Origin of the sequence: Spiroplasma endosymbiont of Thecophora atra (assembly GCF_964019735.1) — a bacterium.
GTDB classification, from domain to species: Bacteria; Bacillota_I; Bacilli_A; order Mycoplasmatales; family VBWQ01; genus Spiroplasma_E; species Spiroplasma_E ixodetis_A.
On the sequence record NZ_OZ026464.1, the window covers coordinates 749,731 to 980,416 of the forward strand.

Annotated in this window: 248 protein-coding genes, 5 tRNA genes, 1 other RNA gene, 2 pseudogenes and 1 riboswitch (2 of these 257 running past the window's edge); of the genes and pseudogenes, 75 read left to right on the forward strand and 181 right to left on the reverse strand. The window is 23.9% G+C overall.

Annotated features, from left to right (window positions below; all coding sequences use genetic code 4):
• From AACL05_RS04260 to AACL05_RS04280, 5 genes are all read right to left on the reverse strand, one after another.
• Nucleotides 1–104, reverse strand: the start of a protein-coding gene (locus tag AACL05_RS04260) for a hypothetical protein (protein WP_338986355.1). It extends 196 nt beyond the left edge of the window; the window shows 104 of its 300 coding nt (coding positions 1–104); its start codon is at nt 102–104; the stop codon falls past the left edge of the window.
• A 170-nt stretch (nt 105–274) separates the two neighbouring features.
• Nucleotides 275–952 carry a hypothetical protein gene (locus AACL05_RS04265; RefSeq protein WP_338986356.1) on the reverse strand — a complete coding sequence of 226 codons (678 nt, stop codon included), beginning with the start codon at nt 950–952 and terminating at the stop codon, nt 275–277.
• A 543-nt stretch (nt 953–1,495) separates the two neighbouring features.
• A complete protein-coding gene (locus AACL05_RS04270; RefSeq protein ID WP_338986359.1) occupies nt 1,496–1,786 on the reverse strand; it encodes a hypothetical protein in 291 nt (96 codons plus the stop codon).
• Between the two features lie 4 nt (nt 1,787–1,790).
• Nucleotides 1,791–2,702, reverse strand: a complete 912-nt coding sequence (locus AACL05_RS04275) for a hypothetical protein (protein ID WP_338986362.1) — start codon at nt 2,700–2,702, stop codon at nt 1,791–1,793.
• A gap of 248 nt (nt 2,703–2,950) precedes the next feature.
• Complete coding sequence (locus tag AACL05_RS04280; RefSeq protein ID WP_338960057.1) at nt 2,951–3,220, reverse strand: hypothetical protein; 270 nt, start codon at nt 3,218–3,220, stop codon at nt 2,951–2,953.
• A 706-nt stretch (nt 3,221–3,926) separates the two neighbouring features.
• On the opposite strand from AACL05_RS04280, the gene AACL05_RS04285 reads away from it, so the two are divergent.
• The gene (locus tag AACL05_RS04285) at nt 3,927–4,877 is read left to right on the forward strand and encodes an IS30 family transposase (RefSeq protein ID WP_338960236.1); all 951 of its coding nucleotides are present in this window, start codon (nt 3,927–3,929) and stop codon (nt 4,875–4,877) included.
• 65 nt (nt 4,878–4,942) lie between these two features.
• Here AACL05_RS04285 and AACL05_RS04290 read toward each other — a convergent pair whose 3' ends face one another.
• From AACL05_RS04290 to AACL05_RS04305, 4 genes are all read right to left on the reverse strand, one after another.
• Nucleotides 4,943–6,019, reverse strand: coding sequence for a hypothetical protein (locus AACL05_RS04290; RefSeq protein ID WP_338986364.1), 1,077 nt, complete (start codon nt 6,017–6,019; stop codon nt 4,943–4,945).
• A 54-nt stretch (nt 6,020–6,073) separates the two neighbouring features.
• Complete coding sequence (locus AACL05_RS04295; RefSeq protein ID WP_338986366.1) at nt 6,074–7,108, reverse strand: DUF3137 domain-containing protein; 1,035 nt, start codon at nt 7,106–7,108, stop codon at nt 6,074–6,076.
• A gap of 151 nt (nt 7,109–7,259) precedes the next feature.
• Nucleotides 7,260–8,414, reverse strand: coding sequence for a YitT family protein (locus AACL05_RS04300; RefSeq protein ID WP_338960065.1), 1,155 nt, complete (start codon nt 8,412–8,414; stop codon nt 7,260–7,262).
• Nucleotides 8,415–8,427: 13 nt separating this feature from the next.
• Complete coding sequence (locus AACL05_RS04305) at nt 8,428–9,321, reverse strand: hypothetical protein (protein WP_338985756.1); 894 nt, start codon at nt 9,319–9,321, stop codon at nt 8,428–8,430.
• A 126-nt stretch (nt 9,322–9,447) separates the two neighbouring features.
• On the opposite strand from AACL05_RS04305, the gene AACL05_RS04310 reads away from it, so the two are divergent.
• Nucleotides 9,448–11,514 (forward strand): hypothetical protein, encoded by a 2,067-nt coding sequence (locus AACL05_RS04310; RefSeq protein ID WP_338985757.1) that lies wholly within the window; start codon nt 9,448–9,450, stop codon nt 11,512–11,514.
• Here AACL05_RS04310 and AACL05_RS04315 read toward each other — a convergent pair.
• The 7 genes from AACL05_RS04315 to AACL05_RS04345 form a co-directional block, all read right to left on the reverse strand.
• Nucleotides 11,489–12,964 carry an anthrax toxin-like adenylyl cyclase domain-containing protein gene (locus tag AACL05_RS04315; RefSeq protein WP_338960071.1) on the reverse strand — a complete coding sequence of 492 codons (1,476 nt, stop codon included), beginning with the start codon at nt 12,962–12,964 and terminating at the stop codon, nt 11,489–11,491. The two genes, AACL05_RS04310 and AACL05_RS04315, sit on opposite strands and share 26 nt — an antisense overlap.
• 236 nt (nt 12,965–13,200) lie before the next feature.
• Nucleotides 13,201–13,704 (reverse strand): Pycsar system effector family protein, encoded by a 504-nt coding sequence (locus AACL05_RS04320; protein ID WP_338960074.1) that lies wholly within the window; start codon nt 13,702–13,704, stop codon nt 13,201–13,203.
• An 866-nt stretch (nt 13,705–14,570) separates the two neighbouring features.
• Nucleotides 14,571–15,047, reverse strand: a complete 477-nt coding sequence (locus AACL05_RS04325; protein WP_338985758.1) for a hypothetical protein — start codon at nt 15,045–15,047, stop codon at nt 14,571–14,573.
• A 155-nt stretch (nt 15,048–15,202) separates the two neighbouring features.
• Nucleotides 15,203–15,940 carry an Abi family protein gene (locus AACL05_RS04330; protein ID WP_338960078.1) on the reverse strand — a complete coding sequence of 246 codons (738 nt, stop codon included), beginning with the start codon at nt 15,938–15,940 and terminating at the stop codon, nt 15,203–15,205.
• Between the two features lie 21 nt (nt 15,941–15,961).
• Nucleotides 15,962–17,875, reverse strand: a complete 1,914-nt coding sequence (locus AACL05_RS04335) for a hypothetical protein (protein WP_338960080.1) — start codon at nt 17,873–17,875, stop codon at nt 15,962–15,964.
• A 154-nt stretch (nt 17,876–18,029) separates the two neighbouring features.
• Nucleotides 18,030–18,959 (reverse strand): RluA family pseudouridine synthase, encoded by a 930-nt coding sequence (locus tag AACL05_RS04340; protein ID WP_338960083.1) that lies wholly within the window; start codon nt 18,957–18,959, stop codon nt 18,030–18,032.
• Nucleotides 18,960–18,970: 11 nt separating this feature from the next.
• Nucleotides 18,971–20,047 (reverse strand): type II CAAX endopeptidase family protein, encoded by a 1,077-nt coding sequence (locus AACL05_RS04345; RefSeq protein ID WP_338960085.1) that lies wholly within the window; start codon nt 20,045–20,047, stop codon nt 18,971–18,973.
• A gap of 185 nt (nt 20,048–20,232) precedes the next feature.
• Between AACL05_RS04345 and AACL05_RS04350 the strand changes: the two genes are divergently transcribed.
• Nucleotides 20,233–20,925: a superoxide dismutase gene (locus AACL05_RS04350; RefSeq protein ID WP_338960088.1), complete on the forward strand. Its 693-nt coding sequence runs from the start codon at nt 20,233–20,235 to the stop codon at nt 20,923–20,925.
• 62 nt (nt 20,926–20,987) lie between these two features.
• On the opposite strand, the gene AACL05_RS04355 is transcribed toward AACL05_RS04350, so the two are convergent.
• Nucleotides 20,988–21,224, reverse strand: coding sequence for a hypothetical protein (locus tag AACL05_RS04355; protein WP_286640752.1), 237 nt, complete (start codon nt 21,222–21,224; stop codon nt 20,988–20,990).
• A gap of 345 nt (nt 21,225–21,569) precedes the next feature.
• Here AACL05_RS04355 and ligA point away from each other — a divergent pair, with 345 nt between their 5' ends.
• From ligA to gatB, 4 genes are read left to right on the forward strand one after another with little or no spacing between them, the layout of a single operon-like run.
• Nucleotides 21,570–23,585 carry an NAD-dependent DNA ligase LigA gene (ligA, locus tag AACL05_RS04360; RefSeq protein WP_338960092.1) on the forward strand — a complete coding sequence of 672 codons (2,016 nt, stop codon included), beginning with the start codon at nt 21,570–21,572 and terminating at the stop codon, nt 23,583–23,585.
• Complete coding sequence (gatC, locus tag AACL05_RS04365; RefSeq protein WP_338960095.1) at nt 23,578–23,892, forward strand: Asp-tRNA(Asn)/Glu-tRNA(Gln) amidotransferase subunit GatC; 315 nt, start codon at nt 23,578–23,580, stop codon at nt 23,890–23,892. Before ligA ends, gatC begins: the two co-directional genes overlap by 8 nt.
• Nucleotides 23,882–25,354 (forward strand): amidase family protein, encoded by a 1,473-nt coding sequence (locus AACL05_RS04370; RefSeq protein WP_338960097.1) that lies wholly within the window; start codon nt 23,882–23,884, stop codon nt 25,352–25,354. The genes gatC and AACL05_RS04370 overlap by 11 nt, the downstream gene beginning before the upstream one ends.
• Nucleotides 25,347–26,786: an Asp-tRNA(Asn)/Glu-tRNA(Gln) amidotransferase subunit GatB gene (gene gatB, locus AACL05_RS04375; RefSeq protein WP_338960099.1), complete on the forward strand. Its 1,440-nt coding sequence runs from the start codon at nt 25,347–25,349 to the stop codon at nt 26,784–26,786. Before AACL05_RS04370 ends, gatB begins: the two co-directional genes overlap by 8 nt.
• Nucleotides 26,787–26,985: 199 nt before the next feature.
• On the opposite strand, the gene AACL05_RS04380 is transcribed toward gatB, so the two are convergent.
• The 3 genes from AACL05_RS04380 to AACL05_RS04390 all read right to left on the reverse strand — a co-directional run bounded on the left by AACL05_RS04380 (nt 26,986) and on the right by AACL05_RS04390 (nt 29,811).
• Nucleotides 26,986–27,939 carry a hypothetical protein gene (locus tag AACL05_RS04380; protein WP_338960102.1) on the reverse strand — a complete coding sequence of 318 codons (954 nt, stop codon included), beginning with the start codon at nt 27,937–27,939 and terminating at the stop codon, nt 26,986–26,988.
• 176 nt (nt 27,940–28,115) lie between these two features.
• Complete coding sequence (locus AACL05_RS04385) at nt 28,116–28,811, reverse strand: hypothetical protein (RefSeq protein ID WP_338985760.1); 696 nt, start codon at nt 28,809–28,811, stop codon at nt 28,116–28,118.
• Nucleotides 28,812–28,977: 166 nt separating this feature from the next.
• A complete protein-coding gene (locus tag AACL05_RS04390; protein WP_338960108.1) occupies nt 28,978–29,811 on the reverse strand; it encodes a TrkA family potassium uptake protein in 834 nt (277 codons plus the stop codon).
• Nucleotides 29,812–29,977: 166 nt separating this feature from the next.
• Here AACL05_RS04390 and AACL05_RS04395 point away from each other — a divergent pair, with 166 nt between their 5' ends.
• From AACL05_RS04395 to AACL05_RS04415, 5 genes are all read left to right on the forward strand, one after another.
• The gene (locus AACL05_RS04395; RefSeq protein ID WP_338960110.1) at nt 29,978–31,465 is read left to right on the forward strand and encodes a TrkH family potassium uptake protein; all 1,488 of its coding nucleotides are present in this window, start codon (nt 29,978–29,980) and stop codon (nt 31,463–31,465) included.
• A gap of 21 nt (nt 31,466–31,486) precedes the next feature.
• Complete coding sequence (locus tag AACL05_RS04400) at nt 31,487–32,341, forward strand: bifunctional 5,10-methylenetetrahydrofolate dehydrogenase/5,10-methenyltetrahydrofolate cyclohydrolase (protein WP_338960112.1); 855 nt, start codon at nt 31,487–31,489, stop codon at nt 32,339–32,341.
• Nucleotides 32,342–32,354: 13 nt separating this feature from the next.
• Nucleotides 32,355–32,861, forward strand: a complete 507-nt coding sequence (locus AACL05_RS04405; RefSeq protein ID WP_338960114.1) for a hypothetical protein — start codon at nt 32,355–32,357, stop codon at nt 32,859–32,861.
• Nucleotides 32,862–33,264: 403 nt separating this feature from the next.
• Complete coding sequence (locus AACL05_RS04410; protein WP_338960117.1) at nt 33,265–33,897, forward strand: hypothetical protein; 633 nt, start codon at nt 33,265–33,267, stop codon at nt 33,895–33,897.
• Nucleotides 33,854–34,459 carry a hypothetical protein gene (locus AACL05_RS04415; RefSeq protein WP_338985762.1) on the forward strand — a complete coding sequence of 202 codons (606 nt, stop codon included), beginning with the start codon at nt 33,854–33,856 and terminating at the stop codon, nt 34,457–34,459. Before AACL05_RS04410 ends, AACL05_RS04415 begins: the two co-directional genes overlap by 44 nt.
• A 77-nt stretch (nt 34,460–34,536) precedes the next feature.
• On the opposite strand, the gene AACL05_RS04420 is transcribed toward AACL05_RS04415, so the two are convergent.
• Together AACL05_RS04420 and AACL05_RS04425 are read right to left on the reverse strand one after the other, a co-directional pair.
• Nucleotides 34,537–35,697: a hypothetical protein gene (locus AACL05_RS04420; RefSeq protein WP_338985764.1), complete on the reverse strand. Its 1,161-nt coding sequence runs from the start codon at nt 35,695–35,697 to the stop codon at nt 34,537–34,539.
• Between the two features lie 58 nt (nt 35,698–35,755).
• Nucleotides 35,756–36,919 (reverse strand): hypothetical protein, encoded by a 1,164-nt coding sequence (locus AACL05_RS04425; protein ID WP_338985766.1) that lies wholly within the window; start codon nt 36,917–36,919, stop codon nt 35,756–35,758.
• Nucleotides 36,920–37,164: 245 nt separating this feature from the next.
• Between AACL05_RS04425 and AACL05_RS04430 the strand changes: the two genes are divergently transcribed.
• The 6 genes from AACL05_RS04430 to AACL05_RS04455 all read left to right on the forward strand — a co-directional run bounded on the left by AACL05_RS04430 (nt 37,165) and on the right by AACL05_RS04455 (nt 38,825).
• Nucleotides 37,165–37,239 (forward strand) — tRNA-Asn (locus tag AACL05_RS04430).
• 24 nt (nt 37,240–37,263) lie between these two features.
• Nucleotides 37,264–37,338: transfer RNA gene (locus AACL05_RS04435), tRNA-Glu, on the forward strand.
• Between the two features lie 56 nt (nt 37,339–37,394).
• Nucleotides 37,395–37,470: transfer RNA gene (locus AACL05_RS04440), tRNA-Lys, on the forward strand.
• Between the two features lie 4 nt (nt 37,471–37,474).
• A tRNA-Leu gene (locus AACL05_RS04445) sits at nt 37,475–37,559 on the forward strand.
• 215 nt (nt 37,560–37,774) lie between these two features.
• The gene (locus tag AACL05_RS04450; RefSeq protein ID WP_338960128.1) at nt 37,775–38,602 is read left to right on the forward strand and encodes a Cof-type HAD-IIB family hydrolase; all 828 of its coding nucleotides are present in this window, start codon (nt 37,775–37,777) and stop codon (nt 38,600–38,602) included.
• Between the two features lie 70 nt (nt 38,603–38,672).
• Nucleotides 38,673–38,825, forward strand: a complete 153-nt coding sequence (locus AACL05_RS04455; RefSeq protein ID WP_338960130.1) for a hypothetical protein — start codon at nt 38,673–38,675, stop codon at nt 38,823–38,825.
• A 209-nt stretch (nt 38,826–39,034) separates the two neighbouring features.
• Here AACL05_RS04455 and AACL05_RS04460 read toward each other — a convergent pair whose 3' ends face one another.
• Entirely contained in the window at nt 39,035–39,190 is a 156-nt protein-coding gene (locus tag AACL05_RS04460) for a hypothetical protein (protein WP_174480153.1), read from the reverse strand.
• A 263-nt stretch (nt 39,191–39,453) separates the two neighbouring features.
• Between AACL05_RS04460 and AACL05_RS04465 the strand changes: the two genes are divergently transcribed.
• Nucleotides 39,454–40,404, forward strand: a complete 951-nt coding sequence (locus AACL05_RS04465; protein ID WP_338960236.1) for an IS30 family transposase — start codon at nt 39,454–39,456, stop codon at nt 40,402–40,404.
• Nucleotides 40,405–40,452: 48 nt separating this feature from the next.
• Here the strand turns inward: AACL05_RS04465 and AACL05_RS04470 are convergent, their stop codons facing one another.
• The 4 genes from AACL05_RS04470 to AACL05_RS04485 all read right to left on the reverse strand — a co-directional run bounded on the left by AACL05_RS04470 (nt 40,453) and on the right by AACL05_RS04485 (nt 44,524).
• Nucleotides 40,453–42,744: a cation-translocating P-type ATPase gene (locus AACL05_RS04470; RefSeq protein WP_338960132.1), complete on the reverse strand. Its 2,292-nt coding sequence runs from the start codon at nt 42,742–42,744 to the stop codon at nt 40,453–40,455.
• A gap of 215 nt (nt 42,745–42,959) precedes the next feature.
• The gene (locus AACL05_RS04475; RefSeq protein WP_338960134.1) at nt 42,960–43,460 is read right to left on the reverse strand and encodes a hypothetical protein; all 501 of its coding nucleotides are present in this window, start codon (nt 43,458–43,460) and stop codon (nt 42,960–42,962) included.
• A 179-nt stretch (nt 43,461–43,639) separates the two neighbouring features.
• A complete protein-coding gene (gene yihA / locus AACL05_RS04480; RefSeq protein ID WP_286640905.1) occupies nt 43,640–44,254 on the reverse strand; it encodes a ribosome biogenesis GTP-binding protein YihA/YsxC in 615 nt (204 codons plus the stop codon).
• A 69-nt stretch (nt 44,255–44,323) separates the two neighbouring features.
• Nucleotides 44,324–44,524 (reverse strand): hypothetical protein, encoded by a 201-nt coding sequence (locus tag AACL05_RS04485; protein WP_338960138.1) that lies wholly within the window; start codon nt 44,522–44,524, stop codon nt 44,324–44,326.
• Nucleotides 44,525–44,702: 178 nt separating this feature from the next.
• On the opposite strand from AACL05_RS04485, the gene AACL05_RS04490 reads away from it, so the two are divergent.
• The 3 genes from AACL05_RS04490 to AACL05_RS04500 all read left to right on the forward strand — a co-directional run bounded on the left by AACL05_RS04490 (nt 44,703) and on the right by AACL05_RS04500 (nt 48,622).
• Complete coding sequence (locus AACL05_RS04490; protein ID WP_338960140.1) at nt 44,703–44,837, forward strand: hypothetical protein; 135 nt, start codon at nt 44,703–44,705, stop codon at nt 44,835–44,837.
• Between the two features lie 69 nt (nt 44,838–44,906).
• Nucleotides 44,907–47,459 (forward strand): magnesium-translocating P-type ATPase, encoded by a 2,553-nt coding sequence (mgtA, locus tag AACL05_RS04495; protein WP_338985768.1) that lies wholly within the window; start codon nt 44,907–44,909, stop codon nt 47,457–47,459.
• A complete protein-coding gene (locus AACL05_RS04500) occupies nt 47,441–48,622 on the forward strand; it encodes an amino acid permease (protein WP_338960143.1) in 1,182 nt (393 codons plus the stop codon). The genes mgtA and AACL05_RS04500 overlap by 19 nt, the downstream gene beginning before the upstream one ends.
• 25 nt (nt 48,623–48,647) lie before the next feature.
• Here AACL05_RS04500 and AACL05_RS04505 read toward each other — a convergent pair whose 3' ends face one another.
• From AACL05_RS04505 to AACL05_RS04585, 17 genes are all read right to left on the reverse strand, one after another.
• A complete protein-coding gene (locus AACL05_RS04505) occupies nt 48,648–48,896 on the reverse strand; it encodes a hypothetical protein (RefSeq protein ID WP_338960145.1) in 249 nt (82 codons plus the stop codon).
• 102 nt (nt 48,897–48,998) lie between these two features.
• Entirely contained in the window at nt 48,999–49,859 is an 861-nt protein-coding gene (locus AACL05_RS04510; RefSeq protein WP_338960147.1) for a hypothetical protein, read from the reverse strand.
• 9 nt (nt 49,860–49,868) lie between these two features.
• The gene (locus AACL05_RS04515) at nt 49,869–50,921 is read right to left on the reverse strand and encodes a hypothetical protein (protein WP_338960148.1); all 1,053 of its coding nucleotides are present in this window, start codon (nt 50,919–50,921) and stop codon (nt 49,869–49,871) included.
• 2 nt (nt 50,922–50,923) lie between these two features.
• Complete coding sequence (locus AACL05_RS04520; RefSeq protein ID WP_338956933.1) at nt 50,924–51,115, reverse strand: hypothetical protein; 192 nt, start codon at nt 51,113–51,115, stop codon at nt 50,924–50,926.
• A gap of 9 nt (nt 51,116–51,124) precedes the next feature.
• On the reverse strand, nt 51,125–51,322 hold the full coding sequence (locus AACL05_RS04525) for a hypothetical protein (RefSeq protein ID WP_338960152.1): 198 nt from the start codon (nt 51,320–51,322) through the stop codon (nt 51,125–51,127).
• A 2-nt stretch (nt 51,323–51,324) separates the two neighbouring features.
• Nucleotides 51,325–51,513, reverse strand: a complete 189-nt coding sequence (locus tag AACL05_RS04530; RefSeq protein ID WP_338960154.1) for a hypothetical protein — start codon at nt 51,511–51,513, stop codon at nt 51,325–51,327.
• 148 nt (nt 51,514–51,661) lie between these two features.
• Nucleotides 51,662–51,922, reverse strand: coding sequence for a hypothetical protein (locus AACL05_RS04535; protein ID WP_338956747.1), 261 nt, complete (start codon nt 51,920–51,922; stop codon nt 51,662–51,664).
• A 34-nt stretch (nt 51,923–51,956) separates the two neighbouring features.
• Entirely contained in the window at nt 51,957–52,157 is a 201-nt protein-coding gene (locus tag AACL05_RS04540) for a hypothetical protein (RefSeq protein ID WP_338960156.1), read from the reverse strand.
• A gap of 1 nt (nt 52,158) precedes the next feature.
• Nucleotides 52,159–52,347, reverse strand: coding sequence for a hypothetical protein (locus tag AACL05_RS04545; protein ID WP_338960158.1), 189 nt, complete (start codon nt 52,345–52,347; stop codon nt 52,159–52,161).
• Nucleotides 52,347–52,472, reverse strand: coding sequence for a hypothetical protein (locus AACL05_RS04550; RefSeq protein ID WP_338960160.1), 126 nt, complete (start codon nt 52,470–52,472; stop codon nt 52,347–52,349). The genes AACL05_RS04545 and AACL05_RS04550 overlap by 1 nt, the downstream gene beginning before the upstream one ends.
• 16 nt (nt 52,473–52,488) lie before the next feature.
• Complete coding sequence (locus AACL05_RS04555; RefSeq protein ID WP_338960162.1) at nt 52,489–52,908, reverse strand: hypothetical protein; 420 nt, start codon at nt 52,906–52,908, stop codon at nt 52,489–52,491.
• Nucleotide 52,909: 1 nt separating this feature from the next.
• A complete protein-coding gene (locus AACL05_RS04560) occupies nt 52,910–53,767 on the reverse strand; it encodes a hypothetical protein (RefSeq protein ID WP_338960163.1) in 858 nt (285 codons plus the stop codon).
• 105 nt (nt 53,768–53,872) lie between these two features.
• The gene (locus AACL05_RS04565) at nt 53,873–54,067 is read right to left on the reverse strand and encodes a hypothetical protein (protein WP_281749008.1); all 195 of its coding nucleotides are present in this window, start codon (nt 54,065–54,067) and stop codon (nt 53,873–53,875) included.
• Nucleotides 54,068–54,116: 49 nt separating this feature from the next.
• Nucleotides 54,117–54,404, reverse strand: coding sequence for a hypothetical protein (locus AACL05_RS04570; protein WP_338960164.1), 288 nt, complete (start codon nt 54,402–54,404; stop codon nt 54,117–54,119).
• A 199-nt stretch (nt 54,405–54,603) separates the two neighbouring features.
• Nucleotides 54,604–54,744: a hypothetical protein gene (locus AACL05_RS04575; RefSeq protein ID WP_338960166.1), complete on the reverse strand. Its 141-nt coding sequence runs from the start codon at nt 54,742–54,744 to the stop codon at nt 54,604–54,606.
• Nucleotides 54,745–54,812: 68 nt separating this feature from the next.
• Nucleotides 54,813–55,667: a rolling circle replication-associated protein gene (locus AACL05_RS04580; protein WP_338985770.1), complete on the reverse strand. Its 855-nt coding sequence runs from the start codon at nt 55,665–55,667 to the stop codon at nt 54,813–54,815.
• Between the two features lie 168 nt (nt 55,668–55,835).
• Nucleotides 55,836–56,882: an energy-coupled thiamine transporter ThiT gene (locus AACL05_RS04585; RefSeq protein ID WP_338960170.1), complete on the reverse strand. Its 1,047-nt coding sequence runs from the start codon at nt 56,880–56,882 to the stop codon at nt 55,836–55,838.
• Nucleotides 56,883–56,942: 60 nt separating this feature from the next.
• Nucleotides 56,943–57,030: riboswitch (TPP riboswitch) on the reverse strand.
• Between the two features lie 201 nt (nt 57,031–57,231).
• On the opposite strand from AACL05_RS04585, the gene AACL05_RS04590 reads away from it, so the two are divergent.
• The 3 genes from AACL05_RS04590 (at nt 57,232) to AACL05_RS04600 (ending at nt 59,977) form a co-directional block, all read left to right on the forward strand.
• A complete protein-coding gene (locus tag AACL05_RS04590; RefSeq protein WP_338985772.1) occupies nt 57,232–57,738 on the forward strand; it encodes a hypothetical protein in 507 nt (168 codons plus the stop codon).
• On the forward strand, nt 57,722–58,459 hold the full coding sequence (locus tag AACL05_RS04595; RefSeq protein WP_338960175.1) for a hypothetical protein: 738 nt from the start codon (nt 57,722–57,724) through the stop codon (nt 58,457–58,459). Before AACL05_RS04590 ends, AACL05_RS04595 begins: the two co-directional genes overlap by 17 nt.
• Nucleotides 58,460–59,026: 567 nt before the next feature.
• Nucleotides 59,027–59,977 carry an IS30 family transposase gene (locus tag AACL05_RS04600; RefSeq protein ID WP_338960236.1) on the forward strand — a complete coding sequence of 317 codons (951 nt, stop codon included), beginning with the start codon at nt 59,027–59,029 and terminating at the stop codon, nt 59,975–59,977.
• A gap of 168 nt (nt 59,978–60,145) precedes the next feature.
• Here AACL05_RS04600 and AACL05_RS04605 read toward each other — a convergent pair whose 3' ends face one another.
• From AACL05_RS04605 to AACL05_RS04615, 3 genes are read right to left on the reverse strand one after another with little or no spacing between them, the layout of a single operon-like run.
• The gene (locus AACL05_RS04605; protein WP_338960177.1) at nt 60,146–60,385 is read right to left on the reverse strand and encodes a hypothetical protein; all 240 of its coding nucleotides are present in this window, start codon (nt 60,383–60,385) and stop codon (nt 60,146–60,148) included.
• 54 nt (nt 60,386–60,439) lie between these two features.
• Nucleotides 60,440–61,216 (reverse strand): hypothetical protein, encoded by a 777-nt coding sequence (locus AACL05_RS04610; RefSeq protein WP_338960179.1) that lies wholly within the window; start codon nt 61,214–61,216, stop codon nt 60,440–60,442.
• A complete protein-coding gene (locus AACL05_RS04615) occupies nt 61,167–61,973 on the reverse strand; it encodes an ABC transporter ATP-binding protein (RefSeq protein WP_338960181.1) in 807 nt (268 codons plus the stop codon). The genes AACL05_RS04610 and AACL05_RS04615 overlap by 50 nt, the downstream gene beginning before the upstream one ends.
• A gap of 241 nt (nt 61,974–62,214) precedes the next feature.
• Between AACL05_RS04615 and AACL05_RS04620 the strand changes: the two genes are divergently transcribed.
• The 3 genes from AACL05_RS04620 (at nt 62,215) to AACL05_RS04630 (ending at nt 63,265) form a co-directional block, all read left to right on the forward strand.
• The gene (locus tag AACL05_RS04620; RefSeq protein ID WP_338985774.1) at nt 62,215–62,523 is read left to right on the forward strand and encodes a hypothetical protein; all 309 of its coding nucleotides are present in this window, start codon (nt 62,215–62,217) and stop codon (nt 62,521–62,523) included.
• Between the two features lie 192 nt (nt 62,524–62,715).
• A complete protein-coding gene (locus tag AACL05_RS04625; RefSeq protein WP_338960185.1) occupies nt 62,716–62,976 on the forward strand; it encodes a hypothetical protein in 261 nt (86 codons plus the stop codon).
• A gap of 73 nt (nt 62,977–63,049) precedes the next feature.
• A complete protein-coding gene (locus AACL05_RS04630) occupies nt 63,050–63,265 on the forward strand; it encodes a hypothetical protein (protein ID WP_338960186.1) in 216 nt (71 codons plus the stop codon).
• An 83-nt stretch (nt 63,266–63,348) separates the two neighbouring features.
• Here AACL05_RS04630 and lon read toward each other — a convergent pair whose 3' ends face one another.
• From lon to AACL05_RS04650, 4 genes are all read right to left on the reverse strand, one after another.
• Entirely contained in the window at nt 63,349–65,733 is a 2,385-nt protein-coding gene (lon, locus tag AACL05_RS04635) for an endopeptidase La (RefSeq protein WP_338960188.1), read from the reverse strand.
• A 266-nt stretch (nt 65,734–65,999) separates the two neighbouring features.
• Nucleotides 66,000–67,310, reverse strand: a complete 1,311-nt coding sequence (gene tig, locus AACL05_RS04640; RefSeq protein ID WP_338960190.1) for a trigger factor — start codon at nt 67,308–67,310, stop codon at nt 66,000–66,002.
• Nucleotides 67,311–67,325: 15 nt separating this feature from the next.
• Nucleotides 67,326–68,096 (reverse strand): DUF3196 family protein, encoded by a 771-nt coding sequence (locus AACL05_RS04645; protein WP_338960192.1) that lies wholly within the window; start codon nt 68,094–68,096, stop codon nt 67,326–67,328.
• A gap of 36 nt (nt 68,097–68,132) precedes the next feature.
• Nucleotides 68,133–68,208, reverse strand: a tRNA-Arg gene (locus tag AACL05_RS04650).
• A gap of 279 nt (nt 68,209–68,487) precedes the next feature.
• Between AACL05_RS04650 and AACL05_RS04655 the strand changes: the two genes are divergently transcribed.
• The 5 genes from AACL05_RS04655 to AACL05_RS04675 all read left to right on the forward strand — a co-directional run bounded on the left by AACL05_RS04655 (nt 68,488) and on the right by AACL05_RS04675 (nt 76,062).
• Nucleotides 68,488–68,868: a hypothetical protein gene (locus AACL05_RS04655; RefSeq protein WP_338960194.1), complete on the forward strand. Its 381-nt coding sequence runs from the start codon at nt 68,488–68,490 to the stop codon at nt 68,866–68,868.
• Nucleotides 68,869–69,061: 193 nt separating this feature from the next.
• Nucleotides 69,062–69,706 carry a hypothetical protein gene (locus AACL05_RS04660; protein WP_338960196.1) on the forward strand — a complete coding sequence of 215 codons (645 nt, stop codon included), beginning with the start codon at nt 69,062–69,064 and terminating at the stop codon, nt 69,704–69,706.
• A 235-nt stretch (nt 69,707–69,941) separates the two neighbouring features.
• A complete protein-coding gene (locus AACL05_RS04665) occupies nt 69,942–74,291 on the forward strand; it encodes a PolC-type DNA polymerase III (RefSeq protein ID WP_338960198.1) in 4,350 nt (1,449 codons plus the stop codon).
• 86 nt (nt 74,292–74,377) lie between these two features.
• Nucleotides 74,378–75,139, forward strand: coding sequence for a Pr6Pr family membrane protein (locus tag AACL05_RS04670; protein WP_338985775.1), 762 nt, complete (start codon nt 74,378–74,380; stop codon nt 75,137–75,139).
• An 83-nt stretch (nt 75,140–75,222) separates the two neighbouring features.
• Nucleotides 75,223–76,062, forward strand: a complete 840-nt coding sequence (locus AACL05_RS04675) for a class II fructose-bisphosphate aldolase (protein ID WP_338960202.1) — start codon at nt 75,223–75,225, stop codon at nt 76,060–76,062.
• A 173-nt stretch (nt 76,063–76,235) separates the two neighbouring features.
• Here AACL05_RS04675 and AACL05_RS04680 read toward each other — a convergent pair whose 3' ends face one another.
• The 7 genes from AACL05_RS04680 to AACL05_RS04710 form a co-directional block, all read right to left on the reverse strand.
• Nucleotides 76,236–77,357 (reverse strand): site-2 protease family protein, encoded by a 1,122-nt coding sequence (locus tag AACL05_RS04680; RefSeq protein ID WP_338985778.1) that lies wholly within the window; start codon nt 77,355–77,357, stop codon nt 76,236–76,238.
• A 24-nt stretch (nt 77,358–77,381) separates the two neighbouring features.
• Nucleotides 77,382–78,395 (reverse strand): phosphatidate cytidylyltransferase, encoded by a 1,014-nt coding sequence (locus AACL05_RS04685; protein ID WP_338985780.1) that lies wholly within the window; start codon nt 78,393–78,395, stop codon nt 77,382–77,384.
• Between the two features lie 34 nt (nt 78,396–78,429).
• Nucleotides 78,430–78,972 (reverse strand): ribosome-recycling factor, encoded by a 543-nt coding sequence (locus AACL05_RS04690; protein WP_338960208.1) that lies wholly within the window; start codon nt 78,970–78,972, stop codon nt 78,430–78,432.
• A gap of 135 nt (nt 78,973–79,107) precedes the next feature.
• Complete coding sequence (locus AACL05_RS04695; protein WP_338960210.1) at nt 79,108–79,356, reverse strand: hypothetical protein; 249 nt, start codon at nt 79,354–79,356, stop codon at nt 79,108–79,110.
• Between the two features lie 230 nt (nt 79,357–79,586).
• Nucleotides 79,587–80,465: a hypothetical protein gene (locus AACL05_RS04700; protein WP_338960212.1), complete on the reverse strand. Its 879-nt coding sequence runs from the start codon at nt 80,463–80,465 to the stop codon at nt 79,587–79,589.
• Between the two features lie 153 nt (nt 80,466–80,618).
• Nucleotides 80,619–81,515 carry a hypothetical protein gene (locus AACL05_RS04705; RefSeq protein ID WP_338960214.1) on the reverse strand — a complete coding sequence of 299 codons (897 nt, stop codon included), beginning with the start codon at nt 81,513–81,515 and terminating at the stop codon, nt 80,619–80,621.
• A gap of 385 nt (nt 81,516–81,900) precedes the next feature.
• The gene (locus AACL05_RS04710) at nt 81,901–82,848 is read right to left on the reverse strand and encodes a nuclease-related domain-containing protein (RefSeq protein ID WP_338960216.1); all 948 of its coding nucleotides are present in this window, start codon (nt 82,846–82,848) and stop codon (nt 81,901–81,903) included.
• 556 nt (nt 82,849–83,404) lie between these two features.
• Here AACL05_RS04710 and nusA point away from each other — a divergent pair.
• The 5 genes from nusA (at nt 83,405) to AACL05_RS04735 (ending at nt 88,322) form a co-directional block, all read left to right on the forward strand.
• Entirely contained in the window at nt 83,405–84,580 is a 1,176-nt protein-coding gene (gene nusA, locus AACL05_RS04715) for a transcription termination factor NusA (protein ID WP_338960218.1), read from the forward strand.
• Between the two features lie 18 nt (nt 84,581–84,598).
• On the forward strand, nt 84,599–84,889 hold the full coding sequence (gene rnpM, locus AACL05_RS04720; protein ID WP_338957115.1) for an RNase P modulator RnpM: 291 nt from the start codon (nt 84,599–84,601) through the stop codon (nt 84,887–84,889).
• A gap of 27 nt (nt 84,890–84,916) precedes the next feature.
• Entirely contained in the window at nt 84,917–86,746 is a 1,830-nt protein-coding gene (gene infB, locus AACL05_RS04725; protein WP_338960220.1) for a translation initiation factor IF-2, read from the forward strand.
• 1 nt (nt 86,747) lies between these two features.
• Nucleotides 86,748–87,107 carry a 30S ribosome-binding factor RbfA gene (rbfA, locus tag AACL05_RS04730; protein ID WP_281747920.1) on the forward strand — a complete coding sequence of 120 codons (360 nt, stop codon included), beginning with the start codon at nt 86,748–86,750 and terminating at the stop codon, nt 87,105–87,107.
• Between the two features lie 96 nt (nt 87,108–87,203).
• Nucleotides 87,204–88,322 carry an agmatine deiminase family protein gene (locus AACL05_RS04735; RefSeq protein WP_338985782.1) on the forward strand — a complete coding sequence of 373 codons (1,119 nt, stop codon included), beginning with the start codon at nt 87,204–87,206 and terminating at the stop codon, nt 88,320–88,322.
• Nucleotides 88,323–88,896: 574 nt separating this feature from the next.
• On the opposite strand, the gene AACL05_RS04740 is transcribed toward AACL05_RS04735, so the two are convergent.
• The 5 genes from AACL05_RS04740 to AACL05_RS04760 form a co-directional block, all read right to left on the reverse strand.
• Complete coding sequence (locus AACL05_RS04740; RefSeq protein ID WP_338960232.1) at nt 88,897–89,706, reverse strand: hypothetical protein; 810 nt, start codon at nt 89,704–89,706, stop codon at nt 88,897–88,899.
• Nucleotides 89,642–90,118, reverse strand: coding sequence for a hypothetical protein (locus AACL05_RS04745; RefSeq protein WP_338985784.1), 477 nt, complete (start codon nt 90,116–90,118; stop codon nt 89,642–89,644). Before AACL05_RS04745 ends, AACL05_RS04740 begins: the two co-directional genes overlap by 65 nt.
• Nucleotides 90,119–91,069: an IS30 family transposase gene (locus tag AACL05_RS04750; RefSeq protein WP_338960236.1), complete on the reverse strand. Its 951-nt coding sequence runs from the start codon at nt 91,067–91,069 to the stop codon at nt 90,119–90,121. It lies immediately after the preceding gene.
• 86 nt (nt 91,070–91,155) lie between these two features.
• A complete protein-coding gene (locus tag AACL05_RS04755; protein WP_338985785.1) occupies nt 91,156–92,586 on the reverse strand; it encodes an ankyrin repeat domain-containing protein in 1,431 nt (476 codons plus the stop codon).
• Nucleotides 92,587–92,747: 161 nt separating this feature from the next.
• Nucleotides 92,748–92,930, reverse strand: coding sequence for a hypothetical protein (locus AACL05_RS04760; RefSeq protein ID WP_338960262.1), 183 nt, complete (start codon nt 92,928–92,930; stop codon nt 92,748–92,750).
• A 614-nt stretch (nt 92,931–93,544) separates the two neighbouring features.
• Here AACL05_RS04760 and leuS point away from each other — a divergent pair.
• Together leuS and AACL05_RS04770 are read left to right on the forward strand one after the other, a co-directional pair.
• Nucleotides 93,545–95,983, forward strand: coding sequence for a leucine--tRNA ligase (gene leuS / locus AACL05_RS04765; protein WP_338960260.1), 2,439 nt, complete (start codon nt 93,545–93,547; stop codon nt 95,981–95,983).
• 10 nt (nt 95,984–95,993) lie between these two features.
• Nucleotides 95,994–96,707 carry a sugar phosphate nucleotidyltransferase gene (locus AACL05_RS04770; protein ID WP_338960258.1) on the forward strand — a complete coding sequence of 238 codons (714 nt, stop codon included), beginning with the start codon at nt 95,994–95,996 and terminating at the stop codon, nt 96,705–96,707.
• A 1-nt stretch (nt 96,708) separates the two neighbouring features.
• Here AACL05_RS04770 and AACL05_RS04775 read toward each other — a convergent pair whose 3' ends face one another.
• Entirely contained in the window at nt 96,709–97,188 is a 480-nt protein-coding gene (locus tag AACL05_RS04775) for a hypothetical protein (protein ID WP_338960257.1), read from the reverse strand.
• Between the two features lie 256 nt (nt 97,189–97,444).
• Here AACL05_RS04775 and AACL05_RS04780 point away from each other — a divergent pair, with 256 nt between their 5' ends.
• The 4 genes from AACL05_RS04780 (at nt 97,445) to AACL05_RS04795 (ending at nt 99,460) form a co-directional block, all read left to right on the forward strand.
• Nucleotides 97,445–97,609, forward strand: a complete 165-nt coding sequence (locus AACL05_RS04780; protein WP_338960255.1) for a hypothetical protein — start codon at nt 97,445–97,447, stop codon at nt 97,607–97,609.
• A gap of 376 nt (nt 97,610–97,985) precedes the next feature.
• Nucleotides 97,986–98,207: a hypothetical protein gene (locus AACL05_RS04785; RefSeq protein ID WP_338960254.1), complete on the forward strand. Its 222-nt coding sequence runs from the start codon at nt 97,986–97,988 to the stop codon at nt 98,205–98,207.
• Between the two features lie 30 nt (nt 98,208–98,237).
• A complete protein-coding gene (locus AACL05_RS04790; RefSeq protein WP_338960252.1) occupies nt 98,238–99,260 on the forward strand; it encodes a hypothetical protein in 1,023 nt (340 codons plus the stop codon).
• Between the two features lie 20 nt (nt 99,261–99,280).
• Nucleotides 99,281–99,460: a hypothetical protein gene (locus AACL05_RS04795; protein WP_338960250.1), complete on the forward strand. Its 180-nt coding sequence runs from the start codon at nt 99,281–99,283 to the stop codon at nt 99,458–99,460.
• A gap of 75 nt (nt 99,461–99,535) precedes the next feature.
• Here the strand turns inward: AACL05_RS04795 and tpx are convergent, their stop codons facing one another.
• From tpx to AACL05_RS04825, 6 genes are all read right to left on the reverse strand, one after another.
• Nucleotides 99,536–100,042, reverse strand: coding sequence for a thiol peroxidase (gene tpx, locus AACL05_RS04800; RefSeq protein WP_338985787.1), 507 nt, complete (start codon nt 100,040–100,042; stop codon nt 99,536–99,538).
• Nucleotides 100,043–100,073: 31 nt separating this feature from the next.
• Nucleotides 100,074–101,048, reverse strand: coding sequence for a hypothetical protein (locus tag AACL05_RS04805; protein ID WP_338960247.1), 975 nt, complete (start codon nt 101,046–101,048; stop codon nt 100,074–100,076).
• A gap of 102 nt (nt 101,049–101,150) precedes the next feature.
• Complete coding sequence (locus AACL05_RS04810; RefSeq protein WP_338960245.1) at nt 101,151–101,984, reverse strand: hypothetical protein; 834 nt, start codon at nt 101,982–101,984, stop codon at nt 101,151–101,153.
• A gap of 212 nt (nt 101,985–102,196) precedes the next feature.
• Nucleotides 102,197–102,406 (reverse strand): hypothetical protein, encoded by a 210-nt coding sequence (locus AACL05_RS04815; RefSeq protein WP_338960243.1) that lies wholly within the window; start codon nt 102,404–102,406, stop codon nt 102,197–102,199.
• Nucleotides 102,407–102,543: 137 nt separating this feature from the next.
• The gene (locus tag AACL05_RS04820) at nt 102,544–103,335 is read right to left on the reverse strand and encodes a hypothetical protein (RefSeq protein ID WP_338960241.1); all 792 of its coding nucleotides are present in this window, start codon (nt 103,333–103,335) and stop codon (nt 102,544–102,546) included.
• A gap of 590 nt (nt 103,336–103,925) precedes the next feature.
• The gene (locus AACL05_RS04825; protein WP_338960236.1) at nt 103,926–104,876 is read right to left on the reverse strand and encodes an IS30 family transposase; all 951 of its coding nucleotides are present in this window, start codon (nt 104,874–104,876) and stop codon (nt 103,926–103,928) included.
• Between the two features lie 434 nt (nt 104,877–105,310).
• Between AACL05_RS04825 and alaS the strand changes: the two genes are divergently transcribed.
• Nucleotides 105,311–108,034, forward strand: coding sequence for an alanine--tRNA ligase (gene alaS / locus AACL05_RS04830; RefSeq protein WP_338960239.1), 2,724 nt, complete (start codon nt 105,311–105,313; stop codon nt 108,032–108,034).
• Nucleotides 108,035–108,433: 399 nt separating this feature from the next.
• Complete coding sequence (locus AACL05_RS04835; RefSeq protein ID WP_338985789.1) at nt 108,434–108,883, forward strand: hypothetical protein; 450 nt, start codon at nt 108,434–108,436, stop codon at nt 108,881–108,883.
• 152 nt (nt 108,884–109,035) lie between these two features.
• Here AACL05_RS04835 and AACL05_RS04840 read toward each other — a convergent pair.
• Nucleotides 109,036–110,284: pseudogene (locus AACL05_RS04840) on the reverse strand (ISNCY family transposase).
• Nucleotides 110,285–110,614: 330 nt separating this feature from the next.
• Here AACL05_RS04840 and AACL05_RS04850 point away from each other — a divergent pair.
• On the forward strand, nt 110,615–111,034 hold the full coding sequence (locus tag AACL05_RS04850; protein WP_338985795.1) for a hypothetical protein: 420 nt from the start codon (nt 110,615–110,617) through the stop codon (nt 111,032–111,034).
• Nucleotides 111,035–111,186: 152 nt separating this feature from the next.
• Here the strand turns inward: AACL05_RS04850 and AACL05_RS04855 are convergent, their stop codons facing one another.
• A complete protein-coding gene (locus AACL05_RS04855) occupies nt 111,187–112,434 on the reverse strand; it encodes an ISNCY family transposase (protein ID WP_338985797.1) in 1,248 nt (415 codons plus the stop codon).
• A 311-nt stretch (nt 112,435–112,745) separates the two neighbouring features.
• On the opposite strand from AACL05_RS04855, the gene AACL05_RS04860 reads away from it, so the two are divergent.
• Both AACL05_RS04860 and AACL05_RS04865 read left to right on the forward strand, forming a co-directional pair.
• Nucleotides 112,746–113,963 (forward strand): DUF3626 domain-containing protein, encoded by a 1,218-nt coding sequence (locus AACL05_RS04860; protein WP_338985799.1) that lies wholly within the window; start codon nt 112,746–112,748, stop codon nt 113,961–113,963.
• Nucleotides 113,964–113,985: 22 nt separating this feature from the next.
• Complete coding sequence (locus tag AACL05_RS04865) at nt 113,986–114,168, forward strand: hypothetical protein (protein WP_338985801.1); 183 nt, start codon at nt 113,986–113,988, stop codon at nt 114,166–114,168.
• A gap of 188 nt (nt 114,169–114,356) precedes the next feature.
• Here AACL05_RS04865 and AACL05_RS04870 read toward each other — a convergent pair whose 3' ends face one another.
• The 14 genes from AACL05_RS04870 to AACL05_RS04935 form a co-directional block, all read right to left on the reverse strand.
• A complete protein-coding gene (locus AACL05_RS04870) occupies nt 114,357–115,265 on the reverse strand; it encodes a hypothetical protein (protein WP_338985803.1) in 909 nt (302 codons plus the stop codon).
• 11 nt (nt 115,266–115,276) lie between these two features.
• Nucleotides 115,277–116,335 (reverse strand): hypothetical protein, encoded by a 1,059-nt coding sequence (locus AACL05_RS04875; RefSeq protein ID WP_338985805.1) that lies wholly within the window; start codon nt 116,333–116,335, stop codon nt 115,277–115,279.
• A gap of 2 nt (nt 116,336–116,337) precedes the next feature.
• Nucleotides 116,338–116,529: a hypothetical protein gene (locus AACL05_RS04880; RefSeq protein ID WP_174481173.1), complete on the reverse strand. Its 192-nt coding sequence runs from the start codon at nt 116,527–116,529 to the stop codon at nt 116,338–116,340.
• 9 nt (nt 116,530–116,538) lie between these two features.
• Nucleotides 116,539–116,736, reverse strand: coding sequence for a hypothetical protein (locus AACL05_RS04885; protein WP_338985807.1), 198 nt, complete (start codon nt 116,734–116,736; stop codon nt 116,539–116,541).
• 2 nt (nt 116,737–116,738) lie between these two features.
• The gene (locus tag AACL05_RS04890) at nt 116,739–117,065 is read right to left on the reverse strand and encodes a hypothetical protein (protein WP_338960277.1); all 327 of its coding nucleotides are present in this window, start codon (nt 117,063–117,065) and stop codon (nt 116,739–116,741) included.
• 11 nt (nt 117,066–117,076) lie between these two features.
• On the reverse strand, nt 117,077–117,331 hold the full coding sequence (locus AACL05_RS04895) for a hypothetical protein (protein WP_338985809.1): 255 nt from the start codon (nt 117,329–117,331) through the stop codon (nt 117,077–117,079).
• A 21-nt stretch (nt 117,332–117,352) separates the two neighbouring features.
• Nucleotides 117,353–117,559, reverse strand: coding sequence for a hypothetical protein (locus AACL05_RS04900; protein ID WP_338985811.1), 207 nt, complete (start codon nt 117,557–117,559; stop codon nt 117,353–117,355).
• A gap of 1 nt (nt 117,560) precedes the next feature.
• Nucleotides 117,561–117,794, reverse strand: coding sequence for a hypothetical protein (locus AACL05_RS04905; RefSeq protein WP_338985813.1), 234 nt, complete (start codon nt 117,792–117,794; stop codon nt 117,561–117,563).
• Nucleotide 117,795: 1 nt separating this feature from the next.
• Nucleotides 117,796–118,653, reverse strand: a complete 858-nt coding sequence (locus AACL05_RS04910; RefSeq protein WP_338985815.1) for a hypothetical protein — start codon at nt 118,651–118,653, stop codon at nt 117,796–117,798.
• 217 nt (nt 118,654–118,870) lie between these two features.
• The gene (locus tag AACL05_RS04915) at nt 118,871–119,074 is read right to left on the reverse strand and encodes a hypothetical protein (RefSeq protein ID WP_338985817.1); all 204 of its coding nucleotides are present in this window, start codon (nt 119,072–119,074) and stop codon (nt 118,871–118,873) included.
• A 59-nt stretch (nt 119,075–119,133) separates the two neighbouring features.
• Complete coding sequence (locus AACL05_RS04920) at nt 119,134–119,409, reverse strand: hypothetical protein (protein ID WP_174480871.1); 276 nt, start codon at nt 119,407–119,409, stop codon at nt 119,134–119,136.
• A gap of 220 nt (nt 119,410–119,629) precedes the next feature.
• The gene (locus AACL05_RS04925) at nt 119,630–120,028 is read right to left on the reverse strand and encodes a hypothetical protein (protein WP_338985819.1); all 399 of its coding nucleotides are present in this window, start codon (nt 120,026–120,028) and stop codon (nt 119,630–119,632) included.
• Nucleotides 120,029–120,095: 67 nt separating this feature from the next.
• Nucleotides 120,096–120,887, reverse strand: coding sequence for a rolling circle replication-associated protein (locus tag AACL05_RS04930; RefSeq protein WP_422397368.1), 792 nt, complete (start codon nt 120,885–120,887; stop codon nt 120,096–120,098).
• 146 nt (nt 120,888–121,033) lie between these two features.
• Nucleotides 121,034–121,984: an IS30 family transposase gene (locus AACL05_RS04935; protein ID WP_338960236.1), complete on the reverse strand. Its 951-nt coding sequence runs from the start codon at nt 121,982–121,984 to the stop codon at nt 121,034–121,036.
• A gap of 194 nt (nt 121,985–122,178) precedes the next feature.
• Between AACL05_RS04935 and AACL05_RS04940 the strand changes: the two genes are divergently transcribed.
• On the forward strand, nt 122,179–123,255 hold the full coding sequence (locus tag AACL05_RS04940; protein ID WP_338960265.1) for a sulfite exporter TauE/SafE family protein: 1,077 nt from the start codon (nt 122,179–122,181) through the stop codon (nt 123,253–123,255).
• Between the two features lie 44 nt (nt 123,256–123,299).
• Here AACL05_RS04940 and AACL05_RS04945 read toward each other — a convergent pair whose 3' ends face one another.
• From AACL05_RS04945 to AACL05_RS05015, 15 genes are all read right to left on the reverse strand, one after another.
• Nucleotides 123,300–124,037, reverse strand: a complete 738-nt coding sequence (locus AACL05_RS04945) for a lysophospholipid acyltransferase family protein (RefSeq protein ID WP_338960266.1) — start codon at nt 124,035–124,037, stop codon at nt 123,300–123,302.
• Nucleotides 124,038–124,039: 2 nt separating this feature from the next.
• Nucleotides 124,040–124,531: a dihydrofolate reductase gene (locus AACL05_RS04950; protein WP_338960267.1), complete on the reverse strand. Its 492-nt coding sequence runs from the start codon at nt 124,529–124,531 to the stop codon at nt 124,040–124,042.
• Nucleotides 124,531–125,400, reverse strand: coding sequence for a thymidylate synthase (gene thyA / locus AACL05_RS04955; RefSeq protein WP_338960268.1), 870 nt, complete (start codon nt 125,398–125,400; stop codon nt 124,531–124,533). The genes AACL05_RS04950 and thyA overlap by 1 nt, the downstream gene beginning before the upstream one ends.
• A 141-nt stretch (nt 125,401–125,541) precedes the next feature.
• Nucleotides 125,542–126,465: a hypothetical protein gene (locus tag AACL05_RS04960; RefSeq protein WP_338960270.1), complete on the reverse strand. Its 924-nt coding sequence runs from the start codon at nt 126,463–126,465 to the stop codon at nt 125,542–125,544.
• A gap of 19 nt (nt 126,466–126,484) precedes the next feature.
• Nucleotides 126,485–127,534, reverse strand: a complete 1,050-nt coding sequence (locus tag AACL05_RS04965) for a hypothetical protein (RefSeq protein WP_338960272.1) — start codon at nt 127,532–127,534, stop codon at nt 126,485–126,487.
• Nucleotides 127,535–127,536: 2 nt separating this feature from the next.
• Nucleotides 127,537–127,728 (reverse strand): hypothetical protein, encoded by a 192-nt coding sequence (locus tag AACL05_RS04970; RefSeq protein WP_338960274.1) that lies wholly within the window; start codon nt 127,726–127,728, stop codon nt 127,537–127,539.
• A 9-nt stretch (nt 127,729–127,737) separates the two neighbouring features.
• Nucleotides 127,738–127,935 (reverse strand): hypothetical protein, encoded by a 198-nt coding sequence (locus AACL05_RS04975; protein WP_338960275.1) that lies wholly within the window; start codon nt 127,933–127,935, stop codon nt 127,738–127,740.
• Between the two features lie 2 nt (nt 127,936–127,937).
• Nucleotides 127,938–128,264: a hypothetical protein gene (locus tag AACL05_RS04980; protein ID WP_338960277.1), complete on the reverse strand. Its 327-nt coding sequence runs from the start codon at nt 128,262–128,264 to the stop codon at nt 127,938–127,940.
• Between the two features lie 11 nt (nt 128,265–128,275).
• Nucleotides 128,276–128,530: a hypothetical protein gene (locus tag AACL05_RS04985; RefSeq protein WP_338960279.1), complete on the reverse strand. Its 255-nt coding sequence runs from the start codon at nt 128,528–128,530 to the stop codon at nt 128,276–128,278.
• A gap of 21 nt (nt 128,531–128,551) precedes the next feature.
• Nucleotides 128,552–128,758, reverse strand: coding sequence for a hypothetical protein (locus tag AACL05_RS04990; protein ID WP_174480862.1), 207 nt, complete (start codon nt 128,756–128,758; stop codon nt 128,552–128,554).
• Nucleotide 128,759: 1 nt separating this feature from the next.
• Nucleotides 128,760–128,993, reverse strand: a complete 234-nt coding sequence (locus AACL05_RS04995) for a hypothetical protein (RefSeq protein ID WP_338960280.1) — start codon at nt 128,991–128,993, stop codon at nt 128,760–128,762.
• A 1-nt stretch (nt 128,994) separates the two neighbouring features.
• Nucleotides 128,995–129,210, reverse strand: a complete 216-nt coding sequence (locus AACL05_RS05000) for a hypothetical protein (RefSeq protein ID WP_338960282.1) — start codon at nt 129,208–129,210, stop codon at nt 128,995–128,997.
• Nucleotides 129,211–129,216: 6 nt separating this feature from the next.
• Nucleotides 129,217–129,852, reverse strand: coding sequence for a hypothetical protein (locus AACL05_RS05005; RefSeq protein WP_338960284.1), 636 nt, complete (start codon nt 129,850–129,852; stop codon nt 129,217–129,219).
• Nucleotides 129,853–130,069: 217 nt separating this feature from the next.
• The gene (locus tag AACL05_RS05010; RefSeq protein WP_338960286.1) at nt 130,070–130,273 is read right to left on the reverse strand and encodes a hypothetical protein; all 204 of its coding nucleotides are present in this window, start codon (nt 130,271–130,273) and stop codon (nt 130,070–130,072) included.
• 138 nt (nt 130,274–130,411) lie between these two features.
• A complete protein-coding gene (locus AACL05_RS05015) occupies nt 130,412–131,362 on the reverse strand; it encodes an IS30 family transposase (RefSeq protein WP_338960236.1) in 951 nt (316 codons plus the stop codon).
• A gap of 351 nt (nt 131,363–131,713) precedes the next feature.
• Here AACL05_RS05015 and AACL05_RS05020 point away from each other — a divergent pair, with 351 nt between their 5' ends.
• The 3 genes from AACL05_RS05020 to AACL05_RS05030 all read left to right on the forward strand — a co-directional run bounded on the left by AACL05_RS05020 (nt 131,714) and on the right by AACL05_RS05030 (nt 134,898).
• Entirely contained in the window at nt 131,714–132,373 is a 660-nt protein-coding gene (locus tag AACL05_RS05020; RefSeq protein WP_338985823.1) for a hypothetical protein, read from the forward strand.
• Between the two features lie 382 nt (nt 132,374–132,755).
• On the forward strand, nt 132,756–133,196 hold the full coding sequence (locus AACL05_RS05025; protein ID WP_338960290.1) for a hypothetical protein: 441 nt from the start codon (nt 132,756–132,758) through the stop codon (nt 133,194–133,196).
• 337 nt (nt 133,197–133,533) lie between these two features.
• Entirely contained in the window at nt 133,534–134,898 is a 1,365-nt protein-coding gene (locus tag AACL05_RS05030; protein WP_338985825.1) for a TIR domain-containing protein, read from the forward strand.
• A 92-nt stretch (nt 134,899–134,990) separates the two neighbouring features.
• Here the strand turns inward: AACL05_RS05030 and rpoC are convergent, their stop codons facing one another.
• The 8 genes from rpoC to AACL05_RS05070 form a co-directional block, all read right to left on the reverse strand.
• Nucleotides 134,991–138,743 carry a DNA-directed RNA polymerase subunit beta' gene (gene rpoC / locus AACL05_RS05035; RefSeq protein ID WP_338963042.1) on the reverse strand — a complete coding sequence of 1,251 codons (3,753 nt, stop codon included), beginning with the start codon at nt 138,741–138,743 and terminating at the stop codon, nt 134,991–134,993.
• 24 nt (nt 138,744–138,767) lie between these two features.
• Complete coding sequence (locus AACL05_RS05040; RefSeq protein WP_338960294.1) at nt 138,768–142,478, reverse strand: DNA-directed RNA polymerase subunit beta; 3,711 nt, start codon at nt 142,476–142,478, stop codon at nt 138,768–138,770.
• A 182-nt stretch (nt 142,479–142,660) separates the two neighbouring features.
• Complete coding sequence (rplL, locus tag AACL05_RS05045) at nt 142,661–143,041, reverse strand: 50S ribosomal protein L7/L12 (protein WP_338960297.1); 381 nt, start codon at nt 143,039–143,041, stop codon at nt 142,661–142,663.
• A 41-nt stretch (nt 143,042–143,082) separates the two neighbouring features.
• Nucleotides 143,083–143,574 (reverse strand): 50S ribosomal protein L10, encoded by a 492-nt coding sequence (rplJ, locus tag AACL05_RS05050; RefSeq protein ID WP_338960299.1) that lies wholly within the window; start codon nt 143,572–143,574, stop codon nt 143,083–143,085.
• A gap of 362 nt (nt 143,575–143,936) precedes the next feature.
• Nucleotides 143,937–144,149 (reverse strand): hypothetical protein, encoded by a 213-nt coding sequence (locus AACL05_RS05055; RefSeq protein WP_252320294.1) that lies wholly within the window; start codon nt 144,147–144,149, stop codon nt 143,937–143,939.
• A 379-nt stretch (nt 144,150–144,528) separates the two neighbouring features.
• Entirely contained in the window at nt 144,529–145,488 is a 960-nt protein-coding gene (locus AACL05_RS05060; protein WP_338960301.1) for a hypothetical protein, read from the reverse strand.
• Between the two features lie 759 nt (nt 145,489–146,247).
• A complete protein-coding gene (locus AACL05_RS05065) occupies nt 146,248–147,093 on the reverse strand; it encodes a TIR domain-containing protein (RefSeq protein WP_338985827.1) in 846 nt (281 codons plus the stop codon).
• Nucleotides 147,094–147,193: 100 nt separating this feature from the next.
• Nucleotides 147,194–148,144: an IS30 family transposase gene (locus AACL05_RS05070; RefSeq protein WP_338960236.1), complete on the reverse strand. Its 951-nt coding sequence runs from the start codon at nt 148,142–148,144 to the stop codon at nt 147,194–147,196.
• Between the two features lie 276 nt (nt 148,145–148,420).
• Between AACL05_RS05070 and ileS the strand changes: the two genes are divergently transcribed.
• Genes ileS through AACL05_RS05090 form a run of 4 tightly spaced genes read left to right on the forward strand, consistent with a single transcriptional unit; the run spans nt 148,421 to nt 154,091 of the window.
• On the forward strand, nt 148,421–151,183 hold the full coding sequence (gene ileS, locus AACL05_RS05075; RefSeq protein ID WP_338960305.1) for an isoleucine--tRNA ligase: 2,763 nt from the start codon (nt 148,421–148,423) through the stop codon (nt 151,181–151,183).
• 31 nt (nt 151,184–151,214) lie between these two features.
• Nucleotides 151,215–151,922: a signal peptidase II gene (lspA, locus tag AACL05_RS05080; protein WP_338960306.1), complete on the forward strand. Its 708-nt coding sequence runs from the start codon at nt 151,215–151,217 to the stop codon at nt 151,920–151,922.
• Nucleotides 151,867–152,733 (forward strand): RluA family pseudouridine synthase, encoded by an 867-nt coding sequence (locus AACL05_RS05085; protein ID WP_338963044.1) that lies wholly within the window; start codon nt 151,867–151,869, stop codon nt 152,731–152,733. Before lspA ends, AACL05_RS05085 begins: the two co-directional genes overlap by 56 nt.
• A complete protein-coding gene (locus AACL05_RS05090) occupies nt 152,733–154,091 on the forward strand; it encodes a hypothetical protein (protein WP_338960307.1) in 1,359 nt (452 codons plus the stop codon). Before AACL05_RS05085 ends, AACL05_RS05090 begins: the two co-directional genes overlap by 1 nt.
• Before the next feature lie 40 nt (nt 154,092–154,131).
• Here the strand turns inward: AACL05_RS05090 and tsaE are convergent, their stop codons facing one another.
• From tsaE to AACL05_RS05105, 3 genes are all read right to left on the reverse strand, one after another.
• Nucleotides 154,132–154,602 (reverse strand): tRNA (adenosine(37)-N6)-threonylcarbamoyltransferase complex ATPase subunit type 1 TsaE, encoded by a 471-nt coding sequence (tsaE, locus tag AACL05_RS05095; RefSeq protein ID WP_281749327.1) that lies wholly within the window; start codon nt 154,600–154,602, stop codon nt 154,132–154,134.
• 95 nt (nt 154,603–154,697) lie between these two features.
• Nucleotides 154,698–155,555, reverse strand: coding sequence for a nicotinamide riboside transporter PnuC (gene pnuC, locus AACL05_RS05100; protein ID WP_338985829.1), 858 nt, complete (start codon nt 155,553–155,555; stop codon nt 154,698–154,700).
• Between the two features lie 510 nt (nt 155,556–156,065).
• Complete coding sequence (locus AACL05_RS05105) at nt 156,066–157,187, reverse strand: Mbov_0401 family ICE element transposase-like protein (RefSeq protein ID WP_338960312.1); 1,122 nt, start codon at nt 157,185–157,187, stop codon at nt 156,066–156,068.
• Between the two features lie 330 nt (nt 157,188–157,517).
• On the opposite strand from AACL05_RS05105, the gene AACL05_RS05110 reads away from it, so the two are divergent.
• The gene (locus tag AACL05_RS05110; RefSeq protein WP_338960314.1) at nt 157,518–157,718 is read left to right on the forward strand and encodes a hypothetical protein; all 201 of its coding nucleotides are present in this window, start codon (nt 157,518–157,520) and stop codon (nt 157,716–157,718) included.
• Between the two features lie 200 nt (nt 157,719–157,918).
• A complete protein-coding gene (locus AACL05_RS05115) occupies nt 157,919–158,080 on the forward strand; it encodes a hypothetical protein (RefSeq protein ID WP_338960315.1) in 162 nt (53 codons plus the stop codon).
• Here the strand turns inward: AACL05_RS05115 and AACL05_RS05120 are convergent, their stop codons facing one another.
• The 21 genes from AACL05_RS05120 to AACL05_RS05220 form a co-directional block, all read right to left on the reverse strand.
• Nucleotides 158,081–160,117, reverse strand: a complete 2,037-nt coding sequence (locus AACL05_RS05120; protein ID WP_338960317.1) for a hypothetical protein — start codon at nt 160,115–160,117, stop codon at nt 158,081–158,083.
• Nucleotides 160,068–161,309 carry a hypothetical protein gene (locus tag AACL05_RS05125; RefSeq protein ID WP_338960319.1) on the reverse strand — a complete coding sequence of 414 codons (1,242 nt, stop codon included), beginning with the start codon at nt 161,307–161,309 and terminating at the stop codon, nt 160,068–160,070. Before AACL05_RS05125 ends, AACL05_RS05120 begins: the two co-directional genes overlap by 50 nt.
• A 17-nt stretch (nt 161,310–161,326) precedes the next feature.
• Nucleotides 161,327–161,449 carry a hypothetical protein gene (locus AACL05_RS05130; protein WP_255495924.1) on the reverse strand — a complete coding sequence of 41 codons (123 nt, stop codon included), beginning with the start codon at nt 161,447–161,449 and terminating at the stop codon, nt 161,327–161,329.
• 4 nt (nt 161,450–161,453) lie between these two features.
• Nucleotides 161,454–163,457 (reverse strand): hypothetical protein, encoded by a 2,004-nt coding sequence (locus AACL05_RS05135; protein WP_338985831.1) that lies wholly within the window; start codon nt 163,455–163,457, stop codon nt 161,454–161,456.
• A gap of 3 nt (nt 163,458–163,460) precedes the next feature.
• A complete protein-coding gene (locus AACL05_RS05140) occupies nt 163,461–165,158 on the reverse strand; it encodes a hypothetical protein (RefSeq protein ID WP_338960322.1) in 1,698 nt (565 codons plus the stop codon).
• A 14-nt stretch (nt 165,159–165,172) separates the two neighbouring features.
• Nucleotides 165,173–166,357: a hypothetical protein gene (locus AACL05_RS05145; RefSeq protein ID WP_338960324.1), complete on the reverse strand. Its 1,185-nt coding sequence runs from the start codon at nt 166,355–166,357 to the stop codon at nt 165,173–165,175.
• Nucleotides 166,358–166,375: 18 nt separating this feature from the next.
• On the reverse strand, nt 166,376–166,750 hold the full coding sequence (locus tag AACL05_RS05150) for a hypothetical protein (protein ID WP_338960326.1): 375 nt from the start codon (nt 166,748–166,750) through the stop codon (nt 166,376–166,378).
• Between the two features lie 17 nt (nt 166,751–166,767).
• Complete coding sequence (locus tag AACL05_RS05155; RefSeq protein WP_174480219.1) at nt 166,768–166,953, reverse strand: hypothetical protein; 186 nt, start codon at nt 166,951–166,953, stop codon at nt 166,768–166,770.
• A 1-nt stretch (nt 166,954) separates the two neighbouring features.
• Nucleotides 166,955–167,143, reverse strand: a complete 189-nt coding sequence (locus tag AACL05_RS05160) for a hypothetical protein (RefSeq protein WP_174481134.1) — start codon at nt 167,141–167,143, stop codon at nt 166,955–166,957.
• Between the two features lie 40 nt (nt 167,144–167,183).
• Nucleotides 167,184–167,342, reverse strand: a complete 159-nt coding sequence (locus tag AACL05_RS05165; RefSeq protein WP_338960327.1) for a hypothetical protein — start codon at nt 167,340–167,342, stop codon at nt 167,184–167,186.
• A 180-nt stretch (nt 167,343–167,522) separates the two neighbouring features.
• Complete coding sequence (locus AACL05_RS05170) at nt 167,523–168,104, reverse strand: hypothetical protein (protein ID WP_338960329.1); 582 nt, start codon at nt 168,102–168,104, stop codon at nt 167,523–167,525.
• 3 nt (nt 168,105–168,107) lie between these two features.
• Nucleotides 168,108–168,353: a hypothetical protein gene (locus tag AACL05_RS05175; protein ID WP_338960331.1), complete on the reverse strand. Its 246-nt coding sequence runs from the start codon at nt 168,351–168,353 to the stop codon at nt 168,108–168,110.
• On the reverse strand, nt 168,353–168,487 hold the full coding sequence (locus AACL05_RS05180; protein WP_338956809.1) for a hypothetical protein: 135 nt from the start codon (nt 168,485–168,487) through the stop codon (nt 168,353–168,355). The genes AACL05_RS05175 and AACL05_RS05180 overlap by 1 nt, the downstream gene beginning before the upstream one ends.
• Nucleotides 168,480–168,863: a hypothetical protein gene (locus AACL05_RS05185; protein ID WP_338960333.1), complete on the reverse strand. Its 384-nt coding sequence runs from the start codon at nt 168,861–168,863 to the stop codon at nt 168,480–168,482. The genes AACL05_RS05180 and AACL05_RS05185 overlap by 8 nt, the downstream gene beginning before the upstream one ends.
• A gap of 20 nt (nt 168,864–168,883) precedes the next feature.
• A complete protein-coding gene (locus AACL05_RS05190) occupies nt 168,884–169,036 on the reverse strand; it encodes a hypothetical protein (RefSeq protein ID WP_338957299.1) in 153 nt (50 codons plus the stop codon).
• Between the two features lie 3 nt (nt 169,037–169,039).
• The gene (locus AACL05_RS05195; RefSeq protein ID WP_338960335.1) at nt 169,040–169,333 is read right to left on the reverse strand and encodes a hypothetical protein; all 294 of its coding nucleotides are present in this window, start codon (nt 169,331–169,333) and stop codon (nt 169,040–169,042) included.
• The gene (locus AACL05_RS05200) at nt 169,323–169,760 is read right to left on the reverse strand and encodes a hypothetical protein (protein ID WP_338960337.1); all 438 of its coding nucleotides are present in this window, start codon (nt 169,758–169,760) and stop codon (nt 169,323–169,325) included. The genes AACL05_RS05195 and AACL05_RS05200 overlap by 11 nt, the downstream gene beginning before the upstream one ends.
• A 1-nt stretch (nt 169,761) precedes the next feature.
• A complete protein-coding gene (locus AACL05_RS05205) occupies nt 169,762–169,923 on the reverse strand; it encodes a hypothetical protein (RefSeq protein WP_338960339.1) in 162 nt (53 codons plus the stop codon).
• A complete protein-coding gene (locus AACL05_RS05210) occupies nt 169,916–170,086 on the reverse strand; it encodes a hypothetical protein (protein WP_338960340.1) in 171 nt (56 codons plus the stop codon). The genes AACL05_RS05205 and AACL05_RS05210 overlap by 8 nt, the downstream gene beginning before the upstream one ends.
• Entirely contained in the window at nt 170,058–170,480 is a 423-nt protein-coding gene (locus AACL05_RS05215) for a hypothetical protein (RefSeq protein ID WP_338960342.1), read from the reverse strand. Before AACL05_RS05215 ends, AACL05_RS05210 begins: the two co-directional genes overlap by 29 nt.
• A gap of 291 nt (nt 170,481–170,771) precedes the next feature.
• Nucleotides 170,772–170,960 (reverse strand): hypothetical protein, encoded by a 189-nt coding sequence (locus AACL05_RS05220; RefSeq protein ID WP_338960344.1) that lies wholly within the window; start codon nt 170,958–170,960, stop codon nt 170,772–170,774.
• 512 nt (nt 170,961–171,472) lie between these two features.
• Here AACL05_RS05220 and AACL05_RS05230 point away from each other — a divergent pair.
• A complete protein-coding gene (locus AACL05_RS05230) occupies nt 171,473–172,372 on the forward strand; it encodes an Mbov_0401 family ICE element transposase-like protein (protein ID WP_422397370.1) in 900 nt (299 codons plus the stop codon).
• On the opposite strand, the gene AACL05_RS05235 is transcribed toward AACL05_RS05230, so the two are convergent.
• On the reverse strand, nt 172,373–172,834 hold the full coding sequence (locus tag AACL05_RS05235; RefSeq protein WP_338960349.1) for a hypothetical protein: 462 nt from the start codon (nt 172,832–172,834) through the stop codon (nt 172,373–172,375). It lies immediately after the preceding gene.
• 267 nt (nt 172,835–173,101) lie between these two features.
• A complete protein-coding gene (locus AACL05_RS05240) occupies nt 173,102–173,638 on the reverse strand; it encodes a hypothetical protein (protein WP_338960351.1) in 537 nt (178 codons plus the stop codon).
• A gap of 184 nt (nt 173,639–173,822) precedes the next feature.
• Here AACL05_RS05240 and asnS point away from each other — a divergent pair, with 184 nt between their 5' ends.
• Together asnS and AACL05_RS05250 are read left to right on the forward strand one after the other, a co-directional pair.
• Entirely contained in the window at nt 173,823–175,238 is a 1,416-nt protein-coding gene (gene asnS, locus AACL05_RS05245; protein ID WP_338960353.1) for an asparagine--tRNA ligase, read from the forward strand.
• Nucleotides 175,239–175,385: 147 nt separating this feature from the next.
• On the forward strand, nt 175,386–175,943 hold the full coding sequence (locus AACL05_RS05250) for a hypothetical protein (RefSeq protein WP_338960355.1): 558 nt from the start codon (nt 175,386–175,388) through the stop codon (nt 175,941–175,943).
• Nucleotides 175,944–175,947: 4 nt separating this feature from the next.
• Here the strand turns inward: AACL05_RS05250 and greA are convergent, their stop codons facing one another.
• Both greA and AACL05_RS05260 read right to left on the reverse strand, forming a co-directional pair.
• Nucleotides 175,948–176,469, reverse strand: a complete 522-nt coding sequence (gene greA / locus AACL05_RS05255) for a transcription elongation factor GreA (protein WP_338960357.1) — start codon at nt 176,467–176,469, stop codon at nt 175,948–175,950.
• 118 nt (nt 176,470–176,587) lie between these two features.
• The gene (locus tag AACL05_RS05260; RefSeq protein ID WP_338960359.1) at nt 176,588–176,935 is read right to left on the reverse strand and encodes an HPr family phosphocarrier protein; all 348 of its coding nucleotides are present in this window, start codon (nt 176,933–176,935) and stop codon (nt 176,588–176,590) included.
• A 218-nt stretch (nt 176,936–177,153) separates the two neighbouring features.
• Here AACL05_RS05260 and rpmB point away from each other — a divergent pair, with 218 nt between their 5' ends.
• The 5 genes from rpmB to phoU all read left to right on the forward strand — a co-directional run bounded on the left by rpmB (nt 177,154) and on the right by phoU (nt 182,146).
• Nucleotides 177,154–177,345 carry a 50S ribosomal protein L28 gene (rpmB, locus tag AACL05_RS05265; RefSeq protein WP_252320665.1) on the forward strand — a complete coding sequence of 64 codons (192 nt, stop codon included), beginning with the start codon at nt 177,154–177,156 and terminating at the stop codon, nt 177,343–177,345.
• A 224-nt stretch (nt 177,346–177,569) separates the two neighbouring features.
• Entirely contained in the window at nt 177,570–178,535 is a 966-nt protein-coding gene (locus AACL05_RS05270; protein ID WP_338985835.1) for a PstS family phosphate ABC transporter substrate-binding protein, read from the forward strand.
• Between the two features lie 14 nt (nt 178,536–178,549).
• Nucleotides 178,550–180,571 (forward strand): phosphate ABC transporter permease PstA, encoded by a 2,022-nt coding sequence (pstA, locus tag AACL05_RS05275; RefSeq protein WP_338960363.1) that lies wholly within the window; start codon nt 178,550–178,552, stop codon nt 180,569–180,571.
• A gap of 80 nt (nt 180,572–180,651) precedes the next feature.
• Entirely contained in the window at nt 180,652–181,431 is a 780-nt protein-coding gene (pstB, locus tag AACL05_RS05280) for a phosphate ABC transporter ATP-binding protein PstB (RefSeq protein ID WP_422397371.1), read from the forward strand.
• Between the two features lie 37 nt (nt 181,432–181,468).
• Nucleotides 181,469–182,146 (forward strand): phosphate signaling complex protein PhoU, encoded by a 678-nt coding sequence (gene phoU, locus AACL05_RS05285; RefSeq protein ID WP_174480791.1) that lies wholly within the window; start codon nt 181,469–181,471, stop codon nt 182,144–182,146.
• Nucleotides 182,147–182,734: 588 nt separating this feature from the next.
• Here the strand turns inward: phoU and AACL05_RS05290 are convergent.
• From AACL05_RS05290 to AACL05_RS05300, 3 genes are read right to left on the reverse strand one after another with little or no spacing between them, the layout of a single operon-like run.
• Nucleotides 182,735–183,739, reverse strand: a complete 1,005-nt coding sequence (locus tag AACL05_RS05290; protein ID WP_338960368.1) for an ABC transporter ATP-binding protein — start codon at nt 183,737–183,739, stop codon at nt 182,735–182,737.
• A 20-nt stretch (nt 183,740–183,759) separates the two neighbouring features.
• Complete coding sequence (locus tag AACL05_RS05295) at nt 183,760–187,755, reverse strand: ABC transporter permease (protein ID WP_338985837.1); 3,996 nt, start codon at nt 187,753–187,755, stop codon at nt 183,760–183,762.
• A gap of 40 nt (nt 187,756–187,795) precedes the next feature.
• Nucleotides 187,796–188,659 carry a hypothetical protein gene (locus tag AACL05_RS05300; protein ID WP_338960372.1) on the reverse strand — a complete coding sequence of 288 codons (864 nt, stop codon included), beginning with the start codon at nt 188,657–188,659 and terminating at the stop codon, nt 187,796–187,798.
• Between the two features lie 118 nt (nt 188,660–188,777).
• Between AACL05_RS05300 and AACL05_RS05305 the strand changes: the two genes are divergently transcribed.
• Complete coding sequence (locus AACL05_RS05305) at nt 188,778–189,074, forward strand: hypothetical protein (RefSeq protein ID WP_338960374.1); 297 nt, start codon at nt 188,778–188,780, stop codon at nt 189,072–189,074.
• A 21-nt stretch (nt 189,075–189,095) separates the two neighbouring features.
• Here the strand turns inward: AACL05_RS05305 and AACL05_RS05310 are convergent, their stop codons facing one another.
• The 21 genes from AACL05_RS05310 to AACL05_RS05410 form a co-directional block, all read right to left on the reverse strand.
• Nucleotides 189,096–189,578, reverse strand: coding sequence for a hypothetical protein (locus AACL05_RS05310; RefSeq protein ID WP_338960376.1), 483 nt, complete (start codon nt 189,576–189,578; stop codon nt 189,096–189,098).
• A gap of 71 nt (nt 189,579–189,649) precedes the next feature.
• A complete protein-coding gene (locus tag AACL05_RS05315) occupies nt 189,650–189,943 on the reverse strand; it encodes a hypothetical protein (protein ID WP_338985839.1) in 294 nt (97 codons plus the stop codon).
• A 50-nt stretch (nt 189,944–189,993) separates the two neighbouring features.
• A complete protein-coding gene (locus AACL05_RS05320) occupies nt 189,994–192,015 on the reverse strand; it encodes a hypothetical protein (RefSeq protein ID WP_338985841.1) in 2,022 nt (673 codons plus the stop codon).
• Between the two features lie 105 nt (nt 192,016–192,120).
• Complete coding sequence (locus AACL05_RS05325) at nt 192,121–193,116, reverse strand: PTS transporter subunit EIIC (RefSeq protein WP_338963047.1); 996 nt, start codon at nt 193,114–193,116, stop codon at nt 192,121–192,123.
• Nucleotides 193,023–193,931, reverse strand: a complete 909-nt coding sequence (locus AACL05_RS05330; RefSeq protein ID WP_338985843.1) for a PTS transporter subunit EIIC — start codon at nt 193,929–193,931, stop codon at nt 193,023–193,025. The genes AACL05_RS05325 and AACL05_RS05330 overlap by 94 nt, the downstream gene beginning before the upstream one ends.
• Before the next feature lie 486 nt (nt 193,932–194,417).
• Complete coding sequence (locus tag AACL05_RS05335) at nt 194,418–195,341, reverse strand: hypothetical protein (RefSeq protein ID WP_338960384.1); 924 nt, start codon at nt 195,339–195,341, stop codon at nt 194,418–194,420.
• An 11-nt stretch (nt 195,342–195,352) separates the two neighbouring features.
• Nucleotides 195,353–196,120, reverse strand: a complete 768-nt coding sequence (locus tag AACL05_RS05340; RefSeq protein ID WP_338960386.1) for a hypothetical protein — start codon at nt 196,118–196,120, stop codon at nt 195,353–195,355.
• Nucleotides 196,114–196,413: a hypothetical protein gene (locus AACL05_RS05345; protein ID WP_338960388.1), complete on the reverse strand. Its 300-nt coding sequence runs from the start codon at nt 196,411–196,413 to the stop codon at nt 196,114–196,116. Before AACL05_RS05345 ends, AACL05_RS05340 begins: the two co-directional genes overlap by 7 nt.
• Nucleotides 196,377–196,607: a hypothetical protein gene (locus AACL05_RS05350; RefSeq protein ID WP_338960390.1), complete on the reverse strand. Its 231-nt coding sequence runs from the start codon at nt 196,605–196,607 to the stop codon at nt 196,377–196,379. The genes AACL05_RS05345 and AACL05_RS05350 overlap by 37 nt, the downstream gene beginning before the upstream one ends.
• Nucleotides 196,608–196,616: 9 nt before the next feature.
• Nucleotides 196,617–196,814 carry a hypothetical protein gene (locus tag AACL05_RS05355; RefSeq protein ID WP_338960392.1) on the reverse strand — a complete coding sequence of 66 codons (198 nt, stop codon included), beginning with the start codon at nt 196,812–196,814 and terminating at the stop codon, nt 196,617–196,619.
• A 2-nt stretch (nt 196,815–196,816) separates the two neighbouring features.
• Complete coding sequence (locus AACL05_RS05360) at nt 196,817–197,191, reverse strand: hypothetical protein (RefSeq protein ID WP_338960394.1); 375 nt, start codon at nt 197,189–197,191, stop codon at nt 196,817–196,819.
• A gap of 289 nt (nt 197,192–197,480) precedes the next feature.
• Nucleotides 197,481–197,687 (reverse strand): hypothetical protein, encoded by a 207-nt coding sequence (locus AACL05_RS05365; RefSeq protein ID WP_174480363.1) that lies wholly within the window; start codon nt 197,685–197,687, stop codon nt 197,481–197,483.
• Nucleotide 197,688: 1 nt separating this feature from the next.
• Nucleotides 197,689–197,922, reverse strand: a complete 234-nt coding sequence (locus AACL05_RS05370; RefSeq protein WP_338960396.1) for a hypothetical protein — start codon at nt 197,920–197,922, stop codon at nt 197,689–197,691.
• Complete coding sequence (locus AACL05_RS05375) at nt 197,922–198,089, reverse strand: hypothetical protein (protein WP_338960398.1); 168 nt, start codon at nt 198,087–198,089, stop codon at nt 197,922–197,924. Before AACL05_RS05375 ends, AACL05_RS05370 begins: the two co-directional genes overlap by 1 nt.
• A gap of 208 nt (nt 198,090–198,297) precedes the next feature.
• A complete protein-coding gene (locus AACL05_RS05380) occupies nt 198,298–199,161 on the reverse strand; it encodes a hypothetical protein (protein WP_338960400.1) in 864 nt (287 codons plus the stop codon).
• A 150-nt stretch (nt 199,162–199,311) separates the two neighbouring features.
• Nucleotides 199,312–199,515 carry a hypothetical protein gene (locus AACL05_RS05385; protein WP_338960402.1) on the reverse strand — a complete coding sequence of 68 codons (204 nt, stop codon included), beginning with the start codon at nt 199,513–199,515 and terminating at the stop codon, nt 199,312–199,314.
• A gap of 58 nt (nt 199,516–199,573) precedes the next feature.
• Nucleotides 199,574–199,849 (reverse strand): hypothetical protein, encoded by a 276-nt coding sequence (locus tag AACL05_RS05390; RefSeq protein ID WP_281748222.1) that lies wholly within the window; start codon nt 199,847–199,849, stop codon nt 199,574–199,576.
• Nucleotides 199,850–200,079: 230 nt separating this feature from the next.
• Nucleotides 200,080–201,027, reverse strand: a complete 948-nt coding sequence (locus tag AACL05_RS05395) for a rolling circle replication-associated protein (protein ID WP_338960407.1) — start codon at nt 201,025–201,027, stop codon at nt 200,080–200,082.
• Nucleotides 201,028–201,247: 220 nt separating this feature from the next.
• Entirely contained in the window at nt 201,248–202,579 is a 1,332-nt protein-coding gene (gene der / locus AACL05_RS05400) for a ribosome biogenesis GTPase Der (protein ID WP_338960409.1), read from the reverse strand.
• Nucleotides 202,580–202,606: 27 nt separating this feature from the next.
• Nucleotides 202,607–203,278, reverse strand: a complete 672-nt coding sequence (gene cmk, locus AACL05_RS05405) for a (d)CMP kinase (RefSeq protein WP_338960411.1) — start codon at nt 203,276–203,278, stop codon at nt 202,607–202,609.
• A gap of 16 nt (nt 203,279–203,294) precedes the next feature.
• Entirely contained in the window at nt 203,295–203,951 is a 657-nt protein-coding gene (locus tag AACL05_RS05410; RefSeq protein WP_338973664.1) for a hypothetical protein, read from the reverse strand.
• A 428-nt stretch (nt 203,952–204,379) separates the two neighbouring features.
• Here AACL05_RS05410 and AACL05_RS05415 point away from each other — a divergent pair, with 428 nt between their 5' ends.
• Together AACL05_RS05415 and AACL05_RS05420 are read left to right on the forward strand one after the other, a co-directional pair.
• Nucleotides 204,380–204,940, forward strand: coding sequence for a hypothetical protein (locus AACL05_RS05415; RefSeq protein ID WP_338973665.1), 561 nt, complete (start codon nt 204,380–204,382; stop codon nt 204,938–204,940).
• A 117-nt stretch (nt 204,941–205,057) separates the two neighbouring features.
• Nucleotides 205,058–205,687: a hypothetical protein gene (locus AACL05_RS05420; RefSeq protein ID WP_338960417.1), complete on the forward strand. Its 630-nt coding sequence runs from the start codon at nt 205,058–205,060 to the stop codon at nt 205,685–205,687.
• 71 nt (nt 205,688–205,758) lie between these two features.
• On the opposite strand, the gene AACL05_RS05425 is transcribed toward AACL05_RS05420, so the two are convergent.
• Complete coding sequence (locus tag AACL05_RS05425) at nt 205,759–206,100, reverse strand: hypothetical protein (RefSeq protein WP_338960419.1); 342 nt, start codon at nt 206,098–206,100, stop codon at nt 205,759–205,761.
• 205 nt (nt 206,101–206,305) lie between these two features.
• Here AACL05_RS05425 and AACL05_RS05430 point away from each other — a divergent pair, with 205 nt between their 5' ends.
• Both AACL05_RS05430 and AACL05_RS05435 read left to right on the forward strand, forming a co-directional pair.
• Nucleotides 206,306–206,785 (forward strand): SDR family oxidoreductase, encoded by a 480-nt coding sequence (locus AACL05_RS05430; RefSeq protein ID WP_338960421.1) that lies wholly within the window; start codon nt 206,306–206,308, stop codon nt 206,783–206,785.
• The gene (locus AACL05_RS05435) at nt 206,742–207,047 is read left to right on the forward strand and encodes an SDR family oxidoreductase (protein ID WP_338960423.1); all 306 of its coding nucleotides are present in this window, start codon (nt 206,742–206,744) and stop codon (nt 207,045–207,047) included. Before AACL05_RS05430 ends, AACL05_RS05435 begins: the two co-directional genes overlap by 44 nt.
• Nucleotides 207,048–207,183: 136 nt before the next feature.
• Here AACL05_RS05435 and AACL05_RS05440 read toward each other — a convergent pair whose 3' ends face one another.
• From AACL05_RS05440 to AACL05_RS05515, 16 genes are all read right to left on the reverse strand, one after another.
• Nucleotides 207,184–207,714 (reverse strand): hypothetical protein, encoded by a 531-nt coding sequence (locus tag AACL05_RS05440; protein WP_338960425.1) that lies wholly within the window; start codon nt 207,712–207,714, stop codon nt 207,184–207,186.
• A gap of 584 nt (nt 207,715–208,298) precedes the next feature.
• Complete coding sequence (locus tag AACL05_RS05445; protein WP_338960427.1) at nt 208,299–208,853, reverse strand: hypothetical protein; 555 nt, start codon at nt 208,851–208,853, stop codon at nt 208,299–208,301.
• 151 nt (nt 208,854–209,004) lie between these two features.
• Nucleotides 209,005–209,811: an SDR family NAD(P)-dependent oxidoreductase gene (locus tag AACL05_RS05450; RefSeq protein WP_252320132.1), complete on the reverse strand. Its 807-nt coding sequence runs from the start codon at nt 209,809–209,811 to the stop codon at nt 209,005–209,007.
• Between the two features lie 23 nt (nt 209,812–209,834).
• Nucleotides 209,835–210,476, reverse strand: coding sequence for a CDP-diacylglycerol--glycerol-3-phosphate 3-phosphatidyltransferase (pgsA, locus tag AACL05_RS05455; RefSeq protein WP_338960431.1), 642 nt, complete (start codon nt 210,474–210,476; stop codon nt 209,835–209,837).
• Nucleotides 210,477–210,686: 210 nt separating this feature from the next.
• The gene (locus tag AACL05_RS05460; protein WP_338960433.1) at nt 210,687–212,570 is read right to left on the reverse strand and encodes a VirD4-like conjugal transfer protein, CD1115 family; all 1,884 of its coding nucleotides are present in this window, start codon (nt 212,568–212,570) and stop codon (nt 210,687–210,689) included.
• Nucleotides 212,571–212,615: 45 nt separating this feature from the next.
• On the reverse strand, nt 212,616–212,744 hold the full coding sequence (locus AACL05_RS05465) for a hypothetical protein (RefSeq protein ID WP_255495888.1): 129 nt from the start codon (nt 212,742–212,744) through the stop codon (nt 212,616–212,618).
• Nucleotides 212,745–212,778: 34 nt separating this feature from the next.
• On the reverse strand, nt 212,779–214,122 hold the full coding sequence (locus AACL05_RS05470) for an Mbov_0396 family ICE element transmembrane protein (RefSeq protein WP_338960436.1): 1,344 nt from the start codon (nt 214,120–214,122) through the stop codon (nt 212,779–212,781).
• A 54-nt stretch (nt 214,123–214,176) separates the two neighbouring features.
• Complete coding sequence (locus tag AACL05_RS05475) at nt 214,177–214,479, reverse strand: hypothetical protein (protein ID WP_338960438.1); 303 nt, start codon at nt 214,477–214,479, stop codon at nt 214,177–214,179.
• A gap of 366 nt (nt 214,480–214,845) precedes the next feature.
• On the reverse strand, nt 214,846–217,533 hold the full coding sequence (locus AACL05_RS05480; RefSeq protein WP_338960440.1) for an Mbov_0397 family ICE element conjugal transfer ATPase: 2,688 nt from the start codon (nt 217,531–217,533) through the stop codon (nt 214,846–214,848).
• A complete protein-coding gene (locus AACL05_RS05485; protein ID WP_174480064.1) occupies nt 217,514–217,765 on the reverse strand; it encodes a hypothetical protein in 252 nt (83 codons plus the stop codon). Before AACL05_RS05485 ends, AACL05_RS05480 begins: the two co-directional genes overlap by 20 nt.
• A 331-nt stretch (nt 217,766–218,096) precedes the next feature.
• On the reverse strand, nt 218,097–219,452 hold the full coding sequence (gene ffh, locus AACL05_RS05490) for a signal recognition particle protein (RefSeq protein WP_338960442.1): 1,356 nt from the start codon (nt 219,450–219,452) through the stop codon (nt 218,097–218,099).
• 163 nt (nt 219,453–219,615) lie between these two features.
• Nucleotides 219,616–221,190 carry a ribonuclease Y gene (gene rny / locus AACL05_RS05495; protein ID WP_338985846.1) on the reverse strand — a complete coding sequence of 525 codons (1,575 nt, stop codon included), beginning with the start codon at nt 221,188–221,190 and terminating at the stop codon, nt 219,616–219,618.
• A 163-nt stretch (nt 221,191–221,353) separates the two neighbouring features.
• Nucleotides 221,354–222,337: a recombinase RecA gene (recA, locus tag AACL05_RS05500; RefSeq protein WP_338985848.1), complete on the reverse strand. Its 984-nt coding sequence runs from the start codon at nt 222,335–222,337 to the stop codon at nt 221,354–221,356.
• Nucleotides 222,338–222,390: 53 nt separating this feature from the next.
• Entirely contained in the window at nt 222,391–222,852 is a 462-nt protein-coding gene (locus AACL05_RS05505; protein WP_338960450.1) for a CinA family protein, read from the reverse strand.
• Nucleotides 222,853–222,900: 48 nt separating this feature from the next.
• Nucleotides 222,901–223,250: RNase P RNA component class B (gene rnpB, locus AACL05_RS05510), an RNA gene on the reverse strand.
• A gap of 29 nt (nt 223,251–223,279) precedes the next feature.
• Nucleotides 223,280–223,597: a DivIVA domain-containing protein gene (locus tag AACL05_RS05515; RefSeq protein ID WP_281749393.1), complete on the reverse strand. Its 318-nt coding sequence runs from the start codon at nt 223,595–223,597 to the stop codon at nt 223,280–223,282.
• A gap of 76 nt (nt 223,598–223,673) precedes the next feature.
• Here AACL05_RS05515 and AACL05_RS05520 point away from each other — a divergent pair, with 76 nt between their 5' ends.
• Nucleotides 223,674–224,135, forward strand: a complete 462-nt coding sequence (locus AACL05_RS05520; RefSeq protein ID WP_338960454.1) for a Holliday junction resolvase RecU — start codon at nt 223,674–223,676, stop codon at nt 224,133–224,135.
• Here the strand turns inward: AACL05_RS05520 and AACL05_RS05525 are convergent.
• On the reverse strand, nt 224,132–224,446 hold the full coding sequence (locus AACL05_RS05525; RefSeq protein WP_252320859.1) for an HU family DNA-binding protein: 315 nt from the start codon (nt 224,444–224,446) through the stop codon (nt 224,132–224,134). The genes AACL05_RS05520 and AACL05_RS05525 overlap by 4 nt on opposite strands.
• A 505-nt stretch (nt 224,447–224,951) precedes the next feature.
• On the opposite strand from AACL05_RS05525, the gene AACL05_RS05530 reads away from it, so the two are divergent.
• The gene (locus tag AACL05_RS05530) at nt 224,952–225,332 is read left to right on the forward strand and encodes a RidA family protein (RefSeq protein WP_338960455.1); all 381 of its coding nucleotides are present in this window, start codon (nt 224,952–224,954) and stop codon (nt 225,330–225,332) included.
• 1,054 nt (nt 225,333–226,386) lie between these two features.
• A pseudogene (locus tag AACL05_RS05535) lies at nt 226,387–227,594 on the forward strand (trans-sulfuration enzyme family protein).
• Between the two features lie 10 nt (nt 227,595–227,604).
• Here the strand turns inward: AACL05_RS05535 and AACL05_RS05540 are convergent.
• Complete coding sequence (locus AACL05_RS05540) at nt 227,605–228,552, reverse strand: type I phosphomannose isomerase catalytic subunit (RefSeq protein ID WP_338960457.1); 948 nt, start codon at nt 228,550–228,552, stop codon at nt 227,605–227,607.
• 33 nt (nt 228,553–228,585) lie between these two features.
• On the reverse strand, nt 228,586–230,686 hold the 3' portion of the coding sequence (locus tag AACL05_RS05545; protein WP_338960459.1) for a fructose-specific PTS transporter subunit EIIC. The gene runs 5 nt beyond the window's last position; 2,101 of the gene's 2,106 nt are visible here — the last part of the coding sequence; the start codon falls outside the window, past its right edge; the stop codon is at nt 228,586–228,588.

Here is a 230,686-nt window from a genome sequence, read left to right on the forward strand (position 1 = left end):
TTATCTTTAATTTCTTGACTATTAGTATTATTATTATTTATTTTTGCTTCTAATTCTTTAATTTGTTTATTCTTTTCTTCAATATTTTTGGTTCACTTTCTCAATTTCTTTCATAGATTTATCATTATTATAATTTAGAAGTTGATCCATTTTTTTATTAATTGTTTCACAACATTGACTATTATCATTTTTTTCATTAGATTGACAATTATCAAGTTTTTCATTTATTTCTTTTAATTGCTCTTGTAAAATTTGACAATTAATTAAATGAATCTTATTTTTTTTCTTTTATTAAAATTTCCAATTGTTTTTTAACACTATTGATTTGTTTTTCAATAGCTTCTTTTTCTTCTATATTAGCTTCTAAGTCCTCTAATGACTCTGGATCATTTTTAATATTTTGAATTTCTTTTTCCTTTTCATTTAATTTCTTTTCAAGTCTTTCTAATTTCTCTTTTAATAATTCAATTTTAGGATTAGGTTTTATTTCATTATTATCTTTTTCATTTAATTGTTTTCTTAATTTTTCAATTTCTTTATTAGCTTCTTCTAACTTATTTTTTAGTTCTTGTAATTTTTCATTATCACTACAGTTTTTAATTTCTTCTTTTAATTTAGATACTTCTTTATTAACTTCTTCTAACTTAGACTCTACTTCTTCTTTAGCCTTACTAGTTTCATCTAATTTAGATTGAACTTCCTCTTTTTCTTTACTTATATTTTCTTTTTCTTTATTCGCTTCTTCTAATTTAATTTCTAATTCTTTTATTTTTTCATTATCATTAGCATTATCAATTTCTTTATTAGCTTCTTCTAACTTAGACTCTACTTCTTCTTTAGCCTTACTAGTTTCATCTAATTTAGATTGAACTTCCTCTTTTTCTTGAGTAATTTTTTCTAGTTGCTTTTGTAAATCTTCTATAGAAATATTTTCTTCATCACTAGTATACATTGATTTTTTCTCCTTCTATATATGTTAAAAATAACATTTTTTATAATCTGATTTTTAATTAAATTTAAAAATAAAAATATCAGAATAGTTCTAATTTATATTAGTAGTTTCCTTGTACCAATATTAAGATTCATCAAAAATATAATTTTTTTAATTTTATTTAATATAAACAATTGTAAATTTAAAAAAGTATAAAATAATATTGAATTATATGGTATTTTGATTAAATCCCAATTTAAATTTATAATTGAAAAAATAAATATACAATAAAAAAAGTACTTTAATTTACTAAAATACTTTTTTTGATTTATTAAATTTCAAAATCACATAATTATATAATATAGAAATATTATTATACATTTACTATATACTGTTTTATATAGTAAATGAGCGTGGCTTTGAAAGAAATGATTGTTCAAACTCTGTTTTAAGAATTGAACTACTAATTCCACCATCCAAAGAATTTGTACCCTCACAATAGTTATTGAATGTTCCATAGTTATTTCTTGGCTTAGTAGTAGATCCAAAATTACTATCTACTTTCTACTCTTCAACAGCATCAAAAAATTCTTCATCACTTTCAAAAGATAGTTTTGATTTTTCAAAATTTCATTCTTCTTCATTACATAATTGTCCAATAACACTAGAAAATTCTTCAATACTTTCTAATTCACTAAAAACATCTATTAAACAAGAATCATTAATAGAGGATTGACATGATGTTACTGATTGTTCAATATTACCATTATTTTGTTGATAACCAGTTCATCTTTTAATAGTATCTATAACAGTACTCAGTTTTGGAAGAAATGGTATTCCTTCTTTATTAACCATACAATTAAGTAAAGATGAAACTAGAGAAAGAGTTATACCACCAATAACTTTTGGAGCATCTGTTGACAGTTTTTTTTCAAGTAAATTCTTGATTAGATATATAATTCTCAGTACCTCATGTTATAGCCATTGATATTGGTGGTATAAAAAATAATGGTAAAATATTTTTATAAAAAAAATTACTATTTTCATCACTATTTTGTTCACTATTAAGAAGTTGATTTTCTATATCATTAATATTGTTATTAAATAAACTTTTAACTTTTTCTCAACCTAATTTTATTACTTTTTCTATCCTAGAAATGATTGCACCATGAAAAGTCATATTTAACACATAACTAATAAATTCAATAGTTGTCTGTTCAAGAATTTCCATTGAAATTCAACTATTTAAAATATTATTAGAAGCTCTATCCAAAATTACACCAGAATAACTTAAAAATAATAAGAAAGGAATAACTTTTATTATTTCTTTTCCTACATTAATATTATTTTCATTGTTTTTTCATTTATCTATAACTCAATTTTCAATATTTTCGATTGAATCAAAAATAAAAGGTTCAATAGCTGTATCACAACCAATAAGTATACCACTAAATATCAAACTATCCTTAATAGTTTGTCAATTTCATGGTGTTTTAGCAACAGTAGTACTAATTATCATTTGAGCAGTGATATTACCAGAAAGAGCAACAATAAAAGTAATATTTTTACCTAAAAGTTTAGTTATTTTTGATAAATATTTGTTTTCTTTAATAGCAGTTTCTTCAAAAATAGATATTGTACTACTATTAGATATGCTAGAAAAATCACCACTTGAACCCAATAAACTTATTGCACTATCATCAGACATTCTACGAATATTAGGATTTTGATTACCTATAAATAAAGGAGACATTTTAAACACTTCTTTCATATATAATAATATTTTTTTTAAGTTGCTACTTTTTTAAAATAAAAAGTAGCTTACAGTAATATAATTATTATGTGAAACTACTTCTTTTAGTCGCATATATTATTTAACCTAAAAAGGTATGAAAAAATAATAGTATGTGTTTTATAACTTGTCTATATTTTTTTAATTTTTTTAAAACAAAAATAGTTATAAAAGTAATTTTTATTATTAATTTTTATCTTTTCAAAAAGGAACTAAAAATTTATTAATTAACTATTAGTAGTAAAAATAAAAGTTAAACCTTCATATTTATTACCAAAAGCAATATCCTTTGAATTTTTATCCTCTAATCCAATTTTTATATAATCATAATATTTATCACCAAATTTTTTATTACCAGTAATAGCAATAACATTATTATATCCACCAGCATTTAACAAATATGGTTTAAAATTATCAAAAGTTAACCAAGTAACGGGTTTTTTTGGAATAAAATTTAACAATGGAACTAAAATATTATCAAGTAAAGGGTTTTTCACTTCTTCAGAAGGAATTCACTCTTGAAATGATTTTCAAAAATTTTCAGCTGCATCTGAATTATTTCTTAAATATTGTTCTTTTTGATTTTTTTCTTCTCTTTCAAAAGTAGCACCAGCAGTAACTAAATCATTATAAAATCCACCACTATCCTTTTTATTAATTGATAAATATTGTGTTCCATTAACTAATGGTTCTAATTTTTCATTTATATAATCTTGTAATGGACTAAAATTAGCATTAAAACTACAATCTTTTACTGCAGAATTATTATAAATAGTTAAATGAATTTTAATGTTAGTACTATTAATTTTTTTATTTCATCTTGACCATTAGTAATTTCATAAGTAATTTTACTAAAATCTTCTGGAGCAGTATTAAACAAGTTCCAAATATTGTCTTCAATTAATTTTTTAAAATCAGAAACATGAGTTTTATTTTCGGGTTTTAAAAAATTAGTAAAATTGGGATAAGTATTATTAGCAATTAAATTTGCAGCATCTTCTAATAATTGCTGATAATCAACTGATGAATTGTGAAAAACATCACATGCGCTAATATTAATACTAGTAATACTAGTAAATGCAAAAACACTTATAATTTTGCTGAGTTATACTTGTAAGTGCAAGTAAATAAAATTGCAAAAAATTCTCATATAAAAATTTCATAATGCTAAATTTAGTTTAGAAAAAAGTAAGGAGTTTTTATATGAGTTATAAACATCTTGGCATAGATGAAAGGATTTATATTGAGAATCAATTGAAATTTAAATTTAAAATTAGTGAAATAGCTAAAAATCTTAATCGAAGTATTAGTACTATTATTCGAGAAATTAATAGAAATAAAGATAATAATCATTATTTTTCATTAATTGCACAAAATAAAGCTGAAAATCGAAAACAATCACATATTAGTTTTCATAAGTTTAAAAATAAGAATTTAGTAAAATATGTACAACAAAAATTACTATTAGGTTGATCACCTGAACAAATTTATGGCAGAATTAAAAATTTTCATAAAGAGTGAGTTATTAGTTTTAAAACAATTTATACTTGAATTTATTTTGGAATGCTTGATAAAGTTACTAGTAAAAATTTAAGAAGAAAAGGTAAAAAACGAAAATCTAAAGAAAATCGTGGCAAGTTTAATGGTAAATCAATTAAAGAACGAGATATAAATGTTAATGATCGTATAACACTTGGTCATTGAGAAGGAGATACTATAGTATCATCACGAGGTAAAAGCAAATCATGTTTAATAACTTTAGTTGAAAGAGTATCACGATTTACTTTAGCAATATTAGTTAAAAACAGAACTACTAAAGTTATTAATAAAAATGTTAGTTATTATTTATCAATTCTTCCTAAAAACATTGTTAAAACTATTACTTTTGATCGTGGCAAAGAATTTTCAAATTGACAACAACTTGAAAAAAATTTAGATATAAAAATTTATTTTGCCAATCCATATTCACCTTGACAAAGAGGTACTAATGAAAATACTAATGGTTTAATTAGAGAAAAATTTCCTAAAAAATTTATTTTTTCAAAAACTAATAAAAATGAAGTTCATAAATTTATATTGTCTTTAAACCAAAGACCAAGAAAAATACTAAATTATCTTTCACCAATCGAATATTTGGATAGAAAAATAATTTAGTTGCACTTACCTTTACAATTTAGCTTTTTAATATTTTTTTCATAATAAACTTCCTTAGATAATCACTACTTTTTTAGTATTATCTTCAAATTTTTCTTTTTTGTATTAATAATTCTATTTTTAATTTGTGAAATTTCAACGCGATCTGTTATTTCATAAAATAAATGATAATAAATATATTTCAACTCACTAACTTTAATATTTTGTTTTTCAACAAATATTAGAAATTGATAAATTTCATGTAAAAGTTCAAATATTTTATTTTTTTCTTCATTAGTTAATACTTTTTGTTTTAATTCATTTCGAATAATTATTGGTGCTTCTTTAACAAATAGAAAATCACTAATGATATTTTTATAATCTCAATTATAAAATATTTTAAAATCATCAACTTTGGTTTTAACATCTTTAATATTTTTTAAAATAGTTTTAACATCGTTTTTAACTAAACTTTGAATAAAGACTGCTAATATTAATGCTAAAGAACTAGCGGGAATAAAGTACTTTAAAACTTGATCAATGTTAATAGCACCCTTAGTAAAATTCAAAATTGAATTTTTTACAATTAAATATAAAACTTCAAAACCTAAAATAATAAATAATGATCGTTTTTCTATATCTTTTCATCAATGATTACCAAGAATCTGATTTTTTTCTTCTAATATTTTTTCTAAAATAATATAAATAATAAAATAACAAAATCAATAAGTTAAAACAAATAATGTGGTAAAAACATTAGTAAAACAAAAAATATAAGTAATGTTTCTAGCAACATTTAATACTAATAAAGCTTTAAAAATAAAGAAATTATTTTCAAAATTTGAAATTACCTTATATTTATTTTCAATATATTTTTTCATTCAACATCTGATTTGAATAAATATTAAAGTATTACTTGCAATACAACTACTAAAAATAGCAATATATAAATAAGTTTTTAAAGTAATAATAGTTTCATCAGTAATACTAGCATTATTAAAAAAATCAAATGTTAAAATTTTATTAAAAATACTACTTTTAACTTCTCATAAAATTGCACAAATAATCAAACAAATTGTTAACAATATTCATAAGATCGTCTGCATCAAATATTTATTGTTAAATCATTTTCAACTTGATTTTAATAATTGATAGTTATTCATAATTTTATCTACCTTATTTTTAAATTATTATAAAGTAATTTATATAAATTATTATTATAATTGTAAGCTATTAACTCACATTTGTGCTTGCGTTAAATTTAAAATATCTTTACTAATCATTGCTAATAATTTATTAATAAACTTTTCAAGATTAGTAGTAGTGGGTAAAACCATCAATTTTCCTTTTCCATCATTATAAGGATTTTTTCCTAATTCATATTTTCAACTTAATGTTAATTGTTCATTTTCTATGTGAATAACTGGTAAATCCTTATTTCCTAAACTATAAGCAAATTCATTAAGTAAATTCATTACTTTTGGTTCTAAAATTAATCTTAATTTAATTTGATTATCACATTTTACTTCAAATAAATCTTCAAATAAATGTGATTCTAATTGAACTTTCTTTTTACTACGAAATTTTTTTGAAAATATATTACGTGGTGTTAATGTCATTGTAAAATTATTATTCCTAATAATAGTTGTGTAATAAACAAAACGTGTATAATAACAAGTAATTTTTTCTGTTTCAATAACTTGAGCAGCACTATTATATCCAGAACTTGTTTCATACATAACTTTTTGGTTAATGATACTTCCATAGTTAAAATTTTGACCATTAATACTTCCTATCATTACTTGTTCGCAATAATTATAATAATTAGGTTGTTCATCTAAAGGTAAATTTCCTTGTGGTTCAATTGTTCAATAATCACTAATAGTTGTTAAATTCATTTGTGAATTATTATCTTTAATAACTCATTGATAATAGTTAATAATTGGTAATTCTTCTATTAATTTTTCATGAATTTTAGTTTTTAATACAAAACTCTGTACTAATAAAAAAAATCCAACAATGAATCCAATAATACTAATAATGGTAAATGGTTTTTTAATAAATGATGATTTGTTAATACCAATACTAGCACCAATAGCAATTAGAGCAATAATGGTAGTAATAATTCATAAACTAATTCATAAACGATTATTTATTAATTTAATTCATCAATGATTACTACTATTATTATAGTCAGTATGAATATTATTAACAATCTCATTTACAACCTTTGGCGATAAATTATGTTTCATAATTATTCCATTCTTTTTTAATTCTTAATATAGTTTATAACTAATTTTGTTTTATAAAAAATAGAAAAAGACTAACTATAGATGTAATAATCTATTTAGAAGTCTAAAAACCTATTATTATAAAACTAATTACATTATAACATATATATTATTAGTTTTTTTCTAAAAAATCATTAATTTCAGTAATATTAACAGGTGCATTTTGTGGAGGTTTACCTGCATTACCACCATGCATATATTTTGCAGGAACTGCTACCATAAAAACTTTAGGATCGATTCGAACTATTTTTGTTTTAAAAAAATTATATTCTAATAATGACATTGTTGTCATCATCATTTTATATTCATTACCTGAATACAAACCTTTCACATTTCAAACATTACCACCACGTAAATAATTATTTCGATAAATATCATTACGGATTTGCTCTAATTCATTAGAAATAATAAAGACACTCATCAACATATATTTTGGATAAACTCTATTCATAACAAAAGCTGCTACATAAATATAAACAAGCGTTGACATAAAATAAGGTCTAACTAAAAAATTATCAACAAGACTAGTTTTCTGTAAAAAAGTTCCATCAAGAATTAAAACAATAACAACAATAATAATATTAGTATTTCTAATAATAGTAGCAATTGAATATTTACGTTTCATAGAAATATAAGTACTAATAAAATCCATACCACCACTAGATCCACCAGTTTTAAATAAAATACCAATACCAGCACCATAAATTAATCCACCTAAAGCAGCAAAAATAAAAGTACGTGGTAAAACTAAGTGCCAATAATCTGTAGTACCTTTTAATGGCTCATTACCTAAAACTTGAAAATTTTTAAGAACATCAATTGATGTTAACAAAAAGTTAATTCCGTTTTGAAATAACAAATAAATAATAGTATAAAGAGTAAAACGAAATCCAACCTTGAATAATCCTCAAATAATGATAGGACCATTAATAAGAAAATATACTGGATAAAATCAAAATGCTTGGCTTGTTTCTTGTTCAGTAATACTGCCATTATAAGATAAGGCAATAAATTTAGCTATTAATTGTGCAAAAGCTGATAAACCATTAGTATATAAACCAGCACGATTAATAAAATAAAAAAAGGAAACAGTTGTTAAAAAAGCACCAATAAAAATTAATAATAAATTTTTGGAAGTTATTTTTCAATTAAAGTTTTTTCATGAAGAATGGATCTCTTGCTTAACACCAATATTTTTAAAAGTAAAGGCATCAACAATTAACGGTGGCTCTTTATCTTTATTTTTTGCTTCTGAATTATTGGACATATTAAACTCCTTTTTAACTATTAAATTGAAGTATTGTTGGAACATAATTACTATCATCATAAGGCGAAGGTAAAGACATGTCAATTAATGAATTTTGAAAACTAATCACAAAATTAACTTTAAGTTCTAATTTATTAGGACCAGAACTTGTAACTTTTTGACCATCAATTCCTTTGATATTAATATTAACAGAATTAACATGAGGATTATTATTTAATGCTAAACTTATTCCTTCTTGAACTAAAGTTTTAGTTTTTTGAGAAAAATCAGCATATGTTTTATCAATATCAGGTTTAGTTTTTTCATCAACACTAATTGGTACTATTTGTTCTGATAATTTAGTAACATCACTAACACAACTATAAACTATGTAATCGCTTTGTGTATAAGAACATTTTATATTAAAAGTTTTTTTTATGTATTGTTCAACTTTAAAACTTTTATCATTATTTACTACTCCAACTTGATAAGTAATATTAATACTAATTCTACCAGTTGAAGCATCAACATCTCAAGTTCTTGCTTTTGTTGATTCATCTATTTTGCCATTATCAATCGTAAAATAATAACATTTAGTACCCACTTCTAATTGACTATCAAATCAAGTTGGTTCTTTAATATTTGCTTTATCTAAAATTAATTTGGCAAGTGATTGTGCAAGACTGTTTTCTAATGCTTCATTTTTAATAACTTGTTCTTTTTCGAGTCTTTGACCATCAACAGGAACATCCACTGGTTTTTTAATACCAACTTTTGATAAAGTTGCTTCTCAACCATTATAATTACCATTACCATTAGTAATTGCTTTTAAAATACTATCTTGTTGTTGATCAGAACAAGCTAAAACTGGCGTTACTATTCCACTACCAAAAGCAATAGTACCCATTAATGTTAAAATTTTTTTCATAATTATAATCATTCCTTAATTTATAAAATATCATATATAAATTGTAACTTATTTTTATTATTTTGCTATACACTATCTTCAAAATCTTTATAATTAATATTAGTTTATATTAAAGGAATTGATAATATGTTTAAAATTTTATATACACTAGTTACTATTTCACTAGTCACTTTTACTAATTTAAGCCAAGTGAAAATAAATAATTATCATCATAAAGAAATAAAATCAGAAAATACTATCCTAAACGAACAAAGTTTAACCTTAACTTTTGAAAGTGGAAATTTTTATAATTGAAATAAAAATGATTCAACTAATTCTATTGCTGGTATTTTTACAAATTCACAAGCACAATCTTATTTATTAAATAAGGATGGCACATATAATAATTTAGACTTACAAATTAGTAATTTTATTAGATTTGATGATAACTTAGGAATTGCTACTTTAAATAATTTTCATAAAAGTGATGATAGTAATTTTATTAATAATTCATTTTTAATGACTAAAAATGGTATTAGTGATGATGCTACTGCCATTGAAACTCCAAATCATACTTTTACTAACTTTGGTAATAATATCGTTAGTACCGATATTGGTGCTGACTTAATTAATACAGACGGAAAAGTAACTAAGTTAGTTACTCTCTATCATTATGGAAAAGGTAAAACTAGTTTTACTACTATAAATGCTACTTTTGGCGTTTTTGTTGGTGGTGATCAAAATTCTTATATTCTAAAAGTTGATGGTAATATCAAACCAATTAATATTAATGTTCCTAATCCAATACTATTAAATTCTTTTGTTGCCATTAATGATAATGGTGGCATTATTCGTGATGTTAATGGGCAATTATTTTATTTAACAATAGATGATAATGGTAATGCTACAACAAAACCATTAATTATTAATAAGGAACCACTGTTTAGTACTACTATTGTTTTTTTTAGCAAGACTGGTAACAATCAAGGAATTTTAAATATAAATCTCAAAAATAGCTCCAAATTTTTTGGACAACCTTATCATTTAAGCATTACTGATAGTAATGATATTAAACTTACAAAAATTAATGAACATTATATGAATAATTTCATTTTACTTCATGATGGTTTAGGTGTTTTTATTGATGAACAAGAAATTGGCTATTTTGTAAATGAATTAGGTACTTTTACTAAAATTGGTTATTGTGCCAATTTCCAAAGAATAAATGATAATCTTGGTTTTATTAATAATAATACAAGTAAATTATTACTAAGTGATAGTAAAAATAACAATTGAAGTCGAATTAATACTATTAAATTTACTAAAACTAAAGATGAACAATTGACTAATTTTATTAATTCATATATTGATAAAGATAAACTCACTGCAGTTAATCGTACTAATAATTGAATTAGTAATAATAGTTTAATTTTAAATGTAACTAATGATGAGCTAAAAGATATTACTATTAATGATAATCAACCATTATTACCAAATATTAATAATAGTATTACGACTATTATTAATAGTAATTCTGAAATTAATATTAAATTTGAAGATGAAATAATAACTTATCATGTATTAATATATAATCAAAATATTTTGCCAACACTAGATAATAGTACTAATACTAATACTAAATATGTTGGAATAGTAAATAATAATTTATATGATATTAATAGCACTAATACTAATGACGGTTTTACAATTAATTTTAACTATGATAATACTATCCAATTTGTAAATATTATTACTATTGATAGTACTACTATGAATAAAATGAATTTATGAACATTAAAACCAAAAACTACTTTTAAATTAAATGCCAAAAGCAATAATAATGTATATTTACTACAAACTGTTAATTGAAATAATATTAGCAACTGACAATATTTTACTATTTATCATGGTAATAATTTACCTATTGTTGAATTTTGAACTGCTGATACTGGTATAAAATTATGAAATGCTGCTTTAAAACTTAATTATACTTCTAAGGAGCTAGAAAATATGAATGCAAAAGAAATTAATAATCTAAGAAATTTATCAGTTAATTGAACAATTAATGAAGCGCGTGGTAATACTTTAGGTTATATTATTTCTGGTTTTCTTGGTATTGGTTTCATTTTAACTATTATTGCTATTATTTATGATTGATACTTAAAACAACAATTTAAAAAAAAGCAATCTAACACAAAGACAAATTTGAATTAATACAAAATAACTGTTCTTTTATTTTTTTGGAATTAGGTTTATCATTTTTTAAGCTATTTACTGCTTCAACATTAACTGATAAACTTAGTTCATTAGATTTCCGTCTTTCACTTTGTTCTTCTCTTATTTTTCTAACTCAAGGATTAAATGAATTAGCAAAACCTAAAAAATCAGTTTGTTTTACAAAACAATTATTTGGAACATAATATCCTTTTGTTTTTATATAAAACAAAAAAGGTTCTAGAAATTTTTCTCATAAAAAAATTCCATCATTAAAAGGTTCATAAACAGCAAAATAAGAAATAGTCTGTTTATCTACTTTTATTCCATTAGGAAATGTAAAATCAGTTAATAATTGTTGATTAGGTAAAAAAAATGTATAAAAATTTTCATTAAAATCTCTAACGTTAATATTAACAAGTTCAAAAGAATGCTGGATTGGACATAATTGATCATTTATTGCCTCTTCATAACCCAAATTTTTACTTAATTTATCAAGAAATACTTTGTTTTCTAAAGTATTTGATATTTCTAAAGAGTATCTAAAATCAAAAAAATTTTCATAATTATGACCTTTTTTAAAAATTTTACTCAAATCTCTTTCTCTATAACTATTTGATCAACTATCTATTTTCAATGCTGCAAATGAATTAGTAGGTATTGGTGGTTGATGATATTTTATTGATTCATCTATTGTTCAACAAACTGCAAAAAGATCATAATCAGGAATTATTGGTTTTTTTTCTTTAGAAATTTCTTGACAAAAAATAGAAATTGGAAAATAAATTAAATTATTTTTTTCAATTTCTATTATTTCTTTTAAATCTCTATTATTTAAATTTTTAATATTATTTTCTTCATCAAGCGCAAAAATATAATAAACATTATATGTATTATTATTTTTTTCTTTTTCTAAATAAAGTACTATCTCGTTTTTTTTATTTTTTGGTTGACAACATTTAACAAAAATTTGATCCAAAAAAAATTCAGCATCAATAATTCCAAATTTTTCCATATTAACTAATAAAAAGAAAAAATGTTCATTAGTAATTTTTAAAATAGTTTCATTATTTTTTAATTTTAAAGAAACTGGATTTATTTTATTATCTTTATTATTTTTATTTAATTTTATTGAAAATTTCTTACAAAGAAGATTTATTTTTTCAGTTTGTGTTTCATTATCTTTTAATCCTATCTTGCTTAAAAATGTTAACTCATCTAAAGAAATTATAAAGCCAGATTGTACACCTCAATCAGAACTTTTATTTTTAATACTAAAATGTTTTGCTGGATATTTTTGAGGTATTAATACTTTTGTTATTGGATTAACATTTCTTACAATAAGAACTACATTTTCTTCTTGAGCAGTTTTAATAAAACCTGCAAAATGTTCTTCAAAAATTCCATTATTTTTGCATTGTTTAACTTCATCATTAACATAAATTTCCATAGTTTTTTATTTCTCCTTCTTTCTTTTTATCTGTTAATTACATTTCAAAAAAAAGAAAAATTCTTTTCTTTTTTATTACTTTTTTTGTAATTAAAACATTAATTTATCAATATTTTTGGAATTATTTTTCTAATTTTATAAAAAATATCCTAAATAAGTGTACACATTTTTAAAAACAAAAAGGAAAAAAGACTATTTTTAAAAATAGTCTTTTTTATTAATTTTTCTAGTTTATTTTATATAAACATATAAAGTAAAAGTGAAGTAACTATTGAAAGCGTTGATAAAATTAAAAATAAAATACCTAAAACTAACATTTTATGTTTTTTACAAGTTATAATAGAATTAATTTGAATTCGTTTCAATAAGTCAGTTTCTTGATCTTGTAAAATTATTTCTTTAATACTATCAGGTTTCATTTTTTGTAAATCTTTATAATAAAGAGTATAATCATTTTTTCTTATTTTATTAAGTTTTTTAGGTGTACTTCTTGGAAAAATTGTTAAAATAAAAAATAAAAATGCTAAACATAAAAACACTACATATAAAAGTACAAAAGTAAATAAAAAACATGTTTTAATTGTTATATTACAATTTTCAATATTTTTAAATATTGGTATTCAACCAAAAGACAGTCCTAACAGAGCACCGGCAATAGCTGATAATATGCTAGCCTTTCCATCAAATCTTTCTATTTGTTTTTTAATTTCATTTAGTAAATTAACTTCATTGTCATTCATTAGTTAAAATTCCTTTTTATTAGTTATTGATTTAAATAAAAAATAAATTAAATTAATAATTAAATTTATTTTTTTTAATTTCTATTTCTTTAAGCTACATTTAAATTTTTAAGTGTAACTAAAAACAACAACTATTCTTATCTTTGAAATTATTTTTATCAAGTTTATTTTTAATTTTGTTTTATAAAACATTATGATGATTTTTTGCAAACTTTGATAATTATTATTAACTATTAATAAAAAACTATCTAAAAAATAGTTTTTGGTTTTTTCAAACTAAGATTATTTTTATGGTTTTTGATAAGAAAATTTTTAAAAATTAGAACGTTTTATAAAAGCATATTCAATTAAATTAATATTTGACTGTAAGTTATTATTAATTATAAAATTACATTAATATTTTAATATTGTTAATAAAAATTGACTTTAATTATAAATTTACTTTTGTTAATATTTTTAAATACTATTTTGATAATAATTTAAAACATTAATAATTAATATATTTAAATATTATATTTAACACTAATTCTTTTACCATTTAACTCCAGAGATAGTATAACGTTTTTATTTTTTATGTTCAACTATCAATATCAAATTATATTTTGATAAGTTTATTTTTTTATTAATTTAATATTATATTTTATATAAAAAAACAAAATTATTAATTATTTACAACATACTATCAAATAAATAATTAAGTATTTCTAATTATTTTTATAACTTAAAATATCCTATTTAAATAAATTTTAAATAGGATAATAGTAATTTTTATAATTCTTTTTTTAATAAAATACTTAAATATTTAAGCCATTTTCTTTAATGTTTTTTATTATTTTCTAATATTTTAAGTTTATAAATATAATTAATTATAAAGAAATATTATTTTTTTCAATAACGAAAGTAGATACTGTATCTTCTTTATTGATATCTAATACTACTGTTGCAGAAAAACTTCTTGTAACTGATTCATTATTTCTTTCAATAAATTGATCAAGCGCCTTTTGTACTTCTGATATTTTTAACAAACTTGCATATAATTGTTCAGCATTACCTTTCAATAATAAACAATTTAAAAAACCCTTTTGTATATTATCTGTGATTTTCATTTTGTTTAAATTAAAAATTGTATTAAGGAATATACTATTTTCGGTTTTTTCAATATTTGGAGCAAAATAATTAGATATACCTTTATATTTTACTTCTAAATTTTTATAAAAATGATTCATTATCTGAAAAAGATTTTTTTTACTAATAATTTCCTTAGGAAATAACTCTTTTAATAAGTCAAGTCGTTTTAATTCTGTAATATTTAAATCTTTTTTTTCATTATACTCTGACTTCATTTTTTTCCTACTTTCTTTAATTTTCATTAACTCTAAATAAAATAAACCATTGTCGTTTTTAAACGACAATGGTTTATTTTACACTAGTAATTAATTGATATCATTATAATATACTTATTAAATTAAATCTACTAAAATTTAATAATTTTTCTATATTAAGTATGGATTATACTTTGAGTATCTTTCTTAACACAATCATGAATTTTAACATCATAACTATTAAATAAATTTTCATAATCAACATTAAATGGCGCTAGTAATTGGTTTTTACTAGAAAAACGAGTAATTAATAAGTGCAAATAATGATGATCATTATTAGCATTTAAAGTTTGTTCATAATAAGCGAACCGTTCTTTATACTTAAATTGAATTGCTAATACTTTAAAATTATGTGATAAATAATTACGAACATCTTTAATATATTCTAACTGTTCTAATAAAATTTTACTATCATTAAATTCTTTGATACCAAAATAATGAGCAATCTTAGCGATACTTTTATCATTTAAAGTTTGTAATAATTTCATTGTTCATTCAAATGACATAACTTCTATTAAACTGCGTATTGTTCGTGATTTTAAAACACCACTTCTATTATATTTATTATAACCAGCACGAATCAAACGTAAAGCTGTTTTCATTTGAGCTAGGTGTTCTGGATTAAGAAAAGTAGCATTATCTAAATTTTGAACATTATCATTAAAAAGTTGATGTAATAAAGCATTTTTTAAAGAATTTTCAATCATTAAAATATGTTTTAAATACAATAAACGTAAATCAATGTTTAATAAAAATAAATCTTTAAGTTGATGTTGAGGATAATTACGCTTTAATAATTCTAAATATTTTTCTTCAACAATATTTTCTACAAATCATTCTTCATTTAATAACATGTAATTCACTCCTTAAATAAACTAACCTCTAATTTTATAAATACCAACGCGAATAGAAGAATTTTCAGATTCTTTTGTTTCACTTTTAATATCTACTTCTTTTTTTCTTCGTAACAACTCTTGTTCAATAAAGTCATCAACGTTCATATTGGTACTTTGATAAGTAGCAGTTCAATCAAATGTTTTATTAGTAAAGTTATTTTTAGGTTTATTACTATCTTTAAAAAATTCTTGTACTTCTTGATTCATAAATGCTTTTTGCTTACGTTTACGTGAAAATAAATTAGTAAAAAATTTCTTAAAATTAAAAATTGATCAAAACTGACGAAAATTAATAGTCATTGCTAAACCAAAAATTAAAATTGATGAATACAATAATGAATAACCGATAACTCGTAATACAAAACTATAATCTGTGAAATTATATGTTGGTGGATATTTATCAAAGAAATAAAGACATCCAAATAATGTTACTGCTAAAATTGGAATAATTAACACTAAAGTATTTTGAATAATAAAACGTAAATCACTATTATACGTCAAATGTTTTCAAACATAAACTCAGATTGAAATTAAACGATAAACTCAACCAATACAACTTGATAAAAGAATCATATATAAACTTAATGATAAATATTGATAACTTTGATGTTTTCAACCTAAATTTGATAGTATTCAACCCAAAATAACACCTAAAACAAGATTGATTATTGATTGAATATATGAACCTCAAATTGTTTCTTTGTGTTTTACAGTAGCATTTACAATAACTTTTCCTGGTTCGGTTGCCACTTGAATTGTATTTTTTAAAGATAAAAGTAAAATAAATCATGGTTGTGACAAAAATAAATTAATAAAAAGATTTTTTGAAGAATCAAAATTACCATCAGAATTATTAATATTTGTAATACTTAAAGCAGACACTAAATATTGAGTAATAATAAATTGATTAATAAATAAAAAACCAGCAATCATATAAGCATATAACTCAAATTTAGTATACACAGTTCATCTAATTCGTCCACTTTTGGCAATTCAATATCCAAAAACTTCGCGAAAAGAACTAATTAAAATTAAAGCAATTGAGCGCATCGTTGTAGCAATAATAATATAAATAGTGTAAATTGATGTTGTTGTCAGTGATAAAAATAAAGTAATTAAAATAATATCAATGTTAGAAATAATCATGTCAGGTAAACGATTCAGGGCTACTCATCACGATTGTTTTAGCATCCTTTTTTGTTGTGTTCATTTTTTATGTTGTAATCATGGATATTCAATTTTAATAACGATAAAAGTAACAAATGCTTTTAATACACCACAAACAAAATAAGCAAAAAAAGGAATATACATATCTATCGGTTTACCATCAGACTTTCTAATAACTAATAACGTCATTAGTAAAATATACATAATAATCTCTGAAAAAATAAAAATTAAACGATTTAAATAACCTTTTTGATCAGCTTGAATTAAATTTTGATAAGCACCACTAAAATAAAAAAAGATTAATTCACGTGATCCTAAAGAAATAATAATAAGTGCTACTTGTCAAAAAGGAATTTCCATATCTAAACCAATTTCTGGTAAATGAACACTAGCTAATCCTAAAATAAAACCAGCACTGACAAGAATAATTAAATATATTCTTCCTGAATGATGATAATTTTTTCTTGTCGTATTAATAATATCGTTGACGGTTTCATAATCATCATTTTGTAACGGACGATATAAAGAAAAAATGGTAATTAAACCAAGTCCTCCTTCTGTCAAACTAAGGTAAGTCAAAAAAGAAATAATAACACGAATTAAACCATTAATTTTTTCACCGTATGCTAAACCAGTAACATAAAGAAAAGTTAACTGTAAAATAGAGATAATAATTGTCATGATAACACCAACAATTGTATTAAAAATACCTTTTTTAGTTGTCATTACTTCACCCAATCTATATAAATAAAACTAATTTTGTTTTTTATTTAAATATGTTAACAACCCAAAATTAAAAGTTCAATATTATTAATCACTATTAAAAATAAAAAATAGCAAAAAAATAAAAATGTAATCTATATATTAGTATAGATTAATTTTATCATTTTTCTTTTTTAATCTGTTTAATTAAATCTGTTTTTAAATCTTTTATTATAAAATTTTGATCATTCAAATAAGTAAATGGTTCTTCTAAATCATTAAATGACAAATAATAAGCAAATAATGCAATTTTATTAGGGGTAACTATTGTTGACCCATACTTAGTGTCACCAACAATTGGCAAATTTAAAAATTGTAAAGTACTACGAATTTGATGTTTTCTACCAGTAACTAATTGACACTCAACTAAAGTAAAGTCTTTAGTATTAAATATTGGTGTAAAGATGGTGCTACAACTTTTACTTTGTTCACTTGGTTCAATTGAAAATTTCATTTTCATTGTTAACTCATCATGAGTAATATAACCAGAAATATTTAAATTTTTAGTTAATTGACCAGAACAAATAGCCAAATATTTTTTAATAATTTGACCATTTTTAGTAGCATTATGAAGTACGTTTTGTGTCATTTTATTTTTTGGATAAATAATTAAACCCTTAGTTAGTTTATCTAAACGATACTGATGACTAATATTAAATGTTTGCTCACGTTTCTTCTTCGGGTATTTTTGTTGTAAATAATATTTTACCATGTTATCTAAGCAAGAACCATATGGTTGGTGGACAACAATATTATGATCTTTATTAACAATTAAAAAATTATCATCTTCATAAAACAATTCAATTGGTGCTTCTTTAGTAATTTTTTCTGGTTTATAGTTAACAACTAAATTACTTTCATAAATGACTACTAAATCATTTTCTTGTAAGCGATATTTAAAATCAGTAGTAGTTTTATTATTAACTCTGATTTTTTTTGTTCTAAATAAACGATAAATTTTTGACAGTGGTAGTGTTTTAAATACTTTTTTTAAATAATTAATTAAAGTTTGATCAGCATCATTGGGAGTAATTGTTAAGGTAGTCATAATTTCTCCTTTTAATTTTTATTAATAAAACCAGAAATAGTTGCAATTAGATTAGAAAAAGCATGTAAACCAATAGTATATGTAGTATTACCCCGTGTCATTATAAATAATAAGGGTAATATAATACTAAATCCTAAATAACCAATAATATTATTTCAATCACCACTATCCATAACATGCATTGATGGGAAATAAATTAATGAAGCTGCATATGCTAATCAACGATAACGAACAATGGTAAAAGTACCATGACGATATGATATTTCTTCATTAATTGGAGCAATAAAAATAGTACTAAGAACTAAAACAAAAATGCCATACGGACTATTCATTAATAAGTTTAAAACATCTTGATTTTTTGAAGTATTATTACTTGTTAACATATTAAATTCACTAAATTTAGGAATTATGTTGAAAATAATATTTAAAATAGTACCAATAACAGCAAAAATGGTAACTCAAGTTATTAAATCTAATTTTGCTTCTTTTAAAGTAGTAATAATTCTCTCACGTAATGATCTACAAAATACTAATACTAAAATTGATCCTAACAATTGAAATAACTGTTGAATTAAAAATGTAGTAGCAAGCGAAGTTACATCATCATCTTTACCACTAATAACTTTTGTTGCAATAAAAAATAAAAGAACAAATACTACACTAATAAAACCAAATACACTATGACTATAAGCAGCCCACCCGCCTTTTTTAATCATAGCTTCTCAATCAATACCAAGTGAAACAACCAAGCCAAAAATTGGCAATAAACTAAAAATAAAAAGACTAAGAAATGAACTTTGACTAGTATCTTTTACAGCATAAGTTTTGATTAAACTATAAAGAATTGGAATTATAATAAAAGATATAAGATAAATTATTGTTAGAGTTCAACTGGCTGTTTTGAAATTAAAGTTATTGGTGTCATCACAACTAAGGGATTTTGAAGTAAATTTATCAATAAATGATTGTTTTTGTTCATTTTTTTCTAAATTATTACTATTAATGTTATCAGTTTGGTTTACATTAATTCTACGTATGATATCATTGTTGTGAGAAACATTAATTTGATTAGATTTTTTATTAAACATGTATAAGTACTGCACGAAAACTTTCACCCTTTGTTAGTAAAATTAGTATTTAATATTAATTTTTAGTATAACATATAGTGAGAAATCTTGTAATATAATAAACTTGTAATTTTATATTAATTTATTATAATGCAATGCAATATTTATATGTGAAGAGTTTAAAAAGAAAAGGAGGATAGAAAAGAATGCCTAAATACAAGATTAATATTATCGATTTACCATATAATTATGATGCTTTAGAACCTTACATTTCACAAGAAACAATTAAACATCATTATGAAGAACTTCATAAGAAATATTTAACTTCTTTAAAATTAGTGATGGATAAACATCCGAAAGTTTTTTCTGATTATAATCTTGAAACTAAAGGGGAACTAAATCGTTTATTAAGTAATTATTGTAAATTAGAAGATATATGTGAGGATAAAGAAACTTGTAATGTAAAAAAATTACAAAGTAGCATTCGACAATTTGGTGGGGGAGTAATTAATCATAATCTTTTCTTTTCACTATTGGGGAAAAATAAAGGTTTTAATGAAAAATCAGCTATTGGTAAAGCAATCATTAATCGCTTTGAATCTTATGAAAAATTTGAAGCTGCTTTAACAAAAACTGCCATGGATATTTTTGGAAGTGGTTGAGCATGATTAGTAATTGATAATAATGGTACATTAAGACTATACAAAACTTTTAATCAAGACAATCCATGATTCTTGAACATGTACCCATTGATCGCTATTGATGTATGAGAACATGCACATTATCTACAATATAAAAATGAACAAGAGAAATACTTACAAGCATTATTAAAAGTTATCAATTGAGAACAAGTAAATAATAATTATCAAGAGTATTTAAATGAAAAAAATAAAAAATAAGTAAAAAAGAACTCAGTTGAGTTCTTTTTTTTATAATATTATTAATATTAATCTAAGCTAAGTTATTTTTTAGAAGAATTTTTGGAAGAAATAGCAGCAATTCTAGTTTTTTTAATTTCTGCTTTTTTTTCTATTTTGATTTTTTCAACATGTTTTTTAAAACCACATCGATTACAATTCAATTGAATATTTTTTGCTTCTAAAAATTCGGCAATTAAAATAACCCTACCACAACGATGACAAGCAAAAGCATTTTCTGGCTTTTGTGCTAAACGAACAGATGCATATGTATCTTTCATAACTTACTCCTAACTCATATAAAATTAAAGTAATTATCTTTAGTTTTAATACTATACTTAAAACTTATCAAAGGTTAATATTAAAAAATGTATCTAGTTATATACAAAAAAACCTTTAAGTCAAATAAACTTAATAAGAGTTTAAAAAACCAAATACTTAATTAGCCATTATTTTTTAATACTAATTTTATTATAATCATTTTTTTAAAAAAATGTATATTATTATTTATTTATTTTATTTACATTACTAAATTATACTTTTATAAAACAATATTACAATTAAAGTAATAATTCATTTATAATTAATTATGTCTTATTAACAAACCAATTAGGGGAGAAAGTAATATGAGTAACAAAAATAATGATATTAAAATTGAAATAATACAATTAAGAAACCAAATTAAACAATGAAATTATGAATATCATGTTTTAGATGCACCTACCGTTAGTGATGAACTTTATGATAGCGCCTATCATAGATTAGTAAAATTAGAAGAACAATATCCCCAATTTAATAGTAATGATTCTCCAACTAAAACTGTTGGTAATAAACCAATTAATTCTTTAACAAAAATTTTTCACCAACAACCAATGCTAAGTTTGGGTAATGCCTTTAATTATGAAGATTTACTAAAATTTGATCAACAAATTAAAAAAACATTATCAGAAAATAACATTGAATATGTTTGTGAACTAAAAATTGATGGTCTATCAATTTCCATAACTTATGAAAAAGGAGAATTAAAAACTGCTGCTACCAGAGGTGATGGAATTGCTGGTGAAGACATTACCAATAATATTTTGACAATTAAAACAATACCAAAAATAATACCAATTAATTCTAAATTAGAAGTAAGAGGAGAAATATATTTAAGTAAAGAAGAATTTAATCGCATTAATGAAAAACAACAACAACAAAACTTACCACTCTTTGCTAATCCTCGCAATGCTGCAGCTGGTACTATTCGTCAACTTGATATTAATATTGTTAATTCAAGAAAATTAGATGGTTTTCTTTACTATTATATTAATGCTACTAATGATAATATTAAAACCCATGAACAAGCATTATTTACCTTACAAAAATATGGTTTCAAAATTAATGAACAATGACAGTTATGTAAAAATATTGAAGAAGTATGAATTTATATTCAAAAATATGAAAAGTTAAGAAATACATTACCATATGAAATTGATGGTATTGTCATTAAAATTAATGATCTAACCAGTTATGATATGTTAGGAAGAACTAATAAGGCACCAAAATGAGCAATAGCTTATAAATTTCCTGCTGTTACTAGTGTTACTAAACTTTTAGATATATTTCCAACTGTTGGTAGAACAGGAAAAATAACCTATAATGCTAGATTACAACCAGTGATAATTGCTGGTACTACCGTTACTTTTGCCACACTTCATAATGGTGATTATATTATTAATCGTGATTTACGTATTAATGATTTAGTAAGTGTTAAAAAAGCTGGTGATATTATTCCAGAAGTAATTGCACCAATTATTAGTAATCGTCAAATAAACAATATTATTTTTAAAAAAGCTATCCATTGTCCGGTTTGTAAAACAAAATTAGAACAAGTTCCGCCAGAAGTTGATCAATTTTGCATTAATAGTGACTGTCCATCACGAATTCTTAAATCATTAATGCACTTCTGTTCAAGAAATGCTATGGATATTATTGGTTTAAATGAAAAAATATTATTACGTTTTTTAGATTTAAAATGAATTAAAACTATTAGTGATATTTACAATTTAGTTAATTTACGAAAAGAAATACTATCATTACCACGTTTTGGTGAAAAATCTTTCACTAATCTTGCTAATTCAATTATTCTATCAAAACAAAATTCCTTAGAAAGACTTTTATTCGGTTTGGGAATTCGCCATGTTGGTCAAAAAACAGCAATTATTCTTGCAAAAAAATATTTAACTTTAAATAACTTAATGGAAGCAACCTTTGATGATCTAGCTAATACTAATGAAATTGGTCCAACAATCGCTACTAGTGTTATTGATTATTTCCTTAATCCTACTAATCAACAACTAATTAATAACTTGCAAAACTTTAAACTTAACTTTAATTATTTACAAAAAAACCAATCACAAGTATTGAATGGTAAAACTTTTGTCTTAACAGGAACTTTAACTAAAAGTCGTAACGAATTCATTGAATTATTAAATAACTATGGTGCTAAAATTACCAATACTATTAGTAATAATACTTCTTATTTAATTGTTGGAGAAAATCCAGGAAATAAATTAGCACAAGCACGCAAACTTAATGTTAAAATTATTAATGAAGAGCAATTACAAAATTTATTGAAAGAGGTAGCTAAAAATGGATAAAATTGAAAAGAAAATGACAACAAAAATGCTACATGAATTTGCTAACGAACTTATGTTCAATTTAAGCGAAGAACAATGTGAAAATCTTTTACTAGAATTTAAAGCTATTGAAAAACAAATGGAAATTGTAACAAATATCAATACAAATGATATTGAACCTTTAAATTACCCATTTCCTATTATTAATAATTTATTACGTTCCGATAATGTTGGAACTCATTTAACGTCTAAAAGTGTTTTAAATATTGCTCCAGAAGTTGAAAATAATTACATTAGTATTAATCAGGTGATTAATCATGAAAATTAATTACCACCAACTTTCAATTCGTCAACTTCATGAATTATTAAAAACAAAAATACTTACTCCAGATCAATTAACTAAATTAGTATACAAACGATTAGAACAATTCAAAAAATTAAATGCTGTTGTTACTTCACTAGAACAAAATGCCATTAAACAAACAAAATTAATTACTGAACAAGAAATTAATGATAATTTATTAGCAGCAATTCCATTTGTAATGAAAGATAATATTGCTACTATTAATTTCTTAACAACAGGTTCATCAAAAATTCTTGCTAATTTTATTCCTAATTATGACAGTACTGTTAATATGTTATTAACAAATAATAAAGCCATTAATATAGCTAAAACTGCTCTTGATGAACTAGGAATGGGTGGAGATGGTTTATATGCAGCTACTGGTCATGTCTTAAACCCTTGGAATTTAAAACATATCACTGGTGGTAGTTCTAGTGGCAGTGCAGCTTTAGTCGCTGCTGGAATTGTACCATTTGCTTTAGGAACAGATACTGGTGATTCAATACGTAAACCTGCCGCTTATTGTGGTATTGTTGGTTTTAAACCAACGTATGGTTTAATTTCACGAAATGGTGTTTTTCCTTATGCTCCAAGTTTAGACACAGTTGGTATATTTACTAATCATGTCGAAGATATTGCCATTGTCTTGGATAGTATTGTTTTATTTGATGAACAAGACTTTACTAGTGTTCAAAGTAAAGAAAAAAACTATACTAAAAACTTAAATCAAAATATAGAAGGTAAAAATATTGCTATTTTAAATTATAATGATTATCAGTGAAATGATATAGTTAAATCTAGTTTTGATGAAGCAATAAAGCATTTAACTGATGGTGGTGCAAAAGTTCAACAAATTGAATTTAATAAAGAATTATTACAATCTTTATTACCAGTCTATATGATTATTTCTTTTGCTGAAGCAACCAGTTGCCATGCAAATCTAACTGGTATTAATTTTGGTGTTCGTAAAAATGGTAAAAATTATCAAGAAGTTATGACAAATTCACGAACATTTGGTTTCGGTGATATGGTAAAACGCAGATACATTATTGGTGCATATGCTTTATCTGAAAATCATCAAGAAGAATTATTTAACAAAGCTAAAAAAGTAAGAAGATTAATTGTTGAACATTTAAATACTATCTTTAAAAAATATGATGCTTTCATTATTATGCCAAATATTAATCCAGTTCCAAAAATTAAAGATGTATTAGAACAAAAAAAAGTTATTAAAAGTGAACATGATTATTTAGAAGACTTACTACTACTTTCTAACTTAAATGGTGGACCAAGCATTAATATTCCGTTAACTACTGTTAATGGTTTACCGATTGGTTTTAATATTAATGGTGCACCTTTCAATGATCAAGTTATATTGAATATTGCTTCATTTTTAAGTAAAAAAATTAATTTTAATAATAAACTACTAGGTGATGATCATGAATAATAAATATGATGTTGTAATGGGTATTGAAATCCACTGTGAATTAAAAACTAAAACTAAATGTTTTTCCAACGCCGCCAATACTTTTGGTCAAAAACCAAATACTCAAATTAATGCCATTGATTGTGGCTATCCAGGAACATTACCAACAGTTAATCAAGCTGTTATTATAATGGCAATTCAAACATGTACTGCTTTAAAAATGAATATTGATCCACTATTACGTTTTGATCGAAAAAGTTATTTTTATCCCGATTTACCTAAAGGTTATCAAATCACACAATTTTTTCATCCAATTGGTACAAACGGTGAATTACCAATAGTTGTAAATAATGAAGAATTTATTGTTAGCTTTGAACGCTTACATATTGAAGAAGACACAGCAAAACAAATTCATAATAATAAAAAAACATTACTAGACTATAATCGAGCAGGAATTCCCTTATTAGAAATTGTTACTAAACCAATTTTTAACACAAGCGAACAAGTAGTAGCATATATTAATACTCTACGTCAATTATTAATTCATTTACAAGTTAGTTATGCTAAAATGAATGAAGGTTCATTACGATGCGATATTAATATATCGTTAAAACCACATGGTAGTGATACTTTAGGTACCAAAGTTGAAATTAAAAATTTAAATTCTACACATAATATTACTTTAGCAATAAATGATGAAATTAATCGTCAAACTAATATTTTAAATAAAAAACAAAAAATTAATCTTGAAACTAGAAGATTTGATGAAAAAACTAATAAAACCGTTAGCATGCGTAGCAAAGAAAATAAAATTGATTATAAATACTTTCCTGAACCAAATATTTTTCCAATTCAACTAGACGAAAAATGAATCAAAATGATTGCTAAAAATCTTCCTGAATTGCCTAAACAAATAATGGAAAGATTAAAAAAACAATACAATTTACCAATAAAAGATATTAATTTATTAATTGACAAAGTAGAAATATTAACTATTTTTGAACAAACAGTTGCCATTAATAATTTAATATTACCTACGTTTAATTATTTAGTAGGTCCTGTGCAAGCTTATTGTAATATTAATAACACTACTATTAAAAACAGCGAACTTACTGCTAATAATCTATCACAATTAGTTAGTCTAGTTTATGAGCAAAAAATTAATGATAAACAAAGTAAACAGTTATTAAATGCAATTATGATTAATAATGAAAAAAGCCCTACCGATCTTATTAGAACATTAGGTATTACTTTAGTAAGTGATAGTAATGATTTAGAAAAAATATTAATCACAATTTTAAAAGCAAATGAAAACATGATTACTATTTATAAAGTCAATCCAGAAAAAGCATTAAAATTTTTTATGGGTCAATTAATGAAACTAACTAAAGGACAAGCAAATCCACAAGTTTCTAAAGAAATATTAAAAAAATTGATTGAAAACTATAATTAGTTTCAATCAATTTTTAATTATGAATTTTTATATTATACTTTGAATATTTTTATTATAAATTATATACTAATATTTTATTTAAAATCTACATCTTCAATTAAATTTTCTTTAATTACTAAATCATCATTTGTCTTATTAATAATTAATGAATATTTTATTAAAATATTTTTTTTTATTCTTTTAAGTAACTTTCTTAATTTTAATTAAAATTATTTGTTGGTCTTAAAAATTGTAATGACATTGTTAAATTATTAACTAATGTTTTATTTGTCAATTCTGGTTTATTTAATTGGATGGTTATTGTTTGATCATTAATATTTCTTTGATTCAAATTTGATTCATTATTTTTTTGTTGTAATTGTTGTATCTTTTCATGTAATTCATTACTTTTTTGTTGTAATGTTTGCATTTGAACATGTAATTCATATTGTTTAATTTCTAAATTAGTAATTTGTTTTTCTAAAGATGCTATTTTAAAATTTGCTTTTTTTGGTATTTCTAAAAGAATTTTAAAATTAGTAAGTTTATTATTTTGATAATCAGCTTTTAATTCTTTTTCTAATTTATCTTTAATATCTTTAATATTTTCTTTTAATTTTGTCTTTTGATTCTCTATCAAGATATTTTTTTGTTTTAACTTCTGCTGTTGTTTTTGTAAAAATTTTATGTCCCTATCAAAAATCTCTTTTCATAAAAGTTTTATTTTACTATTTAAAGTTAGTAAATCGCTTTTTGCTTCTATCAATTTACTATTAAAATAAACTCTAAACCTTAATACTTTTAATAAAATTTTCTTTAAATGTTTTTTAGAAAAATTATCTTTTTCAATTTGTTTATTAATAAATAAATTTAATACTTTTATTTTTTTAAGATATTTTTCATTTATTATTAAATGAAAAATATCTTTATTTTTTTTAAAATTAATAAAATCTTCAAGTATTTTTGGTAAAAAAACCTCTTTTAAAGTAGTTAATTGAAAATTATATGAATAATTATTTATTTCATCATTTAATTCTAAGATTAAGGAATTTGTTCAATCTTCAATAATTTTAAGTGAATCAAATTTCCCTTTTAGAATTGGTATCTTTTTATCCAAACATTTTATTTTATATTGTGTTCATTTATTACTAAAAAAATAAATATAATTGTCCATTGTTCTTCATCCTTTACATAAAATTATTATTTTAAATACTAAATAAATAAATTTCCCTTAATTTAGTAAATCATTAAATATTTATAGATATCATCTCTAGTTATTTCAAAATTAGATTCTATTAATATTCTTTACTTATACTTTTGATATTTTTTCCTTTTAAATACTATTACTAATTACTTTACCATTGACATGTCAGAAAATAAGATATTTTCTGACATGTCTAAAATTATATCAATAATCTCGGGCGTTTTAGGTATCTCTGGTCTTTCAAACATATTAGTTTCAATGTTATTAATACCATTAGATAAATCTTTAACGTTAAATATATCTGCCTTGTGTACTATTTCTTGTTCTTCATTACTTTTAGTTACTGGCATTGGTACGATGTTAGAAAGCATTATCGTATCATCAACTTTTTGCTTTACTATCACTGTCGCATATTTTGTTTTAATATATTTTGAATTTTTGCAAATTTGAGTATCATATCACTCTATAGGACTTTGAGTATATTCTCTCATTTTTTCTTTATTTTTTTGACATCATCTGTAATAATATTCTCGTTTTCTTGCTTTCACTTCTGACTTTTGATTATATTCTCGTATTTTTTCTTTATTTTTTTGACATCATCTGTGATTATATTCTCGTATTTTTTCTTTATTTTTTTGGGACCATCTTTGATAAGATTCTCGTTTTCTCGCTTTCACTTCAGGCCTTTGAGCATATTTTAATTTTTTAGTTCCAACCTCAGGTTTTTGATTATGTTTCCGTATTCTTTCTTTGCTTAAATTTTTTTGATTAATTTGAATTATTTTAAAAATTTTTTCTATTTTTTTAATTAGTACTTTCTTATTTTTTTCCATTGTATACATAATATTTTCCTTTCAAAAAATAAAAAAACCTATTTACTTTAAAAAATAAAGCAATCGGTTAAAAACTTATATTTAGATTAAAACATATAATTTTTATTACAATGATAATACATTAATATTTCTAAAAATAAAAAACAATTTTTTTATAATTAATTTTGTTTTTTTATTAGTGTTTTTTTTCTTTCTTAACTTCCTTTTTCTTTAATTTTTTATTTTTTTTCTTTTTCTTATTTCTTCTGAATCAATTTCAAAATGAACGCTTTTTCTTTACCGTTTTAATAATAGTAGGCTCAAATATTTTATTAGTATCACCAATTGAAAAATCATTACAAACAGAATTAATATTTTCATTAGAACTAATAAATAATAGTTCATCATTTAACATTAATATTTCATTTCTACTAGGAATAATAACTTTACCATGACGTTTAATCGCAACTAAGTTAATTTTATAATTGCTAGGAATTTTTAAAGTTTCTAGTTTTTTATTTGTAAACTTAGTATTTTTAACAATTACATTAGCTATTGAGTACTTTTCATCAACTGTAGTTAAATCTATTCCTAATTTTCAAATAGCACGATATGCAGCTTTCTTACCGGCTTCTGTTTCAGATAAAATAATATTAGTAATACCAATTGCTTCTAAAATTAGTTGGTGAGTACTATCAACAGCTTTAGCAATAAGATTAAGTGATGATAATGTATTGTGTTTACGATGAATTGTTAAAACATGAACAGCAGTAACAATTGAAGCTGCTAAATCAGAACCAATAGCAATAATAATATTTTGCACTTTATGAATTCCAGCATCATTTAATGCATCACGATTAGTCGAATCTAAAATTAAAGTTTCAGAAGCTATTGATGAAACTAATTGACAACGGTCTTCTCTTTTATCAATAGCTAATGTAACTTTACCTAATTCTTCTAAAGTTTTAACAACTGAAATTCCGAATTTACCTAAACCAATGACACAAAAATCATTTTCTGATGAAGACATCTATATCCTTCTTCCTTAAATAATATTTACTTAAATATATTATATTATACTAAATTATAAACTAATTCTTAAAATATTGGTATTTTACATTTAAAACTAATATTTAATAGAAATGACTATAGTATAGTATAATAATAAAAGAAAATGTTATTTTAGGAGTTTTTTGATGCTATCTAAGGTTAATTATCGTAGTGTAAAAAATATTTTTAAAATTATTTTTGTTGGTAAAACCCGTCCCCGACAAATGTTTAATTTATATTTTTTCACTTTATTAGTTGGAACAATACTTTTAATGACACCAATTGCCACAACAAAAGGACAATGAAACTTTTTGCCTGCCCTTTTTACTGCTAGTAGTGCGTTTTCTGACACTGGTTTAACAGTAAAAAGTACTGCTAATGATTTTACTTTCTTTGGTCAATTTATTATTTTAATTTTAATTAAATTTGGTGGTATTGGTTTAATTACAGTTAAACTAGCAATATTATCCTTATTTGTATTTAATCGACATACTAGTTTAAGAGAAAGATTACTAATGCAAGGTGAACGTGGTTCTAATAAATTAGGAACGACTATTGATGTATTAAAAATTGGTATTATTGTTATGACAATTACTGAATTTTTGGGAGCAATTGTTTTATTTTTATATTTTTATTTTGTGCCTATCTCAGGAATAGAATATGGTCTAAACAATAATACAGGTTACTATAATCACATACTATTAGCATTATGATCGGGAATTTTCCACTCAATTTCTGCTGTTAATAATGCTGGATTTGATATAGTTGGTATAACTTCATTAGAACCTTTTCAGAGTGATTATTTTGTGCAGTGAATTTTTATTATTGAATTTGTAATTGGCGGTATTGGTTTTCCTGTTTATTATGATTTATATCATTGAATTAAAAGTAAAACTCATGGTAAAAAATTTAGATTTAGTTTATTCACTAAACTAACATTAATAACATATTTTTTAGTTGCGATATTGGGTGTTAATAGTGTTATGTTTATTGAATATTTTTCACGTAATGTCATAACTCCGTCAAGGCAAGAGCCCATTTTTAAAAATTTATCGACATCTGATGCAATTATGGCTGTTTTTTTTAATACAATGTCAACAAGAAATGGTGGATACTATACAGTTGACTTAAATAAATTTCACCTTGCCTCACAAATGATCCAATCATTAATGATGTGAATTGGTTCTTCACCAGCAAGTACTGCCGGAGGAATTAGAACGACAACTTTAGCAATTATTCTTTTAACAATTTTTAATATTGCACGTGGCCGTAATGATGTTTTTGTATTCAAGCGTAAAATTCCTAATCAAACTGTTCGTATGTCATTTATAGTCAGTACACTTGGTTTTATTTTAGTTTTTGTATCAGTAATGATTATCACAATTGAAAATGTTTTTTTAACAGATAATTCTGATATGACCTTTGCACAAGTAATTTTTGATGTTTCAAGTGCTTTTGGAACAACAGGACTTTCATTATTTGATAATTCCAAATTAGGTATTTTTAGTCAACTTAGTTTAATTTTTGTCATGTTTGTGGGACAATTAGGAGTATCAACTACTGTTCTTGCTTGAAGTGATCGTAAATCAAAACCAACAATAAGTAGAGTTGAAGAAAACGTATTAATTGGATAAATTAAGAAATGGTGAACACATATGATAAAAATTTTAGATGGTAAAATAATTGCCCAGCAAATTAAAGCAAAAATTAAATCACAAGTAATAACTATTACTAATCGCAAACCTAAACTAGCAGTAATAATTATTGGTGAAGATTTAGCATCACAAATGTACGTACGAACTAAAATTAAAGCATGTCAAGAATGTGGTATTGATGGACAAGTATTTTCACTAACAACAACAGTAACACAAAAAGAAATAATTAATAAAATTGAACAATTAAATAGTGACAATAATATTGATGGAATTTTAGTACAATTACCACTACCAAAACATTTAGATACATTAGCAATTATTAATAGCATTACTATTAATAAAGATGTTGATGGTTTAACAAATATTAATGCCGGAAGATTATTACAAGGTGATAAAAAAGCAATGTTGCCTTGTACAGTAAAAGGTATTTTAAAATTACTAAATCACTATCAAATTCCCATTTCTAAACAAAATATTACTATCATTAACGATAGTAATATTGTTGGTAAACCATTGGCTTTATCATTAACTAATATGGGAGCAACTGTTAGCATTGTTCATAAATTAACCAAAGACTTAACTATTTATACTAAAGAAGCTGATATCATTTGTAGTGCTACTGGTATCTATAATATTATTAATAGTAGTCAAGTTAAACGTGATGTTGTTATTATTGATGTAGCAATTAATTATCAAGGTAAAGAAAAAAAAGTTGTTGGTGATATTAATTTTGAAATAATGAAAAATACCGCTTCAGCAATTACTCCTGTGCCTGGTGGTGTTGGACCAATGACTATTGCCATGTTATTAGAAAATTTAATGATTTGCTATCAATTAAATAATAAATATAATTAAATTGGAAAATTAAATGTTAAAGAAAAATTGGATTAAAAAAAGATTAAATAATATTGAAAAAAATAATTTAGAATTATTAAAATTTAAGTTTTTAAAAGAAACTATTTCAACAAATAGTGTTTATTTTGATAGTCCTTTACATTTTTTAAAACCTGAAAATTATTCAGATTATCAAATACATAATGAAAATAATACTATTATTTTTAAAATAGAAGTTAATACACAAAAATTATATGATGATTGAATAAAAGGAATGAATAATTTTGCTTGAGATTATATTTTAAGTAAAAAATATATAAATATTAACACTGAATATAATTTAAAAACTAATGATTTTATTAATAAACTTAATCAAAACTTATTTCTTTTAAAAAATAATTTAATATCAAAAAATAAAATTTATGTTGTAAGAGTTTGAACTTCAAAAATAGAAAAAATAATTTCAATATTTCTTCCTTTGAAAAAGATTAAGAAGAATTTAGCGATGTTGGATATTGATGAACAGATAAAGACACTTTAAATAAAGAAGTTTCTTTAAATAAAAAATTACGTTTTACTTTTAGAAATTCATCAGACTCTTTAATAAAAGAACTATTATTTAAAGGAAACCATGAAATTACAATAAAATATGTTGAAACTGAAACTGAAATTACTACTAAAGGTTATGAATATAAAAATTCTAATTGATGAAAAAGAAATTGATCATCATTTATTTCAATTTTAGCACTTTTATTTACAATCATATTTAACTTTTTAAATTAATATAAATCATTAAAGCACTAAATCAAAAATAAATCATATTGTATGTAAAAATTATAAAATTTGTTATAAAAATAATTAGAAACTAAATTATAAGTTTTAACTCATTGCTTTTATTTTAAAAGTAAATGAGTTTTTTTACATTTAAAAAGGAGTACAAAAATATGAAATATTTTAATCCAAATTATTGATTTAAATTATGATTATTAATCACGCCACTTTTTAATAATCAACTTCAAAATATTAATGCTAAAATAATTTATAATAAAGAAAATATTAAAGATTGAAAACCTAAAAATATATCTATTACAGATTGTACACAATCTAATGATCAAGATATTACTTGTATTCATGAAGCAGGACATACAACAATGATTTTAGATTCTAAATTTAAAAATAAATTTCAAAAGTTAGAATATATTAGTTCAGATTCCCAATACCTTGGAAGAACAATATCTGATGAACTTATACCTTTAAATCAAATTAAAAATATAAGTGATAATGACTTATATACCTTATTACGAATTGATTTAGCTGGATTTGCTGCTGAATCTATGTTTTTTGATAGTAACCCTTTAAAATATATTATCGGACAAGCAAGAATTATGGATTCAAGTGACTTACAACACTATCATAATATTTATCAAGAAGAGTTTGAATCAAGAAAATTAAAACCCTACAATGAAAATTCTTTAATTTTTATAGGTAAACAATTAAATGAAACAAGAAAAATAATAAATAATAAGCTAGAATTTGAAAAAAATTCTCAAAACATGTTGTCTAATAAACTACGTTAATAAAAACCATACTGATTATATTTTAAAACATAAAGAAATACCTATTCCGCTATTTAAAGAAAAAGAAATTAAAAAACTTACAAAAATACAAATACAAGCATTTACAACTAATCAAATTCAAGCATTGACAGAAAAACAAATACAAGCACTTACAAGTGAGCAAATACAAACACTAACACTATTACAAACCCAATCATTTTTACCATTACAAATTACTTGATTTACTGAAAAACAAATAGCAGCATTTTTTTGGCCATATCAAATACAAGGATTTACTGAAGAACAAATAAAAAATTTTTGGCCACAACAAATGCTAGTATTTACAAAAAACCAAATACAAGCACTCACAAACGAACAAATACAAGCACTAACAAGTGAGCAAATTCAAATACTCACAAAAGAACAAATTACTTGATTTACATCTGAACAAATTAAAAATTCACCACACCTTTTATTAAGAAAAGAAGAAATTAAAACTTTTAATCCAAAAGAAATAAATAACTATTATTTAAATAATAAAACTTTAAACAATAAAATTAAAGATAATGAAAAAATATTATAGAAATTATTATGGTTTTAATAACATAATTTTATTTTTCTTGTATTTAACTAAACTCAAATTTCCAATTCATATTTTTTTTATAATGTTTTAGGCAAATCAATTCTAAAAAAATTATCTAATTTTTCTCATGCAATATTACGTTGACTTTCTTCAGTATCTATTCACTGATCAAAGGCTTCGGCAAATAAATCAAAATGTGATTCTCGGCCATATTCACTTCTCACAATACCATATGCTAAAATCTTTTGATAAATTGGATCGTTAATTTTTGTACTATTTGCTAATGATGAAATCATATAATTAGTTTCATCAGTTATTTCTCCTTTTTCTAGATTATTTTTTAATAAATAAGATGAATTAAAATAATTATTTCATCATTTACTATGATCATTATCTGCAAGTGAATTTATTCTTTGTTTTCCTTGAAAATTTAAACGAATAAAAGAACCTAAAGCATGACCATATTCATGAACAATTGTTCTAATAATACTTTTTGAAGCTTTATAACCACTAACATATTGCCAATATTGAATTCTTTTACTAAGAGAATTTGGATTTATTGCCATAACTTGAACTAATGAATAATTTTGAAATTGTGAATCATAAACATAACCAGATTTAACAAAGCCAAATAAACCATTTTTATTAATTTCAGCTACTCGATATAAAAGTTTAAGAACATTTTTTTTGCCATAAATTTGTGCAAATATATTATAAAATCGAACTAATTTATCTTTTATCTCTGCTTTTTCAGTAGCATTTATTGTAGATGAATTAATTAATGTATCCCAATTAACATTTGTATAAATTTTGCCAAGATTAGTAATATTAATTTGATTTTGTAAATCAGAAAAGTCTGTAAAATTACTCTTATTTTTTGCTAACAAGTTAAATTCATTAATCGACTCTTTTTTTGCCTCATATTGAATTTTTTCTTCTAAATTAGTAACAAAGTTTAATTTTTTACTAGTTTTACTAAATCAATTTTGCGAATTTTTTAAATATCATTGTTTTAAACTAGCCACATCTTCGCCTTCAAAAAAATTTATGCGATCACTTACTACTTTATTAATTCTCTTATTGATATCAGGAACAATATAATTACCAGAAATATCTTGTTCATTTTCATCAGCAAAATCATAATCATTATTAGTACAGCCTCACCTACAAGCAATAACATTTATTGTTGTTGCACTAACCAAAATATAATTTAAAAAAAATCTAATTATTTTTCTCATAACTTTATCTCCTGAATCTATATTTAAATATTTAGGGATTTATATTAATTTAATTATGTTATCATGAAATATTTAACTTATAATAAGGGATTTCTGTATAACTTTCTGATACTTTTGTTGAAAAAGCAAATATTTTTGATCCTGGTTTAGGAGTTATTTTTGTAGTTTTTAATTTTTTATTAAAACCCTCAATAAGAAATTCATTATATAAAATATCTTTATACTTATCAGCAAATTTTTTACCAAGTGTTTTTACTACAACATCATAAAATAATTTATTTTTATTATTTTCTGTATATAATCCTTCTAACTTAATATCAATTTTTTCATCATTTTTTGGTTGTTTACCTTGGTAGTTAATAAAAACTCGATTATTTTCTGTTGGTAATGGTAAAAAGTTTGCTTTAAATGATGAATAATTCATAATATTTTCAATTGCAAAACTAAATTCAATCTTTCCTTCATTATTAAAATTGGGAAAACTTAACTCATATATTTTTAATGCTGAACTAGTTAAAGCAGATGTAATCTCATTTTCATAAAATTTTATTAATTTATTACGATTTCCTAAATATTCCATAACTATTGCAAATCTCCCAAATTGACTTGTTGGATGTAAGAATGTGCTTTTTTCATACATATCAGTATTAAAATAAATTTTTCCAAGATTTTGTTCATAAAAAATATCCGAAAATTCTGCTGGCTTATTTAAAATATCTATTTTCCCTTGAAAGTGACTATTACTTTTTGCTATTAAAGAAATATTTTTATTATCTTGATTAATTAGTACATCTAAATCATTATTAGAAAACTTAGTACCATTCATAATATTAATTGCTTCTAAAATTAAATCTTTATCAACTATTCCGTTTTTTTCAAAACTTTTACTATAAGGTAATGCTTTTTTAGTTATTATTTGACTAATATCATTACTTAGTCAAAACAAATTAACCTCTTTAACTAAAAAAGGTAAATCTGTTGTATCTGGCATATAACGAATAATAGCCTTTGTCATTCCATCTAACATATCAACATCAATATTATCAGTATTCATTTTTTCTTTTCTTAATTCACTTTTCAAACTAAATGAATTAGGAATTATAGTATAAGTTTCTTTAATACTATTATTTATTTTGCTTAGATTCGTACTTAATACATTTCCAAAAGTTCCTACAGTTGTTCCAAATGTTAAAAAACTTAATGTTGCTAATAATAACTTCATAAATTAAAACCCCTTTATATTGATAATGTAATTCTACATGATTTCTATGTTTACTTCTTTCTAATTATTTTTACCATTAATAGTATTCATTATTACAAATAATACTTAAGTTATTATTACATTTAATTTAAAAAAATGATTAATAAAGCATATACATTGCCGTAATCAAGAAAAAAATAAAAAAAACTTTATTAGTTATTGCAAATTATACTTTTCTTCAATATAATAATTAAGGTTTAGTAAATGCCCGGTTAGCTCAGCGGCAGAGCATTCGACTGTTAATCGAAGTGTCATAGGTTCAAATCCTATACTGGGCGCCATTATTCTAAACTCTTGTTTTCTACGGCTCGTTGGTGAATTGGTAAACACATAGGATTTTCATTCCTACATTACGGGTTCGATCCCCGTACGAGTCACCATTAATTAATATTTAGACTGCAAGTATTATAATTACTTGTTTTTTATTCCCCTAGATGTCTCGTTAGCTCAATTGGCAGAGCATCAGACTCTTAATCTGAGGGTTGTAGGTTCGAGGCCTATATGGGACACCAAAATGCGGAATTGGCGAAACTGGCAGACGCACCAGATTTAGGCTCTGGCGCCGAAAGGCATGAGGGTTCAAGTCCCTTGTTCCGCACCATACATTATTTTGTTAACCTTTATGTTTTTCATTAAAGGTTTTTTTCTTTTTTAACATTTTTATATAATAAAAAATTAAAATAAAATATTATATTTTAAACGTAATATTTTATTTTAATTTAAGAAATTTTATTCTATGGAAATATATAGTATTTTATTATTTTATCTTTATAATATTAATAAAATAATAGAAAAAAAGAAAGCAGGAAATGATTGATGGTAAAAATAATTTTTACTGATGTAGATGGTACTTTATTTGATAGTGGCAGTGCCTTAAGTGAAATTAATCTTAATGCTTGTTTAAAAGCTCAAAAAAATAATATTAAAGTTGTAATTAATACAGGTAGATATGGTGAAAATGCTATTCGTGTTGGTAAAATGATTAATGCTGAAAAATATGATGGTTATATTATTGGTAATGATGGTGCTGAAATTTGATCATATACTAAACAAAAATGAATTTATTTACAACAATTAAATTCAGAAATAACAATTAAACTTTATGAATGATTAACCAAATATAATAAACAAATGATTTTACATTTTAATAGTATTGATACTTTGTATGTTAACCATGCGGCTAATAGTTGAAGTACATGAGTTGAAAATCTGCAAATTAAAATTATTAAGTTAACTAATAGTACTGATATTAAAATGCCAATCTCAAAAGTAATGGTTATTTTAGAAAAATATTGAAAGGCTAATAAAATTACAAAATTCATTAATAGTTTTGAAACTAACTTTCCAGATTTAACAATTGTTCAATATCATACAAATGTTTTTTCAATTGGTAATAAAAACATTAATAAAGGTTCGGCACTACAATGATTATGTAATCATTTAAATATTGACACTAAAGATGCATTAACGATTGGTGATGGATTTAATGATTTACCAATGTTTGAAGTATCTGGTCATCCAATAGTAATGGAAAATGCTAATATTGCTTTAAAACCATATGGTAAAACTATTGCTCCAAATAATGATGAGCATGGAGTTGGATACATTATTAATAATTATGTTTTTAAAAATATACTCTTATAGTTTATTAACACACTAATAATTAAAATATATTATAATAATAATATAAGAAAAGTGAAAGGAGAAGGAAAATATGGCAGCAAAAAAACCTACTGTTTTTAATATTTTTATGAAAACTATATTGCCAAAGGTTAAAGCAGAACACCCAGAATTAAAACACACTGAGGCTTTTGGAAAAGCAGCAGCATTATGAGCTAATGCTGAAGAAAATCCCAAAAACAAATAGATAGACAGATAATTGCTTAAAAGAGTCAGATTTAAAATCTGACTCTTTTAAATATAAAAAAATATTGAAATTTTAAAAAAACACTAAAATTGCTATACAAATCAACAATGATAAAGTATAATCAAAATACTTACCTAGTAGGGTTATAGAGAAAGGTAAGTTTTAATTTTTAAAAATATAAAAAAAGTTACCTTAATTGGTAACTTTTTTTATATTTTTGATAAACTTCATTTATTTTGACTTGTAGATGGTTTATCAATATCTTCTAAATTAATTGTTTCTCAATCATTATTTTCTCTTTCTTTTACTAATAGAGAAAGTTTGTTCTTATAATCATCAATTATCAGTTGATTAATTCTAATCAACTTTTCATCAGGCTTTGGTTCAACATTATTTTTTTTCTTCTATAATACCTATCATTTTTTGTAAAATAGATATCTTTTGATCAAGCTCTGCTTTTTTTTCTTCATTTTGTCTAGCCATTTAAATTCCCCCTTTTAAAAAATTAAAGTACTTTTTTATTTGCTGAGTTATACTTGTAAGTGCAAGTAAATAAAATTGCAAAAAATTCTCATATAAAAATTTCATAATGCTAAATTTAGTTTAGAAAAAAGTAAGGAGTTTTTATATGAGTTATAAACATCTTGGCATAGATGAAAGGATTTATATTGAGAATCAATTGAAATTTAAATTTAAAATTAGTGAAATAGCTAAAAATCTTAATCGAAGTATTAGTACTATTATTCGAGAAATTAATAGAAATAAAGATAATAATCATTATTTTTCATTAATTGCACAAAATAAAGCTGAAAATCGAAAACAATCACATATTAGTTTTCATAAGTTTAAAAATAAGAATTTAGTAAAATATGTACAACAAAAATTACTATTAGGTTGATCACCTGAACAAATTTATGGCAGAATTAAAAATTTTCATAAAGAGTGAGTTATTAGTTTTAAAACAATTTATACTTGAATTTATTTTGGAATGCTTGATAAAGTTACTAGTAAAAATTTAAGAAGAAAAGGTAAAAAACGAAAATCTAAAGAAAATCGTGGCAAGTTTAATGGTAAATCAATTAAAGAACGAGATATAAATGTTAATGATCGTATAACACTTGGTCATTGAGAAGGAGATACTATAGTATCATCACGAGGTAAAAGCAAATCATGTTTAATAACTTTAGTTGAAAGAGTATCACGATTTACTTTAGCAATATTAGTTAAAAACAGAACTACTAAAGTTATTAATAAAAATGTCAGTTATTATTTATCAATTCTTCCTAAAAACATTGTTAAAACTATTACTTTTGATCGTGGCAAAGAATTTTCAAATTGACAACAACTTGAAAAAAATTTAGATATAAAAATTTATTTTGCCAATCCATATTCACCTTGACAAAGAGGTACTAATGAAAATACTAATGGTTTAATTAGAGAAAAATTTCCTAAAAAATTTATTTTTTCAAAAACTAATAAAAATGAAGTTCATAAATTTATATTGTCTTTAAACCAAAGACCAAGAAAAATACTAAATTATCTTTCACCAATCGAATATTTGGATAGAAAAATAATTTAGTTGCACTTACCTTTACAATTTAGCATTTATTATTAATTTATATATTATCTAATATTTATATTTTCTTCATTTAAAAATTAATGAATTTCCAACAACAGTTATATCAGAAAGAGCCATTGCAATTGCAGCCAACGGTGGAATAATAAATCCGGCAGCAGCTAATGGAATAATGATAATATTATAACTAAATGCTCAAATAAAATTCATTCAAATATTATTTTTAGTTTTTTTAGTTAAAACAATAGCCTTATAAACAATACTAATATCATTATCAAGAATAGTAATATCACCAATTTTTTTAGCAATATCACTACCAGAGCCCATTGCAATTGCTAAATCAGATTGTTCTAAGGCAATAACATCATTAATACCATCACCAACAAACGCTACTTTTTTCCCTTTTGCTTGTAAATCAGCAACAATTTGTGATTTACCTTGTGGTGTAACATTAGCAAAATATGTTTCTATCCCAACGCGATTAGCAATAGCAAGTGTTTGTGATTCATTATCACCACTAATTAAAATAACCTCAATTCCCTGTTTTTTAACTTTTTCAATTGTTAATAATGCATTTGTTTGTAATTCATCTTCTAAAATAAAAATATTAGTAACAACTTTATTAATTGCTAATGCCAATACTTTCTGGCTAGGAGTAACTGTTTCAAAATCAAATGTTTTTAGAAATGGACTAAATGGCATTTTTGCTTTTTGTAAATTTTCAAGTGATGAAATTTGTAATTCTTCAGTTTGATATTTTGCTTTAATACCAAAACCAATTTGTTCTTTAACCTCGGTAATTGTCAATGATTGTCCAACATTATTAGTATTAGAATATAAAGAAAAAGCTAAAGCCAAAGGATGTGTTGAATGCTTTTCCATAGCAATTGCCTTATTAACATGTTTTTCTTGACCATAAATTTTAGTAATAACCAAATTACCAGTAGTTAATGTTCCTGTTTTATCAAAACAAATGGTATCAATCTTAGTAATTTTTTCAAAAGCACTAGCCTTATTATAAATGATTCCTATTTTTGCTGCTTTATTAATTCCAACAGCAACTGCTAATGGTGTTGCAATTCCTAATGCACAAGGACAAGCAATTATTAAAGTTGCAATTGCAATTTCTAATGATTCTTGCACACCATTACCTACTGCAAAATAACGAATAAGAAAAACTAAAATGGCAATTAAAATAACAGTTGGTGTAAATCACCCAGAAATTTTATCAGCCAATTTTTGTAATTTTGGTTTCTGAGATTGTGCATCTTCAACTGCCTTAATAATACTTGCTAATACTGTGTCTTTACCAATTTTAGTTGCTTTCATCCTAAAACTATCACCAACATTATTAGTTCCACCAATTAAATTTTGGTTAACTTGTTTCGTAATAACTTGCGATTCACCAGTTAACATTGATTCATTAATAAATGCTTCTTCACTAATTAATTGACCATCAGTAGGAATATTTTCACCTTTTCGAATAATTAAAATATCATTTAATTGTACATCTTCAATATTAATAAAAGTTTCTGTTTTGGTATTATAATCATATTTTAAGATTGATTTTGGCTTTAATGACATTAAACTTTCTAAGCCACTAGTAGCCCTTTTCTGTGCAACAGCACTAATTAAATCACCAAGTAAAACAATCATAATAATTGAAGCACTAACTTCAAAATATAAGTGTTCGGTTTTATTAATTATCATTAAATAAATAGAAAAAATAAATGCCGTTGTTGTTCCTAGTGCTACTAAAGTATGCATACCAGGTCATTTTTGTTTAATTAATTCTCGATAAATACCAATATAAAATTTACGACCAAAATAAAATTGAATTGGAATTGCTAGTGCAAGTTGAACATAAGGATTACGTAAACTATCAAAAAATGAAGTATTAGGTATCATAATTAATAATAATGGTAATAACAATATTCAACCAATAATAAGTTCAATTAAATCACGTAATTTAACATTATGTTGATGATTATGATGTTGTTCTGACATATGAGATTGATGTTGTTCACTACTATGACTACTATGATCATCTGTAATATCTTTCATATCAACTTGGTGACTCGTTTTTATATCTTTAATCTCAGTTTCAAACTTACAAATTTCATATCCTAAATGATGCATTGCTTTTTTAATTTTTTTTTCATTTCAAAACTTAGGTTCATAACTAAATTGTGCTTTTTTAGTAGCAAAATTGATACTAACAGTAATACCATCTTCTTTAGTAAAATGTCTTTCGATAACACTAGCACAAGAGGTACATGAAACATCTGACAGTACTGCTCTACTAATAACAAAATTATCATTTATATCACTTGTATTATTCATATTAACTTCATCTCCTCAAATTTTAATATTTTAATCTTTTTTATTACTTTTTAACACACAATATATACAAAAATAAATTATACACATTTTAATGTTAAAAAATATTAAAAACACTAAATCCCCAATCATGTTATTGGGGATTTATTACCTTAAAAAGTAATTAAAAAGTAATATATTTATATTATAACATAGACTACCTTAAATCTAAAATTTCATTATAAACTGGCCATTTTCTTTGATTCTATTTTTACTTCAATTTGTGAATCTATATTATTTATAGCGGTTTTTTTATCTGCAAACTTATCATTGTCAACTTCAATTTGTCTTCTTTGTTTTTCATCAAATTTTTTTGCTGCATCTATGCCAAAAATAATAGCACCACCAACAGGAATAAAAACAGGTGTTATTACAGCATTGGCAATCCCACCAATAGCAGCAGCAGTTATAATATCAGTTTCTAATTGTTCTTCAGAACGGTTACTAACAGCACTGACACCACCCGCAACAGTAGCAGCAACTAAACCGCTCATTTGAGCAATAGGATTAATATACAAAGCACCAACAGCAGTACCAGTAGCAACACCTTTAGTCACTTTTATAATTTTTGCGGTTGTTCGATGTTTTGTTTTAAATTCTTTTCATTTTGTAGGTTTTTGTTCTACATTTTCTTCTGATTTTGCTTCAAGATTTTGTAAAATTTCATTTTTTATAGGCATTTCTTTTAATCTTCCTTTCAAATAAAAACTCATTTATTTTTATCAAAATAATGAGTTAAAAACTTATATTAAGTTTAATTATTATTATATTCTATTCTATACTGAATATTAATATTTTTAATAAATATATACATATTAAACAACTTTTATCTTTTTTTATAGCAACAAATATTATACTATTAAGTTTCTACTTCAACTTCATTAGTATTAACATCATCTGCTAATTTACTAATTACTAAATCAATTCCTTGTTTACTAATACTAGAAAATAAAATAATAGGAGTATTAGTGCTAAGTTTTAAAGTTGATAATATTAATTTTTTATTTTTTACTAATTGACTATTTTTCACTTTATCAACTTTAGTAGCAATTAAATGAATTTTTAAATGATAATGTTGTAAATATTCCAACATATCAATATCATCTTTACTGGGTGCATGTCTTAAATCTAATAATAAAAAAACTGCTTTTAAATTTTTTCGTGACTGAAAATATTCATCCATCATTGTCGCAAATTGGATTTTTTTTTCATTTGATACTTTAGCAAAACCATAGCCAGGAACATCAACAAAGCGACAAATATTATTATTAATTGTAAAAAAATTTAGCATTTGTGTTTTACCAGGTGTTTGTGAAACTCTAGCTAACTTACCATTATTACAAATTGTATTTAAAAATGTTGATTTACCAACATTACTGCGACCAACAAAACAAAATTCAGGAATTTCATCCTGCGGCCATTGTTCTTCTTTAATAGCACTAGTTAAAAATTGTGCTTGCTTAATTCGTTCCATTTTTTACCTCTTATTCAAAAATATATTATAATTAATAGTTAAGATTTAAACTAATTATTATTTATTATTTTAATTTTTATTAATATTAATAAAATTAGTAAAATGAATATTATCTAATGGCCATATACCAAAACCAAAAAATAATACAGCCAAAATGATACCACCAACAATAATATAAATAGCAAGTCATTTTATAATTTTAAATAATAACATAAAACTAATAATAGCAATAGCTATTATAATAATACCAACTATTACAAATGTATTCATGTTTACCTCCTATTATTTTAATTATTAAAGTAACACGTAACATTAATTAATAATAACATAAAATAAATTCGAATATTTTATAGTAATCATCTTTTTCTTAAAATTATATAAATTAAAAAAAGTTATCTTTTTAAAGAGAAACATGTTAAAATGTCAAAGGATAAAGGAGAGTGATATCATGACTGACAGCGATTCCGTTTATAATAAGAAAAATAATACTAATTTAAAAATTAGTAATTTTAAAAGTGTACTTTTAAATAAAGATTCAGTTAAATATTCTCCTGGTATTTTTACTAAAAAAATATTTTTTTAGCGTGTTAATAAATTTCTAAATCCTTATTTAAAAGTCTTAAAATAAGAAAAATAAGGAGGTAAAGAAATTATGAAGATTTTTTTAAACAAAATTTATTTTAAATTACAATTTAGTTTTAAAAAACCATTAGTTTACACAAATGGTGATTATATTAAACAAATTGCACATTTTAACCAAAAACAATTACTAAAAAATTTAGATTTACATAATTTTGGTCTTAAAACAGACCAAATTGAAATAAGAAGAAAAAAATATGGTATTAATACTTTAAAAAATACAAAATTTAATTGAATTTTAGAATTTTTAAAAGCATATTTTGGATCATTCAATATAATTTTATCAATTATTACTATCTATAATTTATTCTCATATTTTACAACAAATGATACTTCAATTTATTCATTGGTTGCCGCTATTATTGTTGGAACTATGATTTTATTAAGTGGAACCCTAATTTACATTCAATCAATACGAGCTTTTTTTATTACTAAACATTTAACAATTTTGGTCAAAAATACAACTACTGTTATTCGTAATATAAACATTAATCAAATTACTAAAGAAAACTCAATTAAAATAATTAAACAAGCACAAGAAATAAATGTTAATGAATTATTACCAGGTGATTTAATTTATTTATCAGCGGGTGATTTAATTCCTGCTGATTTAAAAATTTTATTAAGCAATGATTTATTTATTAATCAATCATCATTAACAGGAGAATCACTACCTGCTGAAAAACACGCTATTAACGATCCTGCATATCAAAACTTATTTGATTTACAAAATATTTGTTTTATGGGAACAAGTGTTGTCTCTGGAAGTGCAATTGCTATTGTTATAGCAACAGCTACTAACACCTACTTCGCTACTATTGCTGATACAATAAATAAACAACGTCCATTAAGCAGTTTTTCCAAAGGAATTAAACGCGTTACTTTAATGTTAATTTGCTTTATGCTAGTAATGGTACCCATTGTGTTAATTATCAATGGTCTTTTAAAAAACAATTGACCTGCAGCATTTATTTTTTCAATTTCGGTTGCTGTTGGTTTGACTCCTGAAATGCTACCAATGATTGTTACCTCTAATCTAGCGCGAGGTGCTAGTAAAATGAGTAAACAAAAAGTAGTTGTTAAACAACTAGCTGCTATTCAAAATTTAGGTGCAATTGATATTTTATGTACTGATAAAACAGGAACTTTAACTAATGATAATATTGAAGTAGTCAACCATATAACATTGGATAATAAAACAAATAATGACTTAATTAAGTTTATTTATTTAAATAGTTATTTTCAAACAGGAATAAAAAATCCAATGGATAATTCAATACTTGAATTTGGAGAAAAAAACAAATTAAAAAATATAAGTAATTATTATCAAAAAATTGATGAAATTCCTTTTGATTTTAATCGTCGTAAATTAACAATTGTTTTAGAAGATAAATTAAATAATAAAAAATTAATTTGTAAAGGTGCAATTGAAGAAGTTATTAATACATGTAATCGTATAGTTTATCAAGATAAAGTAATACCATTAAATTCTGATTTAATGAAAATGGTTAATAAAAAAATAACAAAATTAAATGAACAAGGATTACGTGTCTTAGATGTCTCATATGAAGATACAAATCTTACTAATAATAAATATAATGAAACAAACGAAAAAAATTTAATTTTTCTTGGTTTTGTAACTTTTCTTGATACACCAAAACCTACAGCAACAAAAATGATCAAATTGCTAAAAACACATGGTGTTGATCTTAAAATATTAACTGGTGATAATGAATTAGTAACAAGAGCAATTTGTAATCGTGTTAATCTAGAAATTAAAGGATTAATTTCTGGTGAACAATTAACTGGCCTAACTGAATATGAATTAAAAAGAATTGTTGAAAATAATAATATTTTTGTTAAACTAAACCCATTACAAAAGGCAAAGATTATTCAAACTTTAAAAAGTAATGATCACGTCGTTGGTTTCATGGGTGATGGTATTAATGATGCTTTAGTATTAAGAAATGCTGATGTTGGAATTTCTGTTGATAATGCTACTGATATTGCAAAAGAAGCATCAGATATCATTTTATTAGAAAAATCATTATTAGTTTTAGAAAAAGGTATTATTGAAGGTCGTCGCATTTTTGGTAATATTTTAAAATATATTAAAATCACGATTGCTTCTAACTTTGGTAATGTCTTTAGTGTGCTAGTAGCATCAGCATGATTTGCTTTTGCACCAATGTCACCAGTACAATTATTATTTCAAAATTTATTATATGATATTTCACAATTTACAATTGCCTTTGATCGTGTTGATCCATCATTTTTATTAAAACCACAACGCTGAAATCCAAAAGGAATGTTACCATTTGCTTTTATTAATGGACCTATAAGTAGCATTTTTGATATCTCTACTTTTGCAATTTTAGGATTTGGATTTGGTGTCTTTGGTAATCCTTCTGCAGAAAATATTAATATGTTCAACTCAGGATGATTTATTGAAGGTTTATTAACACAAACATTAATAGTACAAATGTTTAGAACTGAAAAAATTCCTTTTATTCAAAGTCGTGGTACTTGATTGGTGGTATTATTTCAATGTTTAGAATTAACTTAAACCAATTATCATTTTTTTCTTGATTACCTGATAGATGATCTAATTTATTTATTGATAGTTTAGGAATTATAGTTTATTGTTTGGTTACAAGTTGTATCTATTTTGGATTAAGAGGTTTTCGTTGATTTGTTAATATTTCAGGAATCATTAAATGACTGTCAACTTGTTTTTTGATTATTTGTGCCATTATTCTGGTAATCAAAAACGGCACTATAGTTTATCAACAAGCATTTGTTGGTACTAAACATCTTCATTTTACAATTAATATTTTTAATAATGCTTTTAGTAATTTTTTCTACTTTTTCCTTGGTTTTGAGACCTTTACTGTTATTGGAAAAAATGTTAAAAATCCTAATAAAAATTTAGGTAGGGGAACAATTATTGTCTTATTTTTGACAACTATTTTTTATTTAATGATTACAATTTTAATTATTGGTGCCATCAGTTCGCAGGGACCTAATGGTAATAACGGATGAGCAAATGGTGGTAATAATTATAACCCAAATAATGTTATTGCTGGCATTGCTGGTACAACGGGTATCATTTTACTAGTTATTTGTACTTTATCAATTAAATTGAATGGTGTAATACAAGTAGCGCTATATTCTGGAGCTATGCTACAACCATTAGCCAAAGAAGGATACATTAGTGAAAAAATAGCCAAATTAAATAAAGAAAATATTGCAATGTATGGTAATACTATTAATTTTATAATTACAATTATAGTTTGTATTATTATGCTAATAATTCCGGATTTAATTGGAATTAGTTTTAATTATAACCAAATATTGGGATTTACAACTAATATAACAATCTTTGTTTATCTTTTTGTTATAGCAGCAACTTGTGTTATGGGTTATTATAAAAAAATAAAAATAAAAGTTATTGAATGAATTATGTTTATTATCTGTTTATTATTTTTAATTAGTCAATTCATTATTTTTAATTATAATATGATTCATGATTTAGTAAGCAACAAAGGAATCATATTAATTGCAATTGCGATTAAGTTTTTAATGTTTTGAGTATTTATTATAATTGCTACTATTATTTATTTTACTTATTATAAACCAAAACTAAAACAAAGATTAATAACAAATCCAGAATATCAAAATCAATTAGATAAAGAATTTATTTTTAATTCTCATCTAGTAGTTAATTAAAATATTTAAAAATTATATTATCTTATTATCATCAAAAATAAACTAAATGAGTTGCTGGTTTTTTACAAAAACAAGTACCAGTAGTAGTTGTACTTTTTAATTTAGCATATGCTTGAAAATGTTCAGATCAACCAATATCAATTGTATGTTGAGCATGTTTTCCTAATTCAATTGCTGCTAATACAACCTTTTTCTCATTTAATGCTTTATTCATTAATTTAATATCAGCATCCATAATAATAATATCTTCTTTGATTATTTCATCATTTTTCATTATAATCACCCTTTCTACAAGTATATAGGGACTTCGTCCCTCGCCACTACGTGGCTCACCCAAATTATAGTCCCAGTAGGTTCACTGGGACTATAATCATTTTTATTTATCTTTATTTTTAGGTTTATCTTTTTTCTTTAAAATATTATCCAATTTATCCAATCCAGCAGACTTAATATCGCTATAAGTCATATCAATACTACTTGCTTCTTTAAGGTATTTTTTAGGTGACAATTCACTTTTAAGTTCATGCACATAATGTAAAGCACGTGAATTATACCTTTTTAACCAGTGTCTAGGAAAAAATAAAGTCATAGCCATTGCTTCACCACTATAACTTGGAGGCATAATACCTCGTTTAATCATTTTCTTTGTTCTACGACGTGAAAATACTACTTTATTATAATCCTCAATATTAATATATAAATTAAGATTAAATATAACAATAAAACCCAAAAAACGCATACGTTTAACTTGAACAACATACTCAACTTTTTCTCTTGCTTGTACTGGTATTCTATTAGGGTGTTGTTCAATCAAATACATTGTACCATTAAACATGTGACCTATTAACTTACAAAATTGTCCTAAACTTTCTTGTTGATTTTTAAACTGTACTCCTAAATCATTAGAATTTATTTTTAATACTAATTCATCTAAAATTATTAAATCTTGTTCCTCAAAAGCATAATTACTTGCTAACTGATTAAAAGTAAAAACATCGTTATAATTAACCAAATAAGAATAACCAGTCTTTAACTTAATAGGGAAAGGACTAACTACTCGTTTCTTATGACTTTGTGCTAAACAACAAGCAAGGGCAGATTTGCCAGTCCTTGGAGGTGCTGAAATAATATAACTACCAACTCGTTTTAAAATTTTAAGATTACGAATAGTTATAAGAATTGGATAAATAATTATAATCAAACCTATAACTAATAACACATAACCATATCAAGGCATAATAAACTCCTAACCTATAATTAAACTAATTGCTCTAACAAATAATCATAAAGGTATAATATTTTCTATTCCACTAACAATATCAACATTTAAAGCAGTACTAATCGTATCTGAAAAAATATGTCATAATAAACTATCTGTTGTAAAAAGAAATTGTCTTAATGGTTCAACTGGTAAAACTTTACCAACAACACCATAAAGTACTCATCTAAAAGCATTACGCAAATGACCAAAAACATCATATCAACTAACACGTTCATACTCAGGGTTAAAAGGACTATTTGGTGGGAATGGTGTTACTTTCTCACTTGAAAAAATATTAATTTGACCAAAATTTAACCGTGGTGACATATGTGAAAATGAATCACCATGAACATCAAAAAATACTGTTAAATGTCTTAAATTTGGAACACGAATAGGCATAGTAACAAAATTATATAAATCTTGCTGATAAATATCATTATCAACCTTACCTTTAAAAACATACTTTGTATCACCAACATTATCTAAAAAACTAAAAACAAAATTAGCAGTAAAAGTTTTAAAATATTCATATTCAAAATAAAACATAAAACCTTGAATATAAAAACTTAAAGGTTTATCAATTTCAAAATTTAACTGTGTTTGAAAATTTATAACTCTCCTATCATTATTAACAAAATTCAAACGATTAGTATTCTTTTCTGTAACATAATTATGATTAAACATAATACGTGAAAATTCATCCAATTGTTTTCTATTAAAAGTATAAACACCAGACCCCATATTTATCTCTTGTGACGGAACACCAATTGTATCACTATAATAAGAACATATATAAGTACCCTGATTACCAATAAATTCACCACTTACTAATTTTAAATCCGGCTGGTCAACATCAAAATAAGCAGAATTTCATGGAATTGTTGCTCAATCATTAAAATTATGATACTTAACATGTTTAACCATTTCTTTTGTAATATCATAATTAACAACATTAGGGTCATTTGAAGCAATTAAACTAGTTGGTGCTTGAACAGAAGTATTTACAACAAAAAATAATTTAGCAAATTTAAATCACATAATTATTTACCAAACAAACATCTTAAAACTCATCATAAACCATAAAATATAATAAATCCAATAAAAAACTGCGTTCCATAAACTACTAAATTTCATAAAATAGTAGTAAATTGGTCAACTGGACTTCCTATAAACATAGTTCAATAATCAACTATACATTGATGTATTTTATTGTAAATATCTCAAACACTCATATTTAACACCTACCCAAACAATGACCTAAAAATAAATTTAATACTACGATAAATAAAATTAAAAAATACACCTAATACCAACCAAAAAGTCAAATTAAACAAAATATAAACTTCATCAGTAATATTAGTTTGATTTAAAAATATACCAATATCATTACTAGAAAATATAAAAATTAAATGCAATATACTATTAACAAAATCACTCATAACTAATTACCTACAAACTTCCCTTTTTTATTTTCAACACCCTTAGCCTTATTTCTTAAACGTTTTCTTTCATGTTGTTTAGCAATTTGCTTACCAACAAATTTTGAACTACCTTTAATATTTTTGTAACTTTTCTTTACAGTACCCGATGTAGAAACTGGCTGAATATCAATATTTAAAAAAACTGACATAGCAAACTTTATTAAAAGAATAAAAACACCAAAAAGTACCCAAATTAAAACCTAAATCTGCCATTGGCAAATTTCAAAATGTCATAAAAATTTGTCCAAATAGTTCTAAAACTTTTGAAATAAAAGCAACACCCATAATAAACTACTCCTATATTATTTTTAATAATTTTAAAATTAATGAAAAAGTAAAAAGTACTAAAATAATTGCTAACAATGGTGCTGGCATTGAAACTATTTGTTGTGAACTATCACCAAAAATAAAACTTTTAATAACCAAAGACAAATTATGTAAACCAGAAAAATCAGTAATATAACTTTGTAAAATATTTTGCACAATATTATTTAAAGAAGGTAAAAGTTTACCTAATAAAGGAAAAACAAAAATTATTGCAAAAAATAATTTAATCATAACTATTACCTCCTAAAAACAACTTTAATTTTTTCTATCTAAATCCACGAATAATATGTCCAATAAATTCTTTAATAAATACTAAGACCATCATAAATATTGGAATTAATACCGGTCAATTTGTCATTATAAAATCACCCGCAAATACTCAATTAAAAACATAACTAAAAGATTCTAGTAATTTTTGACCAATACCTCCAATCATTTCTATTAAAGCACTTAACCCTTTTGGCATACTAATCACCTCCCTCCTCTAATTCTTTTCTTGCTCTTTCTTTACGTTTTTGTTCTTTACAATATCAACAATCTGGGTCAACTACATTGTGTTTTCTATGTTTAAATTTTCAAACTAACTTTTTAATAGTACCTTTAAAAGCCCAAGAAGTACCAAGCACAGCAATTATCACAACTATTCATTTAACCATTATTTTCTACCTCCTAAAAAACTATCAAAACTCATATTTTCATATAATCTTTGGTCAAAATTTCTTTTTGCCTTTTTCTTATGCAACTTTTGTCTTGACATATTTTTTCATTTATCTTTTTTCATAAAATTAATTCACTCCTTATAAAATAAATGTTCTTATAGTTTTATTTTGTTCATTATTTCTTAAATTTTCATTATTAATTTCTAATAATTTACTTTGAAATTCTAATGTTTGTTTTAATTCTTTTACTTGATTATTTAAATTTAGAAATTTTCTTTCTAATTTTTGTTTTTCATATCTTTTTCTTTCAACTTTTAAATCATTCTTTTTAATAAATTTATTTTCTTTTCTCTTAAAAACTCAATTTGTTATTTTATTTTTAATATTATTTCATGGAATACCAATATAACCCACAACAATACCAATTAAAATAGATACTGGTTTAATTGCAACAATTCCTAAAACTATAATGCTAGGAATTAATCCTAAAAATATACTAAATGTAATACATCCAGTTAATACCATAAATTTTAAAATTCATCACATATATATTTTCACTTTAAACACCACCTAGTGTATAAGCATAAGAATAATCCCAGTTTAAACTTGCTCTATCTAAATTAATCTCTGACATACTATCATCATTTAAATCAATATCAACCATACCGTCATCTGTACTTTGATAATGATTAACACTGCCATTAATTAATCTTGCTCTTTCATCAGTAAACACTTCTTGTAATTCTGTATTATTATGTGTATTTCCTAATGGCAACAGTAAAGTATTTATAATTTCACTTGCTCCGACAATAATCGTAGGAATAGCAAAATAATTATTAAAATTATTATTAATACCCATAGCAACACCACTACTAATCAAACAACCACCAGTACCCATATTTGCTATTTTACGTATAGTTTCAAATCTATTAGGTATTAACTCAGTTAAACCACTAATAACATTCGCTATACCAAAACTATTTAAAGATATATAAGTATCTCAATCTACAAAATAATTATCAACTACTGGTTTAGGTGTTGGTATTGGAGTAGGAATTGGTGGCTCAGTAGGGCAAGGTGGTCAAAAACAAGGTTCATCTCTTAATAAAAAAGTTGACTTATTTACATACTGAACAAACTTAGCATAATTAATTAAACCAATTGTTCCTAATCCTAAAAATATCTTTTTATAACTATTAATAACTTTATTTCTAGTAGTTGGTCTTTGATTAATATTCCATATATCAATTCCTAACTTTTTACTAAATAACAAAGAATTAATAGAACCTAAAATTGGGTCTTTTAAATATTGACCATAATAAGCACTAACTCCAACCATAGCACTTAATGGACTTAATCCAGTTCTTAATATTTTAGGTAAAGTATAATTACTAGTTTGTTCTAACTCATTAGGCATAAATAAAACTCCTTACTTTATATACTAATAAGGAGCATATTTATACTAATTAGAGTAAGGAGCAAAAATACACTAAAAAGTATATATATGCCCCTTATTTAATTTTTAATTTTCTTTTTGTTGTAATTGTTCTTTTTGTTTAACCAAAGCAATATTTAATATACAATTTGGACAATAATATTTCCCAGTATATAAATTTTGTAAAACTCTTTTAGGACAAATTACTTGGTCGCAAAGTTTGCATACATACATTGCTAAATGAAAATGTTGTTGACAAGCACAATTATTAATTTTTGACATAACTTAAATCCTTTAAATAATTATTTACCAATTACCCTATAATAAATAACTATTTAGTTTTTAAATTATGTATGTCAATTATTTTTGCTTCTCATGTTATTTCAACATCATAATAAGAACCAAGACTTAAATTCATTTTAGAAAGTTTAGTAAATAATTCACTATCATGTAAAACTCATTTATCCTTAGATTTTTCACCAGTTGATATTTTAATACCTTTATCAGTAACATAAAACGACGAAAAAATAAGTACATCATAATTTTTGGACTTACCACTTTTTTCATCTTTAATTACTTCATTACTTCTAATTTTTGTCAATTGACAAAGAAAATACATTTTATTAACCTCCTAGGAATTAGGTTATATTAATAACCAGATTAATAATGTGGGTAATTAACATTATTAATTATAATATAACATAAAAATTAAAATTTACAACAAAAAAACGCAAAAACATAAAGTTAAATTCCTAGGTAAAACCTTACATTTTTGCTATTAACCATTATATATACAAGTATTTTCTTTAAAAATCATATTAAGATTTAACAGTTTGAACTTTTTTTTCACGTTTATCACCATAAATTAAAGTTTTAAGCATAAAATGAAATGGAATTCAAATAATGGTCAAACATAAAAATATTGAAATACACATAATAACTCTTTTTAAAATATTCATTTAAGTACAACTCCTTTCTTAAATAAATATATCAAAAATAAAATTTTAAAAAACAATTAAAATATAATTTAATGTAAATGTAAAATTCTAGGTACACGCTTAATTGCATTCCTAAACCTAATACTATCAATTGAGATATATTCATCATAATCTTTAAAATTATCACCAAAAACAGTAGTATCAAAACTACCACCAAAAAGTATAGTACGACCCAAATTATCAATTTTCTTTTTAAAAAATTGTGTATGTAAAGCATTAATAGAAGCGTCAATTAAACGTTGATATAACATTATCTTTTGGCCTTTAACTACTTTTGGATTAGAACAATTACGAGAAAAAGCATAAGCACGAACACCTAAATCATACTGATTTTGAGATTTTATATCATTTTGCACTTTTACAACATATTTACTTAAATACTTAACTATATTTTCATTAGTACCTTTTTTAACAACTCTTACATCATTAAAACCAAATGGTCATCATTGTGGCAACATACTTTTATGTATTTTTCTATTAAATAATATATGAAAGTGAATAGCACCACGCTTTTGATATTCATAAACATACATATATTTTAACTCACCTAAATATTTAACACGTTTAGGGTTATTTCATCAACGCTTTAAACGTTTGAAGAATATAGCAATATCATGTTTTGCTTTATTAATATCTTGCATATTTTTAGCATAAGTTAAAGTAACAAAACTTAAAACTTTTGAATTATAAAAATTATGATACGCTTTATGTATTAATTTTGTTTTAGTACGAATAGTACTATTACGCAACTTTTTATTATTAATACCTAAATTTTTAATACCAATTTCATTACGCTTATTAGTTAATATAGCACTCATAGGTAAAATTATATTTTTAACATAAGCACCATAATAAACTTTTTTAATATAAAAATTTTCTTGCATATATAAAACTCCTAGGAATTAATTATAATTTTATATATTTTAATAACAAAATAATCATAACACAAAAAACAAAATAATTAATAAATTATCTTGCGGTGAATTATGTTACTTAATTCAATTAATATTATAACGCTATTTAAAAAAGAAATAGTAATTACAATTACTATTCTAACGATATCTTTCTACATAGTGACTAACTAAACCACGATAAATAAAAGGTATTGTTAATTGCATAATTGGATAAGTAAACAAAAAAATATGAATAAAATTGTAAACTAATGAGTAAAAAAGAGGATTAAATCCTGATCAAATATTTTTACTTCCGTCAGCATTAGTAATTTGTGATCAAATAAAATATCCTGCTATTGTTTGTCAAAAATAAATAATTAAACAAACTAAAAAACAATGTAAAAAATAATTAATATAAGTAAAAATTGATTTATCAGCTTTTAAATTAAAACGTAATAATGAAATAATAGCGGGCGTTGTCATTGGCAAAAAATAATCTAATAAATAACTTCAAGCATTAATAACATAACCACCACCAATAAATAATAATGACATTAAAGCACTAATCATACCCGTTAATCATCCACCTGCAAAGCCAATAATATAACTAATAACCATTAAAGGTATATATTTAATAGCAATACCGCCGCCGTATGGCATTTTTGGTAATAAATTTTGTTCAATAAAAGCACAAGCAATATTTACACCAGTAAATAAACCAATAATTGTATAATCAATAACTAATCATCGTTTAATACCAAATGCAAATTTAAAATTAGTTCATCATCTTGTTTTTAAAATGGCAAAAGTTTCTTCTTTTTGTCATTGATAATGTTTAATTCAATTAAAAATTAATGCAATGGGATTGATACTAAAAATTGATAGTAATGTAACAATAACAATATTTTTATGCATATCTTCTATTTTAACTGTTCATGTAATAACAGATAATAAAATTGATGAAATTAATAATAAACAAAGAATTAATATTAAATAAATTTTACTGCTATAAAATTGTCAACCAATAATAGTAGTAACTTTAAAAAAGTGATTAATACTACTAGCAGGTAAAATACTAATAATAACTGTTAATGTTAAAAGAGTAATTAAACTAAAAATGGCTGATGCTTTAATTAACATTCCTACCCCCAGTTTGCTTTTAATTTTATTATAATTGATAGTTGTTAATAGTTGTTCTTTAAACATAATAAAATGATAACTCCTTTAATTTATCTTACATAACAAAAAGGAGTTATCATTTTTTAAAATATAAAAAATAAAGTCTCCCTCCGCTAGTACTAACTAGATCAGGTTATAGGGTATTTCTCAGGCAATGCCACCCCTGCTTTATATAATATATGCAAATTAATCCATATTTACTACTATTATAACATTCAAAATATTTTTTTAAATATAAAATATATTTTTTATGATTTTTAGTTTAAATTAAAATTTGTTCTATTTTTATTTGAAATTTATTTGAAAAAAAATAAAATATATTCACTTCTTAAAAATAAGAAGTTATTGGGAAAAAATAAAAAGGAGTTTTTTAAATATGAAAAAGATATCAACACTAATTACAACAACAATTTTAGCAATAGCAAGTACAAACAGTTTAAATACCTTATTTATCAATAACACAAATAATAAAATTAAAACAAGTATTAAAAATGAAAATAATAATTGAAAAATAAATGAAATTAAGTCTTTAACAACTGATAGAAATAGAAATATTTATGCACTTGCTAATAATACTGTTTATAAATGTTTAGCAGAACAAACAGAATTCGAAAAAATGATAGTACCTAAAGAATTTGCTAATGGTAAATTTATAAAAACTGATAAAGATAAAAATACTTATGTAGCAACTAATAATAATATTTATAAATGTCTTGCAACACAAACATATTTTCAACAAATGATAGTACCTAAAGAATTAGAAAATATTAGATTTTTAAAAATTAATGAGAGAGACGGAAATGTTTTTATAATAGCTAATAATAGTATTTATAAATGTTTAGCGGGAGAATGAGAATTTAAAAAAAATGACATTACCAACTAACATTAATTTTCTGAGTCACATAAGTATTGATAAATATGGAAATATTTATATCACTGCTAATAATAATCTTCATGTTCCTTTTGCAAATAGTATTTATAAGTGTTTAGAACATGACAACGAATTTAAACAATTAAATATAGATACAAATAAAGAAACATTACAAATTTCTCTTTTAACAACTGGTAAAGATGGACACATTTATGTAATTGCAAATAATAGTATTTATAAATATCCAGCAGAACAAACAGAATTTATAATAATAAGTGAACATTGAGGAGTACCTGTTAATGCTATTTTAGTAACAGATGAAAATGGAACTATCTATATTGCAGATAATAATAATATTTATAAGTATTCAGTAAAAGAAAAATACTTTAAGAAAATAAATAATTCAGCAATAGATGGAATAATCAAAAAAATAATAATAAGTAATAAAAATATTTATATAATAACTAATAATAACTCTGCAATAAATAAAGTTTATAAATTTGATTTTTTACAATCAAATTTTATTGAAATGAAAGTGATTGATAATGATACATATGATGTTAGTAATATTACTTTTGATAGTAATAAAAATATTTATGTTTTAACTATTAATGGCATTTATAAATGTCCAACAAAACAAACAGAATTTAAAAAAATGACAAAAATATGATGAAAAACAACAGAATTTCATTTTAATAACAGAAGACTAACTGATATAAGTTATTGAAAATAGACTAGAAATAATTCATTTATCCATACATTTGAATGAAATACAGAATATGGTTTACCAATTGATTATCAATATATTACTTTTTTTAATGAAAATGGTACAGAAGATTATGTAGATTCATCTTATAGCTGAGGCGATACAGGATATCCAACTATTAACATTAATCAAGTTGTTAAAAATCTAAATTTTCAAAAATATTTAATAAATGCAAAAGTAACAAAAAATGGACCTATTAACCCAGCAAATTTTTGTAATATTATCATATGTAATAATAAAGAAAATTTCTTACTTGCCAGTTTATTAATAACTATTAAATTAGGGTTAACTTTTTATGAAGAAAATGGAAAATGATTTTTTCAAATCATCATTGCTCATTATGGTGAAACATGAGGATCTGAAAGTGGAGGACAAATTAAAACAATTTTAGGGAACGGTTTTCGATTATACTCATAATTTATTTTTTAAAGCTGAGTTATACTTGTAAGTGCAAGTAAATAAAATTGCAAAAAATTCTCATATAAAAATTTCATAATGCTAAATTTAGTTTAGAAAAAAGTAAGGAGTTTTTATATGAGTTATAAACATCTTGGCATAGATGAAAGGATTTATATTGAGAATCAATTGAAATTTAAATTTAAAATTAGTGAAATAGCTAAAAATCTTAATCGAAGTATTAGTACTATTATTCGAGAAATTAATAGAAATAAAGATAATAATCATTATTTTTCATTAATTGCACAAAATAAAGCTGAAAATCGAAAACAATCACATATTAGTTTTCATAAGTTTAAAAATAAGAATTTAGTAAAATATGTACAACAAAAATTACTATTAGGTTGATCACCTGAACAAATTTATGGCAGAATTAAAAATTTTCATAAAGAGTGAGTTATTAGTTTTAAAACAATTTATACTTGAATTTATTTTGGAATGCTTGATAAAGTTACTAGTAAAAATTTAAGAAGAAAAGGTAAAAAACGAAAATCTAAAGAAAATCGTGGCAAGTTTAATGGTAAATCAATTAAAGAACGAGATATAAATGTTAATGATCGTATAACACTTGGTCATTGAGAAGGAGATACTATAGTATCATCACGAGGTAAAAGCAAATCATGTTTAATAACTTTAGTTGAAAGAGTATCACGATTTACTTTAGCAATATTAGTTAAAAACAGAACTACTAAAGTTATTAATAAAAATGTTAGTTATTATTTATCAATTCTTCCTAAAAACATTGTTAAAACTATTACTTTTGATCGTGGCAAAGAATTTTCAAATTGACAACAACTTGAAAAAAATTTAGATATAAAAATTTATTTTGCCAATCCATATTCACCTTGACAAAGAGGTACTAATGAAAATACTAATGGTTTAATTAGAGAAAAATTTCCTAAAAAATTTATTTTTTCAAAAACTAATAAAAATGAAGTTCATAAATTTATATTGTCTTTAAACCAAAGACCAAGAAAAATACTAAATTATCTTTCACCAATCGAATATTTGGATAGAAAAATAATTTAGTTGCACTTACCTTTACAATTTAGCTAAATATTCATACTCCTTTAAAAATAAATTTAAAGGAGTATTTTAATAAACCTATTATTTCAAAATATTGTTAATATATAAAAATCTAATTATTTATAAAAAATAATTAGACTATAAATTAATAAAAATAAGTAAGTTATTATATTAAAACATTTTCAATTTTTGATTTAAATTTGAAACATTTTCCAAATATTTATTTTCTAATTGATTTATTACTTTAGTATTTAACTTATCACTTTGTTTTAAATAGTTTTGTTGAGATGCAACTTCTGATAATAGTTCTAAATTTTCAAATTTATTTTGATTATCTAATCATGCTTTAACTTTATCAAAATAATTAATTGGTTGTTCATCAATAACATATTTTCTTATATTTTTAGGCATTGTATATTTTCACTCCTTTGTTATTTTATAATTCATTACATACTTTTATAAAAATTAATCAAATCATTTAAATAGTTTTCAAGTTAAATAATAAATGCCACAACTAATAAGATTTAAGGCAATAAATATACCTACTAAAATACCAACAACAGCACCAGCACCAATACTTGAAACTAATCCTTCACCAATAAGACTAGCTAAAAAGTAAGTTAAAATAATTAATGGCGCAACAATTAATAAACTAGTAAATAAACTAACAATTGCTTGTCCAGTACGACTTTTAATAATAACTGACATTAGCAAAGCAATACTAGTAATAGTAATAGAAAAAAATAATGTAAATAAAATAATAATTAATAATTGTCAATTAAAAATGGAACTAATCATTCCAGATAAAGGAACAACATAACCAATAATAATAATACCAATAAAAATAATAATATCAGAAATTAAAACTAAAGCTAAATTAAATATTGATGTTATAATAATAAACTTGGTTTTGCTAATTCTTGTTAAACCAATGCGGCGATAAACTACGCTTTGTTTTAAATCTAGTAAAATAGCTAAAAAAGTTTGAATTGAAAAGGAAGCAGTTTGTGTCAATCAAATAATCAGCAAAATAAATCGTCCAATATTTTTACCAGCAGGTGATGATAATATTTGATTATTTCCACCAATTGATGCACCAATAAAAATCAATGGTGAAACGAAAACTGAAAAAATAATAATTGAACGATTACGTTTTAAATAACTTCAAAATAAATTAAGAAGAGATCAATCATTATTTTTGTTTTTTAAGGTGTTTTTTTCAAGACTTAGCTCATTTTTCATTATTTTCCCCTCCTAATCTTTTTAATAACGCTTCGCTATCATACATACCTATTTTATATTCTTTAAATTTAGTTTTAACATATTCTTCAATACTTCCATATTCTTTAACAACAGTTTTAACATCATTTATACTAATAATTAAACCTTCAAACATGAAAATAATTTGTTGACAAAAACGTTCAATTTCTTGCATATTATGTGAAACAATCAATACTGAAAGATTAGGTTTAATAAAAACTTCTTTTTCTAATAATTCATAAATTCGCTCACGTACCTCTAAATCTAATCCCGTAGCTAATTCATCTAAAATTAATAAATCTGGTTCAACAATTAATGCTAATAAAATATTAATTTTTTGTTGTTGACCGCCCGATAAAGTAATAATAGGTTTATTAATAAATGCTTCAGCGTCCAAATAGTACAATAACTTTTGAATGTCTTCAACAGACTTATTTAAACGATAAGCTCTCATATAATATTGGGCCATATCTCAACCAGTTAGACCACGAGGAAATTTAGTTTCTTGTAATTGCATTCCTATTTTTAAATCAGGTTTAATATTAATAGTACCTGTTGTTGGTTTACGAAGTTGGGAAATCATTTCACATAATGTTGTTTTTCCAGTACCATTGGGGCCAACAATACCAATTTTGGCACCAATAGCAATATTCAGACTAACATTTTTAATGACTTCATTACTATCATAGTTTTTACTGACATTAATGATTTCAACATTATTTTTTTTATCTTTAATCATAATTACTTCCTTCCTATAACTTTATAATTTTATCATAATTACTACATAAATATTACTTGTTTTTTAAGTTATAAAAATTAAAATATTATATAATATATTGTAAACTTTATTAGGTTTTTACTCATTATTTTCATAAAAAGTAAATGAGTTTTTATTTTTAAAAGGAGAAAATTATGAAAAAAAATGCACAAAAAAAGAAATAAAAAAATTAAAAAAAGAGAAAAAAGAATTAGAAAAAAGTTTGAATCCATTTAACAAAAATTTTAGTCTTAATAATAAAGAAAAGATATTGAAAGAAATTGCTTTAATCAATGAAAAAATTGTTAACTTAAAACAAAAATTATTAGTAGATTATGAAGAACATTTAGATGAAATTGAAAATGGAAATCTAGAATTTAATTTTAACCTTCAACAGTTAAATAATGAAGATCAATATTTAAAAGATAGTACTTTTCTAATAACTAATGATGATATAAATAGTATAAATTCAGAAGAATTAATTAATATGCAATATGGTAAAAAATGTTGTCCACCATGCACAATTTTTTAATTTTAAATATTTTTATATAAAAATATAAAAAAAATATTAATAACAACACTTTTACTATTTATAATTTAATTTTTCAATTATAAAATTAAAATAATATATAATATAAAAACAAACTTGATCAAAGTTTTAACCCATTACTTTATTTTAAAAGTAAAGGGTTTTTTTATTTTTTAAAAGAGGAGACATTAAAAAATGGATATTAATGATTTAGAAAGAGAAGTTAACTTTATAGCAAATAATTATCATATTATTAATCTTTATTTACATTTTCCGATTGAAACTTATAGTAAAGATTACAATGATATTTTTGACTTTTGAGAAAATAATAAAAAAAATACTCAAAATCATTATCAATTTTTAAATAAAAAAATAAAAACTTTAGAATCCTTAAAAAAATTAGAAAATAATTTTATAAATTCAATAAATAACCTATCAAAAAAAATTAGAAAATAATTTTATAAATTCAATAAATAACCTATCAAAAAAATTAAATAATAAAAAAATAAATAAAAAAATAAATAAAATAATGAAAATACTTACTATTGGATTATTTAATTGAAATAAAAAAATAGAAACAAAAATAACTATTTTAACAAAAATTAAAGAAATTAAACAACAAAATTTAGTAAAAATAAATGAACTAATATTACGAATTAACAAAAAAAATATAATTAAAAGTGTAAATTCGGAAATTAATTTTTCTGTAACAAATAAAAGCAAATCAAATTTATCACAAATATAAAAAAATTTTATATAAAAAAAGTAAATACTTGTTTTTAGTATTTACTTTTTTAAAGTTATAGTTATTAATAATTTAATTAGATTTTAACCTTCATCAATAATACTTGAAGTTGGTTTAATATTATTAATAGGTGAGTGAATTTTTGCTTTATGTTTATTAAAAATAAAATCATATACTTCAGAATAAAATTCAACTGAAACAATATTTAATTTTTTCTTTACTTCTTCTGGAATATCTTCTAAGTCTTTTATATTAGCTTTTGGAATTAAAATTGTTTTTAGTCCACTACGATGAGCAGAAATTGATTTTTCTTTTAATCCACCAATTGGTAATACATGACCACGAAGTGTAATTTCACCTGTCATACCAATATCTTTTGATACAGGTCTACTTGTCAGAGCAGAAATAATTGCAGTTGTTAAAGTAATACCAGCACTTGGACCATCCTTTGGCACTGCTCCTTCAGGAACATGGATATGAATATCATGTTCTGCAAAGAAAGTATCAGGAATATTGAAAGTAATAGCATTTGCTTTAATATAATCTAAAGCAATAGTAGCAGATTCTTTCATAACTTCACCTAATTTACCAGTTAATACTAAATTACCTTTTCCTTTAAAGTAGTTTACTTCAATTGGTAAGATATCACCACCATATTGAGTATAAGCAAGACCAGTTACCACTCCAATTTGTGATTCATTTTCTTTTTTAGTATAATCGAAAATTTGTTTTCCTAAATAATCTTTAACATTATCAGCAACAATTTCTTCAGTACTAATTTTTTTATTCAAAAGTTTAACAATAAATTTACGAGCAATTTTATTTAATAATCTTTCTAATTGTCGAACACCTGATTCTCTTGTATAATATTTAATTATTTCTTCAATTGAATTTGGTTTAAATTTTAACATTTTATTATTTAAACCAGTAATTTCAATAACACGAGGAATTAAATATTTTTTTGCAATTTCAAGTTTTTCTAATTCTGTATATGAAGAAAGCTCAATAATTTCCATTCGATCTTTTAATGGTTCAGGGATACCTTCCATATAATTAGCTGTTGCTAGAAACATAACTTGTGATAAATCATAATTTTCTTCAATATAATGATCTGAAAAATTAGCATTTTGTTCAGGATCTAATACTTCTAACATAGCACTAGCTGGATCACCACGATAATCAGATGACATTTTATCAATTTCATCTAATAAAAATAATGGATTAATAACTTTAGCACGTTTCATACCTTGGATAATTCTTCCTGGCATCGCACCAATATAAGTTTTACGATGACCACGAATTTCAGATTCATCTTTAACTCCACCAAGTGAAACTTTAACGAAAGTACGCCCCATCGCTTCAGCAATTGATTTAGCTAAAGAAGTCTTACCAACACCAGGAGGACCAACTAAACAAATAATTTGCCCTGGCATTGCCTTAGCCATTTTTTTAACAGCAAGATATTCAATAATTCTTTCTTTAACTTTTTCTAAACCATAGTGATATTTATCAAGAATTTTTTTTGCATTAATTAAATCAAATTTTTCTTCACTTTTTTGAAATCAAGGTAAAGTCATCATTCAATCAATGTATGTACGAATTATATTTGATTCACTTGAAGCTTGTGGCATATCTTCATAACGACTAATTTCTTCTTTAACACGAGTTTTGATTGCTTCAGGAAACTCTTCTGTTTCTAAACGTTCTAAATAACGTTTCATTTCATTAGACTTACCATCAATTTCGCCTAATTCTTCTTTAATAGCACGCAATCTTTCTCGTAAATAATATTCACGTTGTTGTTCATCAATACGATCTTTAATTTTAGCTGTTAAATCCTTTTCAATAGCACCAACTTGTTTTTGACTACCAACATCTTTCAATAATAAATCTAAACGTTTATTAATATCAATTTCTTGTAAAATTTCTTGGCGTTTATTGATAGTTAAAAATGGTAAAAATTGAGCCATTTTATCAATAATTTCACTAGCTTTCATTCCATCGGTGATTTGACTAATTACACCTTGTGGAATTGAACCATGAACATCTAAAATCTGTTGTAAATTATTTACAATTCTTTGGATCAACTCTTCTTCTAATGATTTTGAAACATTAGGACTAACTAAAGTTTCAGCATCTCCTGTATAAAATTTATCATCATAAAACTTAGAAACTTTAACTCTTTGTTGTCCATAAAAAGATATGGTAAGTGTACCATCATTATGACTTTTTTGAATTTGCACTTTACACAAAGTACCATGATTGTAGACTTCACTTAATTGAGGATTATCTACTTTTGGATCCTTTTGCGAAACTAAAATAATTTCTGAATTAAACTTAGCTACCGATTCATTAATTGCCGCTACTGATTTATGTCTGCCAACTTCTAGTTCTATTTCAACTGTTGGGAAAACAAAACTTCCTCTTGTTACTAGTACTGGAATATTAGTAATATTTTTTATCTTCATTGTCTCACCTCAAATAATGTATTAACTGGATTATAATATAAAAAATTAGCACTTGCAATACTTAATTGCTAAAATATCTAATTTTTGATTTATACTATACTATTACAGCAGCACTTATTAATTCATATTTAATTTATACTAGTAGTATTTTATTACATTTATTTTTTTTTTGATAATTTTTACTTTTTGAAAAAAAAATAAACGATAAAATAACCTAATTATTAAATTGGTAATTAGGTTATATAATAATTATCAAATTAAATTAATTAAGCACTTGTTGTTTGCTTTTGGTTTTTACCATTACTTTCTCATAATAAATCAAAGGCTTTATTATGTTTTAGGGTAGTAGTCACTAAACTTAAATCTTTAATATTTGCTTTAACTTCTTCAATGCTTATTTTAAATTGGTCGGCAAATGTTGTTAATTGTTTTTGAACTTCTTCTTCGGTAATTTCTATTTTTTCTTGTTTAATAATTTCTTCAATAACTAAAAAATTCTGAAGTTGCATAATTGCATCCTTTTTTATTTCATTAATAATTTCTTCATGAGATAAACCGGTTGCTGCCATATAGTTTTCAATTGTAAAGTTTTGATTAGCTAATTGTTTTTTAAATTCATTTTCTAAACGTTCAGTTTCATTTTTAACAGCAAAATTTGGAATTATTATTTTTGAATCTTTAACAATTTTAGCAATAAGTTCTTCCATAAATTGTTCCTTAATTGTCATTGTTTTTTGTACTTCAATTTGTTTTTTAATATTTTCTAATAATTGTTCAGTAGTAGTAACATCTGGAATGTTAACATCTTTTACTAATTCTTCTAAATCTTCATTAATAACTTTTGTTTTTATTTCGTTTAATTCAATTTCAAATTGTAATAATTGACCTTTTAAATTTGGAACATGATAATCTTCTGGGAAAGTTACTTCAATAGTTTTTTTAGATTTAGATTCCATACCGATCATTCCTTCTTCAAAACCAGGAATAAATTTACCAGAACCAATTTCTAATTCCATATTTTTAGCTTCACCGCCAGGGAATTTTTTACCTTCTAAAAAACCAGTAAAATTAAAAACTGCAGTATCACCTTTTTCTAATTTTCCTTTTTCTTTTGGATTAAAAATAGCAAAACGATCTTGTAATAGTTTAATTTGAGTATCAATTTCTTCTTGATTAACAGTTGCTACAGGTTTTACTATATCAATACCACGATATTTACCAATAGTAATTTCTGCTGGTAAATCAAATACAAACATTATTTCACACTCTTTAATAGTAGATTTTTCCACATTAACTTCGGGTTGATTAGTAGGCATTAAGTTAGGTTTTTGTTTTAAGACAAAATCATAAGCAATAGTAATAACTGCTTTAGTTGCTGTTTGTAAAGTTTGTTCTTCAGTTACGTGTTTTTTAGCCATTTTAGTAGGAACTTTTCCTTTACGAAATCCAGGAATTTCTACTTGTGCAATCAATTTATTTTCAGCTTTTGCCAATTGATCTTTTCAAGTTTTAGCATCAATGGTAACATGTCATTTTCCAAGACCATTTTTTTCATCTTTTATAATATTTAATATCATTTTTCAAATCTCTCCTTATGTAATTTGTTGTTGAATCATAATACTTAAGTATTTTTTTATTAAAGTAGTAGTAGTTTTAAATTTTTTAGCACTTTCTACCAATTTTACACTAATAAATTGGAAACTACAAGCACGAATATACAAAGCAGCTGCTAATGCTGCTGCTTGATTTTTATTAGGTAATGTTGGAAACAAATTCTCAAAATAACTATCCAATAAAAACAAGCAAATACCATAAATACCTGGATTATCAATATGAACTTCATCTTCAAATATTTTTGTAATCTTTAAATAAACGAGTGATTCTTGTCATTGTGTTATTTTTTTTGGATTAATTTTAAATGTATCATGACCTTTTATTACTTCTATTTCTTCATCAATACCTTGATTATTTAATATAAATAATAGTTGCGTTTTATTTATATTATTTATATTATTTATATTTTTATTTGTAAGATAAATCTTAATTGTTGGCAAAATTAACCTAGCATTATGACTTTGTAAATAATAAAATGCCATCGGATGAAGATCTTCATCAAATGGATTCATTAATACATGACTTATTCTCTCTAAATTTCACTCATGACTTTCATTTTTACTATTTAATCTAATATGAGTAGTAATATTATGATGTAACTCTTGTAATGTAACTTCATGATGAATAGGAATATAAGGCATCTCTAATTCATGTTTGACCAACTTCATTGCTTGATCTCATTTATTTTCACTAATGAGGTGGTTAATTTTACCAATAATGTCTTGATAATAATTGTCATGATTTATCATTATTTAGTTAAACCTTCTTAGTATTTTAAAATTTAATGGCGCCCACGAGAAGATTCGAACTTCTGACCCCCGCCTTAGAAGGGCGGTGCTCTATCCACTGAGCTACGTGGGCATAACATTTACCATAAGTAATCTTAACTTGTTTGATTAAAAAATGCAATTATTAATTGGCTACTTTTCAATAAAATAATAATAATATATTTAATATTATTTTGATATTTCATTATGTACCTTTAAGTAATATTTTTTTAAAAAAAATAAAATATTTTCATTTTTTTATATTATAATATTTTTTGTAATTTAATAATTGTTCATTTCTAATATAGAAATAATTTCTATATTAGGATTTTTATTAAATTAAATATTGAAAAAGAAAAGGAAGAAAAGTATTATGCCTAGTGAAATAAGTACAAAAAGAAAAGTAATTGCTGGTGTCACAATAACTACAGGAACATTAACAACAACTGCAGGAATAACAACAGCTTGTGTTGCTGCAGCACCTATGACTGGTGGTGCTTCATTATTACCAGTTGCTATTGGTACAATTGCTGTTGGTACAACTTTAATAGCTGGTGGAATGGCTACTACTACAAATTTTGGAAGAAAAGAATCAAGAATTAACAAATTTTTAAGAACAAATCCTACTATCCCCACAGTAAGAGTATCAAAAGCAAATATTACTCCTGATTACATTAAAGTATCTAATGAACTAGCAAATTCATCAAAAGAACCAGTTATGAGAACCAGAAGTTTAACAGTAACTTCTGTCTAAAAAAAACAAATTATATATTCATTTAAAAAATATTAAATTATAATTCATAAAATGCATAATATAACAAAAATAATTAATTTATATTATAATTATTTTTTAATTTAATAAATGTTCATACCTAATATAGAAATTATTTCTATATTAGGATTTTTATTAAATTAAATTTAAATGAAAAGGACAAAGATTAAAAGATATGTCTACAGAAAATCAAATATTATTTAGCAAATCAGAACTTAAAGGACTTACTAAAACACAAATACAATCATTTACAAACACTATCAATAAACAAGAAATTGATAAATTTATTTTAAGTATCATTAAAGAAAATGATAATAATGGGTTACCAATTTGAAGACAATTATTGCAACTATTAAGCCCATATCAAGTTTCAACAATTAATTCCAACTTAATTCCCTTATTTACAAAAAATAATTTACTGCTTTATGCTTTTTCAAAAAAACAAATGAAAGCACTTACAAAAATACAAATACAAGCATTTACAACAGAACAAATAAAAAATTTCAGTTATAATAAGTTTTCATTACTAGAAAAAGGAATAAGAAAAGCATTAAAAACAATTAATAATCAATTAACAATAGAATATGATTTTTATGAATTTAAATTTCAAATTGAATCATTAACTCCAAAACAATTAGAATGATTTACTTCTAATCAAAAGGCAGCATTTACCAAAGAACAAAAAAAATCTTTTAATAAACCATCTATACAAACAAGAAATCAACAATTAAATTCAAATTTTAATGTTAATAATATAAATGCTATTTTTGAAACCGAAACATTACCTAAAACAAATAATCCAATAACACTTTCATGATAAAAAGTAATGCCTAAATATTAGGCATTACTTTTTATTGTAATTAAATTATTTTGTTTTTATTTTTTTTATAGCTAAAATTTCATACTTTTTTTATATAAGAATAAGAATAAGAATTTTAATTAAGTTATAATTAAAATATGAAATTTGATTAAACATTAGAATAATGATTTAATATATTTTAATTAAAATATAGTTATTATTGTTAATTATTTAGTATTAAGAGAGGGAAAAATATATGAACCAAGATTTGCAAAAACTTTTCCATGAAATGGATTTTAATGATGTTAATAATGAATTTAATCATGCCACTATTAAAAAAGTACAATATTTTCATCATAATCAACAAGTAATAATTACCATCAACTTACCTAATTTTCTAACAACTACTACTTTAAAAAGTTTTGAACAACATTTTGAAAAATTACCTGTTTCGAATATTAATGTCGATTTTAATGTTTCTCTTACTGCTGATGAATCAACTGTATTAACATATTTTCATTATATTAAAACTCATAAATTGCAACTATTAGCTGGCATTTATTATTCTTTACCCGACTCAGCAATTAATTATAAAAATAATATTATTACCATTACTATTCATAATAGTATTGAAGAGAAATTAATAACTAATGAATTTTTACAATTTATTAATTACTTTCAACAATATGGTTTTAAAAAAATTCAATTAAAAACTAAAATAAATAAAGCAGAGCAACCATTTATTAGTTATGAAAATGAATCTAAAACAGAAATTAGCAAAATTACCAACAATTTAAAAACTAAAATTACTAAAAATAATGTAAGTAAAAATTTTAGTACCACTACTTATCGCAAAAAAGCAAAAATTAATTTAGAAATAACAGACCCAACTCATAGTATTAAAGATATCATTGGCGACAAACCCAATATTATTATTAGTGGTAAAGTTTTTAAAATTAATAAATTTTTAACCAAAACTCAAAAATGATTTTATTCATTTTGAATTACTGATTATAGCGATGCAATTACTTGCAAAGCATTTATTAATAGCGATCAACCAGATGAGAAATTTGATAATATTAAAGTTGATGATTGAATAAAAATTAATGCTAATAGTCGTTATGATAATTATAGTAAAGAACAAGTACTATGAATTGATGATTTAATTATCGATTTAAATAATAAAAATGCTAACAATAATGATGATGCTAAAACTAAAAGAATTGAATTTCATACTCATACTAAAATGAGTGCTATGGATGGTATTACTTCAGCAAGTGATTATATCAATCAAGTAACTAAATGAGGACACCAAGCAATTGGTTTTACTGATCACTTAAATGTACAAGCATACCCAGATATTGCTAATGCTGCTAAAAAACATCCAAACTTAAAAGTAATGTATGGTGTTGAAATGGATTTAATCCCCAATAATATTAGTATTACTAAAAATAATATTAATACATCATTATTAGATTTAGAATACATTGTTCTTGACTTAGAAACAACTGGTTTATCAACCAATTATCACGAAATTATTGAATTTGGTTATACAATTGTTAAAGACAATATGATTTTAAAACAAGATACAATTTTAATTAAACCAAATAATCCCATACCTGAACATATTACTGAACTTACTAATATTACCAATGTTATGCTAAAAGATAAACAAACATTACAACAAATATTGCCAACAATTATTGAAATAATTGGTAATAAAACAATAGTTGCTCATAATGCTAACTTTGACTTTGTTTTTTTACAAGCAGCAATGAAACAATTGGGTTTCATGCCTTTAAATAATCCTGTCATTGATACTTTGCAATTATCTAGAGCAATTCTACCACAACTAAAATATTATCGATTAGGTACTATTTGTCGTACTTATGGCATTAAATATGATGATGAAATTGCTCACCGTGCTGATTATGATGCTAATGTATTAGCACAAGTATTTTTAAAAATGTTACAACAATTAAAAACAGAATTTAATTGTATTAATTTACAAGAAATTAATAACTTAATTAATGAACAAATTAATTATAAACTTCGTGGTGAACATATTACTATTTTTGCAAAAAATCAATTAGGTTTAAAAGATTTATATCAATTAGTTTCACTATCTCATACAAAGTATTTTTATAAAACACCAAAAATCATATCAGAAGCAATTAATGAAAATAGAAAAGAATTATTAATTGGTAGTAGTTGTATAAATGGTGCTGTTTTTGAAACAGCATTAAATAAAAGTGAAGAAGAACTAATTAAAATAATGAAGTGATTTGATTTTATTGAAATCCAACCACCTGCTGTTTATAAACACTTAATACAGTTAGGAAATATTACTAAAGAACAATTACATGATACTATTAAAAAAATTATTAATAATGCCCTTAAATTAAATAAATTAGTAATTGCTACTAGCGATGCCCACTATTTACATTTCCATGAAAAAATATATCGTGATGTTATTATTAATAGCAAAGCAATTGGTGGTTTATTGCACCCATTATTTGATCGTAAAGGTAAAGTTACATCATATCCTGATCAACATTTAAGAACTACTAATCAAATGTTAACAGAATTTAATTTTTTAGATGACCCTAATTTAATTAATGATATTGTTATTAATAATCCTTTGCAATTAGCTAAACAATTTGAAATGATTAAACCAATCAAAGATGGCTTATTTACACCAAGTATTGTTAATGTTGATACTAAATTACGTAATCTTTGTTATGAACAAGCATGAAATCGTTACGGTAATCCATTACCAACATATGTAGAAAAACGTTTAACTCGTGAATTAGATGCAATTATTACTCATGGTTTTGCTGTTGTTTATTGAATTGCACACAAATTAGTAGAAAAATCTTTGCAAGATGGTTATCTTGTTGGTAGTCGTGGCTCAGTTGGTTCATCTTTAGTAGCTACTTTTGCTAACATTACTGAGGTTAACCCACTACAACCACACTATTTATGTCCACAATGTAAAACTAGTGAATTTATTAGTAATGGTTCTTATAAGTGTGGTTATGATTTACCAAAAAAAATGTGTTCACAATGCAATATTGATTTAAATACTGATGGTCATGATATTCCTTTTGAAACATTCTTAGGATTTGATGGTGATAAAACACCTGATATTGATTTAAACTTTTCTGGTGAATATCAAAATAAAGCTCATGATTTTACTAAAGAAATGTTTGGTGAAGAAAATGTTTTTCGTGCCGGAACAATTTCAACAATTGCCAATAAAACAGCTTATGGTTATGTTAAAGCTTATGCAGAAAAAATTGGTCAATCAGATATGCGTGCAGCAAAACTAGAGTTACTAAGTCAAGGATGTGTTGGTATTAAAAGAACAACTGGTCAACATCCTGGTGGTATTATTGTTGTACCAAAAGAATATAATATTAATGATTTTACACCAATCAATTTTCCAGCTGATGATACTAGTTCTACATGAAAAACTACCCACTTTGATTTTAATGCTATTCATGATAATTTATTAAAATTAGATATTCTAGGTCATGTTGATCCAACAGCATTAAAAATGTTAGAAAATTTAACTGGTATTGATCCAAAAACAATTCCTAATCAAGATGAAAAAGTTTTATCATTATTTTCTAATTTAAATTCCTTAAATATTACTAGTGATGATTTACTTGGCGAAAAAACAGGAGCAATTGGTATCCCTGAATTTGGTACTGGTTTTGTTCGTAAAATGTTAAGTGATACATTACCTACTTCATTTTCTGAATTAGTACAAATATCTGGTTTATCACATGGTACTGACGTTTGATTAAATAATGCTGATGAATTAATTTCACAACAAGGTTTAAAACTAAAAGATGTAATCGGTTGTCGTGATGATATTATGACTTATTTAGTATATCAAGGCTTACCAGCAAAAATTGCTTTTAATATTATGGAAGATGTCCGTAAAGGAAAAGGCATTAAACAAGAATATGAAAAGTTAATGCAAGAAAAGAAAGTTCCTAATTGATACATTCAATCTTGCAAAAAAATTAAATATATGTTTCCTAAAGCACACGCTACTGCTTATGTATTAATGGCATGAAGAGTAGCTTGATTTAAAGTTTATTATCCACATGAATATTATGCTACTTATTTTACAACAAGATGCGAAATTTTTGATATTAAAACTATGTTACAAGGTATTGGTGCTATTACTAATAAATTAAAAGATATTAATAACAGATTAAGAAAAAATGATGGTCAAAAAAATACAGTTACTACTAAAGAAAAAGATTTAATCCCATTATTAGAAGTGGCATTAGAAATGAATGCTAGAAATATTAAATTTAGCAATATTAGTTTAGAACATTCTGATGCTAAACTTTTTCAAGTTAAAGTAATAAATGGTGAAAAACAAATTTTACCACCATTTATTACTTTAGATGGATTGGGTGAAATTGTGGCTAATTCAATTGTTAAAGCAAGGAGTGAACAAGCAATTACTTCAAAAAATGATTTACAACTACGAACTAATATTACTAAAACTAATTATCAACTATTAAATGAGTTAGGAGTATTAGAACATTTAGAAGAAAATACACAATTAATGTTAGAATTATAATACAAAGAAAAAAGAAAAGATGTGGGATTATTATGTATAAATTAAGTAACAAAGCCAACTTTTATATACGTTTATCTGCATTAATAATGATAATTTTATTTTTAATTATTGATTTAATTAGTGCAATATATTATCCAATGGAAAAATTTGAACATTTAGGATATGGTGAACGAGTAAGTAACTACTATGCTTTTTTTACTACTGAGAGTAATTATATGGTTGTTATTTATTTTTGTGTTTATTTATTTGATTCTTATTTTCGTAGTACTAAACCAAGTTTTCAAACTCGATTAGCAGTAACTGTTTATATTACTATTACGATGTTAGTATTTTGAATAGGTATTTTCACTGCTGAGCAAGATCCAAAACAATACAGTGCTTATAATTGAATTGCAACATTAATTTTACACTTATTAATGCCAATAATTATGATTACTAGCTTTATTGTTACGTCAGGTCATCAATATATTAATATGAAACAACAACATAAAATATATTTATGATTAATTGTTATTTATCCAGCAATTTATTGTATTGTTATTCTAATTAGAGGTCATTTACGTTATTTAGATTTTATAGAAACTGGTCATCCACCAAGAGATACATGATATCCATATTTTTTCTTTGATTATTCAAATGGCGAATATGGATGATTAATCGCTGCTACTGCTGTTGTTTTTGTTTTTGGTTTAGTTTTCAGTTTACAATATTTTTATATTTGAATTAATAACTTAATGTTCAAACGTTATCAAACTTCTGAACATCGTTTATATGATTTTTATCAAAAAATATTACGTCAACTTAATAAAAAAAAGAAAAGCAAAATTAAAAAGAAAAGAAAAAAGTAAAAATTTAAAACATATCTTATATTCCTTACATGATAAATATTATTGATATAATTAAATAAAAAAGAAAAGTTAGGTGATTGTAATTGAAAATTAACTTGAAAATAATGTTAAAACATGCACAAATTAACAAATACGCAATCCCAAGTTTTAACTTTGATAATTTAGAAATGTTAATTGCAATTACTAATGCAGCCGAAAAACAAAAAGCACCAATATGTTTAATGATAACACCTAACACTATTAATTGTATTGATTTAAAATATGTACTTGCTATTATTAATAATGTTATTAATCGTGCAAAAGTACCAATTTTTTTACAACTAGACCACTGTCTTGATCCACACTTTATTAAAACTAAAATTACATCTGATTTTAGTTCAGTTATGTTAAATTACAGTAACTATACAATTAAAGAAAATATTGAAAAAACTAAAGATATTGTTCATTTTGCTGCTCCTTTGGGTATTATTGTTGAATCAGAGATTTTTTACAATAATACAAAAGGAGATATTACTAATGATATTAATTTAATTGAACAAGCAATATTATTTAGAAATAAAACTAATATTAATTGTCTTGTATTTACTGCTATCAATAGTCATCATCAAGATAATAGACAAGATTTAAAAATTTCTCTAATTAAAGAAATTGCTATTAAAATGCCTGAAATTTTTTTAGTATTACATGATAATATTACTATTAATGATGAACAATTAACTCTAGCAATTAAAGCTGGTATTACTAAAGTTAATATTAGTAGTGATTTAAGAAAGATTTACGTTGAAAGTCTAAAAAAAAGTTTGCAAACTAATTCTAATTTATCTAATCTTAATACATTAACAGAAAATGCAATGATAGCTATTCAGAAATTTGTTGAAGAAAAAATAATTCTCTTAGGAGCAAATAATCGATATAAATTTTAGTTTTTATACTTATAAAGTATATTTCAAAATAAAATAAAAAGTGAACAATATTGTTCACTTAAAATAGTAACTATTTTATTTTTTAAAATATAAATAATTAAGAAAATTACTCAAAACTTTTTCATTCAAATTTATTATCCTATTTATAATAAGATTTTATTATAAAGTAAAGATTAAAAAAATATATCTTTAATAGTAATAGCAATAAAGATAACTAAAAATAATATAGCTCCAGCAATACTGACAATAATTTTATATTTTTCATTTAATTTTTTTCTTGTTACCGCTTCAACTGCATTTTCAACAAATTTATAACCATCCAATGGCGGAATTGGTAACATATTTAATAAAAATAAATTAGATGATAATAATGCTGCTCAACGAAAATATGTACTTGCTGCTTGTGTTGATGATAAATCAGGATTTAAAAAACTATTAGTTGATTTAACAATACCAACAGGTCCTGATAAATTTTGTCAATGAAAAGTAACTAATTGTCCCAATACTTGTAAAAGACTGTAACTATCTTTAAAAGTATCAATGATACCATTACTAATAACTTGACCTGCATTTAAATAATAACTACCTTGACTAACACCAATGAATAGCACCCCTTTTTGTTCTACAGGTTTAAAAGTAACAGTTTTATCATTTTTATTATCAAAAGTAATTTTGTAGTCAGCAATAACTGTACCATTAGTAGTCTTTTTATTATATTTACTTAATCATGCTTCTAAATCATAATATGATTTAATTGATTGTTTAGATTCAATATCACCAGTATTATAAATACTAGTAATAGCATCAGTATCTAAAATTTTAAAAGTTGGATTATGTTCATTATATTCTTTAACTGCTTCATATAATGGTCCTGTTGTTGCATAAGTTGGTGGCAAATTAGGATCATATTTATGTGGATAAATTCCATATCCAATCATTAATAAAATAAAAGTTAATAATAAATTCATTAGTGCACCTGCACTAATGAAAGCTGCTTTTTTACCACGTTGCAAGTTTTCCATCATTCGTTTACCATCAATTACTTCATCTTCTCGTCCTTTAGGAGCATCAGCAATTTCTGAAGCAATAGAAACATAACCACCCAATGGTAATAGTCTTAAAGTATAACGTGTTTCTTTTTTACCTCACTGCAAAAGTTTTGGTCCCATACCAATAGCAAATTCATATACATATGCTCCTGATAATTTAGCAATTACAAAATGAGCAAATTCATGCAAGGTAATTAAAAATAATATTGTAAATAAACCAATTAAAATGGCTAAAAATATATACATAACTTCATCCTTAAATTTTATATATTAAGCAATAGCTGCTAGAGTAATTAGAGAACCAAAAATAACTACTGTTGAAAATGAATCTAAACGATCTAATAATCCTCCATGTCCAGGTAAAATATTTGAAAAATCCTTAACATGATAATTACGTTTCAAATAAGAAAATAATAAATCACCCATTTGACTAACGATTGAAAGAATAAAACTAGTAGCAAAATAAGCAATATAGATTGGTACTTTACTATTAACTTCTAAAAAAGGCAATGGATTATAATTACTTGTTTCTAAAAAAACAGTTACTGTTATCATACTTAAAATAACTGCTGTTATTAAACCAGTAATAGCACCTTCTCAATTTTTATTTGGTGATATACTTGGTGCCATTTTTGTTTTACCATAAATTATACCACCAATAAAAGCACCAACATCATTAGACATAACAATAATGAATAAAAACAATAATGTTGGTCATCCTAGTTTTGAAAGTTTAATTTCTGATAACATTAAAAAATTAACAGCTTTAACAACAAATACTAAATAAATAATTCAAGTAAAAATAAAAATAACATCACTTAATTGAAAATTTTTACTTCGTCAAGCAATTAAAATAAAAATACAAATGAAAAATAATAAAGTTAATAAAGTCATTCAAGTTTCAAATCAATAATGATTATAAATATATGGACCAAAAGTTTCTTTACCAAGCGGAACTCATAAAAGTATGACTCCTGTTAAAATTATAGAAATTTTAAGTACAATTGATCAATTTGATTCTTTTTTTAAATTAATAATTTCTCATAAACAACCAATAAAAATTAAAGTATTAATTATCATAAATGTATAGGCTGATCACTGTGGTTTATTACCAAAAATTGGTTCTAAATAAACTGCCCCAATAAACATTCATAATACACCACAAGCAATTAAAATAAAGCTTGTAAGAATACGATTTCGATAGGTTCTAAAAAAATTACTAAGTTTTGCAAAAAAAGAAACTTTAGATTTTATATTTTCTTTATTTATTATCTTTTTTTTCACAATATTTAACCCCTAACTTTTTATTGCTTTATTGCTAAATTTTCATTAAATCGGCTTTTTTATTGTTTTCTATTAATACAAGTTCTTTAATTTTACTATCAGTTAAATCTTGAATTGTAGTTTCTGCATGCTTTTCTTGATCTTCTGGTAATTTTATTTTTTTCAGATTTTGAACAGCATCACGTCGACAATTACGGATTTTAACTTTATATTCTTCAGTTTTTTTACTCAAATCTTTAACTAAAGATTTACGAACGTCTTCTGTTAATTGTGGGAAAATTAAACGTATATTCTCTGCTTCGCTTTTAATTTGTAATTTCAAATCAGCTTTTGTAACAGCTTCTGTAATGTCTTTAATTAAACTGCGATCATATGGTTTAATTAATAATTGATGTGCTTCTGCTACTTTAACTTGCGCAATATTACTTAAACTATCAACACCACCATAACATTTAACATTAACTCCTTCTAAGATATTAGGATTAGCTCTTCCGGTGCGAATTTTGTTAATTTCATTTTTATAACGTAAAATTATTTCATTCATCAGATTTGTGGCTTCTAAAATAATAACTTCCATATTTGTTTTCCTCCTAGTTAATAATTTTAAGTTGTTTTTAAATCAAACTATAAAAATTATATAATAATTTTTATTAAAACCAATGGAAAACTATTTAAAAAAATAAAAAACATCATTAATTAATGATGTTTTTTATTAATATCTTTGGATTTTATTTTCATCATTGTTTAAATCAACTAATATAAAAATACCACCAATAATACCTAATGCAACACCAAAGATAATTCCTAATATTGCTAAAGCAATTTTTTGATCAGTAGTCGCTTCACCTTTACTTACTTTTTTGTATAAAATAAAAGCGGGTATTGTTCATAATAAAGGAATTATAAATATTGATTCTAAAATAAAAACAATAAATATTAATATACTTCCTGCTTTTAACATATTTTTTCTCCTTCTTTAATTTTTATAATTAATAATATCACTTAATAAAATTGAAAGATACAATTGTGTCCTCATTTAAAGTTTATTTTTTTAACTTATCAATGTTATAAATTTAATTTCTTCTGATTTCAAATGTCTAATTATTAATAATTTTCATTTGTATTAATAGTAACAAAAAAATATGATAATTAACAATAACTGTCATTATATTTTTTAAAATATTTAATGATTTAAACAGTTGGTGGTATACCACAATCTATTCTAGGTAAAAGATGCACATCACCAAAATATATTGCTAAATAAACTTTTAAATTTCTAAAATTTCCTGTTACTAATGGACCATCAGCAACTCTAGCATGGAACTGAGTACTAACATTTGTATTCAATATTTGAACTAGAGAATCAAATTGTTTTTGTTTACTTTCTGAATTTATTACTAATTTAAAATCAGCAACAGACTCACCTTGTTTAAATCCTTGCGCAGCAGTTAATTTTAAACTATTTTTATCACTAATAAGTTTAGTAATAACTATCTTTGAAATATTTAATCCATTATTTTTAGCAGTATTGATAGTATAAAATTTTACTACACTATCATCATCTTTGCTTATAATATCAATTTGACAAGTACCAGCAAGAACTTTAAAATCAGTTCCTGTATTATTTTCTTCAGTTTTACCCGTTTCAGTACTTGTAATTTTTGCAGATAAGGTAGTAATTTTTTTAACATCATCAGGTGAATATTCTTCATTTTCACTACCACTTGTAATTCCTAACTCTTTCAAAAATGTTGCAGCATCAGCATCTTTTGCTTGATTTGGATTTCTAATTTCGTTTACGTTTAATAAACTATTTTTAAAATTAGTCATCATAATTTTTGTGTCATCAGCCTCAATTGAATACTTCTCTTTACCGGTAGTTTCATCCTTCTTTAATTCTTGATTAATTAAACTTGTATTTTTGTCACTATATCATCCTAATAATTTTGCATATTTACCATTTAATATTGGTCCTTTTGCTTCAAAATCACAGGCAACAATTGAACTTGCTACAGTTGTAATTAAAGCAGTAGCAGCCATTAAACGTAATAATGTTTTTATATTTTTCATATAATATTTTCTCCCCTTTTAGATAATTTTCTAAAAAAAATTATTTTCTGCTATTTATTATTCTTAAATTGAAATTATTTTTATAATTTTAATAAATTAATAAAATTTTTTAAGTGATAAAAAAGATTGCAATTGCAATCTTTTAAAATATATTTAAGCTTGTGGAGTTCCAAAATCTAGAGTATTTGTAACTTTTACTTCTCCAAATTTTACGGTTAAGTATACTTTTTGAGCTGTATACTTAAGTATCGCTGTTTGACCTTGAGCATCAGAAGTTCAAACTAATGATACTTTATCTTTACTAAATAAGTTAACTAAAGAATTATATAGATTTTTTTCTTTAGAATTCTCAGTTTTTCAAGGTAAAGACTTAAGTACATCTTTGCCTTGTTCAAATCCATTAGCTTTAGTTAAATCCAATTTTGCTGATTGTACAAGCGTATCTACTTGAGCAGGAACACCTAATGTATCTTTCTTAAGAGTACTAATAGTATATTTTTTTACAGATTTGGCATCATCTCCAGTTGCCTTATCCATAATATTAATTTGGCAAGTACCAGCTGCAACTTTAAAATCAGTTGTACCAACAGCTTCAATTTTACCTGCTTCAGTACTTTCAACTTTTGCAGATAAAGCAGTAATAGATGTAACTTCTTCAACTTTATAAAAAGCAGTAGTGCTACCAGATGTAAATCCTAAATCTTTTAAAAATACTGCAGCATCAGCATCTTTTGCTTTAAATTTGTTAGCATCAGCACCGTCACCTGCTTTTAATAATTTTTCGTTAAATTTAGTTGTTGTAATTTTTGTACTATCAGTAGCAACAATAGCAATTGAATAATTTTCTTTACCAACAGCACTTTCATCCTTTTTTAGTTCTTGATTAATTGTACTTGTATTTTCATCACTATATCATCCTAATAATTTTGCATATTTGCCATTCAATGCTGGCGCTTTTGTTTGAGTTCCACATGCAACAACTGAACTTGCTGCAACTGTTGTTAAAGCAGCAGCACCCATTAGTCGTAGTAATGTTTTCATGTTTCTCATATTGTTTTTCCCCCTTAGATAATTTTTCTGAAAAATATAAACTATTTTCTGTTCATAATTATACATTCTTTTTTATTTGGTGTTTTTTTTATAATATTTTTCATTATTAAGTGTTATTTTGCTTTTTTAAAAAAAATAATTTCAAAAATGTTAGGATTAAATTGTTCATTAACTGAACATTCTTATTATTTTTTATATATACTCTACAGTACTTCCAAGATTATTGAGTAATATAATGTAAAAAGACCTGAAAATTTTTCAGGTTTTTTTATATTTAAAAATTAAGAACAGAAAATAAAAATACATTTTTTTAATTAAAATTTCAACGACAGAAGATTATTAGAAAAATTAATTTATTAAATTTTGTTCGCTTATAACTGTGTTTTTAATAGTCTAATTGTTCTTTATGAATTTGAATGTTTTCTGGATTATTATTATTTAAAATAATTTGATTCATTATATTTCTTTGACTATTAGAAGAAGAAGTACATTTTCCTGAATTTTCTTCAATTTTATTTTTAATATATTCAGATAATTCAAATAAATTTAATGCTTTCTCATTTATTTTTAAGTTACTATTTTCAGTAATTTGTAAATTATTTTGAACAAATACTACAAGGCTAAAAAATTTAAATTGTTTTAAATTAATGTTTTCTTTTTTTAAAAGATACAGAATAGTTCTAACATGACTTCTATTTTGATAAAGAGGTGATGGAATAAATTCTTGTCTTTCACCATGATATTGGATTCAGTTTTTTTTAAAATAATCTCCATAAGTTTTTAAAGATCAATTTTTAGTCTCAATTATAAAAATACAACTATTTAAAATTAATAAATGATCAATTTGATTAATTTTTCCCTCAATAGATTGTAAATATAAATTGTTAAATAATTGTAAATCTTCTTCATTAAACATACTTATTATTTTTTCTTTAACAATTAATTCACCTTTAATACCTAACGTATTATTTAAATTATCATTATATTGATAAGGATGTTCAAAATTTTTTAAATTTGGATAAATTTTTTCATAATTTTTAATTCGATTTTCTAATTCTATTATTTGATAAGAATATTCTATTTCTTTACTTTTTTCTAAATTAAAATAATTTTTTTTATATTTTAAATATTTATTTGTCAATATAATAGTAGTTAAAATTGAAACAATAATTATAGAAAATATAATAATTATAGTTATTCAAACATTATTAACAATTCATTTTTCTAAACCTTTAAATAATGACTTAATCAAAAATATAATAGTGATAATAATTATTAATGAAATAAAAACTACAATACTAATATTTTCATTCTTTTTCTTATTTTTACTCATAATATTTACTCCAAATTTTTATTATTTAATAAAATTTAATAAATAAATCTTAACATTTTTACTAATGTTTGAAAATATTTTAAAAAAATGTCTAATCTTTGATAAGCAGAATATATAGGAAATTAATATCAATATAAGAACAAATTAGTATTGAAAATCGATTTAGTTCCCCTTGATTTTAAAAAAATAGAAACTTTAAAATGAATGTTATATCTTTCAATGATAATAGAACAAAAACAATTACGACTATATAAATAATTATATTTAATCAATTTAAAACTTGAAAATTACCATTAATATAATGAAAGATATTTCTACAATATAATCTACGATAATAAAACTCTATCCTTTAATAAATTTCTATTGTTTTCAAATTAATAATATTGTATAATGAACAATGAATTAGAATTATAGCAAGACAGCTACCAGCTGTCTTTATTATTTCTAGTGTAATATATTTTTTTTATTTAAGTATATTTTCATTTTGAAATAAATCTATTTCAAATACTATTAAATAATAAACAACAATGTTTATAAAAAACAAGGAGGAGAAAAAGTGGACAAAGAAATTAGTCAAATCATTTTAAATGCCATAAATGAAATTGCTGAAGAAAAACAAATAGCAAAAGAAGATATCATTGAAGCTTTAAAAGAAGGACTAAAAAAAGCATATGAATATCAAAGTCATCGTGATGATAGTACAAATATCAGAATTGAAATTGATCAAAATAAAGGTACTATTAAAATTTTAAAGGATTTAATTGTTGTTCCAAAAGTTGAAGATCCTGAATTAGAAATTGCACTTTCAACTATTAAAACAAAGAATCCTGGCTTAACAATTGGTGATACATATACGCAAATAATTCCTAGTGATCAATTCTCTCGTTTATCAATTTTTAAAGCCATTCAAGTAGTTAAACAATCAATTCGTGAAGCAGAAAAAACATCAATTTATGATGAATTTATTGATAAAAAAGATCACATATTAATTGGTACTATTGAAAGTGTTGAAGAAACTTATATGTTAATTAAAATTGGTAGAGCCTATGCTTTCTTACCAAAACAAAATCAAATCCCTAGTGAGATCTTACCAAAAAATAAACCAATCGCTAATAATACTTATATCAAATTTTATGTTGAAGATATTATTAAAAATAAAAACTATGGTCAAATTTTAGCATCAAGAACTCACGTTAATTTTTTACGTTGTTTACTAGAATTAGAAGTTCCTGAAATCGCACAAGGTGTAATCGAAGTTAAAGATATTGCTCGTATTCCTGGAATTAGAGCTAAGGTTGCAATTGTTAGTCATGATCCAAGCATTGATGGTATTGGTGCATGTATTGGCCCAAAAGGCGAAAGAACAAAACTAATTACGCAAGAATTAAGTGGCGAAAAAATTGACATTATTGCCTGAAATCCTAATATAAAAGAATATATAATTAACGCTTTAACACCAGCTAAAGTTATTTCAATTGATATTAATGAAGAAGAACAACAAGCAAATATTATTGTTCCTACTGAACAATTATCATTAGCTATTGGTAAAAATGGTATGGCTGCTAAATTAGTTGCCGGTGTAACTCACTGAAATATTAATATTACTTCATTAGAACAAGCAAAAGAAAATAATATTAAATTTACTTGAAATGGTAATATTAAAGAAAGTGAATATGAAAAGTTTATATCTGAATTATTAAAAAAAACACAATGAAAAAATAAAAATCAATAAACAATAAAGTAGGTCGTTATGAATAAAATACCTTTAATTCAACGTAAAAAAATACCAATGCGTAAATGTATAGTTACAAATACTATTTTACCTAAACGTGAATTAATTAGAATTGTTATTAATAAAGAAGGACAATTATTCATTGATAAAACTGGCAAACAAAATGGTCGAGGTGCCTACATCCAACCTAAACTTGAATTAATACCTTTGCTTATTAAAAATAAGGCATTAGAACGAGCATTAAAAACAAAAATTCCAAATGAATTTTATGAACAATTAATTAATGAAATTAAAAAAAATTGAGATTAATTTTCCCAAGCGAAAGGCGGGATGCAAATGGCAAAAAAACGAATATCTCAACAAACACAAAATATTAATCAACAACTAAAACAAAAAACATCTCAAATTAATGAAAAAGGAGTATTTTTATATAACGAACCATTAACTATTTCAGAATTTGCTAAAGCATTGCATCATCCAGTAACTGACATTATTAAATACTTCATGAAACAAGGCAAACTATTTAATCAAAATCAAATATTAACTCAAGAATTAATGCTTGAACTTTGTTTAGAATGAAATATTGATTTTGAAAAAGCTAAAGTGGTAACATATGAAAACTTATTAGAAAATATTAATCTCGAAGATGATAAAAAAAATTTAGTAACTCGACCACCTGTTGTTACAATTATGGGCCACGTTGATCATGGAAAAACAACACTATTAGATACTATCCGTAATTCTAAAGTTACTAATCAAGAACACGGTGGTATTACTCAACATATTGGTGCTTATCAAATTAAAACTAATAATAAATTAATTACTTTTATTGATACCCCAGGTCACGAAGCATTTACTGAAATGCGTTCACGTGGTTCTAAAATTACTGATATTGTTGTTTTAGTAGTTGCTGGTGATGATGGTGTGATGCCACAAACTCGTGAAGCAATTGACCATGCAAAAGTAGCTGGTGTTTCAATTATTGTTTTTGTTAATAAAATGGATAAACCAAATGTTAATACTGATCGCATTATGAATGAACTAGCTAATTGTGATTTAACTAGTGAAGAATGAGGTGGCGATACTATTTTTGTTTATGGTAGTGCTTTAAAAAATCAAGGAATTGATGAATTATTAGAAGCAATATTAGTAATTGCTGAATTAAAAGAACTAAATGCTAATCCAAATCGATTTGCTAATGGAACTGTTATCGAATCTCATCATGATAAAAATGTTGGTTCAATTTGTACTTTATTAATACAAGGTGGAACACTAAAAGTTACTGATATTGTAGTTGCGGGTAGTGTTAAAGGAAAAATTAAACGCCTTATTAATGATACTGGTAAAATAATTACTAAAGCCGGACCTTCAATGCCTGTTCAAGTTTTAGGATTTGAAACAGCCCCTACTCCTGGTGAATCTTTTATTGTTTTTAATGATGATAAATTAGCAAGAAAAGTAGCACTAGTACGACAAACAGAAGAAACAAATAAAATTAGAAATAATCGACAAATTAGTTTAGGTAATTTAACACAAGATGTTGCTACAGGTGAATTAAAACAAATTAATGTTATTTTACGAGCAGATACTCAAGGTTCAGTGCAAGCAATCGTTCAAGCAGTAAATAAAATTAATGTTAATGATATTACTGTTAAGTTTATTAGAGCAACTATTGGTGGTATTAGTGAATCAGATATTAAACTTGCTCAAACTTCAGGAAGTATTATTTATGGTTTCAATGTTCGCCCCAATCATGTTATTCGTGAAGCTGCTAACAATGCCGGTGTTGAAATTAGATTACATAATATCATTTATAAAATAACTGAAGAATTAGAATTGGCTGCTAAAGGTTTATTAGAACCAACTTATGAAGATAAAATTCTTGGTCAAGCACGAGTTATTAAAACTTTTCATTTTTCAAAAGTAGGAACAATTGCTGGTTGTGTTGTCATTAATGGTTTCATTCAACGTAATAGCAAAGTTCATATCATTCGTGATGATGTTGTTATTTATAACGGTGAAATCAGTGGTTTAAAACATGAAAAAAATGATTTAAAAATTGCTAAAAAAGAAACTCAATGCGGTATTACTATTAAAAATAGTAATGACTTAAAAGAAAATGATATTATTGAATCATATTTAGTAGAAGAAGTGGAGACAAAATAGGATGTCTATCATTAAATTTGAACAACAAGAAAGTTTCTTAAAAAAAGAAATTACTAATATATTAAAAAAAGAATCAAAAAATATTCTTTTCAAAGATATCACTATTACTAATGTAAAAATAACAAAAGATAACAGTTATGCTACCATTTATTGAACAGTTTACTTAGATAATTTAGATATTAAAACCATTAGTACTGCTTTAGAAAAAGCTAAAGGTTTTTGTCGAAGCGCACTTGCTAAAACAAGTAATAAATATAAAGTTCCAGAATTACGCTTTAAATATGATAATACCAACACTAGAGTTAAAAACATTGAAGAAATATTAAAAAATATCAAAAATAATAATTCTTCAAATGAATAAAAAAAATAAAATTATTAGTATAATAAAAAAAGGAATCATCAATAAAATAAGGGAATTATTCAGTAGCTACTAAGTAAGAAAGGAAAGCTACTATTAATGGCACAAAAAATTTATTCAACACTAAATAGTGATGATTTTTATGTTATTCCTGAATTTTTAGAACATCAACAATGTTGAATGGTATGACCAGAAAGAACCGATAATTGAAGATTAGGCGCTAAACCAGCACAAGAAAAAATAAGTAAACTTGCTAATATTATTAGTGAACATGAACATGTAAATATGATTGTTAGTAAAAATCAATTTAATAATGCTAGAAATTTATTAAATAAAAATATTACAATTATCGAAATGTCTACTAATGATTGCTTTATTCGTGATTATGGTCCAATCTTTCTTCAAAATAAAGAAACAAAGAATATTAGAGGCTTAAAATTTAATTTTAATGCTTGAGGTGGAGAAATAGTAGGTATTTATTCACCTTGAAATGATGATGATATGATAGCATACAAAATATTTGAACTACAAAAAATTGATTACTATTTTCTACCAATCATTTTAGAATCTAGCATGATTATGTTAGATGGTGAAGGTACTTGTTTTACTAGTTATGAAGGTATTTTATGTCAAGAACGTAATCCTAATTTATCACAAGAGCAAATAGAAATGTATTTAAAAGACTATCTAAATGTTGTAAATATTATTTGAATACCTTATGGATTACCATATGACGAAACCAAAGGAAGATTAGATAATATCATGTGTATAGTTGATAGTAATACTATTTTATTAAGTTGAACAGAAAATACTATTGATGATCGTTATCTTGCTGTTAAAAAGTGTTGAGATGTATTATCAAAATCAATAAATGCTCATGGCAAAAAATATAAAATTATAAAAATTCCTTTACCAAAAAATGACGTTCGTAATAGTGATGATATTAAAATGATTGATTTTAACATTTATCATAATCGTATCCTAGCAAATCAAAAACTTGTCACTAGTTATCTTAACTTATATATAAGTAACAAAGTTGTTATTATTCCTACTTTCAATGATGAAGAAAGTGAAACTAAACTTCTAGATATTTTATCAAAAACAAATGTATTTAATAATAAACAAATTGTTTTATTTGATGCTAGAGAACTTATTCTTGGTAAAAGTGGCATTCATAGTTTAATTTGTCATCAACCAGCTTTAATATCTACTACATAATTTTATAAAGTTTTATCTTATTCTTTATCTTTAAATTAAAAAAATTAACTAGTTAAAACTTAATTATTTTAACTAATTATTTCTATTTAAAAAATATAAAATTTATTAAATTTAATTTAAATTTTTAAAGATACTAAAACTAGAAAATAACTTTCAATCCTAATATAAATAAAACTCTAGTAAATATTATAAATTCTTTTTAGTTTCATTTTTCTTTCTATACTGTTCTTCTCGCATCTTCATCTTGTTTTCTATTTTTTTACATTCTTCTCTTCATTTCTTTGCTTCTTCTCCATGTTTTTTTCTTCTTCTATTCTTTTTTTATCCATAATAACACTCCTTTCAAATATAAAATTTTAAATTATTTTTTTCTAACTCTTAAAAAATATCTAAGAAAAGTATATATTTTTTTAAAAAAATAAAATATATAATCATAAAAAATCACTCTTATAAAAAGAGTGATTAATATTAATTTAAACTAAACTATATCACAGTATATCGTGAATCTGAAAAATGCTCACTTACTGATGGTTGTGTTTCATTGATTTAATTTATATTAAATGAATTAAATTTTTTAAATAAACCATTTAAATTTGTTTTTTTTTGCTTCAGTTATTGCTTGTTGCTCTAATAAATCTTTTATATCATTTTCAGGATTATTAATAACAACTCCATCTTCAACATTATCATTATTTATAGAACCATATCCATTATCATTTTCATTATTTATACAACATGATTTTGTTTTAGTTCAAATTCATTTTGCTCCATTTAGAAATGGTTGTAATAGTGGTTTTTTATAATTATCTAACTGTAAATTTAAACCATCTGTTATTGACATTGCTGTAGCTGTTCCCAACATTCCTAAAGTAAAAAATTTATTAGGGAATATTGAACAACCATCTGTAAACCCATTTTCAGCAACAAGTGATGCTAAAGTTTTAAGTGCATTACTACTAAATGTAATTGCACCAAAACTAACAAGTGCAATAAAACCTTTTAAAGGGTAACATAATTCATTAATAAAATTAACTATTTTACTAAAAATATTTAAAAAACAATTAAACTTATCAGATAATTGAAACTCATTATTTAATGTACTTAATGATCATTTAAAACCATTATTAATAGTTGTCATAGCATAAAGTCTAGCAATAGTAGATAAGATATTAAATTTATCAATTAATTTTCAGCCATAATTTGGTCAAGTAAAACTATCAAGAGTATACATTGCGGCAGCAGTAACAACTACATGATTACTAAATGTTGATCAAAGATGAATTAATGATGTAATAAAATATGAATTATTAACAGGTGAATTAGCAACAGTTTCTACTTTGACAACAAGGACTAATAACCTTACGCGATCATTTAAAAATTTCACCAGTAAGAAGACTAAAAATAATATCAGCACTTGCCATCATAAGATTATACTGTGTTTTTTCATTAGTAACGTCAAGAATATTAGTTATTCAATCACTAGATGGATGAGGTTTATTATCTGTAATATTAACTGAAAATACTCTTTGTGTAGTTCGTGCAAACACAACAATAGGAATAATTCCTCATGCAGTGATAATAAAATATCAATTAATAGGTGTTTTTTGTTTTGTTTCTGTAAAAGTACTTAAATCTAATGATTTTAAATCACTAAGGTATGCATTTTCATTTTCATATATTTTAAATTTTTGTTCAAATTGATTATTTTCATCTAAATTTGATAATTCTAAAATCACTCTACCGTTTTTCAAACGAATAGTTTTCTGTCATTTGCTAAATTGTAAAGGTAAGTGCAACTAAATTATTTTTCTATCCAAATATTCGATTGGTGAAAGATAATTTAGTATTTTTCTTGGTCTTTGGTTTAAAGACAATATAAATTTATGAACTTCATTTTTATTAGTTTTTGAAAAAATAAATTTTTTAGGAAATTTTTCTCTAATTAAACCATTAGTATTTTCATTAGTACCTCTTTGTCAAGGTGAATATGGATTGGCAAAATAAATTTTTATATCTAAATTTTTTTCAAGTTGTTGTCAATTTGAAAATTCTTTGCCACGATCAAAAGTAATAGTTTTAACAATGTTTTTAGGAAGAATTGATAAATAATAACTAACATTTTTATTAATAACTTTAGTAGTTCTGTTTTTAACTAATATTGCTAAAGTAAATCGTGATACTCTTTCAACTAAAGTTATTAAACATGATTTGCTTTTACCTCGTGATGATACTATAGTATCTCCTTCTCAATGACCAAGTGTTATACGATCATTAACATTTATATCTCGTTCTTTAATTGATTTACCATTAAACTTGCCACGATTTTCTTTAGATTTTCGTTTTTTACCTTTTCTTCTTAAATTTTTACTAGTAACTTTATCAAGCATTCCAAAATAAATTCAAGTATAAATTGTTTTAAAACTAATAACTCACTCTTTATGAAAATTTTTAATTCTGCCATAAATTTGTTCAGGTGATCAACCTAATAGTAATTTTTGTTGTACATATTTTACTAAATTCTTATTTTTAAACTTATGAAAACTAATATGTGATTGTTTTCGATTTTCAGCTTTATTTTGTGCAATTAATGAAAAATAATGATTATTATCTTTATTTCTATTAATTTCTCGAATAATAGTACTAATACTTCGATTAAGATTTTTAGCTATTTCACTAATTTTAAATTTAAATTTCAATTGATTCTCAATATAAATCCTTTCATCTATGCCAAGATGTTTATAACTCATATAAAAACTCCTTACTTTTTTCTAAACTAAATTTAGCATTATGAAATTTTTATATGAGAATTTTTTGCAATTTTATTTACTTGCACTTACAAGTATAACTCAGCTAAAGTATTAACTACATCTAGGTGTCCTTCTTTGGCTGCTCATATTAGAGAATTATCACCAAAATAATTAATATGATTAAGGTCAATTCCACTTTTTATTAAAGTGTTAACTACATCTAGGTGTCCTTCTTTGGCTGCTCATATTAGAGCATTATTACCATATTTTGTTTTATGATTAATAATATCATTATTTTTTGTTAATAAAGCGTTAACTACTTCTGTGTGTCCGTTTCTGGCAGCTCATATTAAGGCATTTTCACCAACATTATTTTCGCGATTAATATTAATATCATTCTTTATTAAAATTTTTACTATATCTAAGTGTCCATTTTTAGCTGCTATTATTAAAGCAGTATTATTAAATTTAGTTCTATGTAGAATTACATCAGAGTTTATTTTAATTAAAGTATCAACTATTTCCAAATAACCTTTTCTGGCGGCTATTATTAAAGCACTATCACCATTAGCATCTATGTGATTAATATCAACATTTTTTGTTTTTAGAAAATTGATAACTATTTCTGTGTGTCCGTTTCTGGCGGCACATATTAAAGCAGTATCATCATTTGTATCTTTATGATTAATATCAGCACCATATGCTAGTAAAGTGTTAACTATTTTTGCATAACCTTTTTCAGCTGCTCATATTAGAGCAGTATCACCAAAGTTATCTTCATGATTAAGGTCAATTCCATTTTTTATTAAAGTGTTAACTACATCTAGGTCTTCTTCTTTGGCTGCTCATATTAAAGCACTATTTTTGTTTTTATCTACATTATTAATATCAGCACCATATGCTAGTAAAATTTCAACTATTTCCAAATAACCTTTTCTGGCGGCTATTATTAAAGCAGAGTCACCAAGGTTGTTTACATGATTATTAATGTCATTATCTTTTGTTATTAAAACTTTAACTGTTTCTGTGTGTCCGTTTTCAGTAGCTCATATTAGAGCAGTATCACCAAATATATTTGTATCATTAATATAAGCACCACTTTTTAATAAAGTTTTAATTGTATTTACATGCCCATTTTGTGCTGCTGATATTAGAGCGCTATCACCAATTCAATTTTTGTGATTAATAATCTTACTATTTGTTGCTAATAAAGCGTTAACTACTTCTGTGTGTCCCTTTTTAGCAGCCATTCTTAAAGCATCATCACCAAAATCATTTATATGGTTAATATTAGCGTTATTTTTTAATAAAATTTGAACAATTTTTAAATTACCATGTTCAGCAGCTATTGTTAATGGACTATTATGATGTTCATCTACATAATTAACATCAGCATTATTTTTTAGTAAAGTTTGGGTCAATTCTAAATCATCATGTTTAGCGGCTTTAATTAATTTTTCATTTTTATTAATTTTTATAGTTGTATTTAATTTAGATATTTCTTTTAAATTAGACATTTTTTTCTCCTATCAAATTAAAAAACCTATTTATTTTAAAACTAAAATAAATAGGTTAAAAACTTATATTAAGTTTGAAAAAATTATATCATAAGATTTATTTCTATAGTAAATATAGATAATTGCTATTTAAAATTGCAAACTTTAATATTAATTAGCCGTTATAATCATTTTTTAAATACTTTAATGTATCCCATTTTTATTAATTGACTTAGCACACAATAAGTCATGATTATTCCTAAAACAATTGGAATATAGACTGGCGGTGGTCCTATCATATTCATTTGATGACCAATGTAAGTATAAGGTAAACCTAATCCAATGGTACAAATAACAATTGCCATTATATTCACCGGTAACAGTAGATAGTAAAATGATATATTGCATAAAGCCGGTTATTCATCCTCAAAAACGACCAAAAGTTGCTCTAACATAAATATATGCTCCAACCATTATTACCAGCATAAACTTTACTACATTTTAAAAAAGCACATGCACTAATACTAGCCATTATAGCGCCTAAAATCATAATTCAGATTAGATGTAATCCAACTCCGCCATTATTTCAATAATATATTCCTATAAAAGACATAGGAAAAGCTATTGTGCAAGTATAATTAAATCCAAAGTCACACCAGTTCTCCTAAGCCTATTTTTTCCGGTTTTTCTTTTTTTGTTTTAAAGACTTATTTAAAACTTTTTGTGTGTTCATAGAATCCTCCTTTGAATTTATTTAATATTAATGATAATTATATAGTATATTTTATTTGAAATACAATAAAAACTATTTCTTTTTTGTAGAAAATAAATATTAGCAAATGGTTTAATAACATTGATTGATAATTAACAAAATATTTAAAATATAATTTAATCAATAAGTAAACATTGCAACTTGTTAAATGATTATGATATTATGGTTTTATGATTACTTTACCTGAACATATTAAAGGAGAAAAACATGAGTTATAATCACCAACAAATAGAAAAAAAATGACAGCAGTATTGATTAAAAAATGAAACTTTTAAAACAAACATTGATGATAATAAAAAACCAAAATCATATATTCTTGATATGTTTCCTTATCCTTCAGGATCAGGTTTACATGTTGGCCATCCTAAAGGTTATTGTGCTACTGATGTTATTTCTCGAGTTAAAATAATGAATGGTTTTAATGTTTTGCATCCAATTGGTTGAGATGCTTTTGGTTTACCAGCTGAGCAATATGCCTTAAATACAGGTAATAATCCAGAGACATTTACTAAACAAAACATTAATAATTTTCGTAAACAATTACAAAGTATTGGTCTAAGTTTTGATTATAATAAAGAAGTTAATACTACAGACCCTCAATATTATAAGTGAACACAATGAATTTTCATTAAACTTTATGAACAAGGGTTAGCTGAAATTAAAGATGTTGAAGTTAATTTTTGTGAACAGTTAGGAACTGTTTTAGCTAATGAAGAAATAATTAACATTAATGGTCATATGGTTTCTGAACGTGGTAATTTCCCAGTTATTAAAAAACCAATGCGTCAGTGGGTTTTAAAAATTACTAAGTATGCTGAAAAATTATTAAAAGGATTAGATGATTTAGACTGACCAAATAGTGTTAAGGAATTACAACGTAATTGAATTGGTAAAAGTGTTGGAACACTAGTTGATTTTGTAGTTGAAAATAATAAATGTAAGGTTTCTATTTTTACTTCAAGGGTTGATACTATTTTTGGTGTTTCATTTTTAGTACTTGCTCCTGAACATCCATTAATTCATGATTTAACAACTAGTGAATATTCGCAAGCAGTTACTCAATACTGTTTAGATGCTAAAACTAAAACAGATTTAATGCGTCAAGGAGATGATACTTTAAAATCTGGTGTTTTTACTGGAAGTTATGCTATTCATCCTTTTACTAAAAGTAAATTACCAATTTGAGTTGGTAATTATGTTTTAAATCATTATGGGACAGGAGCAATTATGGGTGTTCCTGCACATGATAGTCGTGATTTTATTTTTGCTAAAAATAAAAATTTACCAATCATTTTTATTATGAAAACTAATAATAAAAATGAACCATTTTTGGGTACTAGTGAATATATTAACTCTGATTTTATTAATGGTAAGGATTTAGAAACAGCTACTAATTTAATTGTTAAAAAATTACTAACTTTAAAACAAGGAAAAGTACATACTGTATATAAGTTACGAGATTGACTTTTTTCTCGTCAACGTTATTGAGGTGAACCTTTTCCGATAATTTATTGAGAAGATGGTACAATGTCAACAGTAGATGAACAACAATTACCAGTATTATTACCAAAAATGACTAATATTAAGCCATCTAATTCGGGGAATGCACCTTTAACTAATGCACCAAATTCCTGATTACATGTAACTAGAAAAGATGGTGTAAAAGGAAAAAGAGAAATTAATACAATGCCACAATGAGCAGGTAGCTGTTGATATTATTTAGCATATATTTTAAAAAATGATGATGGTACTTATTGTGATTTTTATAGTGCTATTGCGCAAAAACGTTTTAACTATTGATTACCAGTTGATTTATATATTGGCGGTCAAGAACATGCTGTTTTACATTTATTGTATGCTCGTTTCTGACATTTAGTACTATATGATTTAAAGTTAGTTAGTGTTAAAGAGCCATTTTTAAAATTGGTAAATCAAGGTATGATTCTTGGTGAAAATAATGAAAAAATGTCTAAATCACGCGGTAATGTTGTTAATCCAGATGATATTATTAATGAGTATGGTGCTGATACTTTACGAATATATGAAATGTTTATGGGACCATTAACAGCATCTTTACCGTGATTAAATAGTGGTTTAGTTGGTTGTTATAAGTTTTTAATGCGTATTTATCGTCTTGTTAATAAAGATGAGTATAAAATAAAAATTACTACTAAGAATGATAAATCATTAGATACAATTTATCATCAAACTGTAAAAAAAGTAACTAATGATATTAACGATTTAAATTTTAATACTGCTATTGCACAACTTATGATTTTTATCAATGCTTGTTATAAAGCACCAACTATTTATCAACAATATTTAGTTAATTTTTTAAAATTATTAAATCCATTTGCTCCACATATTGCTGAAGAATTATGATTTCAATTTGGTAATAAAGAAAGTATTAATAAAAGTCAGTTTCCAAGTTATGATGAAAAATTTTTGATTACTAGTGAAGTTACTATTGCTATTCAGATTAATGGTAAAACGAAAATAACTTTAGTAGTAAAAGAAAATTTAAATAATCAAGAACTTTTAAAAGTAGTTAATAATGAAGAAAAAGTAAAATATTGATTGCAAGATAAAACAATTATTAAGACAATTTGTATACCAAATAAGATTGTTAATTTTGTTGTTAAGTAAAGGAGGAATAATGAAAGTTGCTATTATTTTTGCAGCAGGAATTGGCAGTAGATTACAACCTATCTCAAATAATGTTCATAAATCGTTAATTAAATTTAAAGGTTTAACTTTAATTGAACATATAATTAATCATTTAATTGAAATACATGATTTAAAAAAAATTATTGTCATTACTGGTCATTTAAAAGATGAATTTAATTTTCTTACTCATAAATATTCAAAATTAATTTTAATAAATAATCAACATTTCCTTGATTATAATAGTGGTTATGCTTTGACATTAGTATCATCATATTTTAATGGTCAAGATGATATTTTTATTATTTCTGGTGATATGATTAGTACAAAAAATATTTTTTTAAATAATTTTTCAACTAATATGATGGCCGCTATTAATCGTGATCATGATAATATCAAAGAAGATTGAAGTTATAAATTAAACAAGAATGGTAATATTATTGATATTATTAAAAGTAAAAAAAAGGATAGTTTCTTGGCAGGAGAATGAAGTTATATTACTAAAAAATGAACAAAAGTTCTTGGTGAAGATTTAATAAATCCACAACAAGAACTTGTATTGCAAACAACAATGGTTGGTAAATATTTAATTAGTAATAGTATTAAACATAATTTTGAATTAAAACCTTATGTTTTATCATTTGATTGTCATTGGGATGTTGATAATATTATTGATTTAGAACGAACTAATAAATATTTTAAATAATTTAAGTAGTTAATTTTTTTCCAGAAGTTGTTGTTGAAACTACTGGAATTTCTTCACGATTACAACTATGTGCAACATTTTGGAATGGATTAGTAGTATTACCGTTTAATTTTAGTGCTTCTGCTATTGATTCATTTTCTGGATCTAGTGCATCTACTTCTTTAAAACTAACTTGTCCATTACTACGAGCAATAACATTATTGTTTTGATTAACATTATCTTTATTTTTAATAATATTAACTGACTGATTTAGTTTAGGCTTTTTAGTTCGATTATTAAATAGTGAAACTAAAAGTTTTTTTAATCATATGTATGGAAAAAAAGAAATATAAGCGACATCTTTTGCAAATTTTACAATTCAATTTCTACTACTACCACCAGAAGAAGTATTTGCTTTTTCTTTTTTATCTTTTTCACCTTGTAATTTATCAAAAATTTCTTTATTTGGTTGTTGCTGCTGTTGCTGTTGTTGTGCTGACATAATTTTTCACATCCTTTAAAAAAGAATAAGTCGAACCTAATGGTCTTTAATAATTTAGTTTATTATGATGTTAGTATAACATATTTTCAATTTTTAAGCACAATAATTAAAAAAATAACATCCTTACTTTTGAGTTAATAAATCATAATTTTATTTAAAAATATTTATTTTATCTTTTAATTTTTATGAAAAATTTTATACTGTATTTTGGATATTTTTAAAAATAAATATTTAAAAGAAAGGGAGAAAAAATATTATGAATGAAAAAGAAAAAGCAGCAAAATTATTACATGATGCAGAACAAGAAAATAGAAGACTTGATTTATTACTTGCAAAAGCTAAGAAACAAGAAGATACATTAAAAAAAATTGAAGAAGAAAAACAATTAAACAAACATAAATCAAGAAATCCGAAAATTTAAATCTCATTATTTAATTTTAGATAAAAACTTATGCAATAAAATTTAATATAGTTCTAAATTTATTATTTTCTTTTAAAAAGAAATATATTGAAATTAAAGGTTATTCAGAAAAATTAAATAACATTTATAAATTCAAAAATATCCATAAATTAAAATAATTAAAAGCTTAGTTATTATGTTTAATAATACTTACTGACAATAGATATTTTTCATAAATTAAATAAATATTAATTTAAATAAAATATGCTTATTTATATTAAAAAATTATTGTAAATTATGTAATATTTGATAAAATATAGTTATTAAACATATAAGTTTTTTACCCATTCCTTTATTTTAAAGTAAATGGGTTTTTTAATTAAAAGGAGATACTAAAATGTGACCAACAACACCTATTATTGAAGCAGAATTTAATGATAAAGATGATAAAAATGCTATTTCTACAAAATTTAAAGAAAATGATGAAAATTGACATAATGGTAAAACTTTTCTATTTGAAAGTGAAGAAAATGAAGATGAAGATATAAAACATTTTCAATTTAAAACAATTATTGAAGAAAATAATTGGAATTATTTTATTTATGATGAAATAATATAAATTAATAATAAACCTGTTTTATTATTAGAATTGCATGATGATGAAAAAGAAGAAGTTTGACAACAACTAATTTATCTTGAAAAAGATGAAGTTGTTCAACAAATTAGACATTTAAGTAGTGATCAATTCTTCAATGAGTTTAATGAAAATGAAATTTCAAAAAATAAGAAATTTATTAAATTAACTGAAGATGATGCAACAACTATTGTTAGAATGCCATTTTTAGATTTTATTAATAGTGTCAATCAAGGACAAACAGAAGAGTGAGACGCTAGTATAAAAGATTCAAAATTTAGAAAAATTTTATGAAAAATATCAAAAGTAACAATGTTTTTAGTTGCTTGAGCTGGTATTGGTCTTTTAAGTGGTTTAGTTGTTGGTCCATTAATAACTCCTCTTGTACCACCACTTGTTGCAGGAGCACTAATTGCTTTAACTTGTGGAGCTATCGTTGGTGGAACTGTTATAGCATGAGAAACATATAAAGACAAAATAAAAGCATGATTATTACCTAATTGAAAACGTAAAAAAGATTTACAATTACAAAAAGAATTAAGAAAAGGAAAGACAAAATCAAAACAATGATTTTTAAGTTTAACGCGTGAAGCAAAAGTACAGGCATTTGCAAAAAGTTTTGGTAAAATTTGAGATAGTAATAAAAATAAAACATTTGAAAATATTCAAAAAGAATTAAGTAAAAAATTTGAAAAAAATAAACAAGATGTAAAAACTCAAGAATTTTCAAAAATTTATGCTCAAAAAGTTCAACAATGAAATGAAAATTGAAATAAAACAGTTGAATTTTCACAAAATTTAAAACCTAGAGATATCAGCAAAATAAAAGAAGTTTTTAATGAAAGTGATGCAACTAAAAAGCATATGTGTGATGGTTTTTTTTATAAACCAAAACAAGTATGAGAAGAATTTCAAGAAGAAAAAATAATGGAAAATGTAAGAAATTTATTTGAAAATCCTGAAAAAAATGATAATCTTGAAAGAGAAGATATTAGAAAGAAATCACCAGTTAAAAATATGAGAAGAGCAAGTTTATAATTTAAAAAAGGAGACACATTATGGATGAAAAAGAAAAAGAAAAAGTAGATAAAATACTTACTAAATCAGCTATGCAAAGAGCTAAAGATATGAAAGAAAGACTAGCACAAAAAGCTGAGAAAGCAGCACGTGAAAAGGAAAAAGCAGATAGTACTAAAAAAGAACAGCAATCAAAAAAACATATTTCATTTTCAAAATAAATAGTTTTTAAAAGTCTACTGATAAATAAAAAAAAGTTAGGTAATACTTATTTTAAAAATATTACCTAACTTTTTTTATGTTAAAATTTTAATAAATTTTAGAACTTCATCATAGTTTGGTTCTAATGTTACTTCTTTAACAATTTGTAAATATATAACTTTGTTATTTTTATCAACAATGATAATAGTACGTGCTAATAATTGGATTTCATCAATTAATAAATTAGTAGTATTACTAAAATTATTTTCATTATTACGATAATCACTTCAAATATGAAAATTATTATTCATTTTTAGTTTTTCACAAAAGCGATTTTGAGCAAATGGTAAATCTTTGGAAATAGTAATAATAACTAAATCTTTTAATTTAGTGGCCTCTTTATTAAAGTGTATAGTTTGTAAAGCACAAGTTTTAGTATCAATGCTTGGTACACTAGAAATAATTTTAAATTTATTAGTGAATTTTTCCAAATTCATATTATCCATTGTTTTATTAACTGCAGAAAATGATAAAGTATCTCCAACTTTGATTATTTCATTTTTAATATGAACGGGTTTACCTTTAATTGTTAATTGCAACATAATATTTTTTCTCCCTTTTTATCAAATGTATTTATAATATTATTATAACTAAATTTATTAAAGATAATCTATTAAGGAGTAATAAAGTGTTAAAAATTTTTATACTTTCATTATTTGGTTCTTGGTTTAGTTCTGTTTCTAATAGACAAATTTGATGATTATTAAGCATTTTGTTATTAATATCTTCAATTTTTGATATTTTTTCTTTAATTTCTTTAGGAATAATGTTATTTTTATCTTTTTTTAGATTTTCAATTATTTTATCTATGTTATTAATTTGATTAGAAATTTCATTTTCTTTTATCTTTTTTTGTCATTGATAGATTTCATCGATTTTTATCATTTTATCATTTTCATTTGTAACTAATTGTGCTAGTTTTTCTTTGATTTCTTTGCAACAATTATTTTTTTCTTGATTACAATTCTTAGTGTTTTTTAATAGATTGATTCTTTCGTGAATTTTTAATATTTCATTATTTTTAGCATTTATTAAATTTTGATAAAATTCAATTCCTTTATTTTCTTTATCACAGTTATTTTTATTATTTTTAAGGTCTTCAATTTTCTTTTGATATTCATCAATAGTATTTTCCGTTTCTTCTAATATTTTTAGTAGTTGTTTTATTTCTAATTGTATTGTTTTATCAAATTCTTGTTCTTGTTTATTATTATTTTTTTGATTAATTTTTTCTATCATTTCATAGTTAATTTTGATTGAATCTTTTATATCATTTAATTGTTTTAATAGGTTTTGACAATTAATTAGACGTATTTTATTTTTTTCTTCTTCAATTAATTTATTTATTTGATGTTTAACATTTTGAACTTGTTTTTCAATAGCTTCTTTTTCTTCGATATGATAATCAATGTTTTCTATTGTATCTGGATTATTTTTTATTTCTTCAATTTCTATTTCTTTGATTGTTAGTTTTTTTTCAAGTTCTTTTAATTGTCTTTTAAGTAATTCTATTTTTTCATTTTTAATATCATTATTTTGTTCTGACATATTAGTTTTTTGTATTATATTTTTGATAAATTTTCTTATACTAATCTTTAAAAATCTTATTTTAAATATTTTTATCTTTCTTGTGCTAGTTTTTTTGACAAGTTAGTATAATAGTATTTTTTTATTTATTACATTGACATCTTTTTTTTCTTTTTTTAGATTTTCTAGTTGTTGTTCAAGTTCTTGTTTTGTTTTTAATTCATGTGCTAGTTTTTTTTCAATTTCTTTTAATTGTGTAATAATTTTTTCGTTTTCATTGTTTTTATTAATAATTGTATTTTTGTCATCAGCAAGTTTATCATTTATTTCTATTAGATTTTTAATAAAATTTTTTATACTTTCATTATTTGGATCTTGGTTTAGTTCTTTTTCTAATAGACAAATTTGGTGATTATTATCAAGAATTTCATTATTTATATTTTCAATTTTTGATATTTTTTCTTTAATTTCTTCAGGAATAATGTTTTCTTTTTGTTTTTTTAGTTCATCAATTGTTTTTGCTAATTGATCAATTTCTTTTCAAATTTCTTTTTCTTTTTCATTTTTTTGTCATTGAAAAATTTGATCAATTTTTTTCATTTTTTCATCTTCTATATCAACCAATTGTGCTAGTTTTTCTTTGATTTCTTTGCAACAATTATTTTTTTCTTGATTACAATTCTTAGTGTTTTTTAATAGATTAATTCTTTCGTGAATTTTTAATATTTCATTATTTTTAGCATTTATTAAATTTTGATAAAATTCAATTCCTTTATTTTCTTTATCACAATTATTTGTATTATTTTTAAGGTTTTCAATTTTCTTTTGATATTCATTAATAGTATTTTCATTTTCCACTAATATTTGTAATAATTGTTTGATTTCTTGTTGTATTGTTTCATCAAACTCTTGTTTTGATTTATCATTATTATTTTTTTGATTAAGTTTTTCTATCATTTCATAATTATTTTTTATTGAATCTTTTATATCATTTAATTGTTTTAATAGATCTTGACAATTGATTAAATGAACTCTATTTTTTTCTTCTTCAATTAATTTATTTATTTGATCTTTAATATTTTGTATTTGTTTTTCAATTGCTTCTTTTTCTTCAATATGATCTTCAATATTTTCTATTGTGTCTGAATTAGTTTTTATTTCTTCAATTTCTAGTTCTTTTTTTGATAATTTTTTTCTAATTCTTCTCTCTTTTTAATATTTTTTAGTTCTTCATCACTTTTTTTACCATTAATCTGTTCTTTTAGTTGTTCGATTTCTTTTTTAGCTTCTTCTAACTTATTTTTTAGTTCTTGTATTTCTTCAATTTCGTTTAATAATGCTTGCATTTCTTTATTGGCTTCATTCAACTTAGTTTGCATTTCTTCTTTTGCTTTGTTAGTTTCTTCTATTTTATTTTTTAGTTCTTGTATTTTTTCATTATCGTTAGTGTTTTTGCTTTCTTCTTTTAGTTGTTCGATTTCTTTGTTAGCTTCTTCTAACTTAGATTCAATTTCATTTAATTTATCTTCAATTGCTTTTTTTCTAGTTCTGTATTTTCTAGTTTATTTTTTAGTTCTTGTATTTTTTCATTATCGTTAGTGTTTTTGCTTTCTTCTTTTAGTTGTTCGATTTCTTTATTGGCTTCTTCTAATTTAGATTCTATTTCTTCTTTAGCCTTGTTAGTTTCTTCTAATTTAATTTCTATTTCTTTTTTTGCAACTTCTGTGTCTGCTACTTTTTTTTCTAATTCTTCTAATTTATTTTTTAGTTCTTGTATTTTTTCATTATCGGTAGTGTTTTCAATTTCTTCTTTTAGTTGTTCGATTTCTTTGTTGGCTTCTTCTAATTTAGATTCTATTTCTTCTTTAGCCTTGTTAGTTTCTTCTAATTTAATTTCTATTTCTTTGTTAGCAACTTCTGTGTCTGCTACTTTTTTTTCTAATTCTTCTAATTTATTTTTTAGTTCTTGTATTTTTTCATTATCGGTAGTGTTTTCAATTTCTTCTAGTAGTTGTTCGATTTCTTTGTTGGCTTCTTCTAACTTAGTTTGCATTTCTACTTTTGCTTTGTTAGTTTCATCTAGTTTAGATTGAACTTCTTCTTTTTCTTTACTTATATTTTCCTTTTCTTTATTGGTTTCTTCTAATTTATTTTCTATTTCTTTTTTTTCAAGTTCTGTCTCTGCTAGTTTTTTTTCTAATTCTGTGTTAACATTTTCTTCTTCTTCCTCTTTTTCTTCCTCTTTGGTTTCTTCTTCAAATTCATTTATTGTATTATCTATTTCATTATTATTTAGTTTACTTGACATAAAATTTGTCTCCTTTTTATTTATTAATTTGATTTATTTTTGGACTCCTTTTATAGTAATATTTTAATAAAACACAAATTTAGAGTAGAAATTAAATTATTTTTTTGTTTTTTGAAATAATAAATAAATTCAGTTGTTTAAAATTTCATTTTAAAAAAATGAATAGTAATTTAATAGTTATTGTTCTTACAAGGATTAATTTTAATAAATTAATAAAATTTTTAATGCTAGATTTGATTGTAAAACTTCAATTAATTATCATTTTTATTTTTTATATTTAAGATTTACTTAAAATATTTTTTTATTCAAAATTATAGATTTAAAAATATAAAAAATGCATTAATATATTAAATTAGTTACTATATTAAATAGTAAGTAATATTGAATTAAATGAATTAATTTTATATAATTTAATGATAAATTTTTATTTTTTAAAAGTTATTCTAAGCAAATCTTAACTAAAGTTTATATCTGAAAAAATGAATATACAATAAAAAAAATACCAGTTAAATTATATTTTTAATTAAATAGAAAAAATCTTTCTTGTAATTTTTATTATATAAAGTGCTAAATTGTAAAGGTAAGTGCAACTAAATTATTTTTCTATCCAAATATTCGATTGGTGAAAGATAATTTAGTATTTTTCTTGGTCTTTGGTTTAAAGACAATATAAATTTATGAACTTCATTTTTATTAGTTTTTGAAAAAATAAATTTTTTAGGAAATTTTTCTCTAATTAAACCATTAGTATTTTCATTAGTACCTCTTTGTCAAGGTGAATATGGATTGGCAAAATAAATTTTTATATCTAAATTTTTTTCAAGTTGTTGTCAATTTGAAAATTCTTTGCCACGATCAAAAGTAATAGTTTTAACAATGTTTTTAGGAAGAATTGATAAATAATAACTAACATTTTTATTAATAACTTTAGTAGTTCTGTTTTTAACTAATATTGCTAAAGTAAATCGTGATACTCTTTCAACTAAAGTTATTAAACATGATTTGCTTTTACCTCGTGATGATACTATAGTATCTCCTTCTCAATGACCAAGTGTTATACGATCATTAACATTTATATCTCGTTCTTTAATTGATTTACCATTAAACTTGCCACGATTTTCTTTAGATTTTCGTTTTTTACCTTTTCTTCTTAAATTTTTACTAGTAACTTTATCAAGCATTCCAAAATAAATTCAAGTATAAATTGTTTTAAAACTAATAACTCACTCTTTATGAAAATTTTTAATTCTGCCATAAATTTGTTCAGGTGATCAACCTAATAGTAATTTTTGTTGTACATATTTTACTAAATTCTTATTTTTAAACTTATGAAAACTAATATGTGATTGTTTTCGATTTTCAGCTTTATTTTGTGCAATTAATGAAAAATAATGATTATTATCTTTATTTCTATTAATTTCTCGAATAATAGTACTAATACTTCGATTAAGATTTTTAGCTATTTCACTAATTTTAAATTTAAATTTCAATTGATTCTCAATATAAATCCTTTCATCTATGCCAAGATGTTTATAACTCATATAAAAACTCCTTACTTTTTTCTAAACTAAATTTAGCATTATGAAATTTTTATATGAGAATTTTTTGCAATTTTATTTACTTGCACTTACAAGTATAACTCAGCAAGTTAATAATTAATATTTTTTTCTTTTTAATTTATAAAAATATTTCATAATTTTATCTTTTTGCTTGTAATAACTAATATTTATGGTTAATATTAAAATTGAAATTAATATTTATATTAATCTAAATTAGATAAGTATAATTAATAATAATTAGTTTTCAGCGAGAGTGAATAGTGTAAGCACTTAACCATTATTAATTAGAAGCTCCTAATTTAACAATTTTAATCATTAATTAAGCGCATTTACTTTGTAAGTGAATTAGGATGGTACCGCGTTAAAAAACGTTCCTATTTTGATAGGAATTTTTATTATTTTGAGGAGAAATTATTATGTCAATAAAATGAACAACAGATAAAGTTAGAACAACTTGATTAAATTTTTTTAAAAGTTATGATCATCACATTTTAGAAAGTGCATCACTTGTTCCAAATGATGATCCTTCACTATTGTGGATTAATTCTGGAGTTGCTACATTAAAACCATATTTTGATGGACGACAAACCCCAATTGCTAAAAGATTAGCAAATTCACAAAAAGCAATTAGAACTAATGATATTGAAAATATTGGTATTACAGCAAGACATCAAACTTTTTTTGAAATGTTAGGTAATTTTTCAATTGGTGATTATTTTAAAAAAGAAGCTATTATTTGAGGATGAGAATTTTTAACTAGTAAAAAATGATTAAATTTAGATGCTAATTTATTATATGTAACAGTTTTTAATGAAGATGAAGAAACATATAATTTATGATTAAATATTATTAAATTACCAAAAGAACGTATTATTAAAGGTACAAGATCTACTAACTTTTGAGATATGGGTCAAGGTCCTTGTGGTCCTAATACTGAAATTTATTATGATCGTGGTATTAAATATGATCCTAAAAATATTGGTATTAAATTATTAAAAGATGATATTGAAAATGATCGTTATATTGAAATTTGAAATATTGTTTTTTCACAATTTAATAATGATGGCAAAAATAATTATACTGATTTACCAAGAAAAAATATTGATACTGGTGCAGGATTAGAAAGACTAGTAGCAATTTTACAAGATGTGCCAACTAACTTTGATACTGATTTATTTCAAAATATTATTCATGAATGTGAAAAATTGACAAATTTTCGTTATGATATTAATAATTATTTTACACAAGAGATTAAGCAAAAAACTATTAATACTGCATTTAAAATTATTGCTGATCATATTCGTTGCTTAGTTTTTGCAATTAGTGATGGTGTTTTTCCTAGTAATAAAGATCGTGGTTATGTATTACGAAGATTGATTAGAAGAGCTGTTGTATATGGACAAAAACTTAATATTAATGAACCATTTTTGTTTAAGTTAGTTTCAATTATTATCAAAGTTATGGGTCAACATTATCAAGAATTACATGAAAAAGTCGATTTAGTAACTAATATTATTAAAAGCGAAGAATTAAAATTTTGAACAACATTAATAACAGGAAAACAATTATTATTACAAGTTATTAGTGATAATAAAAAAGTAGATGCAACTGCGGCTTTTAAATTATTTGATACCTATGGTTATCCTATTGAATTAACATTAGAGATTGCAAATGAAGAAAATGCTACTGTTGATTTAAAAGGTTTTCAAAAGTTATTGGATAACAGTAAAGATAATACAAGAAAAGTAAGAATTAATCATCAAGCATTAACAATTCAATCTTCATTATTAACTAATTTAAAAGTTCCTTCAACCTTTGTTGGTTATGATAAAGAACAAATAAATACAAATATTGTTTTTATGTTTAAATCAGAGCATGAGGTAAAATTTTTAAAAAATGAAAAAGGTTATTTAATTTTAAATGAAACGCCTTTTTATGCAGAAAAGGGGGGACAAGCATCTGATGATGGCATTATCACAGGAGAAAATGGAACGGCCTCTGTTATTGATGTACAACAAGGACCACAAAAACAGCATATTCATCAAGTGGAAGTAAAAGGTGAATTAACACAAACAGAAATTGTTGAAGCACAAATTAATAGTTCACATCGTTTTTATACAAGAAAAAATCATTCAGGAACTCATTTATTACATGCTGCTTTAAGAAAATTATTAGGTTTACATGTTATGCAATCTGGAAGTTTTAATAATTATCAATATTTACGATTAGATTTTAGTCATTATCAAATGTTAACTTTAGAACAAATTATAAGTATAGAACAACAAGTAAGTAAATGAATTAAAGGTAAATATCCTTGTGAAATTATTTATTGTACATATGAAGAAGCAATCAAAATTGGAGCTTTAGCTTTTTTTGGTGAAAAATATGAAGAAAAAGTTCGAGTAATTAAGTTTGGTGATTTTTCAATTGAACTTTGTGGGGGTACTCATTGTTATAATTCACAAGAAGTAGAACAATTATTAATAACTAATGTTGAATCAAAAGGTTCTGGTTCTTATCGAATTCATGCTTTAACATCATTAAAAACTATTAATGAATACTTAACACAACAAATAATAATGATTAAAGAACAAAGCAATAATTTATTTATGCAATATCAAAAAAATAAAGATAATTGTATGCAAGAAGAAATTGAAAAAATATATGATACTATTAATAACTTAAAAGTGGTAGCTGCTGATTGAAGAAAAGGAAAAATGTTATTACTAGAATTACATGGTTTATTTAAAAAATGACAAATTAATTTTGAAGAATTAAATCGTCAGAAGATAGTGAAAAAATATTTAACTTTAGTTCCAAAAAATGAAAATAATTATAAACTATTAATTGCAAATTTTGAAAATTTAGATATTAAAACATTAAGAGAAATAATTGAACATTATCGTAATCAATATCAAAATATTATTATTATTTTTATTAATAAAATTAATAATCAAGAATATTTAGTATTAGTTGCTTCAAGTAAAGAATTGCATAATAATAAACAGTATCAAAGTAATAATATTTTACAAAAAATATTAAAAACATATAATGGTAAGGGTGGCGGTAGCCCAATCTTAGCGCAAGGGAAGATTGATAAGTTTATTACAGAAAAAGAAATTAATAAAATTATATATTAAACTTAATACTTATATGTATTAATTTATATAAATATTATGATATACAATAATATATGTTCAACGTCAATAATTTTTTACAATCATATATAACATTATTATAGTAATTGCAGAATCTTTTATAATTTCTTATTGATGAAATATAGGAAAATAGTAGTGATAATAATTTTGAAAAAAATATATTTTTTTAATTAATAACTGTCAATATCGAGTGAAAATTTCCCAAAAATATTTATAAAAAAATAAATTATTTTAGAAAGTTACAGTGTTAAATAAATATAAACACGAATTCCAAATAAACGTTAAAAATTTAGCTTTAAATTTTGATTTGCGAACTTTTTTTTGTATAATTTAATTAAGTTTAATATAAGTTTTTAACTCATTGCTTTAATTTCAAAGTAAATGAGTTTTTATTTTGAAAGGATGAAAAAATGAATAAAAATTTACAAGAAGAATATGAATGAATTAATAGAGAATTGAAAAAAAATAATTATTAATAAAAATCAATTTACTCCAGAAATTATTAGTAATAGAGTTAATTTAGCTCAAACTACTATTGTTGATATTAATGAAAATTTAAAAAAACAAAAGATTAGCAAATTTAAAAAAATTAGTTATTCAATATTGAAAATATTTACTTTTGGAAAAATTGATAAAAATAAAATAATTAAAGAAAAAAATGATTTTTTTATAAAAATATCAAAAGAACTTTTTGGAAATATTAAAAAAGTAAAAGAATTATATATAAGAAAATCAAATAGTGAAATAAATATAGATGTTAATAAAATTAATAATGTAACTTTAAATAATTTATTAATAAATCCGACTAAATCAAACTTACCACAAATGTAAAAACGAGAGATTGCAATTACAATTTCTTTTATATTTAAAATCAATTTTAAAACACCAAATTTGCTCATACGCAAACGTTTTAAAATTTTATATGGTTTAGTATTTATAAAATTAAATATCTTATAAAATAGATTTTAAATTTTAATTAAGAATTATTGATATCCATATCTTCAAGGATGATTTTTATTGGGTATATAAACTTTTTTAGTTTTTATTAAATTTTCTTTTATAATTGGTTTTTGTGCTATTTCTTTTAGTTCATACATTTGATTATTGTAACTAAGATATAATTCATTAATAAATGATTTAAGTACAATTACATCAGTTCTAGGTTGTATGTATTGAACTTTGTTATTTTTATAAGGAAAATACTTTTTACCATAATATGTTATGGTTGAACCACTATCTGTTTTTCTTTTAGAAAATCTTGAAAGATAAATATTGATTTCTTCCTGTGTAGGAGTTTTAACCATAGCAGATTTAGTATCATCAATAGGAAAGGCAAATTGTTTATTAAAAGTACTTATGTATGTTTTAAGAAATTTGTTAGCTTCTTCTAAATTTCTAATTTTATTAAGTCGTAATTCACTAATTAAACAACTTTTAAGTGTTCCAAATAAGCGTTCAACGCGACCTTTAGCTTGCGGAATTGAAGTTCTGATTATTTCAACACCTAAATCATTACAGGACTTTTGAAATTGAGTATAAGTGTCATTTTCTGTATTTATTTTTCCTGCATCAACTTTTTTCTTATATCCAAAAACTGTTCTATTATCGGTATAAAATGTTTTTGGTATGCCATAATTAGTTAAAATTTGATAAAAAATATTATAATAACCATCTAATGTTTCTTGATGATCAAATCATAGTCCAACAATATTTCCTGTAGCATCATCAATTGCAGCATGTAAAAATGATTTTGGTTTATCGTTACCAAATCAATGATGATTACTGGCGTCCATTTGAATTAATTCACCAAAATTTGTTCTTCGATTTCTTGTTGGATGTAAGTTATTTTTTTTATTTTTATGTCTTTTTGGTGAAGAAATTTTTTCTTTAATTAATATAGTATAAAGTGTGATATATGAAATCTTAATTTTTTCTTCATTAATTAATTTCTCATGAAAATGTTGAAAATTAAAATTATAATATTTTGTTTTATACAAGTTTATAATCTTAATTTTGATTTCAAAATTTGTTGCCTTATTAGAAATTTTATTACGAGATTTATGAATAAAAATCAACTTTACCTTTTCTATTAAAAATTTGAATTAATTGGTTAATTCTTCTAATAGTTAGATTAAGTTTATTCTTGGCTTGATGTTTAGATAATTTATTAATAATAATATCATTTATAATTTTGTATTTATATTTTTCTTTCATAGTCATACTTCTTTCCATATTTATCACCAAGTATATTTAACTTCACTTTTGGGAAATTTTTACTCGATAACTAATAGGAAATTATCACTAAATAATGACATTTTTTAATTAATAACTGTCAATATCGAGTGAAAATTTCCCAAAAATATTTATAAAAAAATAAATTATTTTGGAAAGTTACAGTGTTAAATAAATATAAACACGAATTCCAAATAAACGTTAAAAATTTAGCTTTAAATTTTGATTTGCGAACTTTTTTTTGTATAATTTAATTAAGTTTAATATAAGTTTTTAACTTATTGCTTTAATTTCAAAGTAAATGAGTTTTTATTTTGAAAGGATGAAAAAATGAATAAAAATTTACAAGAAGAATATGAATGAATTAATAGAGAATTGAAAAAAATAATTATTAATAAAAATCAATTTACTCCAGAAATTATTAGTAATAGAGTTAATTTAGCTCAAACTACTATTGTTGATATTAATGAAAATTTAAAAAAACAAAAGATTAGTAAATTTAAAAAAATTAGTTATTCAATATTGAAAATATTTACTTTTGGAAAAATTGATAAAAATAAAATAATTAAAGAAAAAAATGATTTTTTTATAAAAATATCAAAAGAACTTTTTGGAAATATTAAAAAAGTAAAAGAATTATATATAAGAAAATGAAATAGTGAAATAAATATAGATGTTAATAAAATTAATAATGTAACTTTAAATAATTTATTAATAAATCCGACTAAATCAAACTTACCACAAATGTAAAAACGAGAGATTGCAATTACAATTTCTTTTATATTTAAAATCAATTTTAGAACACCAAATTTGCTCATACGCAAACGTTTTAAAATTTTATATGGTTTAGTATTTATAAAATTAAATATCTTATAAAATAGATTTTTAATTTTAATTAAGAATTATTGATATCCATATCTTCAAGGATGATTTTTATTGGGTATATAAACTTTTTTAGTTTTTATTAAATTTTCTTTTATAATTGGTTTTTGTGCTATTTCTTTTAGTTCATACATTTGATTATTGTAACTAAGATATAATTCATTAATAAATGATTTAAGTACAATTACATCAGTTCTAGGTTGTATGTATTGAACTTTGTTATTTTTATAAGGAAAATACTTTTTACCATAATATGTTATGGTTGAACCACTATCTGTTTTTCTTTTAGAAAATCTTGAAAGATAAATATTGATTTCTTCCTGTGTAGGAGCTTTAACCATAGCAGATTTAGTATCATCAATAGGAAAGGCAAATTGTTTATTAAAAGTACTTATGTATGTTTTAAGAAATTTGTTAGCTTCTTCTAAATTTCTAATTTTATTAAGTCGTAATTCACTAATTAAACGACTTTGAAGTGTTCCAAATAAGCGTTCAACGCGACCTTTAGCTTGCGGAATTGAAGTTCTGATTATTTCAACACCTAAATCATTACAGGACTTTTGAAATTGAGTATAAGTGTCATTTTCTGTATTTATTTTTCCTGCATCAACTTTTTTCTTATATCCAAAAACTGTTCTATTATCGGTATAAAATGTTTTTGGTATTCCATAATTAGTTAAAATTTGATAAAAAATATTATAATAACCATCTAATGTTTCTTGATGATCAAATCATAGTCCAACAATATTTCCTGTAGCATCATCAATTGCAGCATGTAAAAATGATTTTGGTTTATCGTTACCAAATCAATGATGATTACTGGCGTCCATTTGAATTAATTCACCAAAATTTGTTCTTCGATTTCTTGTTGGATGTAAGTTATTTTTTTTATTTTTATGTCTTTTTGGTGAAGTAATTTTTTCTTTAATTAATATAGTATAAAGTGTGCTATATGAAATCTTAATTTTTTCTTCATTAATTAATTTCTCATGAAAATGTTGAAAATTAAAATTATAATATTTTGTTTTATACAAGTTTATAATCTTAATTTTGATTTCAAAATTTGTTGCCTTATTAGAAATTTTATTACGAGATTTATGAATAAAATCAACTTTACCTTCTCTATTAAAAATTTGAATTAATTGGTTAATTCTTCTAATAGTTAGATTAAGTTTATTCTTGGCTTGATGTTTAAATAATTTATTAATAATAATATCATTTATAATTTTGTATTTATATTTTTCTTTCATAGTCATACTTCTTTCCATATTTATCACCAAGTATATTTAACTTCACTTTTGGGAAATTTTTACTCGATAACTAATAGGAAATTATCACTAAATAATGACATTTTTAATTAATAACTTGTATTTTTTCTAAAATTTAATAAAATGACTAAGTGTAAACTAAATATTGGTTTTTTAACTCATTATTTTAATTTAAAAAATAAATGAGTTTTTATTGTATTTAATAAATAAAAAACATAAAAAATACAATAGGTGTATTGGAAATACTCTATTGTTTAGACCAATAAAATAGATTTCAAATGTCCATCTTAAGTATAGAGGAGATAAATATTATGGCATATAACAAACAATCTGATTTATCACATATTAATGGTGGTTTGCCTTCAACTTCATCAAATAATTCAAAAGATGAAGAAAGATTAAAAAAAGAGATTTATGGTCAATTGTTTAGAAGTGAAATTTTACATCAAATTTATGAACTATGCGAATCCTCTCAACAAGAAGATTATGAATCTGCTTTAAAAATATTATCTAAAAAATGCAAGATGAGTCAAGAAAATGCAAAAGATTTATTAGAAAAGATTACTAAAATATTACAATCATCAAGGTTAACAATTAATTTTGATTTTTCAAAAATATACGATATTAATAATAAATGACCAGAGGTTTTAAATTGTTTTGCTTATAAGGAAAAACCAAATGAAATTTCTAACTATAATGTAGGTCGAGCAAGTGTAGAGGAAGTTGCATTTTATCTAAATCAATTATTTGATAATAGTAAATATGAAAAATTTGGACGTTTTTCAACCCCTACTGGTGATCAAACAAAAAGAAGTGCTAATTTTCAGTGAACAAGTAGACCTTGCTATGCGGCATTAGATTTTTTGGAAAATCCTATGGGTGGAGCTCCTATGTATGGAAAATCTTTTATTATACTAAAAGATTATGTAAAACATAATTGTACATATAATCCTTATGATACGTATTCACCACCTACGTTCACTCGTGGGAAATTAAAAGATAAAATATCTACTTTTTTACACTTCCCAAGATTGATAAGATATTGTCAAAATGATTTATTTGGATATAATTGTTTAGAAAGTTTAATTAATAAAGCTAATGGAAAAAATTTTGTTCCTCATAGTAATTATGGTAAAAGTGAAGGAAATTATATAGAGGCTCATGTTTATTCTAGAATCTTATTTGCACGTGATATAAAACAAATTTGCTTATCAAAAGCGGAATTTGATAGTCATCCACCTAATAAACAAAAACAAATATTAGAAAAAATAAGTGAAATAAACTCATGTTTAGGATCTTCATTTATTATATTCATAACTGAAGAAGAATACAAAATAAAACAAGAAGAAAGACATTTAGAAGATAAATTATCATTAAAACAAGAAAAAATAACAAAATTAAAAAGTGATATTGTCAAGCTAGAGAAAAAAAAGATAAATCCAATTTTAAATTTTGTTATTAAAGTTTTTAGTTTTGGATGTATTAATAAAAAAAGAAATAAAAGAAATAAAAGAAATAATAAATGCTAAAAATATTGAAATTAAAAATTTGTTGTTAGAGATAAAAAATAATGAAACACCACATTCACCATTAATTTCAACGGAAACTATGCCATTATTACAAGTTCAAAAAGTAACTGATGAAAAAAAATTTGATAAACAATCAGCAAATGATGAAGAATTAAATAATCCCTTTTTAAACAGTTGTTCAAATTCACAACAAAATCTTCTTTAATAAAATATATATTGAACCATTTTAATAACTATACTGATATTATTATTTTTCTATTTTTTTTTAATTAAATATGGTAAAGTCAAGTATATAGGGGCTTTGCCCCTAGTTGCTTCGCAACTCACCCCAGTGGCGTAAACGCCACGACCAACCAACCAAGGTTCTGGTTGGCTTCGACCAATAATATAGGTTTACTCTATTTTAACATCTTTCTTATTTTTCTTAGAATATTTATTTCTATAATAACAAGTACGACATACAGTATTTTCAGTTTGTAATATATTATCCAACTTATCTAATCCTACTGCTCTAATATCATCAACAGTAAAATCTAATGCTTGTGATTGTTCATAGTATTTAACAGTACTTAATTCACTCTTTAAAGAATGAATATAATTTAAAGCACGACTATTATATCTTTGTAAATAAGACCTAAGAAATCATAAACTAAAAGTCATAGTTTTACCACTATAACTAGGTGGTAATCCACCACGTTTAATTATTCGCTTTGTTTGTCTTTTAGATAATACAACTTTATTATAATCATCAACATTAGTATAAATATTTAGTTTAAACTTAACTAAAAATAACAAAATACGCATTCTTTTAACTTGCACAATATATTCCACTTTTTCATGTGCTTGTTTTGGTATTCTATCGGGGTGTTGTTCAATCATATACATAATTCCATTAAAATTATGACCTATTAATTTACAAAACATTCCTAAACTTTCTTGTGTTTCTTTAAATTCGGCTGATAAATCATTACTATTAATTTTTAAACCTAGTTCATCAAAAACAAGCATATCATTCTCTTTAAAAGCATAATTACTATTTAATTGATTAAATTTAAAAACATCATCATAAGAACAACGATAACTATATTCATTACGTACTTTAATAGGAATAGGACTTACTACCCTACCCTTATGTTTTTGTGCTAAACAACAAGCAAGAGCAGATTTACCAGTACGTGGTGGTGCTGAAATAATATAACTACCTACACGTTGTAATATCTTTATATTTTTTCTAGTTATTAAAAATGGATAAAATATTATTAATAATATAACTCCTAAAAGTAAATAACCATATCAAGGCATTATTTCAACTCCTAACCAACTAAAAATCCTACTGCTTTTAAAAATACTCATAAAGTTAAAATTTGTTCTAAACCACTAGTAAAATCAACATTTAAAACAGAACTAATAGTATCATCAAAAATACGTCTCAATAATCCATCAAGTTTAATAAAAAATTCTCTTAATGGTTCTACCGGTAAAACTTTACCAACAACTCCATAAAGTACTCATCTAAAAGCATTACGTAAATGACCAAAAACATCATATCAACTAACTCGCTCATACTCAGGGTTAAAAGGACTATTTGGTGGAACTGGTGTTACTTTCTCACTTGAAAAAATATTAATTTGACCAAAATTTAATTGTGGTGAAAAAGTTGGTCTAGTTGATTCACCATGAACATCAAAAAATACTGTTAAATGTCTTAAATTTGGAACACGAATAGGCATAGTAACAAAATTATATAAATCTTGCTGGTAAATATCATTATCAACCTTACCTTTAAAAACATATTTTGTATCACCAACATTATCTAAAAAACTAAAAACAAAATTAGCAGTAAAAGTTTTAAAATATTCATATTCAAAATAAAACATAAAACCTTGAATATAAAAACTTAAAGGTTTATCAATTTCAAAATTTAACTGTGTTTGAAAATTTATAATACTTTTACCAGTATTAACAAAATTTAAATTATTAGTATTATTCTTTGCAACATAATTATGATTAAACATAATACGTGAAAATTCATCTAATTGTTTTCTATTAAAAGTATAAACACCAGTTCCCATATCTATCATTTGTGACGGAACACCAACTGTATCACTATAATAATAACACGTATATAAACCTTCATTATTACCTATAAATTCACCACTAACTAATTTTAAGTCTGGTTGGTCAACATCAAAATAAGCAGAATTTCATGGAATTGTTGCTCAATCATCAAAATCATGATATTTAACATGTTTAACCATTTCTTTTGTAATATCATAATTAACAACATTAGGGTCATTTGAAGCAATTAAACTAGTGGGTGCTTGAACAGAAGTATTTACAACAAAAAATAATTTTGCAAACTTAAATCACATAATTATTTACCAAATAAACATTTTAAAATTCACCATGAACCATAAAACAAAACAAATCCAATAAAAAACTGAGTTCCATAAACTACTAAATTTCATAAAATAGTAGTAAAATCATCAACTGGACTACCTATAAACATAGTTCAATAATCAACTATACATTGATGTATTTTATTGTAAATTTCTAAAACACTCATACTTAACACCTACCCAAACAATGACCTAAAAACAAATTTAATAACACGATAAATAAAATTAAAAAATACACCTAATACCAACCAAAAAGTTAAATTAAACAAAATATAAACTTCATCAGTAATATTAGTTTGATTTAAAAATATATCAATATCATTACTAGAAAATATAAAAATAAAATGCAATATACTAAGAACAAAATTAGACATAATTATTTACCTACAAACTTCCCTTTTTTATTCTCAATACCCTTAGCCTTATTATCTAAACGTTTTCTTTCAGCAAGTTGTTTACCAACTCATGATGAACCTTTATAAAATTTAACAGAAGCACGACCCATAGTTTTAACATTCTGTCCTAAATCTAATGCTGGTAACATTAATTCGGGTAAAATAACCCTAAATGCAAATCTAAGCAAAATCAAAAATATCATTAAAGTACCTAAATTAAAACCTAAGTCACCAAGTGGAAAACTAAAAAACTTCATAAAAATTGAAGCAAATAATTGCATAACAGTTGTAATAAAAGGTATAAACATAATTTCACATCCTAATGTCTTGTAAATCTAAATAATCCCAAAATTAAATAAAATACAAAACTAACATTTATTAAAGCAAGAATAGGCAAAGGTAAAGTGTATAAACTATCATAAAAGAACGACTTAATAAAAAGTGTCACAGTATGTAATCTAGCAAAAGAACTTAAATACTGTATATAAATAGTTTGTACCAAAGTATTAACAACCGGTAAAAGTCTACCTAATAAAGGTAAAACAAAAACCAAACTAAAAAATAACTTTACCATTTGCTTACTCCTTTCTAATTACTAATGAGTTCCATGAATAATATGACCAACAAACTGCTTAATAAATACAAGAACCATAAATACAATTGAAATTAACACTGGTCAATTTGTAAGTGTTCCACCGTCGCCAGTTGTAAATATTCAACCAAAAATATAAGTAAAAGCATTTAATAATTGTTGTCCTACACCACCTATCATGGTTAATAATGCTGATAATCCAGCGGGCATATTAATCATCCCCTTTCTCTAATTCTTTTTGTTGTTTTTCCATTTCTAATTTACGTTTCTTCTTTTCAAAATCTTTACGACAAAAAGTACAATCAGGATCATTTTCTTTTTCCTTTACATGTTTTTTATGTTTGAACTTCTGTATACCCTCATGTATTCAACTACGACAAAATCAAAGTATAAGGCAAAACCCACCAATATATAAAGCATATTTTATAATCTCCTTAAAATCCATTTTAAACACCACCTAACGTATAAGCATAAGAATAATCCCAATTTAAACTTGCTCTATCTAAATTAATCTCAGACATACTATCATCATTTAAATCAACATCAACCATACTGTCATCTGTACTTTGATAATCACTAACACTAGCATTAATTAATCTTGCTCTTTCATCAGTAAATACTTCTTGCATTTGAACAACATTATTAGTATTTCCAAAAGGCAATAATAACTGATTTATAATCTCGCTTGCTCCTGCAATAATTGTAGGAATAGCAAAATAATTATTAAAATCATTATTAATACCCATAGCAACACTACTACTAATCAAACAACCACCAGTACCCATATTTGCTATTTTACGTATAGTTTCAAATCTATTAGGTATTAAGTCAGTTAAACCACTAATAACATTTGCTATACCAAAACTATTTAAAGATATATAAGTATCTCAATCTACAAAAGCCTTATCAACTATTGGCTTAGGTGTTGGTATTGGAGTAGGAATTGGTGGCTCAGTAGGACATGGTGGTCAAAAACAAGGTTCATCTCTTAATAAAGAAACTGACTTATTTACATACTGAACAAACTTAGCATAATTAATTAATCCAATTGTTCCTAAACCTAAAAATATCTTTTTATAACTATTAATAACTTTATTTCTAGTAGTAGGTCTTTGATTAATATTCCATATATCAATTCCTAACTTTTTACTAAATAACAAAGAATTAATAGAACCTAAAATTGGGTCTTTTAAATATTGACCATAATAAGCACTACCTCCAACCATAGCACTTAATGGACTTAATCCAGTTCTTAATATTTTAGGTAAAGTATAATTACTAGTTTGTTCTAACTCATTAGGCATAAATAAAACTCCTTACTTTATATACTAATAAGGAGCTTATTTATGAATTATAATCTAATCCATTGGGGCTTAATGAAAAATATATAATCCATATATAAGCCCCTTATTCAATTTTTACTTATTTCTTTTATTCTCTTTTCTTATTCGTTCCATTTCATTAGCAACTCTATAACACATTTCACAACCAAATACTCTTTCATAAGTTCAATCACTACACTTATGTCTCATAATTTAACTTACTTTCTTGTTGTCTCATTGATTTATTTAAAGCAATATCTAATATACAATTTGGACAATAATATTTTCTAGTATATAAGTTTTGCAAAACTTTTTTAGGACAAATAACTTGGTCACAAAGTTTACATATATAAATCGCTAAATGAAATACTTGTTCACATGAACAATTATCATTTTTAGCCATAATTTAAAATTAACTCCTAACATAAAATAATTATTTAAAATTACCCTTTTAATAAATAACTATTTTCAATTAGAAAGTTTTTTAATATTACCGCTTAAATCAAGTTCAAGTGAATAAAAATTACCAACTTTTAAATCAACAGCAGATAAACAATTATTAAAATCACTAGCAAATTCTGGATTATATCATTTATCACGTGTTTGACCAGTTGGCACGCTTGTTTGTTTATTTATTTCTACAAACTTCAAAACATCAAACTTTAATGTTTGACCTTTATTATTTTTATCGGGAATAATACGCCCTTTTTCAATATTAACTAATTGAACTTTAAACATAAAAAAACTTAACCTCCGTCTAAGCGGCTATAAAAAGCCAGATTAAGATGTGGGTAAACCATCTTATTTATAAATATACAGATATTTATATATATTACAAGTAAAAACAAAAAAATGCCAAAATAAATTAAAATCTTAGACGGTGACTTTAAATTATTTTGACAATAACTATTATATATATATATATATATATATACAAGTATTTTTATTGAAAATTTCTTTAATCTTTCTCATATTCATAATATTTTTCCATTACTTCAATAAATTTCATTCTATCTTTATTGTTAATTTCAATAAAAACAGCAGTAACTCTATCACCAGCAGTATTAGTAGGTCTAGTACTAAATTCTATACCCATTTTTTCTAAATTTTTGTCTATTTTTAAATCACCATTTTGAATTTTATATATACTATAATTAAAATCATGATTAATCTTATCTATTTTTTGTTTTAATTCAAAATTTTCGTGTAAAAGTGCAAGATACTTTTCTCTATAATCAACTTCAAAATAATTATTTTCATTTCCTTGAACTTTAATTATTTTTTTATTATTTTTATTATCTCCAATATCTTTATTATTGCTATTAATTTTACTTAAAATATTTTTTAAAAATAACATTTTTAATTATCCTTTTTTGCCTTTAATAATATCAAAAAAATAAAAATAAACAATATAAAATACAATTTTAATGTAAAACTCTTTTTTTAAAATCTATTTTCTCAACTTTATCACCAAAAACCTTATCTAACCAAGACAAAACATCTTTATCTCTTTGAATTAAATAACCAATTTCACTAGTCCGTAAATAATATTTATACGATAAAGCACTTAAATATACATATTGTTCGTAATCTTCATACTCTTTAAAATAATCATTAACAACAGTACTTTCAATAATACCACCAATCATAACAGTATTACCATTACTATCTTTTTGAGTTTTAAAATAAAATACATTTGTTGCATTAAAACTTGCTTTAATGATGTCTTGAATTGTTAATTTCTTAATACCACGAACCACAATAGGATTTTTACAGTTACGACTAAAAGCATAAGCCTTTACACCTACATCCGTCTGATTTATAGATTTAACATCATCCATGGCTTTTGTAACATACTTTCCTAAATATTTAATAACAAATTCATTCGTACCTTTTTTAACTACTCTTAAATCATTAAAACCATGACTTCATCATTCTGCTAACATACTTTTATATATTTTTCTATTAAAAATTACATGAAAATGAATAGCACCACGAGATTGATATTCATAAACATAAAAATATTTTAACTCTCTTAAATTTTGAAAACGTTTAGGGTCATTTCATCACTTTTTTAATTTAATAAAAAATAAACCAATATCTTTTTTAGCTTTAATAAAAAATGATATAGATATTACTCATTTAGATGCTAATGGTGATAGTGCTTTAACATGAGCTACTAGAAATGGACATTTAGAAATACAAAATATAATTAATGAATCAAATTATTGAAAAGAACAAATAAATTCTATAGATTTACAAAATCATAATTTACAGAACAAATGTGATAAATCAAATTCTTTAAAAATATAATTTTTAAAAAAAGAAATAAAAAAATGCTAAATTGTAAAGGTAAGTGCAACTAAATTATTTTTCTATCCAAATATTCGATTGGTGAAAGATAATTTAGTATTTTTCTTGGTCTTTGGTTTAAAGACAATATAAATTTATGAACTTCATTTTTATTAGTTTTTGAAAAAATAAATTTTTTAGGAAATTTTTCTCTAATTAAACCATTAGTATTTTCATTAGTACCTCTTTGTCAAGGTGAATATGGATTGGCAAAATAAATTTTTATATCTAAATTTTTTTCAAGTTGTTGTCAATTTGAAAATTCTTTGCCACGATCAAAAGTAATAGTTTTAACAATGTTTTTAGGAAGAATTGATAAATAATAACTAACATTTTTATTAATAACTTTAGTAGTTCTGTTTTTAACTAATATTGCTAAAGTAAATCGTGATACTCTTTCAACTAAAGTTATTAAACATGATTTGCTTTTACCTCGTGATGATACTATAGTATCTCCTTCTCAATGACCAAGTGTTATACGATCATTAACATTTATATCTCGTTCTTTAATTGATTTACCATTAAACTTGCCACGATTTTCTTTAGATTTTCGTTTTTTACCTTTTCTTCTTAAATTTTTACTAGTAACTTTATCAAGCATTCCAAAATAAATTCAAGTATAAATTGTTTTAAAACTAATAACTCACTCTTTATGAAAATTTTTAATTCTGCCATAAATTTGTTCAGGTGATCAACCTAATAGTAATTTTTGTTGTACATATTTTACTAAATTCTTATTTTTAAACTTATGAAAACTAATATGTGATTGTTTTCGATTTTCAGCTTTATTTTGTGCAATTAATGAAAAATAATGATTATTATCTTTATTTCTATTAATTTCTCGAATAATAGTACTAATACTTCGATTAAGATTTTTAGCTATTTCACTAATTTTAAATTTAAATTTCAATTGATTCTCAATATAAATCCTTTCATCTATGCCAAGATGTTTATAACTCATATAAAAACTCCTTACTTTTTTCTAAACTAAATTTAGCATTATGAAATTTTTATATGAGAATTTTTTGCAATTTTATTTACTTGCACTTACAAGTATAACTCAGCAAATTAAAAGATAATAATATTTTTTTGGATTTTTTCATGATAAAATCTTAAATAACATAAAGTAAATCTAAAAGAAAAAAGGACATAACTATGAATAAAAAAACAATATACTATAGTTTATTAATAATTCCTATTTCTTTATTTGTATTATTACTTACTTTATTTTTAACAAATATTTGAAAACCCTCAATTGTTGCTATTATTTTTATTACTATTTTGTTAATAATAGTAGCAATTTTTACATGATATCTTATAAAAAATAGTTATTCACAATTTGATAAAGAACATATCCATAATTTTGAAGATAATTTTAAACAACGATTTTGAAAACTAGGAATAATTGGTTTTATTGCTGATTTTTGTGACACAATTGGTATTGGTTCATTTGCAGTAAGTATTATTTTATTAAAATTAACAAAACAAGTACGTAATGATAAAAAAATTTTAGGAATTATGAATATTGGTCATAGTATTCCTACTTGCTTAGAAGCAATTATTTTTATTGCTTTAATTCAAGTAGCATGACCAACACTAGTTTCATTAATTTCTGCTGCAACATTAGGTGCCTATTTAGGCGCCATTATCGCAAATAAAATTAAACTTAGTTGATCACAACTATTTATTGGTATTCTATTATTTATTGTTTCAATTATCATGCTTTTAGGTCAAAAACAAATTGGAATTATGCCAACAGCGGGTAATAATAATAGTCTTGATATTTGATGAAAATATTTGGTTGGTATTAGTATATTCTTTATCCTTGGTGCTTTCATGGCATTAGGCATTGGTATTTATGCTCCAGCAATGGCAACTACTTATTTATTAGGTCTTAACGCTGAATGTGCTTTTCCAATTATGATGGGATCTGCAGCTTTTTTAATGCCAGTTGCTGGCACACGTTTTATTAAAGATAAAAACTATGAAATTAAACCAGCAATTGCTTTCACACTAGGTGGATCAATTGGTGTTATTTGTGCTTACTTAAGTGTATTCTTATTATTACAAAATGGTCTTGGCTTAAATAAAGAACAATTTATTAATATCCTACTATGATTAATTATCGTAATAATTTGATATACATCTTCTTCACTAATAATTACATCAGTAAAAAATTTACGTAATTATAAAAAACAAAAATCACATCAGAAATTAATTATTGACTCTTAAACATCATAAAAGGTTGTTAATTAACAACCTTTTATTATTACTACTTAAATTTTATTATTGCTAAAATCATCAATTCCTTTTTTAATAATATTAAATACTTGCTTTGATAATACATCAGTAGATAATTTAATAAATTCACTTGACTCAATTAGCTTATGAAAAATAAGATGAATATCTTTTTTGCCTTTATATTTTCGATCAAAAATTTGATAAGAATTAATAATAGTAACAGGAATAATTGGTACATAAGATTGATATGCCATATTAAAAGCACCTGCTTTAAATTCTTGCATTTCTTGTTGATGACTTCTTGTTCCTTCTGGAAAAATCATCATTGTACGCGGAATTCTAATTAATTCCTTTGCTTCTTGAAAAGCCGTAACGGCTGTTCGTGGATTATTACGATCAATAAATAAAACATCAATTAAAAAAATAAATCTTCGTGCCAAATGGCTTTTTTTTAATTCTTCTTTTGCAATAAAACCTAAAGGTGCATATAAACTATAATCATTTACCGATAATACTAATAATGGATCAAAATTTGATTGATGATTGGCAACCATTACACAACCTTTTCTTTTTGGTCAATTCTCAATGTTATGAACGGTTAATTTAATATTATATAATCATTTAATATAACGCACACGTTTTTTCAATCAAATATATCGTTTTGCTTCAGAAACTAAACTTGGGTCTTTTAATACCTTTCTTGTCATTGAACCTGATTTACTATAAGTTTGTAATAAATAAGGTCATGTTAAAATTGCTTTTCAAATGTTCATTATTATTTTTTTTCCTTTCTTTGATACACATTCGCCACAAATTCTGCAAATTCTGTTGTTTTGATTAATTTAAAATCAGAAAAATTACTAATAGGAAATAAAAGATCACCATTATATAAATTTTTAATGACTGAAACATATAAATAATCAGCATAATCTCATGCCTGCTTATAAATTTCAGTACCACCAATAATACAAATATCTGTTTTTTTATTACCTTGATATTGTTTTAAATATGAAATAATATCATTTGTGAAAGTAATATTATTATCATTTAGAAATTGTTGATAACGTTCTTGATGATTAGTAACAACTATATTGTAACGATTTTTTAATGGTTTGCCAATACTTTCAAAAGTTTTTGAACCCATTAATACATTTTTATTTAAAGTAATGCTCTGAAAATATTGCATTTCTTCTTTAATTTTTCAGGGCAATTTATTATTAAAACCAATTACCTTTTCTTTGGTCATTGCTCAAACTAAAATTACCATTATACTGCAACCTGACCTCTAATCAACGGATATGGATCATATTGTTCTAATTTAAAATCTTCAAATTTAAAATTAAATAAATTAGTAATATTTTTATTAATAACTAAAATTGGTAATGATTTTGGTTTTCTACTTAATTGTTCATTAATTTGTGAAAAATGATTACTATAAATATGAGCATCACCTAAAGTGTGAATAAATTCTCCTAACTGATAGCCACATATTTGTGCTAACATTATTGTTAATAATGCATAAGAAACAATATTAAAAGGAACTCCTAAAAAAATATCTGCACTACGTTGATATAATTGACAAGATAATTTTTTATCATCAGAAACGTAAAATTGAATTAAAGTATGACATGGTGGTAGTGCCATATTTTTAATTTCTGCAGGATTTCATGCTGATAAAATGTGTCTTCGTGAAAAAGGATTGTTTTTTAAATTTTCTATTAACTCCTGCAACTGATCAACACCATTAAAATTACGTCATTGTCTACCATAAACAGGTCCTAAATCACCAAATTCAAGAGCGAATTGATGATCAGTTTTAATTTTTTCAACAAATTCTTCTAAAGTTTCATTTTGATATTTTTTACTTTCCATAAATTTCTTATAAGGTCACTCATTTCAAATTCTAACATTATTTTTAACTAAATATTCAATATTAGTATCACCAGCAATAAATCATAATAACTCATGAACAATAGAAGCAAAATGAACTTTTTTTGTAGTTAATATGGGAAAACCTTTTTGTAAATCAAAACGCATTTGATAACCAAAAGTAGAAACAGTACCAGTGCCTGTTCTATCAGCTTTTTTATATCCTTTTTCTAAAACATATTGACATAAATCTAAATATTGTTTCATAATCATTACCTCTTTCATAAATCAAATTCAAATCAAGTATATAGGGGCTTTGCCCCTAGTTGCTTCGCAACTCACCCCAGTGGCGTAAACGCCACGGCCAACCAACCAAGGTTCTGGTTGGCTTCGACCAATAATATAGGTTTACTCTATTTTAACATCTTTCTTATTTTTCTTAGAATATTTATTTCTATAATAACAAGTACGACATACAGTATTTTCAGTTTCTTTCTTTTCAGTTTGTAATATATTATCCAACTTATCTAATCCTACTGCTCTAATATCATCAACAGTAAAATCTAATGCTTGTGATTGTTCATAGTATTTAACAGTACTTAATTCACTCTTTAAAGAATGAATATAATTTAAAGCACGACTATTATATCTTTGTAAATAAGACCTAGGAAATCATAAACTAAAAGTCATAGTTTCACCACTATAACTAGGTGGTAATCCACCACGTTTAATTATTCGCTTTGTTTGTCTTTTAGATAATACAACTTTATTATAATCATCAACATTAGTATAAATATTTAGTTTAAACTTAACTAAAAATAACAAAATACGCATTCTTTTAACTTGCACAATATATTCCACTTTTTCACGTGCTTGTTTTGGTATTCTATCGGGGTGTTGTTCAATCATATACATAATTCCATTAAAATTATGACCTATTAACTTACAAAACATTCCTAAACTTTCTTGTGTTTCTTTAAATTCGGGCGACAAATCATTACTAATAATTTTCAAACCTAACTCATCTAAAACAACCATATCACACTCTTTAAAAGCATAATTACTATTTAATTGATTAAATTTAAAAACATCATCATAAGAACAACGATAACTATACTCATTACGAACTTTAATAGGAATAGGACTTACTACCCTACCCTTATGTTTTTGTGCTAAACAACAAGCAAGAGCAGATTTACCAGTACGTGGTGGTGCTGAAATAATATAACTACCTACACGTTGTAATATCTTTATATTTTTTCTAGTTATTAAAAATGGATAAAATATTATTAATAATATAACTCCTAAAAGTAAATAACCATATCAAGGCATTATTTCAACTCCTAACCAACTAAAATCCTACTGCTTTTAAAAATACTCATAAAGTTAAAACTTGTTCTAAACCACTAGTAAAATCAACATTTAAAACAGAACTAATAGTATCATCAAAAATACGTCTCAATAATCCATCAAGTTTAGTAAAAAATTCTCTTAATGGTTCTACCGATAAAACTTTACCAACAACTCCATAAAGTACTCATCTAAAAGCATTACGTAAATGACCAAAAACATCATATCAACTAACTCGCTCATACTCAGGGTTAAAAGGACTATTTGGTGGAACTGGTGTTACTTTCTCACTTGAAAAAATATTAATTTGACCAAAATTTAATTGTGGTGAAAAAGTTGGTCTAGTTGATTCACCATGAACATCAAAAAATACTGTTAAATGTCTTAAATTTGGAACACGAATAGGCATAGTAACAAAATTATATAAATCTTGCTGGTAAATATCATTATCAACCTTACCTTTAAAAACATATTTTGTATCACCAACATTATCTAAAAAACTAAAAACAAAATTAGCAGTAAAAGTTTTAAAATATTCATATTCAAAATAAAACATAAAACCTTGAATATAAAAACTTAAAGGTTTATCAATTTCAAAATTTAACTGTGTTTGAAAATTTATAATACTTTTACCAGTATTAACAAAATTTAAATTATTAGTATTATTCTTTGCAACATAATTATGATTAAACATAATACGTAAAAATTCATCTAATTGTTTTCTATTAAAAGTATAAACACCAGTTCCCATATCTATCATTTGTGACGGAACACCAACTGTATCACTATAATAATAACACGTATATAAACCTTCATTATTACCTATAAATTCACCACTAACTAATTTTAAGTCTGGTTGGTCAACATCAAAATAAGCAGAATTTCATGGAATTGTTGCTCAATCATCAAAATCATGATATTTAACATGTTTAACCATTTCTTTTGTAATATCATAATTAACAACATTAGGGTCATTTGAAGCAATTAAACTAGTGAGTGCTTGAACAGAAGTATTTACAACAAAAAATAATTTTGCAAACTTAAATCACATAATTATTTACCAAATAAACATTTTAAAATTCATCATGAACCATAAAACAAAACAAATCCAATAAAAAACTGAGTTCCATAAACTACTAAATTTCATAAAATAGTAGTAAAATTATCAACTGGACTACCTATAAACATAGTTCAATAATCAACTATACATTGATGTATTTTATTGTAAATTTCTAAAACACTCATACTTAACACCTACCCAAACAATGACCTAAAAACAAATTTAATAACACGATAAATAAAATTAAAAAATACACCTAATACCAACCAAAAAGTTAAATTAAACAAAATATAAACTTCATCAGTAATATTAGTTTGATTTAAAAATATACCAATATCATTACTAGAAAATATAAAAATAAAATGCAATATACTAAGAACAAAATTAGACATAATTATTTACCTACAAACTTCCCTTTTTTATTCTCAATACCCTTAGCCTTATTATCTAAACGTTTTCTTTCAGCAAGTTGTTTACCAACTCATGATGAACCTTTATAAAATTTAACAGAAGCACGACCCATAGTTTTAACATTCTGTCCTAAATCTAATGCTGGTAACATTAATTCGGGTAAAATAACCCTAAATGCAAATCTAAGCAAAATCAAAAATATCATTAAAGTACCTAAATTAAAACCTAAGTCACCAAGTGGAAAACTAAAAAACTTCATAAAAATTGAAGCAAATAATTGCATAACAGTTGTAATAAAAGGTATAAACATAATTTCACATCCTAATGTCTTGTAAATCTAAATAATCCCAAAATTAAATAAAATACAAAACTAACATTTATTAAAGCAAGAATAGGCAAAGGTAAAGTGTATAAACTATCATAAAAGAACGACTTAATAAAAAGTGTCACAGTATGTAATCCAGCAAAAGAACTTAAATACTGTATATAAATAGTTTGTACCAAAGTATTAACAACCGGTAAAAGTCTACCTAATAAAGGTAAAACAAAAACCAAACTAAAAAATAACTTTACCATTTGCTTACTCCTTTCTAATTACTAATGAGTTCCATGAATAATATGACCAACAAACTGCTTAATAAATACAAGAACCATAAATACAATTGAAATTAACACTGGTCAATTTGTAAGTGTTCCACCGTCGCCAGTTGTAAATACTCAACCAAAAATATAAGTAAAAGCATTTAATAATTGTTGTCCTACACCACCTATCATGGTTAATAATGCTGATAATCCAGCGGGCATATTAATCACCCCCTTTCTCTAATTCTTTTTGTTGTTTTTCCATTTCTAATTTACGTTTCTTCTTTTCAAAATCTTTACGACAAAAAGTACAATCAGGGTCATTTTCTTTTTCCTTTACATGTTTTTTATGTTTGAACTTCTGTATACCCTCATGTATTCAACTACGACAAAATCAAAGTATAAGGCAAAACCCACCAATATATAAAGCATATTTTATAATCTCCTTAAAATCCATTTTAAACACCACCTAACGTATAAGCATAAGAATAATCCCAATTTAAACTTGCTCTATCTAAATTAATCTCAGACATACTATCATCATTTAAATCAACATCAACCATACTGTCATCTGTACTTTGATAATCACTAACACTAGCATTAATTAATCTTGCTCTTTCATCAGTAAATACTTCTTGCATTTGAACAACATTATTAGTATTTCCAAAAGGCAATAATAACTAATTTATAATCTCGCTTGCTCCTGCAATAATTGTAGGAATAGCAAAATAATTATTAAAATCATTATTAATACCCATAGCAACACCACTACTAATCAAACAACCACCAGTACCCATATTTGCTATTTTACGTATAGTTTCAAATCTATTAGGTATTAATTCAGTTAAACCACTAATAACATTTGCTATACCAAAACTATTTAAAGATATATAAGTATCTCAATCTACAAAAGCCTTATCAACTATTGGCTTAGGTGTTGGTATTGGAGTAGGAATTGGTGGCTCAGTAGGACATGGTGGTCAAAAACAAGGTTCATCTCTTAATAAAGAAACTGACTTATTTACATACTGAACAAACTTAGCATAATTAATTAATCCAATTGTTCCTAAACCTAAAAATATCTTTTTATAACTATTAATAACTTTATTTCTAGTAGTAGGTCTTTGATTAATATTCCATATATCAATTCCTAACTTTTTACTAAATAACAAAGAATTAATAGAACCTAAAATTGGGTCTTTTAAATATTGACCATAATAAGCACTAACTCCAACCATAGCACTTAATGGACTTAATCCAGTTCTTAATATTTTAGGTAAAGTATAATTACTAGTTTGTTCTAACTCATTAGGCATAAATAAAACTCCTTACTTTATATACTAATAAGGAGCTTATTTATGAATTATAATCTAATCCATTGGGGCTTAATGAAAAATATATAATCCATATATAAGCCCCTTATTCAATTTTTACTTATTTCTTTTATTCTCTTTTCTTATTCGTTCCATTTCATTAGCAACTCTATAACACATTTCACAACCAAATACTCTTTCATAAGTTCAATCACTACACTTATGTCTCATAATTTAACTTACTTTCTTGTTGTCTCATTGATTTATTTAAATCAATATCTAATATACAATTTGGACAATAATATTTTCTAGTATATAAGTTTTGCAAAACTCTTTTAGGACAAATAACTTGGTCACAAAGTTTACATATATAAATCGCTAAATGAAATACTTGTTCACATGAACAATTATCATTTTTAGCCATAATTTAAAATTAACTCCTAACATAAAATAATTATTTAAAATTACCCTTTTAATAAATAACTATTTTCAATTAGAAAGTTTTTTAATATTACCGCTTAAATCAATTATATTTTAAGCTAAATTGTAAAGGTAAGTGCAACTAAATTATTTTTCTATCCAAATATTCGATTGGTGAAAGATAATTTAGTATTTTTCTTGGTCTTTGGTTTAAAGACAATATAAATTTATGAACTTCATTTTTATTAGTTTTTGAAAAAATAAATTTTTTAGGAAATTTTTCTCTAATTAAACCATTAGTATTTTCATTAGTACCTCTTTGTCAAGGTGAATATGGATTGGCAAAATAAATTTTTATATCTAAATTTTTTTCAAGTTGTTGTCAATTTGAAAATTCTTTGCCACGATCAAAAGTAATAGTTTTAACAATGTTTTTAGGAAGAATTGATAAATAATAACTAACATTTTTATTAATAACTTTAGTAGTTCTGTTTTTAACTAATATTGCTAAAGTAAATCGTGATACTCTTTCAACTAAAGTTATTAAACATGATTTGCTTTTACCTCGTGATGATACTATAGTATCTCCTTCTCAATGACCAAGTGTTATACGATCATTAACATTTATATCTCGTTCTTTAATTGATTTACCATTAAACTTGCCACGATTTTCTTTAGATTTTCGTTTTTTACCTTTTCTTCTTAAATTTTTACTAGTAACTTTATCAAGCATTCCAAAATAAATTCAAGTATAAATTGTTTTAAAACTAATAACTCACTCTTTATGAAAATTTTTAATTCTGCCATAAATTTGTTCAGGTGATCAACCTAATAGTAATTTTTGTTGTACATATTTTACTAAATTCTTATTTTTAAACTTATGAAAACTAATATGTGATTGTTTTCGATTTTCAGCTTTATTTTGTGCAATTAATGAAAAATAATGATTATTATCTTTATTTCTATTAATTTCTCGAATAATAGTACTAATACTTCGATTAAGATTTTTAGCTATTTCACTAATTTTAAATTTAAATTTCAATTGATTCTCAATATAAATCCTTTCATCTATGCCAAGATGTTTATAACTCATATAAAAACTCCTTACTTTTTTCTAAACTAAATTTAGCATTATGAAATTTTTATATGAGAATTTTTTGCAATTTTATTTACTTGCACTTACAAGTATAACTCAGCTTAACAAAAAATATTTTTTTATCTAAGTTTTAATTTTATTATTTATTTTATATACATATTCAAAAATTTGTAAAATACACTTAATAAATATTTAATTTTTATTATGTCTATGTATAATTAAAATAAAATATCAACATCATATTTCATGTTATTTGAAAGGAAAATTAAATTGAGTCAAAATCAAGTATTTAGTTGAATAGGTGTTATTTCTGGTTCTAGCTTACTTATTTCTTTTATATTACTTTTAATGTTTTTACTAATAAAATTTTTATTAAATTATAAACAAAAAAACAAAGTTAAAAGAATACTTTCTTCAAATGATTTTAGTCAAATCATAGAAACGAAAAAAGAATTAAAAATAAAACTAAGAAAATATTTTAAAGAAATATTTATTAGAGATGTTGATATAAATTTATTTAAAAAATTCCTAAAATCAGAAAGTGGAGTTAATAAAAAACCAACAAAAATTGCCTGAAATTTTTTTATAATTTTGACAAGTTCAATATTAGTAAATAAATCCGAAGGAAGAGTTTCTGAAGCAATCAAAAGTATTTTTAATACTTTTGATGAAAGTAAACAAATATTATTAACTTCTGATAAAAATAACTTAGTAACAGATGTAATTTTAAAAATTATGAATTTAAAAATCAGACCAATCTTAATTGCTAGTAGATCACTAACAAAAATAGATACTAATGGTAATTTTATCATTAATGATGAAAATTTAAGCAAAGAAGAAATCGAAAATTTTTGAAAACAAATTGATAAAGTTAGAAAAGATTTAATAGAAAACAAATACTTATATTTTATTTCAATACTTTCACTTTCAACTGCAACTAATGAACAAATCAAAAAATTATTAAACTACACAGATCAGTATAAAATACATAAAAAAGAAACATTATAAAAATAATTTTTTTAAAAAAATTCTTATATTATGTTGCTTTTTAATAGATTTTTTTAATTATATATGTATATAATTAAAATGGAATATTATTATTAATATCATAATAATTTTCAATAAATATTAATAAGAAACTAAAATAAAATTAATAACTAACACAAAACAAGTAACTATTTAATTAAAAAATTATAATACTAAATTTTTTTATTTTTTTTAAACTAATACCCCAAATTATAAATATAAAAGTTATATATTTTTTTGTCGTATTATGTTTAACATTTTATGGATAAAACTAAGGAAAAGCAGATTGACTACAACTAAAATATTTAATTGAATAGCTTATATTTCAAGTATTGCTTTACTTATTTTTTTCATATTACTTTTAATGTTTTTACTAATAAAATTTTTATTAAATTATAAACAAAAAAACAAAGTTAAAAGGATACTTTCTTCAAATGATTTTAGTCAAATCATAGGAACGAAAAAAGAATTAAAAATAAAACTAAGAAAATATTTTAAAGAAATATTTATTAGAGATGTTGATATAAATTTATTTAAAAAATTCCTAAAATCAGAAAGTGGAGTTAATAAAAAACCAACAAAAATTGCCTGAAATTTTTTTATAATTTTGACAAGTTCAATATTAGTAAATAAATCCGAAGGAAGAGTTTCTGAAGCAATCAAAAGTATTAAAAATACTTTTGATGAAAGTAAACAAATATTATTAACTTCCGATAACAATAATTTAGTAACAGATGTAATTTTAAAAATTATGAATTTAAAAATCAGACCAATCTTAATTGCTAGTAGATCACTAACAAAATAGATACTAATGGTAATTTCATCATTAATGATGAAAATTTAAGCAAAGAAGAAATCGAAGATTTTTGAAAACAAATTGATAAAGTTAGAAAAGATTTAATAGAAAACAAATACTTATATTTTATTTCAATACTTTCACTTTCAACTGCAACTAATGAACAAATCAAAAAATTATTAAACTACACAGATTAAAATATTAAATGTTTAAATAAAATATAAGTAAAAAACAAATTTAAATTTTTAAAACAATATCTTTAAAATTACCTATTAAGACTTATGTTTTATAATTTTTTTGATTATAAAACATAAGTCTTAATAATGTTAAAAAAAGGAGTTAAACAGTGAGAAAAATTTTTATTTCATATCATCATCTAAGAGAACAAGAAGAAAAAGACCAATTAGCAGAGTTAATTAAAAAGTATGCTAATTATTTAAATATAAAAGACATGTCTGTAGAAATAGGGGATATTGATACCACATGATCAAATAATGAAATCGCTAAAACTATTAGACAAAATCATTTAAAAGATACAACTATTACTATTCTTATTCTAGGAATACATACAAAATGTAGACAACATATTGACTGAGAAATTGAAGCTTCATTAAATAAATATGGAAGTTTAAATAGAAGAAAGAAGATAAATAGTTTTATAATACTTTTAACTGCTGATTTTATTAAAAAAGCAAAAATAAATTGTAATTTTAATAACACTTGTGATTATTCTTCTTTAATCACCCAAGAAAATGCTGGTCAAAGAATATATGAAACCGTAATAAATAAACATGTAATTATTGCTACTTATGATGAAATCTTTTCAGATATAATAATTCTTAAAAATTTACTTGATAAAGTTCAATCTAATCATAAAAAAGAAGAAATGTTTTATCAAAATGTTATCAGCCCTAGTTTTTTAAAACCAACTGTTTTAAAAGATAATACTAAAGATACTGTTTTTAATGAAAAAAAAGAAATAGATAATGCAATATTATCTTCAAATAAAGATAATGGTTTTAAAGAAGAAGATAGTGATATTGAAATACTTTCTAAATCAGACGAAGAAATAGAAAATACAAAATTATCTTCAAATAAAGATAATGGTGTTAACAAAGAAAATGATGATAATGATAGTGTAGTACCTTCTAAATCAGAGGAAAAAATAAATAATGAAAAATTAACTTCAAGTCAAGATAGTGGTTTTAACGAAGATGATGATAGTAATATTGTAGTACCTTCTAAATCAGAGGAAAAAATAAATGATGCAATATTAACTTTGAGTAAAGATAATGATTTTAACAAAGATAATGATAGTAATATTGTAGTACCTTTTAAATTAGAGGAAAAAATAGATAATGTAATATTAACTTCAATTCAAGATAGTGAAATTAATAATCAATTACTACAAGAAACTACAACCAACTTTACTAAAGATGATAATAAAAGTAATCTTTTAAGAAAATTATCTTTAAAACATAATAGTAAAGATAGTGGAATTGGTAGTAAACTACAAAAAATAAGTATAATGAAAGATGAAAATTTTAAAAGAATACATCTCCATAAAAAAGGTAATTCAGAAGAATGTGAAGCAAAAGAAAAAGAAGAAAAAACAATGCAAGAGTTTACTAAAAAAACAAAAAAATTTATAAATTCTGGTAAAACTAATTATACACAAGAATGTCCAGAAATATATTTATCCTATCTTTAAAACATACAACTAGTAAAATTAAACATTAGAAAATAAAATATAAATATTTAAAAAGTGAGAATAAAATTCTCACTTTTTATTTTTATTTTAATTTAGTATTCTTCTTCAAGTGAAGAATTACCCATACCTATTAACTTCTCAGTTGGCATTAAACCAGTACCGGCCGGTATCAAGTTTCCTAAAATAACATTTTCCTTTAAACCACGTAAATTATCTTGTTTTGACTTAATAACAGCATTAGTTAATACTCTTGTTGTATCTTGGAAAGAAGCAGCAGCCAAGAATGATTCTGATTCTAATGGTGCTTTTTTAATCCCTAAAATAATTGGATGACCAAAAGCGGGTTTTTTACCAGCAACAATAATTTTAGCATTAACATTCTTAAATTCTTTGATATCAACAATCGCTCCAGGCAATAATGGTGAATCATTACCTTCAACTACAAAAATACGATTCAACATTTGTTTTACAATAATTTCAATATACTTATCAGAAATTTCAATTCCTTGTAAACGATAAACACGTTGTACTTCTTTTAAAATATATTGTTGAACTTCAATGATTCCTGCTATTTCTAGTAATTGTGTAATATTAATTGCACCTTCAGTTAGTTTTTGGCCAATCTTAACATTATCACCAATTTTAATTCTTACCTGCGCATTATATTGAGTTTTATATTCTTTATAGTCAAGTTTTGACTTTACAGTAATTGTATAAATTCCTTGCTCTTCACGAATATCTGTTACTTTACCATCAAACTCACTAATAATAGCAACAGCACCTTTGGGATTAGTAATATCTAATAATTCTTTAATTCTTGGTAATCCTTGGGTAATATCACTACCACCAGCAACTCCTCCAGTATGGAAAGTTCTCATCGTTAGTTGAGTTCCTGGTTCACCAATTGATTGCGCTGCAATAATTCCAACTGCTTCACCAATAGCAACAATAGAACCTGTTGTTAAATTAATACCATAACATTTTTGACAAACACCATAACTTGCTTCACAAGTTAAAACTGAACGAATATTTATTTTTGTAATTTTTGCCTCTAATATTGTTTCTACTAATTTTTCAGTAATTAATTCATTATTTGCAACAATTACATTATTTTTACTATCAACAACATCACCTTGAACAAAACGTCCAAATAAACGGTCACGTAAGGGCACAATAATATTATTACGTTTTTGGTCAACAACGTCACTAATTATAAAGCCATTACCGGTATTACAATCTTCTTCAGTAACAATAATATCTTGTGAAACGTCAACTAGTCTTCTTGTTAAATAACCTGAGTCAGAAGTTTTAAGCGCCATATCTGCCATTCCTTTACGAGCACCATGGGTAGAAATAAAGAACTCTGAAACATTTAATCCTTCACGGAATGAAGATTTAATTGGTAATTCAATAACTTCTCCTTTTGGATTATTCATTAAACCACGCATCCCTACTAATTGAGTAAAGTTACTAATATTAGTTCTAGCACCTGAATCTCACATCATAAAGATTGGATTTTCAATATCTTTTCTTAAAACTGTTTCTAGTTCAACTTGAATATTATTTTTAATTCCACTTCATTTATTAATAATATGGTAATGACGCTCACGATTAGTTAGCATACCTTGTTTATAAAACTTGTTAATTGTTTTAACATATTCATCTGCTTCTTTAAATAATCTTGTTTTACCTGAATAAGATACAACATCGCCTGCAGAAATTGTTGTTCCTGAAATTGTTGAAAATTTAAAACCAAGATTTTTCATTTTATCTAACATTTGTGCAGTTAATTGAGTTCCAAAAGTTTTAAAATATTTATGAATAATATCTGCTAAAGCTTTTTTCTTAAATGGTTCAACAATAATTCTTTTTTTAATAAATTCACGAAAATCAACATCAGTTGTAACTAAATCTTCATTATGGGTTTCAGTTAAATTAATAATATTTGGGCGATTAATAAATGGCATTCTTTCTGAAAACATTTGATTAAAAATAATCTTACCAATAGTAGTAATTAAAAATTTGTTTTGATCGGTAGCAGCAAATTTACTTGCACCTAAACTAGCAACACGAATTCCAATAATAGCATGTAATGAAACTTGTTTTGTATCATAAGCTTTAATTGCTTCATTAACATCTTTAAAAATTGAACCTTGACCTAATTCATCTAATTTTTCAATAGTTAAATAATAATTACCAAGAACCATATCTTGAGTTGGCGTAACAATTGGTTTACCATCTTTAGGACTTAAAATATTTTTTGAACCTAACATTAAACTTCTTGCTTCAGCTACTGCTTCTTGGGTAATTGGCACGTGAACAGCCATTTGGTCACCATCAAAGTCAGCATTAAAAGCAGGAGTTACTAGTGGATGTAAACGAATAGCTTTCCCTTTAACTAGAATTGGTTCAAATGCTTGAATTCCTAAACGGTGTAAAGTTGGGGCACGGTTTAATAAAACAGGACGATCTTTAATTACTTCTTCTAAAACATCTCAAATTCGTTCATCTTGGATTTCAATTAATTTTTCAGCAATTTTAATATTTAAAGCTAATTCTTGATGAACTAATCTTTGCACAACAAAAGGTTTGAACAAAATAATTGCCATATCACGAGGAATACCACATTGATACATTTTTAATTCCGGACCAACAGCAATAACACTTCGACCTGAATAATCAACACGCTTACCTAATAAGTTTTGACGGAAACGTCCTTGTTTTCCTTTTAATGTTGAAGTTAAAGATTTTAATGGACGTTTATCTCTTCCTGTTACTGGACGTGCTTTACGTTCATTATCAAATAAAGCATCAACTGATTCTTGCAACATTCTTTTTTCATTATTAATAATTAAGATTGGTGCTCCCATTTGTTTTACTTTTTTTAAGCGTTCATTACGAATAATAATTCTTCGATATAAATCATTAATTTCTGATGTTGTAAAACGACCACCATCTAACTGAATAATTGGACGAATATCAGGTGGAATCACCGGAATAGCGTGTAATACCATTCATTCTGGTTTATTTCCTGATTTAGCAAATGAATCAATAACATCTAAACGACGTTCTAGTTTTCTACGATCAGTTTGTGATTTCTTGTTTGTCAATTGTTTTTTAATGGCAAGAAATTCTTTTTCTAAATTAATATTTTTTAATAAATACTCAATAGCTGAAGCACCAATTCCAAATTTTGTTCCAGTATGTTTAGTAATAAATTGAGCACATTCATCCATTGAAAATGGACGTGAAGTATCTGCTAAAGTATCAGTTAACATTTGAGCACGAGTATAAGCAAAAGAAGAAGGTTCTAATTGTTCTAAAATTTGTGCAAATACTTTACGTAAACGATTACGAGTATCAGTTGAAGATTTAGCATTACCTAAATCCATAATCATTTTTTGTTTTAAACCTTTAGCGGTCCCTGGGTCTAAAACAATATAAGAAACAAAATATGCTACTTCTTCTAAGTCTTTAGCTTTCATATCTAATGCTAACGCAATTCTTGAAGGAGAAGCCTTTAACATTCAAATATGAGTTACTGGCTCTTCTAACTCAATGTGTCCTAAACGTTCACGTCGAACAATTGCTTCAGTAATTTCTACTAAACAACGTTCACAAACTTTACCTTTATTTTTTATTTTCTTATATTTACCACAAGTACATTCATAATTTTTAGTTGGTCCAAATATTCGTGCATCAAATAATCCATCTTTTTCAGGTTTTAATGACTTATAATTAATTGTTTCTGGCTTTGTAATTTCTCCATGTGATCATGAGCGAATTTGATCGGGAGAAGCAAGAGAAATTTTAAGGGCAGTATAATGTTTTGAATTTTTTTGCATTTGCATATATTTATTACTCCTTTTCTAATCCTCAAGATAACTTTCGACTTCTTCATCGTAAGTTACCACTTTTTGTTCTTGACCTTTTTCGTCAATTAACACAATATTTATTCCTAAACCTTGTAGTTCTTTTGTTAAAACATTAAATGATTCAGGGATACCTGGCGTTGGAATCTGTTTATTACGTAGAATCGCTTCATAAGTTTTAATTCTACCTTTAATATCATCAGATTTAATAGTTAGGATTTCTTGTAAAGTATGAGCAGCACCATAAGCTTCTAATGCTCAAACTTCCATTTCTCCAAATCTTTGTCCACCATTTTGTGCCTTACCACCTAATGGTTGTTGAGTAATTAATGAATATGGACCCACATTACGAGCATGTAATTTATCATCTACCATATGTGATAGTTTTAGCATATACATAACACCAACAGAAATTTTCTTGGCAAACTTTTCACCAGTTAAACCATCATATAATGTTAATTTATCAAAATCATTATATTTTGCTTCTTTCATAATATCTAACAAGTCTTGATTTTTTGCACCATCAAAAACAGGGGTTGCTACTTTAATTCCTAAAGTTTTAGCAGCCATTCCTAAGTGTAATTCAAGAATTTGTCCAATATTCATCCGCGATGGTACTCCTAATGGATTTAACATAATATCAACCGGTGTTCCATCTTCTAGGAAAGGCATATCTTCAATTGGTAAGACTTTAGAAATAACACCTTTATTTCCGTGTCTTCCAGCCATTTTATCTCCTTCTCGGATTTTACGTTTTTGGACAATAAATATTTTAACTACTTCTTCTACTTCTGAAGGTAAGTCAAAACCATCTTCACGTTTATAACGTTTAATACCTTGAACAATTCCAGCACCACCATTAGGTACTCGTAATGAATTATCTTTAACATTACGTGATTTTTCACCAAAAATAGCTGCTAATAATTTTTCTTCAGCAGTTGATTGTGTTTGACCTTTTGGTGTAACTTTACCAACAAGAATATCTCCTTCTTTAACTTCAGTTCCAATTAAAACAATTCCTTCATCATCAAGATAACCTCTTGATTGTTCAGAAGTATTAGGGATTTCACGTGTAATTTCTTCTTTACCTTGTTTTGTTTTTCGACATTCTAAATTATATTCTTCAATATGCATTGAAGTATAAACATCATCTTTTACTAAACGTTCACTAATAATAATAGCATCTTCATAGTTATAACCATGTCAAGTCATGAAAGCAATAATTACATTTTGTCCTAATGCAAGTTCGCCATCTTTCATCGAAGGTCCATCTGCTAAAATTTGATTAACTTCAACTTTATCACCAACTTTTACTAATGGCACATGAGTTACTGCTGTTCCTTGATTACTACGTTCAAAACGACTTAACTCATAAGTTGTTATTTCATCTTCTGATTTAATAATAATTTCATGAGAATCAACATATTGTACAACTCCCGGTAAATTAGCAACAATAGCTAATCCTGAGTCACGAGCAACAGCATACTCAACACCCGTACCAACAATTGGTGTTTGCGGTTTTAATAATGGAATTGCTTGACGTTGCATATTAGCTCCCATTAAAGCACGGTTAGCATCATCATTTTCTAAAAAGGGAATACAACTTGTAGCTATTGACACAATTTGTTTTGGTGAAACATCAATATATTCAACTTCGTTTGGTCCAACAATAATATTTTGACCATTACTACGAGCAATAACATTATTATTTTTAATAACATTATTAGTATCTAATTCAATATTAGCTTGTGCAATGATATAATTCTTTTCTTCACCAGCAGTTAAATATTTAATTTCATTAGTAATTTTACCTGCAATTACTTGACGGTAAGGTGTTTCAATAAAACCGTATTCATTAATACGAGCATAAGTGGCTAAATTATTGATTAAACCAATATTAGGTCCTTCAGGAGTTTCAATCGGACAAATTCTTCCATAGTGAGAATAGTGAACATCACGAACTTCTAAACTAGCACGATCACGTGATAATCCACCAGGTCCTAAAGCAGTTAAACGTCTTTTATTAGCCAATTCTGCTAATGGATTAGTTTGATCCATAAATTGTGATAATTGTGATAAGTTAAAAAACTCACCAATAACAGCTGTTAATGGTTTATTATTTGTAATATTTGCTGGTTTCATTTTATCACTATCAGTAGTTGACATTTTTTCTTTAACGTTTTTTTCAATACGTCCCATTCCAATACGAAATTGGTTTTGTAATAATTCACCAATTGTACGAATACGACGATTTGCTAAGTGATCAATATCATCAGCATTACCAATACCATGAACAAAATTTAAAATATAAGAAAGCGTTGCTAAAACATCAGCAATAGTAATAATTACTTCTTTACATTTAGGATTAATTCCAACAACATTAATAACTTCATTTAATCTTTCTTTATCATTATAAACTTTAATTAACTGCACATAATGTTTTGGTTCACTATCACTGATTGATGTTTTTAAAGGTACTAAACATGCTCCTTCTTCTAATACTGTTTTTAGAATTTCTAATTGTGATTTACCAATTACTGTTTTTTTGGATAAAACAACATTACCTCTAATATCTTTAATATCTTCAGCTAGAATGTAATTTAAAACACGATCTGTAATAGCTAATTTTTGAATTAGCTTATATCTTCCTGCTTTTGTTAAATCATATTTTTTTGAATCAAATAATAATCCAGTTAAAAATTTTGCAGCACCATCAACACTGGCAGTTTCTCCGGCTTTAATTTTTTTATAAATTTCTTGTACTGCTGCTGGTCAATTTTGATGTTCATCATATTCATAAGTATTTAATAAAACATCATCTTTACCAATGATATTAATAACATCATCTTTAGTTAATCCTAAGGCAGTAAGTAAAGTGGTTACTGCAATTTTACGTGATTTTTCAATTTTAACTTGAATAATATCTTTAATTGCATTTTTATTACGAACTAATTTATTACGTTTAGAATCAGTTTCAAATTCTAGTCAAGTTCCACGTGATGGAATTAAATCACCTAAAAATTTATATAATCCGGTTTTTGGATCAATTTCAATTTTAAAATATGCACCTGGTGAACGAACTAATTGTGAAACAACAACCTTTTCACTTCCATTAATAATAAATGTTCCTTTTTGTGTCATTAATGGAAAATCACCTAAAAATACATCTCCTTCACGAGTTAATGTATAATCAACAATTAAAACATCTTCTTCTCTACTTTTAATAGTAACTTCAATAGTTGAAAATTCACTATTAGCATGAACATTTTTTTCTTCAAAATAATATATATTATCGCTAACTTTTGGTTCATTAATGTTTTTAATACCAAATTGGTCTTTAATTCAACGCATTAAATAATCTAAAATATTATCTTTAGCAGCAATAGTTAAATGATGATTATTTTCATGAATTGATAAAGATAATTTTGTATAGATTGGTGCTTCATAAGTTTTTGACTCATCTTTTGCTTCTTTTAATGTTCTTCTTGGTTTACGAAATTCTCAATCAATCAATGATAAAATAATACGATTATCATTATCAGTTACCGGAAATATTTCATTAAATACTTCTTGTATTCCTGTATCAATAAATCATTTATAAGTATCACGTTGAATTGAAATTAAATCAGGAAGATCTAAATTTCCTGATACTTTAGTATAGTCACGTCTTTTAGCATAATGACCAAATTGTTTTGTAGTATATGACATTGGTTCATCTCCAATTTTAAAAATTTATTAAAATCAAATAATTTGATTTCAGTTAATTAGTATTAATTTACTAATTAGTTTGATAAAATATTAAGTTTTAAGTTGATAATTTTTAGTTAAATAACAAACAGAAAACCAGTATTAATTAAAACTGGTTTTCATATAAATTTTTAATATTTGAACTACTTAACTTCAACAATAGCACCAACGGCTTTTAACGTTGCTTCGTGTTCTGTTGCTTTTGCTGTATCAATATTTTCTAAAATCTTTTGTGGTCCTGTTGCTACTGCATCAACCATTTTTTTAGCATCCATTAAAGACATTGTACCACCAACAATTGCTTTAACTGCTTTAATAACATCAACTTTTTTGTCTCCTACTTCTTTTAAGATTACAGAAACTGTTGATGGTTTTGTTGCTTCTTCTTTAGCTGCTGATGGTGCAGAAACAACTGCTGCAGTTACTCCAAAAGTTGTTTCAATTAATTCAACTAATTCTTTTAATTGAACTGCTGTCATTGTTTTAACATGTTCAATAATTTGTTTATTTGTAATATTTTCCATTATTTTTTCCTCCATATATTTTTTTATTTAATAAGTGTTAATTATGCGTTTTCTTTTTGTTGGGCTACTGCTTTAATTGCTAAAGCCAAATTGCAAACTGGTGCTTGTAAACAAGAAGCTAACATTGAAATTAATTCTAATTTTGATGGTAATGAAGCTATTTTTTGTAACTCACTTTGGTCAATAACTTTCCCTTCAAAAATGCCACCTCTTAATACTAATAATTTATTAATTTTAGCATAATTAGAAACTATTTTAGCTGTTTCTAAGTCGTTTTCAAATCCAAAGATAAAACCATTTGGGCCAACTAAACTACTTTCAAGCGATGAATATTCTTTTTTTAAAGCACGAGCAACTAAATTATTCTTATAAATAGTGAATGTTGCACCTTTAGCTCTTAATTCCTTACATAAAGAACTAATTTCTTCAACATTCATACCTTGATATTGTACAACAATTGTTGTTTTTGAATCATTAATTTGCTTAGCAATTAAATCAATAGTTTTTTGTTTTTCAACCATTGCTGGGCGCATAAGTACACCTCCTTATTATTCTGAAATAACTAGCAATAAGTAGTAAATAAAACTCGGAACAAAACCGAGTAAATCACATGCATATATAATGATGGAAATTACCTGAGCAACATAATTAAGACAAAAGTCCGTTGCTGTCTTTGGCTTATTCTAGCTTATATATTATATGATATATATATATTAAAATCAAGAAAAATTTACAAAAGATTAAATAAATAATTTTTTATTATATATCTTTTAAGTTATAAACACTATTTTTAATAACATAAATGCTAATTTCATCAATATCTTAATTAAGATTAAAAAAATAAATTAAAATAAACTTCATATTGAAGTTTATTTTAATTAAAAAAATTGTTTTTTTATAACTGGTTACTATTTTTACTACTAGAGTTTTTGCTTTCACTTGAAGAAGATTCACTATTTATTTTTGATTTATCTAACTCAAGATTTTTACAAACTCTTTCTCTTCTTTCAGATTCATTTTTTTCTCCTCAAGCTTTATTTATTTTATCAGCATTTTTAGCATGTGCTTCTTGTTTTAATTTATTATTCTCAATAGATTTTCATGGCATAATTTATTATTCCTTTCACTTTTTGAATATTTTTTCTACCTTTAAATACTCAATAAAATTATATATTTTTTATTAAAAATATATATAAAAATATATAAAAAATTATTCTTACTTAATTAAGTAAGAATAATTAAACTAATTATCGTTATATTTTAAAATGAGTAACGTCGTTGTCTTACATTTGTAGGAGGTTGCATATTGTCCATAGAATTTGCTTTATCTACATCAAACTGATTTTCAAGTGGAATTATATTATTTTCAACATTTATTATTGTTTTATCATTCATTAGTTAATTTATAGTTTTAAGTTTTCTACCATCCAGTTCTTATTTTAATATATTAAATTGTGTTTCTAACTTAGTTTCTAATTTATCACTTGTTAAATCCTTAGATACTGATTTAACTTCTTTTTTTCTTTTTCTTTTTTATCTTTATTATTTTTAAATATTTTATTATAAATTCATGATTCAACTTTTTTTGATGCAGTTGAAAAAACTGATGTAATTGCTTTAAAACCTCCACTAATAAAAACTGAAGCAATAGCAATATCAATCTTAATTGTTGCCACTATTGCAGCAGCCAAATAAGGAGCTAAAATCACAGGAAGCAAATTTGGAAGAACAACAATAACAATAGTAATGACTAAAATAATAACCCAAACTTTTCACTCCGTTTTAGATGGCTTTGATTTTAATTCCATTTGTTCTTTTAATAATTCTTTAACTGGCATTGTACTAATATTATTTGCATTTTCTTTATCAATTAAACAAGTGCTTTTTTTATATTCTTCAATACTCTGGTACTTTTTAGTCTGTTTTCAAACTTCAACCTCATTTTTTTCATTATTATCAAAATATATTATTTCTTCAAAAATTGATTCATCATTATAAACTAAAGTTGTTATATAAAATATCTTATCTTCAATTGGAAAAATTTCTTCATAAATTTTTTGAACATTTTGATTTTTAATATTTCATTCTTTTTTTATTTCTTTTTTTAACTTAGAAATATTAGAAAATATTTCTAGTTTTTGCTCTTCAGTTAAATTTTCTTCATCAATTTTTCTTTGTAGTTCTATTCTTCTATTAATATTTTCTTTTAATGATAACGGCATCCAATCATCACTATAACTATCTAGTTCACTATTTAAATTGCTTATAGTATTTTCTAATTCTTCAATTTTAGAATTATTTTTTTTAATATTATTATTCAATTCTTTTTTTATATTTCTTTGTTCTTCAATTTCTAATTCTTTATCTGATATTGTTTCTTTAAGCGCAAAATATTCTCTAAATTCACTATCGGTTGTATTTTGTTTCTTAGTTTTATTTATTTCCATTTTTCTTTCTTTACGTTTTAAATCATCAAGTAAAGGTTTAAGTTGAATAATTTCTAATTCAAAAAGATTTTCTCTAATAATAGTTAATTTTTTATTTAAATCATCATTTGTTCTTTTGACATCTTCTAATTGTTTTGTAAAATTAAAAATTTCTTCTCTAAGTTTACTTATCTTTTGATCTTCTATAATTGTAAGACAATTATATTTATATTTATTTAAAACATTACTATCATTATTTGCTTCATTTAAACTATTTTCACTTCTAGAAGATTTTATTGCTAAACCTCCATGTCTTTTTTTATAGAACCATCGGTTTGAGCAAAAATATTTTCTGGATTATTTTCCATTATTCGCTGAAATGTTGTTGATTTTCTTTTATCATTATCACGCATTTTATACACCTTCTTAGTAAAATAAAACCCATTTACTTACAAACAAAGCAATGGATTAAAAACTATATTTAGTTTTACACTTATCTTTTACCAAATTTTAGAAATTTTTACAATATTTTTTATTTTCATATTATATAAATAATTTAAATATTATTAAATTTTGAGGTATATAATAATTATTTAAAATAAAAGAGTTACCAATAATGGTAACTCCTATTCACTGTTAGGTGCCAACCGCAATGAATATTTACTTACCCTTAACTAAGTAAGTATTTTTATTATACTACTAAAATAAAGTTTTTTTAGTTTTATTTACTAAAAAAAATAAAACCTTTTTAATTTTATATATTTTTGATAATAATTTGATTTAAAAAAAGAAATCAACAAATAAATATTGAATAGTTGCAGAAATAGAGTCTATATTATTCACTTTTGTTTTAATGTCTTCAAATAAATTTTTTTGTGATTTCTGTTTTTGTGAAGAGAGATAACAATTTAGTTTCTTTTTAGATTTTTTTGGACAATCTTCTATATTTTCTTCAAACAAATTTTTTTGTGATTTCTGTTTTTGTGAAGAGAGATAACAATTTAGTTTCTTTTTAGATTTTTTTGGACAATCTTCTATATTTTCTTCAAACAAATTTATTTCTTTGAAAAGATCAAAGTTTTTTTTCAATTTTTCAGTTTTAACTTTATCTTGACATTTATCAAGTAATTTTTTAAACTTTAAAGGATTTGAAACTACATTTGAAAAACTTTCAACGATTGCATAGTTATTTATTACATTTTCATAAATTCTTGGAGTAGAATTTTGTTCATTAATTAAAGTTTTGTAATCATTATCATTAAAATCACAATTTTTTTTTGCTTTTTTAATAAAATCATCAGTTAAAAGTATTAATAAACCATTTTTTCCCCTTCGATGAAGACTACCATATATTGATAATGAAGATGCAATTTCTCAATCAATATGTTTTCTACATTTTGTATGTTTTCCTAAAATAACTACAGTAATGTCTGAATCTTTTAAATACTCTTCTCTAATAGTTTTAAATATCTTTTTAGGAGGCAATTGCGGATCAATATCACCTAGTTTTACAGATACGTCTTTCACTTCAAAATATTCTCCATAACACTGCAAAATTAATTCTGATAATTCATCCTTTGCTTTTTGTTCTCTTAAATGATGATATGAAATAAAAATTTTTAACATTATTCATTAACCTCTTTTTTAAAATTTTAAAAATATTTTTTATAAACTTTAATAAGTTTATACTTTATTATAAAATGCTAAATTGTAAAGGTAAGTGCAACTAAATTATTTTTCTATCCAAATATTCGATTGGTGAAAGATAATTTAGTATTTTTCTTGGTCTTTGGTTTAAAGACAATATAAATTTATGAACTTCATTTTTATTAGTTTTTGAAAAAATAAATTTTTTAGGAAATTTTTCTCTAATTAAACCATTAGTATTTTCATTAGTACCTCTTTGTCAAGGTGAATATGGATTGGCAAAATAAATTTTTATATCTAAATTTTTTTCAAGTTGTTGTCAATTTGAAAATTCTTTGCCACGATCAAAAGTAATAGTTTTAACAATGTTTTTAGGAAGAATTGATAAATAATAACTAACATTTTTATTAATAACTTTAGTAGTTCTGTTTTTAACTAATATTGCTAAAGTAAATCGTGATACTCTTTCAACTAAAGTTATTAAACATGATTTGCTTTTACCTCGTGATGATACTATAGTATCTCCTTCTCAATGACCAAGTGTTATACGATCATTAACATTTATATCTCGTTCTTTAATTGATTTACCATTAAACTTGCCACGATTTTCTTTAGATTTTCGTTTTTTACCTTTTCTTCTTAAATTTTTACTAGTAACTTTATCAAGCATTCCAAAATAAATTCAAGTATAAATTGTTTTAAAACTAATAACTCACTCTTTATGAAAATTTTTAATTCTGCCATAAATTTGTTCAGGTGATCAACCTAATAGTAATTTTTGTTGTACATATTTTACTAAATTCTTATTTTTAAACTTATGAAAACTAATATGTGATTGTTTTCGATTTTCAGCTTTATTTTGTGCAATTAATGAAAAATAATGATTATTATCTTTATTTCTATTAATTTCTCGAATAATAGTACTAATACTTCGATTAAGATTTTTAGCTATTTCACTAATTTTAAATTTAAATTTCAATTGATTCTCAATATAAATCCTTTCATCTATGCCAAGATGTTTATAACTCATATAAAAACTCCTTACTTTTTTCTAAACTAAATTTAGCATTATGAAATTTTTATATGAGAATTTTTTGCAATTTTATTTACTTGCACTTACAAGTATAACTCAGCAAATAATACTCACTAAAAGTAATATTTTTAACTTTTAAGTTTTATAAAATCTTATTATTAAAATAAAGTAAATATTATACAAATTTCAAGTAATTACTAGTATAATGATTTAAGAATAAAAAAGAATAATTAGTACAAATAAAACTTGTTATTTTAAAGGAGAATAATATACATGAATAAAAACTATAAAGATACATTATTAATGCCTCAAACTAACTTTGAAATGCGTGCTAATTTAACTATAAAAGAACCACAACTACAAAAATATTGACAAGACCAAAAAATATATCAACAACTAATTAACAAAAATAAAAAATCTACGAAAACTTTTATCCTTCATGATGGACCTCCATATGCTAACGGTGATCTACATTTAGGACATGCATTAAATAAAATTTTAAAAGATATTATTGTTCGCTATTATAATAGTAGCAATTATTATGCACCCTATATTGCGGGTTGAGATACGCATGGTTTACCTATTGAAACAGCAGTTACTAACTCAGGAATTAATCGTAAAACAATAGCAGTATCAGATTTTAGAAAACAATGTCAAAAATATGCAGAACTGCAAGTTGCTAATCAAATTAATCAATTTAAAACATTAGGATTATTAACAGATTTTGAAGATCATTATGTTACTTATGATAAAAAATATGAATCTGAACAAATTAAAGTTTTTGCTAAAATGGTAGAAAAAAAACTAGTATATCGTAATTTATATCCTGTATATTGATCACCATCAAGTGAAAGTGCCTTAGCTGAAGCTGAAGTTGAATATTTAACAAAAACTAGTGTTGCTATTTATGTTGCCTTTTTACTAAATGATGAAAAAAAAATATTTAACTTACCTACCTCACTAGTAATTTGAACAACAACACCATGAACCATTCCTAGCAATCAAATGTTAGCAGTAAATGAAGAATTTACATATAGTATTATTAAGACTAATGAACAACAATATATTATTGCACAACCATTGATTGATTCTTTTACTAAAGCAAACAACATCACCAATTTTACAATTGTTAAAACAATTTCTGGTAAAGATTTAATTGGATTAACAGCATTACATCCATTATATCAAAGAAAAACCCCAATCGTTCATGGTTCTCATGTTACTATAAATGATGGAACTGGAATTGTTCATACTGCTCCAGCGTTTGGTGAAGAAGATTTTGATTTAGGATTAAAACATAATATCAAAATTCTTTGTCCAATTAATGATCAAGGTCAATTTACAGCAGAAATCAATGATGAACAATTAGTCAATAAGTTTTATGATGATACTAATAAAATTATTGTTGAGCGCTTAAAAAATAATGGTACATTAATTGGTATGAAATGATTTAAACATCAATATCCACATGATTGACGAACTAAAAAACCCGTTATTTATCGTGCTACTTTACAATGATTTATCGCTATTGAAAAAATCAAACCATTACTTACTAAAAATATTAATAAAGTAAATTTTGTTCCTGAATGAGCAAAAAAAAGAATGTTATTAATGACAAATAATCGCTATGATTGATGCATTTCTCGTCAACGTGCTTGAGGATTACCAATTCCAATTTTTTATACTGAAAAAAAAGAACCAATCATGGATATAAACCTTATTAATCATGTGGCTGATTTATTTGCTAAACATGGTTCAAATATTTGATTTGAAAAAGAAGCAAAAGATTTATTACCACCTAAATATCAACATAAAGATAGCCCAAATGGTATTTTTTATAAAGAACAAGATATCATGGATGTTTGATATGATAGTGGTGTTTCCCACTTAGCAGTTATTAAAAATAATAATTTACCTTGACCAGCAGATTTATATTTGGAGGGTAATGATCAATTTCGTGGTTGATTTAATTCAAGTTTAACAACAGGAACTATTACTAATAATAGTAGTCCATATAAAAACTTGTTAGCACATGGTTTTGTAACTGATGCTAAAGACAATAAAATGTCAAAATCAATTGGTAATGTTATTAGTGTTAAATCAATTTGTGATACTAATGGTGCTGATATTTTACGATTATGAGTAGCCAGTGTTGATTTTACTGATGATACAAGAATTGGTACTGAAATTTTAAAACAAGTTAGTGAAAACTATCGTAAAATCAGAAATATTTTTCGTTTCTTACTAGGTAATTTATTTGATTTAGATATCAAAACTATTGAAAATAAAACAGAAGAAGAAATTATTAATAGTTTATCAGAAGTTGATCAATATATTTTAAATAAATTAAACGGATTAGTGATTAAAATTAATGAAAATTATCAAACTTACCAATTTAATACTATCTATCATTTAATTTTAAATTTTGTTACTAATGATTTGTCTGCTTTTTATTGTGATTTTACTAAAGATATTTTATATGTTAATAGCAAAAAAGACATTAGAAGAAAACAAGTACAAATAACAATGTTTTTAATAGTAAAAACTTTAATTGGTTTATTAGCCCCTATTTTACCACACACTACTGAAGAAGCATTCCAAAGTTTAACTAAAAAAGATTTAAACACAAGCAGTGATTCTATTCATTTAAAAAAATTTCCACAACCATGAAATTTAAACAAACCAACAAAACTAATGGAAAAATGAGAATATTTTATTAACTTTAAAAATGAAGTTAATAAAGTTATTGAACAAGCTAAAAAAGACAAAATTGTTAAAACAGCCCTAGAAACAATAGTAACTATTATTTTTAAAGATAATCATAATATCTTATCAACAATTGATGAAAAAGAATTAGCACAATTATTAATTGTTAGTGAAGTTAATATTAATTATAATAATAGCAACGTTAATGATTGGACTATTAATGTTAAAACAAAAGATGGTACTAAATGTCCTCGCTGTTGATTAATTGTTAATGAAACAAAAGAAGATGTTTGTAATCGTTGTTTTGAAGTGTTATCCTTAATAATGTAAATAACTAATATTAGTTTAGAAAGAAGTAATTATGGAATTTTCTTGATTAGCAATTAAAAATCATTTAAAAACACGTGATTGAAAATGATTAACTAAAATAATTTGTTTTTGCGCAATTATTATTCTAATTGTCACTGATCAAATGATAAAATTAGCAGTACAAAATGGAATAAAAGCTGGTGAAGAATATAAATTCATAACCGGATTTATTAATTTAAAATTTATTATTAATTATGGTTCTGCTTTTAGTTTTTTTCAAAATCAAAGAATCTTTCTAATAACTTTTGCTTTTCTACTAGCAATTGCTAGTAGCACCTGACTATTATTTACTAAATCTATTAACAGAGCACTAGGTCTCAGTTTTGTTATTGCAGGAACAATCGGTAATTTAACAGATAGATTTTTACACAAAGGTGGTGTTATTGACTTTTTATTATGACAACTATTCCCGCCATATACTATTTTTAATACTGCGGATATATTCATTACCATTGGTATCACAATTATTATTCTACAAATAATTATTGGAACCATAATTAATGCCTATCAAGAAAAGTTTGGAGAACACAATAATGAAGTCAACAATGGAACATTTACAACAATCATCAATGACAGAAAATCAAAAGATGATAAAACTAAAATATCATGAAAACAAAAATATCCGCATCGACAAATATTTAGCAATGGTATTAACAGAACATCATTATTCACGAAATTTTATCCAAAATTTAATCACTAATGGGCAAGTAATAGTTAATAATAAAACTATTTCATCAGCTAACTTATTATTAAAAAATAATGATGAAATAAATATTATTATTAAAAATGACAAAGATAACACTTTAAAAGCAACTGCAATTGATTTTGAAATAGTTTATGAGGATAATGAAATTCTTGTTATTAACAAACCTAATAATTTGGTTGTCCACCCAGGAGCAGGTAATTGAGATAATACTTTAGTTAACGGATTATTATTCCAGTCTAAAATTGAAAATATTGAAGAAAATAATTTACGTCCAGGCATTGTTCATCGTATTGACAAACAAACGACAGGATTATTATTAGTAGCTAAAAATAAAATTAGTCATCATATTTTAGCAGAACAATTACAAAAACATGAAATTAAACGAATTTATATTGCATTAGTTCATGGTACAATTAAAGGTAGATCAGGAACCATTAAAGCACCTATTGCTAGAAGCAATAATAATCGTCTAAAAATGATGGTCAATGAACAAAATAGTAAGAAAGCAACTACTCATTTTACAGTTATTGAGCGATTTAAAGACTATACTTTAGTTCAATGTCAATTAGAAACTGGTCGAACACACCAAATTCGTGTTCATTTTGAGTGAATTGAACATCCAATTGTAAATGACCCTTTATACAGCAAGTTTAAATTGGAAAATGCTAATATTGGACAATACTTACATGCTAAAGTCATTACTTTTACTCATCCCACAACTAAAAAAGTTATGACTTTTGAATGTAATTTACCTGATTTTTTTGAAAATAAATTACAATTATTACGAAAGGAAAGTGTTAAATAATGGATAATAATATTCTAGATATTTTAGGTTTACAATTAGTTGATTATTTTATTAGTCATCAAGATTATCGACCATTTAATGTTCCTAAAGAATTAAAACTACATGTTAAAGGTGAAGTATATCTAACTAATAAAGATAGTAATACTTATCATATCATTAAAATTATTAAAGAAAATAATTTTAATCCTCACCATTTAAAAAACAAAGATGAAGTTTATGAAATTTTACATAAACAATTAGCAGATGAAGGTGTTAAAGATATTCGTTATTTAATGGTTATCTTAAATGATGATAACCAAAACGAAAATCGAATGTCACCAGCAGTTGATGTTATTATTGCTACTAGTGATAAAATTGTTCAAGAATTATCTAAATTTTATCCTAGTATTACTAAATTTATTAAGGTAGACTTACCCCAACTTGAAACTGAAACTGAAAATAATGAAGAGACTAATGAAGATAATAGTACTGGAACTTTAAGTGATAATTGAAAAAAAGTTAATTTTCAAAATCGTCGTTACTTAAGCGAAACATTAAAAAAATGTACTAATGCTAATTTGGCAGTTACCTGATTTCTTTTTATAATTCCTATTATTACACTTGTTGTTTTTCTAGTAATTATAAATCTTAGTCAAGATGATTGATTAGCATTAGATTATAAAAAACAACATTTGCTTTTTGGTGCCAATTATCATAACTTAATATTTGGTGCTTATCAATATTGAAGGTGATTAATTTATCCATTTGCTGGTAATGATATAAATCCTTCAGCTCCTATTAATTTAATATTTTCACTTTGAATGTTTTATCGTGTTGGCAGATTTGTTGAAGGATTTTATGGATGATGAAAAGCAATTTTCATTTGAATTGGTGCAATGATTCTAACTGGTATTTTACAAAGTGTTGTTGATAATATTAATATCATGTCAGGATTTTGAGTTTTTCCTGTAATTTCATTAGGAGCAATGTTACCTTTCATTTGAAATTATAAATTATTTAAAACTCCAATTATGAGTCGTTTCTTTACAACTATTTTATTAATGTTAATATTTTGATTTATAACTGATCAACAAGTAGTGACATTATTATATTGAATGATTGCTTTTGTCACAGGATGATTATTTGCTTTTTTAATAGGATATCATAATTGTAAAATAACTGTGTATTATGCTTTTAGTCCAATTGCTATTGGTTCATTAGTATTATTTGCTGGTTTGCTTTGAGGTTTAAATAGTTATTATCCTGTTGATGATAATAACTATACTTTAGAAGTATTAAAACAATATCAAAAACTTGGTTTAATTAGTCAAAGTACTATTAATAGTATTATGCTTAATTACTTTCATATACAAGTATAAAAAAAGTAGGATTTTTCCTACTTTTTTTATAAATAAAATTCTATATTTTTTTTAATGCGTCAAATAAATACTTTTCTTCCTCTTTTGTAAGAAGATTAGTATTAATAACTATTTGTCTACTATTAATATCAATAATTTTAAAATCTATAGCAATATATGAATAATTATTAAAATTAATTTTTAATCTTTCTGATCATTCAATTATCATAAAATTATTCATCATTATTTCATAATATTCTTCTAAATGAGGATTAATTAAACGATAAGCATCCATATGAATTAAATTTCATTCATATTTAGTTTGATACTTATTTCAAATAATAAAAGTTGGTGAATTAATAATATTTTTAACTCCAAGTAAATTACCAATTAATTTAGTAATTTGCGTTTTACCACTACCAAGCGGACCATTTAATAATAAAATTAAATTTGGTTTAGCAATTTTAGCAATTATTTTGGCAAGAGTATTAGTGTCATCTAATTTTTTTAATATATATACATTTTTTTTCATAATAACCTTCTTTGATAATTATTTTATACTTTACAAACTATTATACAAAATAATAACTTATTTTCTAAATTATTATTTTTCTTATTTAAAAAATATTAATGTTCATATGTTTCTTTTTTAACTACCACTTTTTCTTTACTTCTTACAAAAAATCATTGATAAAAACCAAAGCATGAATTACCAAGAGCAACAATTCACATTAATAAAAGATTTACATCCAAACGATTATGAGCAGCTCCCGAATACATAGCTATTTGAAAAATATTAACGATTATTCAAAAAATTCATTGTTCACGAAAACGTAATAACATTAGTATTTGCGCAACAATACTTAAAGAATTAGTTAATGAATCTAGAATATGTGGTAAAACTTGTTGAAAAGTATTACCATCAAAATCATATTTCCCTAAAATTACACGTGAAAATTCAGGAATTTCAAAATAAAAAAATACTGATAAAACAATTGCAAAGTAAATAGTAACAATACTTGTTTTTAAATTTAAACGTTTAGAAATTATTTCTTGTTGTGAATCTAAATGAAATTTCCATAAACTATAGCCAATAAATTGAAAAGGCAAAAAGAAAAATAAATTCAACTGCATATCACCAACATAATCTCAAACTAAAGCAATACAACCATAAATACTAACAGCAAAAAAACCTCAAAAAAAATTAGAAATTTTACCAAACGAAATTAAAATTATACAAATAACATTAGTAAAAGCAGCAATACCATTTAAAAATAATAATACTTGCTGTCAAGGATGATAAGCTTGACGATTTACAATAGTTCAGACCGAAGGATATAAATTAGGATTAATAAAATGATTCAAATCAAAAAATGTATTTCATAACATAAAAATCCCTAAACAAATAATAGCTACTTTAGCAGAAAATGGAATTTTATTAAGATCTTTGGGTATTGATAATAAAAAATTCTGGGCGGTTGTCAAAGTTACGAAATAATTAATTATTATATTAGTAACTTATTTCCAAAAATGAATTATTTGAAAAATAATGAAAAATTAGACAAAATTACTCTCTTTAACCCTTAAATTTATATTCGACGTATTTTAAAAAATATACATTTAAAAAAAATAAAAATTATTCTCAAAGTTATTAAGGAAAAGACAAGAAATAATCTTGTCTTTTTTTGTAATTGTAAAATTTTAAAATTTTTAATAAACCTCTTTAACGCTATTATCAACAGGTAGATTGTCAAAAATCCGGAATAAATTAAATCGTTGTAGTCTTATTATTATGTTAGACAAGAAATAATTTGGATTTTTATGAAATTGTAAATTTATCTTACTACTAATTTAAAAATATTACAATTAAAATACTCAATTTTATAAATTATAAAAATATTTTAATAATTTAATTAACATAAATATATAACAAAAATTCTTATTAACTTTTAATTTAATAAGTTTTTTTAATTTTTTATTTTAAAATAAGTAAAATTATGTTTTTAAATTTATTTGATTACATTTAAAAATAACCATTTTTATATAAATAAAAATACTATATGTTCTATTAACAATCATTTCTTTTAAAACATGTCAAATATTTGTTTCAGTAAAACAACCAATATTTCATTTTGCACCTTGATTAACAATACCTTTTTTATTATTTTTAAAATATTGTTTTTTTAACTTTTTATGATTATCTAATTCTTTATATAAATAATCAATTAATTGTTCATATTGACCATTATTAATGAAATCTTTACAATTATTATATTCACTTCAATATTTTCCTTTATTTCCCGCCATTATACCAAGATATAATGTTCTAATTAAATGGAATTTATCTAAAACAAACTCAGCACCAAGATAATCTGCTACATCTTTAATTCATCCAGCACTATCTCCACAAATAATTATTTTTGCTTGTTCAACATTTTCATAAAATTTTTGACAATGTTCTTTAACAAATTCAGCAGTTTTTTTAACTCCAATTGCTGTTCTTGTTGGTCTAATAATTGCTTTTACTCTTTTATTTTGTACTTTATGATTAATATTATCTGTATATGTTGTTATTAATCTCATAGAGTGTTTTATACCTTTACGTTTAAAATCTCAAAACTTTCGATGTCCATCATCAATTGCTACAAAAATAGGTTGATTTTTTTCTAATTTTACTTTTACTGGATTTGCTTCAATTACTTTTAAATTTTTAAAAACTCTATGAATAGAACTAAGACTAATACCTGCTTTTTTACAAATAGCACAAATATCATGATATCTTTTTCCATCAGCAAAATATTCAATAATAGTTTGTTCAACATCTTCACCAATTCTTTTATATTTAGGTAATTCTAGTCATTCATCAACTAAACAAACACGAACTCATTTTTGTAATTTTTCATCAAAATATTCATAAATTCTTCTTTTATAAGTTACTAATCCATACATTATTTTTCTTGTTCGATATTGATAATCAACAATTTTATATTTCTTTTTGTCTCTTGTTTTAAATATTCTTCAATCTCGTTTTTCTCACTTATTTGTTATATATTCTAAAACTAATTTATCAATTTTTGCACTTTCTTCTCTAAAATTTCATTTATAATTAAAACTCATATTTTGCTCTCCTAATCTTTTTTATACTAATTATTAATTTTAATTTACATAAATTTAAAGTGTTAAAATATGGTAAATAATATTAATAATTTATTTTATTCACAATAATCCACATAAGAACGTAATTATTATTAAAATAATGGTATTGCGAAAAAAAGTACTTTCATATTTTCAATATAATAAGCAAGTAGCATTCAATTAATAATATAGGTATCATAAAATAAACACCTTTAATTTAGGCGTTATTTTGCGTTTAAAATCATACTTGTAAAAATAATCAAAAATAGTACAATTTATAAGTAAAATCAAGGAAAAAAGGAGTAATTTAATATGAAAACATCTAAAAATAATACAACAACATGATATGTAGATAATATAAACGGAGTTAGACAATCAATCACTTATAATGAAGAAGTATGAGAACATATAAATTTAAATGAAGTAGTAGAAGATAAAAAAATAAAAAACAATAAACAAAAACAAAATATCAAAAAAAGTAAATGTTGTTCAAAACGTTGTACAATTTTATAAAAATATAAGTAAGGAGAAATTTATTATGAAAACATGAATAAAAGCAAATTTAAGTAAAATAACATTAGCATTAGCACTAACTGGTGCAACAACTGGAACAATAGGATTAATCATGGGGGTTAATTATCCATAATCTTAATGGACTTAAATATTTTTTAGCATCAAATAAGGAACCTATAATGGGAGTTCAAAAAATATGAATGTCTGATATTCATAATATATCAGTTGATATTAAAAGTGAATTTAAAATTTATTTTGCTGATACTCCTAAAAAAACCAAATTTTATAATGATGGAGATTCTGTTGAAAGAATAGATATACCATGAGTTAAAGATTATTATCCTGATGGATATTTTTGATAATTAAATTTCTATATTTATATAAGAAATATTCTCATTATATTTATCAAATAAATTAATATTTTGTAAATTTATTTCTTTTTTATCGGTTATTAAAATTAAATCATAATTTCCAGCACCAAATATACCACTAATTTCAATCCGATTTAAGTTGTTAATCGGATTTTCAATTTGTAATTCAAATTCACTATTATTATCAATTTTTAAAATTTCTTTATAAAATTCTAATTTAGAAAATAGTTGAGATTTATTTGAACCATATAAATTTAAAGCGTTTTCAATTTTGTTTTTTTCAATAATTATTCTTGTAAAATATTTTCCATATTCACCGTTAGCTAATGTTCAATCAGCAGGAATTAATGACGGAATATTATTACTTTCTAATTCATTGGTAATTGATAATCAATTAAATTGATTGTCATCTAACTTGAATAATTCATTTTGACTAATATCATTATTTTTTAATTTAATGTCATTAATATCAGTAAAATCAAAATATGGAGATTTTAATATTACCTTTACATCTTTAAATTGCCAAATATCATTTTTATTAGGTTTTATTGGACTTGATTTTAATTCAAAATAGTAAGGTAATAAAATCTTATTATCATCATTTAATCCTTTATTTATTGATAAAGATGAATAAATATATTTTGACAACATAATAAATACTTGTTTAAATATTTTAACTTGTAATAAATCAATATAATTTGGATAATCTAATTCTCATTGCTTAAATAAATTAGTAATAACTTCATCAGGTTTTTGTCCCGAAAATGTATCACGTAATTCTGCTATTTTATTTGTTGATTTACCCGTATGTTCATCATAAGTTGCTCCTTCAAAATTTCTATTATAGTTATATGTATAACTTAACATATTTAATAATAGTTGTTGTAAACTATCATTAGTTGGTGCATCTTTTATTTCTAATTCAACATCTAAAAATTTATCATTTGTAGCAATACTTGTATATTCTTTACCAATTGGACCACTCTGAATTTTTCATACTTCTTTATCTTTAAGTTCTTTCTTTTCTTTTAATGGTCATTCTCCAAAAGAATAAGAACTTAAAAAATATCCTAATCAAGCATGTGTAACTCTTGCGTTTTTAATTATTTCTTTTCTTGTTTCTTTACCTCCACCAATAGCAATTAAATCTAAAACTGATTTTTCTTGATTTATAAATTGTTTTGCTAAGTTTCAAGATAATATTTGTTCACTAAATCATTGTTGTAATATTCTAACTTTTGGTTGCGTTTCAATAGGCATTGATAATAGCGGAAATGCTATCTTATCTTTAACAAATAACTTTGGGTATACTTCCATATTGTCAACTTCACCAAGTACCTTTATATTGCCAAAAATCATGCTTCTAGGAGCTTTAATTTTTAAACCAATAACTTTGGTATCTTTGTCTAATGGTTTTTGTAATTTAATAATGATTGGATAACCATCTCTTGTTTTAAAATCTTTAATTTTAATAATAGTTATACTTTTAGTACTTCTTGTTTTTGGATTTTGATAAGGTTGTGAATAATTATTAATAATATATAAATTATCAATATTATTTTCAGTTAATGGTTCATTTATACTCACTGCATATAATTTAAATTGATTTAATAAATTTATTTCTTGAAAAATTAAATTTTTAATATCAGTCATACTATATTCAATAGTATTATCATTAATGTTTGTACTTGCTCTTTGATTTAATTGCATAGTAAAGTCTGATGTTTCAACAGCAGTAGCTTTTAATACTTTATCAATATCAATAAAACCAATTTTAATAGTATTTGCTGAAAATCTTAAACTATTATTTTCATTATTTTTAAATAAGCGTTCAATTTCATAAATATATAAAGTTCTTTTTTTAAATTCATCGTATGCTCTATTAATATCTGGGTCACTAGTAGCGCGCATCATATTAGTAAAGTCATAAGGAATATTATCAATTAAATAATCATTTTCTACTTCTGCTTGATTAAGTTTAGTTTGTTTCTGTGGAAACTTCGTTTGTGGTTTGTTGTTGTTTTCCATTGTTCTCTCCTATTAATTGGTTATTTTTGGGATTAAATAATTTTAATTTAACTGTTAAATTATTAATTTTTTGTTCATCATTAATGTTAAATGTTTTACTATTTAATAAATCTTTATCCATACGTACTAATATTTGAATAAATTTAAGAATATCAATATTAAATTGTCATAATTTTTGTTCAATATAATTAATGGTTGAAATATTAACTGCTGTACTTTCTGGAACTGATTGTTGTGCTGATTTCTTTTGACTTGGTATATGAATACCACAACGTTTAAATATTTCATTAACATTTCAATCATATATATCAGTTAAATTTTTACCTTTAAAATTACTATTTGTCATATTGATATTTTCGTTTTGTTCATTATTATCTCCACCACTTTTAAATATGTAGTTTTTAGTAACCAAAGTTCTTACTGCTTCTTCTAATGCTGATTGAACATTACCATAAGTTTGACTAAATATAAATTTAGGTGAGTTTAAAATAGTATCTAAAACAATTTGTTCATAAATAACATCTAATGCTTTAATTTTATCCATTACTTTATCACAATCTGCTTGTTCATTTGCTTTATTTCTCATAATTGCTATTGGTATATAATTAATATTTAGTATTTGTTCTTGTACTAAATTGGGATTATTAATGTATGATTTAAAATCTAATTTATTTTGTTTTTTAGTATCATTAATACTATAAATTGCACGATTAATTGTTACTTGTTCATTGTTTAATGTATAAACTTCAAATAATCTTACAGTTTGTGCATTTTGTTCATAATTATCATAAAAAATAGTACATTGAATTAATTTACCAGTAATATCATAAACTCTTTGTTGTATGTCAACTACTTGAAAATATAAATTATCATTTGCAATATAAATTAAATAACCACTAATTCCTAATTTACTTAATTTAAAAATAGAATTTCAATTTTTTCTATAAAATTCTTGTTGAATTAAATATTGTTTAATGGTTTCATTATTAATTTCTAATGGAGCATTATATAAATTAGCATTATTTTCTGCTACAAAATCAGTAAAATAAGTTTCATGGTTAAAATCATTAAAACCAAAATAATTTAAAATAGAAGCATGTGTACTTTTATTTTTATTAGTTAAAAATTTTAATTTTTCACTTTGATTATCATTAATATTGCTTTTATCTTTTCTAAAAAATTTACCTAACATAATATTCACCACCTTTCTTAAAATATTTGATTAATTTTTAATATGATTTTTACAATGATAAATATAATTAAACCTGCTGTTGCTGATGATAAAATTACTCCTATTAAACCTAAAATAATTTTTATAATTTTAAAAAACATAATATTATTCCTGTAATTCTTCTAATTTTTTAAAAATATAATCTCTACCCATACCCCACATTATTCTATTGTTATAAATATTAATTTCAGTTTGTTGGTTATTGTTATTATTTGCTATTCATAAACTACTTTTTACAACGCTTGTATCTAATTGATAATAAAAATTAATTATTTGTCAACTATAATTTTTATTATTTTCTTTAGTTGTATAATCACCATAACTTATATATATTCTATAATGTGTTTTATCTTTAAATATATATTTTATATAATTTTGATTATTATTATTTTTATCTGTTATAATTTTTCCTACTTCTTTTCAATTTGAACCACTTGGAGGAATTGGAATTGGTTGTGGCTGTTTTTTGATAATTTCATTAATAGCACCAGCAATAGTTTTATCAGTAGTTTCTAAACTAAGAATTTCAGTACCAATAGTATTAATAGAAAAAGCATATTTAAAATGGTCTTTATCCATTTTATCTTCTAATTTTTTATCTATTTCTTCTTTTTTATAATAATCAGATAAATCTACTTTACCACCAGTAGCACTAATTTTATTATTTTGATCAATAGTTATATTAGTACCAGCAATTAATTTATCTTGTTTTTTATCAATATTTAGTTTATTTTCATTAATTGCTGGAACAATTTGTTTAACAACTGTTTGTAAATTCTCATCATCAATATTTTGCTTTTTATCCAACAATTCATTAGTTTCTTGTTTTGTATAATAATCATGTCCAGAAGTTTCTTCTGCTATAAATTCAGTTGGTGTACCTTTTCCAATATATTGATATATTTTAGAAATAAATCCTGAGTAATATGTTCCAGATGTAGCACTTGCACGAATTTTATAATTAATGCAAGTTAAATATAATCTAATATTATTAATTTCATCTGAATAAAAAGTATCTAATAGAGTATATGATTTTATTGCAGATTCTTTATCTAATTTAAATATAGATTTTCTAGTATATTTATATTTATAAATATCACTTTCATAAATATAACCTCATATTACTAATATTTCTTTATTTAAATTATCAGTTGAAAGTTCATTTGATATTTCTTTTCATAATGGACTAGTTTCAATATTAAATCAGTTATTTTTAATATCATCAATATTTTGTTTATTAATCTCAATTTTATTTTCTAATAATTTGATATTATTATCAACTTTAGTTTCTAATAATTTAATAGTATTTTCATTTGTAGTAATTCGTTTTTGTTGTTTAGCAGAAAAATCACAAGTTGGTGCATGTGTATAATCACCAATTTGTGGATTATTTTGTAATGCTTCTTGTGGTAATGTTCCAATTTCATCTGGTCAATCTAAAATCATTGTTTCAGTTTCTTTATCATAATCTGTTGCAACATAACCTTTATTAACAAATTTACTAACAGGACCTCTGTATATTTCATTTTCATTATCATCAACTAAATCATCATATAATTTAATTTGTTTTGATAATGTAAATTCTTTTTGTTGTTCAATTAATTCATCAACTTGATTTCTAGTATAAAATGCTTTTAAGTCAATTTTTTCAATATCTATTTCATCATCATTATAACTTGAAAATATTTGTTTTAATTCTGTTAATCTTGCTCATATTTTCATTCTACTAGGTGCTAAATCTCAAACATTAATCGTAGGAATACTACTTGCACTAAATTGACTACCATTATTAAATTGAATAGTAGCATCAACATTAAATTCAATTGGTGTACGATTAAATACTCAATGTTCAACCATTACATAAACCATATCTCTTAATGTTTCTTTAATTAATTCATCTTTAAAACTATCAAAAGGAAATTTAGATAAAATAAAATCAAGATAAGCATTAATATCATTTTGAGCACGAATAGCAAAAGTTTTAAATCAATCATTAACATTAGGTCATGTCTGTATATATTGCTGTGGGGTTTCTGTAATTTTTCCAGTTAATGGATATCAGTTATTATAATTTTCAAGACTGACATCAGTTCAAAGTTTATTAATCATAATTTATCATTCCTTAAAAAATGCTTTTTTATAATGCTTAGTTTTTGTTTTAGTTTTTCTATGTGATATATGGATAATTTCTTTTTGTAACTTTTTCTTACCTTTTTTTACAACTTGACTATATGCAAATTTTTCTAAATGATGTAATAGTCCAGTGCCAAATAAAGTATTAACTGAAAATTTTAAACCAACACTTTTAAATGATTTATTAATATTTTCAATAGGATTATTAATAACATTTACTACTTTATGATAAGTTCTTATTATTCTAAATATTTCTCTATATACTTTAAAACTATCTCTAATTACTTGTTGTACCACTGGTGGAGCAAATGCTATTGCTTTTAATCATTTATTACGATTAATACCATAACCAATGTATCAACCACTATATCAACGATATCAATGAAATGGATGTATTTGAGTAACAAAAGTTTTTGCTTTAAGAATACTATCAACAACTGTAATTGGTTTATATTTAGGATTGCGATGATAAATAGTAATTGCACATTTATCTAATGATAAAGGTTGAATTTTACAACCCATAAATACTTGTGAATTTAATGGAATTAATTGTGCATGTTTAATTGCTCTTTTTTCTGCACTAGTAAATAAATCAGTTGCTTTTTGTTTTAATTTATTAATCTTTTCAAATGCTTGTTTTTCTAACTTTTCAAATTTTTCTTGTAATTTATATATACTTTCTCGTATTTTTTCAAAATATGGTGTATTTTTTCAAAATTTATTTAAACCTTTTTTTAAATAAAATCTAATATCCAAATATTTAAAAATTTTATTTGCATTTAAAACAATCTTATGAATTGAACTTTTTTTAAAATTAAATTTAATAGCATTAGCACGAATTTTTTGTAAATCTAAAATTAAAGTTTTTCCATATCTATTTTCTGTATATATTGTATGAACTAAATTTAATCAATCATGTTGATTCATAGATAGTACTTTTTTTAAATCAGTATTAAATTTTTTTAAAAAGTTATTTGCTTTTTCAATATCTTTAATTTTAAATTTAGGAGTTAATTGTGGACTTAATTTTATTAATGTATTTTGTAATAATAAGTGTTCTTTTAACTTTTGTGTTTCTAGTTTTTGAAAATTATTCTTATATTGTCTTTCAGCAACATAACCTAAATCTCGTAATACTGTTTCACGATTAGGAGTAAAACTATAATTCATTAAATAACGTTTATTACCAATAATTTTATCTGTTAAAATTTCTTTTCCACTTACTTGACTAATAATTTCTTGTAAATTTTTTGCTTCTTTAACGCCAATTTGTTCTAATGTTTTAGTTTTTTGTGTTAGTTTAATAAATTTAGTAGTACGATAACCACGACTAATTTTATTAAGTCCAGCAAATGCAGGTAGTATATTAAAGAAAGTATTTCATTTTGTTACATTTCCTTTTAAATAATCATAAACTTGATTAATAGTAAAATCAGTTGTAGCATAAATACCAAAATTAATGGCACTTGCAATAAAATCACTTGCACCTAATCCAAGGGCTACGCTTTCACTTAATCCACCAGTAAAAGGAGCAAGTGCTACTGCTATTACTTGTACACCAATCATTTCTAAAATTTCTCATCAAAAACTTTTATTTTCTTGTTGTTTACTTATTCTAGTATGTTTGGGTTTATTTATGTTTAAAAGTATTGCTGTATTAGTTGTACCTATTGGCATGGTATTAATTTCCTTTATTTAAGAGTTATTTTAATTTGATTTGTTGTTCCTTTATAATTTAAGTCATTAACATTTGCAGTAATAGTTATATATAAGTCACCGGCTTTTTGTTTTTGATTACTTACATTAGTTTTTCCTTGTGCATCACTAAAATATTTAATAGTTGAATTTGTTAAATTTGGATTTAATGATTTAACTTCATTAGTACTTTTTATTTGTGTATTTAATTCACTATTATTGTTATTAACATTTGCAGTAATATCAATTGTTAAACTTGTAATTTTAGTTTTTAAATCAGTTTTTTCTGTTTTAATAACTCCACATAACATTCATCTTGATGTTGTTTCATTATTAGAAATATATGGTATTGCTTCTCCAACAACTTCACCAGCAACTTTATATGCTCTTCCTGCTTTATCATCTTTAATAAAATCTACATAAATAACTGTATTTTCTATCATGTATCTTTTCATTGCTCTTGGTGTTGCTAAAATAAAGGTCATTAATTGTTGTTCATTTTTATCATTAGTAAAAACCATATAGTCATCAAGAACGATTTCACATAATACACCTTTTACATATAAATTATTTCCATTTAAACGTAATTGTTGTGCCAACTGATTATCAGTAATTAAACCTTTATTATCTGCTAAATAAACTAAACTATCATAAAGACCATTAGTAATAAAAAATTTACTATTTGCAATATTTCTAAATTGAAACAAAGTATTTCAAGCAGATAACATTGATTTTAAATAGCCTACTGGTGTTGTATCTTCAATATCGATTTTAGTAGCAAATTTTGCAATTGCTTGTGTATCATCAATTGCCAATTTATCTGCTAAATCATTTGCAACTTCATATTGCATACTATCTAATAAATTTTGACCATTATTTGCTTTTAAATCTACATCTGTAATAATTTCTCCTGCAAGATATTTTTTAGTTATTTTTTTACTAATTTTATCTGTATCAACATATGGTAATTCATATCTTTTACTTTTATCATCTCAAGGAATAATTTTTACTTCTGGTTTTTTTGGTTTTTTAACAATAAACTCAATATTTACTGAGTCAACAATTTCAGTAGGAAAAAAGTTTGCCCATGGACTATTTGAAATTTTAAAAAACTCTATAAATTCTGGTGCTTCTACTAATCTCTCTGTATTGTCTAAATTTTGATTAAATGGTACTGACATTTTATTTCTTCCTTTCATTTATAAATAATTTTTCTTTTTATAATTAATTAAAAAATTTTCTTTATCATTTGGTTTATTATTAATAATTATTTGTTTATTGCCACCTGTATTAATTGTTTCTTTAAATACTGGTTGTTCTTTAATCATTTTTTTAATAGTTTCTTCAATTTTTGAATTTTCTAAATTATTAGTTTTAAATTTTAAATAATCATAAAATTCAGTTTTAACTTGATATTTTTTAAATATATTAATCATTTCTTTTTCTTTAATTTCTTGATTAAGTTTATTTAACTTATTTTCTGCTTCATTAACTTTATTTTCTATTTCTTGTTGAGCATTATTTTCAGTTAAAGGTTCAGTTGTTTGTTGAACATTATTTTCATTTTCTAACATTTAACATTCTCCTAATCTTATCCCAGTAATCAATCTTTAACTAATTGTGGCATTTCACTTATTAGTTTTTTATAATCATTAACAGCATTTTCTAATGTATTGATATCAGAAAATTTAAAACAATTATCAATATGTAAATCAAAATCTCTATCAATACTGATATCTTGTTTTCTATATTTTTCATTAAATTCAATTTTTGTCATATTATTTTTCTCCTTTATTAATTTTTTCATTTAATTTTGCTAATTTTTTTTGATGTTTTATAATTTTGTTATTTGCTCTAACATGTTTTGGAGTTGTGATAAATCTTTTTAATAAAACAATAATTTCTCTGCAAATTAATGTTCCAACACTTGTTCCAATAATTATTAATTCATGTAAAAATTCTTTCATTTCAATATTTTCCTTTCAACTATTTATTTTTAATTTTTAATTATTCATCAAATTGACCACCATTAATTCTTTCAATCATTGACTGTGAATTACTTATAATTTTTACTAATACAGATATTTCTTTATTTAATTGTTCCATTCTCTCTTTATATGTCTGAATTTCATTATTATAATATTCAATAATTTTTTCTTTATTCATTGCTTTTCACCTCCCTTATAAACTCATGTGATTGTAATCTCAATTTAATGAAGCATTATCATTATTTAATGGTACTTCGCTCATATTATCACTACCATAATATTGACTTGCAGTTTCACTATTAATAGTAAATCTATTGTCATTAATTAATCTTGCAGTTTCATCATTAAATGATGTTTCTTACATTTCTTCATTATGATTTGTAGTTTCCATAGGTATTAAATTATGGATAATTTCACTTGCACCAGCAATTATGGTAGGTACTGCATAAGCATTATTAAAATCATTATTAATACCCATAGCACCACCACTTGATATTAAACATCCACCAGTAGCCATATTACAAATCTTTCTTATTGTTTCAAATTTATTAGGTACTAACTCCGTTAATCCATTAATAAGATTTGATATACCATAAGCATTTAATGAAATATAAGTATCTCAATCCATTAATGACTGATTTTCTTGCTTATTTAATAATAATCATGGAGGACCCTCAGTTGTAGTTGTAGTAGTTATTGGAGTTGGTGTTCTTGGAATAATAGGATTAATATTATTTTCAGTTCATTTACTATAATTTGCTAAACCAATTATTCCTAAACCTAATAGTATTTTTTTACTACTATTAATTGAACCTAATAATGGATTATCTATTACTTGACCATAATAAGCACTTGTACCAATCATTGCACAAATTGGACTTATTCCAGTTCTAATTAATTTAGTTAAAGTATAATTTGATTGATTTTCTATACTTGGCATTTTCTATTCTCCTTTAATTTCTAATTTTTTAACTGTTACTTTAATTCAACCTTGATAAAAATCATTATCACCAACTATTAATGCAACATTACTTTCTGGGTCAGAAACAATTATGTGTTTGGATTTAACATTTGGGTATTGTCTTAAAATAATTGCTCTAATATCATTACTTGTATGAATTTCTTTTGGAAATGGTGATAATATTTCAATTTCATCTTTATTTTCAAACAAAGTAGGTAATATTATCATTAGTCAAATTCACCTCTTTCAAGTCTTATAATTCAGTTTTCTAACTCATAAAGTTTGGATGAATATTCTATTAATGAATTATTTAATAAATCTATTCTTTCTTTCATAGAAATAATTAATTTTTCTTTATTCATAATCAAATTCACCAATTTCAATATTTTTGTTTTTTATTTTAATTAAAAAATCTTTTAAACATATTTTTTCTCATATATAAAATTCTATTTGTTTAAAATATTTAACATTAGATATTTCATTTGTAAGTCATGTTATTCGTTCTTCTAAATCTTTAATTAATTTTTCTTTATTAATACAATTTTTATGTCTTGATTTATTAATTTCATCAACTTTAATTCTATTTTCTTTACAATATGCTCTTCCATATTCATCAAATTGCTCATCTGTCATATTTTCACATTGTCTTTGTCTTTGTTCATTTTTAATTTCATCATAATATGGTTCATGAATAAATTTTTCAAATGTTATTGTTTCAGTTCATGTACATCTATTCATTATTTATTCTCCTTATTTGATTATTTTTTTTCTAAATTTTTTGCAATTGAATTTAATAATTTTAAAACTTTATATTCATTTTTTAATTCTTTAATAATAAATATTAAAAATATTATTAGTGTTATACTTGTTATTAATATTGGTACTATTAATAAAATTTTTCATAATATCATTTTTTACTCTTTTCATTTTTTAAATCATTTAACATTAATTGAACAAAATGCACGATTTTTAGGAATATTTAAAGTATTAAAAATTTGACCAGTTACTAAAATTTCATCATTTTTGTTTAATAAAATACAGCGTCTATAAAATTTTGGGTTGTTAAAAATTAAAGTAACATAGTTTAAACCATTTCATTGACCACGAACACTATAATATAATTCTTTATTAACTTTTTCGTAATATTTTGCTTCAATAGTGTTACTCAGTTTTACTTTTAATTTGACATAATTTTCTTTATCTTTCATTTTTAGAATTCCTTAAATAGTATTGAATATGTTTATATGCATCTTGTTCATGTTTTGTTAATTTTATATTTCCTTTATAATTTTCTATTTTAGTTTTATTTTTTGGTTCACTTTCTAAATAATCTCAATTCATAACATCTTCTACTAATACCATTAATGCACCAATAATTTTAGGTGTTGCTAATGGATTAGTTAATAATTGTTTTGAACTTAAAAAGAAATTTTCTACAATAATTAATATTTTTTGATTAATAAATTGTTTTTGAATTAATTGAAAATATTCTTTATACATATTTTTACTTTCTAAAACTGTTTTAGTTTTAAATATTTCATTAAAAATAATATTATTAGTTTCATTTGAATATATAACGATTCCATTATTACCAATTCCAGCAGGGTCAATTCCAATAATTAAGTCATATTGCATATTAATCAAATTCTCTGCATTGTATTTTATTAATTAAAATTTTAATAATATCAATTGAACCTTTTAATTTATTTAAATAATATATGTCTTTTTCTTTATTATATTGTTCTATATCACTATCTAAAATTAAATTTAATCAACTAATTAATTTTTCTTTATCCATATTTATACCTCCTACTTAACCTAATATTTAAAATACAGTCATAACAAATTGCTTTACCATTTTTATCTCTTAAAAAATATTTTCTTGTTTTTATATCATTAGTATTAAAGAATAAATAATCTAATTTATTTTGTTTACATGTTCAACAAAAATACTTTTTCATTATGATTTGAAATTTCCTTATAAGAAGTAACTATATAATTAATTGGTAAATCATCATGTTTATATGGATTATTTATTTTAAAACCTTTTCTGTTTTCTTCTCACGTAATGTTATATTTAAAACAAGGATTAGTAATTTTAGTTTTGTTATCTGTTATTTCACCGATAAATCAACTATTATGCTGGTCATAAAATTTTAATGGTTCAAGTTTTATATCATTAAGATAATATTCTTTTGGAGCAGTTGGTTTATTAACAGTTATTTTTTGGTCTTTAATATATGGTTCTAATAATTTTATTAATTCATTACCACTTAATTCTCTTTTAATATTTTCTAAATTAAAAACTCAATATGTATATTTATCATCAGCAATAAAACTATTATTTTTAACCATTCATTTTGGACATTGTAATTTATATTCACCATAATCAATAAGAATAGATTGTGGTCTATCTTTAACAATTTGTTCTTTTTTAAATTATATTTGCATAATAATCCTTTCCTAATATGTTCTGTTGCTTCTAGCATAAAGAACATATATTTTGATTTTTAGATTATTAATAATACTACTATTCGTTTTATTCATTCCATGAAAACTGGGCTCAAAAATAAATTATGAAATTTTAAAAAACATTGAGGCATTCGATTCAATATTTATTTAATTTGTGTTGAACAAATTAATATTTTAATTGAACCGGCACCGCTCAATTTTTTTTACAAGTTTTAAATTTATTTTCTCGCCCAAAAAAATTTTTTCAAAAAAATAAAAAATAAAACCAACACTTGCTCACTGGGGAGTGGCAAGGTTGGTTAAATAAAGAATAGAATTAATACAATAGGTCCCTACAACAGGTCTATATATACTAGTTTCCAATTCGCTCCCACCCCAAGAATTACCATTAATGGTTAGTATATTTTATTAGGTATCACTCCACTTTTTATTTATCCATGCAAGTCCACATACTAGCTACTATTTTTAACAACTGTGTTGTAGTTCACTTTTTTAGTTCCCTAACACGTGTTGATAATAGCGTTAAAGACGGTTATTAATTATTAACTTCTCCTACTTGGTCACTGCGTGTAGTAGATATTTAAAGGATGTTAATAATAAAAATTTTAAAATTTTACAATTACAAAAAAAGACAAGATTATTTCTTGTCTTTTTCCTTGTTAATAATTTTTATTTTATCTTTTAAATGTATATTTTTTAAAATACGTCGAATATAAATTTAAATTTAAGGGTAAAAGAGAATTTAATTTGTCTATCATCATTTTTAAATGGTAATTTTGGAAATAAGTTACTAATATAATAATTAATTATTTCGTAAATTTGACAACCGCCCAGTAACTTATAAAAGAAGAATTTATGAATATTTTGATGAAAAATTACAAAAATGAGTTCGTGTTTGTTTAGTTGATGAATGACTAGAATTACCTAAATATAAAAGAATTGGTGAAGATGTTGAACAAACTATTATTGAATATTTTGCTGACGGAAAAAGATATCATGATATTTGTGCTATTTGTAAAAAAGCAGGTATTAGTGTTAGCACTGTTCATAGAGTTTTTAAGAATTTAGAAGTAATTGAAGCAAATCCAGTAAAAGTAAAATTAGAAAAAAATCAACCTATTTTTGTAGCAATTGATGATGGACATCGAAAGTTTTGAGATTTTAAACGTAAAGGTATAAAACACTCTATGAGATTAATAACAACATATACAGATAATATTAATCACAAAGTACAAAATAAAAGAGTAAAAGCAATTATAAGACCAACAAGAACAGCAATTGGAGTTAAAAAGACTGTTGAATTTATTAAAGAACATTGTAAAAAATTTTATGAAAATGTTGAACAAGCAAAAATAATTATTTGTGGTGATAGTGCAGGGTGAATTAAAGATGTTGCAGATTATTTAGGTGCTGAGTTTATTTTAGATAAATTTCATTTAATTAGAAGATTATATCTTGGAATATTGGCTGGAAATAAAGGAAAATATTTAAAAGAATATAATCACTGTAAAAATTTAATTAATAATGGTAAATATGATGAATTAATTGACTATTTATATAATCAATTAGATAATCATAAAAAATTAAAGAAAAAATATTTTAAAAATAATAAACAAGGTATTGAAAATCAAGGTAAGAAATGAAATATTGGTTGTTATACTGAAACAAATATTTGACATGTTTTAAAAGAAATGCTTGGTAATAGAACATATAATATTTTAATTTATATTAAAATGGTTATTTTTAAATGTAATAAAATAAATTTAGAAACATAATTAATGAATGTAATAATTACTTATTATTTCACAATTTGCAATAGCATCTCAAAAATTATTATTTTTTATTTTTCTTTTTAAACCAATAATTAAGAATGTTAATGACAAAATTATAGAAATAAAAATTGGAACTACAATTGTAGAAAAAATAACTGCAATTTTTAACCATAATAAAGAATAATTATAAGAATTATGAATAATATAATAACTTCCAAAATTATTAAGGCAAATATTGTTATTAGTTAATATATAATATCAACTGTATTTACTTCATAAAGTAAAACCATTATATTCATATATTAAAGGTTCTGTATTTTTAACTAAATGATTACTTTTAATAGTTACTAGTTCTTTTCCATGAAATAAACCTAGTAATAATAATCCTGCAATAATAATTAAAATAGTTAAAATAAATAGTACTACAGTCAATAACTGTAATTTTTTAAGTGCTTTAATTTTCATTTTTAAATTCTCCTTAACTTTACTTCATAAGTTTAACATTTAACAAACTTAATTATAAGTATTTTAGTTGCAATATTTTTAAAAAAATTATATCATTTAAATACAATTTCATAAAAATCCAAATTATTTCTTGTCTAACATAATAATAAGACTACAACGATTTAATTTATTCCGGATTTTTGACAATCTCCCAAAATCTTTTATATTTTTCTTTCTTTTTATAAATCTAAATTTTATATCTTTAAACATATTTTCTTCCTTTTAAATTTATTTATTTATGTTCACTATTGTATTATTCAATCGTAATTTTCCATAAATTGCCAATATAAGTGCATCATTAACTTTATCTAGTTCACTCTCATTAATAAAAATACCATTAATACCATTTTCACCAATACTACCATCACCTTTACCAAAATAACTTAACTTTAAATCTAAATTCAAACTAGATAAATCAACAGCATAAAAATGTCATATTTTTATTGAAGTTTTATTAGCATAGTAACTACCAAGTCTATAAATACAATCAAGTTTTAAGCTTCTAATATTAATTCCTGTTTCTTCTAAAATTTCATTCTTAACAGTTTCTAGTGATGATTTACCTAATTTACAACCACCTGTTAGAGTACTAAAAAATGATATCTTTTTATTTTCAAATAAAGGATTCTTTTCTTTCATTAATAAAAATCAATATTGATTGTATTTATATACAAAAGGTAAAACTGCAACTCCTTCATTATTACATCATGGTTCACTAACACCTGTCATAAAGCCATTAGTAATTAACTTTAAAAATTTGCCCATAATAAACTCCCTTTACTATAAGTAATATTATAACATTAACTTAAAATTGAATTTCAAATTTTATACTAACTAAAAATAAAATTTATCCCAAATATTAATGAAAAAAATCATAAATAATTCCCTACTAAGATAATAGTTAATATATAATTTATTTATTATATAAAAATAAATAGGAGGAACAATAATGATTTACACAATTAATAATTTATTTATTAATAGTAACGATAAAACTAAAAAAATACCAACACAAGTAACTGTTAACGGTTGGGTTCGTTCTAATCGAAATAGTAAAAAAGTTGGGTTTTTAGATTTAAACGATGGTTCTTCAATTAATAACTTACAAGTAGTATATGATCCAAATTTAGAAAATAATAACAATTTAACTAATGTTACTACTGGTAGTGCTGTTACTATTACTGGTAATTTAATTTTAACACCAAATGCAAAACAACCATTTGAACTAAAAGTAATTACTGCTACTGTCTACAACATATGCGCTAATGATTATCCAATCCAAAAAAAAGAACATACAAATGAATTTCTTCGTGAACACGCACACTTACGTGTTCGTACTAATACTTTCTTGTCATTATTTAGAATTCGTGATCAAGTATCATGATCTATTCATAAATTTTTCCATGATAATCAATTTATTTACCTACATAGTCCTCTTATTACAGCTAATGATGCTGAAGGTGCTGGTGAAAATTTTATTGTTACTACTATAACTAATGATAAATATGAAAAGGATTTTTTTGGGAAAAAAGCCTCATTAACTGTTAGTGGTCAGTTAAATGCTGAAGCCTACGCTCAATCTTTACAAAAAGTTTACACATTTGGACCAACATTTCGTGCTGAAAAATCTAATACTACACGTCACGCAGCAGAATTTTGAATGGTAGAACCAGAATTTACCTTTAGTAATCTACAAGATAATATTATACTAGCCCAAAAACTAATAAAAACTGTTATTAGAGATGTTCTAAATAATTGTAATTCTGAATTAAAATTCTTAGAACAAAAACAAGAAACTAAAAATGAACAATCACTAATTGAAAAATTAGAAAAAATTGCCGATTTTAAATCTGATTTTAAAGTTATTACTTATACAGAAGTCATTGAATTACTTTTAAATGCACAAAAAAAAGGAAAAAAATTTGAATTTAATGAAATTAAATGAGGAATTGATTTACAATCAGAACATGAAAGATATTTATGTGAAGAAATAACTAAACAACCAACTTTTGTTATTAACTATCCACAAACCATCAAAGCTTTTTACATGAAACTTAATCCAATTGATAGTAATCATCCACAACAAAAAACAGTGGCAGCTATGGATTTATTAGTGCCAGGGATTGGTGAATTAATTGGTGGTTCTGTTCGTGAAGATAATTATGAACAATTACTAAAAAATAAAACTCAATTCAAAATTGAAGGTAATGATCTACAATGATATTTTGATTTAAGAAAATATGGATATGCACCAAGTGCTGGTTTTGGTTTAGGTCTAGAAAGATTTTTAATGTTTATTACTGGTATTAATAATATTAGAGATGTTATTCCTTTTCCTCGTACACCAAATAACTTATTATTCTAAAATAATAATATTTTAATAATATCTTTTTAAATTAAACTTATAATGTTATTTAAAACTCCTATTACTACATTAAAATCCAACATAATATATAATTAATTTAGTATTAAATAATTATTTAATAAGTTAAAAAAAAGAAAGGATATTTATATGCCAAAATCATATGAAATTATAAAAACAATATTAAAAAATAATACTTTTAAATTAAAAAGTAAACGTTTAAATTTAGAAATAATGATTGATTATAATCAAAAAGATCTAATTAATGTTCAACACTCAATTTACAATAGTTCAAAAGCAACCATTTTTTCTAAAGAATTACAAGAATTTTTAAAAAATGCTTACCATAATGCAGTTGCATCTAAAAAAATAGATATCCCATGAGTAATAACAGCAACTTTTAATTTACCAAAATTTGAAATTAATCAAAAAAAATTACCAAATTTATCATATATAACTGAAATTAATGACTTAAAAAATAAAATTATTAAAGAAGGTATAACTATTAAAAATGATGAAACATACTTTGAAATTAAACTTTCTTTAAAAGAAATATGTGAAAACTTTAATATTGAAAATTCTAACATAAAAGAATTACTAAATAATTGCTTAAAAATCCCAGATAATAATTTTGAAAAAATCAAACAACAAAGTAATTTAGATACTAAAGAAAACAAAACTTATAATTATCATTCTGTTCAATTATAAATAATTAAAAATGATTTTTTACTTCTATAATTTTTACCCTATATGTTTCTTTAATACCTTTAATATCAACAATATCACCAACAACACAATTCATAATTGATAGTGCTAATGGGCACTCATTAGAAATTAATCCTTCAAATGGATTACTTTCAATACTTCCAACAATTTTAAATTTTTCTTCTGATTCAGAAACAATTTTACCATGTTTAATTTTTACAATTGTTACTCAACTACCAACACGAACTGCTTTGATATTACTATTTTTACGTTGTTTTTGTTCTTCAAGAATAACAGCACTAGTAATAATCGTTTCAAGTTCTTGAATGCGTGCTTCATTTTTGCCTTGCTCTTCACGCGCACTAGTATAATCAGCATTTTCTGATAAATCGCCATCACCCCTAGCTGCTTTTAATCGTTCTTTTATTGATTCACGTTCAACATTAATTCGTTTATATAATTCAGTTTTTAACTTTTCTAAACCTTGTTCTGAAATTATTATTTCTTTATTTTTGTTAATTTCGCTCATTAAATGCCTCCATTTATATAATTTAATATTTTAAATATTTTAAGAACGTAAATAATTATATCATAAGGATAAATGGTTTTAAAAAAAGTATTCTTTTGAATACTTTTTTTAAAACCATTTACTTTATTAATTTTTCTTCTTTTAATAAAGAAATAATTTCTGATTTAACTTCTTCAAGTTTTTTATCTTCTACTTTTTCATCCATTTTTGTAATAATAAAAGCAATTTTACTAAAATTTTTTGCTTGTAAACCTAGAAAATTAAGAACTGACTTAGCTTTAACTTTAGTTTCATTACCAGTAAGTTTTACTGACTTCGTAATATCTGCATTATCAGGTAATTTAATGACTTCTACCTCAATATTTTTATACTTACTAATAGCAGCTGCAATTTTGGCTATTGGTCGTGCATGTAAACCAATCTTTTTTTCATCATCAATTTGCACAACATAAATAATACAATTCATTTTTTTCCTCCAAGATTTCTTAAAAATTTGTATAATATAGTTTATTTATAACATATTTTTTATTTTTTTTAAAAAAATAAATAATTTAAATTTTTCTTATTAAAATAATGACCTAGTAAATATTCAATTTTTTACAAATAAATTTTAATTTTTTTTAAAATAAATAAATAAATATGGTATTATTTATTAGTTAAAACATTAATAAGGAGAAAATAACTATGGCAAGAAAATGTGCTTTAAGTGGTATTGGTCCACTAGCTGGTAACAACCGTTCGCATGCGATGAACTCTTCTAGAAGAAAATGAAATCCAAACTTACAACCAGTAAAAATTGGTGGAAAAACTTTAATGATTAGTGCTCGTACTTTAAAAACTTTAAAGAAAAATAATGCTTTAGATAATAAAAAATAAAGTTATTTTATCTTTTGAAATATATAAATAAAGAATACTAATAAAAGAAAGAAATACTTTTCTTTTATTTTTTATATTAAATTAAAAATATTTAATAAAAAATATTAATAATATAGTCTAGAACCTACATTTTTTATAAAAATGAAATAATTTTTCTAGTTTTTATTAATTATATTGTTATAATACGTGTATGATAAAGAAAACTCTCAGTTGGGTGGATTTATATGCTAAAAAAAAGAATTTTGTCATTATTTTGATTAATCACAATGATTAGTATTTTTATTGTAACTTTAGTTAGTCATAAACCCTATTTTATTATGGGGGGTTCAACTTCAATAGCACCTTTAATGCATACATTAATGGAAGACTATCCCGATAATCATAAAGAAGCAGACTTTACTTATAACAGTTTAGGTTCAGATGCAGCAGTAATTCCAGTTAATAAAAATATGTTTGGTATTGGCTGACTTTCAAAAGAATATACAACTCCTAATAATAATTTAATTTCTTTTGTTTTATCAAAAGATGGTATGATTTTAGTTTATAATTTGCCACAAGATTGCTTAGGTAATAATAAACCTCTAAATTTTACACAAGATAAAGTAAAAAAAATGTATTTATCGAAATCACCTATTTTCTGAAGAGATTTATTTCCACAAAATATTTCAGAACCAAATCAAGGTTGAATCAAACCAACTTGTAACCTCAAAATTTTACCTTATACTAGAGAAAATGGTTCAGGAACACGAGATGTTTTTAAGGAAAAAGTTCTGGGTGATTCAAAAGCATATTATCCACAAGCAATAACTGTTAATTCAAGTACACAAATGTTTAATATGTCTAGTGGTGGTGTTGGCTATAGTTCATATTCAGATAAAAAACAATTAGATTCGAATAAACAATTCACTAATATTCATATTGCTAATTGAGAAAATATTGCTCCAAGTTTAGACACCATTAAAAATGGTACTTATCAGTTATCACGACCATTTACAGGTTTAATAAATAAAAATTTTAAACAAATTAATACTTTAGTTAAATTTCTAAAATTCTTGTTTATTCCTGACTATCCAGGTCATAACGAATACGTAGTTCCTGCTTTTTCAGAAACTCAGTACGCACAATCAGCAGTACCATTAACTGACAAATTAAATTATGATTTAAATCAGTGATTAAACAATTTTCCATAAAGGAGTATTAATAAATGAAATCCAAATCTTTTAAAAAGTTTTGACATAAAATAACTTTTAATCATTTTAATAAAAATCATGATCCAAAAAATGTTTTTATTAGTGAACAAAAAAAACATACTTATGATCTGATTGCTAAAATTTGTGTATTGTCTATATCTTCATTAGCACTAATTGCCGCTTCATTATTAATTGGTTTTATTATCGGTCAAACATTTAGTAATATGAGTTTTCTAAATTGATTTAAAATGTTAGGAAATAGTAAATGATTACCTAGTGCTAATAGTTTTGGTATTATTGCCTTTATCGTTGCCACTTTTTGAGTTGCACTATTTTCAATGATACTTGCTGTTCCTTTAAGTTTACTAACATCATTATTTATATGTGAATTTTTACCACCAAAATTAAAAAAAACAACATTAACTTTAGTAGAATTATTATCTGGTATTCCTTCAATTGTTTTTGGTGCTTTTGGTTTAATGACCATTGGCCCTATTTTTGTAAAAATGGGAGCACCAACCAAAGAAAATATGATGACAGCAAGTTTTATTTTATCAATGATGGCATTACCAACAATTATTTCATTATCTGTTAATGCTATTACTCGAGTACCAAAATCTTATCTATATGCATCATTAGCACTAGGTATTAGCAGGACTGACACTAGTTTTAAAGTCATTTTTAAAGCGGCAAAAACCAAAATCATTGGTGCAATAATTTTTGGATTCGGAAGAGTCATCGGTGAAACAATGGCCGTTGTTATGATTGCTGGTAATAGTACTCTAACCCCAAATTTTGCACATGGTCCACTTGCATTTTTATTTAGTTCAATTTCTACTTTAGCGGGAGTAATTGGACTAGAAATTGGAGAAGCAGTTAGTTCTCAACAAATATCAGCATTATATGGAATTGGTTTATTTTTATTTATTATAGTTTCAATAATTAACTTTATTGTTTTAATAATTTATAAACGTAGTGATAAAAAAGCAAAAGGTCATAAAAAACCACGAAATTATAATTTAAAAAAAATAAATCTATCTGATAATCAACTAATGTTAACTATTAGTGAAAAAACTATTAAAAATCAAGGCTGAAAACACTTTAAAGACTATTTTCGATTATTCTTTATGGGGCTAGCTTGTTTTATTACTATGGGATTAATTATTTGAATTATTGGTGATATTATTATTAATGGTATCTTCAACATTAGTGGTAATGCTGGTAGTAGCATTTTCAATTTTAATTTTGCAGCTTTAATTTCAACAACTGGTGATGAAGGTTACTTATCAATTATCACAATGACATGTTTATTGGTATTAACAACAATTACTATTGCTATGCCATTAGGTATTATTGGTGCAATTTATCTTCACGAATATGCCAAAAATGGTTGATTTGCTTCAATATTACGTTTTGTGCTAAATACCTTAGCTTCTACGCCATCAATTATCTTTGGTATGTTTGGATTTACTTTTTTTATTACTTTCTTACAAATAAGTTTCTCAGCAATTGCTGCTAGTTTAACATTAACAATTGTTATTTTACCACTTATTATTAGAGCAGTAGAAGATACATTAAAATCAGTACCTATTGAATATCGCGAAGCATCATTAGCACTAGGTGCTAGTAAATTTGAAACAATAAGAAAAGTAGTTATTCCAGCTGCCATTGGTGGCATTATTACTAGTATGATTTTATCAATGGGTAGAATTATTGGTGAATCAGCACCAGTTTATCTAACATTAGGAAGCACTGTTGCTTTTCCCAATAAAGGTTTCTTAAGTTCAGGACAAACTTTAACAACCCATATTTTATTAGTTAATAAAGAATCAAATGACCCTAATAAATTAGGAAAGATGTACCAAACAGCACTAATAACAGTTATACTAATATTTATTTTAAACTTTATAGCAAAACATTTTGAAAAAAGTTTAACAACAGGAATCGGGGTGAAAACAAAATGCTCAATTGAATTATTAAAAGAAAAAATGAAAGCAAGAAAGAATCAACGAATAGCAATAAAAAAAGAAAAGTAAATGTAATTAAACCTTACTTTTTAAAAGTGAAAGATAAATTTAAGAAAAAACCAAATAACAAATCAAATAATTTATCAAATATAGAAAATATTCCAAAAAGTAATTATGTTTTTACTATTAAAAATTTAAATTTCTTCTATAATCATGGCAAAAAACAGGTTTTATTTAATATAAATTTAGAAATAAGTCGTAATCAAGTAACCGCTTTTATTGGACCAAGTGGTTGTGGCAAATCAACATTACTACGAACTTTAAATAGAATGAATGATTTAATTGATGGTGTTAAAATTAATGGACAAATATTATTTAATAATGAAGATATTTATGAAAATAAAAAAAATATTATTTCATTACGAACTAAAGTTGGAATGGTATTTCAAAAACCTAATCCCTTTCCAATGTCAATTTATGAAAATGTGGCATATGGCCCAAAAAATCAAGGCATTAAAAATAAAAAGATTCTAAATCAAATTGTCGAAGATGCTTTAAAAAAAGCGGCTTTATGAGATGAAGTTGCTCAACACTTATTCGATTCAGCATTATCATTATCAGGTGGACAACAACAACGTTTATGTATTGCTCGTGCTATTGCCCTAAAACCAGAAGTACTATTAATGGATGAACCAACTTCAGCTCTAGATCCGATTGCCGCATCTAAAATTGAAGACTTAATGAATGATTTAAAATCAGACTTTACAATTATTGTTGTTACACATTCAATGCAACAAGCAGCACGAATTTCTGATAAAACTGCCTTTTTCTTAAATGGAGAAGTCATTGAATATAATAATACTAAAAAAATATTTTCACGACCAAAAGATAAAAGAACAGAAGATTATATTACCGGCAGATTTGGTTAAAAATATATATAATTAATTATAGAGAAAGGAGGAAAAAATGAAAATAATTAACCGTAGATTTGATTTAGATATCATAAATTTAAAACAAAACTTATTAACTTTATTAAAAGAAGTAAAAAAAGAACATAAAGACGCTTTAATAGCAATGGAAACCCAAGATTTTGACATGTCAAAAAGAATTGTTGAAACCGATAAAGAAATTAGAACAGTCGCTGAAAGTTTAACAATTACTGCAATTTGAAGTATTGCTCAACAAAATCCTTTTGCTACTGACTTACGTACTATTATTGGCTATATGAATATTATTCGTGATTTAGAACGTATTTCAAATTATGCTAAAAATTTATCCAAATTTAATGTCAAATATAAACCAGAAATTAAATTAACATCTCAATTATCAGGATTAATGAAAAAAGTATTTAAAATGATGGATTTAATTGGTGAATCTATAAATGAAAATGATATTAATAAAGCTTATCAAGCAGCAGAATATGATATTGATATTGATAATCGTTTTCGTGAATCAATGAAAAACATTGTCAATATGTTAAAAGTAAACAAAAATAATGATCAACTCTCTCAATATACATCAACAATGCAACAGTTGAAATATATTGAAAGACTAGGTGATCACTTAGTTAACATTTGTGAAACAATAGTATATATTATTAAAGGTAAATTTTATGATTTATCTTCAACAAAAATATCTGAATAATTTATCAATCAGTGTTAAAATAATTATTTTTTTGCAAGTTTCATTTAAATATTTTTAAGTCATACTTTAATATGATAATATTTATTATTATTTTATTTTTAATTGTATTAAATTAAGGTATGATTTTTTAATTTAATATTAAAATTTCTAAAAAGGAATATTTAACTTAGTTCTTCTATTTTAATATTACTATTAATATTTTTTTTGTTATCTACATTTTGCTTATTTTTATTATATAATAAAGAAATTCCTATTATTAAACCAATTAAATTTAATGTTAAAAATAATAATATGATGCCTAATGCATTATTACTATTACATAAACTTATACCTCAAATTAAAAATACTATTCAAATTACTAAACATATTCATATAATAAATGTAATTAAACCAATACTCATTACCTTGCACCTTTTTCTTTCTAAAAAATAATTAAACTAAATAAAATATAGTATTTTCTATTAGATTCTTATAATTTAATATTTTTTTCTTTATACAAGTATTTACTCTATATAAATATAAGAAAAATGCATGAAAATATGCATTTTTCTTATATTTATTAAATCAACCCCCATCTATACCCTTTTCTTATGATCAATTTATTTCATTTGGTTTCATTGGTTTTTCATTATTCTTTACACTAATAATTTTACCATTTTTAACGTTAATAACAGTATTTGCAACATATTGGAAGTTAGGATTATGAGTAACCATAATAATTGATGTTTTATATTCTCGATTAACATCCAATAAAATCTCTAATACCTTACACCCCATTTCCTCATCAAGTGCTCCTGTTGGCTCATCACAAAATAAAATTGTCGGATTTTTTGCTAGTGCTCTACCAATCGATACTCTTTGTTGTTGTCCACCTGATAATTGACTTGGAAATTTATTCATATGCTCATCCATTTCAATAACTTGAAAAATATCATCAATACTCATATTTTTATTTTTATTTTTAGCAAGATTTTCACCAACTTCAGCATTTTCACGAGCAGTTAAGTTAGTTAATAAATTGTATTGTTGAAAAATAAAACCAACATTATCTCGTCTAAATTTAGTTAAATGACTATCTTTTAATAAAGATAAATTGTATCCCGCCACAAAAACATCACCAGTATTAGATTTATCCAATCCCGAAATAATATTTAATAATGTTGTCTTACCACTTCCCGATGGTCCTAAGATAACAACAAAATCACCTAATTTAATTTTTAAATTAACTCCTTTTAATACTTCATATTCTAAGTCTCCAGTTAAGTAAGATTTTTTAACATCAAATAATTCAATAACATTAGTTTGAGTATCAGGAGTATTATTAGTCATTGATATAATTTTACCTGCTAAAATTTCTTTTGAATGAGTTTTTGTTAATTTTTTAATTGCTTTTTGATTATCTTTAAAAGCTTGCAATTTGGCTTTATTAGCTTCTATTTCTTCCTTTGATTCTGGTTTATCATGAGATTTATGGGTTACTGGTGGTATTGCACCTTCATTTTTAGATACTGACTTCTTTGTAAAACTAGATTCTAACTTATTTTTAGTTACTTGTTCACTTGAATTTTTAGTGTTTTTTTTATCATTTTTCATGTTTTTATTCCCTTCTGCTTTTAATCAATTTCATTTAAAGTTTTAATTGGATTAATCTTCTTCATGGCATATCAATCAATAATAAAGGTTGTTGCATAAATACCAAAGACAATTAAACCAACCACAAGCGGTAATCATCAAACAAAGAATAATGGTAAAACCCATGTTGTATTAGCAGCTAAATAGTTAAGAATAAACTTAACAATTATTCATCCTACGGGAAAACCAATAACAAACATAACAGCAATCACTGGTAAATACATACCAATAACAATATTAGTTATTTTTGCATCACTATAACCAAGTGTTTTCATTGTTGCTATTGTTTTACGATTTTCATAAATTACTAAATTACTTGTTAATAAAATAATAAAGAACGAAATGATTAATGAAAAGATAATAAATGCAACCAATACTGTATCAACTAAAGCAGTAATTTGATTTAACAACTGATGATGGATATCTTGTGGCGTAATATTAACAGCACTACCTGCACCATAACCTTGATAAGTACCAGAACCATCAGTACCACCATTTAAACCAAAAGCACTGTAATCTCCATACATTTGCGAAGTTGAAAATGAATTAGTTATATCTGGTAATGATTGCGAATTTGAAAATTTAAAATTAAAAATTGGATTTTCATTTTCAAATATTTGATTAAGTTTATAAATAACGGGATCATTTAATTGATTAAGAAAATTTTGATATTCATTAAATAATTTTAATTTACCAAAATCAACATCACAAGTTGTTTTTTTGTCTTCTCATTCTTTTTTAAATAATAAAAATAAAAATTCTTTTGTTTTATTAAATGATAAAACTTTATCAGCATTAGTTTTACTAATATAAGCATTAGGTTGACCATAACCATTATATATACCAACTACTTTATACGTTGGTGTTTTAGAACTTATCTTATCATTATAAGAATTAACAACCTTACCAGCAGTAACTTCTTTTAACATATTTGTAGCATTAATACCCATATTATCATAAGCCCCATCCTTTAACTCATCAACTTGTGTATAACCAGTTTGTTGTCTTAATAATGTAACATTATTAACATTTTTACTATCACCAACAATGTTATCAATATTAATTTGATCCAAATCAAAAGGTTTCAATTTATTATTATCTTTAAATTTCATAGTATTACCATTACTACTCATTTTAAATTCATCATTTATTTTTAAATTTAATTGTTTAGCAATCGTTTGATTAATAACAAGACTAATACTATCATCACTATTTTCTTGTTCTAAAAGTGGATTTAATGAAGAACCTCCAGCATCATATAATTGCATCATTGAAGGTTTGCCTAACTGTTGTTGATTTTGTAAACCATAAACTTTCATTAAATATTTGTTCTGTTTAAATAATTTTTCAGGAGTACCAATAAAGTAAGTTCCTAATTCATCAGTTTCTTTATCAAAAGGCACAACATTAAAAGCAACATTAAAAGGAACATTGGGATCACTATAAGCTTTGGCAATATTTTGACGAATAAAATATGGGCTTTTAGTATAAGCACCTTGCACTACAGTTTGTCCCATTCTATTATAAAATAAAGCACCAAATCAAATTCCAACTTTATTAATTCAACTATCACGCTCTTTGTCACTAATTTCAGATGCATTATTATTCAATAATTGTGTTTCATTAGTTAAATGTCACGGATATAATTTATCGCTAGTATCAAAACTTAAATTATCAATATCATTAATAAAAGTAGGACCCTTACTTGAGGCATTTTTGTAAGCAGGAATATTACTATTTGCTCAATCTTTGAATTTTGTAATATCTAAATCATTAGGATTAGTACTAATCTTACCAGTCTTCGAAATCGTACCACTAATATTCATTGCCACTGTTGTTCGATAGTTTTGATAAAATTTTCTAATAATATTATAAGTATTCTCACTATAAAAACTGTTAATATTAGTATTTTTTAAAACTGTGTCATACATTGGTAATGCATTTGGTCAAGCCATTTGTACCATAATTCCAACAATCACAGAAGCATCTTTAATATCACTAGAATCTAATCCATTTAAAAAGTTTTTAGTAAGCATTTTACCATTTAAATACGTTAAACCAGTATATCCTAAATCACTAATAGCACCACCGGGATTAGATTCATCTGACATTGGAGCATATGCTTCAGCATTAATATTATTTTCTAATAATTCTTTAACAAAAGTATCATTTAATGGTCCAGAATTATCAAAACGTGGTGGATGTCAATATGTATCACCAGTAGTACTATCAACAGTAGAAGTATAAGTTCAATCATCTTTATTATTTGGATTATAAGTTTTATAAAAACTATATGGAGAATTATAAGTCGGAATGTCATATTCAACTAAGGAGTGATAATTCATACCAGTAAAAGAAAGTAATTTATTATCAGCCATAATTTTTGGACCAATAATAGATGTTGTCATTAACGTTGTTCCTAAAAACATAGTTAATGATGCTGCTGCCATTTTTCCAATTGATGATGTAAATAGTGATAAACGGAATCTTGTTAAAAATCCACGATTAATACTTTTTGTTTTAATAATTCGACTAAAGCGAGAATTAACAGTAGCTGATTCGTTTTTAATTAAATCTATTGGTTTTTTAATAACTGTTAAAGCGCTAATAACTCATGCAATAATTGATAAAAAACCAAATATTAAAATTAAACAATATATAAATCCTAAACCATCAAAAATAAAACGACCAAAATCTAGATTAAAATAGTTGGCAAATGTTTGAACTATAATTACTTGTAAACCACTTGCTGGTAAAAACACTAAAATAGTACCAATAAGTGCTGCTACCATTGGATAAGCTAAAGATGTAATTAAAATTTTAATATTACTATAACCTAATGATTTTAAAATTCCAATTTGTGTTCGTGAATTATCAATATTTTTATAAGTAATTAATATTACTGTAATTCCTGTAATAATTAAAACAATTAACAATAAACCAATTAATAAACTTTTAAATCCAATAATAGTTGCATTCAAAGTAGCAGTACGATTATTAAACGTATACTTATTATTTCCTAACTTATATACTAAAGCAGCATCAGAATCAATAGTATTAATATATTTACTTCTTAAACTTTGTGAAATTAATTTAATATCATTAATTTTACCTATTGTTGATTTTCCAACAAAATAAATTTCGCGATCATTATCAGAAGAAATTGTGATTTTTTCATTAGCTTTATCATATGACCAAATATAATTATTTTTTTCTAACCTTTTACTTAAACCAAATTGCATTGGATCAACGTATAATAAACCTTCACGAGTTTTATTTGGAATTGGTGTAGTTTGATCAATAATTGGAGTTGTGAAATCAGCAGATACACCATATCCAACAATTTTTAATCAATTATAACTACTATAAGCAGCATCATTTAAATCATATCCTGAAACTTTTAAACTACTTCCTAATTGATCTGATTGCACACGAATTGTATCATTAATATGCAAATTATTTTTTTGAGCAAATTCTTTATTAATAACTACCTGTTTTCAACTTGGAGTTTTATCTGGATTTTTACTATCTCCTATTTGATAACCATCACTAATGATTAATTTATCAATACGAGCATCTTGATTATAAGTTAATATTTTTAAAATTCTAGGATTACTATTATTATCTAATTGCATAGTTCTGCCTTCAACACGATCTCATATAAATTCATTACCAGCATCATTTGCAATATTGTTAATATCAAAATCATTCTTTTCATCAACAGCAGTTGTTGATGTTGAGATTTTATTAGAAACAGTTTTTGGAGTAGTATTAGATAAATCAATAACAAAATCATGTAAATTAGATTTTGCAACTAATGTTGAATATTCATCAGAAATTCTTGCTAAACTTGTTTGCATTAATGAAAAAATAGTTGATGATAATAATACTAAAACAATTAAACCAACTAATTGAATTTTATTACGAATTGCTTGTTTAAACGCATTTTTAAAAAGCAAAAATGATTGTTTTTTCATATTCGTTCTTCCTTTCTTTTAAATTTTAAAACAAAAAAAGTTATTGAATTAAAGCCATTTTTCAACCATTAATTAAAGTTTTTAAATCTTGAATAGTTTTAGTAATAAGTAGTGTTAATTGGGCACTTAAAAAATAAGTTAAATTCTTCTTAAAAATAGCAATTAAAAGTTTTTTATTATTATCAGTAATAAAAACTTGGTGGTCAAAATTAGTAAACATTTGTTTTTTAAATTGCCATGTTAAAATGATAATTTTAGTTTTAGTATATGCTTTTACTGGAAATTGTTTATTAATAATATTAGGTAATGAAGAATTACTAAATAATGTCACTCAAATTTTTTTCATTAAATTAAAAATTGTAGATAAATTATCACTAAACATTTTTCATGAAAAAAAACCTAATCAATAGTAAAAGAACACTAAAATTAGTATTGAAACAAAGTTATTTATTGATGGTAATAATATTTTAATCATAGTAAAATTAAATTGTAAAATAATGGCAATTATAATAATTGACAAAATAGTAAAACGCATCACTTTCATAATCTGATTATTATTACGGCTTAAAAAACTAAAGCAAATAAATAAATGTAAAATCGAAATCAATGATAGCATTGGTAAACTTTCTAAATCTAAAAAATTAATATTAATTACCATTTCTTGAACTGGTAATAAAAATAAACAAAATTGTGCTAAAAATCATAAACTAAATTGAAGAATAATGATTTTTGTTTTATTAAATATTTTTTTATTATTAATACTATTTTTATGAAAATTAATAGTAATTAAAAAAGTTAATTTCATAATTAAAAGTAAAAAAAGAACTGGTAAACCAAAAAAAATAAATAATTGTTCAAAATTATTAATACTATTAATTTTTAAAATATTACTACTACGTAACATTATATTCACCTTTAAATAAACTTTGCTATTATTATAATTATAAACTATTAAAATTAAATAATGCAATTATTTAGTTTTAGATAGTGTTCAAATATTCAAAAAAAAGGATGAAAAGAAAATGTTATGAAACTGCTGTATTAAATTCTTTAGTAATAATTTTGATAATGAATATCAATATTTACAACCTATGGATTCAAACTATATGTACTACCCCACTACTAATTATCAAACTACTACATCTACTACTAAAAAAATAATTGTTGAACAACCAACTAAAAATACATCAACAGTTTTTTCAAATAGAAAAATTATTTCAAAACCATTGAAAAAAAGATATAAGAAATTAATATTAATAATATTACTATTTTTGAAGAAGAAAGTGAAAATCAAACTAAACATATATCTTTATAAATAAAAAAGAGTTAATAAATATTTATTAACTCTTTGTTTTTAATTTATAACTATCTTTAACTTTTTTAAAAACCATTGTTTTGTAATCTTTATTACGATAATCATCAAAAACAAATATACCTATAAAATGATAACCAATGCCTTTTGATTTTTCTTTTATTTTTACAAAAGTAACAAATTCTACTTTATCTTTAATATATTTTTCACCCAATTGTTTTCTTTTTTCACTTGTACTAGTACTATTAAATTGATAAATAACATTTCAATCTTCTGACAAAAAATTTGCATATCCTGTTTTAATTACTTTTTCTTTTTCGCTATTTGGAGTAATCGTTAAAAATCAAACTTGTTGATAATCATTTATTTTATAACCACTTTTTAATATTGATACATCATCTTCATTAGTAAAAAGAGTACTTAAAACCTCAAAAATTGTTTTAAATAATATTCTATCTTTGATAGTTATTTCTTTCTTGAATAAAATTGTTTTTAGTACCTCATTGTTCACTATATGGTCACCTCTATATAAACTATAACATAATTTTAATGATTCTTATTTATACGAAATAATAATACTAATTACATTGTAAAAAATTTTGGTTGTAAACAAAATCCTGGTGTTAATTCATCAGCAATATGAACGTCTTCTCAATTTTCAGTCTCAATTGAAAATTGTTGACCTGTAGGTACTAAAACCGATAGTGGTGCAACTACTTCCATCATTTCACTAACTACTAATGTTTTTGATACTATTTTTTTTTCAATAATTGGGTTAATATGAATACAAGATTTTATATCATAACTATCAGTAAATGCCACTAAATTTTGATTGTACTGTGATAACATTTGTATTTTTTTATTTAAAGTTGTCAACTTCTGACTACCTTTTTTATTTAAAGTTTCTAACTTTTCTTTTTCTAAAACTAATTGTTTTTTTCTTTAAGTAGTTTTTGAACTTCTTCAGTTGCTTGATTACCAATTTTTGTTAATTTACCTTCTAGTAAAGAAATATTTTTTTCTTTCTCTTTTATTTGCATGCCATTTTCTTGTTGAATAGTTTCTAGTTTTATTTTTTCTTCCTTTAATTGATTAACTTCCATAACTAATTTTTGATTTTTATCTTCTACTGTTATTAATGTTTGTTGTGTTTTTGATAATTCTTGATTTAATTTTTCTAAAGCTTGGTTATTTTTATAATTTCTACTTTCTAATCTTTCTTTTTCTAAAGCTAACGCGAACTCTTTTTTTATTAATCTTTCAATACTTTTATTTTTTTGTTCACGAATATTTCTCACTTTTTTTTGTACTTTTTCTAAATTATTACTTATTTGATTTATTTTTACACTATTTTGTTGCTTAATTTTTTCTAACTTTGTTTTTTCTCTTTCTAAGGTAGCAACTTTAGAAACTAAAAATTTAGTTTCATCAATTAATAGTTGTACTTTTTGCTTTTCTGCTATTAATTGTTGTTCTAATATTGCTGTTTCTTCTGCAGATTTAACTTTTATTTTATCCAATTCTTCTTGTGTTTGCTTTAATTGTGCTTCTAATTCATTAATTTTTGCTTGTAAAATTTGATCTTGACTTAAAATTTCTGTTTTTTCTTCTTTTGCATCATTTTCTTGTTTTATACTTTGTTCTTTAATGTCATTTTCTTCTAAAATAACATCAATTTTAGTAATATCTTTTTCAAGTAAAGTCGTTAAACTACTTGTTGTAGATGATTCTGAATTATCTGTTTCATTAGTATTAATAAATTTTAAATGTTCATTTTTTTTGTTGTCTTTTTTCTTATTTTTTCTTTTTTTAACATTTGTTTTCTTTGTTTCTATTTTATGAGAATTATTAAAACTTTCTACTTGCATTAACGTTTCTTTTTTTGAAACATCATTATCATTTAAAACTTCTTGCAATTTTTGCTTTAACTTTTTAATCATTTCAATATTACTATCAATATTTTTTTCAATCTCGCTTAAATATTGCATTGAATCATTTTCATTAAAAATTTGATTTACAATTTTCGTTAAAGGCAATGGAGAAGTAACTGGTTTTTGAAACATTTCAAAAATAATTTTTGACAAATCAAAAATATTTTGAATTTTTAATTTAATTCCCTTAATTTTCAATTCATTCTTTTTAGATTTATTATTTTTAAAATCATAAATTTTATTTTCATATTCATCGAATAAATTTACAATTTCCTTTTTAAAAATTTTATCAAGTTCTTCAATATTTAATTTATATGGAATTTCAGAATTACTATCTTTAACTAAAATATCCTTAAATTTATTTTCTCTTGACATTATGTCCTTAATTTTTTCATATTCATTGCTTGTTAAACTAATTTTATTATCGCAATCTTCATCAGTAACAAAATATTTTGATTGATTAGCAATAAAGTTATAAATATTTAATACACCTAATTGATGATTTTCACAAATTGATTTAAAATGTTTTAATATTTCAAAATTATTATTTAATTGCTCTCTTAGTTTATTTAGGTTATTTAAGTCCTTACACGAACTAATTTTTTTAATAAAAAAAATATTATCATTTTTCAGGATTTCTATTTTTGTTTTCATAAATTCAATATTAGTAATATCTTTTTTAATAAAATCACTAAAATCACTAAATAATAAAGGATGATTAAAAACATTAATTATTAAAAAAATTGAAATCAAACTTTTCAAACTGTATAAATTGGCTTGATCAATATATTGCAAAGAACTATGCAAATTTTTTCTAAACAATTGACTATCAAATTTTTCATCTTCCTGTTGATAATATTTGGCAATATTACTGATAGAACTATCAATAGCATTATATTCTACACAAGTTATATAAATAATATTAAGTGCAGTAATAATATCTTCTTTAGTTAATGTTGGTACTTGTGATTTTATTTTTTGTAAAATGTTAGTAATTAAATGTTTACCTACTGACATTATTTTTACTCCTATCTTTTTTAATCAATTAAAAACTCATATAGCTATTAAATAGTTATATGAGCTCTAGTAGCTTTAATATTATATTGTAATAATCACTTTCAATTATAGATTAACTTTAGCTTTAATATTCAAAGTTGCTGAATTTTGTAACTGTGCCTTTATTGCATTGGCTACATGTTCAACATCGGTACCAATAACAATTTGCAAAGCTTCTTTACTCAAAATTTTAGTACCAAATGCTCCTGCGGCCTTAACTTTTGCCAAATTAACACGTGATGTATCTTTAACAATCAAACGTAACCTAGTAGCACAATTATCAATTTCAACAAAATTATCTGCACCAATTGCTTCAATTAATTTTATTGCCATTAGTGTATATTTATCACTTTTAAGATTTTTATTGGTTAACTCTGATTTTGTTGTTACTTTATTTTCTTCAACACCAAAATCTTCTTCTCTTCCTGGTGTTTCAATATTCATTTTAGTAATTAATGTATAAAATACAATAAAATAAACTCCACCAGCAGCCACAATTAATAATAATACTCATAGTGGATTTGAAGTAATATGATAAGCACCAGTAGCATGATTAGTAAATCCTCATGATTGAGCAAAAGAAATGCAATAGTCAATAATTCCAGCACTAAAACCAAAACCAACTTGGATATGCAATGCTGTCGTTATTGCAATAAATATCCCTGTTAATAAGGCATGAATTACCAATAATAATGGGGCAATAAATACAAATGAAAATTCAATGGGTTCAGTGATTCCACTAATAAAAGAAACTAAAGCAACTCCTCCTAAAAATCCTGATACCATTTTTCTATTTTCTTTTTTAGCTGCCATAATCATAGCTAAGGCAGCAGCGGGAATACCACCCATCATAATAGGAAAGAAACCTGATTGAAAAAATCCAGATCCTTCAATACCTCTAGTAAAAGCATTAATGTCTCCATTTACTCATTCTCTTGTTCCAGATGCAGCACCTGTAATTGGAGATATTATCTGACCATTAATTGGTAATTGAAATCAAAAAAAGTATTTAAGATTTGATGTAATCCAAAAGGTAATAATAAACGATTTAATATTCCATAAACAGCTGTTCCTGGAATAGCAACTGCTGGATTATTTGGATTAGCAACTAATTGACCAAATTTCATTAATACTAATTGAATTCATGGTCAAACAATAGCAAATACCAAAGCAGTGGGAATAGTTATTGCTAAAGCCACCATTGGTGCAAATCTTCTACCACCAAAGAATGATAACGCTTGAGGAAGTTTGATTTCTTTATATTTATTATATAAAACTGCAGATAAACACCCCGCTACAATTCCACCAAAAACACCAATGTTTAATACATAAATACCGCCGATAATAGTTTTACCATCTGTTCCAAATTCTTCTACATAAAATAATGACGAAAATTTTTCACCTTTACTTGATGTAAAAGTTAAAACATTTTTATATAACATTTCTGGTAATGAGTGTTCAATTGACGTCATTGCAGCTATTGCTAAATAAAATACTGCTCCAACTAATGCAGCTTCACCACGATGATCTTTAGCTAAACCAAATGCTAAACCCAAAGCAAATAATAATGGTAAATTATCAAATACTATTTTTCCTGGTTGTTGAATAATATATGAAATTCAATAACCCACTTCATTAGTAACATGCATAACACCAGCATCAGTTGTAGTAGTAAATATAAGTCCTAATGCTCCAAATCTGTTTAAAATAGCAGCGAATGGTAATACTGCGATTGGAAACTGTAATGCTTTACCTAAGTCTTGTAAAAATTTTAAAACATTATTTCAAGGACTTTTTTCTTTTGAGGTTTTTAATTCAATATTACTATTTTTTGTTTGATTTTTTTCTTTATGTTTTTTTCAGAAAACTAAACCCATATTTTAACCCCTTCCTAAAACTTTTTCTTAATTTTTCAAAATTAAAACATTGAACTTATTGAAACTGATAATAGCACAATGGCACCAACTGTTGCACAAAACATTAAAAATATATAAAGAGCTTTATTTCAAAAATAAAAAACTTGATATGTAACTTTTTTTGGTTTAAATAAAAATTGCTCGTTAATCAGGCTCCTTTCTTTACGTAATTTTCTTTTAAATAAAAAAAACACAAGAAAAATAATACCAACACAAATCAAACCAATGATAAACATTATTCACATTGCCGATGTTGATAAACTTTTATTGTGCGATTCTAATGTTAAAAAATTTAGCATAATCATTTACACTTTCTAATCATTAGTTTTTTATCTTAACAAGTATATAGGGGCTTTGCCCCTAGTTGCTTCGCAACTTACCCCAGTGACGTAAACGCCACGGCCAACCAACCAAGGTTCTGGTTAGCTTCAACCAATAAATATAGGTTTACTCTATTTTAACATCTTTCTTATTTTTCTTAGAATATTTATTTCTATAATAACAAGTACGGCATACAGTATTTTCAGTTTCTTTCTTTTCAGTTTGTAATATATTATCTAACTTATCTAATCCTACTGCTCTAATATCATCAACAGTAAAATCTAATGCTTGTGATTGTTCATAGTCTTTAACAGTACTTAATTCACTCTTTAACGAATGAATATAATTTAAAGCACGACTATTATATCTTTGTAAATAAGACCTAGGAAATCATAAACTAAAAGTCATAGTTTCACCACTATAACTAGGTGGTAATCCACCACGTTTAATTATTCGCTTTGTTTGTCTTTTAGATAATACAACTTTATTATAATCATCAACATTAGTATAAATATTTAGTTTAAACTTAACTAAAAATAACAAAATACGCATTCTTTTAACTTGCACAATATATTCCACTTTTTCACGTGCTTGTTTTGGTATTCTATCGGGGTATTGTTCAATCATATACATAATTCCATTAAAATTATGACCTATTAATTTACAAAACATTCCTAAACTTTCTTGTGTTTCTTTAAATTCGGCTGATAAATCATTACTATTAATTTTTAAACCTAGTTCATCAAAAACAAGCATATCATTCTCTTTAAAAGCATAATTACTATTTAATTGATTAAATTTAAAAACATCATCATAAGAACAACGATAACTATATTCATTACGTACTTTAATAGGAATAGGACTTACTACCCTACCTTTATGTTTTTGTGCTAAACAACAAGCAAGGGCAGATTTACCAGTACGTGGTGGTGCTGAAATAATATAACTACCTACACGTTGTAATATCTTTATATTTTTTCTAGTTATTAAAAATGGATAAAGTATTATTAATAATATAACTCCTAAAAGTAAATAACCATATCAAGGCATTATTTCAACTCCTAACCAACTAAAAATCCAACAGCTTTTAAAAATACTCATAAAGTTAAAACTTGTTCTAAACCACTAGTAAAATCAACATTTAAAACAGAACTAATAGTATCATCAAAAATACGTCTCAATAATCCGTCAAGTTTAGTAAAAAATTCTCTTAATGGTTCAACTGGTAAAACTTTACCAACAACACCATATAGTACTCACCTAAAAGCATTACGCAAATGACCAAAAACATCATATCAACTAACACGTTCATACTCAGGGTTAAAAGGACTATTTGGTGGTACTGGCGTAACTTTCTCACTTGAAAAAATATTAATTTGATCAAAATTTAATTGTGGTGAAAAAGTTGGTCTAGTTGATTCACCATGAACATCAAAAAATACTGTTAAATGTCTTAAATTTGGAACACGAATAGGCATAGTAACAAAATTATATAAATCTTGCTGATAAATATCATTATCAACTTTACCTTTAAAAACATATTTTGTATCACCAACATTATCTAAAAAACTAAAAACAAAATTAGCAGTAAAAGTTTTAAAATATTCATATTCAAAATAAAACATAAAACCTTGAATATAAAAACTTAAAGGTTTATCAATTTCAAAATTTAACTGTGTTTGAAAATTTATAATACTTTTACCAGTATTAACAAAATTTAAATTATTAGTATTATTCTTTGCAACATAATTATGATTAAACATAATACGTGAAAATTCATCTAATTGTTTTCTATTAAAAGTATAAACGCCAGTTCCCATATCTATCATTTGTGAGACGGAACACCAACTGTATCACTATAATAATAACACGTATATAAACCTTCATTATTACCTATAAACTCACCACTTACTAATTTTAAATCCGGTTGGTCAACATCAAAATAAGCAGAATTTCATGGAATTGTTGCTCAATCATCAAAATCATGATATTTAACATGTTTAACCATTTCTTTTATAATATCATAATTAACAACATTAGGGTCATTTGAAGCAATTAAACTAGTCGGTGCTTGAACAGAAGTATTTACAACAAAAAATAATTTAGCAAACTTAAATCACATAATTGTTTACCAAATAAAGATTTTAAAATTCACCATGAACCATAAAATAAAACAAATCCAATAAAAAACTGTGTTCCATAAACTACTAAATTTCATAAAATAGTAGTAAAATCATCAACTGGATTACCTATAAACATAGTTCAATAATCAACAATACATTGATGTATTTTATTGTAAATTTCTAAAACACTCATAACTAACACCTACCCAAATAATGACCTAAAAATAAATTTAATACTACGATAAATAAAATTAAAAAATACACCTAATACTAACCAAAAAGTCAAATTAAACAAAATATAAACTTCATCAGTAATATTAGTTTGATTTAAAAATATACTAATATCATTACTAGAAAATATAAAAATAAAATGCAATATACTAAGAACAAAATTAGACATAATTAATCACCAATACCAAAGTCACGAGTTGAACTACCAGTAAACTTATTACCACCAGCACCACCTTTAAACTTACCTTGTTGTTTATTTCTTGTTTTTACTTTTTCAACGCGTCTTTGATAACTCTTAGCAATTTGTTGACCAGTACCAACACCCAAAGAAACAGAACTTTTACCAATGAACTTAACAGCATATCCTAAACCTAATGTTGGTAACATTAATTCGGGTAAAATAACCCTAAATGCAAATCTAAGCAAAATTAAAAATATCATTAATGTACCCAAATTAAAACCTAAATCACCAAGTGGAAAACTAAAAAACTTCATAAAAATTGAAGCAAATAATTGCATAACAGTTGTAATAAAAGGTATAAACATAATTTCACATCCTAATGTCTTGTAAATCTAAATAATCCCAAAATTAAATAAAATACAAAACTAACATTTATTAAAGCAAGAATAGGCAAAGGTAAAGTGTATAAACTATCATAAAAAAAACGACTTAATAAAAAGTGTCACAGTATGTAGCCCAGCAAAAGAACTTAAATACTGCATATAAATAGTTTGTACCAAAGCATTAACAACCAGTAAAAGTTTACCTAATAAAGGTAAAACAAAAACCAAACTAAAAAATAACTTTACCATTTGCTTAATTCCTTTCTAATTATTAATGTGTTCCATGAATAATATGTCCCACAAATTGTTTGATAAACACTAATACCATAAATACAATTGAAATTAACACTGGTCAATTTGTAAGTGTTCCACCATCGCCAGTAGTAAATACTCAACCAAAAATATAAGTAAAAGCATTTAATAATTGTTGGCCAACACCACCAATCATATTTAATAATGCTGATAATCCAGCAGGCATATTAATCACCTCCTTTCTCTAATTCTTTTTGTTGTTTTTCCATTTCTAATTTACGTTTCTTCTTTTCAAAATCTTTACGACAAAAAATACAATCAGGCTCACTATCATTCTCCTTTACATGTTTTCTATGTTTATATTTTTCTATACCTTCACGTATTCAATTTCTACAAAATCAAAGAATTAAACAAAAACCACCAATATATAACACATATTTTATAATTTCTTTCATATCCATTATTTATCACTTCCTTTTTTTCTTTTTTTAAAAAAATCAATTAAACTAAATAATTCATAAACAATTACTAAAACAAAAAGTAAAATATTAATCCCCAAATCTAAACCAATAAAAAAGTCAAAACTACCATTTATAATATTATGTATTTCAGCAACAGTTCAAACCATAGAAAAGAAACCAACAATAAAACAAAAAACATGAAATTTAGGAGTGTCATACCACTTTTTTTAATTTCTTTATTTTCCATTATTTTTTACCCCCTAATAAAAATCATCATAATTCATATTTTCACTTAATCTTTGGTCAAAATTTCTTTTTGCCTTTTTCTTATGCAACTTTTGTCTTGGCATATTTTTTCATTTATCTTTTTTCATTTTAAACACCACCTAATGTATAAGCATAAGAATAATCCCAATTTAAACTTGCTCTATCTAAATTAATCTCAGACATACTATCATCATTTAAATCAATATCAACCATACCGTCATCTGTACTTTGATAATCATTAACACTACCATTAATTAATCTTGCTCTTTCATCAGTAAATACTTCTTGTAACTCTGTATTATTATGTGTATTTCCCAATGGCAACAATAAAGTATTTATAATCTCACTTGCTCCAGCAATAATCGTAGGAATAGCAAAATAATTACTAAAATCATTATTTATACCCATAGCAACACCACTACTAATCAAACATCCACCAGTAGCCATATTCGCTATTTTTCTAATTGCTTCAAATCTATTAGGTATTAACTCAGTTAAACCACTAATAACATTCGCTATACCAAAACTATTTAAAGATATATAAGTATCTCAATCTACAAAAAGAACATCAATTATTGGTTTAACAGTTGTAAATGGTGGATACGTTGGTTTAGGTGGTTCAGTAGGGCAAGGTGGTCAAAAACAAGGTTCATCTCTTAATAAAAAAACTGACTTATCTACATACTGAACAAATTTAGCAAAATTAATTAAACCAATTGTTCCTAAACCTAAAAATATTTTTTTATAACTATTAATCACTTTATTTTTAGTAGTAGGTCTTTGATTAATATTCCAAATATCAATTCCTAACTTTTTACTAAATAACAAAGAATTAATAGAACCTAAAATTGGGTCTTTTAAATATTGACCATAATAAGCACTAACTCCTACCATAGCACTTAATGGACTTAATCCAGTTCTTAATATTTTAGTTAAAGTATAATTACTAGTTTGTTCTAACTCATTAGGCATAAATAAAACTCCTTACTTTATATACTAATAAGGAGCTTATTTAATTTTTACTTATTTCTTTTATTCTCTTTTCTTATTCGTTCCATTTCATTAGCAACTCTGTAACACATTTCACAACCGTATACTCGTTCATAAGTCCAATCGTTACATTTATGTCTCATAATTTAACTTACTTTCTTGCTGTCTCATTGCCTTATTTAAAGCAATATTTAATATACAATTTGGACAATAATATTTTTTAGTATATAAGTTTTGTAAAACTTTTTTAGGACAAATAACTTGGTCACAAAGTTTACACATATAAATTGCTAAATGAAATGTTTGCTCACATGAACAATTATCATTTTTAGCCATAATTTAATTAACTCCTAACATATTAATAATTATTTAAAATTACCCTTTCAATAAATAACTATTTTCAATTAGAAAGTTTTTTAATATTACCGCTTAAATCAAGTTCAAGTGAATAAAAATTACCAACTTTCAAATCAACAGTAGATAAACAATTATTAAAATCACTAGCAAATTCCGGATTATATCATTTATCACGTGTTTGACCAGTTGGCACGCTTGTTTGCTTATTTATTTCTACAAACTTCAAAACATCAAACTTCAATGTTTGACCTTTATTATTTTTATCGGGAATAATACGCCCTTTTTCAATATTAACTAACTGTACTTTAAACATAAAAAAATACTTAACCTCCGATGAAACGACTAATAAAGTCAGATTAAGATGTGGGTAAACCATCTTATTTATAAATATACAGATATTTATATATATTTCAAGTAAAAACAAAAAAACATCAAAGTAAAATAAAATCTTCATCGGTGACTTTAAATTACTTTGACATTAAACATTATATATATATATATATATATATACAAGTAAAAATATAGAAAAAAATAGTTTTTTTTCTAATGTAAAACTTTTTTCCTAAAATCTATTTTTTCAACTTTATTACCAAAAACTTTATCAACCCAAGTCAAAACATCTTTATCTTTTTGAATTAAATATCCAATTTCACTAGTCCGTAAATAATGCTTATGTGATAAAGCACTTAAATATACATATTTTTCGTAATCTTCATAATCTTTAAAATAATCATTTACAACAGTACTTTCAATAATACCACCAATCATAACAGTATCACCATTACTATCTCTTTGAGTTTTAAAATAAAATACATTTGTAGCATTAAAACTTACTTTAATGATATCTCCAATTGTCAATTTCTTAATACCACGAACTACAATAGGATTTTTACAATTACAACTAAAAGCATAAGCCTTTACACCAACATCTGTTTGATTTATAGATTTAACATCATCTATCGCTTTTGTAACATATTTTCCTAAATATTTAATAACAAATTCATTTGTACCTTTTTTAACTACTTTTAAATCATTAAAACCATGAGTTCATCATTCTGCTAACATACTTTTATATATCTTTCTATTAAAAATTATATGAAAATGAATAGCACCACGCTCTTGATATTCATAAACATAAAAATATTTTAATTCACCTAAATGTTCAAAACGTTTAGGGTCATTTCATCATTTCTTTAATTTAAGAAAAAATAAACGAATATCTTTTTTTGCTTTTTTAATATCTTGTATATTATCTTTATAAGTTAAAGTAACAAAACTTAACATTTTACTATCATAAAAATTATGCAATGCTTTTTGAATTAAATTAGTTTTAGTACGAACAGTATTATTTCTTAATTTTTGTTTATTGCCAACATAACATTTACCTTTTTTATTTCCAATATTATTTAAAAAAGAAATAGGTAAAACCACATTTTTAACATAACAAGCATAAAAAATCTTTTTAACATAAAAATCTTGTTGAATATCCATATATAAAACTCCGATGAAACACTACTTTAAAGTAGCAAATTTTATACTTTAATAACAAACAAATCTTAACATAAAAAATTATAAAAGCAAACATAAACAAAAACGATACTTAATTTAATTAAAAAATTATAAAAGCAAACATAAACAAAAACGATACTTAATATATTATTATACAATAATTTTCTTTAAAATAAATATAATCACAAAATTTTACACTTTTTTATTGTTTATTATACAATGACTTACGCATTCTAAATCTTAATTTAATTGGTACACCCTGAAAACCAAATCGTTCACGAATTTGATTAATTAAAAAACGTTCATAAGAAAAATGACATCGTTGTGGAGCATTTACCATTAAAATAAAAGTAGGCGGATTTTTTTCAACCTGTGTTGTGTAATATATCTTTAATCTACCACCTTTAAAGTAAGGCGGCTCATTAATTAATTGAGCTTTATTAATTATTTCATTAAGAATACTTGTTTTAATTCTTAAATTCATATTAACTAATACTTCATTAATAGTAGCAAATAAAGTATGAATTCTAGTATTTTCTAAAGCAGATAAATATACAACAAAAGAATACTCAAGATATTTAAATTTTTCTTTAATTTTTTTAGTAAACTCTTGCATTGTTTTTTCATTTTTTTTAACTAAATCTCATTTATTAACAATAATAATAACTGGCTTATCTAAATTTTTTGCCATTCCTGCTATTGTTAAATCTTGTTCTTGAATTTCAACACTACCATCTAATAAAAACAAAACAATATCACTACGTTCAATGGCATTAGTAGTTCTAATTAAACTATATTTTTCTAAATCTTCAGTAATTTTTCCTTTTCTACGAATTCCCGCAGTATCAATAACACAATATTGTTTTTTATTATAAACAAAATTACTATCAATAGCATCAGTTGTTGTTCCTGCTATTGGTGAAACAATAACTCTATTCTCTTGAAGAATAGTATTAACTAAACTTGATTTACCAACATTGGGACGACCAATAATTGCTAAATTAATATGTTCTTTTTTTTCTGTATGAACCTCTTTTGGTAACTTAGTAATTATCATATCTAATAAATCACCAAAACCAACACCATGACTAGCAGATACTAAAATTGGTTCGCCAAAGCCAACTTTTAAATAATCATAAATTTTATCATTATCTTTTTGAACATTATCATATTTATTTGCAATAATAATAACAGGTTTCTTAGTTCTGTATAATAATTTAGCAATATCTTCATCTTCGTGAGTTAGACCTTCTTGATAAGAACAAACAAATAAAACAATATCAGCCTCAGCTAAAGCAATATTAACTTGTTGATTGATTTGTTGAGTAAAATTAGTAATCGTTTTAGTAATACCACCCGTATCAATAATCACAAAATTTTGTGTTAATCATTCACCAATGCCATAAATTCGATCTCTAGTTGCTCCAGGCATATCTTCAATTATTGCTACTTTTTTTTGTAATATACGATTAAAAATTGAAGATTTACCAACATTAGGGCGTCCTACAATTACTACTTTTGGTAACTTATTCATTTTATTCAAATCCTTATATTTAAAATATTATTTTTTATGACTAAAGTAATTATCATATAAAATTTTTAATTTATCAACGGTCGTTTGTAAATTATAATCACTATTATCTAAAATAACTGCATCTTCAACAATTACTAGTTGTCCAGTGCTACGAGTTTTATCAACATTATCACGAATTACCATATCGTTATATACTTGTTCTTGCGTAATATTAATACCCTCTTTAATATACTGTTTATATCTTCTTTCACTACGAGCGTGTAAACTAGAAGTTAAAAAAATCTTTAATTGAGCATCAGGTAAAACAACACTACTAATATCTCTGCCAACGACAATAAAGCCTTGACTTCTAACCATTTCTTGAATTCTAGCAACCATAACTTTTCTAACTTCAGATAACGAAGCAATTATTGGTACTTTACTAGTAACATTTTTATCATAAATTTCTTCTGTTGGTGGTTGATCATTAAATAAAAAATGACCATTAACTCATCTTATATCAAAAAGTTGTAGTGCTGCAAGTATTAAATCTTCACTTTCAAAAGCAATTTTATTTTTTAAACAATGATTAGTAAAACTACGATACATAATTCCTGTATCCATAAATTGATAATCAATTTTTTTAGAAAACAAATATGCAGCTGCTGATTTACCACTAGCTGCTGGACCATCTATTGCAATATTAATCTTTGGGTACATTGTTTTTCTCCATTCTCTACTTAATAAATAATATTAATGATAATACTAACACGACTATTAAAATTAAACAAATAATGATAATACTAAATACTGTTAAACTTCATTTATAATTATGCTTAATTTTAATTTTTTGTAATTCATCTTGAAAATTATTATGTTCTTGATTAATTTCTTTTAGTCCTTTATTAAGATCACTATTATTTATTTTATACTTTTTATATTTAAATTCTAAATTTTTAACAAAATTTTTGACATCATGAATTTTACTTTCTAAGTCTTTTTGAAATTCATTTATTTTATTATGCATACTATTAATTAACGTTTGATATTCCAAGTTAGTACTTATTAATGGCACATCAACTATTTCAAAATCAATATTTTCACTATATTTTTTTAAAATATTATTAATATTTTCTAACATATTTTCCAATATTAATTTATCATTATCATCTAAATGTTGTTCATTATTTTTAATAAAATAATTTTCAAAATTAACTAAATTTAAATCAGAATTTAATTTTTGAAAAATTGGCTCAAAATATGATTGATCAATTTTTATTAGTTGCTGATAATAATTTTCTATTTTTTGTTCTTGTTCTCAAAGCTTACTATTTTCTTTAATTTCTTTAGTAATTTGTTCACGTAAACTTTTATACTTTTCCATTCTTGTCATTAAAGCACCCACAAATTAATATTTAAAAAATTCCAATACTGATTTATTTTTAATAGTAATAATAATTTTCTTGATTATAACATAAATATATAAAATCATTATAATATACAAATTTAACTATTGATAATATTTTAAAAAATAATTGTTTTTGCTTAGTTTTGTTTTAAACATTATTAAAATAAAATATTAGAAAAATTTATATTTTTATGTAGGCATTATTTTTTTATTGTATATTCATTTTTTCAATTATAGACTTAAATTAAGATTTACAAAAAATATTTTTATCTAATATCACTTTCACATTATTATAAATATCTTACTATTATCGATATTAAAAATAAAAAAATATTACATTAGGTAAATCTTAATCTTAAAATAAACTAAAACTAAAAATAATAATTTATTTTAGTAACAAAGGAGAATAAAATATGCAAAAAACTACATTTATTTTAGGGCATTTAAAAATTGAACATACAACTACTACTGGAAATACTGATAGTAATAATATTAATGTACTAGATAACGTTGATCCTATTAGTGTGCAAGCTAACTTAAACAGTATGGTTCCATATATTAATCAAATATTAGAAGCTTTACCAGCTACAGAAAAAGTTGCGTTTTTAAAAGATGAACAATATCCAAATGGAACATTCGTATTAGTAACAAGTGCTGGTATAACACCAATTGTACCACAATATTTACTTACTAGACTTCAAGAAACAGCTCCAAAAGCATATATATTAGCACAAGGTCAACAATGAGGATGATCAATTGCTAGTCAAACAGATGTTTCTATTAACGATTTAGAAAATCAATTTGAAGAACATACAAAAAAATGTTTAAATGCATATATAGCTTCAGGAGATGAACTAGATTATAAAATGGATTTCATTTATAAAGTTGTAGCAACCGTACCTAATGCGCCACAAGTAACTGCTAGTTCATCAGTTAAATTCCACTTTACTGTTAAAGCAGTTAAAAAAGCGTAATTAAATAATTTTAGTAATTCATAAAATATAATATTTTTTATATTTTCTTAGTACCTAGGTCAATTTAGTATTACTAAATAACCTAGGTTATATTATTAAATAAAAGGAAAAGTACTAATGAACAATAAAAATATCAATGAAAAAATTAAAATTATAATGAAAACAAAAATAACCAATAACGAAGAAAAAAATGAAAATAAAAATAACACTAATAATAATTATGAAACGGTAAGATATAAAGTACCTGTTTTTGATTTTAATGATGTTAATCAAATTAAAGAAAACTTAAATAGTATGACTATTTATATTACTCAACTTTTAGACTTATCACCACTCACTAGAATATTCTTATTAAAAAATAATGACTATCCAAGTGGAATGTTTGCAGTAAGGGATAGAAAAACAACAACAGAAAAAAAATATAACATTATCGCTGAACAAGTAACATTAGATTATATGCGTAATTTGTTTCAAGCAGCTTATAATCAAGCCAGTATTAATAAAACCTGAGAATGATTCATTAATGATTTAAACAATGTTACTATTCCAAATTTAACAAATTCATTTAAAGAACATTTAGAAAAATGCAGAATAGAAGCAATTTCAGTAGGTAATCAATTTTTAAACTACAAAATGAATTATCCAATAACAATAAAGGTAATGATTGATGGCAAAATTGTTGATGTAACTTCAAGTGAAACTTTTGAATATACTGTCAAAATTGCTGATTTTAATAATAATGATTAGATTCATTAATTAACTAAATAAAAATACATAAATTCTAATAAATATTTATCAAAAATAATGTTATTGTTATTTTACTTCTTAGGAAATTTAAAAATATAATAATTATATAAAAAACAAATTATACTTATAGATAAAAATATAGGAGTTAAAAATATTGTAAAAACAACACCACATCTTACATTTGAAATGTTAAATCAATCATTTAAATTATTATTAAATACATCTAAAATTCCATTTAAATGAGAATACTCTTTATATTTTCCTGCGATTAATCCAAAACCATTAGTGACTAATTCTGTATGACTTCCTATTAACACTTTGCTAGTAAATAAACTTAATCCAATTATCATAAATAAAAACCCAAGAATAATAATTGCTAAAATAAATCAATTAATTTTTTTATAATTTACCATTTTTTACCCCCGTTTCTTCTTTATTTTCTTAAGCAGAGAATTTACAATTACTTAGTTTTGTAAATCATTATTTTTTCTTTAATTTAATATTCATTAATTATACATACATTTATTAAACATTTCTGTTAAAAACAATTTTAATTGCATTAATTATTAAAAATAAAAAAATGATCATTGTTGGTCAATAGTTTAGAGGTGAATACGCATGAAATCAAAAGTTATCGTAATCACAGGGGCTTCTAGTGGTATTGGTATGGAAACAGCTAAGTTATTAGCAAGCGCCGGTCATAAATTAATTTTAGCTGCAAGAAGAGAAGAAAAACTTAAGGCATTAGTTACTAGTATTAAAAATAAAAATGGTGAAGCAAATTATTTAGTAACTGATGTCACCAAACATCATGAGGTAGAAAAACTAGCACAATTTGCAATTAAAACATTTAATAAAATTGATGTTTGAATTAATAATGCAGGAATTATGATACTAACATCTTTAAAACAAAAAAACATTAAAGACTGAGATGAAACAATTGATGTCAATATTAAAGGAACACTTTATGGTATTGCTGCATCATTACCATTAATGTATCAACAAAATTCAGGTCATATCATTAATATTTCATCAATTGCTGGTCATTTTGCTCATGCTGGTGAAAGCAGTTTACTCAGCAACAAAATGAGCAGTTAGAGCAATTAGTGAATCATTAAGAGAAGAAGTAGCAAAGGATAAAACTAATATTAGAATTACAGTAATTTCACCTGGAGCAATCAATACTGAATTATTGAATAGAGTAACTGATAAAGAATTTAGTTCTGAATTTAAAGAATATTATAAAACTTATAGCATATCTGCCGAACGAATAGCACTAACAATAAAACAAGCAATTGAATTACCTGCTGATGCTACTTGAAATGAAATTATTATTAGACCAACCAATGAAATAATGTAAAAATAAAAAAAATAAAGAATATTTATCTAATTTTTGAATTTTAAAATACTTTAGACAATTCTTTATTATTTTTTAATTTTAAAAGAGAGAGAAATTTAATATTAAGAATTTTTATATTTTTAATTGTTTTAAGAAATTATTCTTTCAAAGTATTGTCACTATAACTTACAATTTTATTATTTAAATTTAAATTTTTATTAATACCAATATTGGCAATTGTATTAATACTTGATATTGGTAATGTTTTTACTCTAAAAGATAAATCATGAATTTCAGTTTCATTTAAGACACGAAGTTCTCCATTGATTAAGTATTCATCACCAATTCTAAAGTTTTTAATTCAAATTGCACGATTAAGATCAGCATAACTAATATCTTCCTCGCGAAAACTTAAAATAGAATTATTATTAGATTTTTTCAATTTAATAATAGATAAGTTATCGCCTAATAAGCCTAGGCTTTGCTCATGTTGCTCAATTGAATTTCTAATAATAGGAATTATTAAACATTTTTGATCAGGAGTTTGTGTTCAAATGATAACTGTTTCAAGTTTGCAACCATTACAATATTGATAATTACAATTTATATTTTCACATCTAGTTTCGTTAGTTGTTTTTGTTAATGGCACATTAGCAAAATAAATGCCACAATTTATAATATTATGCATTTAATAAACCTCATTTTCTAAAGTTTTAATAATACTTTTACTATAAACAAACTTAATTACCATAAAAGAGTAAATTTGACCTTAAACTTAATACTTTTAAATTATAATGATATAAATTTTAAAATGTTTTTAATTATTAGTCTGTATAAATTTTGGTTTAAGGGTAAGTGGAATATTAATTTATGAAATTGGAATAGATATTAAATTGAGTTTTTAAACTAAATTAAAGACTCATATCAATAAATTAAAATACAAAACCCTTACATGAAAATTACTCATATAAGGGCATAAAGCCAAATTTACAATTTTAAATTAATTAAACTGATGTTTTGTCCTAAAGTTTTAGGACAAATATATAATAACAAATTTAAACCAAATTACAATAGAATCTCATACTGTATATAATATATTTTGATTAATTACCACTATAAATTTATTATTAATACTTTTAATTAATTTTATATTCTAAATATTATTTATTTTATTTTAAAAAACAAAAAAATAAATAAAAGTAATACTTAAGTACTACTTTTATAATATAATTTCTCTAATTAAGTTAAAAAAATAATATTTTAAACTATAAATTAAAATTCATGCAAATTTAACTTTAAACTAGTAGTAAAATAACCTCTTACAAACTGAGTATCTTTTTCATTATTTGCTGTAACTGTTTCAACACTAACAAATTTAAAAATAAATGCTTTTTGATTTCAATCATAATCGTAACTAACTGTTTGTTGAACTTTATTCATATTTCCTTCATGTGAAATACTATTATCAATAAACTTTGTATCACTAGATACAATAACTGAATTCTTACTTTGATCATTATAATAATAATCTTTTCCATTTATATGAAAATCGACATGACTTTTTATATCAGTTAATTCTATATATTTTAATTTTGAAGGATCACTAAAAAGAACAATAACATTTTTTTCAAAAGTTTTAGTTGTAGTTTCTCCATTATCAGCAAAAATAGGGTATTCAACAATATCAATTTGTTGTATTACATCATGTAAATTATCAACATTTATTAAATTGGAATTTTTTATATATGAATTTAATATCGAAGAAGTTGAAAATATTGATGCTGCTGATAATGCTGCTGTTGTTAACATTGATAAATATTTTTTCATAAATAACACCTCTTTTTTAATAACTTCTTAAAATCTTAAGAAGTTGGATACATCATAAACCTTTCTTTTAAAAAAAACAATAAAAAATATTTATAATAAATAAATGTTTTTTAATAATTTTTACGATTAAAATAAAAAATGAAATTCATTATTAGCGATTTTTTTGATAATTATATACTAATTTAAGTACTGTTTTTAAAGGTAATATTCTAATAATAGTTCTTGTAATTTTATTAGAAATTCCTGTAATAATAAAACTTTTTCTTTTTGTTTTTAAGGCTGTTTGTAAAGACTTTTTAGCATAAGTTTCAGTATCTAAAACTGGTAATAATGAACTATAATGTTCTTTATTTCCTTTACCATTACTACTACGATTTCAAAATTCAGTTTTTAATGGACCTGGACAAATTGTAATTACTCTTACTTTACTTTTTGCTCTTTTTAATTCATAATTAACTGCAACACCTAAACTTCAAACATATGATTTAGAAGCATAATAACTAGCAAAAACAGGCCCTGGACTAAAAGCTGCCATACTTCCAATATTAATAACACGACCATAATTATTTTTACTAAAACGTTGAACAAATAACTTTGTTAAAATATGTAAACAAGAAATATTTAAATTAATCATATTTAATTCTTGTTCTAACATACTATCTGCAAATGTTCCTCAAACACCATAACCAGCATTATTAATAACTACTGTTACATTTAATTCTTTTGATAACTCAAATAATTTATAAATATTTTTTAAATCAGATAAATCTAAATCATAATTTTTAACTTGTAAGTGTGGATACTTATCTGCTAATTCTAATATTTTTTTACTATCACGTGATACCCCTAATACGTGATAACCTTGTGCTAATAATGCTTGACAGTAATAATATCCCAATCCTTTAGACGCTCCTGTAACTACTGCTCACTGATTCAAAACAATTACTTTATTTATCATTTATATTAATACTCCTTTTATTTTTAGATATTAAGCATTTTTTTACTATTTGAACTAATATAATTATAAGCGCTAAAAATACTTAATATTGTAGCAACGTACATTGGTATCATTACTAATTGATTAATTAAGCCATATTGATCATTATTACTATGACCATTAACACTACCCTTTAAAAATCGTCAATTAATAAAAAATAAAATTGTAATTCCTAACATTTGTACTGCTGCCTTTATTCTACCATATTTATCAGCAGCCATTACTGTGCCTTTAGTAGCCAAAATTTGACGAACTACATCAATAATAAAATCACGTAATACCAAAATAACTACCATTCAAACCGGAATTATAGTACCACATGCCATTACAATTAAAACACCATTAGTTAAAAGTTTATCTGCAATTGAATCAAAAAATTTACCAAAAGTTGTTACCTGATTAAATTTTCTTGCTCATCATCCATCAATAAAATCACTAATGGCAGCAATAATAAATAAAATTGCTGCTATTAACCAACTAATTGGTAAACTATAATTATTAATATTAATACTTGTTATTCAAAGATGATAAAAATTATCATTATCTATTGGACCGATAATCATTAAACTAACAATAATTGGAACTAATATTAATCTTATTAAAGAAATAATATTGGGAACATTCATATTTAAAATCCTTTCATATAAGTTTATTTATAATATTTAACATTATTATGTACTTACCTTTTTTAGCATAATTTATAAAAAGTAAAACTTATATTTTTGATCTATTCATGAAATAAGTATATCGTTATTTTCTATATCTATCAATAATATACATTTATATATTAAAATAAATATTCTTTTATATACAATTTCTTAACTATTGTTTGTTTTTTATTTTTCTGATTTTTCTCTTTCGGCAGCAGCTTGTGGATTTTTTCTTTTCTCAATATAATAGAATAAGCCAATATAACTTAAATAATAATCTTTATTAAAATCAATTAAACGTGAAGCATTTGTAACAGTTGCTTGTCCTGCCGGTTTACTTCCTCATTCATAAAACGGAATTAAACGTGTTTTTGCTGGATTATGTTTTGCTAAAAAAATAACAGCAGTATCAAAATCTAATTTCATTAACTCACTACCTGTAATTAATTTTTTACCTTGTAATGATGAATTAATATTATCAGCTTTTTTATCTTTATTACCAGAATGGCTATAATTAATAATTGTTTTTTCACCGAACATATCTGAATATTTATTAGCAGTTTGTAAATCCATAGTTTGCAAAAAAGTATGCAAAATACAGTTATTAAAAATAGTTTCTGCTGTTTCTTTACCATATTTTTGTGTTAATTGTTGTAAATCTTGCATAATCATCATGAAAAAAATATTACGACTTCGTGCAACAGTAATCATTTGTGCCATACTAGCAATCGTTGGTATATTACCAAACTCATCAAATAAAAAGTATAAAGGACGTGGTAATTTAATATCAGGCAAAGTACTTGCATAACGAATTGTATTTTTATATAACTGTGCAATAAACATTGATACAAAAGCATTACGTTCATTACTTTCATCAGGTACAACTAAGAAAACAGCACTTGGTTTTTTTACAATTTCATCTAAATTTATATCATTACTACAACTAATATTTCGCGTCACTGGATCAGTAAATAAACGTAATCCATTAGCAACCATTTGACTAATTGATCCCGCAGTTTCTTCAGCACCTTCTAATGCACCTAAACCAATTTGACGAGCTAAACTATGACTTGGCATTTTTTTTAGAATTTCAACATATCGTTGACGATTAGTAGCAACAATAGCAGCATTTGACATACTAAAGTATTTTAAAGGAACATCAGGTTGATCTTCAAGTTGTTCTAGCATAAATAACATAATTGATTTAACAACTTGCATCGCTGATTGATTTCAAAATTTTTGTTTTGGATCTGATTCAGGAAATAAGGCTTCAACAATATCATTAATTCATGATAATGCCATTGATTCATAAGTAATTGATTCATTTAAAGGATTATTTTCTTTTTTTAAACGCATTGATTCTACATAAAAATCATATACTTTAACAAAAGGATTTCATGAATTAGATACTGATGTATCACGTAAATTAATAACATAAACATAGTAACCATTATCTTTTAATATTTTAGAATGATTTTGAAATAATTCTCCTTTTGGATCAGTAATAACCATTGATGGTTTAATTTTTGATTGGGCATTTAAATATATAGTTGGAATAACTAATTTTTGAGTTTTACCACTTCCTGTTCCCCCAATTACAATATTATGAGCATCAGACTTAATATTAAATTGGACACCACCAATTTTAGTCTTTGTTGTTTGAACAACAATACCGTAATCATTTTCAACAGTTTTTGATAAAGGAAAGGTATTAGCAATTTCAGTGGGTGTTAATCAAGCAGCAGATCCATACACTTTATTTTTTGAATCACGTAAAAAGCGACTTTTATTATGAGTTTCAAGATAAATTTTATATTTATGAATCATAAAGTAAGATAATAAAACTGAAAATTCAATAAGAAATAGAATTAAAAATATTAATCAATAATTAATAACATCCTGTATTAAAAATTTAAGTGTAAATGGTTGTTGATTATCTCCACTATGAGAAAACATGTTACGAACAAAGACTAAAGCATAAACTAATAAAGTATTTATTAATACTAAAAAGGGTATAACAATTATAATTACTTCTGGTAGTACTCATTTTTTTTGACGAATAAATTTCATTTTTATGTTCCTTTATTTTTTATATATTTTATAATAATTTATATTTTACCCATATTGAGAAATAACACCAGCAATACCTGATATTATTAATAATAAAATACCAATAGTTACATTACGTCTTCAACGATAACTTTTTTTCTTTTTAAATTCATTTTTTGTTTTTTTAAATTTCATGATTATTTCTCCAAGATTTTAATATTTTACTTTTTTATTCATCAGAATCTCCTCTTCTTGCATTCTTTCTAATATTATTTAAATTTACAACAGGTTCTTTAAAAGCAGCATTAGCCATATTTTTTAATCCAACAAAGGGACTTTTTAAATTATTTTTTGTATCTTGTCATTTAGTACCATGATCATTAGAATTTTGAAATTTACCAATTCCTTTAGCAACTCCTTTAGTACCTTTACCTAAATAACCCGTGATACCATTTTTTAATAGTCCATTTGCTTTCTTTTCGCTACCATCAGGATTTCTTCCATCTTTAGCACCACCAAATGCAATTTGTTTTCCAAGTTTTAATGCACCAGCACCACCGGCTGCAAGGCTAGCAAAAGTACGAGCTTTACCCATAATATTTCCAGCAATAGCTGCTCCATTAGAATCAATAGCACTTTGTACACCTAAGTTTTGTGTTACTAAGTGATTAATAATTTTTTGAGTTCTTAAACAACTAATAGCACCGGCTGTACAAAATAATGTATATAGAACTTGTTTTTCAAGTCAACTAAAATTAGTATTATTAGTAATATCTACTATTGCTTTTGGTAATATTTCAAGAAATATATAAATAGGTAACATCGTTCCTGGACCAATAATAAACTTACCTATTACCATTTCTTTTCAAACACCCAATCTTTTTCCTTGATCAACAGGCATTATAGCGGCAACAATTGGTGATATTGAAAATAAAAGTAATAAATCAATAATTCTTTCAACCAATGTCATTGATGCAACAAATAATACATATAAAGTAAATCACACCGCAACAATTTCAAGAATAAAGTTTCAATGTTTTAAATACGAAATATCAGGCATTGAAAAAACACCATTAGGATGCAAAGAACTATCATAATCAGGAGCACCAATACCTCATAATAAATCAGCTAAACTAGCATTTTTTCCTAAAGCTGTAATTTGTAAAACTGCCAATAATCCTGTCATTAGATAATTTATAGCACTCATAAAAAATGGAATGAAAACAATTACTAAAAAAGCTAAAAATGTATTTTTTATAGCTTTACCTAGTTTTTCTCTAATTGTATGTGTTTCAGTAAATTGGATAATAATTAATTGCATAATAAACATAATAAGTATTACACCAATTGAAACAACAGCTAATACTGAAAAAAATATTGGTAAGTTTTTACTATTAAGTGGATCTTCATTAAATTTTCCAAAAATTAAATTAGTTATTGCATCAGTTGTTAAATAATCAAATATACCATGTGGTCTTAATAAAACAGCAATTAAATATAATGGTCCTTGAATGAAAATAAGTCAAGGTATAAATAATAAAGCTCCTACTATAATATCTGTTAGTCAATCCATATTTTCATCTCTTTTCTCTTCATAACTTAATATCAAGTTAATATATAACTTTCTTTAGTTAGTAGGAAGAATATTTGGATTACCACCAAAGGCCTGCACAAGAGCAATTATTATTGCTGATGCAGTAATACCAATAATTGGTGCAATTAATGTATACATAAACGCTTTTTTAATCTCACTTCTACGTTGTGGATCATCACCAGCAGCCGCTAAATCTTTTGCCAATATAATTATTTTAAAAACACTAAATGCAATTAAAGCAGCAATTAGCAATCCTGCAACTGCCGAAACATAAGGTTTTGCTACATCAATGATTTTATTTATATCAGGTCCATCTGATAGATAATTAAAAATCATAAGTTTTTCCTCCTTAAATAATAAAAAAATAAAATTATTTACTAATCAAAATTGTTTATAAAGCATGAATTTATCTAATAATATAATAAACCCTATTTTACTCCTTAAAGAGATAAATTAGGACTTACAGTCAAATTCATATGTTATAAATAATGTTGATACACATTAATTATAGTTGGTTTTAAAATAAAGTAAATAAAAATTTTCAATTTTATCAACTTATTTTTTATTATTTTATAAAATTTATTATTTAAATAAAATCATATTAATAAAACTTATAAGTTTTATTAATATGAAAGTATCTTTATTTAATTTAAAAATAAATTAACAATTATTGATGAAATCGATAATGTATAAAAAAATATACTAATTTTCAATTTCTTTATTTTTTATATTTTTAATTGCTTGTTTTTCAGCATCACTAACATTAATATTTAAACACATACGATATAAACTAGAAATAGCAAAAAGACATTCACCAACTTTAGCACGAGCAATAAAATCAGTTTCATTAGCAGAAATGCCACCATATGAAGAATACAATTCATTTAATGCTGCTAAATCATGAGGTTGTAAGTTTAATACTTTTAAATATTGACTTGAGTTAATAATAGCAGTAGTATATTTTTTAATTTCTTCAGAACCAAGAAAATCGTTAATATTTTGTGTAATAATATTTATCATACCTGTATACTTACGAATTCTCTTAACAATTTGATACATAAATAATAATGCTGCTGGAAATTCTTTATCAATAAGTAAATGGGCTTCATCAATAGTAATTGAAATTCATTGTTGTTTATTATTAATTTCATTATCATTTTTATTCTTTCGTACTTCATTTTCAATATATTTCAAAATTAAAAACATTTGAGCGTTAACTAAACGTTTATTCCCTGATTGCGTTAAAGTATATAAATCATAAACTTGTAATAAACTACTGCTATTAATATTAGTATGAGCATTTCATAAATTAGCATCAGTACCACCAGTTGCAAATCTTGATAATATAATTAGTAAATTTTTTAATTCATTTTTACTTCTAATCTCTTCTTCTTTAACCATATCAGATTCAATAATATCATATAAATCTTGAAAAATTGGAAATTGATTTGGTTTTAATAAATGAATTTTTGTTCGAGAAGTAATACCAAATTTTTCATACATTAAATTTACATAAATCATTAATAAACTTGATTCATTTCTCGTTAATCCACCAGTAGCAACGTTTAAAAATTGTTCTAAGAATTGCATATGTGGTGCTAAAATATCACGAGTATTATTATCATTAGTATTATCATCACTCAGTGCCAATGTAATTTGAAATGGATTAATATTGCCAGAAGAACCATCACCAACATCAATTCAACTTCCATCATGATAATTACATAAATCGCGATATTCACGTTCAGGATCAATAACAATTACTTTATGACCAAGCATAATTTGATAATTTACTTCTTTTTTAGAAGTATAAGATTTTCCTGAACCACTAGTACCAATAATTAGTTGATTATGATTTTTACGAGTACTACTTTTAGTTCTTTGATCAAAAAATACTTTATTACCACTTTCATTAAATCCAAGAAATAATCCTTGTTTATCATTTAATTCTTGATTTAAAAAAGGAAAACTAGCACCTATTGTTAAACATGGCATTTCGTGACCTGTTTCTTTAAATCAATCAGCACTATCTGGCATTACTGATAAAAAAGCTTCTAATTGACGATAATATAATTTATCAAACTTCATATTATTATTTTTTATTTCGTATTCGGCAGTACTAATATTTTGTTTAAGTTGCTTACGATCAGCACCATTAATTAACAAATACATATTAGTATTAAATATTTTTTCACCACCACCAGCAATTTGATCTAATAATTCATTTAATGATTGATAATGATAATCATAATCTCTTCGTTCTGATAATGATTTTGTCATAAAATTTAAAGTTGCTAAATTTTGCATAGCTTTATTCAATTGTTTTTTAGCACTTTCTTCACTGATACTATTAAAAGTAAAGATTAAACTAGTATTAGGAATATTTACTAAATTTGCTAATCAGACTGCTGAAACTTCAAATGGATAATCATATATGTTATAAACAGTTTGAAAACAATTAGCAAATTCTAAATTATTCTTATGAACTAATAATTCTTTAATCGCCAAATCATTAGTTAAATCTTTACTTTTAACAGTTTCTTCTTTTTTTGTAGTAAACATTTCTTCTAAGGAAGCATTTTCATTAGAATTTATTAATTTACTATAAACAACCATCATTTCAAAACAATTAATATCACTAGCTTTAACACCACTACGACTGATATAATTTTTAAAAGCATTTACTTCTTCTTTTAATTTTTCTTGATTTGATGAATAAAAAAATAAGTAAAAAAATGGTTGCGTCATTTCATTTTGATTTTGAATTTCATTATTAGCATTAATTGCTGATATCATTTGAAATTTTCTTGCTAATTTTGCTTTTTCACTAATATTTTCTAAATCAATTTTTTCGAGTTGTTCTTTATAAAAATTAGTTTGTACAGTTATATCTAAAGGCATATCAATCTTTATTAAAGACATAGAAATATTAATAATTTTAAAAGCTGCAGCTAAATCTTTAATTTTATTTGAGGCTTCTTCATTAGATAATAATGTAATATTAAAACCCTCCAATAATAAAGCTCTAGTATAATTTGTATTTTTCACATTTAATTGCATCACATTCTTACTAATAATTTTTTTAAATGGTACTAATATTTGTGAATTTTTTTCAGATTTATAATAACGATTTTTACTATGAAATTTAAATCATAATAAAATAATTTCTCATCCTTTTTTTCTTGGCTGTCAATAAAAAGTAAGCGGAATAGTAGCACAACCAACTAAAATAACAGCTAATATTTTAAAAATAATATCAATTTGCAACAATAAAATAATAATTGAAGCAAATCCAACTACCATTAAAATAATTAATAAATCAATTAAACCAACACTTCTCCAAATTTGTAATTTTACAAATTTAATAGTTTTAGGAATTAAAAATTTCATTTATCTTTTCTTTTGAAATTTCATTAGAATTTAGCGCTGAATTTGGTTTACTGTTTATTTTCTCTATCTTTATACTATTAACACGCTTCTTAAAGCCACAACGACTGCAATTAACTTGAATATTTATTCCTTCTAAGTAATCAGCTATCAAAATTACTCTACCACATCGATAGCAAGCAAAAGAATTTTGTGGCTTTTGAGCTAATCGAACAGATGTATACGTATCTTTCATAATCATTGTCTCCTAACCGAATTTAATTTGTTTACTAAACACAATTCAAAGTTATCTTGTTCCCTAAATATTATTAAGCAACTGAAAAAGAAAAAATAAATTTTTGTTATATTTTTAATTTAAAATAACCCACTATTTAAACACTATTTTCTTTTTAAAATCTAGTTTTACTTTAAAAAATAAATTAAATTTTTAAAAACAAAGAAGAAAATTTAAAAAAATTTTAATAAAATAATATCTATAAAAACTCAAAAAATCAAAGTTTTATACATTTCTTGAGTTAAATAAATTTTAACAAATTAACAAAAAAAAACAAATTTTTTTTATTTTTCTAACTTTTTATTAACTTATCTAATCCTGGAATATTTGGCATTTCTCCTTTTTTAATCTGACCAGCAATTTGATCCATAACTTTTTTAGTTTTTTCAAATTGGTTTAACACTTTATTTAATTCTTTTTCTGAACGACCTGAGCCTTTTAATACTCTTGCTTTTCTAGTTGGATAACGTAAAATTTGTGGCTTTTCACGTTCTTGAGCAGTTGTTGAAGCAATAATATATTCTGCTATTTTTAAATCAGTTTCAGCATCACTAATTTTAGCATCACTAATTTTAGCAGACATACCAGGAATCATTTTTACAAGTGATCCCAATTTACCCATTTTTTGAATTTGCTTCATTTGATTAACAAGGTCATTCAAATCAAATTGACCTAACATCATTCTATTCATAGTTTCTTCAACATCACGAGTTGAAACTATACTTTCGGCCTTCTCCATTAATGTAGTAAGATCACCCATTCCTAAAATACGTTCTGCCATTCTTTCTGGATAAAAAACCTCTAAATCAGTTACCTTTTCACCCATTCCTAAGAACTTAACAGGAATCTTTGTTAAATAAGAAATTGAAAGAGCTGAACCACCCTTAGCAGTACCATCTAATTTAGTGACTATGCTTCCAGTAATAGGAATAGTATTATTAAACTCAATAGCAACATTAATTATATCTTGTCCTGCCATACCATCACAAACAAGTAAAACTTCTTTTGGTGAAGTAATTTTTCTTATTTCTGCTAGTTCTTGCATTAATTTTTCATCAATGTGTAATCTTCCAGCTGTATCAATTAATATTACATCAAACTTATTTTTATTAGCATATATTTGAGCATTTTTAACAATATTAGTAGGGGTTTCATTTTTTTGGGAAAAAACTTCAATATTCAATTGTTTTCCTAAAACTTTTAATTGTTCAACAGCAGCTGGACGATAAATATCTCCTGCAACTAGTAAACATTTTTTTTGATATTTATCTGTTAACAACTTTGCTAGTTTAGATATTGTTGTTGTTTTACCAGAACCTTGTAAACCAACTATCATAATAACAGTAGGATTAGTAGATAAATCTAATTCAACATTCTTAGTACCCATAATCTTTGTTAATTCATCATGAATAATTTTAATTAACATTTCTTTTTGATCTAAGCCTTCTTTAATAAATTCACCTTTTGCTTTATTAATAATTTCATTAGTTAAAGTTTTAACCACCCTAAAATTAACATCAGCCTCTAACAAAATTAATCTGAATTCTTTAATTGTTGCTTCCATATTTTCCATGGTTAAAGTTTTTTTACTTAAATTTTTTTCTAATGTTTTTTGTACTTTTTTTGACATAATGTCAGCAAAACTCATATTTATATTCTCCTCTATTTTTAAGACTATATTATTTTAACATTAAAATAATAATGAAAAAATAAATTAAGCATAAAAAATAAATATTTGAATTAACAAATTATATATTTTATAAAGTTAAAAGAGAACCTAAGGGTTCTCTAAAAAACAATTAATTAATTTTTTAATTAATTAATTCTGTTGCTCTTACTTCACGAATAACAGTAATATGAATATCGCCTGGTATTGTAATCATTTGTTCTAATTTTTGTTTTAAGTTTCTTGCTAATATATAAGCATCAAAATCATTAATAACTTTAGGATCAACAATAACTCTAATTTGTCTTCCGGCCTGAACAGCATATGCTTTTTCTACGCCTTTAACAGATTTACACAAATCTTCAATTTCTTTAATTCTAGTTATAAATTCTTCTAATGAATTATTTCTTGAACCAGGTCTAGCTGCTGATAATGTATCAGCAGCTGAAACTAAAGAAGAATAAACATTATCTTTTGCAACATCACCATGATGAGAATGAATAGCATTAATAATAATATCACTTTCACCATATTTTTTTGCTAAAATCACACCATTATAAACATGTGAACCTTCTAATTCATAATCAGCGGCTTTACCAATATCATGTAATAAACCAGCACGTTTTGCAATATTAACATCTAAACCCAATTCAGCTGCCATTGCTCCTGCAAGTTTGGCAACTTCAAAGGAATGCAATAAAACATTTTGACCATAACTTGTACGATATTTTAATCTTCCAATATAAGATACTAACTCTGGTTCAAAACCAGTTAATTTTAACTCATCAATAATTTTTTTACCATCAACTTTAAAACCTTCATTTAATTCCTGCTCATGAAATCTCAAGATTTCTTCAATTCTAATTGGATGAATTCTTCCATCTTTAACTAAATCTTCTAAAGCTCTAGTTGCAATTTCTCTTCTGATCGGATTAAATGAAGAAATTTGAATTGTTTCTGGCGTATCATCAATGATAATATCTACACCTGCTGTTAACTCAAAAGATTTAATATTTCTACCCTCTTTACCAATAATTCTGCCTTTCATTTCTTCATTAGGCAACTTAACGTATGATACTGACTTATCAACAATAAAATTACTTGCATAACGTTCTATTGCTTCACTAACAATATTATTGGCTAACTCTTTAGATTGAAGTTTAATATTATATTCATGATTTTTAATAATTTTATTAAATTCTAATGATAATTTTTCTTTTAATTTACTAAACAATTCATCTTTTGCTTCATTTCGACTCATACCAGAAATTTTTTCTAATTCCATAATAATTTGATCAATTTTTTGATGATATTCTAATTTAACATTTTTTACAATTTCACGTTGATGATAAAGATTTTGTGTTTGTGTTTCAATTATTTCTTCACGTTCACTTAATTTGCGTTCTCTTTTATTTAAAAGTTTCTCATATTCTAAATTTTGTTCTTTACGATATTCAATCTCTAAATACAAATCTTTTTTCATTTTACTTATTTCAATTTTTGCATCGGCTCTTGAGGATTGAATTAATTTTTGAGATTCTTTTTCTCTCTTTAAAATATTAGTAAAACTTTGTTGTTCTTTAATTTTTAAATACATTTTTCTAATTAGAAATCCAGCAATTATCCCTACTATCATTGCTAGAAAAATTGATATACCTACTCACATTCCAAACTGTTGACTACTTATATTTGATAATATAGCTAACATATTTTTTTCCATTTATATTTCTCTCCTTGCTGTAAAACACCTACAAGAAAAAGAATCATTACACTCAAAAACTTAAATAAAATTAAAATTTTATATTTTTCTTCTTTAATATCTACACACAAATAAGTAGGATAATAATCCTACATTAATTTTAGCATGTTTTAAATATTAATATTTAAAACTTGATTCGTTCCTTAATTTGTTCTAAAAGAAAAGTATTTGCTTCTAAACTTTCTTTTGCTTTTATTTTTCCTTGTCCTAATTTTACATCTTCATAAGTGTATCAGCCACCAGATTTATTAATAACTTCTTTCTCAACAGCAATTGTAATGATTTCACTAATTTTTGAAAATCCTTCTTCAAAACAAAAATCAAGACTTGTTGTTTTAAATGGTGGTGCTACTTTATTTTTTACAACTTTTATTTTTATTTTATGACCAATTATTTGATTACTTTTGATTAATTGTTCACCTTTACGTACTTCTAGTCTAATTGTACTATAAAAACGTAATGCTTTTCCTCCGGGTGTTATTTCAGGATTACCATATATAATACCAACTTTTTCTCGAATTTGATTAATAAATAAAACAATACAATTAGTTTTTGCGATATTTCCACTAATTTTTCGTAATGCCTTAGACATTAATCGCGCTTGAGCACCAATTGTTTGATCATTCATATCACCATCAAGTTCAATTTGTGGAACTAATGCAGCTACTGAATCAACAACAATCATATCTAAAGCCTCTGATTTAACAAGAATATCTAGTATTTCTAATGCTTGTACTCCTGAATCTGGTTGTGTAATTAATAAACGACTAATATCAACACCTAATTTTTGACTATATTGACGATCTAATGCATGTTCAGCATCTATAAATGCTATTCTACCATTTTGTTTTTGAACTTCTGCTAAAGCCATTAATGCTAATGTAGTTTTACCTGCAGATTCTGGTCCATAAACTTCAATAATACGACCTTTTGGAAAACCTTTAACACCTAAAATATCATCTAATAATATACTTCCTGAACTAATAACTTCAATATCGCCAATACCACTATCACTTAGTAACATAATAGCACCTTTGCCAAATTCTTTTTCAATTTGCTTAATGGCCTTTTCTAATAATTGCTCTTTTTCTTTAATGTTTATTTCCATAAAATCACCCTACAAAATATTAATAACTCTGTAAGATAATTCCTTTTTAAATTTTAAAAACTTAATAAATTTTTTTTAAAAATAACTACTGCTTTTGCTACTATAGTTGATCTAATTTCGTTTCTATTACCTGAAATATTTAACACTTCACATCAAACATTATTATTGATAACAATACCTACATATACTAAACCAACCGGTTTATTTTCTAGAGCATTAGGTCCTGCATTTCCAGTAAAACTAATAGCAATATTTGTTTTTAAAATTTTTTGTGTATTTAAAGCCATTTCTATAGCACATTGTTTACTTATTACACCATATTTTTCAATGGTTGTTTTTTTAATTTTAACAATATTGATTTTTGATTCATTAGTATACGTTATAAAACCACCACTAAAATATTTAGAAGCACCAGCAATACTAGTAATCTCTTGAGCAAAAAGTCCACCAGTAATACTTTCACAACAACTAATTCTAAAATTAAATTTATCTAATAAAACTAAAAGTTCAGTCATTTTCAAACCTTCAATCAAATAATTTACAATACAAAAAAAGAATAAAAAAATCATAAGCCACGTTCTGTTCTTGCTTCTTGCAAGTGCTAACCATTTATCTACTATTGTAAACAATAGTTCGGTTTATTATTCATTTCTAATAAACCAATGCCCCTACCTAAATTTGGGTTTCTCGCTTGTGGGGTTTATCTCGTTCCAGCTTTTAAGTTTCCTTAAAACTCGTCTCTATGACACTTTTATAGACTAGAACCTTATTTAATAAAAAACTTAGGTTTTTGTCAGCCGTCAGAATTACTGCTTAGAGTTATCGTTTTCTCTAACACAAACATTACTTTCATCACAGAAAGTGCGAGCATGGACTTTCCTCTACATACTAATGCAGCGATTAGCTCATTTTTTATTCTTTTAGAAGAAAATTATAACATATTTATTCTTCATGTACAATACTTTCTAATTTGCTTAATCTCGTAATAATATCAACATTTTCTACACCTTTTTCTTCTAATTTTTGTTTTTCTTGTTTTAAAACTAAAATTTGTGTTTTTAAAATATCAATTTCTTTAAGTAACTTGTAATTATTATTTTCTAAAATTGCATTTTGCTTTTTTAGTTTATTTACAAATTCTTCTAGTATTTCATAATTAGTAGCTACTAAATCAAGAAATAAATCTACTTCTTTAGAATCATAGCCTTTATAATCAACAGTAAATTCTTTATCTATAATATCCTTTTTACAAATATTCATATTTATACCTCCTTTAATTAAAAGGAAAACTATTCCAAAGTTAGTAATATTCTATATGTAAGGGGGAATTAAAATAATGTTTTATGCTAACCGCGGAATGTTTCTTGAAACTATAATTAATTATACTATTGAAATTATAAATAATGAAAAACAAGCACTAATTTTTAAACAAAATCCACCAAGTTTATATCAAAACAATAAAATTTTTAAAGAAAAAAGTAATGTTGATTATCATGGAGTTTATCATGGTAAATATTTGTGTTTTGAAGCAAAAAGTACTAAGTCTTTAACATTACCATGAAATAATTTTAAAAAACATCAACTTGAATACTTAGAAAATGCTTTTTATCTTAATGCTATTAGTTTTGTTATTATTTATTTTTCACAACATAATGCCTTTTTCTTAGTTTTTTGAGAAAAATTAAAATTTTTAAAAGTTCAAAAAAAAGCACTGATATATAAAAAAATAGAACAAAATGGATATAAATTAGAAATTATATATCCATTTTATCTTGATTTTTTAAAATTTTTAATTTAAGAAGCTAAAGTTTCTGTTTGTTGATTAGTATGTTTTTTAAATTCAGAACTAGCTTTAAATTTAGGTGCTTTAGAAGCACTAATTACAATAGATTCACCAGTTTGGGGATTACGACCTGTTCTTGCTTCACGAATAATAGTTTCAAATATTCCAAATTTTGGTATATTAATTTTACCACCATTTGCAACTTCAACTTTTATCTCTTCAAAAAATAAATCAATAATATTAGTCGCTAAGGCAATTGTGACGTCAGACTTTTGCGCCACTATCTTAATAATTTCTGTCTTTGTTTTAGAATTACTTTTTGCCATAAAAGATTTCCTCCTAATGTTTTAAGAATTATAATTATAATGTCTATTATAGATATTATTATAACTACGTTATCTTCAAACCAATTTAAAAATGTTACTGGTCTGTAATCAAATTATATAGTAACATTTTATAAAGTGAACCATAAAATGTATTTTTTTTCTAAAAAAATGATAAAATTATTTTAATAATATTTTTTTTACACTTATAAAGGTTAAAAAATAAAAATAAAATTTAATTTTCAATACTGATAATAAAATATTAAATAAATATTTTATTAAAATTAAAATGAAAAAAATTATTAAAGTGAAAAATAATTAATTAAAAAAAAGAAAAGAAAATCATGTAAAATATATTTATAGTTGTTCAAGTTTTAATAATTAATGATGCTAATTTTATATTACTATTAATTATTTAATATCACCTAAATAACTTAAAAATAACGCTACATTTTACTAATATATTCAATGATGCAAAACATAATAATTTTAGAAAGAATGATAAACTATGAAAAATATTATTCATACTCCTAATGCTCCTGCTGCCATTGGGCCATATAGTCAAGCAATAATTGCAGGTGACTTTTTATATATTTCTGGGCAATTACCAATTAATAGTAAAACAGGTAAATTTATTGGCACTGACATTTCTTCACAAACTAAACAAAGTTTATTAAATATTAAAGCAATTTGTGAAGCTGCTAATATTACTTTAAATAATATTGTAAAAGTTAATATTTTCTTAAAAGACTTAAATCACTTTGTTGAAATGAATAAAGTTTATGGAGAAATATTTGGTGCACACGCTCCAGCAAGAGCAGCAGTTCAAGTTGCTAGAATTCCCAAAGATGCATTAATTGAAATTGAAGCAATTGCTTATTTAAAATAATTTTTCTAATTTTATTTTTTTATTGCATATATAAATTTTTAACTATAAAATTAAATCAAGATTTATTTAGAAAAAGTACTTTAAAATTTAAAAAGTTTTATTCATATAATAATGATATTAGTAAAATGAACTAATATCATTATTAATGATACATTACTACACTTTCCAATTTAATATTCTTACTACAATTTCATACTTTTCTCAAAATTCTAAATATTTTATACTTAAAACAATAATAAAATACATTTTAAATAAATCTTAACTTTAAAAATAAATTATAAATTAACAAAAAATAATATTCAACATTACTTAAAGTATAAATAAAATAATAATTGAATTTAAAATATAAATTTAAAGATTACTAGTAAAAGGTAACCTTTTTTATATTCCAATTGATAATTAAATTTTAATACATATAATATAGATTTTAATTATAATAAATATTTTTATATTAAAAAATATTTATTGCATATGTAAACTTTTGAATATAAAATTAAATCAAGATTTATTTAGAAAAAGTACTTTAAAATTTAAAAAGTTTTATTCACATAATAATAATATTGTAAAATAAATTAATATCATTTTTAATGATACATTACTACACTTTCCAATTTAATATTCTTACTACAATTTCACACTTTTCTCAAAATTCTAAATATTTTATACTTAAAACAATAATAAAATACATTCTAAATAAATCTTAATCTATATAAAATATCAATAATAAACTAAAATTATATTAATTAATAAAAACTATAATAAGTATTGAATTTAAAATATGAATTTAAAGATTACTAGTAAAAAGGTAACCTTTTTTATTAAAAAAAAACATTTACTATAAAATAACAAAAAGATATTATAGTATTTTCATATAAAAATTGAATATTAGATTATAACTACTTTTTTAAAACAAGATTGTTAACATTAATCTAAGATATTTATATACTTTAATAAAACTTGCTACCTTTATTTTATATAAAAGGTAGTTTTAAAATAGAAATTAAATGGAAATAACATAAAAATAAAATAAATTTATATCTATAAGGAAATAATTATGACAAAAATTAAAAAAAATAAAAATAATTACCACATTGCAACTAAATTAGTTCATTGTGGTAATTATAATGATAAATTTGGAGCCGCTCTACCTCCTATTTATCTATCAACAACTTTTGCTTTTGATAGTGCCGAACAAGGTGGTAGGATATTTAATTTACAAGAAGAAGGATATGTTTATACAAGAATTGGTAATCCAACAACAACTGTTTTAGAAAAACGAATGGCACATTTAGAAGGATCAGAAAAAGCAATTGCTTTCTCATCGGGTATGGGGGCCATTGCATCTACTTTTTGAACATTATTGAATGCTACTGACCATTTATTATCATCAAAAACAATTTATGGTGGTACTCATTCACTTATTGAAAAAGGAATATCACGCTTTCAAATTGAAGTTGATTTTGCTGATTTTACTAAACTTGATGAAATTAAAAAAAATTAAAACCAAATACTAAAGTTGTTTTTTTCGAAACACCAGCTAATCCTACTTTAGAAATTTTAGATATTAAAGCAATTAGTGATATTGTCCATCAATATAATCCACAAATTCAAGTAATTGTTGATAATACTTTTTCAACACCAATCATTACTAAACCTTTAATTTTTGGTGCTGATATTGTTATCCATTCAGCAACAAAGTATATTAATGGTCATTCTGATGTTATGGCCGGAATTGTTTGTGGTAAAAGTACTTTAATAAATAAAATTCGTTTTGAAGGATTAAAAGATTTAACAGGAGCTGTATTATCACCTCATGATGCCTTTCTTGTTTTAAGAGGACTATCAACTTTAGAATTACGATTATGAAGAGCTTGCAAAAATGCAAGAATAATTGCAGCAAGATTAAAAGAACATCCTAAGATTAAAAAAGTATTTTATCCTGGACTAACTAATTCAGCAACAGAACAAGTACTTTATGAACAACAAATGAAATTACCGGGAGCAATGATTAGTTTCGAATTAAAATGTGGATATGATGGAGGAATCAAACTATTAAATAATTTAAAATTAATAATTTTGGCAGTTTCTTTAGGTGGAGTTGAGTCATTGATTGAACATCCAGCTTCAATGACACATTCTACTTATAATGCACAAGAATTAGCAGATGCAAATATTTCAGAAGGTCTTGTTCGTCTTTCAATTGGTATTGAATATGTTGAAGATTTATGAAATGATTTGGAACAAGCATTAAAAAAACTATAATAATTATTTATTAGCAATATGCAACCATCAATAACATGTTTCCACTTAAACAAAAATCAGTATAACCATTTGGTAAAATAAATGAGTCACCTTTTTTAATACTAGTATTATCAATTATACCATTACCATCCAATACTGAGATTTGCAATCATCTAGTATTAGGATAACTATAATGCTTAATTCCCTCATTAATTAATTTAATTAACTTAAAAAACTTATTATCAACTAAATAATTATCATGACCATTAGCTTCACTACTATTTAAATCAGGAGCTAAAACAATAGTTGATGCTTCTTTCAAATGCAAATTTCGTAAATTACCAAGTTCATCTTTACGACCATAATCATATAAACGATATGTAATATCTGATGATTGTTGTAGTTCAAAAACCATAGTATGTGCCAATAAGCCATGAATTTTTAGAGAAGGAACATAAATAAATTGATCTTTTTTAATTGGAATATATTTTAATAGTTTATGTCATTGTTCTTTTACCAATCATTGATTAAACTGATCTTTGGTTTTAGCATTATGACCCAAGATAACTTTACCTTTGGGTAAACATTCTAATATATACCAACATTCAGTTTTTCCTAAACATTGATGATTTTTTTCTGCGAATTTATCATCAGGGTGAATTTGAACGCTTAAACTATCATTTGCGTCTAAAATTTTTGTTAACAACGGATATTCTTTATTAATCACATTACCTGAACTATCAAGATTAGCAAATAAACTGGGTTGCTGTTTAAACAATTCTGCTAAACTTAATCCCTTATACTCGCCATTTAAAACATAACTCATTCCATTGGGATGAGCACTAACTAATCATGCTTCACCAATTGGTGTATTTTTAGGTAAATCAAAATTAAATTTGTGTGCTAATTTTTGACTACCTCATAATTTGCGAATAAAAGCAGGTTTTAAAAAAATTATTTGTGATGTGCTATTATTCATATTCACTCTCCTAAACTTTGATTATTTGTTCAATTAAACTTTATTTTTACTATTTTTAGATTTAGATTTTTTACTATTAAATATTTTCATGATTCTTTCATTCATTAATTTAAAAACCTTAATATTACGTGATTGAATAATTAATAATCCACCATATACTAAACAAGTAACAATACTTCCAACAATAATGGCTAAAAAGAATAAAAGAATACTTACCCAAAGCACATAATTAACTGAACTAACTGCACCTAAGATAGCAACAATAGGACCACCATGACCCGCAACATCAGTTAATAAGAAAGCACCAGCAATACTACCAGCAACAGCACTACCAATAATATTACTAATAATAGCACGTTTTGGATCTCTTACTGCAAAAGGAATCGCACCTTCAGAAATACCAATACACCCCATTAACATAGCTGTTAAACCTAATGTACGTTCACTTTCATTAAAGAATTTACGAAAAATCAAAGTTGTTAAACCCATTCCAAGTGGTGCAACAGGAATAGCTGCAGCTACTGCTCCCATAAATAATTGTGAACTAGGATCAGCAGTTATCGTTGTTGAAGCTGCTAAAAAAGCAACTTTGTTAATTGGACCACCCATATCAAATCCAACCATTGCTCCTAGCAACATTCCAATTGCTGCCATTGCTTCACGTGGCATGTGGGTTAACCCATTTTGAAATTGTTCCATTATTCAACCAATTGGAGCTCCAATTGCATAAATAAAAGTGAAACTAATTAAAAATGTTACTACAATAGGAATAAAGAAAATTGGCATAATTGGAGCAATAGTCTTTGGTACTTTTCAAGTAATAATTCATCTTACTAAATATCCAACACTTGGACCAATTAATAATGCTCCTAAAAATCCAGCAGAAATCTTTGGCTCTAAACCAGCAATTGGATAAACTAATCCTGCTGTATTAGCAACATATGCACTTACTATTGCCGGAACCAAGGCAGCACGTCCTGCAATTGAATTAGCGATAAAACCAGCTAAAATTGGAATCATTAATGTAAAAGCAATACTTCCGGCTTGATTCATAAAATAAAGAAAATGATTGTGTGGTAACTTGGAAATATCAAAGTCAGCACCATAAACTGCTTTAGCAATACCAATTGATAATGCTAATATAATTCCACCAAAAACAACAAATGGAACCATATAGCCAACACCAGCCATAATATGTTTCATAATTCCTTGTTTATCAGTAGTAAATAAATCATTTGATTTATTTTCTTTTTCCGCTTTTTGTCCCGATTCTGACTTGTTTATTTCATAAGGTTTTGCGTTAGCAAAAGCATCATTAACAATACTTTCAGGATTTTTAATAACTTTGCTAATTTCTACTTTATATAATGGTTTATTATTAAAACGTTCTAATTTTAAATCTGCAACACCGGCTGATACTGCAATAATAACTAAATCAGCATTGGCAATATCAATTGCTGTAAAAGCACCTTTAATACCAATACTACCATGAGTTTCAACTTTAATATTATAGCCTAAATTTTTTGCAGCAATTTCTAATTTATCTTGTGCAATATAAGTATGTGCTACCCCAACTGGACAAGCAGTAATTGCTATAATATTTTTAGTTTTTTTTGAAGAACCTTTCATATCTTCACTAATAGTTTTACTACTAGTTTCAACATTAGGTTTATTATTAATATTTAGTGATTGAATAATTGCTTTTTTATCTTTTGAATTAAATAATATTGATTGAAATTCCGGTTTTGTTAATCTTTGTGCCACTTTTGATAAAATTTCCAAGTGTTCATTACCAGCACTTTTTAGTGGCACAATTAAAGCAATTATTGCTTTAACGGGTTGTTGATCTAGTGCTTTCCAAGGAATTGGCTGTTTAAAACGCATAATAAAAATTCCTGATTTAACAATATCTTCATTACAGGCATGCGGCACAGCAACACCATCACCAAAACCAGTAGTTCCTTCTCCTTCTCTTTGTAGAAAACTATTAACTAGTGATTTTTCACTAATATTTTTTTTCAAAAAACCTAATTTTTTAGCAGAAGTTGCTATTTCTTGAAAAGCTTCTGCTTGTGTTTTACAATCAGATTCAAGAAAAACATGTTCTACTGTCAAAATATCATCTTGTTTAGAC